Genomic DNA, 230686 nt, shown 5'->3' with positions numbered 1-230686 from the left:
CACATTCTAGAAATATAGGTTCCACAGCACCATTCCAAATAGAATGATAAAGAGACAAAAATTTATCAGAATCTGTTTGGCCTATTGCAATGACCTCTTCTAAAGGAACGAGAAAACGTGTTTCATCCAAACCATCTACATCATATTGCCTGCGATTTTTTAAACCTTTGCGCGAAATAGCAATAACTTGGCGTGCCAATTCTAAAATAATGGTTTGACGAAAAGGTGTTTTTAGACCTTCTTTTGGGACACGTTTTCGTAACTCTAAAACTTCTTCAAAACACCAATCTTCTGTCAACGCCTCCGCCTCATTTAGTGCTTCACTATCATAAAGAAGACCAACCCAAAAAGCAGATAACGCACAAATACGCTGCAAAGATCCTCCATCAGCGCCTCTCATTTCTAAAAATCGTTTTAAGCGTACTTCAGGAAACAAAGTCGATAAATGATTAATCCAATCTCCTATATTTGGAGTTGAATTTACAATCTGTCCTTTTAAAGCCCCATTCATAAATTGACGAAACGTTACATGTGTACAATCATGATAATGACCATTGCGGACAATGAAATACATTGGTACATCGAGAGCCCATTCAACATAATCCAAAAAGCCAAAATTCTCAGAAAATATAAAGGGAAGAACCCCAGATCTTTGATTATCAGTGTCGCACCAAATTTCAGAACGCCAAGATAAAAAGCCATTTGGACGCCCTTCAGTAAAAGGTGAACTGGCAAATAATGCTGTTGCAATGGACTGCAACTTCATCGATACTTGCATTTTTCGCCGCATATCAGTTTCAGAAGAAAAATCAAGGTTTACTTGAATGGTTGATGTTCGGTACATCATATCAAGGCCGCTTGTGCCAACTTTTGGCATATAATCTGTCATAATTTGGTAACGTGACTTGGGCATCCGTGGAGTTTCATCTAATGTCCATTTTGGGCTAGCACCAATACCGAGAAAACCAATACCCAATGGCTCTGAAACTCTCTTGAGAAGAGTTAAATGTTTCATCACCTCGCAATAAGTATGACCAATCGTTTCCAGCGGAGCACCGGATAATTCAAATTGTCCCCCAGGTTCCAAAGAAATAGCACCTTGATCAATCGATCCTACGAGCCCAATAATATTTCCCTCATCTAAAATAGGTGTCCATCCTAAAACTTTTTGCATTCTCTCTAGAAGCGTACGAATTCCCCTTTTGCCATCATATGGAACAGGACGGAAACCATCTCTATAGAATGGAAATTTTTCATGTTCTGTACCAATACGCCAATCGTTTTCTGTTTTACATCCCCCTTGGAAATAGCTAACCAAAGAATCTAAGTTATAAATTTCACTTTCATCAGTTATATCAAGCGCCATAACTTATTATATCCTATCATCAGTTCCATCATTTTAAATGAATCGTTTAGAATGATTTTACAAACTTCTCAATTAATTAACCAATCACCCACAGTAACATTAAGAAGAGTCAAAGCAGCAACAGCTGCAGTGTCAGCACGTAAAATACGCGGTCCCAAAGATATCGGAATTACAAAAGGGTATTTTTTTAAAATGTTCCGCTCTCCTTCACTAAATCCACCTTCTGGTCCAATGAGAACACCAAACGTTGTAAAAATTTCATAATTTTTTAAAAGATGTAATGAATTATGTGATTTGTACGCTTCATCGCAAAAGAATAAAGGGCATGTTTCATCCCAACGTGCTAAAAATTCTACTAACGAAACAGGAGAGGCACATTCAGGTAAAGATAAAATACCACACTGTTCAGAAGCTTCAATAACATTGGCCTCCATACGTGCCATGTTGATACGCGTAACTTGTGTGTGATGCGTCATAACAGGCTGCAAAACCGATACCCCCATTTCAACAGCTTTCTGCACCATATAATCCAAACGCGCGTTTTTAAGTGGAGCGAAACAATAAATGAGATTCGTATGCGTCGTTTGTAACCTTTCCTGATGGGTAAGCTGAACTACAACAAATTTTTTCCCAACGGTGATGAGTTTAGCAAGCCATTCACCATCCTGTCCATTAAAAAGTAAAATCTCAGCACCTTCTTTTATACGCAAAACATGTACAAGGTAAGAAGCTTGTGCCCCCTCTATCTTTATTTCTTTATTCAAAGCAAGTGGCTGTCGAATAAACAATCTTTTAAGTTTATAATTTATACGCATAAAAATTGTTCCAGAGCTAACTATACTCATCAAAAAATGAAAGAGCATACATAACAAAAAGAAAAAATTATATCTATGGAACTGTAATTTATAAAGGAATATAGAGTTTTTTAGCTTTATGAGATAATGATCGGAACAAATAGGACGCTAAGTGATTCTGCTCTTATAAAAACTTACAGTAACAGATCATTCGTCATTGTGTGTTGTGATTTATTGCATGATTGGAGGAAAAATATGTCCGCTAAAAAAGCCACAGTTATTACTATAATCACTCTTCTTGCTTTTATCCTGATTACGGTAGGGATTGGTTCCGTTGGAGCAGATGGAAAGCACACAATCGCTGAAGACGGCTATGGAATCTCCTCCCAAATTCAATAAGCCTAAACTACATATTATTCAAATTTTTATATCAACATAATATTTTCCAACAGTTTTTTAAGATCCTTATCAATATTGGAGAACAACGATCAGTCTATATCAATATTTTTTTTTACTAAAAAATTGCCACGTTCCCATCCTTTAGAACTAAGAGAAAAAGAAATAGGCCATGCAAGACTGTTGGTAAGACACTGGACATCTCTACAAAGAGTTTCTGAGCTATTACTTTTTCGCAATTGTGCTTGCAATGTGAATCCTTTCTGCCGCTTCTGGGCATTAGCAGCTGTAATTGCCCCTTGAATTGATAAACCCCAGTCCGCCATATGCATCAGTGATTCTTCTATCATCATCGTGCTGTCTGAAAATTTCATCTGCATATCCCAACGATCAAAAGCTGTGGATAAAGAGCCATTAATCGCCAACAAAAATTGTTCATTTTCTGAAAGCATTGTCTGTAAATCATTCAAATCATACCCTAACAGCCAACCAGAAGACATATTCAGTGTTAATTCACCCTGCGTCTTCGCAAAAATTTCTGACCAAGAACGAGCAAGCGTTCGTATCGTCAAGGTAAAGTTCGCTTTGCTCTGTACAAATGGAGTAATTCCCAGAGCCTCTGAAGCATTTTGTATATCAATAGAGGTACCTGAAGCACGCCCTTTAATACATACTTTCTTATCAACTGGTGCAATTTGAATGTTGCTTTGAAGTGATCCACCAAAAACATTCGCATGTCCAAGATCAAAAATGATGTGTCCATTTCTTATTTGTACCGCAGCAGCTAAATTAGTCAATGCAATATTCCCTACTTTCGCTTGAGGAGAAGAAAGGCGTACATCTACTCCAATACGATCAAAAATCTTCATATCAAAGAGTGCCTTCTTTTCTTCAATTAAAGAAAATAGTGATTCCAAGAGATTAAAGTCTAAATTATCAAATGCTAAAGATCCAATTACGGCTGGGACATAATCCTGAAAATCAAGCTCTAAAGCTCCACGTGCGCTTGTTTTTCCCATCATAAATGTCACATTATTCATTTTTATATGCATTGGCTGCGCTAAAAAATGAGACTCCCATACAATGGGAGTTTTCAATCTATGCCCCCAAAACTGATTGCTTCCAATCCAAACCAATGTCTGATTCCACCCAGGAGAACGCATCGATACCTTCCCATCAAAAATATAATATTCAGATAATCGTGCCTGTCCTATAAAGGTGATACCACCACGCACAGAATTGAGACTTGCCTTAACTTGACTTTTCCCTCCTGCTAAAAGCGATAATGCTTGGTCGGCATCAATTGATAATTTTGCAAACTCTCCGCGCCAACGAGCATCTGCACGAAACTGCACTTTCTGCGTCGATTCTGGCCAATCTAAAGTTGCATTTAACCCCGTAATTTTTTCTGCTTTTCTTGAAATATTATCATGATACACTAAAGTACCGTTTTCGATCACAATACGTCCAAAAGGTTGTTTTAAAAGACGCTCCATATCTGGCTGATCAGGGTTATGCTTCAATATTTCACGAGCATTGCGTATCGCTAATCCTAATGCACCTTGTGACAGCGAAGATCTATCAAAAAAATCCGCTACTGTTTTAACAGGCTTTTCTATAACAAATTGGGGGTGCACAATCCGCGTCTCTGAAAAAGAAACACGCCCCCAAAGAAGATCCATCAGAGAAAGATCAACTTCTATTGATTCAGCTTCCATCAATGGTGTAGCATTGTTCATTTTTGATATAAAAGTAACACCAGAAAGAAATGCTTTAGGGTAAGGAAAAAGCTTCAACCGCGGTGGATCACGTAATTGCACATTATAACCCGTCCACGCGCTCAAATCTTGAGCTAAACGAATACGAATCACATCTGTAGACACAAGATACGGTAAAATGAGAATACAAACCCCAAACAAAAAAATAATTGTCGCAAAAATTCCGCTCAAAAATTTTATTATTCTGACGCGCACAATCTTCCTCTATACTTTCACTCTTATAACAAGATTAAAAGAAAACTTAAATGAACATTAAAAAACTTCTTATAGCTCTAAAATTCACTACATCCCATTTAATAACTTAATTACTCTTGTTCTTATCCAAAGTTTATTAGAACAGCAATGTTGCTGCTTCTTTACAAAGCAATTATTTTAGAGGATATCAAAAATTATAAAATACACACCATTATTCAAACCATTTTTACCGTTCTCATATAAATATTGCTATTAAAAACTATTGTATTGTTAGCAAATGCTTTACAAAAGAATAAACAGCCCTCTACCGAAAGGATCTCTCTTAATGAATAACATTATCGACGGAAAAAAGCTTGCTGAAGATATTATTGTACAAGTGAAGGCTGAAACAACAAGACTCCGGAATAATTATAATATACAACCTGGTATCGCCGTTATTATTGTCGGAGACGACCCTGCAAGTCAGGTGTACGTCACATCGAAAAGCAAAAAGGCCGAAGAATGTGGTTTTTTTTCAATAAAACATATGGTTTCCAAAGAAATACAAGAACAAGAACTCCTTCAACTCATTGCAGTATTAAATTCTGATCCTAAAATCCATGGCATTTTGGTGCAACTTCCCTTGCCTCCACATATTGACACAAACAGCATAACACAAGCCATTGCTTTTCAAAAAGATGTTGATGGCTTTCATTATATCAATGTGGGAAAACTTGCTGCTAATGATCTTAAAGATGCTATCATTCCCTGTACACCAGCTGGTGCCATGATGATGATTGAACAACAATGTGGACGAGATTTGTCTGGTCTTGATGCTGTTGTTGTTGGACGTTCTAATATTGTCGGAAAACCTATGGCTGCCCTTTTAACAGCGGCAAATGCTACTGTGACAGTCGCTCACAGCCGTACCCGCGACCTCGATGATGTATGTCGTAGCGCCGATATTTTAGTTGCAGCTGTGGGCCGCCCAAAAATGGTTAAAAAAGACTGGGTTAAAAATGGCGCCATTGTTATTGATGTTGGTATTAATCGCATTGAAGCACCAGAAAACGGTGTGGACAAGAGGCGTCTTGTCGGTGATGTCGATTTTGAAGAGATAAAAGGAAAGGTTGCCGCAATCACCCCTGTTCCAGGAGGAGTTGGGCCTATGACAATTGCCATGCTCATGGTTAATACGCTCAAAGCAACTGCTCGAGCACACAATCTTCCTGTACTAAAATTCTAAAAAGTTTGATGCATCTGCATTTTATAAATATCATTTTACTCACGTTATAAAGGCAGAGGCTCCCTGATCTTCACAATTAACCAATTGGCGAAAAGCACGAAAAAACTCACGCCCAACGCCATATTCATTCTTGAAAAGATCAGGAGGTACAGTCGTCCGCGCATTAAATTTTGAGAAATTTCCCAAAATAGCCAATTTACCCATATGAGCATAAAGATAAACAATACTACCATCTTGCAAACGCGCAATGGAACCGTTATTCAAAGCTTCTGGTGTCACGTGGATTACAGCAGGAATTTTCAACATACCTGACATACGCCCGTCCATTACTAACGCGACCTTTTGACCTCAATTTTGCAAGATACCCAAAATTGTCATTAATTTACGAAGCTATGGCATACCATTCGCTTTTGGCTCTTGATAATAAATGACAGCAACAAAATCTTTGTCATTTAACGTGCCAGATTTAACAAATGAAAATTTGATAATGGCTGTGCCTAAATCTCCTGATAAAACACAAATACCATCATTAAGCTGAAACGATTTCATCCACCCCGTTAACACATTATGGTTACCACTTTTATTGAGAGCAGGATCACATACCACATTACCATCAGGATAAAGCTTTGTTCCAATTGCACAAGTATTAAGATCTTTATCAAAAACTGTGCGGATATCTTCATGCATAAACCCTGCTTCAATGAGTTCACGAATAACAAATTCTATCTCACCAGCAACATGAAAGTAATTTATATCAGCAAAACCGTTAAGACAAACCCATACCAAAAGAGGTTCAACTGATGAAATTTCGCAGTATCATGCCGTATTAAGCGTATACCACAAGCAGCAATCATGGCAACTAAATGAAATCGCATAATTTGTAAATCCCCCTGTCGCATTTAATCCTGCAATAGCATTCACGAAAGAATGCTCATCAGCTATCACACAAAGTGGTCTATAATCATCGCCAAGTGCTATCATTTCGAGTACACGCTTAGTGGCTTCTTTTGATAACACATCACGCAACGGTGTTTTTTCATTAATGAAAGAGCTTTTCAGCATCTGTAACCCCGTTATTTCCAGTATAATCTGATTGAAATTAGTAGTTCCATAAAACGTACATGTTCCAGATCCATGATAAGAACGAGCTTCTGATTCCAGAAAGTTTGTCGATCTATCTTACTTTCTGCGTAAAGCTGACGTATTTTCGCTTTTTCATCATTGCCTTGACCGCTTGTCATGGAACCGGTAGGAAATAAAAATTCCTGGTAAATGACAAATGTTAGTGCTCCAATCGCCAAACCAGGCACGATTTTATCACAGACCCCAATGGTACAGAACCACATAAAATATATCGTGTGATAAACCTATAGCCATCGCCATTGCAAATCACTTCACGTTAAAAAAGATAAAGCTCCATCCCTGCATTCTCTTGTATTACACCATTACACATCGCAGGAACGCCAACTGCTACTTGTGCAACATCATCAATAATACGGGCAGCCTCTTTAGTTAAGTGAGAAAAAATCTCAAAAAATTGATGTGTTAAAATGATATCGTCATATGTCGTAATAATATCAACACTACAAACGATATTATACTTTAAACACTCTTTTTCTATTTGATCACAAACTGCAAAACCATGATCCTAATTGGCACATCCCAAAAAACTTATCTTGGGATGATTTTTTGTGCCTTAACAATACGATCTAAATAAATTTCTCGCGTTGGTAAAGAACGTTCATAAATCCTTCATGTAATCACAGCAATTGTCTTGAAAAGTTCCATATTTAAACCCATCATTTACGCTTCCCACCATTAGCAAAGGGATTGCGTATCACCCACATCTGTATCATATTTTTACTTCACTTATTTCACTTTCACCTGGAGACCAATAAACCTGAACAAGGTGATGAGCATTGCGTAAAACCGCGCGAATAGGCATTTCTATTTCAGACTCATCTCGACAAACGGCTTCAAAACAATCGCGTTTTTGTAAACCTTCGAAATGGAAAATAATACAACGAGATTGTATTATCACTGGCAAGGTCAGCGTGAGTCTTGGCTCAAGAATACTCTTCGCATAAAGTGGTAAAACAAGTGCTTGAGTCCGCAAATCAAGTGCTTGTTTCAAACGATCAGCATCAGGAAAAAAAGAAGCTGTGTGTCCGTCACTCCCCATTCCTAAAACAATAACATCAAATGGTCTAGGCAAACTGTTAATGCGGCTAGCAGCCGAAAAAGCAGCAAGTTCAGCAGTAATTGCTTTATGGTAAAGTCCTACAAAATGTGCTTTAGCCGCAAAATTTTGTAATAAATGACGGCGTACTATATGTTCATTTGAACGCTCATGATGAGCAGGTACAAAGCATTCATCAACTAAAGTGATGATAATATTTTGCCAATCAATATCAGCTTTTGATAAATAATGAAAAAACAATTCTGGTGTTTTACCACCAGAAACTGCTAGAATTGCGCGTTTGCGCTCAAGAACAGCTACACTGAGTTCTGCTGCAACATGATCAGCCAATGCTAAAGCTAAGGTCGTAGGGGTTTCAAAATTTAAACGATCAATATTCATTCCATGCACACTTATTGCTCTAAATTAGATTGTTCCATATACGCCCATCACGTTCCATTAAAAATGTCGAAGCAGATGTCCCCCCCATGAACCAGCTCTATATCCATAAACTGGATGCTTTATTGCTTACCATCCCTCAAGAATATGATCAATCCAATGCCAAACAACCTCAACTTCGTCACGACTCATAAACAGTGTTTGATCTCCGCGAATAACATCCATCAATAGGCATTCATATGCATCAGGATTACGCTGAGAAAATGCAGATGCAAAACTCATATCCAATGGAATATGGCAAAATCGCATACCACCAAAACCTGGATCCTTAATCATCAATCATTGCTTTACGCCTTCATCATGCTGAAGACGAATAACAAGCTGGTTAAAAAAAACTTCATCTGAACTCGCATCAAAAATATTATGAGGGATGGATTTAAAAACCATAACAATCTCGGACATCCGCGTGAACATGCGCCTGCCGGTTCGTAAATAAAAAGGTATATCCGCCCAACGCCAGTTATCAATCTTAACCTTAAGTGCCACAAATGTTTCACTCTCACTAACTTTTTTTCCAAAATCATCAAAATAAGATCTTACGAAAGTGCCATTCAAGATACCAGCAAGATACCGCCCACTTACAGTATATTGCTCTACATCATGAACATCAAGAAGCATTAAAGAATGCAAAATTTTCAACTTTTCATCACGCACGGCATTTGCACTGTTGATAAATGGTACTTACATGGCAACCAGACAGAGTAATTGCAGCATATAATTTTGTACCATATCACGTAGCGCACCTGCACTTTCATAGTATTCTGCACGCCCCTCCAATCCTAAAGATTCAGAAACTGTTATCTGAACATGATCAATACGAAAGATTTGGTCTTCGTCAAATACTTTTGCAAATATATCATTGAGTTCAACTGCTGTTTTTACATCGCGGCCAATAGGTTTTTCAATGATAATCCGTGTTTGCTGCGTCACTAAACCATTTTGCCCTAATCTCATCGCGATGCCACAAAAAAGTTGTGAACTAACCGTTAAACAAAAATCCAGAATATCGACTGGATCTTTTAACAGCGCAAAAGTGAAATCTTGCCATTCCCGATTTAATGTAATATCAACAGAGACATAAGCTAAATGCGCAAGAAAATGCGTAATTTCAATTTGGTTGATGTCTTTTTGTTGAACATATTTTTCTAGAGAAGAACGAACAAAACTTCGATACTCTTCACAACTTAATGAAGAGCGTAAAACCCCAATGATACGCGTTGGCTCGCTGAATTACCCAACACACTGACAATGATAGAGATTAGGTATAAGTTTGCGTGATGCCAAATCGCCATTACCACCAAAAACAATACAATCAAAGGGAGAGACCAGAATAATTTTACTCACCATAAACGTCTATCTTCCCATTCGATTATAAAAGCTTAAACAACTTACAGAAACTCCTATCATCAAAGCAGACGGATATTAAACAAGCCATTAATTTTCTTCATTTTAAACGGTGTTCAGTTAAAAATGATCCATCAAGGAAAACCAATGCATTGCCAAAAATACAAGCGGATAACGCAAAACTCTCCCACCTGGAAAGGATGAAATCTTTAAGTCCTGAAAATACTCAAAACGCTCACGCTTTCCAGTCAACCATTCAGCGTATAATTTTCCCATGAAAGGAGCAAGCATAACTCCATGCCCCGAATAACCACCACAATAAGTTATACCGGAGAAAAGTTGGCGAATATACGGCATACGTTCAACCGTGATAGCAACCGTCGCCCCCCAACGATGAGTTAGATTTATAGACTGTAGATGAGGATAAATTTCAAAAATCTTCTGTCGTATACGTTTATCTAAATTTGTAGGATACTGATTATCATAACTTTCTACTCCACCAAATAATAAACGATTATCAATGCTTTTGCGAAAATAGCGAACCATAAAACGGGAATCATCTACCGATTCTCTTCCTTGAAGAATAGGACTATCTTTTGATAAAGATTCCGTTGCTCCAATATAAGAGCGAATAGAAAAAATATTTTTCTCAACAAAATGCTGAAATCCAAGTTTATATGCATTAGTTGCCAATAAAACATGCTCAGCCTTTATACTACCCTGTTCTGTTATCACTCTATAATGGCTACCATTGCGCTCTATCCTTGTTACTTGCGTCTTCTCATAAAGTTTAGCTCCAGCATTTTTTGCGTTTTTTGCCAATCCAACAACTAGCTTCAGAGGATTTATATGTCCAGTGTTCGCATCATAAATACCACCATGATAAAAAGAAGAACCAAGCCGTTTAACTATTTCATCCCTGTCCATAAAAGTGAGGCTGTAATAGCCATAACGCTGCATCGTTTCAACATGCCGTTGATAAGATGCTAATTCACGTTTTTTATGGGTAACAGAAAGATGTCCTGCCATAAAGTCACACTGACAATCGGGCATTGTACACCAAGATAGAATATCTCTTTTTGCTTCTTCAGCTAAATCAAAAAGTACCTTACTTCGTTCAAAACCATATTTCTTTTCTAACTTTTCTACCCATTGTCGTTGCCCCGTTCCCATCTGTCCACCATTACGCCCTGAAGCACCATCACCAAAACGCGAAGCTTCAAACAAGACAACACTCACTCCAACCTTAGCTAAATGATAAGCAGCTGAAAGCCCAGTAAATCCACCTCCAATAATGATAACATCACACTGTGTTTGTTCATCTAAAAATGGATAAGAGGGACGTTCTTCTAAAGTATCTTCATACCAAGAAATTCCTGGAGAAATCCGATTATGCTCTATCATCGTGATAAACCTCACACATTAAGCAAGAGATATTCACGCTCCCACGGGCTAATCACTTCCATAAAAGTTTCAAACTCTTGTCGTTTTATTGCAGCATAAGTACTTACAAACGCATCTCCTAGGATAGCACGTATTGCCATATCTTGTTCAAATAAGTTGACCGCTTCAATGAGCCCACGCGGTAACTCAATGCTATCAGCATTCACATTGCTTGTTGTTGGTTCATCCGGTTCAAGCTTTTGCTGTAATCCAATAAGGCCGCAAGCTAAAGAGGCTGCGAGAGCTAAATAAGGGTTAGCATCTGACGAAGGGAGTCTGTTCTCAATACGCCGTCCCTGTGGAGCAGAGCGAGGTACACGAAAAGCTGTGGTACGATTATCATATCCCCATCGCAAATTAACAGGTGCTGAAATATCAGGCATGAGACGTCGATAAGAATTCACATATGGAGCAAGCATTACAAGAACCCCCGCCATATGTCTTTGTAATCCACCAATAAAATGGCGAAAACAGATACTTTCTTCACCGCTATTCTGTGTAAAAATGTTCATACCCGTCTTCTTATCAACAACCGATTGGTGAATATGCATAGCAGAACCAGGCTGCCCTTGAATAGGCTTGGCCATAAAAGTTGCATACATACTATGCTTAAGTGCTGCTTCGCGAATTGTTCGTTTAAACATAAAAACTTGATCAGCTAGCTCGATCGGATCGCCATGGCGTAAATTGATTTCAAACTGGCCTGCTCCTTCCTCATGAATGAGTGTATCAATCTCTAGCCCCTGCGCTTCTGAAAAATGATAAATATCATCAATCAGATCATCAAATTCATTCACACCAGCAATCGAATAGCCCTGCCCCCCACCAATTGAACGTCCAGAACGACCAACTGGAGGAACTAAAGGATAATCAGGATCGGGATTTTTTTGTACTAAATAAAACTCAATTTCTGGTGAAACAACGGCTTCTAGATCCATTTGCGTGTAAAAATCAATCACTTTTCGCAAAACATTTCGTGGTGTATAATCCACAACTTGCCCATTTTGATACACAAGATCACAAATTACTTGTGCTGTAGGAGCATCTTCCCATGGCACAATACTTAACGTAGAAAGATCAGGCTCAAGCCGTAAATCACCATCTGTTTTTGGATATTCAAAACCGCGACCATCTTCAGGATAATCTCCTGAAATTGTTGTCATAAAAACAGCTGAAGGCAATGCTAATGATGTTTCTGATGTAAATTTTTTAGAAAGCATCATCTTACCACGTGCTACACCTGCTTGATCCGGCGTAATACATTCAATATCTTCCACATTCCGGAAAGAAAGCCACTGCGAAACCTGTTCCCAATTGTTTACACCACGTAAATTTTTTAGAAAACCAGAAACAGGTTTAGAACTTTTCTTTTGCATCTGTTTACCATTTTTCACAGCCATAATACACCAACTCAAAAAAAAACAGTCAAGCCTCACTCTTACAGCATCGTCTCATACCTAAATGTTACGAAAAAACTTTATCAACTCAATTTTTAAAGAATGCCACAACTTCCATCAAGGTCAAGAAGACCTTGCAACTATTACAATCTTCTTATTATATCAAACATAGTGAAAAAACTGGTACGGTTGGTGGGATTTGAACCTACGACCTCTGGTGCCACAAACCAGCGCTCTAACCAACTGAGCTACAACCGCATAAAAAGTAAACCTATCGTAACTGTTCACTATTTCACAAACACTCAATTCTCTGTTTGTGTGACATAAGGAAGATCAAAAGAGTTTGCAAGCCCCTTTAAAAAAATCTCGCATTTTTTATCAAAAAAAGAGTTTTTACAAAGGAAGATCGTGCTTTGCCCAATGCTCAACACGATAATCACGATAAGCTTTTATATTTTCAACCCCATCTTTCTGTATAAGCTGCAAAATCTCTTTTAGAATCGTTATAACAAGACCAGGCCCTTCATAAACCATCCCACTGTATAATTGAATCAAATCTGCACCAGCTTTAACTTTTTCCAAAGCCGTTTGTGCATCCCCTACACCGCCAACACCGATGATTGCGATCTCCTTACCTAATTTTTGACGCATTTTTGCAAGCACAATAGTAGAACGTTCAAAAAGTGGACGCCCTGAAAGTCCCCCTTTTTCACTACTTAGCAGACTATTTTTAATTCCTTTGCGCGAAAGAGTGGTATTAGAAATAATGAGACCATCAAAATCAGAAAGGTTCATTTCTTCAGCTATATCATCCAATTCTTTTTCTGATAAATCAGGTGCAATTTTTAAAAAAATGGGAACCAGAAATCCGTGCTTTTCTTTTTGTTCATTGCGCACTTTCGAAATCGCAGTCATCAAAAAATGCAAACTGCCACGAGCCTGAAAATCGCGTAAACCTGGCGTGTTAGGTGAAGAAATATTAATCGTGAAATAACTAGCAACATCATAAAAATGGGCAATACCAACAGTATAATCACTAATCTTGTCAACCGTATCCTTATTGGCACCAATATTGATTCCTACAATACCTGTCTTTTTATACGTGTGAAGTCTATCGTAAACAATTTTATGCCCATCATTGTTAAAACCCATTCTATTAATAATCGCTTCATCTTCTCTTAGGCGAAAAAGTCGTGGTTTAAGATTTCCTGCTTGAGGCTTTGGCGTAACTGTACCAATTTCAGTAAAACCAAATCCTAAGCGAAAAACAGCATCAACAACCTCTGCATTTTTATCAAAACCCGCAGCAAGACCAATAAAATTTTCAAATTCAAGACCTGCAACAGTCACACATAAACGCTTATCGACAATCTTTTGATAACTGTTCAATCCACTTTTTAACCCAACAATGGCCAAACGATGTGCATATTCTGGATCCAACATAAATAAAGCAGAGCGACCAATACAACGAAAGAAACCCATCAATCCTTCTCCAAAATAAAACTGACCCGCCGCACCTCACGTAAATCTTTCAACACAAAAGATTTTCAATAAAGATAGCATATCATCTCAACAAGAATGCTTACTCTACTACAAGAAAGTTTATAGTATAACCATAAGAAAGTTTATAATGGCTTCGCCATTTACGTTCATGTTTATGTGTACTGAGCAAAAAAAGAATCTTTCTCACTCTTTCGCAATTGTTTAAACATTAAAAATTGAAATCATCTGTAAAAAACAAAAACGATAATCCCGCAAAATAAACTTCTTTTTCAGTATATTGTCATAAAAAATTTTATAACGTTTTTATAAATTAAGAACGGTTTTCTATTTTTAGCAGGAAAAAGAGATAAGGCTTTTTTGCTAGAAACTTGCCATCACTTTGAACTCCATGAAGATATTCTTATTTTTAAAGCCAAGCAGAATCATGCGTTAGATCTTCTAACATTCCATAATACTCTTGGAAAAAAATCTTAATCTTTGTAATATAATGTAATGCGTACCAAGAAAATAAAAACCGCCCTTTCCTTTTTTATCAAAAGCGGTAGTTAAAACTGTCGTATATCTTTTGTATAAAGGGGAAAACGCAATGCTTAAAGAATTCAAAGAATTTGCCCTAAAAGGGAATATGATTGACCTTGCTATCGGTGTAATTATAGGAGGTGCTTTTGGTAGCTTAGTCAATTCAATTGTCAATGATATTTTTATGCCAATCATTGGACTTATTACAGGTGGGATTGATTTTTCTAACATGTTCATTCAACTTGCAGGTGAAAAACAAGCTACATTAAGTTCTGCTAAAGCAGCGGGAGCAACTGTTAGCTACGGTAACTTTATAACCTTACTTATTAATTTTCTCATTATTGCTTGGGTTCTTTTCCTCTTTGTTAAAGGCATGAATAAAATACGCAGAAAACAAGAAGAAGAGGAAAATTCAACAAAAATGTCTCTAGAAGAACAACTTCTATCAGAAATTAGAGACATTTTGGCCAAGAAAAAATAAATTTATTCATGCCTTTACTCATGGAATACAGGGAAAAACATTTCCACGGTTGTTCCATGATTGGGTTTTGAAAATAACAAAAATTGACCACCACTTTCTTCTACCATTGCCTTGCATATTGGGAGTCCTAAACCAGTTCCAACAAAAACGCTGTCACCAAATCGTCCATCTTTGCGCTCTACTTGACCATAAGGTTGCAATGCCTGCACGATCTCTTCATCACTCATTCCTATACCGTTATCACTCACTGAAATCTTCACGCGTTCTTTCTTTCCATAAGAAACGTGAACAATAATTTGCCCACCCGACGGTGTAAAACGAATGGCATTGGAAAGAAGATTCCATATAATTTGCCGAAATGTCTGTTGTGGTACACCAATAAATGGCACATGAGCTGGAGCAGCAATACGCATTATAATACCATTATGATTAGCCTGTGTTTCAAGAAAAGCGATACTGGCACGCAAACAGGCTACTACATCAAACGCTTTAGCCATAAGAGGCGTTTTGATCTGGTTATTTAAACCAGAATAGGTTGATTTTGAACATTCTAGCAACTGATTAACCAGTGATAATATATGTTTTCCAGATAAGATAATATCACGTAAATACCCACGATAACGCTCATTGTCTATTGAACCAAAGCAACCATCATTCATAATTTCTGCAAAACCAATGAGAGCATTCAAGGGTGTTCGTATTTCATGAATAATTCCAATCATTTTATTCTCTTCTTCTTTTGTATCTGCTGGTAGAATTACTCCTGTCATATTATGTACTATAACAGCATAATTGTCTTGCTGTGCCAAAGGTACAATCGTTATAGAAACCGTTATATTCTTATGACTTTTCGTTACTAACTCAACTGTCTCACAACGATTTAAAAACTGATCTTTTCCTTTCATATGAATGAATTTAAAATACTTTTTAATCAAAGATCGACTTTGCAAAGTAAATAATGATGACAATGGCTGTGCCAATAATTCGTTGATTTCATAGCCAGTTAATGTCAGGGCAGCACTGCTAACCGCTTGAATAATACCTTGTCCATCCAGCCAAAAAATGCCATCAGTTGCTGTATCCAATAATGATAAAATAACTGCTGGTTCTTTTATAAGAGTTTGTTTTATAGAATTTTCCGGCAGATCCTGTGCATTTTGTAACATCTCTATTGTTTTTTTACCAAAATGCTCGCAATCTAAAGATGAATGTAATTCTCCGCGCAATCGTTGTGCAATTTCATGAAACGCTGAACGCTCTATTTCCGAAAGACCTGATGTTTTTTCATTAGGATTTTCATCTTTTTTCCCTTGTTCTTTTTCTTGCATATTCAAAACACCAAAGCCATGAAAATATCCCTCAAGTTGCTGTTTTTAATCAAAAATTGGCATAACAAATAATTGAATATCAAGCCACTCTGAATAATCATCAATAGACCACTGAACAGCCCATTTTCTACAAGATAAAGCTGCTTAATATTTGATACCGTTCATCATTAAATCTACTGGTAAGTTCAACAAAACTAGATATTACAGTGGAAGACCATATAGATCCAACAATTTCAGATAATTCTTGTGAAACATCCAAAAACCAACCACTTTTATTCATTTTTCAAGTAAACTGTTGTGGCAAAAATTCCAGCGTAAAATGAAAAATCCCTTTTTATTCTTCAACTGATCTGCTTTCAATGACATACGCAAAATCAAAAAACTGACTGAGTTTATTTCTAAGTGAATAGTACCAACCCATGTAAACATATCTGCTGTATAAAATGGTTTGACTGATATATCATTATCAACCATCTGTAGCAGCATTGTGACCGTTTCACAAATATAAAGAAAAATGAGAAGAAGACTCCATACTGCTGCATCATCCAAACCAGAGATAAAAAAAATATCTTCTTCTTTAGAGGCTAGAAAAAACGCTTTATTTACGCCAATGACCGAAAATTTATCCACATTCTTTAAATTATTCAACGCAATAGGATTTGCACATTGCACACTGGTATCTTGATTTACTCTACTTGCTCAAAAAACTATTCTCTAACCATAGTTACCACAGAAGAAAAGCCCCAAAAATGTACCGTTGTACCATTTGACAAAAAAATATTTCTAAAATCAGAAAAAAGAACGAAAGCCATCTGTCCTCGCATGAAAGCTTATTTAATTTCTTTGCATTTCACATAATCTAAAAATGTCAAAGATACCTTCAATCCTTCTTTGTATCACCCTATTCTACGCACCAGGATTCTTAATACAAAATATCGATTCTGTTTTGTCACTTCTCTTTAAACTTTTTTAACACTTCACAATAAAAAACGAAAAGAGAACAGTACCCACTTTCATAATACAAAATCAAGCATTAACCTTTAAAATAACAGCCGTCATACATCTCTAAAATCATCTTGATTATTATTGTACTCATTGAGCAAAATTTCACGTTTCCCAACATGATTAGCCGCTCCAACAATGCCTTTTTCTTCCATGCGCTCAACAAGAGAAGCCGCTTTATTATAACCGATTGCAAGCCGGCGCTGAATATAAGATGTCGAACATTTTTTATCACGCATTACAATCTTTACAGCCCGAACATAAAGTTCCTCACTATCCTCATCAAGATTTCCTGTCGTAGAAATTCTAGTAACTGAATTAGCAGACTCCACATCTTTATTATCGTCTTCACTATCGGTTACCGTTGCTAAATAATCAGGCTTTCCTTGTATTTTAAGATGTGCAACAACGGATTCAACTTCTTCGTCAGAAACAAAAGGCCCATGAACACGTACAATACGCCCACCACCTGCCATATGAAGCATATCTCCTTGTCCAAGAAGCGTTTCAGCACCTTGTTCTCCCAAAATTGTACGGCTGTCTATCTTAGATGTTACCTGAAAAGAAATACGGGTAGGAAAATTTGCTTTAATCGTACCAGTAATAACATCAACAGAAGGACGCTGTGTGGCCATAATCAGGTGAATACCTGCTGCACGTGCCATTTGCGCTAAACGCTGAATGGCATTTTCAATTTCTTTACCTGCCACCATCATGAGATCAGCCATCTCATCAACAATCACAACAATATAAGGAAGCTGTGTTAGATCTATTGCCTCTTCATGATACAGCATTTCCCCACTTTCCTTATCAAAACCAGACTGTACAGTACACATGATCGTTTCACCTTTTTGTGCTGCAAGGGCAACGCGTGCATTAAAACCATCAATACTGCGCACACCTAACTTAGCCATCTTGCGGTAACGCTCTTCCATTTCACGAACAGCCCATTTTAAAGCTGTTACAGCTTTTTTTGGATCAGTCACAACAGGTGTTAAAAGATGTGGAATGCCATCATAAACAGAGAGTTCCAACATTTTAGGATCAACCATAATCAAGCGACATTGTTTAGGAGTCATGCGATAAAGAATCGATAAAATCATTGTATTAATCGCAACAGATTTTCCCGATCCTGTTGTCCCTGAAACCAATAAATGAGGCATTTTTGCTAATTCTGCAATGATAGGCTCACCATTAATCCCCTTCCCCAAAGCAAGAGCAAGTTTAAATTGGCTTTCACGAAAAGAACTTGTTTGAATTAATTCCCGTAAGTAAACAATTTCACGCACCGCATTTGGCAACTCAATCCCTATAACATTGCGTCCAGGAACAACGGCAACGCGTGCAGAAACAGCAGACATAGAACGCGCAATATCATCAGAGAGATTAATAACTCGTGATGATTTTACTCCGGCTGCAGGTTCAAATTCGTACATTGTCACTACTGGTCCTGGGTGAACATGGATAATTTCACCCTTAATGCCAAAATCTTCCAAAACACTTTCCAGGAGTCCAGCACCACGCTCTAATGTTTCCTGCGGAACAAGTGTGCCTTCATGCAAAATAGGTTCCTGCAATAAATTTATCGGAGGAAATTCATAAGTGGCATCATTAAAAGATTGAACATTTGAAGTAAAAACAGAATCATAATTGTGTGGCGATATATTAGAAGATCGCAATGTTTTGCCTTTCGGTTTCATTACAGAAAAATCTGTTGAATTTTTCGCGATACTTCCTGTTGCGCACTCAGAAATATTGCTGGTATTTTGTTTTTTTATAGGAGCATCAATCTTGCTTAATCCATCAGCAAAATCTTCAACAATAAGCTCAGAATAACATTTTTGATTCCCTTTAACAGTATTATTCTTTGCATACATTAAATCAGAAATTTGCTCAATTTTCGGAATGCCTTCTGCTGAAGTTTCTGTTGTAATTGCATTGTAAAATTGTGGAAAGCGGTATTCAAGAACACGATAAAGAGCAATAATTGACTCATCAAAGGTAGAAATCGTATCGGATGCAAGCTCATCACTCGCGCAATCAATTGATGTTAAAGATCCATCTGAAATTTTAGCATTAGCCTGTTCTAACATAAAGGATTCACATTCAAAAAATGCGTCATCAGAAAGATGAAAAACAGGCTTCATTTTTCGAATCATATTTTCTATTTGTAATTTACGCTCCTCTGTATCCTCCTTGGGTGGTGCACTAACATCTTGGCATGATAACTGCTTCAAAATCGTTGAACGACAAACTGGTGCTTTATCCTCTATCGGCTGAGAATTAACAACTCTTTTTGTTGTTTTCTTATTACTGTGTGCAATATTTACAGAATTTTTTTGTTCTTGCTTCGTAAAAATTTTAAACTGTTTTGCAAAAATGGGGTCTGTTTCTATGCGACGACGCAAAATCTCAACTTCTGGTGTTCGCGTGAAACGCACATTCTGCCCGAGCGTGAATGCCTTTTTCCATACTTCTGGATAAGGAGACATCTCCGCAATATTAGTAGATAAACTCCCTTCTGATGCACTTTGTACACTCTCATCAGAAAAAGAAGACGTAGGAATCGATTTTTTTTTCGAATTATGCATGATACCCAACAAGCCCATAACAATAAGAACGGTTGCCTCTTCAAAAAAGATACATAAAGACTATAGTACGAAGGTTAATAACCCTTTGCTGACCGTCACTTTTTTAAATAAAAAAATAATGCCGTAATTTCCTTCAACAAGACTTTCTCGATAAACATTGGATAAATTGTAAAATTCATGATGCCATAGAGCTATATTCCTTTTGTTTTGAAAAAACTTTATGATCAAAGAATTGCCAATTATTCTCCTTCCCGCCTATTTTATAAAAACCATGCGTACAGTAATACGAGCGTTAGTATGATAAGCGCTTTTTCAACTTTCTGTGCCTTGTTGTCATGAAACAAATCAATTCCTTTCTTTAATAAAATTATCCTTGTTATTCTTATTTAAAAAGGTTCAAATAGAAAAAATTGAATAAATGGAGAGTGAATCATGCTGAGTAAGCGGAAATTTTATATCAATGGTCTATGGGATGATCCAAGCACTCCCAACGATCTGCATGTCATTGATCCATCAACAGAAGAGGCTTGTGCTGTCATCAGCCTTGGCAGCAGAAAAGATGCCGACAAAGCAATTAACGCTGCTAAAATAGCTTTTCAAAGTTGGAAAACAACCTTGCCTAACGAGCGTCTTGGATTCGTTGAAAAAATTTTAAAAATCTACGAAAAACGCTCAGGCGATATGGCAAAAACCATTTCAATGGAAATGGGAGCACCTATTGATATGGCGCTCAATGCGCAGACAGCAACTGGCAGTTTTCATATTCGAAATTTTATCAACGCTTACAAAAAGTTTGCATTCCAAGACGTTTTAATAGAAGGAAATGAGAAGGCGATTCTTCACTATGATCCTATCGGCGTTGTAGGATTAATTACCCCATGGAATTGGCCCATGAATCAAGTAACTCTTAAAGTTATTCCTGCTCTCTTAGCTGGCTGTACTATGGTATTAAAACCCTCTGAAATTGCTCCTCTTTCTGCTATGCTCTTTGCTGAAATTTTAGATGAATCTGCACTCCCAGCCGGCGTTTTTAATTTAATTAACGGTGATGGTGCCAACGTTGGATCGTACCTCTCTGCTCACCCAAATCTAGAAATGATCAGCTTTACCGGATCAACAAAAGCAGGAAAAGATATTTCTAGAAATGCTAGCAGCACCTTAAAACGGGTCTGTCTGGAACTTGGAGGTAAAGGAGCTAACATCATCTTTGCCAATGCTGATACAGACGCTATTCAACGCGGTGTACGACACTGCTTTTATAACAGTGGTCAAAGCTGTAATGCACCAACACGTATGCTTGTGGAGCAAGCACTCTATAATAAAGCCATTCAAACAGCCAAAGATATTGCTGAACAAACAAAAGTGGGACCAAGCCATCAAGCAGGAAATCATATTGGCCCCGTAGTTTCAAAACAACAATACGATAAAATTCAAAATCTTATTCAATCTGGAATTGATGAGGGTGCAACTCTTGTCGCAGGCGGAACTGGTTTACCGATGGGATTGGAGCGCGGCTATTATGTACGCCCAACAGTCTTCGCCGATGTGAAACCTCATATGCGTATTTTTCGAGAAGAAATCTTTGGTCCAGTTCTCTCGATTCTTCCCTTTAAGACAGAAGATGAAGCCATCGCTTTGGCCAATGACACGGAATATGGTCTTACAAATTATATACAATCACAAGATCGTGACAAATGTCGCCGTATCGCTGTGCAAATACGATCTGGTATGGTAGAAGTTAATGGACACAGTTTACCTGGTGGTAGTTACTTTGGAGGCGTAAAATTTTCTGGACGTGCTCGTGAAGGTGGTCTCTGGGGAATTAAAGAATTTCTTGATACCAAAGCAATCTCATACTGGTAAAAAGATATCATCGCTTAATAGGAATTCTATGGTAACACAACGAATAACAGATGAAAGTGCTCTTGGGCAACGACTCGATCAATGGCTTACGAAAGAATACAAAAATACGCTGTCACGTTCACGCTTGCAAACTCTCATCCGTGAAGGTTGTCTTAGAGTTGATGGTCAGTTAATAAAGGAGCCAAAAACAAAATTAAGACCCCATCAAATTATCGAATTAACAATGCCTATCCTTCGTGATGCAGAACCGAAAGGTGAAGCCATTGCATTAGACATCCTCTTTGAAGATGATCATGTTATTGTCATCAATAAACCAGCTGGTCTTGTTGTTCATCCCGGAAATGGCAATTGGACCGGAACGTTGGTTAATGCCCTTATTTATCACTGTGGTAATAGTTTGTCTGGTATCGGTGGTGTTAAGCGCCCCGGCATTGTCCATCGTCTCGATAAAAACACAAGTGGAGTCATGATTATTGCCAAAAATGACCTTGCTCATAAAAGCCTCAGTATACAATTTTCTGACCATGGACGTACTAGTTCATTAGATCGGCGCTACCATGCCTTGATTTGGGGATCTCCCAGTCGCAATGTTTGGACGATTGATGCATTCCTTGGCCGTTCTCCTCATAACCGAACAAAACAAGCTGTCATCCATAATCAAAATCCGCATGCGCGCCACGCTGTTACACATTTTTCTCTCCTTGAAAAATATGGAACCCATACAGATATGACCTCCTTGGCTAGTCTTCTGGAATGTCGTTTGGAAACTGGGCGTACACATCAAATTCGTGTTCATATGGCTCATATTGGATTCCCACTCATAGGTGATAGTGTTTATGGAAATGCTTTTAAAACAAAATCAAATATGCTTAGTCCCGTAATTAAAAATGCAATCGATCAATTGAACCGACAAGCGCTCCATGCAGTTAGCCTTACTTTTGAACACCCTGTTACAGGTAAAATTATGTCTTTTTCTTCACCACTCCCTCAAGATATGGCTGAACTTATTAAGCATTTAAAAAAAATAGATTGAAACTTTTAGCCTTTTCAGGATTTCACAATAAAATATCTCTTTTTGAACAAAATTAAAAATTATGCTAGAATAAAGTTAGAGGGATATTTATAATATCTGGAAATAGAATTTGCCTTATCAGGGAATTCGTACAAAAGGAGGGTGCTCTATGGCCCATATGAATCTGCTATCAGTCACAACAGGTGACGGAGGATTGAATCGTTACCTAGAGGAAGTACGTCGTTTTCCGATGCTTGAGCCAAAAGAAGAATATATGCTGGCTCAGCGTTATCGTAAACATAATGATCTAAAAGCCGCACATAAATTGGTAACCAGTCATCTGCGTCTCGTAGCAAAAATTGCAATGGGTTATCGGGGTTATGGTCTGCCTATTGGGGAGGTTATTTCAGAAGGCAATATTGGACTTATGCAGGCTGTTAAGCGTTTTGAGCCAGAGCGTGGTTTCCGTCTTGCAACCTATGCAATATGGTGGATTAAAGCATCAATTCAGGAATATGTGTTGCGATCTTGGAGTTTGGTGAAGATAGGAACAACCGCTAATCAAAAGCGTCTATTTTTCAATCTTCGTAAATTAAAAAGTAGGCTTCAAGCGCTTGACAGTGGTGATCTTAATGCAGAACACGTAAAGGAAATTGCAACAAGGTTGAATGTCACAGAAGATGAAGTTATCTTAATGAATCGTCGACTTGGCGGTGACACTTCGCTCAATGCACCTCTGCGCACAAAAGAAGGTGAAAGCGGTGAGTGGCAAGATTGGCTAGTGGATGATTCCAACAATCAAGAACAGATTTTGATTGAACAAAGTGAACTGGAAAATCGTCGTTCTATGCTCATAAATGCTATGGATAATCTGAATGAACGTGAAAAGCGTATATTCAAAGCGCGTCGTTTAAATGATAAGCCTTTGACATTAGAAGAACTCTCAAGTGAATTTAACATCAGTCGAGAACGTGTAAGACAAATCGAAATGCGTGCATTTGAAAAAGTACAAGATTCTATCAAAGCGTCTGTTTTGTCTCAAAGTCAAATGTAGAATCTTCAAAATTAAGTATAGCTCCAATCTCTTGCACTTTCTTAAAAGGAAAAAGGATTGGTGTGTGTTTGATCTATATTTTAACTTGAGATACACAGCCTTTTTGATGGAAAGAGATCTCAGTGTAGTGTTTTTTACCTTCCAATATACAATATATTGGTGCTTTATTTTTTCTGATCGAGAACTGTTCACTTATCTTGTTTCGTAAGCCATTGCTCAATAACTTCATTAAAAATAGACTTACCTGTTGGTCCTTTTGCAAAAATTAATTCGTTTATGCGTCCATTTTTATCAGTTAACACTAAACGCATCCAATCCAATTCCCGCATCAATTGTAAATTCCGGTCAAGAAATGGTTGGTTGCCATTCAAAGCAACAAGAAAGAGATTATCGTTAATCTTTGCTGCGGTAGTTCGTGTTAAAGCCTGTCCAATGGATTGTTCACTTGCTTTAAAAGTGAATGCTTGAATACTGCTTACAGCTTGGCCTGAAAATTTATCAGAAGGAATGAAAATAAGATCCATAGCATATGCGGCGGGAAGAGATACATCGGTATTACGACGTAAAATCAACCGTAATGATAACCCTTCATCTGGAATTGTTATATCACCTTGTATAGCCGATTCTTCTACAGCCCCCTTCACACGAGACTCCTTTATAAGTGTCCAATGAGCACTCCCTGTTGCCACTTTTTCTGCATTATAATTTGTACGCGCTTGATAAAAAACAGCTTCACCTAATTGTTCAAACGATTGTAAATTGCTAGCAACAACTGTTGCAGTTCCTTTTTTGTTAAAAGAATCTGCCGTTTGATCTAAGCTGACATCAATTTCTCTCCCATCCTCCAGTAAGCGTTTCGTTAATTTTCTGTTAACCGAAAGTGCCTTTGGTAAAGCATGAGAAACTTGAAGATTTCTCTCTGGCAACTGATGATCATCTAATACAAACATACGGCCACCAACGAAACAAATACCAATAGTTAAGATGACAAAACTAGTAACAACAGCAGCACTTATCACAATACGTCTTTGCATCGATGACCGATTAGCACGACGCACAGCCTGAGAAAAAATATGCGAAACAATGTGAGGATTATCTCCTTTCGAAGAAGAAGCTAAAAGAGAAGCTTTTAATATATTGTCGTTAGTATCCTGAGAAACTAAATAAGCTCCCATATTGACAGGCTCTGCATCTGGAACAACTGATACACAAGGCTTATCATGCACTCTGTGTTCCTCTGAGCTTGTAACAGAACCCCGCCTTTCTTCTGTTTCTACCTCTGAAAAAGTATTATCTCGCTGCAAGATAGAACTTTGTATGCGCTTATCATCTTTAACTATATTTGTAGGATTCCATCCAATAACTGAAGAAAATAAATTCTTTTCAAGAGCTAAATACTCTTCTTCAACAGTTGCAATAGCACTTTGTAAAATCCTTCTTTTTCCATCTGCTATTGCTTGTGGCACTTTTGCTGTTACAAGCTGATGTTCTAACGTTTCGATAGCTCGCTTATAAATCTTCTTACGCACTTGCAGTGTAGTATTACTTTGTGCACTGATTGCCCTTTTTAAGATTCCAATGAAATCTACCATATCCTCTATAATCTTTCTCACACTGAGAAAAGAAATCCCAGCCATAAGGCCAAACATGCCTTTATTTTAGTCTTATAAATCGATTGTCATTTATATTGATACAACTATTGCAATAGTTTAAAATGAATATGAAAAATAAACAATGTTATTTTGTATCTTCCTCTCATTCGCTCCTAAGTCTCTCTTCGTAGAAAAGCATAGAGAAAAGCCAAAGATCTACACAGAAATTTTAAAATAATGATTAATTTGCAAAAGGATCAGCAATAAGGATAGTATCTTCGCGCTCAGGGCTAGTAGATAATAAAGCTATTCGCGTACCAACCCGTTCTTCAATATAGCGTATGTACTTAACAGCCTGCACCGGTAAATCCTCCCAGCTTAACGCATGTGCTGTCGCGTCCTCCCAACCTTCTAATGTTTCATAAATAGGCTTTACACAGGCTTGGATGCCCATGGAAGAAGGCAAATAATCGATCCTCTTACCATCAAACTCATAACCAATACAGATTTTAATTTCCTTCAAACCATCCAAAACATCAAGTTTTGTCAGTGCTATCCCCTGAACACCACAAATCGTTACCATCTGACGTACTAAGACTGCATCAAACCAACCACATCGACGTTTTCGACCAGTTACAACGCCAAATTCACACCCACGCGTTCCGAGAAATTCGCCAACATCATTTATTTGCTCTGTCGGAAATGGTCCTTCTCCAACACGCGTTGTATAAGCTTTTGCAATACCTAAAACATAATGAATCGAACTAGATCCCATACCTGAACCAGTACATGCCTGCCCAGCAATTGTATTGGATGATGTTACATAAGGATAAGTCCCAAAATCATTATCTAATAAAGCACCTTGTGCACCTTCAAAAAGAATATGCTTTCCCATCCGATAGCTTTCATCTAAAAGGCGCCAAGTACAATCCATAAAGGGTAGAATTTCATCCGCCACTTGCATCAACTCATCATAAAGAACTTGAGAATCAATCTCTGCTACATCCATCCCGCGACGCAAAGCATTATGATGTATCAAAAGTCGTTCGATCTTAGCCATAAGCGTTTCAGATTCCGCTAAATCCATCACGCGAATAGCACGACGTCCCACTTTATCTTCATAAGCGGGCCCAATACCACGCTTTGTCGTACCAATTTTTAAACCAGATAAGCCGCCTTCGCGAATTGCATCGAGATCGCGGTGCAAAGAGAGAATTAACGGAGCATTTTCAGCAATACGTAAAATTTCCGGTGTAATTTTTATACCCTGATCACGTAGTTTTTTTAATTCTGCTACAAAATGGTGGGGATCAACAACAACACCATTACCGATAATTGATAACTTCCCACGAACTAAACCAGATGGTAGAAGTGATAATTTATAATTAATCCCGTCAACAACCAATGTATGACCCGCATTATGCCCTCCCTGATATCTTACCACAATATCTGCGCGCTCAGATAACCAATCTACAATTTTACCTTTGCCTTCATCTCCCCATTGTGTACCAACAACTACTACATTGGCCATAGCTTTCTCCGTCGTGTTTTGTCAAATAAAACTAGCATTTAAAACAAATGCCTCTTTATAACGAAACCTTAGAGCAAGTGCGACTCTTCATTTTAGCTTTTTCTAATCTTTGTAATTAAATTTTCAAATTCGTGATAACAAAAGCAAAAATATCGATATATAAAATATATATTCGTTTTAAATCTGCCATTTTTGCTGTAAAAAGTAAAAACATTTAGAGCTTTTTGTTGTTGCTTTAACTAACATCTGACAAATTATCCATATTCCTCTCGTGATTTTTGCAATCTGTGCGGCATTTGAAGGTTGTTTGTCTGATACAAGAATACGAAAAATCATTATTATCCTTCGTATTTTTTTTAAAAAATGTATTATGAAAATTGCCAACAGTTAACTAAAGTCGAGCTTTTTCGGCCTGAAATTCCCATTCAAGCCATTGTGTTAAAGTTTCAAGATCAGAAGCCTCAATTGTTATGCCTATCCAAATCCAAAGTCCTGGGGGCGCATCTCTGTACGAACCAATATCATAAACCCCTTCCTCATCAAGATGATTCACTACCGCTTTTATAAAAGATATTCGCTTTTCAGTATTAAAAGAAGTAATAACTGGATCAACAATATCTAAACAAACAGACATATTAGAGCACACTTGAGGATCGTTTGCCAAATATTCTAACCACGGTGTCTTGCGAACAAAAATCAAGTACAGAAAATTTTTTTCAACTCGCACCATTAATGCCTGCAAACCACCCTGAAACTTTGCCCACTTCAACCCATCAAGAAAATCTTCAACACACAGCAGAGAGGGTGTATTGATTGTTACCTCTCTAAAAATATTCTCGATTAATTTTCCATCTTTTGTCATACAGAAAATTTATGGCGTGGGCCAAAACGACACGTAACTCTCAAGCCGCTCAACAGCACGAAGACTTAAAATCAACATACCATGTGCAGCCTCTCCTCCAAGAACTTTTGGCCACAAAAAAGTAACAACATCTAATTTTGAAAAATTAAAATTTTGCGCAAAAACTGCTGATGTTGCATCATAAATTGTCAACCATGCTCTCTCATCTGGAATAAAATCGGCATTAGGAATACGTACACCTGAAGTCGTTCCATTCCATGTAAAAACAACATCACGATCGAAATCAATTTGTGTTAGGTCTGGTAGTTCGCCATAAGGAGCTTCAAAAAGACGTACATCAGAAAGCTTTAATTATTCAACAACATCTGCAATCCACCCCGATCAAAAACTTTCCTAAGCTGCCATATCAACGCCACGTTCGCCCAATAAAGACCATAAAGATATCTCAACAGCACCAGTATCTGAAGCAGGTACAATTCCAATACGATAATCAGAAGGCACTTCAAGAATCTCACGAGTTAAATCAACAACCTCAGACAGCCTTAATTCTGCTTCTCTAGATCGATGCGAACGTCCAACTAATGCATTTTTAAGAACTTCAATAGTCCAGCCAGGTCATTTACTACAAGTACCTGGAAAAAATTGGGATTATTTGGCCGACAGCTTGATTTTTGAAACATTACCATTATTTCTTCCCTTTTAGATAGCTTGCCTCTCTTTGAAGAAAGGCTAATTATTATAGATAACTGTGCCAATAGCCTTTATAAACAAAGATCAAAAATTTTTTCTCTTTATTTTGTAAACTTAAAATATGTGGAAATTTTGTAAAAAATATTTCTCTTAAGCTATGATTCTAGCTCTCTTCTTTGAAGAGATTTCCTCGTGTCACCACCACGATAAGACAGCATTCGGATAGCGATACACTAACATGTCATAATATACCTATCAAGTTTATTTTATAAAACAGAGTAATTGTATTACCAGAATACGGAAACAAACTTATAAAAAATCAATTATTTTTCTCTTCATGACTGGACAGAGAAAAATTTGATGTTATAACCGCACACATTTCGCGTGTTTTGTGAAACGTGCCCAGATAGCTCAGTTGGTAGAGCAGCGGACTGAAAATCCGCGTGTCCGTGGTTCGAATCCGCGTCTGGGCACCATCTATGTCTTTAATATACTAGAGTGTATAGTTTTTTCTTTGGATAACTATTTTCAGATTACATTTTTGTAGCTTGTCACCTTATTTTGCACCAATTCATTTTTTTTCACAGGATTTTCAAGGGGTTCTCAAAGGGTCTTCACAAGCCTTTCAAAGGTCATTTAAAAACTCTTTAAAATAGGTCTTTTTTTGTTAAAAATCACAATTTGTGATGATCAGTTCCTTGATAATATTTGAACCACCAAATGAATAAAATGTAGTGACCTCTTTTATATGGAATTGACTAAAAGTTTTCCAAATCTCCGGCACATCATTTAAAGAGAGAAGAAAATTTTCCTTTAAATTGCGCGAGAATCGTGGCCATCGCCTAATAATCTTCTCGTTTAAACAAGTCCTTTTCATAGTAATCCTCAACACCTCAATAAGGCGGATAAAGGTAAAACAAAACGTTTAATTTATCGTGGCGCAACATAAAATCTGACCAATTTAAATGTTCAATGATAATCCCTGACAAACGCCGGTAAATAAACTCTAGTAATGCTTCGACTTTAAAATAATTAAATCGTGCACCACGGCTCGTTTCAACGCCAAAGACGCAACTGATTAATCACTTCATCAGTAAGATTTTGCGCTTCATCGATGATCAGTAACATACCATTCCCACAACGCGCTCTAATTTTTTCCAATAGCGCGTGTTAAGCGTGTTGGATTATATTCCACTATATCCAATTCCACTGCCATATCATTCAATATACCATGAACACTGCGCATGTGTAGACTTTCTGTGACTAAATAAACATGGGGACGGGTAGCACGATAATAGCAGCAAATTTCCGTTTTACCATTGCCCACATCAAGTGTAATCATCACCATGTCACCAGTGCTTTGTGCAAGCGTTAAAGTGTTTATAATTTCATTGGCAATACGATTTTTCTGAAATGTTAGCTTTTCAAGAATCATCTCTAAAAGCCCTGCCGTCTCTTTTAAAACATCCACCCATTGTTGAACCTTCGCATTTTGCTTGCCCAATTGTCCAGCATAGCTACCCGAATATCATTGCGAAAATGTACCATCGGGCATACCAATGCGCCGTGCAACTTTCGCTTTTGACCAATCATTTGTAAGGGATAATGCGTGTACCGCGTCAACAAGCTCATTCCATAGTGCAATATCGTTACTATTGCGGTTCTGAGCTGATTCACTAAGCTGATTTTTGTGTCGCGCCCAAGATATTTTTTCAACTGTTGTATTTTTTGCGTACGTCATCTATAATCCCCTCTGTATTGATTTTAAACTTGAAAGGGCAGAGCTGCAAACTTGTTTCCCTTTTCTTGTTACTCTTCAGCTGTACACAACACTCATTAGCTCTCTCTAAAATCCCCTGCTCTTCTCCTTTCCTACCATCGGGGGAGCTTGATTACTTCCGGCTTCCCGCTTTGCGATGAAAGCCGCCATAAAGCTTGATATAAGTGATGGCTAAATTCTTCTGTCTCTAAAGCCTCATCATTCACTTTAACCACTAAATTGTCCACATTGCTTTGAACCAATCGGCTAACCTTTAGCTTTATTTTAGGCAAAATCTTTAAATCATCGCCCTGTCGTTCAACCTGACGATAAACATCTGCAAGCTGATCGAGAGCAAGTTTAACAGCCAGCTGTTTTTCTGCTTTAACAGCCTTCACATAATCTTTGCGCAAGCATCCATTTAAACGTGCTGCCTGCTGATCGTAAAAACCAACATCAAAAAGACAAGACGCAATACAAATTAAACGGTTATTCAGGTCATAAATCCGCAAATTCTGATGCAAATTATCTGGATCAAAACGGATAATCATTTTTTGGCTTGCATGCTGATTAAGCACCTGCAACCAATAACGATTGCCATAAAAATGAATCTCACCCGTCCCTTTTTGAGTGCGAAGTGCCTCTGATGTCAGAAGCCATAAAGCACGTTGTTCTTCTGTCGCTTGACGTATAATCGTGCCCTCGGCCTGCAAACTTTCTTCAAATGTGACATCAAAACTCCATCCCTGACAATTAGACTGCTTTCCACCCTTTTTGCGCATTATACCTGATAATTTGTGCTTCAACATGCGCTTTGAATTCCTCAAACCCTATCGCACACCGCCCATAATTTTCAGGCTTTGCACCAGGTTTATTCCCCGTATAAGCACCCGTACAAAAAGGATGTTTAGAAATAGCTTCGGCTAAATCACGCCATGCTCATTCAATTGGCTTAGATTGATCACTATAAGGCGTTGTTCATTGCAGTTGAACACCCAATATCGTCAAAAAATCTTGCGGATCATCTGGTTTAATTTTAAAGTGAAAACAGTTTTGCACACCCCTCAAAATCCATTTGCTAGTAAAAGCGTGACCATTGTCCAAGGTCATACGCTCTGGTATTCCATAAGCAGAAACCATATCACCAATAACTAAACGGACAATTTCCCAAGCCTCAGCATCCGACAAACTCCACGATAAAATCTTCCCAGAATAAAGATCTTGAATGGCTATTAAATAAAGACGAACAGGTTTTTCTACCCAAGGAACTTGAACAAAAACATCTAATTTATGCTCATCCATATTCACTGCTTGCAGAGCATGGAGGGCTGACTGATCGCGTCGTTGGACAAGATACAGTTTCTTTGCCTTTTCTTCACCATCACGCGCTAACGTCACAACTGCTTTTGAAATTTCTTTTCCTCCTTGATGCCCAGTATTCTAGCTTTTTAAAAACGCTAAAGCAGCACCATCTCTTACTTCACCAACAATGATGCGATCTGGTGCCATATGCATGGTCACTTTTAACAGTCATGTCATATCGACATATTCGATAGCGCGAAATGTTACAGTGTTAGGTGCTGCACATTGAAGTTCAGCAGTATCTTCGATAATCACAAAACGCTCTTCTGGCAATATATCAGTCATTTCTTTTAATATTGCGTTTGTTAAGGTTGTTTTTCCCGTTCCTGTCCCGCCAACAACAAAGATATTTTTGTGATCTCTGACAGCATTTTTTAAAAGCAATTTTTGCTGCTTGGTCATAATGTTTTTTCAACATAATCATCCAAAGTAAAAATTTGCGTAGCTTTTTTTCGAATTGTAAATGTTGGTGCAACAACAATTGGTAGTATTACCGATTCAAAGCGGATTCCATATAGGAACAATTCTCATTTAAGTGTTGAGCATTCTTTTGTGATTTGTGTACTAAGAGCTGTAGTTATCGTTCCCATTGCAGCTTCTGCTCTATGTGGTTCCATCGTTCCTACTACTTTTTTAGCTTCTCCTAAATGTTTAACCCATAAATTCCCATCGTTTTAGCCAAGAAACCTGTTGTTTATGATATCTGCCAATTATCAAAACACTCGAATATTTGGGCTTAAAAAGCCAAGTATCATCGTGTGATTTCATTTTTTGGGAATTATAAATGCGGATTTAGCTTGTGTTATGATATGAAGTGTATCGGAATGGTAGAACCAAAAAAATTGAGAACATATTGCACCTTTTTGAAAAAATAATAAAAGAGAAATTGCTTAATTCATCAAAGGAAAAAGAGTGTGTTAATGACGCATAATTTTTTATTGATAAACATACAAGAGTTACAGTTTGTGTAAACTTGCCAAATGGCCTAACTACATAAGTATTAAAGGGAGTCCATGATGACTGACAAGAACCAGATTGATAAGGCTGCTTCACTTGTTGAATCAGCAAGACGTTCTGGAGCCGATGCTGCTGATGCTATTATTGTTCACACCCATTCTACAAGTGTGTCGATTCGTTTTGGAAAAGTCGAGTCGATAGAAGCCTCAGAGAGCAATGATTTTACATTAAGGGTTTTTGTCGGAAAGAAAGTAGCGAGTGTTTCTGCCAATCTAGCGACCTATCCGCAAGAACTTGCAGAACGTGCTGTCACAATGGCGAAAGCTTCTCCTGACAGTTTATTTGCAGGTTTAGCAGATAAAGATTCTTTGGTTAAACATCCTAAAGATCTTGATCTTTTTGATGATTTTGTTCCACACAGTCATTTTCTAACAGAAGATGCCTTGAAAATGGAAGCAGCAGCTCTTGATGTTAGAGGAGTGAGAAATTCTGGTGGAGCCACAACAGCTTATGGTCGTAGCGGATTTGTTCTTGTGACCAGCGATGGTTTTTGTGGAGCCTATCAATCTAGTTGTTTTTCACGTTCTTGCAGTGCCATAGCTGGTGATGGTACAATGATGGAGCGCGATTATGATTATACAACTGCTTTGCATTTTTCCGATTTGGAAGCTGCAGAAAATGTGGGAAGAAATGCAGGTGTTGGAGCAGTTCGACGCTTGGGAGCAGTTCGTGCTGCTACAGGGACGGTAAATGTTATTTTTGATCCACGTACAGCCCGTGGAATTGCGGGGCATATAGCATTTATGGTGAATGGAGCATCTGTAGCGCGCAAAACGAGTCTTTTACAAAATTTCTTGGGAAAAGCAGTAATGAAACCGGATGTTAATGTAACAGATCAACCTTTGCGCTTGCGTGGAAATGCTTCTCGTCCTTTCGATGGAGAGGGAGTAGAAGGACAAACATTGAATATTATTGAAAATGGTATTTTAAAGCACTGGCTTCTTTCATCGTCTTCAGCCCGCGAATTGGGGCTTAAAACCAACGGACACGGTGTACGTTCAGCGTCATTGGTTCAACCATCCAGCACAAATTTTGCCATTGAACCGGGTTTAATATCGCCTTACAATATGATAAAGGATCTGAAAAATGGATTTTATGTCACAGAATTATTCGGGCATGGCGTTGATTTTGTCACGGGTCAGTATAGTCGTGGTGCCTCTGGTTTTTGGATTGAAAATGGCGAAATCACTTTTCCGGTAAGCGAAGTAACTCTGGGTTCTGATTTGCTCCATATGTTAGCACACTTAACACCAGCAAACGATATTGATCGGCGCTATGGTACAGCAGCTCCCACATTATTAATTGAAGGGATGACACTTGCAGGAAGATAACACGCATCATTCTTCTGATTTAAATCTTTTGCTTGATGTTTGTCGAGAAGCAGGGGATTTGGCGATGAGATATTTTGGATGTACGTTGAATGTTTGGATGAAAGAAGGCAATTCACCAGTCAGTGAAGCAGATTTTGCAGTTGACCGCTTTTTGAAGAAAAGGCTTCTTGGGATGCGCCCAAATTATGGATGGATTTCAGAAGAAACAAAGGATGATCGAAAGAAAGGAGCTTATGCACGCTATTTTGTGGTTGACCCTATTGATGGAACGCGTAGTTTTCTTTCTGGCAGCACCTATTGGTGTATCTCAGTTGCTATTATTGAGAACGGACGCCCTATCGTAGGCGTTGTGCAATGCCCAGCTCAGAGAAATGTTTATGCAGCTGCTGCTGGTAAAAGGGCAACATTAAATGGCACAAAGATTCCTCTTCTAGCATCTCAGACAAATAGAAAATATAAAGTTTCGCTTGATAAATTGCTAGCACAAAAATTGCCGGATAATTTTTGCAATAAAGTCAGTTTTTATCGTCATATTCCATCACTTGCATACCGCATTATTCTTGTTGCTCAAAATGAGATCGATATCGTATTGGTTCGCCCCAATTGTCACGCGTGGGATATTGCTGCGGCTGATCTTATTTTACAAGAATGCGGAGGATGTTTTCTATCGCTTGATACATCTTTTATATCTTATGGAATCGAGCCTTATCAGTATGGACTTTTAATCGCTGGAAAAAATAATTGCTGTCAAGATATGATAAATGTTGTTCGTCACGTGAAGTTAGTTTAACCACGTAAAAAACGCACTAAAATCTCTTAATGATATGGAGGTACATATGTCCAAAGCCAACGAAAAAAAACAATATTTGCATCTTGTATTTGGTGGGGAATTAAAAAATCTTAGTAGTAATCAATTTAAAAATATTGATGATTTAGATGTAGTTGGTATTTTTCCAGATTACCAATCCGCTCAAAAAGCATGGCAAGCGAAAGCACAAAGCAGTGTAGATAATGCATTACAACGTTATTACATTTTAGACTTGTATCGACTTCTTGATACTGAGACAAACGATACGTAATAAAATTTGAGTATTCAATTATTGTTTTCTTAAACTTTCTGCATAAAGAAAGATTGAATATCGGGATGGGTAAAAAAATCTAGAGAGCATTGTAAAATTAGAAAACGTCTATAATTTACTTCTTACCATTTTTTTGTATGAACAGCGCATCTGAGATATCTTTCTTCGTTTTCAAAATGAAAAATTTGCTGCCATGTTTTTTCGTTTCACTCATTCAAAAATCAACGTTCAATTTACAAAAAAGTGAAAGATTAAATTTATGTATAATTCAAGAAAACAAGAAAATGTCTTATGTTTATAATGATGCGTATGGAAACTTTTAATACTCAAAATGCTTTTCAAGCTAGCAAAATACAATATAGTTGTGGATATAAAGCGCGTAAAATAAGAAAATATATTGTTTTATTATCCAAATTATTTACCTGTCTCACCGTATTCTGCGTATATGCATTTTTATGGGAGAATATTCTTGAAAAATAAGGGTTAAAGATATGGTTCCATTTTCATACAACTCTACAGTATTTTTTGTAAACTAAAATGCGCAAAATATCCTTTTATTCGCTAAAAGAATGAACCAATAAATAGGAGCAATAAATCGTTTAATAAAAAAGCTTATAGACGTCTCAAAACAGATAAATGAAGTGGTTTTAATGATGGAACTAAAAGCATATGTGGCTCTTTTAATCTATCGGATGGTTGGCTTTTGCTTACATCCCATTATACCTTTTTATTTATTTCTTCGTGCTGTACGTGGAAAAGAAGAACGTGGTCGTCAAAAAGAGCGTTTGGGTAAAAGCCATAAAGCACGGCCTCAAAGTCCATTGATTTGGTTGCATGCAGCAAGTGTTGGAGAAACACTTGCTCTTGTTCCGCTCATTAATCACATTTTATCATTAAAAATCAATATATTGTTGACAACAGGAACACTGACAACCTCTTCCCTTGTGAAAAAGCATTTTGGTAATCGGTTAATTCATCAATATGCTCCATTAGATTTAGGTTTGGTAATGCATCGTTTTATTAATCATTGGAAGCCTGATTTAGTACTTGTTTGTGAATCGGAAATTTGGCCTCTACGTATTAAAGAACTTGCCAAAATGCGCATTCCGCAGATTTTGGTGAATGCCCATATGTCCGAGCATTCCTTTAAAGCTTGGCAAAAGCACTCTGTTCTTGCTAAACATATTTTTAGGCATATCGATTTGGCTGTTTGTCAAAACAAAAAAGATGTAGCTTATTACTGCGCACTTGGAGTAAAATCTGTTGCATTTTCTGGTAATCTTAAGGCTGATGTTTTACCGGTTGAAAATCAAGATTTGCTTACACATTATCGCAATGCTATTGGAAATCGCCCAGTTTGGGCAGCTATTTCAACCCATGAAGGGGAAGAAGAAATTGCTTTTGAGGTTCATAAAATTCTTAGAAATTATTTGCCAGATTTATTGACAATTATTGTTCCCCGTCATCCTAAGCGGTTGGAAGATCTTATCAGAAAATGCGACAATAATGGCTTGCATTTTGCCCGTAGAAGCAACAATGCTGTTCCAGATGCAAATACAGACATTTTGTGGGGCGATACGATTGGAGAAATGGGACTTTTCCTTCGCTTATCGAAAGTTTCTTTTATTGGTAAATCCTTGTGTGGAAATGGTGGACACAATCCATTGGAATTGGCCTTACTGAATTCAGCGATTTTAACAGGGCCCCATGTCTCAAATTTTCAAGAGATGTTTGAACAATTTTTAAACCATGATGCAGCATATATGATTCAAGATACAAAACAGCTTGCTATTCAAGTGTATAAACTTTTAACAAATGAAACATTGCGACGAGAAATGGTTGATAAAGCCTATGAAATCGCAACAGGTATGGCAGGTGCACTCGAGCACACATTAAAGGTTCTTGATCCCTTTTTGCAACCTCTCGTGATACAAACAGGTTTAAGCCAACATCGGGATAACTATGCACATTAGCGCTCCGCATTTTTGGTGGAAAGATAAAAGTTTTTTGCGTACTCTGCTGACCCCTGTTTCTTGGGTATATGGTTATTTTTCACGTCGTCATATGGCAAAAAAGCTCCCCGTTATTGATCTTCCTACCTTATGTATTGGCAATTTTACATGTGGTGGTGCTGGCAAAACGCCTGTTGTTATTGCTTTTGCTCAAGTGGCTAAAGAGCTTGGTTTTGTGCCTGGAATTGTATCACGCGGTTATGGTGGGACAATTAAGGAAGTACATCTTGTAAATAGGGAATGTGACAATGCGCGCGATGTTGGAGATGAAGCACTTTTACTCGTACAGCACGCTTTTGTTGCCATATCAGTTGATCGTTATGCAGCAGCACAACGACTGAAGCAAGAAGGATGTAATCTGATTTTAATGGATGACGGATTCCAAAGCCGCCGTCTTTATATGGACTACGCGCTGCTTGTTGTAGATGCGATGCGTGGTTTTGGTAATGGAGCTGTTTTTCCAGCAGGACCTTTGCGTGTACCATTAGAAACACAGCTTTCTTTAACGGATAGTGTTTTGTTGATTGGCCATTCAGATGTGTATGACAAAATTGCTTTTCTTGTCACACGTACTAGAAAGCCTTTGTATCATGCACACCTTACATCACTAGCATCTGGTGAAGTTGCAGGAAAATCATTTTTGGCATTTGCAGGTATTGGCAATCCAGATAAATTTTTTAAATCCATTAAAGAACTTTCTGGTCATGTGGTGCAAACTTACTCTTATCCTGATCACTATTTTTTTACCGACACAGATTTTAAAAATCTTGCACAAAAGGCTAAAATGCAAGACCTATGGCTGGCTACAACTGCGAAAGATTACGCACGCATACAAACAAGCAGTGCGCAAAAAAACTTGAAAAATCTTATTATATTTGATGTCAAAGTCGACTTTGCTCAAAAAGACTTCTGCCGTATGCTTCTTGAGGAGGTCATGAGTCGTTTTAAAGAGCGCAAGTATCTTCTCTAATTTACATCTCTAAAAAAAAGCTGAATTCATGGTTTTCGACCAGTTATTTTTTCTGTGTTTCTAATAATTGACTGAGATGTGGATTGCATTCAAGTTCACGATGATAAGAAATTTCACAACTAGCGTATGCTTCTTGGCGATTATGATTCCAATATTTTAAATTATCTATCGGGATTTTTTGTCCACTAACAGCACAAAGAGTATATGTTCCATATTCTATGATTTTATACCCATTATTAGAATAACGAATTTTTGCTTCACGTTCATCACCAGAAAACATTCCTTATACTCTCTTTCTATTTTTGTGAGAGATTCCAGAAATTAAAGTGCCATAAGATGTCTATAAAGTCTAGAATGAATTAAAAATATTTCTTTCTTGCTAAAGTGGTGAATAGAAATTTTATTTTCTACCAAAAAGCCTCTCTATATCAGCCAATTTGAGTTCAATATAAGTAGGACGCCCATGATTACACGTTCCTGTATTAGGGGTTGCCTCTATTTGTCGTAACAATGCATTCATTTCTTCAGGACGCAAAAGACGCCCTGACCGTATAGAACCATGACAAGCCATAGTCGCTGCAACATAATCAAGCATTGCTTTTAAATTGTCTGTGGTATCATATTCAGTGGCCTCCTCTGCAAGATCTTTAATGAGTGCTTGTACGTTGATCTCTCCTAACATGGAGGGTGTTTCGCGCACAACGATTGCACCAGGCCCAAATGATTCTATTCCCAAACCAAACTTCTGCAAAGCATCTTTGTGCATTAAAAGGCATGTTGCATCTTCTTCAGAGAGCTCTACAATTTCAGGGATGAGCAATAATTGTGATGGAAGCGGTTTGGAATAAAGTGCATTCTTAAGTGCTTCATAAATCAATCGTTCGTGAGCAGCATGTTGGTCAACAATGATCAAACTATCTTGAGTCTGAGCAATAATATAGTTTTTATGAATTTGTGCTCTGGCTGCTCCCAGTGGATAAGACAATTCTTCTGATGATGACGCGGTACTTGGAATGTAGGCATCACCGCTTGGTGTATCTAAGCCTTCTATAAGAGGGGTGGTATCTTCTTTAAAATAAAGGGGGCTGGTCATATCTAATGGTTTATGAATCATTAATGCGGATGCCAAATGATGATGTTGTGAACCATAAGAAGAAGGCTGATGCATATTTTTAACGGTTTGTAGTGGCTGTTGTGTTTGAAATGCAGCTAACATTGCTTCAGAACATGTTGAAGTAGGACGAACACCAGTTTTGTACAATGCTTCACGAATTGCCCCAATAATTAAACCGCGAATTAGCCCTAAATCACGGAATCGTACATCTGCTTTGGCGGGATGAACATTGACATCTACATCAGCGGGCGGTAAATCAATAAAAAGAATAGATACAGGATAACGATCCCGTGTCATGACATCAGCATAGGCTGCTCGAATTGCGCCACAGAGAAATTTATCGCGCACTGGGCGTCCATTCACATAAGCAAATTGATAAAGGCTATTGCTACGATTGAAGGATGGCAAACAAGTAAACCCCGTTAAACGCACTAATTCGCGTTCAGTATTAAGTGCAATACTGTTAAGAGAAAATTCTTTTCCCATGATCTGCGTAATACGTTGTAATTGCCCTTGCGTATCATTTTCCGTAGCAGGAAGTTCTATAGAAGTTCTATCTGGCCCTGAAAGAGAAAAGCGGATATATGGAAATGCGATGGCAATTCGTTTAACCATATCAGTAATGGCATTTGCTTCAGCACGATCAGTTTTCATAAATTTTAGCCGTGCTGGAGTGACAAAAAAAAGGTCACGAACTTCAACAATCGTACCAAAATTTGCAGCAGCTGGCTTTGGTCCAACAATTTTTCCTGCTGTAACAACAATTTCAGAAGCATTATCAGCATCTTGTGTTCGTGAGATTAATTTAAGTTTAGCAACAGAACCAATTGATGGTAAAGCTTCCCCTCTAAACCCTAGGAAGCAAATATTGTGTACGTCATTGGTAATTTTTGAGGTACAATGACGAGAAACTGCTAAAGTTAACTGATCTGCTGGAATACCATAGCCGTTATCGCTCACCTTTATAAAATTTTTTCCTCCGTTTGCCGTAACAATTTCGATTCGAGTTGCTCCTGCATCAACAGCATTTTCAACGAGTTCTTTGACAACACTCGCTGGCCGTTCAATAACTTCACCGGCAGCAATTTGATTAATAACATTTTCGCTAAGATGACGTATGATCATAATAAATTCTAACAAAATTCCTGCAGATTATATAAGAGTTTTGAGTTATGATAGCATTATTTGTACAACATTCAAGAATGGGGAAGACATATGAGATTATTCTCAAAATAACTCTTAATTTACTTTCAAAAAATGTTGTACTAAGTGTTATTTTATTGTTTGTAGAATTCTTATGTGAATTGTAGCAACAAATTGATTGGCAAAATCGGAGAGAAATAATTTTATCGCCTTAAAATAGCTTGCGCTAATCAATCATCTGAGCCAAAAAAATGACGTAAAAATGAAAGGCAAAACGTATGGCGCATGTAAGCGGTATTTTGGCAGATAGTGATATACAAACTTTGATGGATAATGGCATTCTCAAAGCTCTTTGGCCTTTTGATGCAGATCAAATACAGCCTGCAAGTCTTGATCTTCGCTTAGGGGACAAAGCCTATCGTATACGCGCTTCCTTTATGCCGGGGATTAATGTAAAAGTTTTAGATAAACTCGAACGATTAAAATTGCACGAATTTGATTTGCGAGACGGAGCTGTCTTGGAGACAGGATGTGTTTATATTGTTCCTCTTTTAGAAAGTTTGGCTTTGCCAGAAACTTTATCGGCCATTGCTAATCCTAAAAGCTCTACTGGACGATTAGATATTTTTACGCGTGTGATTACTGATAATGCACAGGAATTCGATAAGATTTATGCCGGTTATCATGGCCCACTCTATCTTGAAATTAGCCCACGCACATTTCCAATTTTGGTGCGCAATGGTTCACGTTTATCTCAAATCCGATTTCGCAAAGGTTACAGTTGCTTAAATGAAATTGAGCTGCATGCTTTGCATACAAATGAAACACTGATATCAGATGATTTGCCTAATATTAGTGCGGGTGGTATTGGAATTTCCGTTAATTTAAAAGGAAATGAAAATGGGCTTGTGGGTTATCGTGGTAAACATCACACAGGTGTTATTGATGTCGACACACACGCTGTTGCAAACGTTCTAGATTTTTGGGAACTTCTTTTTGACTGCGGTCAAAGGGAACTAATTCTTGATCCTGATGAGTTTTATATTTTAGTCTCACGAGAAGCCATCCATGTTCCCCCGCTCTACGCAGCTGAAATGACACCTTTTGACCCTTTAGTTGGTGAATTTAGAGTGCATTACGCAGGTTTTTTTGATCCAGGTTTTGGGCATATGGAGGCAGGAGGGAAAGGAGCAAAAGCGGTTTTAGAGGTACGCAGCCGTGAGGTTCCATTTATCTTGGAGCACGGTCAAATTATTGGTCGTTTAATGTATGAACATATGCTCAATAGACCGTCTAAACTATACGGACATAATGCCGGATCTCATTATCAAGCTCAAGGATTAAAATTGTCCAAGCATTTTAAATAGTTTGAAAACACGAGCTTTGATAAAGCATTTGCAAGAAGCGCGTATTTGAATAAAGGAAAAACTTCATTTTCATGAATGTGATAGCTGTTAGTGTATCCATTTTTCAAATTGAATATGTGAAATTGGTTATTAGCACTCGCTCTATTTAAAAAAATTTAAATAAAAATACCACGTCTTTTTTCATATAAAATATCGTTAAATGATATTCTTCCATTTATACATACTCATATTTAAAATTCTTTAAAGTACCCTAAATTAAGTCAAAGAATATGTGTTTTAATAAATTTTGATGAGCAAGAAACTTATAAAATAAAAACATTCTGTATGCTTGTAATAGATTGATTTATTTTTGTTAACGGTTTTTTTACCTTTGTAGGAAGTTTTTGTAATACATACTCAATAGCTAACTATACGGCTTTTATGGGCTATAATGTAAGATGTCTTTACAGCTATATAAGGAGGATATCGCTTTAAAATTGTAATAGATAACTAAAAAATATCTCTCAGAGGGCATTGATTACAAAAAAGATATCGCATCTTAATTATTGATTTTTCGATATATACTAATAACGTGCGCGTTTGTAAATTACTGATTAAGATTTTGCACCCACAGATTCTTAATCTAAAGAAGAGCAATAAAAATTTTGTTTTCATTTATGTATTTTTTGAGTTGCAATCTTAATTACTTGCATCTACTGAATGAAGTGTTTTGGGAGAACGTCAAATAGGAGGCGTGCGGGTTAATCCTTATTAGTTTTAGAATGTGTTTATACTTTTCATTCAGGAATATTGGTGCTACTCATGATTATTTCCTCAACATTTGATTACCGCAAAGCAGCAGAACGTCGACTTCCTCCTTTCCTTTTTCACTATATTGATGGTGGAGCTTATGCTGAGGAAACGTTACGACGTAATTGTACTGATCTTCAAGCGCTTGCACTACGTCAAAGGATTCTGAAACAAATCGGTAACGTTGATCTTTCAATAAAGATTTTTGATCAAACACTTAATTTGCCAATTATACTTGCACCCGTTGGATTAACGGGCATGTATGCACGCCGCGGCGAGGTGCAAGCTGCGCATGCAGCCGTTGCAAAAGGTATTCCATTTACCTTATCCTCAGTTTCAGTTTGTTCTATTGCAGAAGTCCAGAAAGCAGTTGGAAGCTCATTTTGGTTTCAACTTTATGTGCTCAAAGATCGTGGATTTATGCGTGATGTATTAGAGCGTGCTTGGGCATCTGATGTGCAAACATTGGTGTTTACAGTTGATATGCCGGTTCCTGGTGCGCGTTATCGTGATGCGCATTCAGGGATGTCAGGACCTTATGCTGGGTTACGCCGTATTTTACAAGCTTTTACTCATCCCCATTGGGCTTGGAATATTGGTGTTATGGGGCGTCCTCATGATCTTGGAAATGTTTCTACCTACTTACAAAAGAGGATCGCATTGGACGATTATGTTGGTTGGCTTGGTGCTAATTTTGATCCATCAATTGGTTGGCGTGATCTGCAATGGATTCGAGACTTTTGGAAGGGAAAAATGATTTTGAAAGGTATTCTTGATCCAGAGGATGCACGAGAAGCAGTACAATTTGGTGCTGATGGTATTGTTGTTTCCAATCATGGAGGGCGTCAACTTGATGGTGTCTTATCAACTGCACGCGCATTACCAGCAATTGCAGAAGCTGTAAAAAGTGATTTGACCATTTTAGTGGATTCTGGTATCCGTTCTGGGCTTGATGTTGTACGCATGATAGCACAAGGTGCGGATGCCGTTATGATTGGTCGTGCTTTTGTTTATGCGCTTGCGGCAGCGGGGGAGAGAGGTGTTGCTCACCTCCTTGATCTTTTTGCTAATGAGATGCGAGTGGCTATGACATTGACCGGTGCACAAACAGTTGAGGAAATTACAGGTGAGAGTTTAGTGAATATAGATGCTTTTGCAAAATGAAAAAGGTGCATCATACCCTCTTCAGAAAATAGAGGAAGTTGTTTCACTAAAAGTAAGAAAAGCACGGTTTTATGTGTTTGTGTTTCTTGTTTTCGTGTTCTTAATGGTTTATGGTATTTTCGTTGGGAGTTTATTTGGATGCAATTTAGCGTTTTTGTATATTATTTCATTGCTAAAATAATTTTCATTATATTATCTTGGTTGACTCCATAATTTACTAAAATGTCTAGTTAGCTTTCATTGCAGATTGGTTCATTCTGTATTTCTAGCGATACAAATTTGTATGCGGTACTTTGTTCCATAAGTAATCTAGCAATTGTATCTCCAAATCCTCCATTTATGCTATGCTCTTCACAGACAATAACAGATCTGTGAAGCTTGCGTGGTTTTCACGCAGATGTATTGTCCAAAGATCAAATTGTTGGTATACTTACAACTGTTGTTATAACTTCATATTTTTCGAATTCTTCAGCAGAATCGAGATAAATCTCGAACGGTCTCTCCAGTAGCAAGCAAAAAAGTATCTTTTCCTTTTTTTATAGCATAAACTTTTCTAATATCGGTTTTTGAAGCATCTTCATGAATGTTTGTAATAAGATACTTTCTTAAGCATGTATAAACAGGCGCAGAATTGATAAATGTCGAGAGAATTGCAGCTTCTGTTTCTTTATTATCCGCCGAAGCAATGATGCTGTATGTTATGAATAGCACGAAGCGAAGCAAAATCGGAAATGGCATGGTGTATAGCCCCCAGTGGTTCATAGCTAATACCAATCAATTGAACAGAATTTTCATAATAAGCAACATTTACCTTTATTTGTTCAAGAGCGCGTGTTATCAAAAAACAAGGCTGGCAAGATAATAAATGGCTTTTTTTTCACACGAGGCAAGACCAGTAGCAATGCCTAACGGCTGCTGATTTGGAACTTTAGCATATCCATAAAAGGCCGATAATGGCGTTGCAAAACTCTGAAAAAATTGATCACATCTCCCCTGAGCGATCAGGGATGATTTCCACAACTGGTATCAATGTTCTCCTAAAGAAAATTCCTCCCATTCCAATAAAAGTTCAGCATAAGCATTGTGCGGAATCTATTCAAAATTTTGACAAGGATTTTGGCCAATATTCCCTTGCCACAAACATAAACAGCTGCTGGTGTCACAGCAAAAACAGATTGTGATGTTTCTGAATAAATTGTGTCCATAATTTCTTAACTTCTTCCATCCATAAGTGCCTTCTTCTCATTGCTTTGAGTGATAAAAAATGGCTGCAATGTTATGTCTTTTGGCATCGGACAATTTTATCGATAAACTGTTCCCGTTGGCTGGATAACAAGACAAGCCTCTATTGTTTACTATTTCCTCTTTCCTTTTTTGGTGCTTCTAGGATAATTTCTGTGGTATAGTTGCTGGCTTTTTCATGGCGATGGGGCACCGTAGAGGCTTTCCATTGTCCATTCATTTCCCCACGAAACCCACAGAGAAAAAAGGTTGATTGGCCATGATTTCTGGGTGAACCTCTAACAGAAACAAACAACTTCCAACAGCACGACAAAGCCTCTCTCCTTCTGAGGTGGCGGCGACTAGAGCCTCTTCCTACAGCTATAACAACCGCACAAATACCGTGTGGAACCTTTGTAACTTGTCTGATGTTGAATCTGTAACTGTTGCCCTTTGGTTCGATCAAAATAACTGGCTTCAACCACACCATATTATGTTCGTGGCTCTACTCTGAATTCCTAATGAAAACGGTGATGCTTATGGATTTCGATCGGCGGTAAATTGTCATCACTTAAAAACAAGAACTTATGATCTTTGATTAAGAAACGTGCCTGCACTCGATCAGCAAAGCGTGTCAAAAAATCGAGTGCCGATTAATCCGTGCACACAACATAAGACAAAGGATATTGGTAAAATTTTGAGCTAACTTTTGCTTGATAACCATGATGCTTGGCTAATGTTTCAACAACCTCACCAACGGTTTGATTATCAAAATACTTACTGCTTTGTGCTTTGATTTCTTAACGCATGGAAGCGCTTTTGCCACAGATACGCAAGATTTCTCCATCATGACCGCTGATATTCATAACAGATTCAACAACAAAATACCCTATAAAAGCGCTGATGTTGCCCTCATACCAAAAGTAACCTGCATATCACTCTTCCTTTGAGGAACCTCTAAATCATTGCCGCTATCATCAAACCATGCTGCAAAATTATCGGATTCATTTCCTGCATGATCTATAATAGTTGTTGTTAAAAGACGTTGGTAAAAAAACTCATGAACAGGCTTGTCCCCTACTTTTACCATAATGAAAAAGCGTGCATATCTCAATCACATAAGCGCTTCACCGTATTTAATATTGCTTATACTTCCTGCCTGAAATTGGCATATTGTGATGATCAGGAGAAAATCACTCAAACCACGCTATATATCTTTAAATGTACCGTGTTCAAAATAAGAAATTGTGTGCTACTAATGAAAAATAAGCAAATAAAAGCTTTCCAAATCTTTGCATTGTTTTAAAAACAGCCGCTAATTAATGAAGCAATCTCTTCATAAAAAAAGTGCTATGAAAAAAGATACACAGAACAACCTCTCTCATCCTATCAGATAAAAATGAAAACCTTTTTAAGCCTGAAGTTACGAACGTAGTTTATAAAAACGTATTGCTGTCTCACCGTAAAAACGTTCATCATCTAAGCAAAAAATATCAGGTAAATGAATAACTGCATCTTTCTTTTCTTCAAGCACAAAGAGTGTATCAGCTTTTGCCCATCCTCCTCTCAGAGCTTCTACAAAAGCACGCTCACCTAAATAATGGCCATAGGGAGGATCTGCGAAAATAACATCAAACGGAAGAATTGTTCCAATATTTCCTAATTTTGTTGCATCACGACGCAAGATACGTCCAATCGACTGCAATTTAAAAGATTCAATATTTTTTTGAAGCAATCCACGCCCATCAACTGAATTTTCAACAAAAACTGCTGCTTTTGCGCCACGCGATAAAGCCTCTATGCCTAAAGCACCAGTCCCAGCAAAAAGATCAAGAATGCGTTTATTGGTCAAAAATTGTTCTTCTCGGCTCGCAAGAATATTAAAAAGACTTTCACGCGTACGATCACTCGTTGGGCGAATTGACTGCCCCACAGGCGCAAACAAAACACGTCCTGCAAACTTACCGCCAACGACCCGCACGCGACCCTCCAAATAGCTTCGATGTTTTTGCATCACCAACACATGATTTAGATTTTTTCATCACACCATAAAATGATTTCGTTTTTCGCTTATTCTCAAAAGAACGCTCATCATGACAGCCTTTCGTAAATTTCTCTTCTTTACTAGAAAAACGACCATTATTGCCGGAAACACGCGCCTCACCGTAAGATTTTTTACCACGTTTTTGATCAAAACATGCGCCCTTTTCTTCTTGCAGCTGAATTTTTGATAGCTTTTCCTTATCTTTATGGGAAAATCCTTGACCAGCTAAATTGCTTTTATGTTCATGAGAGAGCTTCTCACTAAAGGGAGATTTTTTACGCGCACTTTGTGGACGTGCACCAGGAGCCATCCAAACATTAGAACGGCGCGAACGAGGCAAAATACGCTCTGCTTTTTCTTCTTCAATCTTATCCTTACGCGTAAATTTCTCATCAGATTTTGTACCCAATCTTGATTGATCATGCTTAACAGAACCACTTCGCTGCCTGCGTTGCACATCTCTTCCACTCGAGAAAATCCAACTGTCATTGGTGACAGAAAGATTTTTATCACTTTGTTTTTCTAAAACAACAGCAGAATTCGAAAATGGCTTAAGGATAGGAGAATCAAAATCTGCATTGGCCTGCATAATTAAACGCTCGCCTAACTGCTCACGTAACATCCGACCTTTTATTTCACGAACTGCTCCCTCTTCCAAGTCGGAGAGCTGAAATGGACCATAAGATATACGAATTAAACGGTTAACTGATAATCCTAATGCACCCAGAACATTTTTTATTTCACGATTTTTTCCTTCACGTAAAGCCACAGAAAGCCATAGATTTGACCCTTGTTCACGTTCAATCGATGCTTCAATCGAACCATAGAAAATACCATTAACTGCGATGCCATTTTTAAGATTATCAAGTGCACTCTGTTTTACTCTTCCATGAGCACGAACTCGATATTTGCGCACCCATCCCGTTAAAGGAAGCTCTAATACACGTGCTAAACCACCATCATTGGTTAACAGCAAAAGCCCTTCCGTGTTAATGTCAAGCCTGCCCACAGAAAGAACACGAGGCATTCCTTTCGGCAAGTGGCTAAATACTGTTGGTCTACCTTCAGGATCACGGTTCGTTGTGACAAGACCCGTTGGCTTGTGGTAAAGCCATAAACGTGTTCGTTCTATAGGAGACAAAGGTTTGCCGTCAACTTTAATAATATCAGAGTGGGTAACATTAAAAGCAGGCGTCGTCACAACTTTACCATTAACAACAATACGACCTGCAGAAATCATCATTTCTGCATCACGACGCGAGGCAACGCCAGCACGTGCTAGCCTCTTGGCAATCCGTTCACTTTCATTTTCATTCATTTGCTCTTCACACCAATCTTTTCCAGTATGTTCAAAAAATCGCCTTCCTGCACTATACTGCTTATCCTGAAAATGGGAAGTAACACAATCATTTATCATTTTCTATCCTTTAGCGGCAATAATGCACCTGTTTACTTGCAGGTTGATTTTAAATGTTTAAAAAGCAATATTCCTTTGTTAAAAAAGATTATAGCTTATTTATTTTACAGTACTCTTCTCTCTATAGAGAACACTTTTCAATCCCCCTACACTTCAGAAGGAAGAACATGATGACTCTAACACCAATGGAAATGGCTCTCTTAGAAGCGCAAGAGGCAAAAAAAAAAGACGAAGTCCCTGTAGGTGCCGTTATCACGCATGGAAAAACAATTATTGCACGCGCTGGTAACTCCATAAAATTCCCGCATGATCCTACAGGACACGCAGAAATGCGGGTAATTCGTATGGCTTGTGAAACATTCCAAAGCGAAAGACTTCCTGATTGCGACTTGTATGTAACACTTGAACCTTGTGCTATGTGTACCGCAGCCATTTCATTTGCACGCATACGGCGTCTCTATTACGCAACAAGCGACCCTAAAGGAGGTGCTATTGAACATGGTCCACGCTTTTATCAACAACCAACCTGTCATCATAGACCTGAGATCTATTCTGGTTTTAAAGAAAAAGAAGCCGCTCAGCTTCTTCAAGATTTTTTTGCACAAAAGCGGCGTTAAAAACAATTCCTTTTCTTACCATCAATCATACCTAAAAACATGAGAAATCTGCGGCTATAGCCCTTCTTTTCATCAGAACAAATCTCTAGAGAACTTTTTCTTTACTCATTTAACGCCTGAACTCTTATTCTCCAACAGGCGCAATCTTTGCCGATTGACGATAGCTTAAAGGTGGCTCAGTGAGATGTAGACGATATTTTGCACTTCCGACTTGTGCTCTTTGACGACGTAAATACTTCTGCCGTTGTTTCGCATTCAACCGTGAAATACTTTTTGAGTCAACAGTATCAGCATTTTCATCAACTGATGATACTTTTTTTGTAACAACAGAACCCCTATTTCCATCAAAACGCTGCTCCGATGTTGATACTCCACTAAAAGAGTTATCCTGCTGTGGCAACGGTAAAACACCGTGCGAACCAGGATTCGGCATCACAAGTTTTGGACGAGACTTCATAACAAGCTGACTGTTGTCATTTTTCGATGTTAGTGAAGCAAGATTAGCAACATCTTCAAAAAACTGTAATGAAACTGCCTTATCTGTACCATAGGTAGGAGCAGATAGACCGCATCCTGTTAAAACAAAACACATGCCCAAAATGCTCGCTGGCAATATTTTTACTTCACGTTTTTTCACTGCTTATCCAATTTTCCTAAGTATATGGCCGATCGATCTTCCCACGATCTATCAGAGATCTTGTCAACACATTATCACCTACAGAAAAATAATAGGTACCGTCATTATCATAAAAGACCACATGCATCAATGACAGAATCTAAACCGTAATGGCGCTCTTTGTAACTCTGTACTTCTGCCTCTTGATCTTAAAATCTTAAATCTTGCCGAGCATTTGCAATTCCCGCAAAGCAGCCGCATCGCGAGCAGATACATCAGGATAAGCTGGATCGCTTCCAACATCTTGTGTATAACGCCATGATCGAGCACATTTTCTTCCCAACGCCTTCCCCGGATACACACTAACACCTTCAACATCACTTAGAGTAAAAGCATCCGCAGGAGCTACATCCTGACTAATTGTTAAAGTACTCGTGATACAAATTTCCGCCATATCCAAATTCTCTAACACCTTAAGTAAAGCTGGATTAGAAATAAAAACAATAGGCGCAGCTTCTAAAGATGATCCAATACGCTTGTTAGCCCGTTCAAGCTCTAAAGCACCCGTTACAACTTTACGAACCTGTCGGACTTTTTTCCAACGTTCAGCCAAAGACTTGTTTTGCCATTCCCTTGGAACAGAACAGAATTGCTCCAAATGCACTGAATGACTTTCTGGATAACGCTCCAACCAAGCCTCTTCCATTGTAAAAGGCAACATTGGAGCAAGCCATGTTACCATTCGTTTAAAAACTTCACGAATAACCTGTAAAGAAGCTTTACGTTTTTGTGATGAAGGTGCATCACAATAAAGAGAATCTTTACGGATATCAAAGTAAAATGCCGATAAATCAATGATTGAAAAATCTAACAATGCGCGCATAATCTTTTTGAAATCAAACTCATCATAAGCTTGATTAATCAACTGATCGAATTCAAAAAGCCTATGCAATATAAGCTTTTCAAGATCTGGTAATGCGCAATAAGATATTTCTTCTCCTTCATCGTGCGCCAACGTCCCAAGCATCCAACGGATCGCATTACGCAATTTACGATATGAATCCACATTTGTCTGAAGAATTTTTTTACCTAAACGCTGATCTTCCCAATAATCCGTTGTCATGACCCAAAGACGAAAAATATCAGCACCAGATGTTTTAATGATCTCTTGCGGAACAACCGTGTTTCCCAAAGATTTAGACATTTTTTTGCCATTCTCATCCAAAGTAAATCCGTGTGTAATTACCGTCTTGTAAGGAGAACAGGCGCGCGTAGCACAGCTTTCCAAAAGAGAAGACTGAAACCACCCACGATGTTGATCAGACCCTTCAAAATAAACATCGGCAGGCCATTTCAAATCAGCCCGATCTTCTAATACAAAACTATGACTTGCTCCAGAATCAAACCAAACATCAAGAATATCATGAACCTGAACCCAAGGCTCATGCGCACGATCACCTAAAAAACGCTCACGTGCCCCCTCAGCAAACCACGCATCCGCCCCTTCTGCTTCAAAAGCACGCAAAATACGCTCATTCACGCGCTCATCTTTTAGAACAACACCATTTTCATTGGCAAAAATACAAATTGGAACACCCCAAGACCGCTGGCGAGAAAGAACCCAATCAGGACGATCTGCTATCATAGAAGCTAAACGATTTTGACCCGAAGAAGGGACAAAACGCGTCTTCGCAACAGCCTCTAAAGCACGACTGCGTAGGGTTGAACCATCGCCAAGATCCTTATCCATTGAAATAAACCATTGTGGTGTATTGCGGAAAATAACAGGTTTTTTCGAACGCCAACTATGAGGATAGGAATGTTTTAAACGACCGCGTGCAAACAACCGATCTGCTTTAATTAAAGCGTTAATAACCTCTTTATTAGCATCACCAATTTTTCCATTATCATCAATGACGCGCACAGCCCCTTCTTTACGGTCTGGTCCAAAACCTGGAACATCCTTCGTATAAAAACCAGCATCATCAACGGGGAAAGGTATAGAGGAATCGATACCTACCTTCTCCAATAAAGACTTATAAGCATTCCAAATTTCAAAATCTTCACGCCCATGGCTTGGCGCTGTATGAACAAAACCTGTACCAGCACCCTCTGTTACGTGCGAACCGTCAAGCAGCGGAATTTTAAAATTATATCCCCCAGCAAAACCTTTGAGTGGATGAGAAAGAATAAGCGTTTTAAGTTCATCAGGAGAAACAACGCGTAAACGTTTCAAAACAAGTTTTGCTTTTTCTGCACAGCTCGTAGCTAACACATCAGCAAAGAGAAATTTTTCCCCAGCTTGAGGACCAAAATCATTTTCCGCGCTTTCAACTTTATAAATACCGTAAGAAATCTTTGACGAATAACTAACCGCACGATTACCAGGAATTGTCCACGGAGTCGTTGTCCAAATCACAACATAAGCACCACATAAGTCATCAGAATCGGCTTTAATAACAGGGAACTTAACCCAAATAACCTCTGATTCATGATCGTGATATTCAATCTCTGCCTCAGCCAAAGCTGTACGCTCCACAACAGACCACATCACAGGTTTTGAGCCACGATAAATCTGATCTGACATGACAATTTTCATCAATTCACCGGCGATGCGCGCTTCCGCATGAAAAGCCATTGTAGTATATGGCGTCTTAAAATCTCCAACAACACCAAGACGTTTGAATTCTTCACTTTGAATAGCTATCCAATGTTGTGCAAATTCACGGCATTCTTGACGAAATTCGTTAAGGGGTACATCGTCCTTATTTTTCCCTTGTGCACGATATTTTTCTTCAATTTTCCATTCGATTGGAAGTCCATGGCAATCCCAACCAGGAACATAATTTGCATTAAAACCGCGCATTTGGAATGAACGAACAATCACATCTTTTAGAACTTTGTTTAAAGCATGGCCAATATGAATATGCCCATTTGCATAAGGTGGACCATCATGAAGAATGTAAAATGGACGCTCTTTCGCTTGTTGACGCAATCGCGCATAAAGCTCCATATCCTCCCACCGCTCTATTAATTCAAGCTCTTTTTGTGGCAACCCTGCACGCATGGGAAAATTTGTTTGTGGTAAATAAAGAGTTTTTGAATAATCTACTGTTTCATTTTTCACAACCATTGTGAAGTATTCCTGTCCACTTTTACGATTTCATTTTTGCATAACTTCCCTGGACCCTGCAACTCTGGTTTTTTAATCTATAGGGAAAGCCGAGCTCATCGTTCGTATTAAGCAGCGATCAAGAAGATATATCATTATATTTTATGGGCTTTATCACGAAACCATCAAGAAAGGAAACCAAAAAATGATTTTCTTAAAAAAATACAGGCCCCACCAAGGTGGAGCCTCTTTGCAATTTATTTTCAAAAAATTAGAATTTGTAAGCTACACCAACACGAAAATCATTGGTTCTAAGGCCAACTTCAAATTTTTCTTTTGCAAATTTCTTTTTGCCAAAATCAGAGTAACGATACTCTGCACGCAAAACAACATTATCTAGAACTGCAAAGTCAATACCACCACCAAGAGTATAACCAATCATTGTCTTGGTTTCATCAATTAAGTTATTGGATTCTAAATCTCTTTCACTTTCTTTCTTAAATGATACTGACACAATATCCTGAAGTTTCGTATAAGCGACACCACCAGAAATATAAGTCATAAAACGATCAGCAGCAAAACCAATACGCAACCGTGTAGCACCAGCCCAACTTTGCTTTAAAGTATGACTTAAAGCCTCAATTCTGCTACCTGGCTCAGGACTAAGCTCAGAGAACTCTCTTCTCAACCGCTCTAAATCATACAGACTCCCACTGTTGTTGTCCTTACCAAGAGCTCTCGCACCATTTCCAACCATCCTCTCTGCGCTGTGATGACCATAACCAGCGCCATACGGATGAGCAGCATGTGGAGAACCACCATGACGACCGCGACCAGCATCCGCCCCATTTGCAGCATGTTCCATCGGTGCTGCTGGTGCTCCTGATGCTGCTGATGCTCCTAATGCTCCTGATGCTCCTGATGCTCCTGATGCTCCTGGTGCTGCTGGTGCTCCTGGTGCTGCTGGTGCTCCTGGTGCTCCTGGTGCTCCTGGTGCTCCTGATGCTACTGGTCTTGGTTGATTCAAAGCCGGTGATGCTGATGCCGACCGTACTGATCCACCAGATCTTGCCACTACACTATCTACTGTAGCATTACCAGATATATTTAGGATAACATCCTTCGTGTATTTTTGTCCAGACCACATTAAATCTGTATCGATACCAAAAATAAAGTTATCGCCAAGATCAATATTAGAACCTGCGTAAAGGCCAGCACCCTCAAAACCAGAAAGTTTAGGTAGTAAATCTTTAGTCAGTGGCGCATTCTTACCTTTATCAATAACATTGATATCCGTTTTACCTGAAAAACCAACAACTTGACCACCAATGTAAGCACCGGTCCAAGTAAAAGCAGGAGCAACAAAAACCGATGAAGTAACTGGTGTTGGCTGATGCGGAACCATCACATCTGCTGCCTGTGTTGCAGATGATGAAATTAAAGCAAAAATAGATGCCGTTATTAAACGTTTCGTGTTCATAAAGTATCTCCAAATATCCAAAACGTAACATATATAGTACATCCGCTTTAAAATATCTGTAGCAAAAATATCACACTCACAAAAAATAGAGGTTCCATCAAAGATGGAACCTCTTTAGAAATTTAGTTTTGCAATAATAATAATTTAGTTTTGCACTAAATTTAGAATACTAAATTAGAATTTGTAAGCTACACCAACGCGGAAATCATTGGTCTTGTAGTTAAATTCCTGTGTGTCATTTGCAAATTTCTTTTTACCAAAATCTGAATGACGGTATTCCGCACGCAACATAACATTATTGGACATTGCGAAATCAAGACCACCACCAAGGGTGTAACCAACCATCATCTTTGTTTCGTCGTACAAATTACCACGACTCACAGTTTCAGCTTTACCATCCACATTTCTCGACCCTATAACCGAATGAATGCCCTGTAGCTGCGCATAAGAAATACCACCAGAAACATAAGGCATAAAGCGATCAGTTGCAAAACCAACACGTACCCGTGTAGCACCGGACCACTTTTCTTTGTAAGTGTTATGATCTTCAACGATGTCATCGGGTCTAAATTCTGCATTTGAGGCGGTGGTGCTAGAACTTGCGAATAAACCGTTCAGGTCGTGAGCATCTAGCGGACTTAAAAGGACTCTTTTATTTCTCGTTTTTGTTTCTTCACGTCCAGACCAAACAGCATCCGTTTCAACCCCGAAAATGAAACCATTGCCAAGTTCTATGTTGGAACCTGCATAGACGCCACCGATGAAACCAGAAAGTTTAGGTGTATCATCTTTAGCGAAAGGACTACCATTTGCACCTGGAACCTTTATCTCAGACTTGCTTGAAAAATTCCCAACTTGAGCACCAAGATAAAAACCTGTCCAAGAAAATGCAGGGGCAGTAACAACTGCTGGCACAGCTTCATTAGAAACAATAACATCAGCAGCTTGTGCAGCAGAAACCGAAACCAAAGCGATAACAGAAGTTGTTATTAGAGATTTTATATTCATAAATTTTTGCTCCTAATTTAGTTTGTGCAGGTGATATTATATAATAGCGCAAAAAAAATCTGTAGCAAAAATGGCACAGCCATAAAATAAAGGCTCCGCTCAAAAACGGAGCCCCTCAGCAATTTCGTTTTATACGAAAGCTTGTAAATTACATAAAATTAATAAATCATTGGTTTTACAGTAAAATTTCTATCTGTTGTTTACACACTTCCTTTAACTAAAATCAATACATGACAGCATTCTATGTATGTAATAATATGCATTATGTGATATAATAACCACAAAAAACACCAAAAATGCTGCCAAAATAAACTTCCTAATATTTAACTTACAATGCGTTAAAAATAATTTAACTCACAATATGTTAAAATTTGTAAGCTACACCAACACGAAAATCATTGGTTTTGTAAGAAGTTTCATATTTCTCATTTGAGAATTTCTTTTTACCAAAATCCGAATAACGATATTCTGCACGAACGATAAAATTATTGGTCATTGCAAAATCAACACCAGCACCAAGGGTGTAACCAGTAAACGTCTTGCTTTCATCAAACAACTTACCGGAAGCTATTACTTGACCTGTATCTTTTTCTGTTATTGATATCGACGAAATGTCTTGAAGACGTGCATAAGCAATACCACCGGCAACATAAGGCATAATACGTTCAGCAGCAAAACCAATCCGCACTCGCGTAGCGCCAGCCCACTTTTCTTTATAAGTGAAACTATTCACTCGTTTATCACCAGCTTTGAGTACTTTACCCCCAAGATCAATACCAGCATCTTGCAGCATCTTATTAACATATGCTATGTGATTTTGAGCAATCTCGTATGTTGTTAGTGTCTTAGTGTCATCTTTGTCAGACCACATAATATCTGTATCAACACCTAAAACAAGGCCATTGCCGATATCAATATTAGAACCTGCATAAAGACCAGCTATGAAACCAGATGGTTTAGGTACGAAATTTTCACTAACAGGAATTCTTTTTCCTGCAGAAAGAATATCCATTTTAGTTTTGCTTGAAAAACTACCAATCTGCCCACCAACATAAAAACCTGTCCAGGAAAAAGTAGGAGCAACAATAACCGGCGCAACGGGTGTAGGATTTTGCGGCACAATAACATCTGCCGCATGTACTGCTGAAGCTGATACAAAAGCGAAAGCAGAAGCTGTTATTAACCATTTCATATTCATAATTTTCCTCCATAGCTGAATATCTGAACACGCAATTCCATATAGAGCCCCCTCTACAGATATCTGTAGCAAAAATGATACACTCATAAAAAAAACAAAAAAACCACAAATTCCCCTCCTTTAACCGTTTAGATCTATCAATGGGAATCTGTAAACTATACCAACGCGGAAATTATTATTCTCTCGATGAAATTCAATACTATCTTATGCGCGCGCTCCAAAATCTGAAAACAACATTCTTCATGAAAAATACACACTGGCAGCTATTGTAAAGTGCAATCCCCACCAAAATTATACAAAAAACACATCCAGCTTTAATCATGCATCACCACACACATAACAGCTTGACTTGTTATATTTTTTGGCATCACAAAACCGGCATTATGGCGAAAAACACAAATAAACAGAATTCCTTTCCCACTTTATTAAGCTCGAAAAAGCACCCTTCTTCTCCAAAATCCACTGGTTACACAAAATCGCATATCCTAATACCATTGTTGCGCTTATTTAAATCCCACCTTACCCCATGATCATTTTGAGATCTTTGAGTTTTTCCTACATCTTAGGACTCTTTACCTAAACCGGATATGATACAGCTGCCAAAGGAACAACTGCTTCGCATTTACTATTACAAACACAAAAAACTATTTTTGAAAAATTTTAGGTAACACACCACTGCTCTGTTCATTCAACAGAGAACTTTAAAAAAATAACAGAGGTCATTTCTCATATCAGCTTTGAAGAAAGAACGGAATTGCCCTCCATTGAGCGACAAAAACTTAGATAAAAATAGCAAAAGCTGCAGTAAAATATCTTAGATTCACAAATCTTCCTCCATTTAAAATATCATAATGTGCTTTACATAGTACCTTTACTTTAAGCTTCCATAAAAAACAATATACTGATCGATAAAAAATGAAATTAAAAAACTAGACCCTATGCACTTTCAATGCCAACACAAAAATCACTAATTTTGCAACAAGTTAAGAATACAATGTGCCGTTTAAATGTAAAACCAATTATACACGTATTCACTAACGCACTTCTTTCGGAGAGATTTTTTTCATCTTATTCTTATATTGCTCAATGCATCGTGGTAGTGTTAATATATTAAGTCTTCAGTCAATGTGTTACCTGTAGTCTCACCATAATACTGTCGATTTTTTAACTAACGGCTGTTTGAAATACAAAAAAGCAAATCCTTATAATTTTATTTTTATCCTATAATCTTTAAATTTAACAACACTTATTAAACTAAAAATTATGTCATAAAATACTCTCACAAAAAGACGACAAAAGAACGAAATACCCGTATATTACGGACATTTCGTTCTTTTGCATTGTACTTCTTATGACTCCGATTTTAAAAGCTCATTTTAAAATTCAGCTATGCGCAAAAATATCAACCTCCGGCCATCCCAAAAGGTCGAGTTTTGCTCTCATAGGTAAAAATTGAAAACATGCCTTTGCAACATTTCCTCGCTCTTCACGTCTTAGGCGCTCTTCAAATACATCTCTTAAACGATGCAAATACAAAACATCCGACGCAGCATATTCAATTTGCGCGCGTGACAAAGTTTCAGCAGCCCAATCTGAAGATTGCTGTTGTTTTGAGATATTCACATTTAGCAATTCACTACAAATTTCTTTCAGTCCATGACGATCCGTATAGGTACGCGTGAGTTTTGAAGCAATTTTTGTACAAAAAACCACATCCGGCATAACGCCAAATGTATGCGCTAAAACAGAAAGATCAAAACGCCCAAAATGAAATATTTTGGTGATTTCCTTATCTTCAAGCAATTTGACCAAATTTGGTGCACTCTTTTGTCCTTTAGCAATCTGTATAACGTCAGCAGTACCATTTCCAGGAGAAAGCTGAACAACACATAAACGATCACGATGCGGTTGTAATCCCAAAGTTTCAGTATCAATTGCAACGGAATCAATTTGATAGTTATCTAAGTTTGGTAAATCACCTTGATGAACGCGAATCTCAGTCATTCACCCTCCTATTTGCTAAAGTCGCAAGAATACGTGCCCAAGATCGCTGTCCTTTGTGAAATGATTTTAGATTATATTTTTCATTAGGCGAATGAATACGGTCGTCAGCCAGTGCAAAACCAACCAAAATAGTTTCCATATCAAGGATTGACTGAAAGTCTCCAACAATAGGTATCGAGCCACCCATGGCTGTTAACAAAGCCGGTTTGCCCCACTCTTGTGACAAAGCATCTTTCGCTGCCTCGATAAAGGGAGAATCATAGGAAAGCTGAATTGCTGGAGAAGAACCATGCTCCTTAAATGCAACTGTACAGTCAGCAGGAATAAGACTGCGCACATAATCACGAAAAGCTTGGCGTATTTTCTTTGGATCTTGCTTATGCACTAAACGAAAAGATACCTTTGCATTTGCTTGAGAAGCAATAACCGTTTTGATTCCTTCTCCCTCATAACCACCACTAATACCATTAATTTCTGCTGTAGGACGCGCCCATACCAGCTCTAAAATGCTCCGTCCTTTTTCACCAGCAGGGATGGAAAGCCCTATAGGACCAAGAAAATTTTCAGCATTGCAATTAAGATCATTCCATGATTGCAAAATATGTGGCGGTGTTTCTTCTACTCCATCATAAAAATTAGGCAACGTCACCCTATTATTTTCGTCATGAAGTCCTGCCAAAATTTTGGCTAAAATACGAATGGGATTGGCTGCTGCTCCCCCAAAATAACCAGAATGCAAATCGTGATTAGCCGCTGTGATAATGACCTCTTCTCCTAGAATCCCGCGGAGAGCAACAGAAACAGATGGTGTATCCGAATCCCACATCGACGTATCACAAACCAATGCACAATCAGCCTTAAGCTCATCGCTATTTGCTTTCAAAAAAGGAGCAAGTGAAGGAGAACCACTTTCTTCTTCACCTTCACATAAAATAGTAACTTTAACAGGGAGATGCCCTATTTCTTCCTTAAATGCACGGCACGCTTCAATAAACGTCATGAGCTGACCTTTGTCGTCTGAAGCCCCACGAGCACAAATCACTTTCTCCCCACCTCTCTCTTTTAAAGAAGGTATAAATGGATCATCTTCCCATAAATTCAGCGGATCAACAGGTTGAACATCATAATGTCCGTAAAACAAAACATGCAGACAATCATCTGAAGGCCCTGGATGATGCCCGACAACCATTGGATGACCTGGTGTATCACGCCGTGAAGCCTCAAAACCTATGCTTTTTAAATCATCTACCAACCAATCAGCAGCTTTACGACATGCATCCTTATAAACAGAGTCTGTAGAAATCGATTGAAAACGCAAAAGAGAAAAAAGGCGTTCAAGGCTCTTTTCTATATTCTTATCAAGATGTGTTAGCACTTTATTCAGCATAAAAAAACTCTCAAGCCTTGTGTAATTGTAAATATGACTTTAAGCCTCTTGTAGGATTTTGCAAGACACCTTATTCATTTTTGACACTGTGAACAGTAAAAACTCGAACGCCCAGACTGTAAAATACGTACAATAGGCGTTCCACACTGCAAGCATTCCTTGCCTTCTCGTCCATAGACTGAAAAAGTGTGTTGAAAATAACCAAGCGAGCCATCTACATGCATATAATCACGTAAAGAAGATCCACCAGACAGAATTGCTTCAGCAATCACATCGCGTATATTTTGTGCTAAACAATCTGCAAATTTACGTGCACGCGTGGTTTTCAATGCTAATGTAAATGCACCACGCTGTGGAGATAAGCGACTACGCCAAAGAGCTTCGCAAACATAAATATTCCCGAGACCCGCAACGACAGACTGATCAAGCAAAACTCCCTTAAGGGATATTCTTTTATTAGCAAAAACCTCCTGTAAATAGTTGCCAGAAAACGCATTACTCATAGGCTCAAGCCCTAGCTTCTTTAAAAGCGGATGCTCATAAAGGCTGCTTGTATCTGCTAAAAGCATAAAACCAAAACGACGAGAATCATTATAAATGAGACGATAAACTTTGCCGTCTTGTGCTAGAACATCCATGATAAAGTGATCATGCTTAACAAATTTACTTTCGGCAAAAGATGTTTCTCTTAAAAGATCATCCTCTATGCGCCATGATCCTGACATTCCTAAATGACTCAAAATCGTTTCATTCTGCGAAAGATGAAACAACAAATATTTCGCACGCCGACCAAGTTCTACAACCGTCCTGCCCATAAGCCGCTGAGAAAACGCCTCAGGAAAAGGAAATCGCAAATTTCTACGATTAAGCGTGACAGATATAATCTTTGCACCAGTGGCAACAGGCTCAAGTCCACGACGAACTGTCTCTACTTCAGGAAGCTCAGGCATCTATCTTCCTAATAATCATGCACTTTCCAACAATAACATCGAAAAAAATAGCAATATTAAGCCCACTCACCCTTACGAAATACTGGAACTCTCATACCGTCCTGCGTAATGCCATCTATGTCAAGATCACCTGATCCAATCATCCAGTCAATATGAATTACACTCTTATTACCACCACGTGCCGCAATTTCCTCTGCCGTCAATGATGACCCATCTAAAAAACACTTCGAATAACACTGCCCTAAAGCAATATGACATGCAGCATTTTCATCAAATAGTGTATTATAAAAAAGAAGATTACTCTTAGAAATCGGTGAAGAATGTGGAACGAGAGCAACTTCGCCCAATCGATTTGCACCTTCATCACTTTGCAAAACCTGCCGTAAAATTTCCTGACCCGTTGAAGCACGTGCATTAACAATACGCCCAGCTTCAAACTGTACCTCAATATTATCAATGAGCGCTCCTTGATAAGAAAGAGGTCTAGTCGAACGAACAAAACCTTCAACCTTATGCGCATGAGGAGTGGTGAATACTTCTTCTGTCGGAATATTAGGATTGCAGACAACACCATTCTTAGCAGCTGATGCACCACCATGCCATTCATGATTGTCTGCCAAACCAACCATTAAATCAGTTCCTGGCCCTCTAAAATGCAAAGCAGAAAAACGCTGTTCATTAAGCCAAGATGACCGTTGCTTCAAAGTCGCATTATGCACAGTCCACGCATATACTGGATCCTCTTCTGTAACACGTGAAGCAGAAAAAATTGCATCAGCTAACTTCTTAATCGCTTCATTAAGCGGCAGAGAAGGAAACATCGCCTCAGCCCACCCTATGGTTGGATAAGCAACAATTGACCAATTTATAGAAAAATCCGATATTTCTTTAAGAGCAGGCTTGTAAGCTATCGAAGTAGCCTTATTTAAGCGTGCAACCTTATCAAAATCCTGGTTGGAAAGCAGCAAAGGGTTATCACCAACAACAGCTAAACGCGCAGCCCCATTTTCAAAAGCCTTCGCCATTCCTTCATACAGCCAAGAAGGCGCATGATCAAAACTAGCAGCATGCGCATTTTCAAAACGTGTAAGCGATAACATATCATCGCTAAAAAATGGTGTAATTACACAAGCACCAACTTTATAGGCATGGTATGCAATACGCCGAACAAAAGGTAATGCGGAAACTGGAGCAGTCAAAACAAGATCCTGTCCTTCTTGTAAATTTAGCCCAACTTTTACTGCAATTTCTGCAAGACGATTAAGCATTTCAGGCGAAATTGTCTCATAAATATCAAAGTACATTACTAATGTCTTTCTTTGATTGTGAAAAAATTACCGGCTTCTGTACTGTTTTTCTAACACGGTAACAATCGCATTTAACTGATATGGTGAAGGCATAGCATAGGCCACTATCGACTTTCTTTCCTCTTCCCTATCTGCACGATGAGGTGCATATGCGGGAATGGGAACTTTATCAAGTTGTACTGTAACAAAAGGCGTGCTACGTACCTTGTTTGCCTGCGCTACTTCTATTGAAGAAGATGCATTTTGTGAAGAAGATGCATTTTGTTTTTCCTCTGCTTTTATTTCTTTACTTGCTGCACTTGCATCCATAAAACTCGATGAAGTGCCAAAACGTTCTTGAGCAAAAGCATAAGAAACATCATAAGGACGATCATTAGTAGGAACCTGAAGTGATCCATCACGTGAGCGCTTTTCATAAAAGGCATTCCCTCCAGAAACAAGAACGTAATGCATATTTTTATAAGGAAAAGACAAACCTGCTGTATGAAAAAACTTAGCGTTTTTAAGTTTTTTATCCCTTCTGCCACGTAAAACAGCATCAGCTGCCTCTTCAGCACGGGCAATAGATGCAGGCTCCGTCATAGGACGCGTTAAAACACCAGGGGCAAATTGTTTATATTGACCAACAACACCACAAATCGTTTTTGGATAAGCGCTTGAATTAACACGATTCATAACAACTGTTCCAACAGCAATCATTCCTTCAAAACTTGTCCGATTCGATTCAAAATACATTGCACGCACAAGGCATTGGCGTTCAGTTAATGGATACATTACTGTTTTTGTCTTCTTATTTTCATTCACTCTACCAGCACCAAAATGTTTCGAAGAACACCCCACAACGAAAAACGGTGCCAAAAAACAGATCACAAAAACAGTCCAATAGTTTTTTTTCATCTTACACAACACATTCCCACATCTTCGAAGTATTCAAAATTTAAATGGGTTTTAAATGTATCTTTAAAAAAAGTATATGGTTAATTGCCACCGATTAGTAAAATTTTAATACAAGTGGTAATTGAAAGCTATTTATGCAAAATAAAAAATAAAAAAGTATTAATATATAAATCAATATTGTCATTATTATGAAATAATGAAGCCACACAGTATCAATCCTCATGCTTTAATAGCGATAAAATATTATCCTCCGAAAATCCTCCAACGATTTCACATACAAAAAGATTGTGATACCAAAACTGTCTTCATCAAAAAAACTGGTACGAATATCCCCTTCAATACAAATTTGAAAAAATGACCAAAAAGAAAGTTTTTCCTTCGCCAAAAACTAAACGGATGATACTCTCTTTCTGAATCAGGCTATAAAATGAGGAGTTAAAAATTCGCAATATTATCTATAGATAAGATAACTTCTATACTGCTTCTTTGCACTCACTTATAATCTGTATACAGTGTTCCGCCGATAGCTATACTGCCAAAAGTTCCAGAATGGTTGTTATCTTAAATAACAAGCTCACTTTATACATCGGAGAGAAAAATTTTAATCTATTTTCTTCTCACTTACCCCAACTTTATAGGTAAGATCATCACGAGGACGATCAGAGGACATATGATCGCCAGTTATGATATAATGCAGCATTTCCGCGATATTGGTAACATGATCACCAATTCGTTCAATATTTTTTAAACAAAAAAGCAAGTGCGTACAAACCGTAATATTGCGCGCATCTTCCATCATATAAGTCAGAAGCTCACGAAAAAGAGAAGTATATAAAGCATCAATTTTACCATCACGCTCACGTACTGCGTCAACACGTTCCAATAAACGGCTCGTGTAAGCACTCAATACTTCCTTTAATTGATTGAGTGCTAAAGCTGTAATCGTTTCAAGTCCATGGTAAAAAGCAGCAGATTGACGTATTTCTGAAAGTGCTACCGTTCGCTTAGCAATGTTTTTGGCCATATCCCCAATCCGCTCAAGATCGGAAGAAATACGAATAGCACCAATAATTTCACGTAGATCAACAGCCATTGGTTGGCGTTTGCAAATAATAGTAATCGCTTTCTCATCAATATCACGTTCTGCTTCATCTAAAAACAAATCATCGGCAATAACTTCTGTTGCAAGTTGAAGATCACTGCACACAATTGATGCAACAGAACGTTCGATCATTCTTTCTGCATGACTGCCCATTTCTGTAATTCTTGCTTTCAAATATTTTAGTTCTGCATCATAAGAACGGACAGTATGGTTCGTAGACATACCTTATACTCCTCAATTCGCCTATCCAAAACGCCCAGTAATATAATCTTGCGTACGTTGTTCTTTTGGTGAGGTGAAGATCATTTCAGTTGCACCAACTTCTACCAAATGTCCTAGATGAAACATAGCTGTATATTGAGAAACACGTGCTGCCTGTTGCATGGAGTGCGTCACAATAACAATTGTATAATTTTGTCGTAATGCATCGATAAGCTCTTCAATACGCGCCGTCGCAATTGGATCAAGAGCTGAACATGGCTCATCCATCAAAATAACTTCAGGGCTCACTGCAATGGCGCGCGCAATACACAAACGCTGTTGTTGTCCCCCTGATAAACTTGTACCTGCCTCATGAAGACGATCTTTTACTTCTTCAAATAAACCTGCCTGCCTCAAACTCTTTTCAACAACATCATGCAATTCTGCACGCGATTTTACTAAACCGTGAATGCGTGGACCATAGGCTACATTCTCAAATATAGATTTTGGAAAAGGACTTGGCTTTTGAAAAACCATTCCAACACGGGCGCGCAATTCCACAACATCAATCCGCGAGTCATAAATATTTTCTCCATCTAAGGTAATAAGACCCGTTATCTTAGCCTCTTCAATCGTATCATTCATACGATTGAAGCAACGCAAAAAAGTCGATTTTCCGCAACCTGAAGGACCGATCAAAGCTGTAACCTTATGTTCAGGAATGTCGAGAGTAATACCATGAAGAGCTTCTTTGTCCCCATAAAATACCTTCACATCCTGACCACGCATTTTAATCTTCATTACAGACTTTACCCTACTTTAGAATACAAACTTTATCGAAACGCCTAATCAGACTACTGGCGCCGTTCAAATCGTCGACGTAAAAAAACTGCAAAAATGTTCATGACAGCGAGAAACATCATTAATACAATAATAGCACCCGACGTCTTTTCAACAAAGGCGCGCTCTGCTTCACCTGCCCACATAAAAATTTGAACCGGCAAAGCTGTTGCTGGATCCATGGGGGTAGCAGGAATATTGACAACAAAAGCAACCATTCCAATCAAAAGCAAAGGTGCCGTTTCACCTAGAGCCTGAGCTACACCAATAATCGTACCAGTCAAAATACCAGGCGCTGCTAAAGGTACAACATGATGAAAAACCATTTGTGTTTTCGATGCTCCTAATCCTAAAGCTGCTGCGCGAATAGACAAAGGAACTGCACGCAGAGCAGAACGCGTTGCAATAATAATTGTTGGGAGAGTCATAAGAGCCAAAACAAGCCCACCAACAAAAGAGGCCGAACGGGGTAACCCAAAAAAATTAATAAAAACAGCAAGTCCTAAAAGACCAAAAACGATCGAAGGAACAGCTGCAAGATTATTGATATTAACCTCAATAAAATCTGTAAATTTATTTTTTCGTGCATACTCTTCAAGATAAAGAGCCGTTGCTATCCCTATTGGGAGTGAAAATGCTAAAACTATGGCTATCATATAAAGGGAGCCGATTATCGCAACCCCTAGTCCCGCAGTCTCAGCACGACTTGAAGCACCAAATGTAAAAAAACCAAAATTAAATGTTTTACGAAGCGTACCATCGTGAGTTAAGCGTCTCATCCACTCTACTTGGCGATTAGAAATTTTGCGGTTTTTTTCTGCTGCATGCAAGTTAATCTGCCCTTTATAAGCGGAATCAATATCCGCTGCTGCTAAGACTTTGATTTTTTGCGTTGTTCCAATAAGCTTTGGATTCTCTGTAACCATTTCACGCAGTTGAACACGTACACTTTTTGAAAACATGCGGTTAATATCCCGCAGAGATGCGCGATCATTTTGGTCTATATCAAGCTTTTTTGCCAAAGCATTGCGTACAAGAAGAGGATAATTAGCAGTTATGAGTACCTGCGGGCTTGTCTCACGCTGACCACTTGGATCGATTACCTTTTCATCTAAGTAAACCGATAACGCCATTTCACTTTGAAAAAAAGCTGTATAACCTTGGCTAATGATAGACCATAAAAGTGCAAATAAAAAAAACAAACCAATAAAAATAGCAATAAGACCATACGCTCGGAAACGATGCTCAGCCCAATATCGTCGTTTAAGACCAATATTGCGACGAGGAAAAAGAAAATCTTTATTCATTCATATTGTTCCCGATATTTGCGCACAATGTAAAGAGCAAAAATATTCATCAAAAGAGTCATCATAAAAAGTGTCATCCCTAAAGCAAAGGCAACAAGAGTTTGTGGAGAATTAAATTCAAAATCACCTGTCAATTGATTAACAATCTTAACTGTCATCGTAGTCATTGCTTCAAATGGATTAAACGTTAAATTCGCTGCAACACCTGCCGCCAAAACCACAATCATTGTTTCTCCAATTGCACGTGATGCTGTCAACAAAATGGCTCCCATAATCCCCGGAAACGCTGCTGGTAAAACAACTTTTTTAATTGTTTCAGATTGCGTTGCTCCCAACCCATAAGAGCCTTCGCGCAAAAAACGTGGAACAGCCGTAATAACATCATCAGACAAGGAAGAAACAAAGGGAATTAACATAATTCCCATAACAGATCCAGCTGTTAAAACACTTTGAGACATAACAAAACCAAAACCACCAGAGAGAGAAACAGAGAGATCACGTAAAAATGGTCCTACAACTTTCAAAGCAAAAAAACCGTAAACAATGGTTGGAACACCAGCAAGCACTTCTAACAAGGGCTTTACAATTGACCGCAATCGAGTAGAAGCATATTCAGCCATATAAATGGCAGAAAATAATCCTATAGGAACAGAAAAAAACATTGCTACAAATGCAATATAAAGTGTGCCAGCAAGAAGTGGTATGAGACCAAATTGCCCCACTTCATTGCTTGAACCAACAGCTGAAAAACGTGGATCCCAAACTGTTCCTAAAAAAAAATTTGACAAGGGCACAGATTTAAAAAAACTCATTGTTTGAAAAAACATGGAAAGTGCTATAGCTGCCGTTGTTATGACCGCAACTATAGATGCGCAAATCAACCCAATAACAATCAGATACTCCACCTTATTGCGTGCACGCTGATGCGGAGCAGTTTGTATAATTCCAAAAATAAAACCAAAGGACGCAATGACAAAAAGGCAACTATGACCAATTAACTGTAACTTTTGAGAAGAAGAGACCCATGACTGCGCTATCCTTAACACATCATCCGGTGCTCCATAAGGCAAAGCAAACCCTTTTGCGAATAACTGTACTCGAACTTTTTCATACGAAGCGGAAGCAAGATCCACCTCAAAGAGATGAAGCATTTTGACCAAACTTCGAATAGTCTCCAAAATAAGGTCATGATTAATAACCTCTATAACCCGCGCACTGTATGCCCCAATTTCTCGAGAAGCGCTGTATTCCAAATAAATTGCACTCCCACAATCCCAAAAAATTAAAAAAATAAGAGCTGGAATAACAGCCATTAAAAATGTCCACCAGCCGTAATAATACGCACGAGAGTGCATTTTACATTGTGCATATTCAAGAGTGCGAGCCCGCATACAAGAAATACAAAAACCAATAAGACCAAGAGAAAACAGGAGAAAAATAATGAAGGAAATACGCATATTGTCTTTCAATTTTTACAAAAAAGCAACACAGAAAACTCCTATATCGCAAATTCAGAGAATTATTCCAAACTCATTACTCTGCCAGAAGAAAAAGCAGAACGCTGTGCTTGTCGTTCTTTTTCAGAAGCAACAACTAAACCATATTCAGCCAATGGACCATCTGAGCCAATCATTTGGTCAGAAAGAAAAAAGTTAACATATTCCCGCAAACCTGGAATAATATCTAAATGCGCTTTCTTAACATAGAAAAAAAGTGGACGAGAAACTGGATATTCACCACGAGAAATTGTTTCAACTGTTGGCGCAAAACCATTAATATATGCAACCTTTAGCTTATCAGCGTTATTTTCATAAAAAGATAAACCAAAAACTCCAACCCCTGTTTTATTAGAAATCAACCGCGCAAAAGTTTCAGAATAATCTCCATCAACATCAATGACTTTTCCATCTCTACGTACAGCAACACAAGCAGCGTGAATCGCTTTATCATCCATCCCTAAGGTTTTCATTACATCAACCGCTCCACTAGCTTTACAGCCTTCAGCTAGCAATTTTTCCTCAAAAACTTCACGTGTTCCATGCTTTTCTCCAGGAATATAAGCCGCTATCGTCCAATCAGGAAAAATACCATTGACAGCATTCCATTTTGAAACGTTATTGGACTGTAATCTTCCGTCTATAATAACCTGAGCAGCAAGTGCCTTATAAACATCTATTGGCTGCAAATTCCAATCAGGACCATTAATATTTGTTGCAAAAACAATGCCATCGTACCCGATGCGTATTTCTTCAACATCTTTTATACCAGCATCAAAACAAGACTGCAATTCACTTGGCCTTATTGCCCGTGAAGCATTAACTATATCTATTGTGTTCTCCCCAATACCACGGCAAAATTCCTTAATCCCAGCACCTGAACCACCCGATTCGATAACGGGAACCTTAAAATGGGGATAAATTTCTCCAAATATCTCAGCAACGATCTTTTGATAAGGCAAAACTGTGGATGAACCCGCAATTTGAATTTGATCGCGTGCGCCGACAACATTAACGGACAACAATATGGTAAAAACCAGTCCCATTCCAATCAATAACAATTTGCTCATCCGTAGACTCCCTAGAATGTGAATCAATACCTTCTGTTTGTATCATATGATAATTCTAGTCTACATTTGCAGCATAACAAATATAAAATAAAGCAGCATTGAAATTTTTTTCTGACAAAACCACGTCTTAGCTTTCGGCTCAAATAAATTTAATTTGAACGTTTGAACTCAACAACATCCCAGAAAAGGTGAGCAACATCTGTACCACCAAAACGTTTAATTTCACGAATCCCGGTAGGAGATGTCACATTAATCTCCGTTATATAATCTCCAATAACATCAATTCCCACGAGAAGAAGACCACGTTCGCGTAAAGCGGGAGCAATGCGTTCGCAAATTTCATGATCACGTTCGGTTAAATCAATATTTTCCGCCTGCCCTCCAACATGCATGTTAGAGCGTACATCCATTTCTACCGGAACACGATTAATCGCTCCAACAGGCGTACCGTCAAGCAAAATAATCCGTTTATCCCCTTTTCGTACTGCATCTAAATAGCGCTGAACAATAAAAGGTTCATGATAAATTTGTGCAAACATTTCCAAGAGCGATGCTAAATTGTGATCATCCTTTTTTAGATGAAAAACACCAACTCCTCCGTTGCCATAAAGTGGTTTAATAATGATATCGCCAAACGTAGTTCTAAACTCCGCTATTTCTTCAATATCTTTTGTAATCAATGTTTCTGGCATCAAATCAGGAAATTCAGTAACAAAAATTTTTTCTGGGCTATTGCGCACCCATGCCGGATCATTCACAACCAATGTCTTAGGATGAATACGTTCTAACAAATGCGTTGTGGTAATATAATTAAGATCAAAAGGTGGATCTTGGCGTAAAAGAACCACATCCATATCCATCAACTGTGTACGGAAAGACTTCCCTAATTGATAATGATGTCCCTCTTCGTCGCGTACAATCAGCGGCTCTAATCGTGTAATCACACAACCATCGCGCATCGATAAGCAACCTGGTGTATAATGAAAAAGTGTGTGTCCACGTTCTTGTGCTGCTAAAGCAAGTGCAAATGTTGTATCTCCTTGAATCCGAAGCGTTGAAATATGATCCATCTGAACAGCAATTTTCACGAATGAAACCTCCCTATATCAAAAGAAGACTAGTCTACAAGCTATAAACTTAGTAAACAGTAAAAGAACTATGACAAGAGAAAACTCATGATACAAGAAGCTGATAAAAAATTAAGTGATAAAGAAATCGAACGCTACGCACGGCAAATTATTCTACCTGAAATTGGTGGCGCGGGTCAACAAAAACTGAAAGCTGCACGCATCCTTGTCGTTGGTGCAGGTGGTCTTGGCACCCCTGTCTTAACCTATTTAGCTGCTGCAGGTATTGGAACCCTTGGAATTGTTGACGATGATATTGTTTCGCTTTCCAATTTACAACGTCAAGTTATTCATAAAACAAGCACAATTAATCAATTCAAAATTGATAGCGCTAAAGCCGCTATAAAGGAAATAAATCCTTATATTACGGTTGAAAAATATAATCTACGATTGGATAAAAGCAATGTGGATAAATTGTTAAATGCCTACGACATCATTGTTGATGGCAGTGATAATTTTACCACACGCTATCTGCTTGCTGATCATGCTGATCAATGTGAAAAACCTTTAATAAGCGGTGCTGTAGAACGTTTCAATGGCTCACTGACAGTGCTCATGCCTTACAAAGACAATAATCCTCACTATCGCGATTTATTCCCTAACCTGCCAGCTGCCGAGACTATCCCAACATGTGCTGAAATCGGAATCATAGGTGCTTTGCCTGGGGTCATCGGAACACTGCAAGCAATGGAAGTCATTAAAATCATCACAAATATTGGTAAACCCTTAGTGGGAAAAATTCTTCTCTACAATGGATTACTAGCGCAATTTCGTATTGTTACCTATAAGCGGTCAGGTTCTAATGCAAATGCAGAAACCATAAAGGTTTGCGTATAAAAATTTTTGAAGACGGGAAAAATACGACAAGCAAAACCATATTCAACTATCTCTTCCCCATGCTTAACAAGCATTTCATATATCAGTGCTTTAACAACCTTCAAATTATGACCGATGAACAGACAACCTAAATGATATCCTTGCTGTAGATGACATAAAAAATCCGTACTCTATTCCTGCACACCTACACAAAGAAAAAAGGTTAGCTTATCGCACATAATAGAGCGCTGTGTAGAGAAAATGATTGCATGTAGGAGAACAATATTCTGCCTTTGTCTACCATGGAAAAACGCCTACGAATAACGTAGCGGAGAAAAGACACAAGGCAAACCTCATGCAAATCTTCAATATGTTAATAGTCTTCTCTTTTCCGTATCCTTACAACTTCTGAGAAAGTTTTTTCCTCTACACTATTGAATAAAAGCAAAATTGCATTTTTTCAAAAAAATCAGAAACTGTGTTCGGTGCAATAAATCAGATTTAACAGAACAACACTCTGTATAATTTCAGTGTACTTCTTCAGTAATTTACAATATACAACGTTTCTGGTCACAGATTGGCCTGTTTTTCAGGAGAACATCCTGATCGTTTTCTTAATCTATAGAACTTCAAAAACAATCACGTTAATTGTATTTAGCACATAGTTTTTTCAAAACAGATTGGCCAGAGAGCAACATCTACCTGATTGTGACTAACCAACACAGGAAAAAAAGTTAAAGTTGGTAATACAAGGTAAGAGGATAGTGAAATTTTTCAGGGATAAAATAGATAATGCTTAACACCGCTATTGAAAACATTCTTCCGCTAAAAGATACAGCACCAATGATGCCAGAAATATTTTGGGTTTGTTTTTGGTTAAATTCTGAAAAAAATAAAGAGCAATACACATAAGGGCAAAAAAAATATTTATAGAATTCTTAATATTTTTATCAAATACGTGATACTTAGACATCAGTAAATTAGAAAAACATTGCGCTGAGGAGGATCCGGTGTGACAAAACATGAGAACCAGCATCTGTGAACTGTTGAAGTAATTAATCTTTCTACCAGAGAGTATTATTAGTTGCCAAAAGTGGTAAATAACCTAAATACTGGCGCTAAAAAAACACATTAGAAAAGTGGATCATGCTTCCCCCACGGGGTTCTGAAATATCCAGAGCGTTTCCTTAGCATTTTGCAAGATCATCTCTGTTTTTATCCCTTTATTCACAGATTTTTTGCTTCAGGAACAATAAAAAATACAAAGAAAATTGTTCCCATCATCATGCATGATGATAACATATCCCATGAAATATTGCTTGGTATAATATATCGTTGCAATTCCTATGATCCCGCTGATAATGCCATCAAAAGAGTTTGTTTAGTGAGGGAAGTGCGCATAATGCGAAAAGCGATCTTGTCTGTTGCCCAGAGAATAGTAAATTCAGCCGTCAATGGCGCTAACAATGAGACAAGACCGCTGTGCATAGAGAATTTGTGCAATCACGAGCACTATCATATTGGAGCTGGAAGACAGAGAAGATAAAACGCTCCTATCATAAAAACTCCAGCTGTGACAGAGTATCTACGTCAATATCTGTCAACTAAAACGGTATAAGGAAAATCAAGAAAAAACAATTACCGAAAAGGCAACTTAAACAAAGCCTATTTGGAATATGGTAACCTCATAGATATTAGAAAAATAGCGTGATAAACACCGACGTATCGCATAGTAAGATCTATGGGTTACAGCAAATGTTCGAGGTTTGTTCATTTTTTGTTCCGCAAACTTTACAGTGGGAGTTCTTTTTTAGAGAATGCTCTTCTGTGAAAAGTTTGCTACTTTATGTTCCCACATAGCGATTCGCTGCAAGTGGATCGCTATAATCACCCAAAATTTAAGAGCATCATCACACACACAGCAGCTGAAAAAGCATTTACGGGATGAAACGTCGAAGCCTTAAAATCATCATTAATAGCAGTGCAAACCTCATAAATTAAATCATCTCTTTTTGGAAGGAGATTTCTTGTAAATGAGCTGCATGCATAGTAGCCTGTTTTTCTAGGTGTTTAAAAAAGTTCAAACACAGCAATGTCATTGACATAACCGAAATTTATATAAGCTTGTTGATTTTTTACACACTATTCATTTATCCATGGTGCTAGATGGCTAGGTTCATCAGCAAAAATGATCCACAAATTGGCTCTGGGCAATTTTTTGATATCTTCTTTCGCAGTAATCGATGTAATTCACTAACCTATATTTGACCGTTTCTTCGTGTCAGCTCACGTCGAAGAACAATTATCTTAGGAATTTCTCTTGCTCAGTGAAAGGAATTTGTCTGGTAAGGCTGGTTATCTCGATCACATCATTGTCAACAAGAATGAATTTTTCTACACCAGAAAATGCAAATATTGCCGATACATGATTACCGATTCCGCCACATCCTAAAATGACCAACACTTTTTATGAAAGGGTGTGTTGAACAAACTCTGGATCCATACCGTAACTTTGATAATGGAAATAATTTCTGGAATACAGATATTGGAGATATTGTCTGATGTCTCTGCTAAAATAAGAAAATGGTTAGAAAAAAGAAAGTTAAATGCGTGGCTAAAGTCTTCCCTTAACATAATTGACGATAGCAAATTATAAGTTGCTTCTGCCACCTTTTTCTCAATCCATCGCGCGGCAAAAAATGCAAAGTTCTCCCAATCTTTTTTCTTGTTAATAACAAACTGCTTTGAACCAGTGCTAAAAATTGCGCCCTCTTTACGGATAAGAACACGGGTATATTTTCCTAAAATATACTGCTGTCTCATTATCCCCCACTTATTCATTATAACAAACTTTTCCCTGGAAAATCATTCCAAGGGAAAAAATTCTTCTTATCAATTACAACATATATGATCCATAACATCCTCTCCTCATACTTATGTATCTCCGTTATTCATCGCTCATGAATATTCTCACACAAACACTCATGTCGCTGCTTAAAAAACAGAAAATACCCTAATACATATTAAAACTCTCTCTTGTATTCGGAAGATAAGCGAAGCTTAGTTTTATCGATCTTTATCTTCTATGGCACTTAGTTGGTTCATCTCAATAAAATTCAAATGGCGTACCACACAACTATTTATTCACTTTCTTTGATAGAGCGCCTGTTGGAAATAGTAACAATTTTATTTTCAAGTAAAATTCTCAATGGAATTTTATCTAATGCTTGTATTTTCCAACTTCGATTGGATTGTTTTGACTCAATCAACCATAGGCATATTTTGTTTTATTGCCAACGAGGGAGAAAAAAGGAATAAAGACAGAATCTCTGTCACTAATACACAATTTTAAATGATTATTGAACTCAACGCATTCCCTCACCTCTTTATCTCATAAATTTTGGATAACAAGCTTTTGCACTTTATATAAAAATAACGTGTGCCAATGATAAACCAACGCGCTAAAAGCAAATACCTACATAGTTTTGTATTATGTAGTGGATTTTACCATGCAGCAACCGGCAAATTGATTGGGTACATTAAAAACACATTGAAACCCTAATTACATCTCTTCCTAGAAGGCTTTATTTCTTAAATAACTTATCTTTGGTCTGACTTGATTTACTTTCTTTATTGTCCATTGGTAAAGGAACAGGATGATCGGATAAATTGCGTAAATAAAGTAAAAGATCGGCACGATCTTGATCATTTTTGATCCCACGAAAAGACATAATTGTTCCTGGAAATGCTTCACGCGGTGATCGCAAATAACGATCCAAAGTCATAAAATCCCATTTTTTATCAGAGTTGGCACGCAAAACCCTTGAATAGGCAAAACCTTTTCCGGACGCCAAGGGGCGGTTAACTATCTCCCAAAGTGGTGGCCCAACACGACTAGATTCATTGCGTCCAGAGGTATGGCATATAGCGCATTGGTGAAAAATTTTACGCCCATTTTCAAGATTGCCTTGTTGAAGACGATCTTTTAGTGACGAAGAATTATCAGGTACCTTCTTTTTTTCTGAGAATGCATCATTTTTTGTCGCTGTATGAGACGGTTGAACCGATGTAGAATTATCGTAAATCATATAACTAAGCGTGGAAATTCCTACCAAAATAGCCAACACAAAGAGGAAAGCAAAAATAAAATAGACGACTGTGGATCGATTCATAAAAATTCCAAATATTTATATTTTTATCACCGCTTTTAATTTAAGCTTTTTCCATATAATACTCAACATTATAAACGCAGCACACACGGCATTTGGAACTTTGCAATGGCACTTGAACCGATTATTCTTATTCCCGCCCGGATAGGCTCAACTCGTCTACCTCAAAAAGCTCTCGCTGAAATTGCTGGAAAGCCGATGATTGTTCATGTTGCAGAACGAGCAAAAAAAGCTACATTGAGTCGAACCATTGTTGCCACAGATCATCATGATATCGCTAAGACCGTTACGGCTTATGGACATGAATGTATCATGACATCTTGTGATCATGAATCTGGCTCTGATCGCATTTATGAAGCTTTAGCGCGTATTGATCCTAAAAAACGCTATAATGTCATTTTGAACCTACAAGGTGACCTGCCAACGATAACGCCTCATGAAATCATCAATGCCTTGCGCCCCTTAGAAAATAGCCTCACTGATATTGCAACCTTGGGCGCTAAAATTGTTGAGGAAGATGAAAAAATAAATCCAAATGTCGTCAAAATCATTGGCACACCGCTTTCTCAAAATCGCCTTCGTGCTCTTTATTTTACCCGTGCAACAGCACCTTATGGAGATGGTCCTCTTTACCACCATATTGGAATCTATGCCTACCGCCGTGAAGCGCTTGAGCAATTTGTAGCCCTCAAGCCATCGCCGCTTGAGAAATGTGAAAAACTTGAACAATTACGCGCATTAGAGCATAACATGCGTATTGATGTAGAAATAGTGGATACAATCCCCTTAAGCGTCGATACACAACGCGATCTTGAAAGGGCACGAAAAATTTTAGCATGAAAATACTTAAAAAAACCAATAAAATTTCTTTCCAAGGAGAATACGGCGCCAATTCTCATACAGCATGCCTTAATATGTTTCCAAATATGGATGCTGTACCCTCTGCTACTTTTGAAGATGCGCTCAACTTAGTAGAAAATGAGCAAGCTGATCTTGCTATGATTCCTATTGAAAATACTCTTGCTGGCCGTGTTGCGGATATTCATCACCTCTTACCGCAATCTTCCCTTTATATCATTGGGGAATATTTTTTTCCTATCCATTTTCAACTAATGGTTTTACCAGGTGTTACACATGACGAAATTAAAACCGTTCATAGCCATACACATGCTCTGGCACAATGCCGAAAAATCATACGTGAAAATGGCTGGGTACCTGTCGCTTCTGCAGACACAGCTGGAGCTGCAAAATTTATTAAAAAAGATGCAAAGCGTTCACAAGCAGCCTTAGCGCCTCTGATTGCAGCAGAACTCTACGGACTTGATGTTATTGAAAAAAATGTTGAAGATAGTCCTCATAATATTACCCGTTTTGTCATTCTTTCACGTTCTCAAAAACCTGTACCAAAACCAAAAAATGGCGAAAAAATTATCACAAGTCTTCTTTTTCGCGTACGCAATGTCCCTGCAGCCCTTTATAAAACATTGGGAGGATTTGCTACAAATGGTATTAATATGACAAAATTAGAGAGCTACCAAATTGATGGAAATTTCAATGCAACACAGTTTTTCGTTGATATTGAGGGGCATCCTGAAGATCCCATGATGAAGCTCGCTCTAGAAGAACTCGCTTTCTTTTCTGCTGAATTACGCATTATCGGTATTTATCCTGCTAAAAATGATCGAACGCTAGATGCGTGAAGAATAATTAAAGTGTATAATTTTTCGTGAATCGCACAAGACATCATCAAAATGCTGCAATACAACTCTCTTTGGAAAAACATGTCTCTTTTTTACTAAAACACCTTCGTAATGGCATCGAGGAAGAAAATGAGCAACAGCACCTGTGAGTGGAATATTTAAATTATCCTAATAACATTCTTCTATGAGTTAGATAATAAAGGATACGCGTTCAGAAAAAATAAGAAAGACAAGTATCAAAACACAACTTCATTTTGTTATCCTATTTCTCTCATATAGGTTGAAAACACATATCATGTTTTACGATAATTTATCGCATAGGTATGACTATAAATACTGCTGTTTAGATTATAAAATAATCTAAATTTCCCTCATCATACATTAAACAGCAGCGATTCGATTGTATATTAGATCAAAGAAATATTCAAGATGATTTTTATAAAGCTGCAAAATACAATTTCACCGTGGTTTTTGCATCAAATTTAATCTTTTATATTTACGAAAACTAATTTATGATGCTCGTGTTTTCGGATATAAAGGGGAAAAGTAATGAAAAAAATCTTCACTCAAGGACTATTGGCCGCTAACATTTTCGTTTTCTCCAGTGTCGCATTTGCTGGATTTGGCGAGAAAAAGTGGGATTTTGCGCCGGGTGAAAGTGTCACAATTGGTGTATCTGATACAATACATCAAGGTGTTGAATACTCTTGCAAAGCATTTAAACCCAAGAAAGCATCATTTACTTTATCATACTCTTCCCCCTCTGACTTGGACAAATTAAAAATTGTTGCTGACGATGAGAAGAAAATAACACATGATAAAGAGCATAAGATCTTTACACTTAAAAGTATAAAATCTCTCGATATAAGCTTCCCTTCATCAGGAAATTATGTTTTTAAAAATATTGCTAAGAAGAAGATTATTGGAACGAATTGCAGTACAGGAGATTACGATTGATAGCATCTCCGATAGCATTTAGGTTCACATAGAATTATGCAATCGCTGAGATAAAACTTTTTTCAAAATCGGGCGTGCTATGTGGTGGATTGTTGATGCCCGGTTTTTTGTTTTTTTAAACTCCTAGTGTTTGTATCTAAAACTAAATATAAATGATTTTTGTAGCCAATTAATTTGTTTGTATTTTCATTATAAAAGCAACTTTTTAATAATGTTATCGCATCCATTTTTGCCGCGAAATCATATAAAAATTCTTAAAAACTATATCATATATAAACAAAAAAAATAAAAATCCTGCCTTGAATCCGTATGTGTGTTTCACATCTTGTCGCCATATAGAGTAACGATGTAAAATGGTAAATATATTCTGTTAACAATACGATACATATCGCAACGTACATGTGCGAGGCACTAACTTCACTTTTTCTCTCACTATTCGAGAATTCATTAACCATTTAAATCGATATCGTACAGACTACGCCCAATATTCCGCAATGATATTTGTTCTTTGGTTATCAATTTCAATCAATTGAATAACCTGTATACTTCATATAGTTTTTTTGCAATAAACTTTCCATAATTCATTGAAAAAATTAAGAAAATACTCCGCACTAAAACCTTTAAACAAACATTGGTCAATGAGCATCTCCTTAATGTTGAACGAAAAACTGTTTTTTCATATCAAATTAATACAATGAACTACTTCAATAAAATTGATAAATCTCCATCCTCTTTGTCACCCGTAATGCAAAAATTAGGCACAACAGAAAAAATTCAGTTGTTCTCTTCATATTTTTTGTTTCTTGGCTTGATTTTTCATTTTAAATCGACAATATGAACGTGGGAGGTTGGTGGTGGACGAACTGCTCGCCAACTGGGTCAGGTCTGGAAGGAAGCAGCCCCAACGAGTTATGGTACGGGTCATCGTACTGGCCTCCTATTTTGTTGAATAAGTCATGTTTTTGCTGTTTTTCAGTGAAACGTTTCGGATTTTTAGAGTTGCGTTGCGCACGCAGCAAATAAAGAAGATGAGCTGTCTTTGAAAAGATTGTCATAATTCTTTCAAAAAATAAATTGATTGAGAAAAGATCCTTTTATATTAGACTACAGTGTTAACCTGTGCTTTTATATTACTGAAATATACGCATAAAGAGCTTCAAAGTTGGAATCGTTGATGGAAAATATGCCGGTAGAAGCAACCTATCGTGTTCTTGCTCGCAAATATCGACCTCAAAATTTTTCTGACCTCATTGGTCAAGAAGCGATGGTACGCACCCTCGCGAATGCTTTTGAAAAAGGACGCATTGCACAAGCGTGGATGCTAACAGGGATTCGTGGAGTGGGTAAAACTACAACAGCACGTATTTTGGCACGTGCACTTAACTACAAAACGAAAGATATTGACCAACCAACAATCGTATTGAATACAATTGGTGAGCATTGCACAGAAATCATTGAAGGACGCCATATCGATGTTATAGAAATGGATGCAGCTTCACATACAGGTATTGATGATATTCGTGAAATTATTGAACAAATACGTTACCGTCCTGTTTCGGCTCGCTATAAGGTTTATATTATTGATGAAGTGCATATGCTTTCAACACAGGCATTTAACGGTTTATTGAAAACACTCGAAGAACCACCTTCCCATGTAAAGTTTATTTTTGCAACAACGGAAATTCGCAAAGTTCCGATTACAATCCTTTCTCGTTGCCAACGTTTTGATCTGCGGCGTATTGAATCAGCAGTTTTGGTCGCTCATTTACACCAAATTGCCCAACAGGAGAGCGTGGCAGCAGAAAATAAAGCACTCTTTATGATCGCACGTGCTGCAGAAGGATCTGTACGTGATGCACTGTCCATTTTTGATCAAGCGATTGCTCATAGCAATGGCAACGTTAGTGCTGTTGCAGTGCGTGCAATGCTAGGTTTAGCTGATCAAGCGCGTATTATTGATCTCTTTGAGTTCATCATGAAGGGCGATGTGGTAAATGCATTGCATGAATTACGCAACCAATATGATGCAGGTGCTAATCCCCTTACTATATTGACAGAACTGGCCGATTTCAATCATCTGGTTACACGTTTGCATTTTACTCCAGAAATAGCTGAAAATCTCTCGCTTACTGAAGAGGAACGTTTAAGAAGCTTAGATTTTTCACAAAAACTTTCCATCCCTGTTTTGTCCAGAAATTGGCAAATGTTGCTCAAAGGCTTACAGGAAGTTAGTCAAACCGCGCGTCCACTTCAAACAGCTGAAATGCTCCTGATTCGTCTTGCTTATGCTTCAGATCTTCCGACTCTTGATGAGGCTTTAAAAAAGCTTGAGCAAGAAAAAACTTCTCTTACAGTCGTCGAAAATTCTTCTCATCAAAAATCCACAAGTGCGGATAGTACAACAAAAACGGCAACTGTAGATGCTCATTCTTTTCCAAACGTTTCAAATACGTCAACAAATCAACCAGATTTACCCTTGAAAAATCAATTGAACCAAACCTTAAAATCAAAAGATTCAGTCAAAATTGACACTCTCAAAAACAGTAGCACCCCTCAACTAACAGAAACTCTTGAAATTTCTCCGTTTGTTGTCCCGTCTAAACATATTGCAAATTTACCGCATTCTTCTCAGAAAACAACAAAAGAGATTACTGAACCACAGCCCGCAGTTATTAATTCCTTGCACGATATTGTTAAATTAGCTGAACACTATAATGAGATTTCTTTCAAACTCCTTGTTAAAGAATTTGTTCACCCTGTATCTTTTAAACCAGGGCATATTACCTTAAGACTTGCTGAAAATGCTCCACATTCACTTGCACGTGATATAGAAAAAAAGCTTTTCCAATGGACAAAAAAACGCTGGACTGTAACCTTTGTTAATGAAGGAGGGGGACAAACTCTACAAGAAGAAAGTTTGGCCATCCAGAAAACTCTTTTTTCCAATGCACAAGCAGATCCTGATATCGCAAAAATACTTGACTATTTTCCAGAAGCAAAAATTGTCGATATTCGTTTGAATAAACAGGAAAACGATTTTGATTTAATTCCCAATAACTTTAAAAATGCTGATATTTGTAAAAATGAAAGCGATATTAATGATGAATAAGGATACCCATTCCTATGCGTGAAATGATGAACATGATGAAAAAAGCCAAAGAAGTGCAAGAAAAAATGCAAAAAATCCGAGAGGAAATAGCGAATATGCAGGCCATTGGCTCTGCAGGCGGTAGCCTTGTTAGCATTACCTTAAATGGCCAAAATGTCATAACAGCAGTGCAAATTGATCCTTCATTGCTCAAACCTGAAGAAGCTGAAATCCTTGAAGACTTGATTATGGCAGCCTATAATGAAGCCAGAGCGAAAATTGAAGTAGCTATAGAAGAAAAAACCAAAAGCATAACAGCAGGGATACCTCTCCCACCAAGCTTCAAACTTCCGTTCTAATGAACTGAATTTTACCTAATCATTTGGAATAAGAGTATGTCTAAACACATCGCAGGACCTGAAATTGAGCGTCTTATTCAGCTTTTAGCGCGAATACCAGGTCTTGGTCCACGTTCGGCACGTCGTGCTGCACTTCATCTCATAAAAAAAAAAGAAGCATTACTGGAACCTTTAGGAGCGGCAATACAAGTAGCTGTAGACAAAGTCGGTATTTGTTCTGTTTGTGGAAATGTAGACACAACTGACCCCTGTTCAATTTGTACAGATCCCCGCCGAGATACTACAATGATTATTGTTGTTGAGGATATTGCTGATCTTTGGGCTCTTGAGCGCGCAAGAATTTTAGCCGCACGTTATCATGTCTTAGGTGGCCGGCTATCTCCCTTAGATGGAATAGGGCCTGATGAACTCAATATCACTTCTTTGATACAACGTGTTGTACAAAATCCAATTACAGAGATTATTCTCGCTGTGAATGCCACAGTTGAAGGACAAACAACAGCTCACTACATTACTGATCAGCTCTCTCATTTCTCAGTTAAAATTACGCGACTTGCCCATGGAGTGCCTGTAGGAGGTGAATTGGATTATCTTGATGATGGAACATTAGCTGCTGCCTTACAAGCAAGAACCAATCTTTAAAACTACCCTCACCTGTCTGTTGTTCTTTTTATCCATCATTATTTTATTCTGTAGGAAAACACCCGAAATGCGCAAGAAAAGCCACTCCTTTCTGAACTATTTTGAACCTGGTGTTCTAGCATACCTGCTCATATCTGCCTTAGCTTATGGTTTAGAAATTATCGAAAAACAGTTTTTCGTAAAAACATGGATTGAAAGCCTTGTTTTAGCAATCTTCTAGGGTCTATTATCCGTAGTTATTTTACTTTTCCAGAATATTTTCAAAAAGGTATAAATTTTTGCGCAAAAACGTTTCTCGAAATTGCTATTGTTCTTCTAGGTGCAGGCACTAGCATCCATGCCGTTCTTTCAGCCGAATGGAATTTGCTTACTGGCATCGTATTCATTGTATTTGTAACTATTTTCATCGGTTTTGCCATTGAGCAACTTTTTAGACTTTCCCCACATTTAGCAATGCTAGTTGCATATGATAATGCTATCTGTGATAATTCAACTATTATTACGACTGCACCTGTCATTAATGCAAAACACGAAGATGTAGTCGCGTCAATTGCCTTTACCGCTCTTTTAAGCGTTGTTATCATTTTGCTTTTACCATTTTTACAACTGGTTTTGAATTTATCATTTAGTCAATACGGCGTGCTTGCAGGCATGGTTGTTTATGCTGTACCACAAATTTTGACAACAACAGCACCAATATCATTCGTGAGCGTTCAAATCGCAACAATTGTCAAGTTAGTGAAAGTTTTAATGCTAGGTCCTGCTATTTTTATCCTATGCATCATCTACCGTCGATCAGCACAAACACATTTTCGTTTACACACTCTCGTCCCATGATTTACCATTGACTTTGTTATCATGATGCTCATTCGTTCAAGCAGGATTATTCCTGAAACAGTTGTTAACCCGATCAAACTTATTGCTCAATTGTTCACCGTTATCTCAATGGCAGCATTGGGATTAGATGTTGACATTTATTCATTAAAAAAGCAGGACGGCGGATTATTTTAACTTCAACCTGTTCCATAATAATTCTTGCTGCTTGCAGTCTTATTATGATAGAATCAGTTAGTTTGCACTGCATAATATTTTAAAACTGCATCTTTTAAAAATATTACAAAACAAACAATACAGCAATATTTTGTGTATCACATCGTTCAACGAGAATATTTTTATGCTTATCCTTGCTATAGACACTGCTTCAATCTATTGTGCTGTTGCGCTTGTTCGGCATAAATCTGTTATTGCCCATATCAGTGAACGCATAAATACAGGACACGCTGAAAGACTCATTGGGCACATTGCACAAGTAACTGACCAAACTAACATTACTCTTAATCAAGTTGATCGCATTGCTGTCAATATTGGACCTGGATCATTCACTGGTGTGCGTGTAGGTGTTTCAACAGCAAGAGCTTTGGCATTAGCGCTCAAAATACCAGCTATTGGAGTAAGTGCACTTGAGGCATTAGCAGCACAAACAAATAATCAAAACACTAGATCAGCAATCACTGTTGTTATCGAAGCAGGAAGAGATATGTTCTATCATCAAAATTTCAAAGAAGATCTCACCCCTTTTGGGGCTCCAGAACTAAAAACAATAGAGAATATCCTCGACGATTTACCACAGCAAACGATATTAACCGGTCCAGCAGCTGATATCGTTGGACTGCATATTAGAAACGGTAAATTAAACAGAAAAATCGTACAAGATCAAATCTTTCGCGAAGCAGCTGATGTTGTAAGTTATGCCCACCTTGCTGCAAATAAAAAACCTCAAGATTCGCCCTGTCCACTCTATTTACGCAGTGCCGATGCAAAAAAACAAACAGGTTTTACTTTACCACGAAAAAAATGATGTCTCAATTTTCGTTGACAAATAAATATTTTGAGATTGCTCCGCTACAAATTGATGACAGCGCTCCCCTTCATGAAATTTATCAGAATTGTTTTATCCCTGCTTGGGAAAAACAAGCTTTTGATAATTTTTTACAAGATCACTCCATCTTTGGATATAAAGCCTCTCTCATTGGTGAACCAAATCAAATTTTGGGCTTTTGCCTATGCCGTCTTATTCTTGATGAAGCGGAAATCATTACAATTGCTGTCCAACCTCATTTCCATCGAAAAGGAATTGGCACCTTGCTTCTTGATAGTATACTTCGCCATCTTCACCACGAAGGAACTATAAAACTCTTCCTAGAGGTAGAAGAAACGAATCTTTCTGCTTTGAATCTTTATCAACATTTCAAGTTTGAAAAGATTGCTAAACGTCTCGCCTATTACCAATCAAAAGACAGTCGCACAGATGCGATCGTTATGCAAAAAACTTTTAAGCAAATAGATTGAGATTTATGTAAAAAACATTTAGACATGCGCTATGAATAAAGTAAATCCTAAAAATATACCTCCCATTTCTCCTAAAAAGGTTTTTATCAAAACCTATGGATGTCAAATGAATGTTTATGATAGCCAACGAATGACTGACAGTCTTAGTTCACAAGGTTATGTTACGACACAAACACCAAACGATGCCGACCTTATTCTTGTTAATACTTGTCATATTCGTGAAAAAGCAGCAGAAAAACTCTATTCTGATCTTGGACGTTTGCGTGTGATGCGTCAAGAACGAACACCTGATAAACCTTTGATGATTGGTGTAACCGGTTGTGTGGCACAAGCTGAGGGAAGTGAAATTTTGCGCCGTGCTCCGACAGTGGATCTCATTATTGGTCCACAAATGTATCATCGCTTGCCAGATTTATTAGAAAAAGCCCAAAAGGGGAAAAAAATTATCGAAACAGACTATGCTGTTGAAGATAAATTTGCGCATTTACCACCTCATAATAAACGCGCTGTAAGAAACCGAGGCGTTAGTGCATTTTTAACAGTGCAGGAAGGTTGCGACAAATTTTGCACTTTTTGTGTTGTTCCTTACACACGTGGTGTCGAAATATCGCGATCTGTCGAGCAAATTACCGATGAAGCGCACCAACTCATTGAGGCGGGCGTTAAAGAAATTACACTTCTTGGCCAAAATGTGAATGGTTGGCATGGACAAGGCACTAATGGTAAGGCTTGGCGCCTTGGCGACCTTCTCCATCATCTTGCCAAATTAGATGGTTTAAAGCGCCTACGTTACACAACCAGCCACCCACGAGATATGGATGATAGCCTTATTGCAGCACACCGAGATCTTGACATATTAATGCCTTACTTGCATCTCCCTGTTCAATCAGGTTCAGATCGCATCTTAAAAGCAATGAACCGTCAACATAAAAGCATTCATTATCTTCGGCTTATCGAAAAAATTCGTACCGCGCGACCCGATATTGCTTTTTCAGGCGATTTTATTGTAGGATTTCCAGGAGAGACAGATAAAGACTTTGAAGAAACCATTAAACTTATTCAACAAGTACAGTACACTTCCGCTTATTCTTTTAAGTATTCACCACGACCTGGAACAGTCGGTGCAACAATGAAGAACCATGTTGACGAAACTGTAAAAGATAACCGTCTCCAACATTTACAAGTGCTTCTTCTTGAACAGCAAAACGCATTTTTGCGTTCTAAAATTGGTCAAACAACCGATGTTCTAATCGAAAAGGCTGGACGTCACTCGGGACAAATGGTAGGTCGTTCACCTTGGCTTTTACCTGTTGTCGTGGACATAGAAGCCTCTGCAGGCACCGTAGTGACAACCCATATTAAAAATGTAAGTTCAAACAGTTTTGTCGGTGAAATAGCAAATGTATAAGTATATTACCAATACCTTATTCATAATAAAAATTTTAGAAGACCCTTTTATTTTTCAAGAAAATGATTACATCTAAAGCCTATGCTCTATGGAAGATAGATTTTTTTATGAAGTTTATTTAAAAACGTGTGCAACGCTTATATAAATATGGGAGAATAGGTTGAAAAATTCAACCGAAAAGATCAAGCGCGTTAAAGAGAAAATAAATGCTGATCCTGAAAGTACGGGTATCTTAGAAAAAGCAAGCACATTGGATACTAACCATATTGTTTTAATTTTTAAAAATAACAAATATGCGAAAGCGGTTTTTGGTAAACTCGACGAAAATCTTGCTTATATCGAACGAAAACTCGGACTGAGCATTTATCCACGTGGTAATGAAGTTCTTATCCATGGAAATGTTGCTGCTATAAAACGTGCACAATATGTACTACAGCAGCTTTATGAACGTGCAAAAACACATCAAGAGCTCACTTTATCAGATACAGAAGGAGCGATTGCTATGGCAAATTTTCTACAAAAACAGCAAGAAGCCTCAACAATAACCCAACCTGCAAAAAAACGCATCCCTGCACGATTAAGCACTCATAAAAAAACAGTCCATGCTAGAACCCCAACACAGGATGCTTATATACGTGCAATGGAGCGTAGTGAACTTGTTTTTGGTGTTGGACCGGCAGGAACAGGAAAAACATATCTTGCTGTTGCTCACGCTGCAACGCTTTTGGAGCGTGGTATCATTGAACGAATTATCCTCTCACGTCCAGCCGTTGAAGCTGGAGAGCATCTTGGCTTTCTTCCCGGTGACCTCAAAGAAAAAGTCGACCCATACTTACGTCCACTTTATGATGCCATTTATGATATGATGCCAGTCGAAAAAGTAGAACGCATTTTGGCTTCTGGTGTCATAGAAATTGCCCCGCTTGCTTTTATGCGCGGGAGAACACTTAACCATGCAGCTGTTATTCTTGATGAAGCGCAAAACACCACACCCATGCAAATGAAAATGTTCCTCACACGTCTTGGAGAAGGAACGCGTATGATCGTCACCGGTGATGTAAGCCAAATTGATTTGCCTACCGGACAAAAATCAGGTTTAATTGAAGCAATACGCATTTTATCACAGATAGAAAATATTATAATCGTTCGTTTTAATGAAAAGGATATTGTGCGCCATCCTCTTGTTACCGCTATTGTTCGTGCCTATAATCATGATTCTAGTATACAAATTCAAGAAATGCCATCTTCAAGCGCTTCATCAAAAAGTGGGTTCAATTTTTCATGATTACCATTGATATAGCTGTTGAAAGTTCTGGGTGGAATGACAAAGAAACGCTTTATAATATCACTGAAAAAGCATTAACAACAACAATGCATCATCTTTCATTAGAAAATGTCGTAAGCGAAGTAAGCCTGCTTTTTACGAATGATAAACACATGGCACAGATTAGTGCGCAATGGCGTGGCAAAAATAAACCCACCAATGTATTGTCCTTTCCTGCTTTTCCACTTAAAATTGGACAAACTCCCGGACTCATGCTCGGTGACATTATTATTGCGCGAGAAACTATTTTACTTGAAGCAAAAAATGAGGGAAAGTTATTTCAAGATCATTTAACACATATGATTGTACATGGTGTTCTGCATCTGCTTGGCTATAGTCATGAAACAGATGATGAAGCTCATCAAATGGAAAAGCTTGAAAGAGAAATTCTTCGAAAGCTTTCCATAAACGACCCCTATACTGAAATGTCTTAAAAATGATAAAAATTAGCTTTTGAAATTAATAGCACCGTCATACAATTTAAAAATTCTTATGCCTCTATTACAAAAAGAAAGTTTGAAGATTTCAAAATCATGGCAAACAAAATAAATGTACCAAATGACAATCAAACATCTTCTAATATCGAAGTTTCCTCATTTTCCCAGGAAAATCAAAAATACTCCCTGATGAATCATTTATTTTCGTTTTTACGTGGACGCAACTCTACATCACTGCGCGATAATCTTACCGTTGCACTTACTACTAACAATGAAAAAGACACTACTTTCTTCTCACCTGAAGAACGCACTATGTTGCATAATATCTTACACTTGCGTGAAGCACGTGTTGATGATGTTATGATTCCGCGTTCTGAAATCAAAGCATTAGAAATAAATACCCCACTTGGAGAAGCTCTTCAATGTTTTGCAAAAATTGGCCATTCTCGTATACCTGTTTATGCTGAAACTTTAGATGATCCACGAGGAATGATCCATATCCGCGATATTCTTAATTATGTGAATTGCTTTATTATTAACTCAGTCCAGATTGAGCAAAAATCCGATTCAATTCAGTTAAATCATACGCATTTGCACACCCCAATTGGTGAATTAGATCTGATTAGAACAGTTCTTTTTGTTCCAAGTTCCATGCTAGCAAGCAAATTATTAACACGTATGCAAACAACACGAACACAGATGGCTTTGGTTATTGATGAACATGGGGGTACGGACGGTTTAGTTTCAATGGAAGACATTGTCGAATTGGTCGTTGGTGATATCGAAGACGAACACGACGATGTAGACAATGCAATCGTGCGCGAGCCTAATAATAAATGGCTCGTGGATGCAAAAACCGAATTAGAAGATGTAGAAAAAGCTCTTGGTCCTGATTTCATTGTAGGAGAACATGGTGATGAAGTGGATACTATTGGTGGTCTAATTGTCTCCATTCTTGACCGCATTCCTGCAAAAGGTGAGGTTGTTGAAGCCGTACCTGGTTATCGATTCCGTATTTTAGAAGCTGATAAACGTCGGATTAAGAGATTACGTATTTTTCGCATTCCAGAAAATGAGAATTTTAAAAAAAATGCCTCCTTTGAAAAATAATCAAGCGTTTTTAAATAATTTCACATCTTTTTTATTTTCCATAACTGGTTGGAAACGGCAGATGTGGATATTTCTGTGTGGTGCATTAACATCTCTTGCACTTCCACCCTTTTATTTAACCCCCCTCTGCTTCTTAGCTTTTCCTCTTTTTATTGTTCTCCTTGACTCAATCCATACCATCAAAAACAATAGCAAACGCTTTCTCACTTACGCCCTGAGTTGTGGAATATTTGGCTTTAGCTATTTTATTTGCAGCCTTTGGTGGATGTGTAATGCTTTGTTAACAGACCCTGTTGCTTTTGGTTGGGCGGTGCCATTTGCTATTTTTGGTCCTCCTCTTTACCTTTCTCTTTATTGGTTTTTTGCTGGTTTCATTGTCGGTTTATTATGGACAAAAGGAATAGCACGCTTTTTTGTCTTAGCCTTTGCACTAGGATTGGCAGAGTGGTTGCGCGCATTCCTATTTACGGGCTTTCCTTGGAATGCTCTTGGTTATACAGCTATGCCAACCCCTATGTTTATGCAATCCGATGCGATTGTTGGACTTTACGGAATGAATATTCTTGCTGTCTTGGTCTACAGTTTGCCCACTGTTTTATTAACAAATGAAAAAAATAAATTCGCTCTTTTTCTTTGTTTAGCACTTATATTCCTTCACAGTAGTTTTGGATTTTATCGTCTCAATGCTGTGGCCAACACAGCAGATGCCTCAAAAAATAGTTACTGGGTGCGCATTGTTCAGCCTTCTATCCAGCAAAACATAAAATTAAGTAATACAACACGAGAAGCTATATTTGCAGCTCATATGCGCTTAAGTGAAACACCAACAGCCAACCACAATCCAGAACCCGACTTTATTGTATGGCCAGAAGCGTCCATTCCTTATCTTATCTCTGATAACTCTGCAACCACAATGCACATTGCTTCTCTTCTAAAACCCAAACAATGGGCTATCATTGGTGCTATACGCGCTAATAATGATCCCCTCAATGCACAACAAATGCAATATTTTAATACAATTGCAGTTATTAACAATAAAGGTAATATTTTAAGCATTTCTGATAAACTTCACTTGGTTCCTTTTGGTGAATATCTTCCCTATCAAAGTTTATTAGAAAAAATTGGATTGCATATCCTTGCGGATAGTATTGGTGGATACAGTGCTGCGAGTGTGCGCAAAACTGTCATAATGCCAAATGGGTTTTCTTATCTTCCACTGATTTGTTATGAAGTAATCTTTCCCAATGAAATGGCTTTTAAAGGACCACCTCCTCAAGCAATCATTAATGTTACTAATGATGCATGGTTTGGTGTAACACCCGGTCCATACCAACATCTTCAACAAGCACAGCTTCGTGCTATTGAATTAGGAATCCCCCTCATACGAGCAGCCAATAATGGGATATCAGCTGTTATTGATTCTTATGGACGAATCATTGTAGCCCTCCAACAAAATGTTGTTGGTGTTATTGATTCGCCGATTCCATCACCCATTACCCCCATAGGAAGTAACAGATGCAGAACATTCTCTACTTTCATCTTATTTATTCTTATGCTATTGTGTCGCTTCGGTTTTGGTTCTACAAAACAGCTTAAATAATCAGATGCTCGTATACCACGGTACTATGTTGCGTACACTGGTATAATGTTGGGAAAAATGTTACGTGTTATTCTAATTATATGGTAAACTAACCTCATGTAGATCTGATGTTGGTTTAAGAGTGGGGTGCTGGAAATAAAGAGTTGTATTATGACCGAGACTAGAAAAAAACCTGATCCTATAGATATCTATGTTGGAACCCGTATACGTTTGCGTCGTAATATTTTAGGACTGACTCAAGAGAAATTGGGTGAAAAGTTAGGTATCACTTTTCAGCAAATTCAAAAATATGAAAAAGGTACAAATCGTATTGGTGCGAGTCGTCTTCAAGCAATTGCAGAAATTATGGATGTTCCTGTTTCTTATTTTTTTGATAAAGGCATTAGTACGCAACATGTAGAAGGCTTTGCTGAAAGTGACAACGAGTTCATGGATTTTTGCTCCAGTAGTGAAGGAATCCAGCTCATGCGTGCTTTTACTAATATATCCGATGCTAAGGTGCGTCGAAAAATTATTGACCTGGCAAAAGCACTTTCTGAAGAAGATATGACAAACAAGTTATAAAATAAAAGTTACATCTTTTCTCACTCATTTTATAAATCAGCATTGACGATTTGTCGTGGGATTGGCAAATAAGAGCAGCTTTAATAAACAATTGATAAACTATTGGTTTTCTTTTTGAAGGAGTTCCCATGCCGCATCAAGATTATCTTTTTACGAGTGAATCGGTATCGGAAGGGCACCCTGATAAAATTTGCGATCGTATTTCCGATGAAATCGTTGATATGATTTATAAAGAAGCTCAAAAAACCAGTACTGATCCATGGCTGGTGCGGATCGCTTGTGAAACCCTTGTCAGTGTAAACCGTGTCGTTATCGCTGGGGAAGTGCGTGTTCCTGATACACTCTTGAAAAGAGATAAAAATAAAAAATTTATCTACGATGAAATGGGATTTCCACTCATTAATCCTGCCCGTTTTCGTGCAGTAGCACGCCGTGCTATTCGTGCAATTGGTTATGAACAAGCAGGATTCCATTGGAAAACTGTTAAAATTGATGTCCTTTTGCGCCCACAATCAACTGATATCGCACGCGGAGTTGATAACGCTACAGATCGACATGGTGAAGAAGGAGCAGGTGATCAAGGTATCATGTTTGGATATGCTTGTCGTGAAACACCTGCACTCATGCCTGCACCAATTTATTATGCGCATAAAATTCTTAAACTTCTTTCTGCAGCCCGCCATAAGAATGAAGGAGAAACCGGAAAATTAGGACCAGACGCTAAAAGCCAAATAACAATACGATATGAAAATGGAAAGCCTATAGAGGTAACATCCATCGTTCTTTCAACACAACATTTGGATAAAAGTTGGGATTCCAATAAAGTACGTACAGTAGTTGAACCATATATTCGTCAAGCTTTGCAGGATATTTCTATTTCGGATCAATGCCGTTGGTACATTAACCCGACAGGAAAATTTGTTATTGGTGGTCCTCAAAGTGATGCAGGATTGACAGGACGCAAAATTATTGTTGACACTTATGGAGGTGCAGCACCCCACGGTGGTGGTGCTTTTTCAGGAAAAGATACAACAAAAGTTGATCGTTCTGCAGCTTATGCTGCACGCTATCTCGCTAAGAATATTGTTGCAGCTGATTTAGCGGAACGGTGCACCATTCAACTTTCTTATGCAATTGGCATTGCACAACCTTTATCCATTTATCTTAATCTCCACGGAACAGGAAAAGTCGATGAAAAAATTCTCGAAGCAGCTATCCGTAAAATAATGGATCTTTCACCAACGGGCATTCGAAAACATCTTGATCTCAATAAACCTATTTATACAAAAACAGCTGCCTATGGTCATTTTGGACGAAAGCCAAAACGTGATGGTTCGTTTTCATGGGAAAAAACTGATCTGATTAAAATACTTCAAACAATGATTAAAGTGCCATGATTGACCATGATGCGCGTATATGTAAAACTTTTTTTGGTCGCCGACAAGGAAAGCGGCTGCGAAACAGTCAGCTTGCGCGTATAGAAATGCTTCTCCCAACTCTTAAAATTGATTTAAATACTCTTCCACCCTTAGATTTAGCATCCTTATTTCCAAGCAAAGTAAAAGAAGTCCGCCTTGAAATTGGTTTTGGTGGAGGTGAGCATTTACTTCATGAAATGGAACATTTTCCACAAACTGGTTTTATTGGTGTAGAACCCTTTGTCAATGGCATGGCAAAAATATTGATGTCCCTTGAACAGCATCAACAGCATAAAAACAATATTCGCCTTTATGATGATGATGCCACACACCTCCTTGATTGGCTTCCAGATGCATCGCTTGATGGAGTAGACCTCCTTTATCCTGATCCATGGCCTAAAAAGAAACATTGGAAACGGCGTTTTATAAACATAAAAAATCTTAACCGTTTTGCTCGCATTCTTAAAACAGGAAAAAAATTCCGTTTTGCTAGCGATATAGATAGTTATGTAAACTGGACCCTCTACCATTGTGCACAACATAGTAGCTTTGAGTGGAAAGCAGGAAGTCCTCAAGATTGGAAAACCCCTTATCCGCTGTGGATAAGTACCCGCTATGAAGCAAAAGCTCTACACGAAGGACGAACCCCCACCTATCTTACCTTTATAAAAAAATAAACGGTGAAATGCTTTTCTTATAAATAGCTTGAAAAATTTTGAATTTAATAGTATCAACAATTAAATTCTTGGTCTTGTGATGAGGAGTGGGTCTTCAGATCCGCTCTTTTTTAATGCCATCAAACTGATGAAAACGACTTGGATCAAATGTATGAATGAAGCTGAAAAAATAAGTGATTTTGACGAACTGCTTCTGTTTGAAGAAGATGGCATCGAAGCACGTGTTGCTGCTCTTGTAATACCATTGCTTAAACCTCTAGGTTTTCGTTTAGTTCGCGTAAAACTTCTTGGTTTGAATGGTTTAACTCTTCAAATTATGGTTGAACGCGCTGATGGCTCTATGACCGTAGAAGATTGTGAGACTGTTAGTCGAACTGTTTCCCCTCTTCTTGATGTACAGAATATTATTGAACGCAAATACCATTTAGAAATCTCGTCTCCTGGAATTGATCGTCCACTGGTAAGAAAATCTGATTTTCTTCATTGGCAAGGGCATATTGCAAAAATTGAAACCAAAATAGCAATTGATGGGCGCAGAAAATTTCGTGGAACACTCAGAAATATCACGCAAGATGGGTTTACTTTAAACACTGATAAAGCTGCTTATGGAGAAGCCATGTATACCTTTATTCCTTTTTGTGATATCATAAATGCACATTTAGTGCTCACCGATGACCTTATTCGTGATGCATTGAAAAAAAATAAAGATTTAAGTCAACAATTAATTCCCGAAAGTAATTCTAACACCTCACAATAGACGCTAAATTACAAGAATTAATATCACTGGGAAATGCCTTATTGTGTGGCATAAAAAAGGAGAAAGTTGATGGCTACAAGCACTAACAGGCTTGAAATTTTACAAATTGCAGAGGCTGTTGCGCGTGAGAAGTCAATTGGCCGTGAAATTGTCATTTCTGCAATGGCCGATGCTATTCAGAAAGCGGCGCGTTCTCGTTATGGTCAAGAAACCAATATCCGTGCCGAAATTAATTCCAAAACAGGTGAAATTAAATTACAACGTTTGCTTAAAATTGTAGATGTCGTTGAAGATTATACAACTGAAATTACTTTGTCTGATGCACTTAAACGCCAAGCGGACGCAAAAATTGGTGATTTTTTCTTTGATCTTTTACCTCCTATGGATTTTGGGCGTATCGCAGCGCAATCTGCTAAACAGGTTATTGTACAAAAGGTACGCGACGCAGAGCGTGACCAGCAATACGAAGAATTCAAAAATAAAATTGGTGAAATTATTTCTGGTACAGTAAAACGTGTGGAATATGGCAATGTTATCGTTGATCTGGGACGCGGTGAAGCTATCGTGCGCCGTGATGAATTAATTCCACGTGAATCTTTTCGCTATGGAGATCGCATTCGTGCCTTTGTCAATGATGTTCACCGTGAATCGCGCGGCCCACAAATTTTTCTTTCACGCACACATCCTCAGTTTATGGTAAAGCTTTTTACCACAGAAGTACCAGAAATTTATGATGGTATCATAGAAGTTAAGTCTGTTGCCCGTGATCCGGGTTCACGTGCTAAAATTGCTGTTGTCTCACGTGATGGTTCCATTGATCCAGTTGGGGCGTGTGTTGGAATGCGAGGAAGCCGCGTACAAGCTGTTGTTGCGGAGTTACAGGGCGAAAAAATTGACATTATTCCTTGGTCCCCTGATGCTGCAACATTTATCGTCAATGCGTTGCAACCCGCTGAAGTTTCCAAAGTTGTCCTCGATGAAGACGCAGAACGTATTGAAGTCGTCGTACCTGATGACCAGCTCAGTCTTGCTATTGGTCGACGTGGCCAAAATGTTCGTTTAGCCTCACAATTAACGGGGTGGAGTATTGATATCTTAACGGAACAAGAAGAATCTGAAAATCGCCAAAAAGAATTTACTGAACGCAGTAGATTGTTTATGGAATCCTTAGATGTTGATGAAATGATCGGACAAGTTATGGCATCAGAAGGCTTTTCCTCCATTGAGGAAATCGCCTATATTAATCTCGAAGAAATCGCCTCCATTGATGGTTTTGATCATGAAACTGCTGCTGAAATCCAAAACCGTGCGCGCGAATATCTCGAACATAAAGAAGAAGAGCTTGATGAGAAGCGTAAGAAACTTGGTGTTTGTGACGAATTGCGAACACTTCCTGGAATGACAAGTGCTATGATGGTTGCTGTTGGTGAAGATGGTGTAAAAACAATGGAAGACTTTGCTGGTTATGCAGTCGATGATTTGGTTGGCTGGAAAGAACGCAAAGACGGTCAAATACAGAGTTTTTCTGGTATCTTGACCCCATTTGATATTACACGTGCTGATGCAGAAGCTATGGTTTTATCCGCACGTGTGCAAGCTGGTTGGATAGATCAAGCTGATCTTGTTGCAGAACTTCCTGCAGAAAATGAAACAGATAATTTGAATGTGGATACACTTTAAATGAACGAACGGACCTGTATTGTGACAAGAAAAAATGCTTCAGCCGAAACGCTGATCCGTTTTGTTGTTGGTCCAAATAATCAAATTGTTCCTGATCTTAAATCCAATTTGCCTGGGCGTGGCGTTTGGGTTTCTGCTCGTCATTCCGCCATTGAAGCAGCAATCAAACAAAAAGCTTTTAAGAGAAGTCTTAAAACAGATGTTGAAGTTGCACCAAATCTTGCAGGTATTGTTGATACACTTTTACTAAAAGCTGCTCTTTCAAGCCTTTCTATGGCACGAAAAGCTGGTGCCATTGTGATGGGGGCAACAAAAGTTGATGCAGCTATCCGCTCTGGTCAAGTTATTCTTGTACTTCATGCCAAGGAAACTACGGAAGATGGAAAACGAAAAATTGCACAAGCTATCCATACAATACGACAACAAACAAACCGGAATATAAAAATCATATCTTTATTTACAAGTGATGAAATGCGAGTGGCTTTTGGTGCTAGTCCTATAATGCATGCAGCCTTATTAGACACAAAAGCTGCCGGAGGATTTCTTAGAACAGCATGTAAACTACTCGCCTATCGTGATGAAAAGCACAACAAGCCTGGTGAGATGACGGCTCAAGCCGTGAAGGAAATACAATGAGTGAAAATAACAACGACAAAATGACAGTCAAAAGGACTTTAACACTAAAACGGTCAGTCCTAGAAACAAGCACGGTCAAACAAAATTTCAGCCATGGCCGTACGAAGGCTGTAGTTGTCGAAACTAAACGGCGCAAAATTGCGCGACCTGATGAAAAAGCTGAAATACAACAGCCAATTACGAAACCACATGTAGCTCGCCAACGTTCTAAACCACGATTCGAAGAGACCAAGCAGAGCGAACCTGTTGCTGAAAGCAATCTCTCGTCAGCTGAAATGGAAGCAAGGCTTCGCGCGTTAAAAGAGGCGCATATCCAAGAAAAAATAACGCGTGAAAAAGCTGAAGAAGAAGCAAAGCATGCAAAAGAACGTGAAGAAAGTTTGCGGCAGGCAATTCAAGAAACAGAAGTACATCAAGAAGAAGGAAATCCACAGGTGCAGACTCCCCTTCTTCCCTCTTCTCCCTCCCTCATGGAACCGATAGATATCCCTATCATGCCTAAAAATACAACTGTAATTGAAAAACGCAAGGCAGATGAAAATAAAGAGGACGATAGACATAGCCGACGCTCTAATCCTGCAAAATCAGAAGTGCGTGCACCAAAAGCTGTAAAAGGTGCTGATGAGCGGCGCCGTGGAAAGCTAACCCTCAGTAGCGCTCTGGACGAAGAAGGTAACGCACGTGGGCGTTCAATGGCTGCAATGCGCCGCAGGCAGGAGAAATTTAAACGTGCACAAAACCAAGAGCCAAGGGAAAAAATTTCTCGCGAGGTTGTTCTTCCTGAAACCATTACTATTCAAGAACTTGCGCAGCGTATGACTGAGCGCTCCGTTGATGTGATTAAGTTTCTTATGAAACAGGGACAAATGATGAAACCGGGCGATGTTATTGATGCAGATGTTGCTGAGCTCATTGCCGTTGAATTCGGTCACACTGTTAAACGTGTTTTAGAATCTGATGTAGAAGAAGGTATCTTTAATATAGCCGATAATCCTCAAAAAATGCAACAGCGTCCACCTGTTGTAACAATTATGGGTCATGTCGACCACGGAAAAACCTCCCTTCTAGATGCTATTCGAAAAGCAAATGTTGTTTCTGGTGAGGCAGGTGGTATTACGCAACATATTGGCGCTTATCAAGTGGAGCAGAACGGTCAAAAAATTACCTTTATTGATACACCTGGACATGCTGCCTTCACTGCCATGCGTGCTCGCGGAGCTCGTGTTACGGATATCGCCGTTCTGGTTGTAGCCGCTGATGATAGCGTTATGCCGCAAACGATTGAATCAATCAATCATGCCAAAGCTGCTGGTGTGCCAATTATTGTTGCTATCAATAAAATTGATAAGCCAGCTGTTGATACTCAAAAAGTACGTACAGAACTTTTACAACACGAAGTTTTCGTTGAAAGCATGGGTGGGGAAACTTTGGAAGTTGAAGTTTCTGCTAAAACCGGGCAAAATCTTGATAAACTTCTCGAAGCTATTCTCCTGCAAGCTGAAATTCTTGATCTCAAAGCAGATCCAAAACGAACAGCAGAAGGTGTTGTTATTGAAGCCAAATTGGATCGGGGTCGCGGTTCTGTTGCAACAGTTCTTGTTCAAAAAGGCACATTGCATCCTTCTGATGTTATTGTTGCTGGCAATGAATGGGGTCGTGTACGTGCTTTGATTGATGACCATGGCCGCCATATAAAAGAAGCAGTTCCCTCTACACCCATTGAAATTTTGGGCATGCAAGGAACACCACAAGCTGGTGACCGTTTTGCTGTTGTCACCCATGAAGCAAAAGCACGGGAAATTGCTGAATATCGTCAGAGATTAGCACGTGACAAAGCTGTAGCTCGGCAAACAGGTTCTCGCGGTTCTCTTGAACAGATGATGACTAAATTACAAACCACTGGTGTCAAAGAATTTCCTCTTATTATTAAAGGGGATGTACAAGGGTCAATTGAAGCAATCGCTTCAGCATTAGAGAAGCTAGGGAATGAAGAAGTACGTGCGCGCATTGTGCATTCTGGTGCTGGAGGTATCACTGAAAGTGATATTTCTCTTGCTGAGGCTTCCAACTCTGCTGTGATCGGCTTTAATGTTCGAGCCAATAAACAAACACGTGATTTAGCAAAAACACAAGGAATTGAAATTCGCTATTATAACATTATTTATGATCTTGTTGATGATATAAAAGCTGCCATGTCAGGATTACTCTCACCAGAGCAGCGTGAGACTTTCCTTGGTAATGCTGCAATTTTGGAAATCTTTAACATTACAAAAATTGGAAAAGTCGCTGGATGTCGCGTTACAGAAGGTAAAATAGAACGGGGAGCTGGTGTCCGCCTTATTCGCGATAATATTGTCATTCACGAAGGAAAACTTAAAACACTTAAGCGCTTTAAGGATGAAGTCAATGAAGTACAAAGCGGTCAAGAATGTGGAATGGCATTTGAAAGCTATGAAGATATCCGTGCAGGAGATACCATTGAAACCTTCCGTATTGAACATATTGATCGTACATTATAAAATAATCCAACGCCTTTACTCTTTCGTAAAATGAGAACAGTTATTCGATTTTATGCACGATGCCTCTATTCTTTCTTAATTTTTTAAGTCGGTAAAAAAAAGAGCAGTTGTAACAAGGATAGCACTTTGATGAAAAATGCAGAGCCATCACAACGACAGCTAAGAGTAGGAGAACAAGTGCGCCACGCGATAGCTCATATGCTACAGCGTGGTGTTTTACTCGATGATGTCTTGAAAAATATGGTAATTTCTGTCTCTGAAGTACGTATGTCAGCAGATTTAAAAATTGCTATCTGCTTTGTCTCTCCTCTCAGCACTCTAAAGAATACATCTTGTATTGATGTTATTGATATCCTCAATAAACATAGCCGTTTTATCCGTAAAGAAATCAGTCATGCATTGCGACAAATGAAATATATGCCTGAACTGCGTTTTCGGCTTGATAGCAGTTTTGATAATTTTTCAAAAATTGATGCTCTGCTTCGCTCACCTGAGGTGGCACGCGATCTGCACCGCAATGATGAGACTGAGGATTAAAAGTATGGCACGGCAACGCAAAAAAAAAGGCCGTTCTGTTTCTGGATGGGTAATACTTGATAAACCAAAAGGGATGAAGTCAACAGAAGCTGTCTCTCAGATCAAATGGCTCTTTCATGCACAAAAAGCAGGACATGCGGGTACGCTTGATCCTCTTGCTTCTGGCCTCTTTCCAATTGCATTGGGCGAAGCAACAAAAACTGTTCCATACGTTATGCAAGGCACAAAAACTTACCGTTTTCACATCGTTTGGGGAGAAGAACGATCAACAGACGATCTAGAAGGAGAAGTAACAAAGACGTCTCTCAAACGTCCAACGAAAAAAGAGATACTTGCCCTTCTCCCTCACTATACAGGCGTTATTTTGCAAGTGCCTCCACAATTTTCAGCAATTAAAATTTCTGGTAACCGTGCCTATAATCTGGCACGTGAAGGTGAAAGTGTTGAAATCCCGCCGCGCCAAGTGGAAATAAAAACTTTCAAATTAATAGAAACTGCTAGCAAGGAACGTTCTATCTTTGAAATAACCTGTGGAAAAGGAACTTATGTGCGCTCTTTAGCACGCGATATGGGACGTGCTCTCGGTTGTTATGGGCATATTGCTGATTTAAGACGTACTGCAGTAGCACCTTTTTGTGAAGATGATCTCATCACATGGGACACGCTAAAAATGGTAGGACTTGATACAAGTGTAATAAATGAAAACGACACTCTCCCCAAAAGAAATTTTTCAACACTTGATGCACTTTTAATTGAAACAGGTGCCGCGCTGGATTGCCTCTCTCATTATACCCTTAACGAGGACCAAGCACAGCGAGTCATGATGGGTAATTCAGCGCTCCTCTGTGATCAAAATGCACCTATTGATGAAGATGAAGTTTGTGTTATCTACAAAGGCCAACTTCTTGCTATAGGAACTCTTGAAAAAAATTTATTCAAGCCAAAGCGTATTTTCACAGTTTAATCTACTCTTTCTTAAAACTATCTCTCAGAAAAAGAGAGTTTTTTATATCAATATCGCTCTACACTCAATTTTTTACGATAATGCATCTCATAATCTAAATCAGTAATATGTTCATAAGTCTAATTCTAGCTTGCATGATACAGAATAAGTATCTTTTTTATTGTTTTAGATTGTCTTCTTTGATCATTCTGGATACACGTGCATATCTATAATATTAAGAAGATTTTGTAGAATAAGAAACGCAGGATTTAGCTTAAATAAAATAGTAATATTCATGACTTCTAACTGCCTGTTTGGCAAAAATTTATCCTCAACTCACAGATAGAATAAAGTGCTCGTTGTAATATCTTATTTTCTGTTATTTTATTCATGCAAACAAATTTATTCCATAAAGATAAATTGTGCACATTTAACAGTTTATAAAAAACTGTTTTGATCCTCGTATCGTTAAGGTAATTGGTCAGTAGAGGGCTTCAGGTGCATTTCACTAACATTTGGTATTGTTTGCCGCTCAATCATCCGGCGTACTTTTATGCCGTTAGGGGCACGATTTAAGTTATGCAACAGCTTGTTTACCTCTGCATCTGCTTTTATGCGACGGCGATTATGGCGCAAATAATCTACCCACGTTGGCATATGATACGCTTCTGTCCAATATTCAGGCCTTTCAAGATCACGTAAAAGAACCCATTGACGAGCACCATCACGTAAACGAATATGGCGACGACGTGTCATCACTTTGAGAAATTCTTCGAGATCGCTTTCATAAATTTGATAACTGATCATAATCATGATTGGACCGCTTTGTGCTTTTAAATCGAGCAAAAGCTCTGGTTCTCTAAAATGATCAAGGGGATCTAGATCTATCTGGGGAATTTCCTGAATTCTAAATTTTATCCCTGTAAGAGCCCCAAAAATCAAGAACAGAGAACAAAGACTCAAAGCAACCGTTGGAGAATAACCATCAGCCAAAACGCCCCAAATTACGCTTCCAACTGCCATTCCTCCATAAGATGCTGTTTGGTAAAGTGCTAAGGCACGTGCAACAACCCAGCGCGGTGTAGAAAGTTGTACGGATGTATTAAACAGTGATAACGCTAAAACCCAACACAATCCTGCAGGAAACAAAGCAATATGGATTACAATCAATGAACAACTTATTGCTAAAAAAAAGCAAGAAGAGGCAAAACCAATAAATGCACTTGTGATAATCGTTTCTGAACGAAAATAATGCCGTACAGATGAATTAATAAGACCTGCTGTCATGGCTCCAAGACCAAAACAACCAAGCAATGTCCCATAAAGAAGAGCGCTTCCTCCAAGAATTTTATGCACAACAACTGGCAAAAGTGCCAAGATCGAAATCGCTCCAATACCAAACAGGAACGCTCTGACCATAATGCTCAAAAGATTGGGTGACATTGCAACATAACGTACACCGTCTGAGACAGCTCCTAAAAGTCTTTCTCGTGGTAACCTGTTGTTTTCATAGCTTGGTTTCCATAAAAACAAAGCACCAATTAAAGGAATGTGACTTATCGCATTGAATAAAAAAGCTGCGGATGCACCCAGAGTAGCAATGATAGCACCACCAATAGCAGGACCTACACTACGCATCAAATTGAAGCCAACACTGTTTAAACTAACAGCAGTAGGAATATTTTCTCGGCTCACAATATCTCCTATTGTTGCTTGCCAAGAAGGATTATAAAAAGCAGTTCCACATCCAATCAAAAATGTAAAACATAATAAAGTTCCAGGTGTTAGAAAGTTCATATAGGATAAAGCAGCCAAACTCATTGATATAATCATCATCATAATCTGCGCGCACAACATAATTTGGCGGCGATTAAAATTGTCAGCTAATGCTCCTGCCATTAGAGAAAACATAACAAGCGGTAATGTGGTAGCACTTTGAACAAAACCGACCATGGAATGCGAAGAACTAATCAACGCCATTAACCACCCTGCTCCTATGGCCTGTATAAGACCTCCTAAATTAGAAATGAGAGTGGATGACCACAAATTTCGAAATACCGCATTACGAAAAAGTTCTAATGTTAAAATGCTTTGCATCTTTTGTCTCCCAATCGATATCTATTGCTTTTTACCATACACACTCTCTAAAGTAGTAATCTTTGTACCAAAAGGATGCATAATTCTTTAAAAATTTCTCACAAGCCCCTGTTAAAATCAATATTCCAAAACAAAATCCTTTATCTGTAGTAAGCTCTTCAAGATTCTTTTAAGGACTAGTATTTTAACCTTCTTTCCTATATAAGTGCTAAAATGGGTGAGAGTTTTTACTCTTCTTTTTTCTTCACAGACCCTTGCTGAACGACATCTCGGCTATGGGTGACTTTTGTTTCTTTGTTTTTTGAAAGGATAACGCGATGTCGATTACAGCTGAACGTAAACAAGCTCTTGTCGCAGAATATGCAAACAAAGTCGGTGATACAGGATCACCAGAAGTGCAGGTCGCTATACTTTCTGAGCGTATTTCTAATTTAACTAACCATTTTAAATCTCATAAAAAGGATAACCATTCTCGTCGTGGTCTTTTGAAGATGGTGTCTCAACGTCGTCGCCTTCTTGATTACCTGAAAGGAATTGACCAAAATCGTTATCATATACTTATCAAAAAATTAGGTTTGCGGCGCTAAAAGAAAAATGAGTGGATGGTTTTTCTAAAAAAAATCATCCATTTTTTCAGCTTTTTGCTTTTCGTTAAAAACTTAAAAATTGACGAATAATCATCATGGGGCAGGATTGCTGGTTGCTTCACGTTTAAACTGCGATTTACTCCTTTTTTCTTGAAAAAAAACAAAAGTGTCTTGTTGTCCTGTCCGTAGCTTTCAAATATGCTACGCAAAATCAGAATGTGAGCGCTAGTCATTAAGGATAAAAAATGTTCAAAACGCATAAGATAGAAATTGAATGGGCCGGACGGCCACTCACCATCGAAACAGGAAAAATAGCGCGTCAAGCCGATGGTGCAGTAATTGCTACCTACGGAGAAACTATTGTCTTAGCAACCGTTGTATCGGCAAAAAGTCCAAAACCAGACCAAGACTTTTTTCCACTCACCGTTAATTATCAAGAAAAATCCTATGCTGTCGGCAGAATTCCCGGTGGTTTTTTAAAACGTGAAAGCAGGCCAACCGAAAATGAGACATTGATTTCACGTTTAATTGATCGTCCCATTCGTCCCCTCTTCGCCGATGGCTATAAAAATGATACACAAGTTATTGTTTCCGTTATACAACATGATCTCGAGAATAATCCTGATATCCTTGCAATGATTGCAGCCTCTGCCGCATTGACTTTGTCAGGTATTCCTTTCATGGGACCCATTGCTGGTGCCCGTGTTGGTTACTGTAACGGACAGTATGTTTTAAATCCTCATATCGATGAAATACCTGAATCAAAACTTGATCTTGTTGTTGCCGGAACAGAAAGTGCTGTGTTGATGGTTGAATCAGAAGCACACGAATTACCGGAAGACATCATGTTGGGAGCCGTTATGTTCGGACATAAAGGTCTTCAACCTGTTCTTGATGCCATTATCAAGCTTGCCGAAGTTGCTGCAAAAGATCCACGTGATTTTGTTCCTGAAGATCTCTCTGATCTCAAAAAAGCTATGATGGAAATGGCCGAACAGGATATACGAAAAGCTTACACAATTACCGATAAACAAGAACGTTACGCTGTAATTGATGCACTGAAAACAGACGTTATCAATAAATTTATGTCAGAAACGGAAGAAAATTGTAAGTTTAGTGCAGATCAAATTGCAACCGTTTTCAAACAGTTGCAAGCAAAAATTGTTCGCTGGAACATTCTTGATACGAAAAAGCGTATTGATGGACGCGACCTTTCAACAGTACGCCCCATTCAATCGGAAGTTGGTATTTTACCCCGCACACATGGATCGGCACTCTTTACCCGTGGAGAAACACAAGCAATTGTTGTTGCAACACTCGGAACTGGAGAAGATGAACAATATGTTGACTCCTTAACAGGTATGTATAAGGAGACATTCCTCCTCCATTACAATTTTCCACCTTTTTCAGTAGGTGAAACAGGACGTCTTGGCTCTCCTGGCCGTCGCGAAATTGGGCATGGCAAATTAGCGTGGCGTGCGCTTCATCCTATGTTGCCGACTAAAGAATCTTTTCCTTATACCATTCGTGCTGTCTCAGAAATTACTGAATCCAATGGATCTTCTTCCATGGCAACTGTTTGCGGCACTTCACTTGCTCTCATGGATGCCGGTGTTCCTCTGGCACGTCCTGTTGCAGGTATTGCTATGGGCTTGATTAAAGAAGGGGAACGCTTCGCTGTTCTGTCTGATATTTTAGGAGATGAAGATCATCTTGGAGATATGGATTTTAAGGTAGCGGGAACAGAAAATGGTATTACTGCCTTGCAGATGGACATCAAAATTGATGGTATTACCGAAGAAATTATGAAAATCGCACTTGAACAGGCCAAGGATGGCCGAATTCATATTCTTAACGAAATGGCCAAAGCTTTGACCAGTGCACGTGCTGAACTTAGCGAGTTTTCTCCACGTATCGAAATCATGAACATTTCGGTTGATAAAATTCGCGATGTTATCGGCTCTGGCGGTAAAGTTATTCGAGAAATCGTTGAACAAACTGGAGCAAAAATCAATATTGAAGATAATGGAACAATTAAAATTGCTTCTGCCGATGCTAAAACCATTGAAGCAGCAAAACGCTGGATACATTCCATTGTTGATGAACCTGAAGTTGGTGCTATATACCAAGGAACAGTTGTAAAAACGGCAGAATTTGGCGCATTTGTAAACTTTTTTGGCTCACGTGATGGGCTCGTTCATATCTCTCAACTCGCATCAGAACGCGTCACAAAAACAACAGATGTTGTTAAAGAGGGTGATAAAGTTTGGGTTAAATTAATGGGCTTTGATGAACGTGGCAAAGTTCGGTTATCAATGAAAATCGTTGACCAACAGACTGGTGAAGAAATTACAAGTGATAACTCATAAAAGAAGAACAGGAAAAATACATGGATGAAAAAAATAAATTCGAAAACAGGTGTCATCGTAAGAAAAAAGAAGTGTAATCTTTTCTCTTGTCATGAAATAAAATGCCATCCTAATATCAGAATGGCATTTTTTCTTTGAAAGAGCTACGTGTGTTGCTATTTTTACCTTTTGAAAATCATAGCCTTCCTCTTCCCAATTCAAACCAATCTTGGTTGGGTTTTGGTTTAACAGAAATTCCTGCTCTGGAGTGGGCACAAAAATTAAAAATTATTACACCTTGGCGGCCAGATTTTTTAAAATTTGTCAATGCTCAGTTTCACTGCTCTCCTCAAATAGATAAAACTTTTGCCTATGATGGAGCACTTTTGAGTTTAAGCAAGTATCGTGGTTTAAACCAAAATTGTTTTCTTGATTTATTAGAATGTGTTAAACCTGGCGGATGGATTGTTATTGGTGGAAAAAAAACTGCTGGTGCTGCCTCAATGATGAAATGGGTCAAAACGCTTGTTCCCATCACTGATAAATTATCCAAAAACCATGGATTGGTATTTTGGCTTCAAGTTCCACAACAAATAGAGAGACAGAATATTGCACAATTCCGCTCACAACCACTCACTTTTGAAAATAAATTTCAGACCACTTCTGGCATGTTCTCACACGGTCGTATTGATCCAGGATCTGCCGCACTTGCTCCGCATATGTGTGAAGTTATTTCTGGAAAGACTGCTGATTTTGGTGCTGGCTGGGGTTTTCTTTCTTACGCTGCGCTTGAAAGAAGTGAAAAACTAACAACTCTCGACCTCTATGAAGCTGATTACAACGCTTTAGAAGCAGCAAAACAGCATCTCAAATACATAACAGCTTCTTGTCCGATTCATTTTTATTGGCATGATCTTGTGCATGAACCGATCACAGATCTGTATGATACAATCATTTCAAACCTACCGTTTCACACGCAACAAACTACAGATATTTCATTAGGGAAGAATTTTATTATAAATTCTGCAAAATACCTAAAGAAAGGTGGCAATTTGCTTCTTGTTGCTAATCGCCACCTGCCTTATGAAACGTTGTTAAAAAGCATTTTTCGCATGGTATTCATACATGAAAAAGCTCATGGTTTTAAAGTTATTGAAGCACGCCGATAGATGAAAACAAGCAATAACTCTAAAGAATGAAACGTGAAAGATCGACATCAGCAGCAAGCTCACCTATAGATTGCCTGACATAAGCAGCGTCAACTTTAAACGATGTCCCAGCTTTATCCGGTGCAGTAAAAGAAATCTCATCTAAAACGCGCTCCATCACTGTTTGCAAACGACGTGCCCCTATATTTTCAATCCTTGCATTTAAGTCCACAGCAATATCCGCTAAAGCATCAATTGCATCATCGGTAATCTCTAAATGAACCTCTTCCGTTGCCATTAAAGCAATATATTGCTTAATCAGGCTAGCTTCAGGTTCAGTCAAAATACGCCGTAAATCTTCCCTTGTTAGAGCATTTAGCTCCACGCGAATGGGCAAACGCCCTTGAAGTTCTGGCAATAGATCAGATGGCTTAGAAACATGAAACGCACCTGATGCAATAAAAAGAATATGATCTGTTTTGATTTGACCATATTTGGTGGCAATTGTTGTTCCTTCAACCAAAGGCAAGAGATCCCGTTGAACTCCTTCACGCGAAATAGCAGCACTTGCCCCACCATCTCGGGTTGCAATTTTATCAATTTCATCGATAAAAACAATTCCATCATTTTCAGCAACACGGAGTGCTTCTTGAATAATTTGATCTTGATCAAGAAGCTTTTCAGATTCATCATCAATAAGAGGCTTAAAAGCATCCTTTACTGTCGTTTTGCGAACCTTTGTACGACTCCCAATTTTGCCAAAAATATCTGACAAATTCATAATTCCCATTTGAGCACCAGGCATACCGGGAATATCAAAAGTCGAAGTGCTATTACTGTTATTATCGGCTACTTCAATTTCAATTTCTTTCTCATCCAATTCACCTTCACGCAATTTTTTGCGAAAACTATCACGAGTAGCGGGGCTTGCTGTCTTACCAACAAGGGCATCTAAAACACGTTCTTCAGCATTAACGTGAGCCTTTACTTTAACTTCATCCCGTTTTTTTTCACGCACAAGAGAAATGGCAATCTCAACAAGGTCACGAATAATTTGCTCAACATCACGTCCTACGTAACCAACTTCAGTAAATTTGGTCGCTTCTACTTTAACAAAAGGCGCTCCAGCGAGTTTTGCTAATCGTCGTGCTATACCTGTTTTACCAACACCTGTTGGCCCTATCATCAAAATATTTTTTGGCATAACCTCTTCACGCATTGAACCATCAAGCTGCTGTCTGCGCCACCGATTGCGCAGTGCAATAGCAACAGAACGTTTGGCATCATTTTGACCAATAATAAAACGGTCAAGTTCAGAAACAGTCTCACGAGGGGAAAATACAACACACATTCAAATAGCTTTCTCTAAAGAAGATAATTCTGCATCCAATGTTTCAATCGTAAAATGATCATTGGTGTAAACACAAATTTTAGCGGCAATATCCATAGCTTTACGGGCAATGGTTTCTGCATCCAAATCCATATCCATAAGTGCCCGAGCAGCCGAAAGAGCAAAATTGCCTCCAGAACCAATTGCCATAACCCCGTCTTCTGGTTCTAAGACATCACCAAGCCCTGTTAAAGCAAAAGTTACTTTCTTATCAGCCACAAGCATCATTGCTTCAAGACGACGCAAATAGCGATCCGTTCGCCAGTCTTTCGCAAGTTCTACACATGCACGCATGAGCTGATCAGGATATTGTTCAAGCTTTGTTTCCAATCTTTCCAATAAAGTGAAAGCATCTGCTGTAGCACCTGCAAAACCAGCGATAACCGCCCCACCTTTCCCAAGGCGACGCACCTTGCGTGCATTGCCTTTCATAATTGTCTGCCCAAGTGAGACCTGACCATCACCAGCAATCACTACTTTGCCACCTTTTCGTACAGTAATAATAGTTGTACCATATATTGTGTCTGGCTTATGTTCTGCCATAAGGAAACTCCTTAATATTGACTTCTATTCTTAATGTTAAGTTATTTTCAATAAATGCAAAACCCAATCATTATTGCCTTTATTTAAGAACATATACTGCAAAACACAATGATTAAGCATAATTCAATTTGTTGAAATAAAAAATGATCTCATTGTTATCAATGCAAATTGTTGCTAAATAGTTTTTGTAAACAGTTTGCGTCTTTCAAGGGAAAAATTATGAAAAGAATAGCAATAGGAACATTGGGAGGAACAATTGCAATGACTGCCGACAATTGGGGTCAAATGCAACCAACATTAACCTCTGATGTTCTTATCAAAAGTGTTCCTGACTTAAACAACGTTGCTAATATTCATGCGCAAACACTAACACAATTACCAAGTGGATCTTTGTCTTTTAAAATTCTTTTTGAAATCATGGAATGGGCAACACAGCAAATAAAGGCCGGCGCGGAAGGTGTTGTTTTAACCCAAGGTACTGATACAATGGAAGAAACAGCCTTTTTTCTTTCTCTTTATTGGGATAGAGTGGAACCGCTTGTTATAACTGGCGCTATGCGTATACCCTGTGAGGCAGGTGCTGATGGACCAGCTAACGTTTTAGCAGCAACTCGCGTCGCGGCTCATCCACAAAGTCGAAACAGAGGCGTATTAGTTGTAATCAATGATACCATTCACTCACCTTATTGGGTTCAGAAGAGCCATACCGTCAAAATTGAAACGTTTCAGTCAGGTCCGGTAGGTATTTTAGGCACTATTTTGGAAGGAAAACTAGTTTATTTTAATGATCGAAATTTTTTTCCGAGAAAATTTGGTCTTCCTAAAAACTATAATCATCAAGTTGCACTCCTATACTCCTCTTTATCCTCTGATACACAGTTAATCAAATTCTGCCTTGAAAGTGGGTATTATACTGGTGTTGTCATTGCCGGTTTTGGATCAGGACATTGCAGTTTTGAAGAGGCCGATATTGTGCGACAATATACGAAAAAGATGCCAATCGTTATCGCCAGCCGTACTTGCGCTGGCTCAACAACCCGTACAACTTATGGTTATAAAGGTTCAGAAGTCGATATGATCGCCTCTGGCGTTCTCATGTCTGGTTATTTATCAGCAGTAAAAGCACGTTTACTCTTATGGGCTTTTTTAGCTCAAGGATGCTCATTGGCACAAATTAGCACACGTTGGAATGACTGGACGATAAGCTAACGAAAGACTATCTATTTTTTAAGAGAAGAGAACACGCAAAATAAAATTCGTTTGAACACAAAACAAGCTGCTTTTTTGTCTCTCATCATTGCAGCTGTAAAGAACTTCAACAAATACAAATGACTGATATGATTTTATCAAAAATTGATCAAAAAGATAAGCTGGTCAAACCCATTTTTGATCGGCATTCACCCTATAGTATCTTTACTGCACAGGAATGGTCTCAATTTCGTGCGGATACACCCCTCGCTTTGTCCTTTGATGAAATAAAGCGTTTACGCTCAATTGGTGATCCGATTGATCTTAAAGAAGTGCAGCGCATTTATCTTTCCTTGTCGCGTCTGTTATCATGCCATGTTGAAGCAGTACAGGAACTCTTTCAAAAGCGTCAACAATTTTTACACTCAAAAGAGACTCCAAAGACTCCCTTTATCATTGGAATTGCTGGTTCTGTTGCTGTAGGAAAATCTACAACTGCTCGTATTCTTCAAGAACTTTTGAAACGTTGGACATCTAGTTTTAAAGTTGATCTGATTACCACCGATGGCTTTCTCTATCCTAACGCTGTCTTACAGAAAAAAAATCGTATGAATCGTAAAGGATTTCCTGACTCCTATGATATCAAAAAATTGCTGAACTTTCTTTCTGCCATAAAAGCGGGTGTAGGTAATGTCAGTGCCCCGCTTTATTCTCATATGGCTTATGATGTTCTAGAAAATCAGACAATTACCATTGACCGTCCCGATATCTTAATTATTGAAGGTATTAATGTGCTACAGGTTAGTGATCTTCCTAAAGACGGAAAAATGATTCCTTTCGTTTCAGATTTTTTTGATTTTTCAATCTATGTAGATGCTGAAACAGAAGTGATTCACTATTGGTATTTGGAACGTTTTAAACGTTTACGCAAAACAGCTTTTAAAAATCCTGAATCTTATTTTCACCGCTATGCATTGTTGAGTGAAGAAGAAGCTTTAAAAATCGCTGAAAATATTTGGCAAACGATTAATTTCAAAAATTTACAAGAAAATATATTGCCAACACGACTACGGTCTAATCTCATTTTACGAAAAGGAAAAAACCATTTGGTCGAATATGTCGCACTTCGACGATTATAAGGATTCTTTAAATATGCATATATATCCTATTCATTTTACCTCAACACGTGCCGATAATAGTTGTCCGATCTTTTTGGCAACTCCTAAAAATCTTGCAGATTTATCGCTTGATGCGTCAACAAGAGCATGGATGAATGTGAATGACTTCACTGGAAAAGCGGGACAAATACTCTTCGTTCCTCATGAAACAGGGCATTTAAAAAAGGTGTTCTTTGGACTTGGCAATGGTGAAGAACCTTTTATTACAGGGCTTCTTGCTAAAAACCTTCCCGCTGGTCAGTGGCATTTAGAAGGAGCATCTTCCCATGAAATGAATATCTATCTTGGGTTGGCATTCGGAAGCTACCGGTTCAACCGTTATCGTCAAAACTTTCCCCTCAAATCACTTTCAATTCATGTCAACGACACAATTGATCTCGATGAACTTCAACGTCTTTATAAAGCTGTCTTTTTTATCCGTGATCTCATTAATATTCCAGCCAATGATATGAATCCTGACACTCTCGAGAAAGAAACCCGCCAACTTGGAGAAACCTATAGTGCTCGTGTTGAAAGCATTTGTGGAGATGAGCTCCTAACACATAATTTTCCGATGATCCATGCCGTAGGACGAGCCAGCAGCACTGCACCACGACTCATTGAGATGCACTGGGGCCAAGAAAACCATCCTAAAATAACGTTGGTTGGCAAAGGTGTAAGTTTTGATACTGGAGGTCTCGATATTAAATCAGCCAATAATATGTCACTTATGAAAAAAGACATGGGGGGTGGAGCTCACGTTTTGGGGTTAGCTAAACTTATCATGGATGCCAAATTACCCTTTCGTCTACGTGTTTTGATTCCAGCCGTTGAAAATGCAATTTCTGCTAATGCTTACCGACCAGGTGACGTTCTCCAAAGTCGTAAGGGATTAAGTGTTGAAATTGGTAATACAGATGCGGAGGGTCGACTTATCCTTGCTGATGCACTTGCCTATGGTGATGAAGAAAGTCCGCAATTCATGCTTTGTATGGCGACTTTAACAGGAGCAGCACGTATAGCATTAGGACCAGATCTTCCAGCATTTTACTGTAATGATTCAATATGGGCGCAGCAAATTTCTCGATCTGCTTATTCTGTTTCCGATCCTCTTTGGCAAATGCCTCTTTGGAAACCCTATCAAGAAATGTTGTCATCACCAATCGCTGACCTTAACAATGTAACTGGAAATAACTTTGCTGGCTCTATAGTTGCTGCTTTATTTCTGAACTCTTTTGTTGAAAAAGCTGAACATTTTGCTCATTTTGACCTTTATGGGTGGGTTCCAAAGGAAAAACCAGGCTACCCCATTGGTGGTTCTGCACAAGCCATTCGTGCCCTTTATAATCTCTTTAAAAATTAATTTTGACATAAAGATAAAGTAAGCATACGAATAGATAATTATGGAAATTTAAAGGTGATTATTCTTCACCTTTAATTGTGTTCTGTAATTTACTTGAAGATAAAAATCCTACCAATACTGATTATCATGAGCCCATTTAAAGGTAAAAAATAAAAGATAAAAAAATGTTCTCTAAAGATCCTAGACTACATGCATTCAGAGATGATCTAGCAGATAAACGTCTTGAAAAAGAAGTCACAGCTCGGCGTTTTGTGCAAGGTAAAATAAGACGCGTTAATGTACCTGTTGCTGGATTGTTTAAAAAAAATAAAAAAAAAAGTGAAATGCAAACAGAATGCTTATTGGGAGAAGAACTTCTCATCTTTGAATACGGAGAATTTATGTCGTGGGGACAATCTTTAAAGGATGGTTATGTTGGCTATATTGATACAAAAGCGCTTTGCACACCAACCGTAAAACAAACACATGTTGTTTCAGCTCCACGTACTTTTCAATATTTCCAAGCTGATTTGCGTGGACCAGTGGAATATCCTTTATCCATAGGAAGCAGAGTAAGTGTTGTTGATGAAATTGAAATCCGTGAAATAAAGTATTCTATACTTGAAAATAGGAAAGCAATCATTAGTAATCATCTCAGCTCGATTGGCCAAGCGTATAAAGATTATGTTACGGTTGCTGAAATGTTGATCCATACACCTTACCTGTGGGGTGGAACCAGTGGTTTTGGAATTGATTGTTCAGGACTGATCCAACTTTCTATGATAATGGCTGGTCATGTGGTGTTACGCGATACCGACATGCAACAAAAAACTATAGGCAAACAACTCTCAGACAGCGATAAACTTCAACGAGGTGATTTGATTTTCTGGAAAGGTCATGCCGCTATTATGGTCGATCATGAAAACATTATTCATGCAAATGGTTTCTCTATGGATGTTATGGTCGAACCACTGGAGAAAGCAATTGCACGTATTGCTCAAAAATATCAACAATATCCTATGGAAAAACGTCGTCCAACACTAGGAATATAGTACACACGTTTTATATGAGCATGAGAAATAAGTGGCTCTATTATTACATCTTTTCACGAGTTCGCTTTGAATCTTTATAACGAGGTAAATCGTGATTAATTTCTGATCTTATATGGAAGAAAAATACCTTCACAAAATTATTTATGTTGAATAAATCACTTGATTTTCTTTAAACATCACATTTAACATTCATTAAAAACCCTCATCAGCATTCACACGTTTTAGAAATATCGGAAAAAATTGTAACTTGTTTACTGAATAGCTTTTATTAAAACACCCAATACCGAACGTAACATGTTGATTTATAATATATATCAACATTATACACATTGAATCAAACCTCTTAATTTGTGCCATATTTTATTATTTTAGACACTCTTATTCTGAATCAGAAAGATTATTCGAAGATAAAATTATAAAGGTAAAAATTACTTCTTGGCCTTACTGTTTATTTTTCACTCAGCTCCACGTCTTTCGAAAATATTCAGAGCGATATTTTAAAATAACGAAGAATGCGCCGCACTTTATATTCTTGTTTTTAGCATTCTTTTATGGAATTTAGGATTTTGATGAAAACACCTTCACGCTATTGCATTGCTTATGTGCGTAATCGCTTAGATACTGCATTTTCTGCTAATCTCGCCTCTCAGTGCAACCCGATGGATGCATACCGCAAAATCTATTGATATCCAAGTATCTTTATGTTTATGAAGTCATGCGCTAACCTCATCATACTTTATCCTACCACCAATATTACAGTTACTCTCATATTTTAAAAGTTCATTAATCGTATATTTCGTCCATTCTAACACTGCTTTTTAAGTTACGCTTCCCCTTATGACACGTCATTGAACAATTTTTTGATCAGCGCAATAATGTTCGAAATAATGAAATATAACACAAATTAAGAGATCTGATTCAATATGCATCATGCTTATATGTATTCTAAATCAATGCGTTATAATAAATGTGTGTCATAACAATGATTAAGCAGTTGGTCACGTAACAAAGAAAAGCTAGAAGGACTGTTCTGCAAAAAAATCTTCTTAAATCTAATCTATCATTAACGTCTCATGAAACAGAAACCTCTTATTTGTAAGCAGTACCTTCTCTTCACAAATACTGTTAAAGAAGGAGATTTTTTAATACCTGAACCAATGGCTTATCAGCATCAGGCATAGGATATTTATCAAAATCACTAATAAAAATCCATTTTAAATTTTGCCCTTCTCGTCCTTGCGCAATACCCTTATAATGGTAACAAAGATACAATGGCATTAAGAGGTGAAATGTTTCGTAACCATAGCTTGCAAATGTTAAGGGTAATAAATTATTTTTCTGCACGTGAATACCAAGCTCTTCCTCTAATTCACGAACCAATGACGCCTCTGGAGTTTCACCATGCTCAACCTTTCCACCAGGAAATTCCCATAAGCCAGCTAGTGATTTCCCCTGAGGACGCTGTGTAAGCAAAACACGATTATCTTGATCTAACAATGCGCATACAACGACAAGAAGAAGTAAACTTTTCGTACACATACCACTCTCCACCAGGAACAGTAAAAATAGCTATTTTTTCTATCATGGCCCCATCTCCAATATAAAAAATTTTAAATACCTATCCCTCTCCCCAAAGTAACAAATACCCGATGCCAAATTTATAGTGCATAAGTTAACTTCTGTAATCGCCATTGATCATAACGTACTCCTTCGTCAAATCGCAAGACCAAACTGTCGCCTTACCGCTGCCTAGGCCAATATCAACACGAATCGTGATATGTTTTTCTTGCATATAAGTGCCCATTGTCTCTTCACAGTATTCAGGATCTCGTTCGCCATTTACCGCTAAACGATGTTCACCAAACCAAATCGTCAGAAGATCACGGTCTACTTCAACGCCTGCTTTACCAACTGCCATAACCACCCGCCCCCAATTAGCATCTTCACCGGCAATAGCTGTTTTTACAAGTGGTGAATTTGCAATTGACAGAGCAATAGTCTTCGCAGAATTGTCTGTTGTAGCACCAATCACATTAACCTCAATTAAATGACGGGCACCTTCACCATCACAAACAACTTGTAGTGCAAGCTCATGCAAAAGCCCACTCAATTGCTTTGAGAATACCTCATAACGTGAATCGGATTTACTCATGAGAGGTGGTAAATTTCTTTTTGCTTTTCCTGTGGCAAACATCATGAGTGTGTCTGATGTTGAGGTATCGCTATCAACGGTAATTGAATTGAAAGACTCCTGAACGGCCTCTGATAACACAGACTGAAGAATATCCGAAGAAATTCCTGCATCGCTTACAACAAAAGATAGCATTGTTGCCATATCTGGTGCAATCATACCAGCACCTTTTGCAATCCCATTGATGGTAATAATCTCTCCTCCACAATCAAACCTGCGTGTGGCAAGTTTTGGAAATGTATCAGTCGTCATGATGGCTTTTGCAGCCTCCAACCAATTTCCTTCTTCTGCCGTTTCCGCCATAGTGGGTAAAAGATTCACAACACAAGAAGCATCCATCGGCTCACCAATAACACCGGTAGAAGCTATAAAAATCTCATTCTCTTTAACCTTTAAAGCGCTTGCCGCAGCACGCGCTATCGCATCAGTTGTCTGCTTTCCTGTGCGCCCTGTAAAAGCATTCGCATTCCCAGAATTAACAACAACGCCTCGCGCAACTCCATGGGGCAGTGACGCGCGACAATGCTCTACAGGAGCAGATGGGCACTTTGAACGCGTAAAAACACCCGCCACACTCGCTGGATCATCGAATATGATGAAAAGAAGATCTTTACGATCTTTATACTTAATCCCAGCTTCAGTCGTTGCCAATCGCACACCAGACAACGACGGAAGCTCTTGTATATTTTGGGGAGATAAAGGGGACATTTTTAAAGCCACAGCATACTTTCCACAAAAACAGATAAACAAATCTCTAGCAAATAACCTCAAGATTTTTGAACAAAATCAATCCATTATCATCAAGAAAAGATACTATTTGCTCCTTCTTTTTCACTATTCCGTGTCTTCTTCAGCAGATGTTCCATCTGGAAGCAACGTCCCATTCTGGTTAAGTGTTTGCATGAGTTTTGTGACATTAGGATCAGGATATTTTACATCTAACTTGCTACGCAAATCAACAATCAGTTTTCTGTAGCGCTCTTTTATCAACTGTGTACGCAATACCTCTTTAACATCATCAAATACAGGAGGTTCTTTCAAACGACGATCTTCTAACTTAATAACGTGCCAACCAAAAGGGCTTTCAACGGGCTTTTTAGTGTATTCACCAACTTTTAGGCCAAATGCAGCATCTTCAAAAGGCTTGACCATTTGACCATGGCTAAAATAGCCAAGATCGCCCCCAACAGCAGCAGAACCATCTGTTGAATTCTTTTTTGCAATCTCTTCAAAATTTTCTCCTTTGCTTAAACGCTTAATTACAGCTTCTGCTTCTTTTCTTGTTTTGACCAAAATATGGCGCGCTTTAACTTCATCCTCTTTGGGCAAAGCAGCAACTTCTTTATTGTAAAGAGCTTCTAAATCAGTATCCGAAATCTGGTCAACTACTGTCTGTTTAAAATAAAGCTGCTGAAGAACATTATCACGCATAACTGCCATACGTTTATCGTAAGCTTCACTCTTATCAATGCCTTTACTCATTGCTGCTTTAGCAAGTGCCTGCATATCCAGGTAAGCTTCTAAAACCATTACACGGCGTTGTTCATCAGGAAACCGCACTAAATTAGGATTTATTTCAAGCGCTAACTCGTCCAATTGCCCTGCCGTAATATTCTTCCCATCAATAACTGCCATCACATGAGAAGGGGGAACCGTTTTTTCAGAAGCTTTCTCCAAAGTCTTTAAATCATTTGACGGTGCATTCAAACTTTCTTGGGCTATCACCCCTAAACTCGTGCTCATCAATAAAATTGATGTCAAAAACAGCGTGATAAAGTTGAATTTCATAAATATACTCCTTAAAAGTGAAAGCCAGTTTAAGATTCTCATTTTCTTTACTGTAACATCTTAATCTCTAAACATAGATAAATAAATCAATAATTTTATTTTAAAAAGTGTAAACTTGTCTTTTTATCTCAGTTTATTGCATACTACCTAATGTTAACGAAAAATATGATAATATAAAAAAATGACGTATTGCATCCCAAATTACTCTGTGTTGTGTCAACTAAAAAGCATTGCTAAAGTTGACACATTGCGCTTAGCCTCTTATCTCTATTTTACAATTAGAGTGATAAATTGCACATCAACAAGTATAATGGTATCATGCATCTCATTATATTAAATGCCTTGGGGGTTTCTTGGAGGTTGCAAAGTGTGGGCAGAGCATATGAACCTGCCCAATAAAATAGTGATAACAATTAAAAGAAAGGACCAGAGATGGTCGGTTTAGGTGTCTTTGCACGTAAATTTTTTTGTTCTGCTCATGAGAGACGTCTCAAAGTTCTTCGCCAAAAAGTTATACAAATTAACGCTTTAGAAGAACAATTCGTGAAATTAAGCGATGCGCAACTTTGTCAAAAAACCGACGAGTTTCGTAAACGCCTCATGGAAGGTGAAACCATTGACTTGCTTTTACCAGAAGCTTTTGCAACTGTCCGTGAAGCAGCAAAACGTGTTTATGATATGCGCCCTTTTGATGTACAACTCATTGGCGGAATGGTGCTTCATGATTGCGGCATTGCGGAAATGCGTACAGGTGAAGGTAAAACATTAATGGCAACTCTGCCAATTTATCTCAATGCATTGGAAGGAAAAGGCGTTCATGTCGTTACGGTAAACGACTATCTCGCTGGTCGTGATGCCGAAACAATGGGGAAAATCTTTGGTTTTCTAGGACTGACAACAGGTGTGATTCTGCATGATCTTGATAATGATGCCCGCCGAGCAGCCTATGCATGTGATATCACTTATGCAACGAATAATGAATTGGGTTTTGATTATTTGCGCGATAATATGACTTTTGATCATAGTCAAATGGTTCAGCGTGGGCATCACTACGCAATTGTCGACGAAGTGGATTCGATTCTTATTGATGAAGCACGTACCCCCCTTATTATCTCAGGTTCTTTAGAAGATCGTACAGATTTCTACAACCTTATTGATACATTTATTCCCGACTTAACTCCAGAAGATTATGAAATAGATGAAAAACAAAAAACAACAACCTTTACTGAAGTCGGTACTGAAAAAATTGAGAAAATGCTTGAACAGGCAGGACATCTCAGAGGTGAAAGCCTTTATGATATAGAAAACATTGCTATCGTCCATCATATCAATAACGCTCTAAAGGCTCATAAGCTATTTGTTCGTGATAAGGATTACATAATTCGTGATGGTGAAATTGTTATCATTGATGAATTTACAGGTCGTATGATGCCAGGGCGGCGTTACTCTGAAGGACTTCATCAAGCATTAGAAGCCAAAGAGCATGTTGCTATTCAGCCGGAAAATCAGACATTAGCTTCTATCACTTTTCAAAATTATTTTCGTATGTATAGAAAATTGTCTGGTATGACTGGTACTGCTACAACAGAAGAAAAAGAATTCAGCGATATTTATGGTCTTGATGTTTTCGAAGTCCCAACAAATTTACCAGTACAGCGCCGTGATGAAGACGATGAAATTTATCGGACAGCAGAAGAAAAATATCGTGCTATCGTACGTGATATTCGTCAAGCGCACGAAAAAGGGCAACCTATCCTTGTTGGAACAACTTCTATTGAAAAGTCAGAACAATTAGCAGAACGTTTGCGAAAAGAGGGTATTACTGATTTTAGAATTCTAAATGCTCGTTATCATGAACAAGAAGCGTATATTATTGCGCAAGCAGGGGTTCCTGGGGCATTAACCATCGCAACAAATATGGCTGGTCGTGGTACTGATATACAGCTTGGTGGTAATGTCGAAATGCGTATTCGACAAGAATTACAGGATATACCCGAAGGTCTAGAGCGAACTGCTAAAATTAAGGAAATTAAAAAAGATGTCAAAAAACTCAAAGAAAAAGCATTAGCGGCTGGTGGTCTGTACGTCATCGCTACTGAACGCCATGAAAGCCGTCGTATTGATAACCAGCTCCGAGGCCGTTCTGGTCGCCAAGGTGATCCTGGTCGCTCAAAATTCTTTCTCTCTCTTCAAGATGATCTTATGCGTATCTTCGGCTCCAATCGTATGGATAGTATGCTACAAAAGCTTGGATTGAAGGAGGATGAAGCTATTATCCATCCATGGATTAATAAAGCCCTCGAAAAAGCGCAAAAGAAAGTTGAAGAACGAAATTTCGAAATTCGTAAAAATTTATTAAAATATGATGATGTAATGAATGATCAGCGTAAAGTTATTTTTGAGCAGCGTATGGAGATAATGAACGCAGATGACCTCACTGAAACGATCCTTGAAATGCGTAACGAAGTGATTGAAGATCTTGTGGAAACATATATTCCGGCTGGAACATATTCTGAAAAATGGAATGTGAGAGCTCTCCAAAAGGAGCTTCAACAACTCTTCAATCTCGAACTTCCGATAGAAGAATGGGCAAAAGAAGATGGAATTGCAGAAGAACAAATCTTGGAACGCATATCAGATGCTGTTGCCAAACTTGAAAATGAACGAACCGAACGCTATTCTCCAGAAATTATGGCTTATTTTCACAAAGCCATATTGCTTGAAACTATTGACGCTTTATGGCGTGAACACTTGGTAAGCTTAGACCATTTGCGTTCTGTTGTTGGTTTTCGTGGTTATGCGCAACGAGATCCACTCAATGAATACAAGACAGAATCATTCGAACTCTTTCAGTCCATGCTCAAAAATCTACGCAGAAACGTTACTTCTAAGCTTATGCGTTTCGAGATCATTCAACAGCCTACAGAATTACTGACATCTGTCTCCGATGATGATAGCTCTAACTTTAATGATCAAGGGGGAGAAAATACCCCAAAATTATGGGCACAAACACAAGAAAATAAGTTTATTAACTCAAAAGATCGTAATCCAAATGATGTAACTACATGGGGAAAAGTTGGTCGTAATGAGCGTTGCCCTTGTGGTTCAGAAAAAAAATACAAACACTGTCATGGGTCCTTTGCCTAAAAAGCAAAGAGTTCAAATGAATAAAGAACGAAATTATGAACAAGAATTACGCACTGCGGGTTTAAGAGTAACACGTCAGAGGCGTATTATTCTGGATATTTTGACTGATACAAACGATCATCCAAACGCGTTTGAAATTTTTCAGCGCGCCCACAAAATAGATTCCAGTATTTCGCTATCAACTGTTTACCGAACTATGAAAACATTAGAAGGAAATGGAACAATTCATCGCCATACCTTTAGTGGTGGACCGTCTCGTTTTGAGCAAGCAGATGGAAAACACCATGATCATCTCATTGATGTGGAAACAGGACAAGTTATCGAATTTCAATCCGATATCATTGAAAAGATGCAAGAGGAAATCGCCAAATCCCTTGGTTATGACATTATTCACCATCGTCTTGAGATTTATGGGAGAAAACACAACTCTTAAACAGCTGGTTTTGTACGTATTATAAAAACAGCTCCTCATGCAAATCGAATTTTATATAAGTTCATCTTAAAAACCTATAGTGTTCATTGGCAAGAAAGTTTTTCTTCTTTATTACCTCTTTTTATCCGGTACTATGAAGCAATCAATTGCCAGTATTATAAAAAAAGTATTATAAACAAATTAGGCTAATATTATCATGGTTTCTTTGCCAAAAGATCGTATGAGACAGCTTGAAAAGCGCTTTGAAATAATTGAAAGCAAAATGGCTAAAAACCCAAATGCTGAAACATATGTAAAATTAGCTTCTGAATATGCAGAATTACAGCCAATTGTTAGTTCCATACGAACATTAAATGCTCTTTACATAGAGATCACAGAGCTGGAAAATATAATCAGTGATAAACTAACAGATATAGACATGCGTAACCTCGCCCAAGAAGAGCTACCATCATTAGCTCAGAAAATGGAAAAACTTGAGCAAGAACTCCAGATTCTTCTTTTGCCTAAAGATGTTGCTGATGAAAAGAGTGCCATTGTTGAAATTCGAGCAGGAACAGGCGGATCAGAGGCAGCGCTTTTTGCAGGTGATCTTTTTCGCATGTATGAACGTTATGCCGATGCTCATAACTGGAAAATTGAAGTTGTTTCGCTTAATGAAGGGGAAGTTGGTGGATATAAAGAAATTATTGCTACCATTTCAGGTAAAGGTGTCTTCTCTAAATTGAAGTTTGAATCAGGTGTTCATCGTGTGCAACGCATCCCTGAAACAGAAACAAGTGGACGCATTCATACATCTGCAGCTACCGTCGCAGTCCTTCCAGAGGCTGAAGAAATTGATATTGAAATTCGCCCAGAAGATATTCGCATCGATACAATGCGTGCATCTGGCGCAGGAGGACAGCATGTCAATACAACTGATTCAGCTGTTCGTATTACGCATATTCCAACAGGAATTATGGTTGTGCAGGCAGAAAAATCACAACACCAAAATCGGGCACGTGCGCTCCAAATTTTACGTGCACGCTTATTCGACATCGAAAGACAAAAAGTGGAACGTGAACGCTCAGTATCTCGTAAAAACCAAGTTGGCTCTGGCGATCGATCAGAACGTATTCGTACCTATAATTTTCCACAAGGTCGTGTCACTGATCATCGTATTAATCTTACGCTGTATAAACTTGACCGCATCCTGGAAGGAAATCTTGATGAGCTTATTCATGCACTCATATCCGATTATCAAACTACCCTCCTTGCCGCAATGGATGATAATAGATGAAAAATCATTCTCTCAATAATATCATATTGAAAACGCAAGAAAAATTGCATATTCAAGGAGTGTCTGAAGCCAATCTTGATGCAAAAATACTCGTTGAATGGATAACAAATACAAATGCATATGACAGAATTTGCCAACCAGATATGCGTCTATCTTCTAAGCAAATTACACAATTAGAAAAAGCTGTACAACGACGTATCTCTGGTGAACCAGTCTATCGTATTATCGGAAAACGGGAATTTTACGGAATATCACTTGCATTATCTCAAGATACGTTAGAACCACGTCCAGACACAGAAACGCTTGTGGATCTTGTTTTACCACTCCTTCAAAAACATGCAGAAAAATCAGAAAAAATAACACTGCTTGATATGGGAACAGGAAGTGGTGCTATTGCTATTGCGATTCTCAAACAAATTCCCCAGTCCTATGCAGTGGCTGTCGATATTTCTGAAAATGCTCTTAAAACAGCCACAAAAAATGCAGAAAATGTCGAAGTTATAAACCGCTTTACACCTCTTCTTAGTGATTGGTTTGATTCTGTTACAGGTCAATTTGATCTTATTGTTTCCAATCCACCCTATATTCCCAAAAAAGATATCAAAAATCTTGCAAAAGAGGTGCGCCTGCATGATCCTCTGCGCGCTCTTATCGGTGGAAAAGATGGTATTCATTTTTATAGAAAACTTGCTCGTGAAGCAGCCAACTACTTAAAAACAAAAGGTTATGTCGCTGTTGAAATTGGCTACTCTCAAGAAAAAAAAGTCTGCGATCTGTTTGAAAAAAATGGATTCCAGTGTCTAGAAATGCGTAAAGACCTGAGCGGTATACTCCGCGCACTGCTTTTCGTATGCAATCATTAAAACTCCCAATCCTCATCCGTGGTGGCAATCGCCTTGCCAATAACATAAGAAGATCCAGCCCCTGAAAAAAAGTCATGATTTTCATCAGAGCTCGGCGATAAAGCCGCTAGAATAGCCGGATTAACACGGCAAACCTCAGGTGGGAAAAGAGCTTCAAAACCCAGATTCATTAAAGCTTTATTTGCATTATAATGGAGAAAAACTTTAACATCTTCTGTCAATCCAATGGAATCATAAAGATCTTCAGTATATTTGCATTCAATATTATAAAGGTCGAAGAGCAAGTTAAAAGCAAAATCTTTAATTTCTTTCTTTTTGGCCTCATCAAGTTTTGCAAACCCCAATTGAAATTTATATCCTATATAATAACCATGTACAGCTTCATCACGGATGATAAGCCGAATTAAATCAGCTGTATTAGTCAATTTAGCGCGGCTGGCCCAATACATGGGCAAATAAAATCCAGAATAAAATAAAAAGCTTTCCAGCAAAGTCGAAGCAATTTTCTTCTTTAGCGGATCATTTGCTTCATAACGTTCAAGCACTAATCTTGCTTTTTTCTGTAAATGAATATTTTCTTCTGACCACCTAAACGCATCATCAACTTCTACCGTCAAACATAAGGTTGAAAAAATAGAGGAATAAGAGCGTGCATGAACTGCTTCCATGAACGCAATATTCGTCAATACCGCCTCCTCATGCTCTGTTATTGCATCTGCCATAAGTGAAATGGCTCCCACAGTATTTTGAACCGTGTCTAGGAGAGTTAATCCCGTAAAAACACGAATTGTTAGCTTACGTTCTTCCTCCGTCAAACTCGACCATGAAGGAATGTCATTAGAAAGTGGAACTTTTTCAGGCAACCAAAAATTTCCAGTTAAGCGGTTCCATACTTCAAGATCTTTCTCATCATGCAATCTATTCCAATTGACAGCGCACACAACAGGGTTTTTTGTTGTAATCTTCGTCATATGATTATCTCCTATAGACTGCACGAAACACAGCCATCCACTTCTGTTCCACTCAACGCTACTTGCCGCAACCGTATATAATAAATACTCTTTATACCCTTTTTCCAAGCATAAATCTGTGCGCGATTAATATCACGCGTAGTGGCTGTATCTGGAAAGAACAAGGTTAACGAAAGACCTTGATCAACATGCTGTGTGGCCGCAGCATAGGTGTCAATAATTTTTTCAGGGCCAATCTCATAAGCATCCTGATAGAAATGCAAATTTGTATTGTCCATATAAGGAGCAGGGTAATATACGCGTCCAATTTTTCCCTCTTTGCGAATCTCAATCTTTGAAGCAATCGGATGAATAGAAGATGTCGCATGATTAATATAAGAAATAGACCCTGTGGGAGGAACAGCCTGCAGATTGCGATTATAAAGCCCATACTCAACAACTAAATTCTTGAGTTCCCGCCAATCTTTTTGGTCTGGTATAACGATGTTATTGCGTGCAAAAAGATCTTGTACAATCGAAAATTGCGGCTTCCATTCTTTTTCAATATATTTTGCAAAAAAACAACCATCTGCATAAGCTGACTTCTCAAACCCTGCAAACACTTTCTGACGTTCGCGTGCAATTAAGTTGGAAGCACGTATTGTATGATACGTCACAATATAAAAATAGATATTAGTGAAATCAATCGCTTCTGGAGATCCATAATAAATCTGTTCACGCGCTAAAAAACCATGCAAATTCATTTGTCCCAAACCAATCGCATGGCTTTCGGCATTACCTTTTGCAATGGAAGGTACACACGCAATATCGCTCATATCGGAAACAGCAGTAAGAGCACGAACAGCCGTTTCCACAGTTCGCCCAAAATCATGACTTTCCATTGCTTTTGCAATATTCATTGAACCAAGATTACAGGATATATCACTTCCAATGGTGCGATAGGTTAAATCCGTCTCTAGTTCACTTGCCTCACTCACCTGCAAAATTTCTGAACATAAATTGCTCATGCTTATACGTCCGGCTATCGGGTTAGCTCGGTTAGCGGTATCCTCAAACAGAATATAGGGATAACCTGATTCAAATTGAATTTCCGCTAATGTCTGGAAAAAGACACGTGCACTTATTTTCTTTTTACGAATTTTTGCATTGTCAACAAAAGATCGATAATGCTCCGTCAAAGAAATATCACTAAAGGGTTTACCTGTGACGCGCTCAATATCATAGGGTGAGAATAGATACATATCCTCATTATTACGTGCAAGCTCAAAAGTAATATCAGGAATAACTACACCAAGCGAAAGCGTTTTAATCCTGACTTTCTCATCAGCATTTTCGCGCTTTGTATCCAAAAACTTCATAATATCTAAATGATGTGCGTGCAAATAAACAGCACCAGCCCCTTGACGCGCACCCAGTTGATTAGCGTAAGAAAAGGCATCCTCCAAGAGTTTCATCACAGGTAGTACACCTGAGGACTGATTTTCTATTTTCTTAATTGGTGCCCCTGCCTCACGCAAATTCGTTAAACAAAGTGCCACACCTCCGCCACGTTTCGAAAGTTGTAAAGCTGAATTAATCGAACGACCTATCGATTCCATATTGTCTTCAACACGCAATAAAAAACACGATACCAATTCGCCACGCTGCCTTTTCCCTGCATTCAAAAATGTCGGTGTTGCAGGCTGAAACCGGCCTGTAATAATTTCATCTACGAAACTCTCTGCAAGAGCTTTATCTCCCTGTGCTAAATACAAAGCCACAAGGCAAATACGATCTTCATAACGCTCAAGATAGCGCTTTCCATCAAAAGTCTTCAGTGTATAGCTGGTATAATATTTAAATGCGCCCAAAAAAGTGGGAAAGCGAAATTTAAACGCATAAGCGCGCTTAAAAAGCCTTTTGATAAAAGAAAAATCGTAAAGTTCAAACAAAGCTTTTTCATAATAACCTTCCTCTATCAAATAGTCTATTTTTTCTTTAAGATTATGAAAGAAAACCGTGTTTTGATTAACGTGCTGAAGAAAATACTGCCGTGCAGCGAGCCGATCCATATCAAACTGAATATGACCATTTTCATCATAAAGATTGAGCATTGCATTCAGCGCATGATAATCCGTGATCTGATCCGATTTCTGCAGTTGTTCTATACCAATTGTTTCCAAAATTTTTTCAATCCTTTCTCTACACAAATAATGTCTTCCTCAGTTCCACGCAATTCAAAACGATAAAGGCAAGGCACAAAACACTTTTCAGCAATGATTCTGCTCGCCAAATTATAATAACGACCAAAATTACGATTTCCACCACCAATAACACCACGAATTAACTTGCGGTTCTCTATTTCGTTGAGAAAACGAATAACCGCTTTCGGAACAGCCATTCTCCCTTCACCATCCGCGTATGTAGGAACGACTAGTACATAAGGCTCATCAACTAGCACAGACGTCTTTTTTTTATCAATCTTGAAAAGCCGCTGACCAAGCTGAGAGACAAAATGTTCAGTATTACCTGTTGCACTCGAATAATAAACGATAAGTCCCATTAAACACAAAGACCACTAATCATATCTGGTCTAAAACCAGACCAATGATTTTCACCACAAACAACTACAGGAACCTGACGATACCCCAGAGATTGAATGAAAATGTATGCTTGTTCATCGCGGGAAATGTCTACAACACGATAATTAATGCCTTTAGCATCAAAGGCGCGGCGAGTAGCATCGCATTGGACGCAAGATGGCTTGCTATAAATAGTGATCGGCATTTTCTTCAACTTTCATAATTCTAAAAAATCAACTCTAAAAAGAGTTAATTTTGACAATTTTGTAGATACTCAAGAATAACAAAAATAAGCAATCGCACGCGAACACATAAGCTACATTTCTAGTTTAGATAATACATAGCCCCGTGAACTTAAATCCCCATACGCTTAATCAAATAATAAAAAAATTACAGCGAAAATAAATGATTATTCTATAGCCTAAATGGCAAGGCTCCTCAGCTATAAAACAATTTTTGCTTGTATTACAATTCCCTCCTGCTGTCCAAGAAACTAATGCTCCCCCAACAGCCACTTCCCAATACCTTAGTGTTATCTTTCATGACAAAAATCAACTTACAAAAACGAAAGAAGATTCCCCTGAGAGAGATGCTCTAGTAGAAATACTACTCTACCGTTTAATCAATAAACTCTTCGTGATCACATTACGGAAATAACTTAGACGCCAAATGAAACACACTATACCCTCACTTGTGCTTATTTAAAAGCACCAATCATTTTGATACTATATATAGTATACACACTCTCTCTTTCGTCAAGAAAAATTCAACCATTGTTTTAAATTTTCCACGATCTTCCCATTAAAATTTTCAGCTTCCAAAATATGCTAAAATATATGTAATAATATAACATTTTGTTGACAAATGTTATATTATTACATAATTTTCCGTGATTAATGATAAAAAATGGTACAAATTATGGATCTGCATTTCGACAGTGCAACATTAGGCTATATGAATAGAATAGCTATAAAGAGCTTTTCAGCGAAATTAAAAGCTGGTTCTTTGATAGCAGTTGTAGGTGATAATGGTGCTGGAAAATCTACACTGCTAAAAGCAGCGGCCGGATTGATTAAACCTCTCAAAGGTAGAATTAAAAAACCAAAGAAAAGTCGGATTGCTTATCTTGCACAGCAATGCGATATAGATAAAACATTTCCTATTGATGTAAAAGCAATTATAAAAACGGGGCTGTGGTCTTTTTGTGGATTATGGAAAAATCATTACCCTTATTACTCTAAAATCCAGGATGCACTTGAAACGGTTGGCTTGACAGCACTCGCATCTCGTTCGCTTGATACACTATCAAGTGGTCAATTGCAACGCGCCCTTTTTGCGCGTATTATTGTACAAGATGCCGATATTATTCTGCTTGATGAGCCTTTCAATGGTGTAGATCGCAATACTCAAAAAGACCTTCTTGCGTTGATAACACAATGGCAACAACAAGGACGAACAGTTCTCACAGCACTCCATGATCTTTTTATCGTGCAAGAATATTTCCCCCATATGATTCAAATTAATAAGGGAAACACCTTCTATGGAGAAACAACACGGTTTTTCCATGATAAAATCCATCACGTTATGCCACCTCTCACATCTAACTCTTTCACTATCGGGTGCGCTCAAACAAAATCTTTCCATCAATGGTTCTCACTCTATTAGGCTATAATACGTGTACGCATTTTTTCTTGCCCCTTTTGTTGATTTTCATTTTATGCAAAACGCTCTTATCGGTCTAATCCTCCTGTCCATTAGTGCCTGTCCTGTGGGCGTATTTTTGATGTTACGCGGAATGAGTCTCACAGGAGATGCTATATCCCATGCGATTCTTCCCGGTGTTGCGGCTGCATTTCTTTTTTGCGGCTTCTCGCTCATATCTATGACACTTGGCGGCATCCTAGCTGGCATCATTGTTGCAGTAGCAACCGCCTTAATTTCACGAAATAGTGTTCAGAAAGAAGATGCATCAATGACAGTCTTTTATCTTATTGCACTTGCAGCAGGAGTCATTATTGTATCATTTAAAAATTCAACAATTGATCTGCTTCATCTCTTATTTGGCTCAGTGCTTGCACTTGATACACCGGCTCTCTTGCTAATCACCACTATAATGCTAATCACAATGTGCAGTCTTTGTATTTTCTGGCGCGCACTCGTGCTAGAAAGCTTTGACCCCCTCTTTTTTAAATCTCTCTCTCCATTAAGCAAATACGTCCATATATCACTGCTCGTACTTGTCGTATTGAATTTGGTTGGCGGTTTCCAATCACTAGGAACATTACTTTCTGTCGGCATTATGATGATTCCAGCTATTACGGCCCGTTTTTGGCTTTCACATCTTGGTCCTATCTGCATACTCTCTATTATCTTAGGAATTGTTGCGAGCACATGTGGACTCCTGCTTTCTTTTCATCTGTCCCTTCCCTCCGGTCCAGCTGTCATTATTGTCGCAGGGTTTATTTATCTTCTTTCTTGCTTAGTAAGTCCGCGCGGCTTTATTGTGACGCGGTTTCCTCGCCTTTTTTATATGTCTCTCCCCACTTTAAGGAAATAATATGCCTAAACTTATCCAACGATTTGTTCTACTTGGAACTCTTTTATTGCTTATCATTTTTCCATTTTTTGCTTCTGCACATAATAAAATTAAAGTTGTTGCAAGCTTTTCTGTTCTTGCAGATTTAGTAAAAAATGTAGGAGGCGACCATATTTCTATAACCACTCTTGTCGGTCCAAATGCGAATACCCATACCTATGAACCTACTCCCCGTGATGTCCAAACTCTTAGAAATGCTCATATTATTTTCATCAACGGACTTCATTTAGAAGATTTTATGAACCGTCTCATCACAGCAAGCGGTACAAAAGCACCTATTGTCGAAGTGAGCACCAACATTTCTCCTCTCGAAATTAAAACTCAAGAACACAATGTCCGACAACAGCATCGTCACCATAGCGGTGTTGATCCACATGCTTGGCAAGCAATTCCTAATGTTGAAATTTACGTCAAAAATATTACTGCTGCTTTTTGTGAAATCGATACACAATTCTGTGCAAGCTACCGAAAAAATTCGCAAATCTACATCCAAAAGCTTAAAGCAGCACGAGAAAAACTTAAAACAAAGATTGCCACCATCCCAAAAGATAAGCGTATTATTATCACATCTCATGACGCTTTTGGCTATTTTGCTCAAGAATATGGCTTCACCATACTTGCACCCCAAAGCGCTTCGACAGAAACTGAAGCGACTGCAGCTGATGTGGCCGAACTTATACAACAAATTAAAATCAATAAAGCAACCGCCCTATTCGTTGAAAATATTTCCAATCCCCGCCTCATAAAACAGATTTCAAAAGAAACAGGTTTAAAAATCGGTGGAACACTCTATTCTGATGCATTATCAAACGAAAACGGTTCTGCTGCAACTTATCTCGATATGATGGAACATAATGTTAACACCATTATCAATGCAATAGCAAAACACTAGAATGTATCTATACAAGGAAATAATCAAGTTATACTCAGCACTAGAAATAACTAAATCACCAGTATTTGTGGTATTCGAGAAGATATCTGCTCTCAAAATCTCCGTCATGCCCATAAAAAGTATGGCTACTGAATCGCGCTTAATAAAGAAAGCAATGAACTTTCCTTAAGAGCAAAGAGATCCTTTTGAACACTGTACGGTGACATTATCCTATAAAAATGGTTTGTTTTATCCTTTTTATACAGATCCGAAATTGTGTTTATGGGAAAAGTTCTTCCTTAGTCATCTCAAATACATCCAACAATGCTGTAAATAGAAAAATGCTCAGAAAAACTGAAAAAACTCTCACACAAATTTTTAAAAATTTCATAGAAATTAACAAAATCAACAATCAAATTGCAAAACGTTTTTTCATCATCTTAAAAAACACTATTCTCAAAATCATCAACAGATCTCGCACAAATAAAGCACCATGTATGTTTGAGCTGACTTTTTCATTTTTGAAATTTTCTAAATGCGCATTTATCTGTTCTTAGAAGGAGCTTCTTTATGCAAAATTTTTTTTATGCAAAATTTTTGCAGAGCGCAACTGTACATTTTATTTTAAAATTGCTTGTTACCCACAAAATTAATATCATCTACTTGATAATTTTTTCAGTTTGATGCCAGCAAAAACACTTTACACTATAGTCTTTGAACCGTATAAGAACGCTTAAACAAGCCACTTTTGTTATAGATAAAAATAACGTTAGACACTTCGAAATGATCTCCTTAACCTTAAGGATAGGGTCTGTTAGATAGTTCTTAAAAACGAGCCAAAAGCATGTTTTGGTAAGTGAACCAGAGAATTTGAAAAGACACTAACCTCGCAATAAATTAAAAAACCCGCTTTCTGAAACATTATCATAATTAGAATGCAAAAAATTGCCTCAAGACTATCGTTCGTAAGTTATAAGATAAATATCATAGAACAAAAAAATCTTTTGAAAAAGAGTAAATGAGCAAAGAGATAGCTATAACTGAATAACATTTATTGTTTTTACCATTGAGCTCTCCTTTTGCTTCTCTCATTTTCACCCTCTCCGTTCTTTATCAAATGTGTACAGTGACCGCATCAACGCACGATAGCACTCACAAAGGAAAAACTGATAAGTTTAAACAAATTCGTTTGACCTTTTGGTGGTTCCCGTTTAAATGAACCAACATATTTTTGTAATAAAATCGTCATGGCATGTTCATGTGTAATACTATAAATCAGGGGGAATCTGTATTCCATCACTTCAGAAAGGGTAAACCATGAGCCGTTTTTATCTTTCTATAGCAGCGTTTACAGTTGCTATTAATGTAGCAACAGCGAGTTTTGCGCAAACAAAAATCAGCTTTTGGCATTCTATGAGTGGGGAGCTAGGAAAGCAAACAGAAAGTCTCATTAACAACTTTAATGCTAGTCAATCTAAATACAAAGTTGTTCCCTCCTTTCGTGGTGAGTATGAAGAAAGTATGGTCTCACTCATTTCAGCATTTCGCGGAAAACAACAGCCAGTTCTCGCCCAAATCTATGAAATTGGCACTGGAACCATGATGGCTGCAAAAGGTGCAGTTTATCCCATTTATCAACTTATGGATGATACAAAACAAGAGTTTGATTCTGCAGATTATTTACCTGCTATCAGCAGTTATTACTCCGATGTTCAGGGACGAATGTTCTCTATGCCATTTAATGCTTCAACACCAATCCTTTATTATAATAAAGATGTTTTTAAAAAAGCGGGACTTGATCCAGAAAAACCGCCAAAAACATGGCAAGATGTCGAAAATTACTCCAAAAAAATTCTCGAAACTAAATCGGCAAGTTGTGGTTTCACAATGGCTTATGCATCTCAGTGGATTGGTATGGAAAATTTTTCAGCTTTGCACAATATTCCTTTTGGGACAAAAGAAAATGGGTTTAACGGACTTGATTCAGAGCTCACTTTTAATGGGCCTTTGCAAGTGCGTATGTGGAGTGACCTTAAAAAATGGTCTGACCAAGGTATTTTTCGCTATGGAGGATCTGCCGGTGCATTAGATGCAACTCCAATGTTCATGACACAAAATTGTGCAATTTTTATGCAATCTTCAGGATCACGTATTGGTATCGTTTCCGAAGCGCAATTTAATGTTGGCTTTGGAATGCTTCCCTACTATGATGATGTAGAAGGAGCACCACAAAATTCAATTATTGGTGGAGCTTCTATCTGGGTTTTAAAAGGTCATTCCTCTGAAGAATATGCGGGTGCAGCTGCTTTCCTTAAGTTTCTATCAAAAGCCGATAACCAAGCAAAATGGCATCAGAAAACAGGTTACCTTCCAACTACAAAAGCTGCTTATGAACTGAGCAAAAGGCAACATTACTACGATAAAAACGTCGGTGCGGATGTTGCTATTAAACAAATAGTTCTCAACCCACCAACTGTTAACTCAAAGGGTATAAGATTTGGTAATATGCCGCAAATTCGTTCTATTCTTGATCAAGAACTAGAGGCTGTTCTTAACGGGTCAAAAACACCGGAAAATGGATTAAATGAAACAGTTAAACGTGGAAATAAACTTTTACGTGAATTTGAGAAAGCCAATCGTTAAAATTTCGTTATTGCTATTAAAGAGTAAAAGTTCAACTAACTAGTTGAGTTTTTTAGGTTTTTTGTTCATCCTTCTAAAGACTCTCTATTTAAAGAGCCCTCCGAATGCAAGAAAAACATGCATATTTCAAAAATAGTCTCCTTTCTTACTGGCTGATTTTTCCTCAGCTCCTTGTGACTTTTTTGTTTTTCTTTTGGCCTACTGCCCAAGCAATAAAATCATCTTTCGAGCGTGAAGATCCTTTTGGCTTTACAACAACCTTTATAGGTTTTGAAAATTATGTGACTATTCTTTCTGATGCTACTTATATCCAGTCACTGCTCACGACTACGATATTTTCCGTCTCTGTCACTGTTGTTGCAATGACGATATCGCTTCTTTTGGCTGTCTGCGTTGATCGTGTTATGCGCGCAAAAAAAGCTTATACAACCCTCTTGCTTTGGCCTTATGCTGTTGCTCCTGTGTTAGCAGGTATACTGTGGTTGTTTATCTTTCATCCAACAATCGGAACAATCCCTTTTCTTCTTAAAAAAATAGGTATTATATGGAATTATCGTATCAATGGCACTCAAGCAATGATCCTTATTGTGATTGCAGCCAGTTGGAAACAAATCTCTTACAATTTTCTTTTTTTTCTTGCGGGTCTTCAATCCATTCCACGTTCTCAAATAGAGGCAGCAGCAATTGATGGTGCGGGACCTTTTAAACGGTTTTGGACAGTGGTTTTTCCGCAGATTTCACCAACTACCTTTTTTCTTCTTATCGTTAATGTTCAATATGTTATGTTTGATACATTTGGTATTGTTGATAACATAACTTCTGGAGGCCCTGCACGTGCTACAAATACTCTTGTCTACAAAGTATATGATGATGGTTTTAGAAACCAAATGATTGGTGCATCATCAGCACAATCGACGATATTAATGTTGATGGTTATTATCCTAACGTTTATCCAGTTCCGCTGGCTTGAACGCCGCGTACAATATTAAGAAGAAAATCATGGTTGAAAATCGTCCTGTTCTGAAATTTTTAACCCATATCATCCTTATTGTTGGTATTATCATTATTTGCTTTCCGGTTTATATTGCTGTCATTGCATCAACTCATAGTTCGGCAGCATTTAGTTCCGGAACGCTTCCTCTGTTACCGGGAACGCATACTCTAGAAAACTATAAAATAATCTTTGGTGATGGCCTTGTGCAGCTCGGCTTACCTAACATCTGGCCACTTTTAATGAATTCACTCATTATGGCACTTGGTGTTAGTATTGGAAAAATTATTATTTCGCTCTTTTCTGCTTATGCAATTGTTTACATGCGCTTTCCTTTCCGCAAAACTGCTTTTGCCCTCATCTTTATTACTCTGATGCTGCCTGTAGAAGTTCGTATTATCCCAGCATATGCAGTGGTCGCACAGTTGGGCATGATAAACACTTATAGCGGGATGATTATTCCACTCATTGCATCTGCAACTGCTACATTTTTATTTCGCCAGTTTTTTTTGACTGTTCCTGATGAACTTTTGGAAGCTGCTCGTGTTGATGGTGCAGGACCATTTAAATTTTTTAAAGATATTCTTCTCCCTCTTAGCAAAAGTAATATCGCTGCTTTATTTATCATTATGTTTATTTACGGATGGGTACAATATCTTTGGCCTCTTATCGTTACAACTGATCAAAATCATCAAACTATTCTTATTATTCTAAAACAGCTTGTCATAGAATCACTTCAGCATGATCCTAAATGGAATATACTCATGACAGTATCGGTCATTGCCATGGTGCCACCTGTTCTTGTTGTTATTTGCATGCAGCGGCTTTTTATAAAAGGCCTTATTGAAACGGAGAAATGACTGTGGCCACAATCCAGCTATCAAATATAAAAAAACAATATGATAATGGCATTTTTGTCATTGACGATTTAAATCTAACTGTTGCTGATAGTGAACTTCTTGTCCTTGTCGGTCCTTCAGGGTGTGGCAAATCAACCTTATTACGCATTATTGCAGGACTCGAGCAGGTTACTTCAGGCGAACTTTATATTGATAATGAGCGTATCAATGATCGTGAACCTGCTGATCGCGATATCGCTATGGTTTTTCAAAACTACGCTCTTTATCCCCATATGACAGTTCGTGGAAACTTAGAATATGGTCTTAAAAATCGTAAAACACCTAAAGATGAAATAAATAAGCGTATCGCGCATGCTGCAAAACTTTTGGAAATAGAGCCATTTCTTGACCGTAAACCGCGGCAATTATCAGGAGGACAACGCCAACGTGTTGCAATGGGACGCGTGATTGTGCGTCAACCGCGTGTCTTTCTCTTTGATGAACCCCTTTCAAATCTTGATGCAAAATTGCGTGCTCAAATGTGTATTGAGATTAAAACTTTACAGCGTTCATTAGAAACAACCAGTCTCTATGTTACCCATGATCAACTAGAAGCCATGACATTGGCCGATAGAATAGTCGTTATGAATAAAGGAGCTATCGAGCAAATTGGAACACCAATGGAAATTTACGATACTCCAGCAACAACGTTTGTTGCTGATTTTATTGGTTCTCCACCTATGAATTTTCTTGATCGAAAAATCTTAGAACAACATTTAAATCATTCATTTTCTTATGACGAAGAAACTGATCTTTTAGCATTCAGACCAGAAGTAATCTTATTGGGCAAGCATCCAGATAAAGGACCTGTTTTTCATACACAAATTGAATTTATCAAGCCTATAGGAACGGGATGCCACGTTTTAACGTATTGGAATGATGCTATTCTTACTGTTGAAATAAAAGAGCGTCTTACAAGTGATTATGGTAAAAAATTAAGTTTTACTGTCCCTTATAAAAACTTCCATACTTTTAATAAAACCACTGGAAAGCGCACGGGTAATCAGTCAGTAAAGTAAAAAATTTTGCCCTTCTCGGAATCTCCAGTAAGCACTTTTTTACTTTTTCCTATTAATCTTATTTTTGTAGTCCCTTTTGTATTATGGGTGCATGCTATCTTTGTGCACGTAATTGTAAAGCCAGGTCTGGTTGGTCTGTTGTGATGTAGTGTACAGGCATATCAAGCCAGTGCGATAACCGGGCTCTCCCATTTATTGTCCATACTCCCACAGTAAAACCAGCTTCAAGTGCCGATTCAATAAAGTCCTGTGACGCAATAGAGCCATCTAAACTCAAATCAGAATACCCTAGTTGTTTCCATTCAGAAAAACGACGATGCATATCTCCTTTAAAACTATCAATACATGGACCAGATATGATTCCTGCCTCAACGAAGGAACGAAGACTTGTAGGATCAAAACTGATAGCAGAAACCCGTTGTTCTAAATTTCGGCTTTTTATCAACGCAAGTGCCTTTTGAGATAAAGTTGTTTCACGCTCAACTTCACCGCATGTTTTTATTTCAAGATGCAATGCAACATTGGTTGATTCTAAAAGATCAAGAACTTCTTCTAATAAAGGAGGAGATTCACTACTCCCTTTTACGCAAAGTTGTTTGCGTGTTTCATTATCAATGTCATGAATATATCCTGTTTTCCCAACCAATCGTTCTAGATGAAAATCATGAAATACAACTACTTCACCGCTTTTAAGCAAATGAACATCGCATTCAATTTCATCGACTCCCAATGCAACTGCATGGCAAAACGCCGAAAGTGTATTTTCGGGATAAAGATGAGCTCCACCACGATGTGCAACAATTTTTTTTTCAGACATGCAAAATTCACACTTCTCAATTTTAAACGATACTGGTTGATTATAAGGTAAGGTAATGACTTTTTAAAAATCACACAAAGTGCAAAACAATTTTTTAAAAATTGTTTCTTTTTGCTCGCTTCTCAAAATATCAAATCCTGAACAACATTCCTTGCTTAAAAAGATTGTACTTGATTTGAATTATTCCCACTCAATAGTGCTAGGAGGCTTTGAGGTTACATCATAAACAACACGATTAATACCCTTAACTTCATTAATAATACGTACCGCTGCTTTGCCCAAAAACTCCATACTATACGGATAGAAATCAGCAGTCATTCCATCTATAGATGTTACTGCACGGAGAGCACAAACGAATTCATAGGTGCGTCCATCACCCATAACACCAACAGTCTGAACAGGAAGAAGAACAGCAAAAGCCTGCCAAATTTCATCATAAAGACCGGCTTTACGAATTTCATCAAGATAAACAGCATCCGCTTCACGTAAAATTTCTAGCTTTTCACGTGTAACCGCACCTGGGCACCGAATTGCAAGACCGGGACCTGGAAAAGGATGACGGCCAATAAATTGCTCTGGTAATCCTAGCTCTCGCCCTAGCAAGCGAACCTCATCTTTAAAAAGCTCACGCAACGGCTCTACAAGTTTCATCTTCATCCGGTCTGGCAATCCTCCTACGTTATGGTGGCTTTTAATTGTTACTGACGTACCAATCGCTGATACACTCTCAATGACATCTGGATAAAGTGTGCCCTGCGCTAAAAATTCTGCTCCTCCTATTTTTTTTGTTTCTTTTTCAAAAACTTCAATAAAAAGGCGGCCAATTGTTTTGCGTTTTTTTTCCGGATCTGTCATCCCTTCTAGAGCATTGAGAAACATATCGGCAGCATCTACGTGAATAAGTTCTACATTATAATGATCTCGGAATAATGTAAGAACTTCTTGAGCCTCATTTTTGCGCATCAATCCATGATCCACCAAAACACATGTCAATTGATCTCCTATTGCTTCATGGAGAAGCACAGCCACAACTGATGAGTCCACACCACCTGAAAGACCGCAGATAACACGACTTTTTCCAACTTTTTGCTGTATCTTGGCAATTGCCTGCTCACGATAAGAAGCCATTGACCAACTGCCTTGAAGACCAGAAATTTTATGCACAAAATTTTGCAACAACTTTTCGCCATCCGGTGTATGGACAACTTCAGGATGAAACTGCAGTGCATAAAAGTGCCTTTTTTCATCGGCAATGGCAGCATAAGGAGCACCTTTTGATGTTCCTATTATACGAAAACCTGTCGGCAAAACCGTTACGCGATCACCGTGACTCATCCATACTTGATAACAAGAGCCTTTTTCCCAAACACCATCAAACAGTGGACTCTCTTCTTGCACTTCCAAAAAAACCCGTCCAAATTCACGCTCATGTCCAACTTCAACCTTTCCACCAAGCTGAACGCACATGACTTGTTCACCATAACAAATCCCAAGAACTGGAACACCAATTTTAAAAATTTCCATTGGAGCACGCGGAGAACCATCATCATTAACCGAATAAGGGCTGCCTGATAAAATAACCGCTTTAGGTTTTATCCGTTTGATACCTTCTAAAGCTAATTGAAAAGGAACAATTTCACAATAAACACCCATTGCTCGTACCCGCCGTGCGATAAGTTGCGTGACTTGTGAACCAAAATCAATAATAAGAACAGTGTCTAAGTGTGATGTGCTCATAAAAAACCAATCAGTAATTGTAAAAGAGAACCAATGAGATTTATTAATCAATCTTTCACTTTTCACAAGCCTATTCGTTTAAGAAAAAGGTTGTTTTTGTAATAATTTAAAATAAAAGATGCTAAAAATATATGTTATTGTTTCTTTTGTAACACCGATAAAAAGAAACCATCTGTTTTTGTTGTCGCTGGCGATAACGTAAGTCCATAATTTGAAAAATTCGGTTGCACAGGCGAAAAACTAAAATGTTGCTGCCACAATGCGTGCATATTTATTGGGTAAAAATTGGAATTCTGTTGAAGAAAATGAGAAATTTGTTTCTCGTTTTCATCCATAAAAAGAGAACATGTAACATAAACTAAGCGCCCATTTGATTTAAGATAGTCTATAGCCTCATTCAAAATTGCCCTTTGTTCTACTTGGCGCTTTCTTACCTGTTCTAATGTCAAACGCCATTTTGTATCTGGACGCCGCCGCCATATTCCTGTACCACTGCATGGTGCATCTAGTAAAATGATATCCATCTGACCTATTAATGGTTTCAATTCTTCTCTCTGCAGCAGTGGCTGTACATTACAAACACCAGCGCGTCGAAGACGATCAAAAATAGGAATCAAACGAGCTTTGTCTGAGTCATAAGCATAAATTTGTCCCTTATTTTTCATGCTAGCAGCTAGGGCCAATGTTTTTCCGCCAGCTCCGGCACAATAATCCAATACCTGCATGCTGGCTTTTGCTTCTACAAGGTGAGCAACAATTTGAGATCCCAAATCTTGTATTTCAAAATGCCCTTTTTGAAAAGCTTGTTCAACTTGAATATTGGGATGACGGTCAAACTTTTCAATCGGTACAATCCTTAAGGCTTGCGGAAACCATGATAATGATTGGACTTTTGTTTTTGTTAATTCCTGAAAAACTTTTTTTGGTGTTGCTTTCAAGCTATTCACGCGTAAATCCAAAGAAGGGCGTGTTGCTAACGCAGCTGCTTCAACAACCCAATTATCGGGATTTAAATGTGCTCGACACCATCGAGGAACATCACCACGGATATAGTCTGGTGCGTCAACCAATTTTCGTTTTTTCCATGATTGACGTTGCCTGGCTCCTAATAACTGAGGTGCAAATTGATCTCCTACCAATTCACTGTCAATTTGTTCAATCGTCATTTTTCCAGCATCTAATAAGGTGCCGAAAACGATATCTCTCATATCATCACTATCCATACGCCATTGCAGAGAATAACGCCGTCTCAAGACATCATAAACGATTGTAGCAATTGCTGCACGATCCCCTGCTCCAGCAAAACGATGAGCTCGCCCCCAAGCTTTTAAAGATTCGCTTACCGGGCGATGACGAGTTTCTATCTCTTTTAGAATGTCTATCGCCGCCTGCAAACGCCCACCTAAGCGCATTTATTTCTCCTATTGAATTTCTATAAAATTCTAAACAATTGAAGTAAAGAACAACATTATCTCTTTATACTGCTAGTGGAATCTTCTCAAAAATATCTCAAATTTATATTGTATACTCTATAATTTCGATTACACTTTTTAGCGCATCAAAAACTCTTTCTCTCATACGCCATCTGTTTACATTCCTCTCATTCTAAAATGCATAGTTTCTCGCTTGATATTACAAGCTAGTATATCCTTAAAATATCTCTTCCAATGTATATACGCAAAAGTCATCTTTCCTTATTTTATTCGTAAATTAAATTTTCATAGCTCTCTGCAAACAACATATATTAAAGCCAGCACACGCATCTTATTCCCAATAAAATATTAACTTTTAAAAAAACGCTTGGAACCACTATTTGGCATAGCCGTTTTTACTATACTGGTTCTAAGCCAGATAATTTAAAAGGAGAAAATAATGAACACTTACAATAATGGGAAAGCAACTTTATCTAAAAGCAATCACAATACAACGTCCTCAAACAATGGAAAGAAATCCATCCAAAGTGATCAGATTAACACTCGCCAACGCGCGTCAAAGATGGGGCGGAAGACTACAAAAAGTTAATTCCCTTAATTTCCCATAACGCAAGGAATGAATTGGAGTGCTAACCTCCAATTCATTCCTTTGTGTTTTTGAAATTATCGTAAAAAAATACAAAAAGCACAAATAGTAATTTCCAGATATGTTCTAAAAGGTTTTTTTATACTCTTACAAAATGACTGTAGCCACTTTAATTATCAAACAGGACGCCGGTAATTTGGACTTTCCCGCGTGATAGCAACATCATGTGTGTGGCTTTCGTGAAGCCCAGCATTGGTTATACGAACAAACGTTGCTTTTTCACGAAATTCTGTTAAATCCTTCGCCCCAACATATCCCATCGAAGCACGTAACCCACCCGCCAGCTGATGTAAAACTGATGCTATAGGCCCTTTATAAGCAACTTGCCCCTCAACCCCTTCAGGTACCAATTTGAGCATATCACGAACTTCATCCTGAAAATAACGATCTGCCGATCCTCTCGCCATAGCACCAACTGATCCCATGCCGCGATAAGCTTTAAACGATCGCCCTTGATACAGATAAACCTCACCAGGGCTTTCTTCTGTACCAGCCAAAAGAGAGCCAATCATAGCAGCACAAGCCCCACCTGCCAAAGCTTTAGCGAAATCACCAGAAGCTTTTATCCCCCCATCAGCAATAACAGGAATACCTTCTTTTTCAGCAACTTCTGCAGCATTCATAATAGCTGCAAGTTGAGGCACACCAACACCTGCAACAATGCGCGTTGTACAAATAGAACCAGGCCCAATACCAACTTTTACAGCATCTGCACCACTATCAATCAAAGCCTGTGTTGCTTGCGGAGTTGCGACATTACCAGCAATGATAGCTGTAGAGGGTACCATTTTTTTAATACGCTCAACCGTATCTAGTACACGCTGAGAATGTCCATGAGCTGTATCAATCACTAGAATATCAACGCCTGCGTCAATTAATCTTTCAGCCCGCTCAATTCCATCATTCCCCACACTACTGGCAGCTGCAACACGCAAGCGACCTTGCGAATCTTTGGCAGCATTTGGATTTAATTGTGCTTTTTCAATATCCTTAACTGTTATTAAACCAACACAGCGATTTTGTTCATCTACAACCAATAATTTTTCAATACGGTGATGATGTAAAAGGTACTTCGCTTCATTGAGTTGAACATTTTCACGAACTGTGATTAAATTTTCATGCGTCATTAATTCATAAATTTTTTGTTTGGGATCTGATGCAAAACGCACATCTCTGTTGGTTAAGATTCCAACAAGCCGTCCAACAATCTCACCTTTAGCACTATTTTCAACAACCGGAATACCGGAAATACCATAAGAGCGCATCAAAGCTTTCGCCTCTTCAAGTGTTGCATTTGGCCCAATTGTTACCGGATTAACCACCATCCCAGATTCAAATTTTTTTACCTGACGAACTTCTTCAGCTTGCTCTGTGGGAGACATATTGCGATGGATAACGCCAAGACCACCAGCTTGAGCCATAGCAATAGCCAAACGCGACTCTGTCACAGTATCCATTGCAGCAGAAAGCAATGGCAAATTCAGTTCAATATCAACTGCTATGCGCGTTTTAAGATCCACTTGGTTAGGCATAACAAAAGAATGACCCGGCTGTAAAAGCACATCATCAAAAGTCAATGCCAATGCACCCGTCCCTGTTTCAACAATTTTTGCCATAGCCAAATTCCTTTAATAAAAAGCACCGCAAATGATTTTAATACAACTGCGGTTCTCATAAGTCGTGGATTGGTACAGAATTATGCCATTTTACAAAAAAATGAAAAGAAAAATTAAAATAATTTTCTAATTATGGTTTATAAAATCTACAATTGCGATTCAATAGGTAACCAGCTTATTATTTTAGCAAATGCGCGACGCCAAAAATTGCTGTCCGGCTCATAATCGACACTACACTGCTTTTCATTTTCTATAAAATCCCAATAAATACGATTATTATCACCAAGGCGGAGATGATAACTCATTTCACCAGTTGTTTCTTCAGAAAAAAGCAAATCTAACCTTGCTGTAATCGGTGCACATTCAAAAAGAATGCCCATTTCTGTATTCAGCGCAGCTGATCTTGGATCAAAGTTTAAAGACCCAATAAAAGCAGTTTTACGATCGACTAAAAAAGCTTTGGTATGTAAACTTGCCCTACTTGATCGAAAGAGCCGTAATCCATACGTATTTCCGTTTGGTTTTAATTCATAAAGTTTAACACCACTTTTCAATAGCGCCTTACGATATGGTACATAACCACCGTGTACCAGTGCTACATCGGTAGCAGCTAAAGAATTCGTAAGAATTCTGACATCAATACCCTTTGAAACCAGTTTGCTAAAATTTTGCGTGCCTGCCTTACCAGGGACAAAATAAGGTGATGTAATCTGAACTGTTTTCCTAGCTTCTCCTATAACCTGTGAGAGCGCCTTCATAAGCCAATTTCCCGCTTTTTTGCGCAATGCCTTTTCCGGAGGATCAGAAAGGACAACAACTTTGTCTGCCAAAAATAACCGCTTTCCTGTCTCGATAAAACAATCAAAACTAATATGCTTTTTGACATAATCTAAATAAACTTTTGCAATTTTAGAATCGCGAAATTCTCGTAATTTATCTTTCCAATAGCGAAAATCGCTTACACTTTTGGGAACAACCAAGGTATGAATCGGCAAAACTACAGCGCTATTCCAAAAGTCATCAAAAATAGCCTCTACCTTTTTAACAGAGGGGCCAATTAACATTAGATCTAAATCTCGAAAATGCGATTTCTCACCAACATCAAAATAAGAATCTGCAAGATTGCGTCCTCCTACAAAAGCCACCCGACCATCCACAATAAAAGCTTTATTATGCATTCTGCGTGTTACAGTAATTGCCCGCAATATAATCTCTAAACCACGGCGTAAACCACCCCTACGTGATCGCCCTGGATTAAACATTCTAACCTCAATCTGAGGATGTTTATCCAGCGCAATATAAGCTGGATCACGTGCTTGAGCGTTAATATCGTCTAAAAGAAGGCGCACGCGAACACCACGATCAGCCGCCTCCACTATCTCACTTAATAACAAGCGCCCTGTTACATCATCGTCCCAAATATAATACATCAGATCAAGGCTACGCCCAGCCTGTGCTGCTCCTATCGCACGAACACAAAAAGCATCCAAATTGCTGATGATGAGTGAAAGAGCATCTTTATCAACTCCTAATCCATCTGTTTTCTCTGCCAATTGACCTACTATACGGTCAAGCTCTGTTTCATCTTTCTTAACAGTCAACGCATAAGAACACTCCCCCTTAGCATTTTTCATAAAACGTCCGTATGTGTAGATCGCCAGCATAGACGCAATAAAAAAAAACATGATAAAACCGAGAACAATCTGTAATAAAGTCAAAGAAGATAAACTTTCTATTTTTAAGCCATCGCACCGTCATTGATACGAACCACAACATTAAAATCAACAATTATATCTTAATCACACAGAAGACAGAATGCCACCTCTTGCTTAAGAGAATATAAATCCAATATCAATGATTATAGGATTTTAGTTTCAATGCTAAAAAAGCGTAAAGGCTTTTTTCTCATTTTAATGTAAAATTAGCTAAAATCGTAGAAACAGAAACAAGAAAAGGGAGTTGAAAATGATACCATCAAATAAAACTGATACTTATTGAGTTTTCAAAATCATCGTCAATACCTAAACTCTACAATAAATAACATTTTCTTTAAAAGCCAGAACCCCTCTCCTGCTTTTACTAAAAGCCACTATAATTTTTTAAAAAACATGCCTTTTATAAATGAGAATTTATTGTGGATTTTACTTCCGTTCTTGTCTCTTTATTGCCTTCAATTCTTCCATTTTTCGATAAAGCGTAGAGCGACCAATATGAAGACGGCGAGCAATCTCACTCATATGTCCATTATAATGTTTAACCGCTTTCTCAATAATATCATGTTCCATCTCTATAAAAGTACGAACATGCCCATCAGCATTTAAAAATTGTATCGATTCTTGCTCATGATTTTTTTGAATATCACTCTCAATGATATTTGGAACACTTACTAATGGATTCCCCATTAATTGAGGAAAATCCCGAACAGTTAACAGTGGCCCATCACTGAGTAAAACCGCACGAAATAGAAAATTCTCAAGTTCATCCCGATTACCAGGCCAATCATACTGCATAAGCAATGAAAGAGCTGATCCTGCTAAACCATGTACATGCGATCGTCCCGTTTCGGCAATAATACGGTCAATCAAACGTTGCGTAAGTTCTGGAAAATCATCCCTCAATTCCCGTAAAGCAGGAACAGTGATCGATAATGAGGAAAGCTGTTCAAATAAACTGCACGAAAAATAATCCTCTTTAACCAAATCTGAAAGCCTCGATGTTGAAATAGCTATGATTCGAAAAGGAGGAGGATTGTTCTTTGTTGCTTTTTCCCTCTCTTCAAGATAACCAGCAAAACGCTTCTGCTGTATAGGTTCTAGCCGATCAACACCACAAAGGCAAAGTGTCCCTTTTTCAAGAGAAGAAACCAAAGGTAGAAATTCTTTAAACCACTGACGCTCTTCTTCTTTTGAGTCAACGATAGCTGAACATTGAAAGCGAACAAAGGCTCCATCCGATAATAAACCCTCATGATGAATAATGCGTGCTAATGTTTCACGACCAGTTCCACCTTCACCTTCTATCAAAAGATTCTGTAAAGAAACCGCCGCATTCCTCGATTGTTCCAGAACTGTCTGCATTGCCCTACTTTTTATGCAGAGATCAGAAAATCGCAAATGATTCTCATTCTTTCGCCGAATATAACGAACTTCACGTTCTAACGCAGAAATAAGGGCAAGAGTATCAAAAGTAACTCTTAATCGTAATGATGTAACTGGATGAATCCAATAATCAATAGCTCCAGCTGTTAAAGCTTTCTGGAGTAAATTTTGATTCTCCTGTTGTGCTATCACAACAATAGGAACAGAAACACCAGCAACTCTAATCATTTTAATCAAATCCCCCACACTCAGATCACTCATGGCAACATCAAGGAGTGCGAGTACAATATTTCTACGTCTGTGCAAAAGATCAATCGTACGGAGACCATTTTCTGCTTCAATGACACGGTGACCAAAACCTCGGAGCATAGCAGAAAGCTCTATACGTCTTCCATAATCTTCACTCGCAACAAGAATGGGACCAACCATAATTTTAATAATCTCCTCTGAGACTACTAAACAGCTTAATGTAAAAATTCTTGTAAACCATAAGAAATATTTAGCCTCTTGTGTCTTGTCTACGATATTTCATCAAGCTATTAATTAAATACAACATTAAGGCATTTTTTTCCATTTTTTTGCTTTTTCATTGATTTTTATCAAATTTTTCATATTGACTCATAGAATAATTTAATAATTTTATAGAGGCTAAAGAGCAAAGTAACATAAATAGAGTATAACAAATGAAACATACCTGCCGTATTATATGTCTTACAATCATCGCTTTGGCATTAAGTGCCTGTGGCTTTTTTCAACATTATGGCCAGAATACACCAGCTGGAATTAATGGTAAATGGGTTGATGAGAACGGTATCATTTCTTCTTTCCACAATGGTGTTTTTGAAACACGTGCAGCAGATACAGGAGAAAAACTATCAGAAGGTACATATAATTATGTTAATTCCCAACGTATAGAAATCGAAATACGCTCCATTCTTCGTGGAACAATGTCTAAAGTCAGTTGTATGATATCACGCGATGCGACACACCTTCTCTGCACATCACATATAGGATCACAATTTTCTCTTAGGAAAACATTTAGATAAAATGAATGCTACTGTTGCTGTTAAAATATAATGAATATAGACATGTTAAGAGACGATATCCTCCCCTCTTACTGAGGGGAATGATAAAAAAAGACACTAATACAATCCCCTACCAGTAAAATTCACAAACACCGTGGAATATATAAACAACCGTCCTTGCCAAGAAACATTAATAAAGCGACTGCATAAAAAAATCTTATTTTTTTATTTTTGAATCTAATCTTACCCTAAAATAAAAACTTTATCTTATATGAACTCTCCAACTTACGCTGCACCAATGCGCAAAAGATCGTGAAAATGAACAATTCCTACCGGTTTCTTGTTCTCAACCACAAAAAAAGCACCGATGTGATGATCGTTAATAAAAGCTATTGCCGCACCAACCAATGTACTTGGCTCCACAACCTTAGGTTTTTTTGTCATAACCTCATCAACATTAAATTGTGATAAATCAAAGTGAATGTTGCGTGCAAGATCACCATCGGTCACAATTCCAATTAATTCACCTTTTTGATTTACAACACCAACACAACCAAAATGCTTTTCAACCAAAATATTCATAGCTTCTGTCATGGTTGTACCCTGCACAACCAAAGGAATACGATCACCTTTATGCATGATATCACGCACGTATTTAAGGCTTGCACCAAGAGAACCACCAGGATGATAAATTTTAAAATCTGTTGCAGTAAAACCACGCATTTCTAAAAGAGCAACAGCCAATGCATCTCCCATTGCTAATTGCATAACTGTTGAAGTTGTAGGAGCAAGCCCATAAGGACAAGCTTCTTCTATCTTTGGCAACAAGAGTACAATATCAGCTCGTCGCCCTAATGTAGAGCCCTTACCCGATGTCATCGCAATAAGTGGTGTGTGAAAACGTGCAGCATGGTTTATAATACCGCTTAATTCCAAGGTTTCACCTGACCATGATAAGGCAAGAATAACATTATCAGAGCCAATCATACCAAGATCACCATGATTGGCTTCTGCAGCATGGACGAAAAAAGCAGGTGTCCCCGTTGAAGCTAAGGTTGCAGCAATTTTTGTCCCTATATGACCACTTTTACCAAGACCCGTAATCACCACATGACCCCTGGCGCATCCAATGGCTTGAACCGCAGCTTCGAAAGAAGAAGAAAGCCCCCCAAGAAAAGCAGTTTCAAGGGCTTCAAGCCCCTGTTTTTCACTCGCAAGTGTTTTAAGCGCTGACATAACAGCACCCTGCGAACTCGGTATAAGAGAAGATTGTATTGTCATGATCAAATTCGATAAATGAAATTGGATGAGAGATCTATATCATTTTTCAATTTTAATGGTTTCTAGTAAATTTTTTAATGCAGCGGAAACTTGGTTGTGTATATCTGCACGCGCCAAAGAAAATGCAACGTTTGCCTCAATAAAACCAGCTTTAGAGCCACAATCAAAGGTGCGTGCTTCTAACTTGTAACCAAAAAAATTCTGTTCATTTGAAAGCTTTACCATCGCATCTGTTAATTGAATTTCATTTCCTGCCCCTCGTTCTTGATTAGAGAGAATATTAAAAATTTCTGGTTGCAAAATATAACGCCCATTGATGTATAGATTCGACGGCGCTGTCCCTTTTGTTGGTTTTTCTACCATTTTTGTGATTTTAAAACCATTTGCAACTTGTTCACCTTTGCCAACTACACCGTATTTGTGTGCTTCCTCAAGATCACATTCTTGAACCGCGATAATATTTCCTCCACCGGTTTCCTCATAAAGGTTGATCATCTCAGAAAGGCAGCTCTTTTTAGCGTGTATAAGCATATCCGGTAGTAATAAAGCAAAAGGCTCATTCCCAACTAATTCATGCGCACACCAGAGAGCGTGCCCCAGCCCCAAGGGTTGCTGTTGTCTTGTAAAAGAAGTCATCCCCGGTGAAGGTTGTAAATCTTGTAAATGCTCAAGCTCTTCTCTTTTGCCACGTTCAGCAAGTGTTGTATATAATTCAACTTGCGCATCAAAATAATCTTCAATGACTGCTTTATTGCGTCCAGTGACAAAAATAAAATGCTCAATACCAGCTTCACGTGCTTCATCTACAACATATTGAATAACAGGCCTGTCAACAACTGTAAGCATTTCTTTAGGAATTGTTTTTGTTGCAGGAAGAAAACGTGTACCAAGACCAGCCACGGGAAATACTGCTTTCCGGATTTTGCGCATTTTCATCCTATTGCTCCTCATTAATCGTATAATTTCTTGATTTCATTTAACATATGTTTTTACCAAACGGTAAAAAAGACATCTTATTGTTTTAATTGCCATTATAATGGACAAGAAAAAGATGCAAGAGATGATAATTCATTGAGAGTGTTCCTTAAAAACAAATAATCCGTCCTAACCTTTCTTATTCATTTGATAATATTATTGACAACACCACATATAAGAATATTTGAATATTGAGGGGAGTTTAAAAATGCAAAAAATAGAATCTGAAACTTTCTTTTCTTTAGATAAATTAATAGATCGGAAGATTTTTACCATAAGTTTAGCCATTCTTTTTTATGCTTTTTTAATGTTCTTTACACCATTTTTACATGCCGATAGTGGCTTTAAACACTGGATTAAAGAGTTTAAAAAAATAGCTCTCGCCAACAATATTTCACCTTATACATTTAACATGGCTTTTAAAAACATTAATGAAATTGATCCAGAAGTTTTAGAAAGAGCTGCATACCAACCAGAATTTGTCGATCATCCATGGAGATATTTCGATGATCGTGTTCATGATTTTGCAATTTTAGAGGGACAGCGCCAAGCTCAAAAATGGAAAAACTGGCTTCTTCAAATTGAAAAACGTTTTGGTGTAGACCGTAATATTCTCTTAGCTATTTGGTCAATGGAAAGCAGTTATGGAAAAATTTTAGCAAATAAAGGTGTAATGCGTGATACCATTCGTTCACTTGCAACCCTAGCCTATGCTGATAAAAAACGTGAAAAATACGCATACAAACAGCTCATTGCAGCCATGATAATTCTCCAACGTGGTGAAATCACACGCGCGCAACTTACTGGATCTTGGGCCGGAGCAATGGGACACACACAATTTATTCCAAGCAGTTATCTCGCTTATGCCATTGATATGGATGGGGATGGACGGCGTGATATCTGGACCTCTGTTCCAGATGCCCTCGCAACTGCCGCTAATCTTCTTCACATGAATGGTTGGCAACGTAACCTCCTTTGGGGAGTAGAAGTTAAATTACCACAAGGGAAAAATTTCCCTGAAAATTGGTATTCCTTTGAGCAATGGGCAAAGCTAGGCATAAAACAGGCGAACGGACAGCCTTTACCCTCATCATCTGAACGAGCAATATTAAAATATCCAGATGGAATAAAAGGGCCTATATTCTTGGTAACAAAAAATTTCTTTGTTCTTAAACGTTATAATAATGCAGATCGTTATGCTTTTGCTGTTGCTCTTCTCGCTAACCGCATTGCTGGACATCATGGATTAATTCAAGATTGGCAACGACCATTCAAACCTCTTACTTTCCATGAGCGCAAAGAACTGCAGTCTCGCTTGATGGCGCTTGGCTACTATAAAGGGAAAGTTGATGGCAAGATTGGTACAGCCTCTCAAAAAGCACTTAAAGCTTTTCAGTCGCGCCATGGTTTAAAGGTAAATGGATACCCTACCCCTGCAGTTCTTTCTGTTCTGCGAAAACAATAATCTGGAGTAAAGTGTTTGTCTTATTTTCGTTCGATACACTTAATCTTCCTGTTTTTCTCTCTCTTCACTGCAAGTGTTGTACAACCATCTCCAAGTAAGGCAACGAACTTTTTCAAATGGTTGTTAGAGCATAATAAACAAGAGCAGGCACAACAACAACCGCAAACTACGGAACAAAAAATATATCAACCAAAGAAAAAAGCTGTCATACAAAAACCCGTACAAACATTGAAAGATACAAATGCAAAACGAATTCTTGTTATAGGGGACTTTGTAGCTTCTACTGCTGCTAATGAACTCAAAAAACTTTTTACTGATGATGCCAATATTATCATCATAAACAATGCGGTACCATCTTCCGGCTTAGTTCGAACTGATCATACTTCTTGGAAAAATAATATTCCTGAACTTATTGATAAAAATAAACCTGATGCCATTATTATGATAATAGGTGCAAATGATAACCAGCCAATCGTAAACTCTCATGGCGTATTTAGTCCTCTCCAACCAGAATGGATGAATATCTATAAGCAGAGAATTGCCGAAATTACTGAAATCCTACATAACTCCGGAAAACCATGGATATGGATGGGACAGCCAGCTTTTGCAGATAATAATTTAACACAAAAAATACAAACTCTTAATGAGCTTTATAAAAATGCAACAGAAGCCGCAGGAGGATATTTTATCAATATTTGGGATGATTTTATTAACGCACAGGGTCAATTTTCTTTTTCAGGTTATGATATCAATGGAAAAATAAAAAAGCTTCGCACCGACGATGGCATTAATTTGACTTTTGAAGGAAAGCAAAAAATTGTCTCTTATTTAAGAAAATCATTAGAAACTATTTTAAATCTTTCTGTCTTTTTTCATGAAGACACACACCTTACCAACGCAAATACTCTGCGGCCTGTACAAGGCTTACACAATATCGAACGCCAACCACCTATAAACCTCGATGAGATGGTGCAACAAAATACACATTTACTCAATAAAATCGATCAGAGTCTTATAAAAAAATCATGGTCATCCCCAAACGGCCACCAAAAAGAGAGAGCTGATGATTTTTCTTTCCCATAATCTGTTAAAAACAGAGAGTCTCATTTTTCACAAAACAAAAACCGAATAAAACAAAAAGCTTTCTTTTTTATATGATCATGATAGGGGTCTGTATAATGCTCTACAGAAAAAAGACAAAAGGAAATAACGGTATGGTTTAGACCATACCGTTATCATTTACAGTCCTCGTTTTTTAATCATTGCCTCTGATGAAGGCAACCGTCCCAGAAAAGCTTTATAAAGCTCTTCTGGATCATGACTTCCCCCAGCAGAGTAAATAAAACGCTTCAACTTATCAGCAAGCTCTGAATTAAAAACATCTCCCGTTTTTTCAAAAGCCTGAAAAACATCGGCATCAAGGACTTCCGACCACATATAAGAATAGTAGCCAGCAGCATAACCATCACCTGAAAATATATGCGTAAAATGTGGAGGACGATGGCGCATAATAATTGTATTAGGCATTTGCAGCTTTTCTAATTCTTGGCGTTCAAACACTGTTGGATCAGTTATCTTTTGTCCTTTATGAAAAGCCATATCTACAAGAGCTGATGAAATAAATTCAACTGCAGCAAATCCAGCATTAAATGTCTGTGCTGATAAAACCTTATCCATTAATGCTTGCGGCATAGGATGTCCTGTTTTTGCATGCGTAGCATAAGTCCGTAAAATCTCTGGTACGGTTAACCAATGTTCGTAAAGTTGAGAAGGCAGCTCAACAAAATCACGTGAAACCGATGTTCCCGATACAGATGGCCATGTTACATCAGAGAGCAAACCATGCAATGCATGCCCAAATTCGTGGAAAAGTGTACGCGCATCATCAAGTGATAAAAGAGCAACCTCCCCTTTGGGTGGTTTAGCAAAATTACAAACATTATAGATAATAGGCTTTTGTTCTCCATTCAATTTATGCTGTGATTGTAAACTGCTCATCCACGCACCGGAACGTTTTGAAGGACGCGCAAAATAATCACCAATAAAATACCCAAGTAGACTCCCATCAGACTCTTTTACTTCCCACAAACGTGCATCAGAATGCCAAAGTGTAACAGCATTTTTTTCTTCAAATGTAATTCCAAAGAGTTTTTCTGCTACCCCAAAAGCTGCTTTAATCATACGATCAAGTTGAAAATAATATTTAATTTCAGATTCATCGAAAGAAAATTTTTCAGCACGAAGCTTTTCAGCGTAATAACGCCAATCCCAAGCTTCTAAAGTTTCATTGCTTCCTTGATTGCGTGCAAAATTTTGTAATTCAATTTGTTCGCTAAAAGCTTTAGTTCTTGCCCGTTCCCACACAGGTGTGAGCAAACCCATAACCACATCAGTATTTTTGGCCATAGTATTATCAAGTTTTAAATCTGCGAAGGATTTATATCCTAGCAATTTAGCCTTCTCATCACGAAGTGCAAGAATCTCTAAAATAATCGCTCGATTATCATTGTCATTATTATTTTCACCGCGTTTTGACCAAGCTTGAAATGCACTCTCACGTAAATCACGGCGATGAGAAAATTTCAAAAAAGGATCAATAATTGAGCGCGCCAATATTAAAGCATAAGCTCCCTCATTACCTCTTTCGCGTGCGATCTCCTTCATTAAAGCAATAAGATCATCAGGCAAACCAGATAAATCTGTTTGTTCTAAAAATAAAATCCACTCAGCTTCATCTTTTAAAACATGCTGGCCAAAAGTAGCATTTAAAAAGGCAAGCTTTTCATTGATTTCAACGAGCCGTTTTTTGCCTTCTTCATCAAGTTTTGCACCATTACAAACAAATTTTTTCCACCATAATTTAAGAACACGCGTTGTTTCACTATCATACATGCCTTGCTGCGAATTTTTATAAAGTACATCTGTTTTCGCAAATATCCGTGCATCCATCATAATTTTCGAAGAATAACGAGAAAGCTTTACAACAAATTCTTGTTCTAACTGCTGAATCAATGCATTACTATGCGCCCCTGAACGCAAGAAAAATATTGAACACACACGATCGAGTGCCTTGCCAGAAAGCTCAAAAGGTTGCAAAAAATTCTCAAGTGTTGGGGGATCTTGCACCGTCGCAATCGTCTCCAGTTCTTCTTCTGCTTCTTGAAGAGCCTGTTCAAAAGCGGGTTTAAAATCTTCATCACTTATTGAAGAAAAATCAGGAAGCCCTGAAAATCCCTTCCAGTCCAGCACTGCTGCTTTTGTCATAAGAATCTCTATCTCCATTACAAATTCAATGTATAATAACTACCTTACGATACAAATTGATAATACGCTAAAACTATTGTGTGAACTTTAAAAATTCCTCTAAAACCTCTCTCTTAAAGGTAAACGTCAAGGATATCTTTGCCATTTAAAAATGAATAAAAATAAAAATTTCTATATGTCTAATTTATGAAATTGTTTATAACCTGTAATCTGTCCTTGACTTTATTGCAAATATTAACAATTGGAGGATTACAATTGGGGAAGATTTTCTAAAATCTTCCATAGCTTTTGTTTTATCCTATCCATGATATAAATTTATATTCTCCAATCCTTCGGAAGGTACTTTATTATGACTGAAATTAAAACGACCTTCGATTTCAAAAATTCTTTACCTGAAGTTCTCGCCGAGGAATTAAAAAATCATCACTTTGCTGATTCGATTGATATCATCAATGATCTCGATATCATGGAACGCGTTGCCATTCTTAGCCTTTTACCTCTTGATTATGCCATTGAACTCTTTGACAAACCAGAACTTGAACAACCAGCAGCTATTCTTGAACTTCTCCCTGTGAATCGTTCAGTTGAAATTCTTGATGGCATGTCTGCTGACGCTGCTGCCGATGTTTTTCAGGAAATGGATAAAGAAACCCGCAAAAAGCTTTATGCATTGCTCAAACCCTTAACACGCACTGAATTAAAAAAACTTACAAGTTACCCTGATCATACAGCAGGTGCACTGATGACAACAGAGTTTATAGCTGTCCCAGCAAACTGGAACGTAAAAAAAACTCTTGATCATATTCGTGATGTTGAACGTACACGTGAAACAGTTTACACAAGCTATGTCATTGATCCTAAAACGGGAACCCTTCTCAAGGCTGTTTCGCTGCGTAACCTTATCCTTGCTTCACCTGATGATCAAATTTTAAATGTCTCTACACATGACACACCCATTACAATATCCCCCTTCGCACATCATGAAGACATCGCTCGCCTTTTTCAGCGCCATGATCTTCTCTCCGTACCAGTTATTGATGAAGGTAATCATGTCATTGGTATTGTAACAGTCGACGACGTACTCGATACAATGGTTGAGGAAATGAATGAAGATGCATATAAATTTGGTGGTATGGAAGCTCTTGATAAACCCTATATGCAAATCAACTTTCTAGGGATGATGAAAAAACGTGGTGGTTGGCTTGCATCACTTTTTCTTGGCGAAATGTTAACAGCAAGCGCTATGCAATATTTCGAAACAGAGCTTGAAAAAGCCATCGCTCTCACACTATTCATTCCCCTTATTATGAGTTCGGGAGGAAACTCTGGTTCTCAAGCAACATCACTTATTATTCGCGCTTTAGCTTTACGTGAACTCACACTTAAAGACTGGTGGAAAATTATACTTCGTGAAATTCCAGCAGGGATATCTCTTGGCCTTTTGCTCGGAATTATTGGAATGGTGCGTATTGTTCTTTGGCAAGAACTTGGTATTTATGACTATGGTGAACATTGGATTTTTATTGCCATAACAGTGGGCGTAGCTTTAGTTGGAATTGTTACCTTCGGTTCTTTATCCGGCTCCATGCTTCCTTTTATCCTTAAACGTTTTGGATTTGATCCAGCAAGTGCTTCAGCTCCTCTTGTAGCAACTTTAGTGGATGTCATGGGAATCGTGATCTATTTTTCTGTTGCCTCCTTTGTTTTGTCTGGAACTTTACTCTAATATGGAAAGCAAAAATACATCTCGAGAAACTTAAAATTTCTGCTCTGTAAGCAACACATTGATTTTTTAAAATCATAAAACAGCATTATACATTTTAAATAAAATCTTTTAATACTGTCATCATTTATTATTTAAAATACTTTTATTATGAATAAGCGTAAACTATTCAGTAATGAGTCAAAATGGAAAAGTAATTTTAGAAAAAATCTAATGTATGTTAACACACTGCTTAAATAGAGAGAAAATGTAACATGACAAGAAATAAATATAAGATAGCATCATCATTCTATTTATCAGATACCAATATTGCAAATACTCTTGCATTAAGAAAGTTCATGAGAAGAATATACAATCCTTTCTCGAATGCATTTTATCCACACATAACCATCTCTTAAGAATGTACAAATAAGTGATTTTTTAATTCATAATAAAATGCGTATAAAAGAGGAGATATTCTCTGTATTTAATACCCCAAACACAGTAAGAAAACGATAAGGATATTATAAACGAGCAAATTGCACTATTTGTTTTCTAGCGCATACCTTATATGAAATGCCCACACATTTAAAGGTTTTTGGACAAACTTCCTCAAGCAAACAAAACACCAAAAACCTTTTATACAAAACATAAATCATACGAACTCGCTTTTGAATCGCTGAAAAACTCCCAAAATTTGAGAATAGTACTTCAAAAAATGTAATGGAATCAATAATCACTAAATAACTTACTTTTGAGAAACGATAATTGATTGAATTGTTTTTCTTACCCCTCTTCCAAAATTATAAAAAAACATGTAAAAGATTCCGTAATAGTAAAGTAAAGAACGCAAAAGCGTTGCCCCAAGTGAAATCTCATTAAGCGAAAAGAAGAAAATTTATGCAATTGCGTAACGTTGCCATTATTGCTCATGTTGACCATGGGAAAACAACGCTTGTAGACGAACTACTCAAGCAATCAGGAAACTTCCGTGATAATCAGCGTACCAGCGAACGTATGATGGATTCAAATGATATTGAAAAAGAACGTGGAATTACAATCCTAGCGAAGGTAACATCCGTTGTTTGGAAAGATACCAGAATTAATATTGTTGACACTCCTGGCCACGCTGATTTTGGTGGTGAGGTTGAACGTATCCTCAATATGGTAGATGGAGCGATTGTGCTTGTTGATGCCGCTGAAGGTCCTATGCCACAAACAAAATTTGTTGTTGGCAAAGCATTGAAAGTGGGTTTGCACCCTATTGTTGCTGTTAATAAAATTGACCGAGCTGATGCACGTGCTGACGAAGTTATTAATGAGGTTTTTGATCTTTTTTCTGCTCTTGATGCAACCGATGAACAGCTTGATTTTCCGATTCTTTATGGATCAGGACGCGATGGATGGATGGCTGAATCTCCTGAAGGACCAAAAGATCAAGGACTTAGGCCTTTGTTTGATCTTGTAACGCGCCATGTCCCTTCTCCGATTGTGGCGGAAGGACCGTTTCGTATGATTGGAACTATTCTTGAAGCAGATCCTTTTCTTGGGCGAGTTATTACAGGCCGTATTCATTCAGGATCTATAAAATCCAATCAAAGTGTCAAAGTCCTTGGACAAGATGGAAAACTTTTAGAAACTGGGCGTATTTCAAAAATTTTGGCATTTCGTGGGTTAGAGCGGCAACCTCTTGAAGAAAGTATTGCCGGTGATATCGTAGCAATTGCTGGACTGCAAAAAGGTACTGTTGCTGATACTTTTTGTGATCCTACGGTCAACGAACCTCTTACCGCTCAACCAATTGATCCTCCCACCGTTACTATGAGCTTTCTCGTCAATGATAGCCCTCTTGCGGGAACTGAGGGCGACAAAGTAACAAGCCGTGTCATCCGTGACCGTTTGTTGAAAGAAGCAGAAGGTAATATAGCTCTTAAAATTGAAGAATCAACTGATAAAGATTCTTTCTACGTTTCAGGACGAGGCGAACTCCAACTTGCAGTTCTTATTGAAAATATGCGCCGTGAAGGATTTGAGCTTAGTGTTTCTCGTCCACGTGTCGTGATGAAAAAGGATGAAAATGGAGCAACTCTCGAACCAATCGAAGAAGTTGTCATCGATGTTGATGAGGAGTATTCCGGAGTTGTCGTTCAAAAAATGTCTGAACGTAAAGGTGAAATGGTTGAATTGCGCCCATCTGGAGGAAATCGTGTCCGTATTGTCTTTTACGCACCAACTCGAGGGCTCATAGGTTACCAATCAGAGCTTTTAACTGACACACGTGGTACAGCAATTATGAATCGCCTTTTCCATGCCTATGAATCTTATAAAGGAGACATTAGTGGCCGCGTCAATGGTGTTATGATTTCAAATGATAATGGTGAATCTGTCGCTTATGCTCTTTTTAATCTTGAAGGCCGTGGGCCTATGATGATTGATGCTGGCGTTAAAGTTTATCAAGGGATGATTATTGGTATACACTCACGTGATAACGATTTGGAAGTAAATGTTTTAAAAGGAAAAAAGCTAACCAATATGCGTGCTTCTGGAAAAGACGAAGCCGTAAAATTAACTCCTCCTATCAAAATGACACTTGAACGTGCTCTATCGTGGATACAAGATGATGAACTTGTAGAGGTAACCCCTAAAAATATTCGTCTACGCAAACTCTATCTAGATCCTAATGAACGCAAACGTTTTGAAAAAACACGTTCATCAATTTCAACCTAATTTTGTGAATTTTTCAATGAAATATTTTCTTGTATCACGTTTAATTATACTCTAGAAAGGATGCCTGTATGAATATCCAGGAAATACCCATTGGTAAAAATCCGCCAGAAGATATCAATGTTATTGTTGAGGTCTCTGTTGGTGGTCAGCCAATAAAATATGAGATGGACAAAAAGTCCGGAGCGTTGTTTGTTGATCGCGTTCTTCAAACATCAATGGTTTATCCTGGAAACTATGGTTTTGTTCCACATACACTTTCAGACGATGGAGACCCAATTGATGTGCTCATTTGTAATACTCGTCCCCTTATTCCCGGTTGTGTCATCAATGTTTGTCCAATCGGCGTCCTTATTATGGAAGATGATGGAGGTAAAGATGAAAAAATCATTGCTGTTCCTACACAGAAAATAACGCAAAGATATACAAATATTCATGATTACACAGATCTTCCCAAAATTGTACTAAAACAAATTGAGCATTTTTTCGAACATTATAAAGATCTTGAACCTGGAAAATGGGTTAAAATTGAGGGGTGGCGGAATAAGGACTGTGCATGCGACTTAATTAAAAAAGCTATCGAGCGCAGTAACAAAATATAACCATATCTAAAAAACAAAGCCTGTTTTTTTGAATAGGCTTTTATTTATTTTTTTGGAGAGGTGTACCTTCTAAAAATTGTAATATACCCCTTAACTCTTTTAGATATTCTGAAAAATAAAGTTGTTTGTAGCGTGATTTTACACCACTCTTAAGGGTAATACAAGAAGATGGAATTTTCCATTGCTTCGCTAAAAATTGAATGAGCGCTTTATTTGCTTTTCCATCTTCAGGAATAGCACGAAGGCGTATAACTAAATACTGCTTTCCGTCATCCCTACACTCAACCCCCATTATTCGATTGATGGAAGCCTTTGGGGTGAGGTGCACAAACAAGCTTAAGCCATTTGTATCATTGTCTTGATAAAACATCTTCATGTATCTCATGCAGTATTTACAGATACATGCCCGCATAAGCGCGCCACATGAAAATACGAATAAAATAAATAGTTATAAATACTACAATAGGCGAAATATCAATTGTTCCAAAATTTGGTAGAATTCGTCGGATACGACTTAGAATTGGCTCCGTCAGCTGATACAAAAAGCTCCTTACCAAAATAACAAAGCGGCTGCGTGCATTTATAATATTAAACGCATAAAGCCAAGAAAAAATAACACTTGCGATTAAAATATCTGTATAAATATTGAAAATAAGATCAATCACTTGAAGCAATGCATAAACCATGTTTTATTCCTCTTTTAATAAAAGAAACAAAAGATCGTATATGGAGCTTTCATTAAAATAAGCCTGTTTACGCAAAAGTGGCTTTATACTCCATCGTCCTTTTTCCATAAATAGAAAAATCAAAACATTCTCACTATTTGTCTCTATTCTATCTTATAATGATGATGAACCTAATAAACAAATATGAAAAACAAAAAATAGCTCGTCAAACAAAACAACTGCAAACAATCTGAGAACATTCAAAAAAAACTCTGAATATCCTTCATACAACAGCTCTACCTTTTTCATCATAAGCATGTTATGATGAGCGCTCAACCAAAAACGGCCTTTCAAGGCCGTTTCTGTCATATTTTTTAAGATTATTTCTGCAAAGCAATCAAACGATTAAGGGCATTGCTAAAACCATTTAACTGAACGAATAAATCATTCAAAGGTGGTTCGCCTGGAGCGGCAATTGTCATAGCCAACTTCAAATGCTTTCCAGAACGTAGAGCTGCTACGTGATTTTTATCAAACACTATTGGAACAATACAACCTGCTGGTACACACGTCCGAATACCGGTTTCGATAGCAGCCTTGCCCTCATCAACTTGTAAACGAACAGGCTTGGAGACTAAAATACCAAAGGGCACCGTTAAATTACCAGAGACAACACCATCATCTTTGAGAATAACATTCATAGCCACGACAACACGACCCTGATCATTCACCTCTTGACGGTGCATAAAACAAACCTTTTTTCCTTCTTGTATACCGCAGTTAATACTCCATAAACTATATGTTTCAGTCAAAGAAGAAGCACCATTAGGTAACGTGGATGCTGCAGGTTTTGTTGTAGTTGGCTTTGAATCCGATGCAAATGCCACAGAAGAAACACTCAAAAGAGTAAAAACCATAAGTAAATTAAATAACTTTTTCATCTTATATTCCAATTTTTTACACAAAAGAAAAACATCTTTATTATCTTTTAATGATTAAATATATTATAAAGCATCTCGATAAAAAAAGACCCTTATACAGCTATATAGCTTTTATAATTGCTTAAGGCTACCTCGAAATTCATTGACAACTTTTCTATAGACATGCTTTTTAAAGGAAATAACAATCGAAGGAAGAGTTTCCAGATCAATCCATTTCCACTGGTCGAATTCTGCTTTATTACCATCTGGCGGAGGATTTATCGCGATTTCAGAAAGATCGCCCGTAAATTGAAAGGCAAACCATTTTTGTATTTGCCCACGATATTTATTGCTTAACGTGCACCCAACAAGTTCTTGTGGAAAATCATAATAGAACCAATCTTTTGCTTCCTTAATCAGCTTTACAGATCGAATACTCGTTTCTTCATAAAGTTCACGACGCGCTGCATCCAACGGCTCTTCACCTTCATCGATCCCCCCTTGAGGAAGTTGCCAACGATGAGATATCTCAGTCTCTGTATGAACGCACGCCATTAAACGACGCCCAACCCAAACTTTACCCTCATAATTAAAGACAAGGATTCCAACACATTTCCGATAAGGAAGAGCCATCAAATTAACAACTGCATTCATTCAATTCCCCAAAAAAAGCATAAACTGTACACACTTCTTCTCACTTTAAAATACCCTTATTGGGATCTGGTGGAAATGCTGCATTTGCCATTTCACCCCGCAACAACTTATAAGCCTCATGCAATTGAACATCATCCTTAGGATCTTGTGGAACAAAAGCAGCTGAGCCAGATCCTTTATTGTTTTCTCGCTTCCCTTTGATGTGCCCTTTTAATGCAGATTCACCAATCTTTACATCATAACCTTTATATTTTTCAGGGAGTGGTTGCTCTACAATAATATCAGGTGTAATTCCAGTTCCTTGAATTGAAGTACCAGATGGCGTATAATAAAGTGCTGTTGTTAAGCGTAAAGCGCCACTTTCACCCAGAGGAATAATCGTTTGAACAGATCCCTTGCCAAAAGATTGCGTACCTAAAATTGTTGCACGACGATGGTCTTGTAGTGCACCTGCAACAATTTCAGAAGCACTTGCCGAACCACCATTAATGAGAACAATGAGAGGTTTTCCATTGATGATATCCCCTGGCTTAGCATCGAATCTTGTCACATCACTCTTTTTGCGCCCACGAGTCGACACAATCTCACCTTGATTAAGAAAGGCACTCGAAACACTCACAGCCTGATCTAAAAGCCCACCAGGATTAAGTCGCAAATCAAGAACATAACCCTTTAACTTATCTTGAGGAATTTTAGACTGAATATCTTCAATTGCAGCCCGAAGATTGCCAAAAGTCTGCTCCGAGAACTGAATAAGTCTTAAATAGCCAATATCACCCTCAACGCGGTATTTCACCGCCTTTATCTTGATGATATCACGGACAACCTTAATTTCAAGCGGTTTATCAATACCAGAACGGATAATTGATAACGTAATCGGTGTTCCAGGAGCGCCTCGCATCTTATTAACAGCTTCATTCAATGTATGACCACTCGTCTGTACACCATCAATTTTTGAAATGAGATCCCCTGCAAAAATCCCTGCTTTTGAGGCAGGTGTATCATCCATTGGGGAAACAACTTTAATTAAGCCTTTCTCCATAGTGACTTCAATACCAAGACCTCCGAATTCTCCCTTCGTAGAATCTCGCATCTCCTTAGCTTCTTGTGCGTTCATATAAGATGAATGGGGATCAAGTGAGGTGAGCATCCCATTGACAGCATTTTCAATAAGCTTTTTATCATCTGGAACCGTTACGTATTGCATACGTACGCGCTCAAAAATATCGCCAAATAGAACCAGCTCTTTATACGCATCATTTTCATTATTGGCAGCAACAGACTGCACCATTATCATTGAACTGGCGCCGAGCAATACCCCAGCGACCAAAAGAATAACTTTACGAATCATTTTGGTTCCTTCTCGTTTTTTCAGTCCGCCACCAAGGAGTTGGATTCACAGGCTTCCCCTGCTTTCTAAACTCAATGTAAAGCATTGGAGCAGTTTTGCCTATATCCAATGAAACACTGTTCGCAATAAATTGCATCCCCATCGCTCCAAGAGGTTCGCCAGCAAGAACAAACTGCCCCTGACTTACGTTGATTTTCGACATCCCAATAAGAACAATATGATAACCATTTCCAACATTGAGAATAACTAACTGCCCATAAGAACGAAATGGCCCAGCAAAAGCAACAAGAGCATCCACAGGAGATATAACAACAGCAGCTGCTTCTGTTTCAATCATTTCACCAAAGCGTGTAATCTGCGAACTATTATAAGTATGCTGCACTCTTTTTCCCAAAACAGGCAAAAGCAAAGAACCTTTTCGACTTTCAAAATTGGACTGCTCTAATAACTGCAAATTTTTCTGTACCTGTATCGATGTATCAAAACTAAATTTTGATTGGCGATCAAGCTCTAAAATTAATTCTTCTAAAGACTGCGCTTTCTTAGCAAGAACAATGTTTTTGTGTTGCTGCTCTGTAAGTTCTTTCTCTGATTTTTTTTGCAATTTTGCTTTTTTATCTAATAAAAGCTCTAAATGCTTTCGCTCCTCTACTTGATTTTGCATTTTAGTCTTTAGTGCTGCATAGTCCATGGCTATTGAATTGCTCAAATTGGTCAACTCCTTAAGGCTTTCTTTTAAGGCCTGTGTTTTCTCTTGCATCTGAGGTACGAAAGCTCCTAATAAGACAAAACTGCGTACAGAATTTAACACATTCTCAGGCCGTACCATGAGAGCAGGAGGAGGATTCAACCCCATACGCTCTAAGATGGCAAGAACTTCTGCAAATTCAGCACGACGACTTGTTAAATTTTTATGAACTTGTGCCCGCTTTTCTATCATTTTTTTTAGCTTTTTTTCTCTTTCGACAATATCATTTGTTATCATACGTTCTGTTTTAGCAGCTTTTATTAGTGCATCGCTCAGAGCACGCTGATCTTTTTTTAAACCTTCAACTTGACGCGTAAGAAGAGCAACCCGCTCACGCGAGAGCGAAATATTTTGGTGAATTTTCACCAATGCTTTATGCGCTTCCTCCACACTGCTTATTGTATCTTCAGCATGCGATATAGAAAAGCAAAAGACTACACTCAAGAACAGCACGATAAATATCACACATTCCTCATATAAACGTTGCATCTTTCTATGAAGAAGCTTCTTCATTTACCCAACCATTAGACATCATCGTATAAATCGGTAATGATGCTTTAAATAGTGTCAGCTAAAACAATATTAATAAATGTATTAATAGATACAAAAAATTGCATAAAAATGTTAAACACGATGATAAGGATGATTGCTTGCAATTGTTACAGCACGGTAAAGCTGTTCTGTAAGAAGTATACGTGCAATCTGATGGGGCCACGTCATAAAACCAAAAGATAAAAGGAAATCAGCACGATTTCTTATCTGCTCATTATGCCCATCAGGCCCTCCCAAAGCAATGATGACATCACGAACACCTTCATCACGATAAGACTCTAATTTTTCAGAAAAAGCAGATGATGAAATTGATTTTCCACGCTCATCTAATACAATTAATCGACACCTTTCAGGCAAAAATCCAATGAGTCTCCTCCCCTCTTCTTCCATGCGTTGATAAACTGTCTGAGCACGACTTTCCGATATCTCATGGAGTGTTTTAAAATGAAACCCCACTGCGCCAGAACTTTTAGAAAAACGATCCAAATAATGGCCAACCAATTTGTGCTCCATCCCTTTCTTCATACGACCAACAGCAAAAATAGAAATTTGCATATCAACGATCTCCGAAGAGAACCGATTTTGTATTGTCTAAGTCAGGAGCGAGCCACATCTTTTCTAAATTATAAAAGAGGCGAACTTCTGGACGAAAAAGATGAACGATAATATCGCCTGTATCAATTAATACCCAATCACCTCCAGAAAGCCCTTCCACGCTTTCTCGGCCGTATCCACTGTCTTTCCAAGCACATAACAAATGATCAGCAACAGAAGATACATGACGCTGCGAATTTCCTGAAGCTATGACCATATAATCAGCTAAAGACGACCTCCCCTGAATATTAATGGAGACTATATCTTCTGCTTTTGTATCCTCTAAACTTTTGAGAATAATTTTAAGACCATGACTGGCAGAAAAGACTTTTTTCTCTGCAGAAGGTACAATACTGCAAGCATATTTTTGTGAAACGTTTTCCAGACTAATATCCTTTCTTATTATTTGGAATAGAGAAGCAGAATCTTATAAAATTTTCAAGAAAAATTATTCTTCTTTAGACGAAGATTCATCGAAGACTGAAAAGACAAAGGTCCATGCAAATAAGTCCAGGACGGTGGTTTCATAAAAGGTAATCGTATACTCTCTCTCTCGTCTAAACGAAAAAAACGGTAAATGTGTGCCATAGGAGAAGATAGTGCCGCCATATGCACAAAAGGGCGATCGATAATCGCAACAGGAAGCATAGATATGATATCACGCCACCGATACCAGTGATGAAATGTTGCCAAACTATCTGCTCCCATAATCCAAACAAAACGCACCCCACGGCAATACGCAAGAATATGAGAAATCGTATCTACCGATACTGTGCTACCTATAGTTTTCTCAAAACCTGTTACACGAATCTTTGGATGATCAATCAGTTCAATACTTAATCGCATTCTTTCCTCTAAAGATGGTAAATGTGTATTATCTTTTAAAGGATTACTTGGCGTTACCATCCACCATAATTGATCAAGACGTAAACGCCGAATTGCAATTTTTGCAACAAGAAGATGTCCAGCATGCGGTGGATTAAAGGACCCACCAAAAAGACCAATAACGTTGGATCTTTCCACATGTGGCATACGATCCTTCCATGGAAAAAATAGCTGTTTCAAGGTCTAATTTGCCCATTTCCTCTAATATGATATTGAAATGATGTTAATTGTTCAACACCTATGGGACCACGCGCATGCATTTTTCCTGTCGCGATACCAATTTCCATTCCAAAACCAAATTCTCCTCCATCAGCAAATTGCGTAGATGCATTGTGCAATAAAATGGCAGAATCCAAATGATTAAAAAATTTCTCCACCACAACCATATCCTCAGCAATAATAGATTCAGTATGTCCTGATGAATAACGTTTGATATGAGCAATAGCTCCCTCAACACCCTCAACCGTTTTAACAGAAAGAATTGCATCAAGATATTCCTGCGACCAATCTTCTTCAGAGGCTAATTTAGCCTCTGGCATTAACAAAACAACGTCTTCTGTTGCACGAATTTCACATCCCTTCTCCTGTAAAGCTAAAAGAACAGGAAAAAACTTTTGTAATGCTTGGCTGTCAATTAAGACTGTTTCAACAGCTCCACATATGCCTGTACGCCGCAATTTTGCATTCAGTACAATATCACGAGACATATTTAAATCTGCTGATTTATCAATATAAATATGACAAAGTCCTTCTAAATGTGCAAAAATTGGAACACGTGCATCAGATTGAACACGTGCAACAAGACTTTTTCCTCCACGAGGCACAATCACGTCAATCGCTCCATTCAATCCTTTTAGCATTTCTCCAACGGCATTGCGATCTTTCGTTCCAACCATTTGAATAGCATCTTTAGATAAACCAGCCTCCTCCAATCCTTTTACCAACGCAGAATGAAGTGCCTGAGCAGAATGAAAACTGTCCGAACCACCACGTAAAATTGCAGCATTTCCAGCTTTTAAGCACAAAACACTTGCATCAATGGTAACATTTGGCCGACTCTCATAAATAATACCAATCACACCAAGAGATGTACGAATACGACTGATATGAAGCCCATTTGGACGTGTCCATTCACTTATCACTTGTCCAACAGGATCAGGCAAACAAGCAACTTGGCGGACACAATCTATGATTGCATGCAAACGCCCTTCATCTAACTTTAATCGATCAATCATCGCTGCTTTTAAATTATTTTGAGCAGCATTCTCTAAATCTTGATAATTAGCTCTTAAAATTTCATCTGACCGAGCCTCTAAATGCGAAGCTATAATTTCCAAGGCTTTGTTCTTTTGTTCAGAAGACATAACCGCTAATGCTACAGCAGCACGACGTGCTTTTCGCCCCATGTCCTTCATTTGTTCTTCTAAAGTCATATCATCATCCACTCTGCCAAAACAATAAATAAGGTAAAAGATAACTTTCTTAAGCAGAATGAGCCGAGCAGCGTAAGACCATATCATTGCGATGCACTATAGCAGAACGCGCTTCATATCCGAGAATAGATTCAATTTCTTCGCTTTTACGCCCCATAATGCGCGCAACCTCATCTTTGCCATAACTCACAAGCCCACGCGCAATCTCAACTCCATTTGTATCAATAATCGCAACGGTATCTCCACGATGGAATACCCCGTCAACCGCTATAACTCCTGCAGCCAATAAAGATTTTCCAAATTCAAGGGCTTGAACGGCTCCTTGATCAATCGTCAAAATGCCAGAGGGTTCTAAATGACCAGAAATCCAAGTTTTCCAAGCATTTATAGGCTTTTCACTAGCAGCAAAAAAACTTCCGCGCTCTCCTCTATCAATCGCTGCAAGAGGGTTTATACGCTTACCTGAAGTAATAATCATAGCCGTTCCAGCGGAATTTGCTATTTTTCCAGCATCAAGTTTTGTCTTCATTCCTCCTCGAGAAAATTCTGAAGCAGCAACATCTGCCATTTTCTCGATATCACCCGTAATTGAAGCAATAAAAGGTATAAATTCAGCCGTTGGATCAAGATGTGGAGACTTCGTATAAAGGCCATCAATATCTGATAAAAGTATCAAAAGATCTGCCCCCATCATTGTTGCTACTCGTGCCGCTAAACGATCATTATCACCATAGCGAATTTCACTTGTTGCGACAGTATCATTCTCATTAATAACAGGCACTACTCCAAAGCGCAAAAGCACATTAATCGTAGCACGTGCATTAAGATACCGTCGTCGCTCTTCCGTATCAAACAGAGTAAGTAAAATTTGACCCGTTTTTAATCCATATTGAGAAAGTGCATCGCCATATGTTTTAGCCAATTCAATTTGCCCCAAAGCAGCACATGCCTGACTCTCTTCTAATTTCAAAGCCCCCTTAGGAAGATGGAGTAACGTTCTCCCTAAAGCAATAGCTCCTGAAGATACCAATAAGATCTCAACGCCATTTTGATGCAATTTAACAATATCACTTATTAAACTTTTAAGCCATTCAGCCCGTAAACCCATCTGAGGATCAACTAAAAGTGCAGATCCCACCTTGACCACAATGCGTTTATAGTTTGAAAGCTTTTGCAACCCAACTGCCATTTTACTCAATCCTGCTATCCTTATCAACATCCTCTTTGCATGCCATTTCAATAGTATGCGCGCCTGCACGTAGCACATTTTCTAAACCTTCGCGACTAACCGCAGAAAACATCATCACAGATTTACCCGTTTCTCTTTGCAAAATCTCTTGTTTAGCTTTACGCTCTTCAACGGAGAGAGTATCTATCTGGCTTAAAGCTATAACCTCAGCCTTATTGCTTAGATTATTGCCATATACTTCGAGTTCATTACGCACAATCTGATATGCTCTTGCTACATCTTCTTCTTGAGCAGAAATCAAATGAAATAAAACACGACAACGTTCTACATGCCCTAAAAAACGATATCCGATCCCCACACCTTCATGTGCCCCTTCAATTAGACCGGGAATATCAGCCAAAACAAATTCACGAGTATCAACGCGTGCAACACCAAGATGAGGATAGAGAGTGGTAAAAGGATAGTCTGCAATTTTTGGCTTTGCAGCTGTCACGGAAGCTAAAAAAGTTGATTTTCCAGCATTTGGCAACCCAATCAGTCCCGCATCAGCAATTAACTTCAAGCGAAGCCAAAGTATGCGCTCTTCTCCAGCCAAACCTGGATTTGCATGGCGAGGTGCCAGATTCGTAGATGTCGTAAAATGAAGATTCCCAAAACCACCATTCCCACCTTTTGCAAGACGGTAACGTTGTCCAACTTCCATTAAATCACAAATTAATGTCGTATTATCTTCTTCAAAAATTTGCGTCCCAACTGGCACTTTAAGGATAATATCATCACCCTTTTTACCCGTCATGTTACGCCCTTTACCATGCCCCCCTGTTTTTGCTCTAAAATGCTGCTGGTAGCGATAGTCAACTAAGGTGTTAAGTCCATCAACAACGAGAGCCCAAACATCACCACCCCGTCCTCCATTTCCTCCATCAGGCCCTCCAAATTCTACGAATTTTTCACGACGAAATGATACTGCCCCTGCTCCTCCATTACCAGAACGAATATAGACTTTAGCTTGATCAAGAAATTTCATTGGAAACGCTCACTGAGGAATCAATCCTCCTACCTCTACAAGCAATACATCAGTTTTACCAGTTTTTCATTATTGACAAAAGAAAAACCAATAAGTAGGCTCGCTGAACACTGGTTGAAAATATCATTACATTTAGATAAAGAAGTTGGCCTAAACCTTCTGAAAAAGAAATTACTGTTTGTTTACTGTTTCTTCCTTAAATTCGAGTGCTAAAAGATATAACTCAACTGATTCTGTTCGGCTCGCAGGTGGTTTGACATGATGGACTGTTTTAAAGTTCTGCTTTAATGTAGTGAGAAGGGTATTTTCTGCTCCACCTTGAAAAGTCTTTGATAGAAAATGTCCTCCAGGTCTAAGAACTGAAAGAGCAAAATCGGCAGCAACTTCACATAAATAAATCGTCCTTAAATGATCCGTTTGGCGATGACCTGTCGTTGGTGCAGCCATATCAGAAAGTACTACATCCGGCTTTGTCCCTAAAGCGTTAATTAGTTTCTGCGGTGCATCTGCATGCAAAAAATCCATTTCCAGCATCACAACTCCAGGCAATGGATCAACATGCAAATAATCAATACCAACAACGCTAGGCTTTTCATCATTTGATCCTACTATATGCCCAGCCACTTGACACCAACCACCCGGTGCCGCTCCCAGATCAATAATCTTTTGATTTTTTTTGAGAAACTTATAGCGTTCATTAATTTCGACTAATTTATAAGCCGCGCGCGAACGATAACCATTCACTTTTGACTGATGAACATAAGGATCATTGAGATGCCTCTCTAACCATCGTCGCGACGATGCTTTAATGGTTCCTGCTTTTTTCTTTACACGTTGATATAATTCACGCGATCCTGAACCACCATATCCGCCAGTCGGTGTTTTTATCATTTTTTTCATAGCTATTTATTGTCTCCGTATTCCGCTAACTGCTAGCGTTTGAAGCTTTTTTCTTTCCTATCTTGACACCATACACCATCGCGTAACATCAACTCTATCAAAATTCCTTCTCTCAATCCACGATCAGCAACTCTTAATCGTTGACTGGGCCAAACTTCTCGAATAACATCTAAAATTGCACAGCCAGCTAAAATTAAATCTGCTCTTTTTCGCCCAATGCAAGGATTATTTGCACGTTTTGTGATGTCCCATGACAATAAGCGCTCCATTATCAAAGTAATATCTGCATCATTCATCCAAATGCCATCAACTTGCCTTCGATCATAGCGTTCTAAATTAAGGTGCATTCCTGCTAAAGTCGTAATTGTTCCAGAAGTTCCCAAAAGATGAAACTTTGATCCTTGAGCTAGAGTCCCCAATTTATAACGTCCTGAAAAATTATTTAACAAACTTCGCACATAACTTTTCATCTTTTCAAAATCATCTAAATTAACATCGTTTCCTCCAAAACGCTCAGCAAGGGTGACAACACCAACAGGAAGTGAAGTCCATGCCGTAATTTGTTCAGTTAAACGTAAAGAACGCTTTTTGGAAACATCAAGGAGCACAATTTCTGATGATCCCCCACCAATATCAAAAAGCACGATTGCGTCAGTATTCGGCTCAACAAGTGTACCGCAACCCGAAACAGCAAGGCGCGCTTCTGTTTTCCGATCAACAATTTCTAATTCAAGGCCTGTCTCCTCCAAAACGCGTTGAATAAAATATCTGCCATTTTTTGCCGAACGACAAGCTTCCGTTGCAACCAAACGATAACGCTTAATACGCCTTTGTTGTAGCTTTAAACGACAAATTTTTAACGCTTCAATCGCCCTATTCATTGCTTTTGCATTAAGAAAACCGTTGTTTACTAAACCTTCTCCCAATCGTACGATACGTGAAAAAGCATCAACAACCTTAAAATACCCTAATTTACTGGGAGATGCGATAAGGAGACGGCAATTATTCGTTCCTAAATCAAGTGCCGCATAAAGAGGCAGAGATTCTAATTGAGAAAACTGTGAAAAAAAAGGCTTGTTAAAACTTTTGTTTTTTTTGACATCTACAATTGCTCGATCGTGAAATTCAAAAGCTGTATCCGATTGAAGAAATACCCGTTTCTGTTTACAATGTTTTTTTCGCTGTTGTTCCTTTATACCGACAGAAGTAGAGCACGTCTCTGTCTGTAATAATGCAGAATGATTACTTCGATTGCCACCATAGTGACTGTACAATTGTTTTGTTTTAGTATTGTACGTTCTCCCTCGCTTTGGCCTTTTTACACCATAATCTAACGGAGTCATTTTTCTTTATCCTTTGAGCGCTCTTCCCCCAAATAATTAAACGCGAGAACTATTCTGTTAACATTAAAGCTAAACGCAACAATGCGGCATCCAATCACCAATATCAAGAAAATTATCTGTTTTTCATCAAGATTTTCTGATCTAATATTATCCAGCTTTTTGAATAATCTTTTGGTTATTCCTGTAAAGTCGTATCTCTCTTTATGTACTTGAAATTATAAATTAATTGTTTAGATTTACATCTGTTTTTGTAATTTGCTAACCTCTTTTCATATAACTCAAATGGAGTGTATCTCTATTGTAAAAAGATAAATTCATACTCCTCGAGAGTTTTTGAACTATAACTCTCATCCGTATTCATACAATGGCAGCATTGTAATTGTATTGTACAGAATGACTAAACTCTTTAGACTATTAGCCTCAAAACTACTATAATACTTCAATTGAGAGTTGTTGATATCAAATAAAATCTCTCTAAAAATCTACAATAAGCTTTTACAGAAATAAATCAACTCATCCCTTATCCAAGAGATGGGTATTTCTGCTATTTTAAACTGCTTACTCTCAGCAATTTTCACTGTTAAACACTAACGTAATTCACTCTATAAGCCCTGTGGAAAAATTTTATCTTGATTTTCTATTACATACAAATAACTCATTGCGATTTCACATCTGTAAAATGCACCATAATTTGAATAAAATATCTCTACATAATGGTTGTGTAAAGCCTCTTACTGCATTGTACTCTTCATTCAAATCTGAAAATACAATGTAATGATTTATAAAAAAATAACACCCGCTAAAAGGACTCTATACAGTCTATCATTGTAAAGAATAAAGTGCTGCACTCAGCCCTTTAAATGGCACGGTGAAAGAAAATATTTTTCCTTCTTTAACCTTATAGGAAATACGTACTTTCTTGTTCTGCTCTATTTGTTTACTAAAAATTGATTCTACAGGCGATTGTGCCAAACAAACTGTTTTACTACATTGCGTATAATGAATAAGGATAGGATTTTTAACACCTTCCATAAACATTCGGATAGGGACATTTGTATCAGCATTTGGTAATGTTCTAAAGAGCATTATTGGTTGACCGTTTTTCGTAGAAACAAGAGACCAGCTAAAAATAGTATTATCTTCCTGATCATGAACGGTCTGCGTCACATTACATATACCCTGTTTAAGATTTTGTTTTTCATCGCAAATCAAAGTCCAATGATGAAACTGCATAATGATTCGGCGTATTTCACCAGGCTCCCCCTTAGGAACAGATAGGTGCGGTGGATGCACCGTATAAATGCTATTGTTCTCGTTGGCAAGACTTTCGTCCTTACCCATTAAGGCAAGGACGAACAGAATATTTACCAAAATATTTTGCTTTTTTATAATGATATCCTTTTTTTTCATTATTATACTATCTCATCCTCAGAGTAATTCCTGCGCCAATTCCCCAGTGACCTCCAGCACTTGTTGCGGATATATTAGAACGAATACGTCCATCTTCAGAAGTATAACCCGCTCCAATAGCAAAAGCCGACTGACTACGCCAGATACCCGTACCAAATGAAAGACTTAAAGATCCAGGTGTATCGTGGTAACGCAAATTAGACACAGCCAAACCTATAGCCGCTGCCTGTCTCGCTTCCTTACGAACATCTTGAATACCCTGACTCAACACTTCAAACTTCATATCGGTGTAGGCTTGCGCATCATTCAAAACATTCTCCATAGCACTCGTTAAATGTTCATCCGTATACTTTTTCGCATCATCAAGAACTATCTGCATCTGCTGTTCAGTATAATCATGCAACTGGCCTCCATTAACTGCTTCCTTAGAACCTGTCTCAATTTTGCCATCCGCAACATTATCCATCAATACTGGAGCACTTTCATCTCCACCAATTAACGTGATGCTGTTCTTTCTGTTTCCATCATCATCTTTATCATACTGAACAGCACCATCTGCGGTAACGGCTATACCTTGTACCTGTTGATCAATAGCATTTACCTTGTCTTCAACTGCTGTAACCTTGTTTTCAACTTCTGTAACTTTCTGATTCGTCTCCCAAAGCTGACCCCCATTTACAGCATCTTTCGAGCCTTCTTCTACTTTACCATCCGCTACATGCGTAATCTTGCCGTCTACCCCATCATGACGACCGTCATAAGCTCCTTCTGCCTCATTCCAATTTAAACCATTTGAGGCAACATTTTTTTCAACATCACCAATGCGGTCGTTGATACTCGACATACTTCCATTGACGCCATCAAAAGCAGCTGAAACATTACCATGGCTTACCTCAGTAGCTGTGCCATCAGTATTGAAAGCCATAACTGTAAAGGTAGGAGACACCCATTCCCCGTTCTTATAGCCAGCACCACCACCAAAATAAGCAGCAAGCTGATTACTCATAAAATAAAGCTGTGAACCATTCACTGCATCCGTTGAGCTTTCTGAAAGCGCTCCTGCTTTTACACCAGAGAGAGTCCGTGCAGCTCCATCAATGTTTGCAAGAGTAATTTCAGTTCCGTTTTTTTCACCCCCAATTGCGATAACATGCGTAGTTTCATCTTGCTTAACAAGGCTCTCATCTTTCACATTGCTAATCTCACTATTAATCTGGTTAGTTAGCTCATTTTTAACATTCGTGATGGAATTGCCAACCCCTGCGAAAGCCTCAGCTACATTATCATAACTTATCTCTTCGGAAGTGCCATCACTCTTAACTGTCTCAACCTTGAATGTTGGAGCATTCCACTTTCCTTCCGCATCATAACCAGCATCACCACCAAAATAGGTCGCAAACGTGTTGCTCATCGAATAAAGCTGTGAACCATTCACTGCATCCGTTGAGCTTTCTGAAAGCGCTCCTGCTTTTACACCAGAGAGAGTCCGTGCAGCTCCATCAATGTTTGCAAGAGTAATTTCAGTTCCGTTTTTTTCACCCCCAATTGCGATAACATGCGTAGTTTCATCTTGCTTAACAAGGCTCTCATCTTTCATATTGCTAATCTCACTATTAATCTGGTTAGTGAGCTCATTTTTAACATTCGTGATAGAGCTACCAACCCCTGCGAAAGCCTCAGCTACATTATCATAACTTATCTCTTCGGAAGTGCCATCACTCTTAACTGTCTCAACCTTGAATGTTGGAGCATTCCACTTTCCTTCCGCATCATAACCAGCATCACCACCAAAATAGGTCGCAAACGTGTTGCTCATCGAATAAAGCTGTGAACCATTCACTGCATCCGTTGAGCTTTCTGAAAGCGCTCCTGCTTTTACACCAGAGAGAGTCCGTGCAGCTCCATCAATGTTTGTAAGAGTAATTTCAGTTCCGTTTTTTTCACCTCCAATTGCGATAACATGCGTAGTTTCATCTTGCTTAACAAGGCTCTCACCTTTCATATTGCTAATCTCACTATTAATCTGATTAGTTAGCTCATTTTTAACAGTGTTTATATCATTGTTAACATTCGTGATGGAATTGCCAACCCCTGCGAAAGCCTCAGCTACATCATCATAACTTGTTTCTTCAGAAGTACCATCATTCTTAACTATTTTAACCTTGAATGTTGGAGCATTCCACTTTCCTTCCGCATCATAACCGGCACCACCACCAAAATAGGTCGCAAACGTGTTGCTCATCGAATAAAGCTGTGAACCATTCACTGCATCCGTTGAGCTTTCTGAAAGCGCTCCTGCTTTTACACCAGAGAGAGTCCGTGCAGCTCCATCAATGTTTGTAAGAGTAATTTCAGTTCCGTTTTTTTCACCTCCAATTGCGATAACATGCGTAGTTTCATCTTGCTTAACAAGGCTCTCACCTTTCATATTGCTAATCTCACTATTAATCTGATTAGTTAGCTCATTTTTAACAGTGTTTATATCATTGTTAACATTCGTGATAGAATTGCCAACCCCTGCGAAAGCTTCAGCTACATCATCATAACTTGTTTCTTCAGAAGTACCATCATTCTTAACTATTTTAACCTTGAATGTTGGAGCATTCCACTTTCCTTCCGCGTCATAACCGGCACCACCACCAAAATAGGTCGCAAGCGTGCTCTGCATAGAATAAACCTGACCACCGTTGATTGCATCGGTTGAGTTTTTAATGATATCACCATCTGCAAGATGCGTAATCTTGCTATCTGTTTTTTCACCATCATCACCATGTTTTGCAACAAAAGCATTCTCAGACTTGCTCCACAAAAGGGCATCACCTTTAATCTCTTGATTTATATTGGTGATTTTTTGATTAAATTCCTCAATAGTTTCCGTGAGATGATTATTCACATTACTGACACTTGTATCAAGATCTTCAAAAGCAGACCCAACATCGTTATGAGTATTCTCTTTAGAAGAACCATCTGCATTAATCTGAGATATTTTATAGGTCGGAGCTGTAAAAGTGCCGTTCTCAAATGACGCACTACCACCTAAAAATTTGGCAACATCTTGAGAGATGGTGTTAATCTGATCACCGGTGATTGCATCACGCGAATCCTTAGCAATCTCACCATTGGCTACATTGTGCAAACCAACGGCTTCATTATCTTGACCACCAAAAGTTACACTCGTGTAATCAATAGCGCCATTTTCATCATCTTTTTTCTTATCATAAAGAACAACTGCAGAATTACCAGACTGAAGACTGTCGGAAAGATCCGCTAAACCTTTATCAAGCTGATCTTTATTAACAGCTTCATTACCCTGTGTGGCTGCCTTTACGCCGGAAATAGTCCGATCTTCATTACTGCTATTTGCAATGTTGATCCCATCACCTTCTACTTCCTTACCAATGGTGATAACATGCGTTTCTTCATCTTGCTTAACAAGAAAATCACCTTTCACATTGTTAATCTCATTATTGATCTGAGTGGTTAGCTCATTTTTAACAGTGCTTATATTATCATTAACGTTCGTGATAGAATTGCCAACCTCTGTGAAAGCTTCAGCTACATTATCATAACTTTTCTCTTCAGAACTACCATCATTCTTAACTACTTTAACCTTGAATGTTGGAGCAGTCCATTCGCCTTCTTCATTATAGCCAGCACCACCACCAAAATAGGTCGCAAGCGTGCTCTGCATAGAATAAACCTGACCACCGTTGATTGCATCGGTTGAGTTTTCACCGATATCACCATCTGCAAGATGCGTAATCTTGCTGTCTGTCTTTTCATCTCCTACCATATGCTGCGCAATAAAGGCACTGTCAGACTCGCTCCATAACAAAGAATCCTGAGCAACACCCTGAGAAATATTTTCAATACGCTGATTTACATTCTTGATACTCGTATCAAGATCCTCAAAAGCAGACCCAACATCGTTATGAGTCTTCTCTTCGGAAGAACCATCTGCATTAATCTGAGATAAGTTATAGGTCGGAGCTGTAAAAGTGCCGTTCTCAAATAATGTATTACCACCTAAAAATTGAGCAACTTCCTGAGAGATGGTATTGATCTGACCACCGGTGATTGCATCACGTGAACCCTCAGCAATTTTACCATCGGCTACATTGTGTAAACCCACAGCTTCCTTATTTTTACCGCCAAAAGTTACACTCGTGTAATCAATAGCGCCACCTCTTTTCTTATCATAAAGAACAACTGCAGAATCACCAGACTGAAGACTGTCGGAAAGATCTTTCAAACCTTGATCAAACTGACCTTTGTTAACAGCTTCATTATCCTGTGTGGCTGCCTTTACGCCGGAAATAGTCCGATCCGCATTACTGCTATTTGCAATGCTGATCTCATCACCTTCTACTTCCTTACCAATCGTGATAGCATGCGTAGTTTCATCTTGCTTAACAAGAAGATCACCTTTCATATTGCTAATCTCACTATTAATCTGGCTGGTTAGCTCATTTTTAACAGTGGTTATATTATCGTTAACATTCGTGATAGAATTGCCAACCTCTGTGAAAGCTTCAGCTACATTATCATAACTTGTTTCTTCAGAAGTACCATCATTCTTAACTATTTTAACCTTGAATGTTGGAGCAGTCCATTCGCCTTCTTCATTATAACCGGCATCCCCACCAAAATAGGTCGCAAGCGTGCTCTGCATAGAATAAACCTGACCACCGTTGATTGCATCGGTTGAGTTTTCACCGATATCACCATCTGCAAGATGCGTAATCTTGCGGTCTATCATTTCATTTCCTACCATATGCTGCGCAACAAAGGCATTCTCAGACTCGTTCCACAAAAGGGCATCACCTTTAATCTCTTGATTTATATTGGTGATTTTTTGATTAAATTCCTCAATAGTTTCCGTGAGATGACTATTCACATTACTGACACTTGTATCAAGATCTTCAAAAGCAGACCCAACATCGTGATGAGTATTCTTTTTAGAAGAACCATCTGCATTAATCTGAGATATTTTATAGGTCGGAGCTGTAAAAGTGCCGTTCTCAAATGACGCACTACCACCTAAAAATTTGGCAACATCTTGAGAGATGGTGTTAATCTGATCACCGGTGATTGCATCACGCGAATCCTTAGCAATCTCACCATTGGCTACATTGTGCAAACCAACGGCTTCATTATCTTGACCACCAAAAGTTACACTCGTGTAATCAATAGCGCCATTTTCATCATCTTTTTTCTTATCATAAAGAACAACTGCAGAATTACCAGACTGAAGACTGTCGGAAAGATCCGCTAAACCTTTATCAAGCTGATCTTTATTAACAGCTTCATTACCCTGTGTGGCTGCCTTTACGCCGGAAATAGTCCGATCTTCATTACTGCTATTTGCAATGTTGATCCCATCACCTTCTACTTCCTTACCAATGGTGATAACATGCGTTTCTTCATCTTGCTTAACAAGAAAATCACCTTTCACATTGTTAATCTCATTATTGATCTGAGTGGTTAGCTCATTTTTAACAGTGCTTATATTATCATTAACGTTCGTGATAGAATTGCCAACCTCTGTGAAAGCTTCAGCTACATTATCATAACTTTTCTCTTCAGAACTACCATCATTCTTAACTACTTTAACCTTGAATGTTGGAGCAGTCCATTCGCCTTCTTCATTATAGCCAGCACCACCACCAAAATAGGTCGCAAGCGTGCTCTGCATAGAATAAACCTGACCACCGTTGATTGCATCGGTTGAGTTTTCACCGATATCACCATCTGCAAGGTGCGTAATCTTGCTGTCTGTCTTTTCATCTCCTACCATATGCTGCGCAGTAAAGGCACTGTCAGACTCGCTCCATAACAAAGAATCCTGAGCAACACCCTGAGAAATATTTTCAATACGCTGATTTACATTCTTGATACTCGTATCAAGATCCTCAAAAGCAGACCCAACATCGTTATGAGTCTTCTCTTCGGAAGAACCATCTGCATTAATCTGAGATAAGTTATAGGTCGGAGCTGTAAAAGTGCCGTTCTCAAATAATGTATTACCACCTAAAAATTGAGCAACTTCCTGAGAGATGGTATTGATCTGACCACCGGTGATTGCATCACGTGAACCCTCAGCAATTTTACCATCGGCTACATTGTGTAAACCCACAGCTTCCTTATTTTTACCGCCAAAAGTTACACTCGTGTAATCAATAGCGCCACCTTTTTTCTTATCATAAAGAACAACTGCAGAATCACCAGACTGAAGACTGCTGGAAAGATCTTTCAAACCTTGATCAAACTGATCTTTATTAACAGCTTCATTACCTTTCTCAGCTGCCTTTACGCCGGAAAGAGTCCGATCTCCATCACTGCTATTTGCAATGCTGATCTCGCCACCTTCTACTTCCTTACCAATGGTGATAACATGCGTAGTTTCATCTTGCTTAACAAGAAGATCACCTTTCATATTGCTAATCTCACTATTAATCTGACTGGTTAGCTCATTTTTAACAGTGGTTATATTATCGTTAACATTCGTGATAGAATTGCCAACCTCTGTGAAAGCTTCAGCTACATTATCATAACTTGTTTCTTCAGAAGTACCATCATTCTTAACTATTTTAACCTTGAATGTTGGAGCAGTCCATTCGCCTTCTTCATTATAACCGGCATCCCCACCAAAATAGGTCGCAAGCGTGCTCTGCATAGAATAAACCTGACCACCGTTGATTGCATCGGTTGAGTTTTCACCGATATCACCATCTGCAAGATGCGTAATCTTGCGGTCTATCATTTCATTTCCTACCATATGCTGCGCAACAAAGGCATTCTCAGACTCGTTCCACAAAAGGGCATCACCTTTAATCTCTTGATTTATATTGGTGATTTTTTGATTAAATTCCTCAATAGTTTCCGTGAGATGACTATTCACATTACTGACACTTGTATCAAGATCTTCAAAAGCAGACCCAACATCGTGATGAGTATTCTTTTTAGAAGAACCATCTGCATTAATCTGAGATATTTTATAGGTCGGAGCTGTAAAAGTGCCGTTCTCAAATGACGCACTACCACCTAAAAATTTGGCAACATCTTGAGAGATGGTGTTAATCTGATCACCGGTGATTGCATCACGCGAATCCTTAGCAATCTCACCATTGGCTACATTGTGCAAACCAACGGCTTCATTATCTTGACCACCAAAAGTTACACTCGTGTAATCAATAGCGCCATTTTCATCATCTTTTTTCTTATCATAAAGAACAACTGCAGAATTACCAGACTGAAGACTGTCGGAAAGATCTTTCAAACCTTGATCAAACTGACCTTTGTTAACAGCTTCATTATCCTGTGTGGCTGCCTTTACGCCGGAAATAGTCCGATCTCCATTGCTGCTATTTGCAATGTTGATCCCATCACCTTCTACTTCCTTACCAATGGTGATAGCATGCGTTTCTTCATCTTGCTTAACAAGAAAATCACCTTTCACATTGTTAATCTCATTATTGATCTGAGTGGTTATGTCATTTTTAACGCTAGTTATATCATTTTTAACAGTGGTTATATCATTGTTAACATTCGTCAAAGAATTGCCAACCTCTGTGAAAGCTTCAGCTACATTATCATAACTTTTCTCTTCAGAACTACCATCATTCTTAACTATTTTAACCTTGAATGTTGGAGCAGTCCATTCGCCTTCTTCATTATAGCCAGCACCACCACCAAAATAGGTCGCAAGCGTGCTCTGCATAGAATAAACCTGACCACCGTTGATTGCATCGGTTGAGTTTTCACCGATATCACCATCTGCAAGATGCGTAATCTTGCTGTCTGTCTTTTCATCTCCTACCATATGCTGCGCAATAAAGGCACTGTCAGACTCGCTCCATAACAAAGAATCCTGAGCAACACCCTGAGAAATATTTTCAATACGCTGATTTACATTCTTGATACTCGTATCAAGATCCTCAAAAGCAGACCCAACATCGTTATGAGTCTTCTCTTCGGAAGAACCATCTGCATTAATCTGAGATAAGTTATAGGTCGGAGCTGTAAAAGTGCCGTTCTCAAATAATGTATTACCACCTAAAAATTGAGCAACTTCCTGAGAGATGGTATTGATCTGACCACCGGTGATTGCATCACGTGAACCCTCAGCAATTTTACCATCGGCTACATTGTGTAAACCCACAGCTTCCTTATTTTTACCGCCAAAAGTTACACTCGTGTAATCAATAGCGCCACCTTTTTTCTTATCATAAAGAACAACTGCAGAATCACCAGACTGAAGACTGCTGGAAAGATCTTTCAAACCTTGATCAAACTGATCTTTATTAACAGCTTCATTACCTTTCTCAGCTGCCTTTACGCCGGAAAGAGTCCGATCTCCATCACTGCTATTTGCAATGCTGATCTCGCCACCTTCTACTTCCTTACCAATGGTGATAACATGCGTAGTTTCATCTTGCCTAACAAGAAAATCACCTTTCACATTGTTAATCTCATTATTGATCTGAGTGGTTATGTCATTTTTAACGCTAGTTATATCATTTTTAACAGTGGTTATATCATTGTTAACATTCGTCAAAGAATTGCCAACCTCTGTGAAAGCTTCAGCTACATTATCATAACTTTTCTCTTCAGAACTACCATCATTCTTAACTATTTTAACCTTGAATGTTGGAGCAGTCCATTCGCCTTCTTCATTATAGCCAGCACCACCACCAAAATAGGTCGCAAGCGTGCTCTGCATAGAATAAACCTGACCACCGTTGATTGCATCGGTTGAGTTTTCACCGATATCACCATCTGCAAGATGCGTAATCTTGCGGTCTATCATTTCATTTCCTACCATATGCTGCGCAACAAAGGCATTCTCAGACTCGCTCCACAAAAGGGCATCACCTTTAACCTCTTGATTTATATTGGTGATTTTTTGATTAAATTCCTCAATAGTTTCCGTGAGATGACTATTCACATTACTGACACTTGTATCAAGATCTTCAAAAGCAGACCCAACATCGTGATGAGTATTCTTTTTAGAAGAACCATCTGCATTAATCTGAGATATTTTATAGGTCGGAGCTGTAAAAGTGCCGTTCTCAAATGACGCACTACCACCTAAAAATTTGGCAACATCTTGAGAGATGGTGTTAATCTGATCACCGGTGATTGCATCACGCGAATCCTTAGCAATCTCACCATTGGCTACATTGTGCAAACCAACGGCTTCATTATCTTGACCACCAAAAGTTACACTCGTGTAATCAATAGCGCCATTTTCATCATCTTTTTTCTTATCATAAAGAACAACTGCAGAATTACCAGACTGAAGACTGTCGGAAAGATCCGCTAAACCTTTATCAAGCTGATCTTTATTAACAGCTTCATTACCCTGTGTGGCTGCCTTTACGCCAGAAAGAGTCCGATCTTCATCACCGCTATTTGCAATGCTGATCTCATCACCTTCTACTCCCTTACCAATGGTGATAACATGCGTTTCTTCATCTTGCCTAACAAGAAAATCACCTTTCACATTGTTAATCTCATTATTGATCTGAGTGGTTATGTCATTTTTAACGCTAGTTATATCATTTTTAACAGTGGTTATGTCATTTTTAATGGTGGTTATATCATTGTTAACATTCGTCAAAGAATTGCCAACCTCTGTGAAAGCTTCAGCTACATTATCATAACTTTTCTCTTCAGAACTACCATCATTCTTAACTATTTTAACCTTGAATGTTGGAGCAGTCCATTCGCCTTCTTCATTATAGCCAGCACCACCACCAAAATAGGTCGCAAGCGTGCTCTGCATAGAATAAACCTGACCACCAGTGATTGCTTCTGTGGAATTTTCAGAGATTTTACCACCATTTATACCAGAGAGGATACGAAGGCCTTCACTCTTGTTGGTAATATCAATTTTATCGCCATCTGTATCCGCACCAATCGTGATGATCTTGGTACTGGAATCTTGCTTAACAAAACCGTTGGATGCTACTTGCTGTTTTACTTCCTGCAATTGTGCAAAGTTCACCGCATCGGTAGCTTCAGTGCCAGCCTCTACATTTGTAATCTTTTTATTTGCAGCATCAAAACCAGCAGCCGTTACTTTTGGGCCGTTCTGACCAATTGCAAGACCTGTTGCGTTAAAAACAACATCACCAGATTTGAAACCGTCAGATGTTATAAGTTTGGCTGATATACTTTCGGCTGACATATCCTTAAGCTTAAGGTCATCAGATAAAGTAAAGTCTAGCTTATTTTTTGCGTCTTCGCCACCGCCTGAATGGTTAATTTTTACATTACCATCTTCGCTTGAAAAATCCACACCGGACTGCAAGCCAAGGCCAACATCCCCCTTATCGGAACCATCAACAGAGAGTTTCCAACCTGTTTTTTCCAGAGCTTTTAGCTGCGCAACATTTACCGCATCATAGTCCTGTGTGCCAGCTGCCACTCCTGTAATCTGGCGTGACGCTATAAGAGTTCCATCTTTCTTAAATTGACCAACGCTGAATGCACCCTTAGTGGACTGCCACACGGGACTAATTGATACATCTTTTTCCGTGCGACCTAAACCCAGATCGTCCGGCTCGATATAACCATAACCCACAACACCAGATGCAGTTACAGAATTAGAACGGTATCCTATAGCAATACCATCTTCGACCGTCACTGATGCACCAAAACCAACAGCAACCGCAGATTTGCTCTCTGCCTTCGCTTGAGAACCAATAACAACCGCATCTCTATCCGAGGCATGCGCCCTCTCACCAACAACAACCACGTTAATGCTCTGAGTGCTTGCTTCAGAACCAATAGCAACCGAGCCTGAACCTGTAACTTTCGCTTTATGACCAATAGCAACCGACCCCGACATAGAGTATGAAGATGAACCAACAGCAATACCATTAATGCTGCTATATGCATCAAAACCAAGAGCAAACGCACCACGACCATCAGTGCTGGCATTAGCACCAATAGCAATCGCACCGAGACCATTGCTACCATCACCAAGGTTACCTTGTGATACGGTAGCATTAGCACCAATAGCAATAGCTTGTTTAGATTGCTCAACAATGCTGGCACCATGACCAATAGAAATCGCATCTTCACCTTTAGCGTTGGCTTCATGACCAACAGCGATCGAACTGCTACCTGAAGCTCCGGCACCAGTACCAAAAACAATCGAATTGGGATCTACAGCTTTGGCACCAGCACCAAAAGCAAACGCACCCTCAGCTGAAGCTTCGGCTCTATTACCAAAAGCAAACGCATTTAAAGCTGAAGCGCTGGCTTTATAACCAATAGCAGTCGCACTGTTACCTGTAGCTTCGGCGTCACGACCAAAAGCAAACGCATTTAAAGCTGAAGCGCTGGCTTTATAACCAATAGCAGTCGCATTGTTAGCTTTAGCTTCGGAAAAAGGACCCAAAGCAAACGCATCGTCACCACTAACCTGGACCCCGTTACCAATAGCAACCGAGTGGATACCACTAACACTGGAAGACACACCAATAGTAACCGCGGACATACCACTACTCACGGCATTAGAACCAACAGCAATCGCACCATTATTTAAAGCCCTGGCCTTCTCACCAAAAGCAATAGAACCCCCATTTTCAACTGTGGCGTTAACACCAATAGCAATTGCAACAACTGCAGAACTAAATTCGCCTTCGCCACCAACTTTTCTAACTTTGGCACCAGAACCAATAGCAATTGCACCTCCGAATTGAGCCTCAGGGGCCCTAAATCCGCTGTAATTGACGTTAATGTCTATAGCTTTTAAACTGTCCTGCCCCTTTTCAAGGTCTCGGTTTACAAGATTCAGACCCACACTCCTCTGAAAAGCAATAGGTAGTTCATTTATTGTTTGCCCAATATCGTACATGCCATTTCGTACAAGATTACTATCTGCTGTCAAAATATCCGTATTAGACTTACTCTTCTCACTTTTTTCGAAAAACATCTTAACTAAAAAATTTACATAGTCGCTGTCATTAGCAAAAGACGCTCCCAGCCTATTCAGCGCCGTTAAATATCTTGCTTTTGACGAACTAGGATTGTCATAGAGATCCACATCGCTGTCATGATTATCATAAGCAGAAACAATACTCCTATCGTTTGCTTGAGAATAAACAGCCGTCGCATTTTTCATGCTCTGAAGAAATTGCTCTACTAAATCAAAATTTCCCGCAAAAACAGGAAAAACACTTGATAACAGCACAATCACTGCAGCAGACAAAAAAACATTAACGAGAGAAAAACGAAAATATTTCAAATTACTCGCTATTCGTGTGGCATACAATTTTTTCATGACAAACTCTCCAATGAAAAAAATTTAAAAACGCATACAAAACATAAAAAAACCACATTTCAGCGCTATTGGTCCTTCCCAGCGGCATTTAAGGCTGGAGATGAATGCTTAGAGCGAGGAGATTTTGAGTCTTTTATTTTCATTTTGCATATACTTTCCGTAGTAAGATCCTGAGTAGGAAAATTAGGAAATGTGTTTTGTTGACATAGAAAGAACATATTTTGATTCTTATGGTGGTTAGTTATTGTAAACTTTAGGTAAGATGTTTCCTGTGTTTTAGATGCTAAAAGCTTTTTACTTGAGGAAAATTTTTTTAAGATTCCTAAGAAAACGGTGTGCAATATTTAGTAAGGAGTGTTTTTTCTCAATAATGAGCAGATTGCAGAGTCGAAATTCTTAATAAAACTTTGAGTTTTTTAGAAGTTTTAGACTTTTTAAGCGTGTTTTTGTTTTATGCACTGCGATGTAATAGCATAGATATGCTTTTATGTTTTCATCTTGTTTTGTACGCACGGGCACGCCCCCCTATCAATGAGATATTTTCTTTCAATATGAGTCTTACTAATATACTTTCCGTGTTCTTATGACTTATTGAGTAAAATAGCAAGAGAAAATGAAATTTTTTGGTATTTGAAGACTGCTTGATGTAGGTCGTGGTGCAATTTTGCTACACTTACACCAAAAGGCTTTCGTAAATCTTTAAGTTTATCAGGGGGGATATTTTTAATGCAGCCGTATATTTATGGTTTTGACCAAGAGATGTTTTGCATCTGCTTAATTTAGAGTAAGGACAAGTGGAAGAGTTCGTTAAAATATTTTGTTTTTATTGTTAATTTGGCGTTAAGCTTATTCCTACATCCATACCCCAGCGTTCTTCAACACTTGTTACAGATAAATTAGAACGCATCTTTCCATCTTCTGATATACAATCAGCACCAACAGCAAAAACCGATTTGCTGCGCCGTGGACCCGTATCAAATGAAACACTTAAAAGATCCAGCTGTATCAAAATAATTCAAATTGGATACTGCCAAACCTACGACCACTACTATCTTGCTTTTTTCTGGACTGACTTGGTATCATAATCTTAATGCTTCAAATTTTATATTCGTGTGGAATTTAACCTCATTAATAACATTACCTATTGCATTATCTATGACTTCATGAAAACCTTCATCCGTATATTTCTTCATATCATCAAGAACTATCTTCATCTGCTGTTCAGTATATATTGTGCAAATGGCCACCATTAACTGCTTATTTAGAGCCTCCTTCAATTTGGCCATCCATCGCACGATCTATCAATACTGATTCGTTTCATTACCACTTATTAACGTGATGCCATTAGGTCTTTTTACCATCATCATCTTTGTCGTGGCTAACTGCTCCATTCGCTACTGAAATTTCAATATCTTTAACATGTTGGTTTGTTGTGCCTGCCTTGTTCTCAATATTGCTAACTTTATCATTTATGAACCAAAATTGTCTTCCGTTAATCGCATCTTTCAAATCTTCTGCTACCTTACCATCTGCAACATGCGTAATCTTACTATCTTTCTCATTATGACGTGCATCATACGCACCATCAGCCTCATCCCAATTTTAACCGTTCGACGCAACATTCTTGGCAATCTCGTTAACGTGCTCGTTGATATTCAACATACTTCTACCAACATCATCAAATGCTTCTGCTACACTGTCGTAGCCCATCTTCTTGTCATCCGCTGTACCATCTTCCTTGAAAAATACAATATTGAATGCTGAACTTGTCTATTTACCATTCTCATATTTAGCACCACCACCAAAATACATGGCAAGAATCCGATTCAGAGAATAAAGCTAAGAGCCATTGATTGCATCGATTGAGTTTTTAGTGATATCACCATTGGCAAGGTGCGTAATCTTGCTGTTTGTCTTCTCTTTACCGTGCTGCACTACAAAGACATTACTCTCATTACTCCATGATAAAGAATCTTGTGCAACTCCTTCTGAGACTTCCTTAATGCGATCGTTAACAGTCTTGATATTCTTACCGAGTTCTTTAAAGGCTTTTTCAACGCCTTCACACGGTTTATCTGTTACAACTCCATCCGTGAAAATATGCAATAATTTATAGCTTGGCTGTGTCAAATCTCCATCTTTAAATGTAGCATCACCACCTAAGGACTTTGCAACATCCTAACCGATTTTGTTAATATGTCCACCCGTGATTGCACCACGTAAATCCTCAGCAATCTAACCATCGGCAACATTATGGAGACCTACAGCTGTGGAATCCTTAATCTTTTCCTAAAGTCACACTTGTGTGATTAATGCTACCGTTTTCATCACCTGTTTTGTCATAATGAACAATAACCGATTCATCAGACTGCAAACTGTTCGAAAAATCTTTCAAGCCTTTATAAAGCTGTCCTTTGTTAATAGCTTCATTATCTTGTGTCGCTTCCTTCACACCAGAAATTGTACAAGAATCACCTGATTTGTTTGCAGCGTTCATCCCCGTTCCTTCTGTTTCTTTATCGGTGATGATACAACCCGCTTATCCACCATCTTGTTTAACAAGACTTATTTCCCGCTATTTGAATTTTTATCTCTTGTATCTTATCTGCGTCTGCGCAAAATTCACTGCATCCTCAGATCTTTCCCCAGCTGCCACTCCTACAAATCTGGCGTGTTTTTTCTGAACAAACACACAAACACTCACTGCACCTCACGTACTTTTCCATGCAAAATTGTCAGACTATGAAAAACCTTTGGTGTAAGGATCATAACCAATGGCGCAAACAACAATATAAGCCACAGGCCAACTCCCAATCGCAACACCACTCTCTGCTAACACTCTAGCAAAAGCACCAAAAATAATAGAATGCTTTTTCTTTGCTTTTGAAAAAAACTAAAACAGCCGCGCCACTGCCTGAAACCTTAGAAACCGCACCTACAGCTGTCGCATAATTACCCGTTGCCATTGTACGATTATCCATATCTAATTTGTCCAGCGAACTACTATTAAATTCATAACCTATAGGCAACGACATTATTGTCATCTGTCTGCACCTGATAACCCGATGTAATAAAGCTGACCAGCTAAAAATTTTTTATGATTCTTCCCCCCATCCTACTGATCTCGTTGTATATTCACTGGCAACTGAAATTGCTCTTGCCACTCATATCATTGAATAATTAATTGCTGCCACTACTTGTAAAATTGTGGACGCAAAAAATTCAATAAAAATTCTGATTTCTTATTCACATCTCCAGCTTGTAAACCCTCAATATTTGCAGTCACATCCACACTCATCACACAAATACTCGACGTCTTTGAAGAATTATCAGGTGCGGTTTTTCTTACCATCAAGCTTAAAAACTTTAACCAATTTATCTTTCTTATTCACCATGACATTATTGGAGTGCACATCTTTAGTGTTTACAATCATATCAGCAGTTACAGGAAAAACATTCGATAAAAATGCAATTACTACAGCTAACGAATAAAAAAGGAGGACAACTTAAACCATCCGCCGTTGCTGTGGTATATAACTTTTTCATATTCATAATACTCACCCCCCTCATAATAATAGATTAAAAATACAAAAAAACTACGCTCTAGAGCTCTAAAGCCTTCTTATCTCCCTTGTGTGTTCATGCTTTCACGGCAGTTTTTGGAATATGAATAAAATTAAAGCGTAACCTGTTGTTTCTAAAATAACTTTAAAGGGTAATGCAAAGAAGGTTCATAAAAGCCAATTTAAGAAAAGTAAAAAATACTTAATATTGTAATCGATTTCGTTTTTCTATCAAAGGTTGTGCATGGTTTTTAGCTTTGGCCTCTTTGAAAAAAAGATAATTTTTGTGCTTATTGATCATCCGTTTAGGTACCTGTTTGTTTTTCGTGGATAAGATTTCTATTCCAATAGAGAATTTATCAAAGCTTTTTGATAAAATGCCCCTGCTTTTATGAAACAGGGGCAAAGAACATATTTAAGAAAAGTTTTTTGCTTATCAATTCAGTGTAAAATTAAGCCCAACACCTACACCCCAATGACCACCAGAAGTCGTTGCGGAGAGGTTAGAGCGGATTTTTCCATCTTCAGAAGTATAACCAGCACCAAAAGCAAATGCCGATTGGCTACGCCATAAACCACTACCAAATGCAAGACTTAGCTTTCCAGATGCATCATTATAACGCAAATTAGACACTGCCAAACCAATAGCTGCGGCCTGTCTTGCCTCTTTCCGTACATTTTCTATGCTATAATTCAAAGCTTCAAACTTTATATTGGTGTAGTTGTTAGCACGTTCAACAGCATCATCAATAGCATCGACAACAATATTGTTTACACGTTGATCTGTATAATTCTTTGATTGATCAAGAATGATCTGCATCTGTTCTTGGGTGTAATCATGCAACTGACCACCATTAACCGCCTCTTTTGAACCATTCTCAATAAGACCATCAGCGACATTGTCAAGTAATACAGGCTCATCTTCGTCACCCCCTTTTAGAGTGACTTTGTTGGTTTTTTTGCCATTTTCATCTTTGTCGTAAAAAACAACCCCATCAGCAAGACTGTCAACCTTATTTTCAATGTTCTCGACTTTGTTTTCAACATTGACAACAATTTCACTAATATCCGTAACTGTAGCAGAAATATTATCGACTCTGTCTCCAATATGCTTAATATCTTGTTCAACGCCAGTAATACGCTCATTAGTCTCCCAAAGCTGCCCACCATTTACTGCTTCTTTCGAACCTTGTGCAATGTTACCATCTGCTACATTGGTAATTTTACTTGGTACACCGTTATGGCTAGCATCATAGGCTTTTTCATCCTCATTCCACTTTAAAGCATCCGTATTATCTGCATTTTCTATGACACTATCAATACGATTATTTATGTTGACCATACTCTCACCAATACCACTAAGTGCATCAGCAACATTATCAAATTTCTCATTTTCATTTTTTGTACCATCAGCATTTAATGTCGTAACATAGAAACCTGGATTCTGCCATTTACCTTGCTCATATTTAACACCACCACCAAAAATTTCTGCAATTTGGCTACCCATAAAATGAAGCTGCGAACCATTTATAGCATCTGTTGAATCTTTATTAATGTCACCGTTAAGAATGTGAGTAATCTTATGGTCTGTTTTCTCTCCTTCTTTTCCGCGATTTGCAACAAATGCCTGTTCATCTTCATTCCACAACAGAGCATCTTGAGAAATCTGCGCTATGCTTTTATCAAGTTGACCTTTATTAACCGCTTCATTATCGTTCACTGCGTCTTTCACACCTGCAATAATCCGATCTCCAGCACCGCCAGTAATATCAATTTTCGTGCCACCCTTTTCCGCACCAATAGTGATAAGTTTCTGTTCTTCATCCCATTTTACGATACTATCACCTGTTATATTATCTATTCGACTGTAAATATCTGTTATAGAATTATTCATACTAGTGAAAGCATTGTTCACACCTTCAAAAGCATCAGCGACATTATCATAAGACTTCTTAGAGTTGTTGCCGTCATAGACATAGAAAGTAGGAGACTGCCATTCACCTTTCTCATATTTGGCACCACCACCAAAATAATCAGCAATGTCAAGAAACCCAACGGTTATTCTATGATCAACTGCAAAGACATTTTTATTAACTACATCCAAGGCTTTACCAACATTATTAGGTGTCACTATACCAGTTGTACCATCATCATTAATGGTAATTAACCTATATTTGGGGGCTGTAAAAACGCCACTCTCGAATGAAGCACCACCACCAAAAATTTCTGCAATTTGGCTACCCATAGAATGAAGCTGCGAACCATTTATAGCATCTGTTGATGTTTCATTAATGTCACCATTCAAAACGTGAGTAATCCTATAGTCTGTTTTCTCTCCTTCTTTTCCGCGATTTGCAACAAATGCCTGTTCATCTTCATTCCACAACAGAGCATCTTTAGAAATCTGAGCTATGCTTTTATCAAGTTGACCTTTATTAACCGCTTCATTATTGTTTACTGCGTCTTTCACACCTGCAATAGTCCGATCTCCAGCATCGCCAGTAATATCAATTTTCGTGCCACCCTTTTCCGCACCAATAGTGATAAGTTTCTGTTCTTCATCCCATTTTACAATACCATCGCCTGTTATATTATTTATTCGACTGTAAACATCATCGAAAACACCATTCAAAGATTCAAAAGCGCCAGCAATATCCGAATAGGGTATCTTAGAGCGAATACCATCCTTGTCGACATGATAGACACTGAAAAGGGGATTATGCAATACTCCATCGTCATCATATTCAGCACTATCACCAAGAATGCTTGCAATTTGGCTACCCATAGAATGAAGCTGCGAACCATTTATAGCATCTGTTGAATCTGAACTGATTTTCCCATCAGCAATACCGGAAATAACTCGATTGTTGTTTTCACTGTTTGCAACATTGATTTTGGTACCATCTTTTTCATTACCAACAGTGATAAGTTTCTGTTCTTCATCCCATTTAACAAGATTATTGCCGGTTATTTGATTTTTTACTTCATTCAACTGTGCAACATTAACTGCATCGGTATCTTCAGTTCCTGCCAGAACTCCTGTAATCTTTGTATTACCAGCGTGAATGCCATCAGCAAACATGCCTGGACCACCATTAATTGCGAAACCGTCATTGTCCATGTAGGCGTCCCCTGTCGTAACACTCGTCAACTCAAGATTATCACTCAAAGAAAATTTGACTTTATGCGTATTACCTTCAATTTCTTTTTCAATCTTTAAGTTGCCTTGTCCTGTTCCTGTATTTGCCACTGAAAAATCTACAACATCGCCTCCTTGAACAGGACTCCCATTTTCTCCGTCAACAGAAATTTTCCACTCTGCAGCCATCACTTCTCTTAATGCTTTCAACTGCGCAACATTGACAGCATCGGTATCATTCGTGCCTGCTGCAACGTTTGTAATCTGTCGCGTTAGATTCTGGTTGGTATTACCAACACTAAAAGCACCTCCAGTGCTTTTCCATGCAAGATCCTGCCTCGTTGTCTCCCCGTTTGTTGTAGGATCATAACCCAAAACTTTACTCTCAGTACGAGAGACAGACCCTCCACCTATAGCAACACCATCTGTAACAAGTACCTGTGCATTTATACCAATTGCAACTGAATGGGCTGTTTCAGCAAAAGTATGAGACCCTATGGCAATCGAATTTTTGCCTTTTGCTATTACCTTTCTTTCCTCCCCGTTATCTCCAGGCTCCCCACCACCTATTGCAATAGAACCAAGAGCTTGGGCTTCAGCCTTCGAGCCTATAGCAATCGCATAATCTTGAGTTGCTTCGCTCTTTAACCCTAACGCAATACTATTGTAACCAGATGCAATTGTAATCTTACCAATGGCAACACTATTGATACCGTTTCCTTCTGTATTTGAACCAATCGCAATCGCATCGTCCTGCGTAGCTTTAGAACTCTCACCCAGAACAATACTATTTTTACCAGATGCAGTTGCAAGCCCTCCAATAGCAATTGCAGACTGCCCGGACGCCTCTGAATCAATACCAAAAGCAATGCTTGCTATACCACTTGCAAGTGCAGAAACACCAAAAGCTTGCGCTCCTCCAGCTTTCGCCGTTGCACCTGCACCAAATGCGGTTGAATAATTACCTGTCGCAGCAGATCCACAACCGGTAGCAAAAGAATAAACACCATAAGCCTCGGGCATCGCGTTTGTACTACCACCCGTAGTAGCTCCCATATAACCACTGTTTGAGGACGTCATACCGTCACCAGTCCAATTTACCTTATCAGTCGTTGTGCCATAAGGATTATAATTTCCAAAAGGTTTATTATTAATAAATCTATCATATTGTTCTGCTGCAGTTATTCGAGAAGTATCCCCTATTGCCTGCTGTTGCTTACCTCCACGACCAATAACATTATCTGCACCGCAGTAATCATCATCACCAGCAAGAACAATACTACCATGACTACCATGCGAGTAAACAACATTGACGTTATTTGTGCTTAAATTACTCTGTCCTGTTATTGCGAGATTCGCAGCGAAAACAGGCGAAACACTGGATAAAAGCACAGTCACTGCGGTTCCCAAAGAAACCGCTTTAACCTTTGATTTTGAATATAATTTTTTCATAAGAACCTCCTCCAACAGAGTCTAATATCAATACAGCGTGAAAAACCCCACGGCAAAACCTTGTCTGCGCGCATAAAGAACAAATAAATTAAAAAACAGACTCCTCCCCTCATGATGCCGGCATTTCTTACGTCATCATCCTAAAACCTCTGCAACAGCATTGAATCTAGAAAATCCCCCAACTTTTTTAGCTAGAAAGGTTCAAGCTAAAAATAAATAAAACACAAACTTTGAAAATATAACACAATCTCCATTCAAAAATATCTTCTAAAAGAGCAATTCTGTCACTAAAATAAAGCGCACAATAAGAATGGCAAGAGCATGAAAAAAAAATTTCATTAATTTGTAAAAATACTTGTTATTAAATACAAAAAGATATTTTTGTAATAATTATATTATAATTTTTTATATTTATCATATAATGTAATAGATTATCATTATCATGATAGCTGTAGTATTTATTATTAAATAACATGATATGTGTCTTTTATAAAAATATTTTACCATATAATTAAGTGATTTCTATGGCAGAATTTACATGTTTAATTTTGTAGTTTTCATGAAAAATATAAAATTTCTTTTATTGTTATATGAATTTATTAATATTGTCTTTTGTATTTTCTATATTTCAATAAAATTATTGTTATAACTATTATTTTTCATTGCTATATGTTTTTTATAAAAAATATATAAATAAAAATTAGATATTTTTTAGCTATTATTTCCCAAAATAATAATTTCTATTTTCATTGTTATACATATTATTTTATTACTAAAGAATATTGTATACGTTATTCCATAATGAGTATTTCCTTTTTTTAAAGTTTTCTATTGTATCAAGCTGTACGTCATTTTAACTCTTTTATGAGAAACTTTATCTTCATAAAACAGAGCTTTTTCCGTCAAAATTACTTAAAGGAAATTATATGCAACACGCTTTAGAACATTTTACACAAACAAAATAAGATGTTGCCTGAAAATGCATATATTATAGATTTTTGGCCAGGCAAATATTATAGAAAATGCGTAAAAATTAGTCTGAATTGTTGTGCAAAATACAATTTTTGATATTTTTACAATCTGAAATGATATTTGAGACATTAATACATTTAGAGGTACATCATATAATTTGCAAAAATACATATTTCAATGAAGTATTTTCCTTATTTATCAAATATAAGATATCCACGGCTTTCTCTTCTAATGCGATGGTATATGTTGAAAAATTACAAATTTTACAAAAACGATACCAATACTGAAGAAACCAAATCGTTAGAATATTACGCTTTTTAACCCACGCCATTGGTAAAAAATTGAAGCGTGTGAGAAGCGGTACGTTATTGATTGCTGATAAGACCAAAAACCTTATCCCTAAAGCGCTTACTAGGTTGCACAATTTATTGATATCAATAGCAATGGCCTTGGCTTTCGTTGATAATTATAAAATCTTCAGGCATTTGGCTCATCATCAAAATGGTCCATCTTGCATGCAAATTAAAAAAACATTTGGCAATTCATCTTAAATACTGCAAACTCTATAGCAGAAACATTACCACGCATTTTCATGATGAAAAAATTAAAAATTCTGGAGCGATAAGGTTCTTGATAGGTATTGGTTTGAAGATAGCACCTTGCACCAAATTGACAAAATCATGGTGTTAGTATACATGGTAGATGTTGGTGATGACAATGAGGTAAGACCTAAACATATCAAAGCCGCACAGAAATACGCAACTTTGAGGAATTGGTATGGCCTCTTTATGCGATAAGGAATTATCCGATACACTTGTTGGTCTTTGTGATGACTATCGACGCGGTTTTGACATTGGAGCAGAGCTTAAATTGTGTGTGGATTTAGCTTTATCCCTTGAACTGGAATTAAGTATTCATCGTTTAAGCGAAGCAGATGCGGTTTTTAAAAAGGAAGTTGTACAAACATTGTGCCGTTGCAGAAGATTTCATTCCAATGAGGATGAGCCTGACATAGCAGTTCATATGGATTTTGAAGAACGCAAATAATAAAATATAACTTCTATAAAGTGGGGAATTGTCTTATTATTTTGCTTAAGCATGAAACTAAAGACTTTTTAGAATTTCAAGGCATTTGTATTATTAAACAATTATAATAATGAGGTTAAATGAGGGAATGTGTTAGCGATTTTTGGTATTTCATAAAAAAACGATGCGCATTTTGTAATACGCACCAGGTTTATGCTTTATTTGCTAAAATCTCTAACCTTGATATCAATTGTTCTGCGCTTTAAAATCACCTGTTAAATATGAAGCATCATAAATGCTCGCAGAATAGCATGTCCTTACGGCACTTGAATACAATTTACTATTCTTCATTTTCGTAAAATAGAACGATGAGCTTTCCAGTAGCCGCAATGATACTTTGAAAAAGCATAGAACCTGAGACGAAATGCCCTTGGAATCTCTTGCTATAAGTAAGTAAAGTCCGATGATCAGGTATCAGAGATACCATTAAATTGGGCTGTAATCTTCCCTGATATTGAGGATGACAATAAAGTTTTAATAAAAAAATTGAGAAAATTCTACTGGAAAGTCCAAATCCAATTATGAAATAAGCAAAAACACAATAAAAGTATATTTATGACAGATAATAAAATGACAAGATCGATAGCCATAACAGCTAATAAAAGTACTTATATTTTTCTGATGGATAAAACTTTACAAAAAAGTAGCGGAAGAAATGCACCAGTAAAATGCCCGCTGAATAAAGCGCTTCAAACATTGCAAAAGTCCTGCTATCGGCCTTCAAAATCTCTTGTGTATAAAGAACCAGAATAACAAGAATAATCATCTGACCTACATAATGCATAAAAAGAGCTGGATTGTGCTTAAAATAACCAAGTAAGGATATGTAATTTTCCACCAGCTTTGCTGGTTTTCACTTTTATGTACTTAGGTTTTAGATGTTCTCATTGCAAAGTTAAACAAACTAACAATAATAAAGGATATACCACTTATCAGGAAAATTCCTTTTGTTCCTGTATAAGCGAGTATAAATCTGCTTAATCCCATACCTACGATAGTGCTAAGTTTATAAGCCATATCGATGGTCGCATTTGCACTAATAAGCTGTTATTTTGAAACAATATTTTAGATTGAAGGAACAGCTTATGGCATACAAAAGGAGATCACAATACCCAAAAAAGCAGATAGAAATATTAAATCAGTTTCTATGCCAAACCGCCAAAGTATTACATAGCCCACAATTACCGAACCTCTGACAAAGTTTTAAATGATAATCTGTATTTTACGATTGTATTTATCCACCAATACACCGCAAATGGATGAAAAAATAATGCTCGGCATCCAAAAAAAACATCAACAGCGCTGCATTACCAATTGAATTTTTCTGGCTGTAAATGTAAACAAACCATGACAAGAAGGTAAATTTAACTCATTTCCAAATGTAACAAACAAGCTGCTCAGCGTAAAATAGAAAAAAATTTTATTCTCAAATAAAAGAAACGTGTTCCTTCAAATTTAATACGATCATAAATTATTTCCCTAATACAAATATCATTCAGTGTATATTTTAACTAATTAAGTTTGAAAAAGTAAAATCACTCACTTTAATGCTTTTAAAACATTTATTCTTTCATAGTATAACTAGCCTTTCTATAAAATAAGAATAATGGAGAATAATTTTACAATACTGACATTTCATAGAGATTAGTATTCTCATTGAATGTTTCTGTTTACGTTGTAGAGTACAATTTAGTGGTATTGAAAACAGTTATTGTGGCTATACAAAAGAATAACATCTAAAAAGCAAATCGAAGATCTTATCTTTTGCAATGAAGTGGTCGAAATCTATAATTTTTACGAGAAGATCATAAATTTATCATGGTATAGAAGCGGTTATCGCACCAAAATTTTAAGGAATTTTCAATCGAAATCCGTGGAATTTCAATCTCATTGTAGTTGAGCTCCAAAATACATCATTTGAAAAAGGAAGGAATATAAACATCAATCTTGCAAAAAGAAATAAAAGGTATCAAAGGGTAGTCCTATTCCGCTCTCCTTCGAAATTTATTCTTAACATCATAGTTAAAGTAGGACTGTTCAATTATGTATGCCAGCAATTATAAGAATGACAATACACTATGATACAAAGCGTTCAGCCACAAAGTAAAAAATTTAACCGATTAGCCCAATGGTTATGATCGCTATCGTATCTGTGCTATCCTCTCACCTTATTTAAAACTATGCTCCTTCCTTTTAAGGATAAAAGACATTTGTCCATTGTGGATGTAGAGGCGTGGACAGGCACTGCATTCTACGATCAGCACGTGGATTGGGAAAATTAGAAGTAGTACGTGCAGCTAAATAAAGGTGCTAAGATTCCGTAAATGGCAGCGCTTTTGAATGTATGAGAGATCAAGTAGCATCGCTCTGCGCTAAAACATTCGATGAAAAAGATCTTACACAAGAAGTAATCAAAAAGCTACAAAAAGGTTCAGGATAGACACAAGAACGAGTCACAAGAATAAAATTTCCGAACTTTTGTTAGCATCCTGTCCATTAAAAAAATACTGTATAGAGTCAATAAATTATACATTAGTAAATTTGATGGCGGAGAGAGAGGGATTCGAACCCTCGATAGAGCTGCCCCTATGCCGCATTTCGAGTGCGGTGCTTTCAACCACTCAGCCATCTCTCCAATGAAAATGCAGTAAAATTTGCACTGTTTGAGTATATGTCGGGTAGATAACCTTCAATTGCTTTTAGCACAACCCTTTTTTGTTTTTTTGTGAGACTTTATTGACAGAGAACAGAAATTCCGTCATATGTGCTCAAAATATGAGCGTGGGAAATCTGCGCATGTTTGTGTTTTGTAGAGTGTTTTTATCTCTCTTCTTAAATCTATTACGACTGATAAAAAGCAGCCTGTTTTCCCTTAATTGATAAGGCAGAAATCAAATGAGAGCTGGAGTGAACGAAAGGATAAAAAATGTTCGCAGTCATTAAAACCGGTGGTAAGCAATACCGTGTTATTGCTAATCAAATGATCAAAGTTGAAAAAATTATTGGAAATATCGGTAATATTGTTGAATTCAATGACGTATTGATTGTTAGGCAAGAGGATAATACCATTATTGGTGCGCCTGTTGTTGCCGATGCTTTGGTTACAGCTGAGATTGTAGAGCAAGCACGTGCGCGTAAGGTTATCGCATTTAAGAAACGCCGTCGTCAAAATTCAAAACGCACGCGTGGTCATCGACAAGAAGTGACGACACTTCGTATTTTAGAAATTTTAATGGGTGGTTTGAAGCCTAAAAAAGCAGCTGAAAAACCAATGAAAAAAGAAGCTGTTGAATTGAAAGAAACGATAAAGGAAACAAAAGCAACTGCTTTTGCTAAAGAAACAGCCAAGAAAAATGTTGAAAACAATCCCACATCACAGAAGAGAGTGGCTGTAGCGTCAAATAGTAAAGAAAATTAAAGGAGAACAACGTCCATGGCACATAAAAAAGCTGGTGGTTCCTCGCGTAATGGTCGCGATTCAGAATCAAAACGTCTTGGCGTTAAAAAGTTTGGTGGTGAAGCCGTTATCGCTGGAAATATTATTGTTCGCCAGCGTGGTACACGCTGGCATCCTGGTGATAATGTCGGTGTCGGGAAAGACCACACTCTTTTTGCGCTGTTAAATGGAAAGGTTTATTTTCAAAGAAAAGCGAACAACCGTTCGTATGTCTCGGTCATTCCTATGGTAGGAGCAGAAAAATAGGCTGTAATGTCCTTTTCATAAGCCGGTGCTTTATTGAATTTCGATTGTGAGATTATAAATTTTAGAAAGGAAAGATGGAATATTATCTTTCCTTTTTTTACGTTTATGCCACAATAGAATATAATGGTGTATAGAAAACTGAAAAATAAAAAGTAGGGCAATTATTTTTCTAAAATAACCAATAGATTAGTGTTTTGCTTAGTTTGTACTGAGAACATTAACGCGGTAACAGAATTTATCCATAAATTGGTATATGATGGTAATGAGAGAAATTTTTTCTTTATGCACGAAAAAGCTATTAAGCGATTTCTTTTCAGAGAATTTGAGAAAAATTTAACAGAAGTATTTTGCACAATCGTTTTGATACAGAAGAGCTAATTTGTGGGCGTTAATTGTGTTCATAATAGTTTTTTAACGGTTATGGATACTATTTAGAAGAAAACAAATATGTAAGAGAGACTATAAGAGTATTGATCAAAGCTGTTTTGCAAATAATATACGTTTAGAAGGGAAATAAATCTATAGTAAAGTGACATTGAGGAAGTTTTGGTTTTAAGCAATCGAAATGTCAGACGTGCAATTAGTAATATCAATAGTATTTTGATCTATCTGCTATGGAGAATTATTAATATAATCTACATCAGTATTTAAAATAAAATGTTGAATTAAGATAAAAGCGTTTTTTATTCTGTAAATTTATTGATTTTTATTTATCAAAACACCTAGAATCTAAGGGTATGTATAGTATCTTGCTCGATTTTAGCTGTTTAGCATATGTTTTTTGGGTATACAGACAAAGAATACCCTGCTGTTGCCATATTTTTTGAAAAAGAAAAGCCCTATAATATCGTTAAAGTTATGTTCTAAAGCTTTTACGTTATGGAATATTTTTAGCCACGTGGAATTTTAAGAAGATAGGACTGCATGTAGAAATTTGTGCTCTTGTAATGAATCAGAAAGAGGGAAAGGTTGGTTGTTCAATTTAGGGGTATCAATTAAAATATTAATTGAAGTTGTGGATGATTGTACAGTTTCCTTCTTATACTAGGAATAGTAGCAGATTATATAGGATAACTTAAAATAATGGGAGCGTTTTAAAAATAGCTTTTCAATTACTTTGGTATATGAAAGAATAGGCTATTTGTCTTCGTGTAGTAAATAAAGTGGGAAACAAATTTGCCTACAGTATTTTTACGCCACTTTGAAAACAGCGATATCCAATTTTTGATAGTTCATGTTGGGAGGTGCATAGACGCCCTGCTTAATTATATTCCGTGTAAAAAAGAAAAATCGTAGTGTTATTTATAGTTTGTATTTTTTGAAATACTGCTTTGAAATGAAATTTATCAGACATATTCAAATGCGAAGTAGTTTAAATTCATTATGAGATATGAGGAAGTAGAGGCAATGAATACAGATTTTAATGAGAGTGAAGTCTTGTCTGTAAGATCTGTACAACTTGCAGCTGCTTTTGATCATAAAAATGATGCAATTCATGCAGCTGCTAAATTACTTGTGCAGATTGGTGCAGTTGATGAATGTTATCTGGCAAGCATGCTTAAGCGTGAGACAATAATGAATACTTGGCTTGGGAATGGCATAGCAATTCCCCACGGAATGGATGAAAGTCGTGATTTAATTATCAGAGATGCTGCTGCTGTTATACAGATTCCTGCCGGTGTTGAGTGGAAGAAAGGGAATAAAGCACGTTTAGTTGTTGCTATTGCAGCTTGTCCAGATCGCTATAGAGAGATTTGCAAACAATTAACACGTCTTTTATTTGATAAGGAACAGCTTGAAACACTTTTGACGACTGCCGACAAACAACAGATTGTTACAACTCTTTTTGGTCAGGATATGAAAATGAGGAAGGCTTTTATAGGTGACCTTACAGTGTGTCAGGAATGGATTTTAGATTATCCAAGTGGCCTTCATGCGCGACCAGCTTCTCTTTGGGTTGACTTCGCAAAAAAAGCTCAAAGCTCTATCAGAGTTCGACATGGTCAGTACGCCACTGAAATGAAAAATTTGGTTGGTTTATTGCAATTAGGGGCAAAAAACGGTGATGTTCTGATTTTTTCGACGGATGCTGCAGAAGGTGCACGACTTCTTGAGGATGCGATTTCTGTTGTGAAGAAAGTAGGTGTAAGTGAAAAGTATATGACGAGAGAAATGGAATCTCAAACGAAGACTTTTCATGGTTGGTATCCGCGCTTTAAACAAAAAAGTATTTCTGGTGTTGGGGCAAGTTCAGGGCTAGCTTTTGGCAAGATTTTTATTTTAAAGCAAAATACTGTTTCCATAGTAGACCAACCAATAGATTTTGTAGTTGGCACAGCATGTTTTGAAAACGCTCTCACAAGAACAAAACATAAAATGGCATCTGTTATTGCTGATATCACGGCACGTATGGGAGCGGATTTTGCTGCGATTTTTTCTGCGCAAATGATTTTGCTTGAAGATGAAGATCTGATAGCTCAAACTTATCATTTTATGGCAGAAGGTCATGGCGTTGCCTGGTCTTGGGATAGAGCTATCCAGAAATTTGCCGATATGTTTTCTAAAGTAGATAATCCTTTATTGGCAGCGCGTACTGTTAGTTTAATTGATGTTGGTCGTCGTGTTCTAGGCGAAATCAATCCATCGTATAGATCATTCTTTTTTAATGATATTCCGCACGGTGTTATTCTTGTTACAGATGATCTCTCTCCTTCCGATATAGCTCAGCTTGATTGTACAAAAGTGCGGGGGTTAGCAACTGCATGGGGAGGGCCATTATCTCATACAGCTATTTTGGCACGCACTCTTGGTATTCCAATGGTTGTTGCTACGGGTGTGGATGTGTTAGCAGTTGAGTGTAATGTTCAGGCTATTATTGATGGTGATAATGGATTCATTTATCTTGATCCTACTCCTGAAGATGTTGAAGACGCTCAAAGTCATATGAGTATAATTTTGCAAAAGCGTAACAGCGGGATACGTGTATGCAGATTGCCAGTACAAACGACAGACGGCCAAAGGATCCGTATCATGGCTAATGTCAATTGTGCAAATCAAATTCCTGTTGCACTAAATGTAGGGGCTGAAGGTATTGGACTCATGCGTACAGAATTTTTGTTTTTAGATGATCCACATATTCCAGATGAGGACGCACAATTTGACGTGTACCGCGCAGTGATTGCAGCAGCAGATGGTAAGCCATTAATTATTCGTGCGCTCGATATTGGTGGAGATAAACAAGTTAACCATTTAAATTTATCTAAAGAAGATAATCCCTTTTTAGGTGTTCGGGGAACACGGCTTTTGTTACATCGACGTGACCTTTTAGTCCCTCAGTTGCGTGCTTTGTATCGGGTAGCAAAAGAGGGTGGAGATTTATGGATTCTATTTCCAATGATTATATCTGTTTCAGAGATTTTTGCTGTAAAAAAGATCGCAGAAGAGATTCGCAACGATATTGGGGCGCCAAAATTGAAGCTTGGTGTTATGATTGAAGTTCCAGCAGCTGCCATTATGGCAGATGTTTTGAGTGCCTATGTTGATTTTTTTTCGATTGGGACAAATGATTTAACACAATATACCATGGCTGTTGATCGACAAAATCCTTATCTTGTCTCTGAAGCTGACAGTCTTGATCCAGCGGTTTTGCGTATGATTCATAAGACTATTCAGGGTGCAGAAAAACATAAATGCTGGGTTAGCGTATGTGGCGGGATGGCTGGAGATCCTTTCGCAGCAATGATTTTGGCTGGACTAGGGATTAATGAACTTTCTATGATATCCCGTGATATTTCTTCAGTAAAAGCATATTTGCAGGCACATAGTATTGAAGATATGAAAATTTTAGCAAAAAAAGCATTACAGTGTGAAACTGCACGAGCTGTGCGTACCCTTAGCAATGATATAAAGTAACAAAGAACCGTTAAGAAAAAGAAGAGTGTGCCAATTTGCAGTTTTGTAAGGCAGGTACATTGTAAATCATTTTTGTTAAAATCAATTTCATTATCTTCATGAAGTACATTTTCATTCTGAGGATCAAGAGGTTAATACAATAGATTATTCTACTGGTTAATGGATAAAATGAATGTTAATGGGTTGATGATAGTGTTTAATCATTTGATTTTTGAAAAAACATGAGCAGCATAATCAATTTGAAGATAATATTGTTCATGAGTAGGAAAGTGCATGTATAAGCAAAAATGTTTTATTTATGATAATTTAGTCATTGCATTTTAGATGTATAATATCCACGGAAAAAATTTACTTCTTGAAAGGAGAGGATGTGCTTGTTATTTAATAAATATCACATCTTATTCTAGTAAATGAAGTTGTTTTTTGAATTTTGAGCATATAGTTTTAAGCTTGCACGTCATTTCTTTCTGGGTATAGTGTGCAGGCCTCTGGAGAGGTGGCCGAGTGGTTGAAGGCGCACGCCTGGAACGCGTGTATATGGGAAACCGTATCGAGGGTTCGAATCCCTCTCTCTCCGCCAAAATGTAGCTTTTGCAGCTTGCCAGTGGGTTTTGTACCAATTTATTTTTATCAAAATAGTTTGAGGATTGTTTATGTCCGCTTTCGTGTGTCTTATTTTCCTTTGCTAAAGCCACGATTTATAATGATTCGTTTTTTTGCTACAATCGCATGGTTTGATGCCTAAAATGTGTAAGATTATGAATAAAGAACTCTACAAAATTTTGTGTAATTTGTATCATATTTTGTAAAAATTATTTTCTTTTCAAAGGATTTTCATTTTTTTAAATAGGCTCTCAAAAGGTCTTCAATAGCCTTTCAAGGGGTATTTAAAGCTCTCTTTCGTGAGTCTTTGTTTCTTCTTCTAAAAATTGCAATTTAAGACGATAAATTTTTGAGACGGAGTCGAATTATTTAAGAAATAGCATATATAAGATGTATAACTTTTTTTAGCATGAATTGGATGAGAGTTTTTACGTATCCCAAGTACGTTATCAAGAGGAGAAACGTTTAAACCAATTTTATCAAGTTGATCCAATTTCTCATCAGCAAACTACAATGCAATGTTTACGCTTTGATTTGCATGTATTTCATTACCAATCAAAAGAGCAAGTTGTCCTTTTGATTTTTTATTCCCTTCGCACGCGATTTCATTGTGATCTGAAGAAAAATCATCCCTGATTTGAGAAATAAGTACAATTTGCACAAATTTCTCTAACTGCGTATCACCACCAATCAAAGAATAAACATAACCTTTTGTTTTTTATTTTCACCAATCTTAATTTCCCCATACTTCTTTTCCCATAATTCGTGGTAAGTCTGAACAAACAATGCATGATCTATCACCGATAACTCATTGCGAAAAAGATTTTCCACAACCTCTAAAAATGCGGCATTGTCCTTATCAGCCTGCATCACAACGGCATCAATTTCGCTATAGCCAAAAAGCTCAGCAACACGTAAACGGTGCGCACCAGCAATGAGCGTATCATTGCCCTCTTTAGCATTGGGGACGTGACACACCGTAATCGGATTTATCGATCCCTCTCGCACTATGGATTGTGCAAGCGCCTTGGCATGCTCATCATAAACAGGGCGAATACGATCAGGGACAGCAATCAAATCTAAAATAATCCCTTGAAATCGAGCCATCATGCCTCTGCCTTTTCCATTTCTTAAAAAAACAAATCCATCGCACACCCCTCCCACCTTCAATAAGCCTTCGCAAAAACAGGTTCTTCCAAACGTCGATTAATCACCTGCAAAGACAGATAAATAGAAGTCCGCTGTCGTGCTTGTATGGCAACAACACGTCGCCGCGGCACCTCAAACTGATAATATAGAATATGAATCAACAATCTGTCGTGCTAATGCCGCATCAAATAAGCCATGCGGAGGATCAATAATTATATCGGATCTGTACATGCTTAAAATCGCTACTCACTGCTTTTAAAGAATAGGAAAGCATCACCTGTAAACATTCAATTTCTGAATAAGAATTAACGATATCGCTTCAACATCTGGGGTCCATAAATTACAAGCAGCAACCATAATCCCCCCTATAAGGAGAATGGAAGCACCAGCTGATCTAAAAAACAAAACCATTCAATCATCTGACTGACGATACAACTGTGTAGGATTTATCTTTTCTATTTTGTGTTGATGTTTAGAAATTGATAAACTTTTTTATCTTATGGTGTCCAAATTCACGGCAAATGCGTTTAACATGCAAAGCTGTGTAACAAGTTCAAGCGGCACTACCGCGCAGTGGGGAATGTGTATGTGAATCCACATCGGCATGTTTTGCTGCTTTGAACATGCGACTGCGACTTTTTGGATAGCGGTCAGCAAAAATTTGCTCAACGGGCAAGCCAATAAAATCGGTAATGGCTCGTTCGGTTTTCTCATTTGACCGTGTCAAAATGTGCTGAACACTGGAAGACGGTATTTGATGGGATTTAGCAAGCTCCGCCAAGGTTATATTACGACGGCGTAGCTCGGCTGGAATACTATGGCGATCTCATGTTTGTGTGATGGTCATAACTTTTGCTCCTACTTTAAACGGATACTCAAATATCCGTTTTTTTTTGATTATATGTGTAATAATCACCCTCAATATCGAGCGGTAATAAAAAGTATAATTCTACTTTGTGAATTAGAAACATTTTTTGGCACGCCTTGAAAAATAACCTAAAACAGAACCAGCAAAGCAATCATGTGAAGTACAACGAATCCTCGGAAACGAAGAACGTGGAATTTTGTGCAACGCATTAGTTTACAACGCACTACTCTTGTCAATTATGAAATCGGAGCACACGAACCAGCATCCTCAACAACTAACGCCCATCGTAGGGTCTATAACATTAACCCCCATTGGCTCGTTACGGGTGAAGGAGAAATGTTTCGTGACGTAGATAAAGCGAAAGCCGCTGGTTTTAAACCACAAACTATCCTTGATGAACTCATAAAAAAGCTTGGTCGTATAGCTTATATGACCTATCGTGGTATGAAAATAAAACTCCTCCCTGAAGATATAGCGGAAATCGCGGCGGAACTCTATAGAAAGTTGCAAGAGCTTGTTCAAAACATCAACGATATGGAAAAAATCGAAGCAACTTTTCCTCTTCTAAAACCACACTTAAAACGGTAGATTGAAACTGAAAAGGCACATCTAGAAATCACACAAAATACGGCTTAATGTCCCTCTAAAATACAAAGATGCAGGCGCATTTCTATTTTGCTTTTTTAGTAATTTTAGCTGATTTTGAGGCTAACCTGACTTTTTAGGTGATTTTTTTCAAAGATCTTTCAAATTCGATCTTCCAGGCTTTCAAAAACCTTTCAAAGCCTTTTTTCATTTTTAGCACAAAATTCCGATTTTTATGATTTTTCGCTCTTTTTGGAAATTTTAGATATCAAAATCCAATTTGATAAAACATGCATTTAATAGTAAAAATCGTACATAAAAACAACAAATTAACACATATTCCTAATCAATCCCATCTCTTCCCACTGAATACAAAAACAATTGTCACGCTATATCCGCACGTCTTGCCTGAATATGTGCTAACAACCCTAATGTCGAACTGTCACGTTTTTTTGTTCTGTTTTCTCCGTAGAGTATTGGTAATAGTTCATTTGCTAATTCTTTTCCAAGCTCAACACCCCATTGATCAAATGAATTAATATTCATCAAAATACCTTCGACAAAAATACGATGCTCATAAAGTGCAATGAGACGACCGAGTGCAAAAGGTGTCAATAAATCTTGAACCAACATAATACTGGGACGGTTTCCCTGAAAACTTTTGTGAAGCGCTAAATTGTCTGTTTCACGCTCATCAATTCCATTTTTTATAAGAATACGTCGAGCGTCTTCGACACTACGCCCTTTCATCAGAGCCTTTGACTGCGCCAAACAGTTTGCTACCAACATGTCATACATAGGATATAAATTCTGCTCATGTCCTTTTATAAATAAAATAAATTCCACAGGAACAACATCTGTTCCTTGATGCAAAATCTGAAAAAAAGCATGTTGCCCATTTGTTCCTGAATCACCCCAAACGATAGGACCACTTGAAAAAGTTAACGCTTTGCCATCTAAAGAAACCTGCTTACCATTTGATTCCATATCAAGTTGTTGTAAATAAGCAGGTAAGCGCGCTAAACGCTGTGCATAAGGAATGACCGCACGTGATGAGTACCCACAAATAACTCGATGCCAAAACCCTAAAAGGGCAAATCGAATAGGCATGTTTTTATGTAAGGGTGCCATTTTGAAATGTTGATCCATATGCTGAGCACCATTGAGAAATTGGCGAAAATTTCGACTGCCTATTGCTAACATAACAACAAGACCAATAGCTGACCAAATCGAATAACGTCCTCCAACCCAATCCCAAAATCTAAAAACTCTTGAAGAATCTATGCCAAATTCTGCAACTTTATCAAGCGCGCTGGAAACAGCAACAAAATGCGCGTCAACAGCCTCTTCCCCTAAATGTGAACAAATCCATTGACGTGCAACTTGAGCATTTGCAATTGTTTCAGCTGTTGTAAAAGTTTTCGAGGCAATGACAAACAGCGTTGTTGCCGGATTCAAAACAGCAAGAGTATCAAAAATATGTGCACTATCAGCATTAGAAACAAAATGACAATGCGGACCATCATGATACGGTTTTAAAGCATGTGTGACCATTGCTGGTCCAAGATCAGAACCACCAATACCAATATTCACAATATCAGTTATCCTTTCACCACTACCTCCCTTATAGCTGCCATCGCGTACCATTTCAGAAAATCGTTCCATACGAGCAAAAACATCCTGAATATCTTGAACAACATTATGACCATCCAAAATGAAAACTTCGTCAGCAGGCAAACGTAATGCAATATGAAGAACCGAGCGCTTTTCAGTTGTATTAATGGCTTTACCGGAAAACATTGCCTCACGCCTGCCTAATACATCTGCTGCAGCAGCCAAATCGTCTAAGAGTTGCAATGTCTTAAATGTTACGCCACATTTCGAAAAATCGAAAAGGAGATCATCAAGTCTTAAAGAAAAATGGGAAAAACGTTGCTCATCTTCCTGGAAATGCCTACGGATATCACTCACCCCATCCTTCGTGGCATGTTTTCTCAAAGCTTTTAAAGCCGCCTCAAAAGCTTTTTCATTTCGAATTGATGGACTATCTCCCATGGTCTGATCTCTCATAGTTATTGACAATAAAATCTGCGCAAAAACAATAATAAAACAGCCAAATTTTCTTTATCTCAATCAACCTTTGCCATTCATGTACATAATGGAGTGGTGTAACAAGCAGAAAGATAAAACCTGAAAAAAACATATTTAAAACGAAAATAAAAAAATTATTAAATCTTCCCTGTCAGATGGATCACTCAACTTGGCTGAGCTCTCTCGTTAAATGTAGTGCTTCTTCTGATTTTGGTTTCACAAAACGTCCAAGAAAGAGATAAACAACCGGCGTGAGATAAAGAGTAAAAATAACTGCTAAACCTAAACCGCCAACAATAACCCAACCTAAAGCTATACGTGCCTCTGCACCAGCACCTTTGGCTAAAACCAAAGGAATACCCCCCAAAATAGCACAAATCATTGTCATGCAAACTGGACGAAGACGGATATTCGCCGCTTCTTCTATGGCTTCACGCACGCCTTTCCCCTGATCACGTAACTGATCTGCAAATTCAACAATAAGAATACCATTTTTAGCCATAACCCCAACCAACAAAATTAAACCAATTTGACTGTAAATATTAAGACTAACTCCACTTAAAAGCATAGCAATTACAGCACAACCAATTCCTAATGGTACAGCCGCCATGATAATAAATCCTGAAACAAAACTTTCAAACTGTGCAGCCAAAACCAATAAAATAATGACAAAGGCAATTCCAAAAACAATCATAAAACTGGAAGATGTTTCATCAAGTGTAGCAGCTTCCCCTAAAGGAACAATATAATTTCCTTCTAACAACAAAGGAGCGGCAATTTTCTGCACGGTCTGATAAGCACTTCCTAAAACAACACCTGGAGCAAGATTTGCGCTTAAAACAACAGCACTCATACGTCTCTCTCGTTTTAACTGAGGTGCAATGGCTTTTTCATGCAAGTTTGCAATAACAGATAAAGGAACGTATTGATTGTCTTTGGTTTTTAAAAAAATATTTTCCAAATCACGGGGATTATTAATAGGATTCTTACGCGAGGTTAACTTAACATCATAAGAATGGTCATCTACATAAACGGAACCAATTTTTTTCCCATCTAACATTGCTTGTAATGTATTACCCAAATTGGTTATATCAATTCCCAAATCAGAGGCTTTGTCTCGATCAATTTCAATAAAAAATTGTGGTTGTGTTGCATCAACAGTAAGACGTGGGCGAATGAAACGCGGATCATCTTGTAAAGCATTAATAAGCTTATCAGCAATTTGCTGTAATTTTGTGTAATCATTTCCAATAATTGCAAATTGTAACCCTTGACCAGTTCCTTTAACACCTAAAGAGTTTCCTTGCGCAGCAAACACAAAAACTGCTGGGAACTGTTTTACCTTCGCATTAATATCTTGCACGATCTCTTGTTGACTGCGCAAACGCTTTTCCCAAGGGGAAAGTAGCAAAATCAAAAAAGCGGTATTGGATGAACCGCCGACACCAGCAATAGAATAACTGTTTGCAATTTCTCCAGAATCACGTAGGGGCTGTAAACTCGCTTCAATTTGCTCTACCTGCTCATTTAGATATTGTGTTGAAATACCCTGTGGTCCATTAATGACTAAAAAAATAAGAGCTCTGTCTTCTGCTGGCGTCAATTCTTGTTGTAATTTCATATAGCCTCCAACACAAAGACCCGCGAAAATAAGAGAAGAAAAGACGACAGTCCAAGGTCTTTCCAAACATTTATGCAAACTATAAGCATACCAATCACTTAAGAAAGAACCTAATTTATTCAAAAACGTAAAACGACGATCCTCTCTCTCATTGTCTTCAATATGTTCCTTGAGAAAGCGTGAGGCCAACATAGGACAAAGCGTTAAAGCAACAATCGAAGAAAGCAAAATAGAAATTGCCAATACAAAACCAAATTCTCTAAAAAGTGATCCAACTTGTCCAGGAAGAAAAGAAATCGGCACAAAAACAGCAACGAGAGTCAATGTAGTTGCTAAAACAGCAAAAAAGACTTCCCTTGTTCCGATCACCGCCGCCGATCGAGGACCTAACCCCATATTACGCCACCGAACAATATTCTCAAGAACAACAATCGCATCATCCACCACAAGTCCTGTTGCCAAAACAAGTCCTAAAAAGGTGAGAATATTCAATGAAAACCCTACAAGATAAATGGCAGCAATTGTACCAACTAAAGCAACAGGAATAGATAAAGCAGGAATAAGCGTTACACGAATATCTTTCAGAAAAAGAAAAATAACCAAGATAACGCTGAGAATAGCAATAACCAATGCAGCCTCAACCTCATGAAGTGCGCCCTTAATGAAAAGTGCATCATCATTAACAACGCTTATATGCACTGAAGAAGGAACAACACTTTTTAGATGACCAATAACCTCTCGAACATCTCGAGAAATATTAAGAGCATTTGATTGTGCCTTACGCACAATCCCCAATCCAATTCCAGTCTTTCCGTTAATACGAAGAATAGCAGTTTCTGCATCAGGTGATAAGGTAACCTGTGCGACATCGCCAAGATGCACACGAGGCTTTAAGACAACTTGTTCAAAAGCTTCCGGTGTTGTTAAACGCGCGGTAGCACGTACAATTAAGGCTTGCTTAGAATTTTGTAATGACCCTACCGGCACATCCATTGTCATATCAGCTAGAACACGTGAAATATCCGCCACAGTCAATCCGTAGCTTGCAAGTTTTGCTTGATCAACATCAATCTGAAAAATTTTCGTGCGAGCACTGTCAATCTGCACATCACCAACACCATCAACAGCAGAGATCGCATCAATGATTTGATCATCTACAATCCTTGTCAAATCATCAATGCTCATCGTTGGTGAAGTCACAACCAAATACATCATTGGAGCAGCATTTGAATCTGCTTTAATGATCAGAGGTGCATCGGCATCTTTTGGTAAAGAATCAGCAATGCGAGAAAGAGCATCACGAATATCAGATGCTGCAATGTTCAAATCAACGCCAACATTAAAATTAACTTCCACACGAGAACGACCAAAAGAAGAAGTTGAAGAAATTGTTTTTACACCTGAAACACGAGAAACAGAATCTTCTACAATTCTTGTAATTTCTCGATCAATTGTTTCCGCTGATGCTCCGGTAAACGTTGTTACAATTGTCGTCACTGGAGTATCAACATCCGGTAATTCGCGGACATCAACGTTTAGCCACGCAGAAATCCCTGCAATTACAATCATGGCATTCAAAACAAAAGTAAAAACCGGCCTGCGAATAAACAAGGCGATTACACCACCTTGCTCAGCCTGTGCTATAGGCTGCTTCGTGTTAAATTCCTGACTCATTATACGTTCCGCCCACGAGGTGCTGATAACTGTTGTTGATGGGACTTTGGATCATCAATAATCACCTGACTTCCTGGATGGAGCATTTGCACACCTTGAATAACAACTTGATCACCATTTTCAAGAGGTGCTCTCACAAACACATGATCTTCGTTATGCTGAATAATCGACACTGCTATGGGCTCTACCTTTCCCTCTCTTACACGCCAAACAAATGACCCTTTGCTGTTCCATTGGACTGCAAGAGGGTTAACAACAGGAAAAGAGCCGCCATAAAATTGCAATGCAACAGAAAAAGCCATACCAGACATAATGGCCTCTTTTTCATTCTTAATTTCAACCTGAACATGAAGTGTGCGGTTTTCTGGATCAACGATATTGTCAATCGCATAAATATTACCAACAAAAGTCCTCTCTGGCTGCATCGTTAACGTTGCAGTCACCTTATCTCCTTTATGGATATGCGATGTGTAGCGTTCAGGAATCCATATATCAACTAAAATGCGTTCTCTATTTTCAATACGTCCTATTACAGTATTAATAGCAACAGCATTGCCTACATCAATGGGTAAAATGCCAACAACTCCGCTAATCGGCGCACGAATTGTCTGGCGTTCAAGATCTAACTCAGCATTACGCAAAATCAAATTCGCGCTATCTAACTCCAAACGTGCGGCAATTTCTTGGACTTCTGTTGCTGTATTACTGAGACGCAATTTAAGAATACGCGAAAGTGTTAATGCACTATTATCACGTTGAACTTTTGCCTTTTCAGCCGTTATTTCTTCCTTTTTAGAATCAAGCTTTGCAATCGCATCACCAGCCTGTACTTTTGTGCCAGCTGATACAAAAAGCTCACTAACAACACCAGATGACCAAGGTGTCAACTCTACCGAAGCCAACGCTCTTCCATTACCAAGCGTATTCAGATTTTCATAAAAATCTTGGACTTTAACAAGATCAACAACAACATTTACCGGCGGACGCCCCCCTGATGCCTTTGATGCTTTATGCGACGCACTTGTTGTTTTATTCAATTCAGAAATGTTGCGCTCTGAACTTTGTTTCCCTACCCAATAAGCAACCATCAAAATGACGACGAAAAACACTAGTGGGAAGGTTCTTTTTAACAGCTCCATACATCTACCCCTGCTGTGTTATGAACACATAAATTTGTCTGAAACAGTCCTTAATAATAATGTGCGAATCCTACATTAAAAACCCAACGCAGGTGGTATGCATCACCCCCACCGCACAAACACACTTTATTCCCTGCCTAACTATCCTTCCTGAATTAAAATGTCAAGTTAACTATCGTTCATCTCGATTTATAGCGCTTACAGAAAAACGAATAATTGTATCAAAATCCAACCAAAACCCAAAATATACGATAGTCTTTTTAAATATATCCTCAACAAAAAGATAAAATTTTTATTTCCATCAAGTTTTACTTGCAATTCCTCAATGAAACGATTAGGAACCCCTTGTCCTAATAAGATTAAAAAATTGGGAATATACGCACCCGTAGCTCAGCTGGATAGAGCACCAGACTACGAATCTGGGGGTCAGGAGTTCGAATCTCTTCGGGTGCGCCATCATGTAAAAATTTTACTTTTCTTCAATCCGTTATTGCCAATAACTTCTATGTTGGGTCGCTTGCCATCATGCACTTGAGCATTACAAGGAAATTCTGTAGCTGTCCTTTGTGATTGCAAATTAGGATTTCTTTCCGAAATATTTTTGGACACACCAGATGTCTAATATGTTTTCACTGCTCAAAAATGAAAGTCTTTTAAGATCTCTCTTCTTTTCATTTCTTAACACTCAAAACAAAATACCCTGTCCTCTTCTGAAGAATTTTCACCACTTTTAAAAATCCTCTTTTATGAAATTTCCAGAATGATAATGTTCTTTCTTTGTAAGATATAGAAAGACAAAATAGAATAAACTGTTGGGAGAATCAAAAGCGTAACAGTACATTCCCATAAAAAGTTTAAAATTGATATCAAGGTTTTTTTCCTGAACAACCCATTCTTTTTGAAAGCTTATAAAAATTAAAAATGTAGCGATTCTTTTTTCTAAAAAATCTATAATAATAAATTTTTCTTGTTCCATTTCTCTCTTGCACAGTGCGTAATCGACATTTATGATGCCTTATCTTATTGCCATGTACTATAAATTCTATTGTTCGATTATAGTGCATACCTTAAATGTTAAAAAGAAACTAAGTTTAGAGAATTTTTCTATGCATAACGCAGACATTGAAATTGCTCGCTCTGCTCGAAAACAACACATTACTGAAATTGCGCAAAAAATTGGTATTGCGCATGAAAATCTCATTCCTTACGGACATGACAAAGCTAAAATTTCTTCTACGTACATAAAATCACTCAATCAAAATCCGGATGGTAAACTTATCCTCGTCACTGCGATCAACCCAACGCCTGCTGGAGAAGGAAAAACAACAACAACTGTTGGACTGTGTGATGCTCTCAATCTCGTTGGAAAAAAAACCATAGCTGCCCTAAGGGAACCATCTTTAGGCCCCTGTTTTGGTATAAAAGGTGGTGCTGCTGGAGGTGGTTATGCCCAAGTCGTACCAATGGATGATATTAATTTGCATTTTACCGGTGATTTTCATGCCATTACAGCTGCTCATAATCTTCTTGCCGCAATGATTGATAATCATATTTACTGGGGAAACACCCTGAATATTGATCCACGCCGTGTTGTTTGGAAACGAGTCCTTGACATGAATGACCGTGCATTGCGTGATATCGTTATTTCATTAGGCGGCGTAACCAACGGTTTTCCACATCAAACAGGTTTTGATATTACTGTTGCATCAGAAATTATGGCCATTTTTTGTCTTGCTAAAAATCTAGAAAATCTTACGCAAAGACTTAAAAAAATTATTGTTGCCTACCGGTATGATAAAACACCCGTAACAGCTGCTGATCTTAAAGCAGAAGGTGCAATGACAGTTCTTCTCAAAGATGCCATGCAACCCAATCTTGTACAAACAATTGAAAATAACCCTGTTCTGATCCACGGAGGACCTTTTGCCAACATTGCTCATGGCTGTAATTCAGTTATAGCAACAAAAACTGCCTTAAAACTCGCCGATTATGTTATCACAGAAGCAGGATTTGGAGCCGATCTTGGAGCAGAAAAATTCTTTAACATTAAATGTCGGCAAGCGGGTATTGTACCAGATGCTACAGTTGTTGTCGCCACAATTCGCGCATTAAAAATGAATGGCGGTGTGAGTAAAAACAACCTAAAAGAAGAGAATATCTCCGCTTTACAAAAGGGTGCTTCCAATCTTTTACGACATATCCAGAATATGAATCATTATGCTATCCCCTGTGTTATCGCTATCAATCATTTTGATACCGATAGCGACGCCGAAATAAGCACGTTACAAAAAATAGTTGCAAAAACTGGACACAAAGCTGTTGTCTGCACACATTGGAAACAGGGTGGAAAAGGCGCCATAGAACTTGCACAAGAACTCGTGACCTTAATTGAAGAAAAAAATACCGGTTTTAAATTTCTGTATCAAGATGATCTACCACTCATCCAGAAAATTAATTCTATTATAAAAAATATTTACGGTGGTCGTGGAGCTGTGATCGCAGATCCTATTGTCAGACAGCTAGAATCCTGGGAAAAAGAGGGTTATAATACATACCCTATTTGTATAGCGAAAACACCTTATTCATTTTCTTCCGATCCCACCCAATATGGTGCTCCTGTTGATTTTGAAATCCCTGTGCGTGAAGTTCGCCTCTTGGCAGGTGCTGGCTTTATTGTCGTCATTTGCGGAGATGTCATGACTATGCCTGGCTTACCACGTGATCCCATTGCTAAAAAAATTTACCTTGACAAAAATGAACAGATACAAGGACTCTCATAAGCTTGTGCCTATAAACTCAATCGTTCATTATAAAAAATTCTTATAGTAAAAAGAATAGAATTTTTAAAAGCGTATAGACAAGTACCTTCTTTATATGATATGCTTCCCCATTGTGTTTCCTTTTAGATATTTTTTCAAAAGGAAGTGATTTTTTTTCTATCATTTATGACACTAAAATAAAGCAGGATAAATAGTGCAAGTACTTGTTCGTGATAATAATGTTGATCAGGCGATACGCGCGTTGAAAAAAAAGATGCAACGTGAAGGTATCTTTCGTGAAATGAAAATGCGTGGTTATTATGAAAAACCATCAGAAAAACGTGCTCGTGAGAAAGCTGAGGCTATTCGCCGTACACGTAAGCTTGCTCGTAAACGTGCACAGAGAGAAGGTTTTGTTAGTCACGGTCGAATTGCTACGTCGAAATAGTGTGTAATTGAACCTCTGTTAATCTGATGTAAAGGGCTATGTTGCTAAGGGCGTGTGCATAGTTGGGTGTTTTTTTTGCCTTGTTTTTGTTCACTGTAATTTTTCTATAAACGCAAGGGTTGTGATTTTTTGTGTTAGTGTTGTGGGATTTACTTTACTCTTTGCTGTTTCAGAAGGAAAAGAATTATCATGTGTAAAGTGTTAAGATTGATTGTCTCTATATGAAGCATACAGAAGTTGTTGGATGTCATTTGCCCGTTTATCAGTATAGTTTTTATTGTATAAAAGTTCCGTAAAGATTTTTTACCTGCTATTTATGTTTAGCATATTTTAAATTCTCTCAATTAGCCTGGATCGTGAAATATAGATTACTGTTATGATGTGTAATTGTGTATGCAAAGGGCAAAATATCAGATACACAATTCTCTTCCTTATTATTCAGTAAAGCAATAAAATTTTGTAATTCTTGATATCCATTGACATCATCCCCACTCTAAAGAACAAATATTCTTAATCACAAATAATCTGATTATAAATTAGTTTCTTTTGGTTTGTTCCCTACTTACCACTTATATGATTCACTCTGTATACTCTACGAGTGCGTCCTGTTCTGAGTCTTCCGTTCAATTATACACTTCCATATTTAGTTTATGCATAAATTAAATTAGACATTAATAACAATTATATTTTTAACATACACGAATGTGCCTGATATCAGTGCCCTCTAAAACAATTTTTTACAGTGCTAAAGATAATAATCCAAAATTGATATATATCCATGTAATCCGATTTATTTTTTAGGGTATTACATACAGCATTAGCCATTAATCAGATCGTAGCACCCCATAACAAAACTGCAAAATTTGTAAGAAAAATTAACATTAATAACCATTATCTTTACGTTAATGTATAATATACTGATTTATAATAATTTATCGTTTTATAGTTGAATTAAGAATTTCAAAGATGGTAGGATTCTTCACTTTACGCTTTCCCGTGATGAAATAAAAACTATTTAAGAAAAGAAATTAGTATCTCTCTTATGAAACTATCTTAATACAATAGAATTAGCTATATTTTGAGCTGATAAATAAAATGATAATCGTAGTTTATACTTTATATAAGTAAGGATGCTAGTACCCAATCAATTTTATATTATGGCATTCATAGATGCCGTTGTGAGATTGTGCTGTGAACAATAAGAAATGCTTTTTTAAAATAGGTACGTAAATGATAGCATAATGATATTGCTTGCTTCATGAAGGAGATGACGTCGTTAAAGAACTTAAAAACTAAAAGCGTGAGATAATATTTTTATCTGTCACACAAAAGCTTATACAGCTTACAAAATATTTAACTGTTTTAATACTCAATATTCATCTCAATCATACAACTACATGAGAACTGGAAATTTATTTAAAGGTATCTTTGTAAACAAAGCTACATTTAAAATATGCAAATTTTTACCTTACTTATTCCATTATTTTTATAATAATTTCTTTGTTGTTTAGATCTCTTTAACCAGCAGTATGCCATAGCTTTAATCAATTTTCGATCCTATATTCCAATTCCTGGATTACTAGTGTGTGAAATGAAGGGATAAAAAGGTTTAAGTGTGCAATATCTTAGTTGGTTTCGATTCTCAGTACTTGCATTATCTATTCTAATAGCAGAAGTTTTTGTATTTAGTGCATCCTATTTTTTGCATGCACAAACACTCAATCAAAATTTAGGACCAAGTGGTTTACCGCTCCCGCGATTTGCTTCAATTAAGCCCACGCGTGTTAACGTGCGTATCGGACCAGGAAGCAATTATTCTATCATTTTTACTTACAAAAAGCAGGGTTTGCCTATTGAAATTATCCAGGAATACGATCAATGGCGTAAAATTCGTGATTCTGAAGGTGATGAGGGGTGGGTATATCAATCTCTTTTATCAGGAAAACGAACCGCTATAACTGTTCCATGGCAAAAAGATAAAACAAAAAGGCTGATGTTGCGCAAAAGCCCCACTGACAACGCAGAAGTTGTGGCAGAAGTAGAACCTAATGTTACCGGTTATATCCGCCAATGCGACGGATACTGGTGCGAACTAAATCTTAGTAATACTCGAGGATGGCTTCCTCAGTCCCAATTATGGGGAATCTATCCTGATGAAAAAATAAAAAGTTGATGAAACTTCTAATCAATCAAATTCAATCTTTATTCCTTATTGAAATTTTCCTGTTCTACCATCAAATCAGTTCTTTGGTTTTAACCGAACTATCAAATCAACATGTGAAATTTCCATGCCCTCTGGCGGTTGAGGCAAATTGCCAATGATGGGAGCTTCTCCTGAATTACAAGGAATATCAAGAATACGATTTTCACCTTCTATATAAAAATGACAGTGATCAGACGTATTGGTATCAAACCAAGTTTTCGAACCTTCTACAGCAATAATCCGTAATAATCCCGCTTCAGTAAATTGATGAAGTGTATTGTAAACCGTTGCCAAAGACACAGGTACACCCAATTTACTTGCCTCTTCATAAAGCTCTTCAGCAGCAATATGACGATTTCCTTGAGAAAAAATCATATTGGCAAGTTCTAACCGCTGGCGTGTTGGCCGCAAACCATTTTGACGCAAACATTTTTCTAACATAGAGGCAGAATAATAACCCACAACCTTCTCACAATCTTTCGCGGTTTGTTGTTCTTCATTTAAACCTAAATCGTCTGCGCTCACTGACATGTTAAAAACCACAATATGTTTCTGTTCAAATAAGATTAAAATATAAAAAATGAAAATGGTACAATATAATTCCTATGTTCCATTTCTAAATACCATTGATTGGTGTAGGATACATAAAAAAGGGATTTTGTCATTAAAAATGATATAAAATCATTTCCCTCTCCTTAAAATTTGCTCTAAAAGTAAGTTAAGGAAAAGCGCAGAAGTCAAAATATACACAAAATAAATGGAGTAACAATGGCTGAACAAAAGTCTCGCTACACTTATGAAGAACTTCTAAGCTGCGCTCGCGGCGAAATGTTTGGTAAGGGTAATGCGCAATTACCAGCACCGCCAATGTTAATGATTCATCGAATCAATCAAATCAATGAAACTGGTGGTGAATATAATAAAGGAATGGTTCGTGCTGAATTTGACATTACTCCGGAACTATGGTTTTTTGACTGTCACTTTATAGGTGATCCAGTCATGCCAGGATGTCTCGGTTTAGATGGTATGTGGCAATTAACAGGTTTTTTTCTCGGTTGGTTAGGTGAACTTGGAAAAGGAAGAGCTATATCAACAGGTGAGGTGAAACTATCAGGTATGGTGACCCCGCAAACTCAACTGCTTGAATATGGAATAGATTTTAAACGTATCCGACGTGGAAATTTGGTTTTAGGAATAGCTGATGGATGGGTAAAAGCAGATGGAGAAACCATCTATAAAGCTAGTGATTTACGCGTTGCTTTATTTAAAGAAGATTGAAATTATTTCCATTAGAAGGGACATTTTGTTATTCTTTATGAAACAAGGAGGTATGAATGCGTCGAGTTGTTGTAACTGGAATGGGAATTGTCTCCGCGATTGGAAATAGCCCTCAAGTCGTTTTAACTAGTTTGCGTGAAGCAAAGTCTGGAATTTCTTACGCACCCCAGTATGCCGAATTAGGATTCCGTAGCAGAGTTTATGGAAAACCTGATATTAATGTAGAAGAATTGGTTGATCGGCGTGCTCTGCGTTTTCACGGACGCGGAACAGCTTGGAATCATATCGCCATGAATCAAGCGATCGCTGATGCGGGTCTAGAACCTCATGAAGTATCAAATGAACATACGGGCATCATTATGGGCTCTGGAGGTCCTTCGACTCAATCAATCGTTGAAGCCGCTGACGTCACGCGTCAGAAAGGTCCAAAGCGCATTGGTCCTTTTGTTGTTCCTAAAGCAATGAGTTCTACAGCATCCGCAACGCTTGCGACTTTTTTCAAAATTAAAGGCGTGAACTATTCAATATCTTCGGCCTGTGCTACCTCTAACCATTGTATTGGCAATGCTTACGAATTGATACAATATGGCAAGCAAAATCGCATCTTTGCTGGCGGTTGTGAAGATCTGGATTGGACATTATCTGTTTTATTCGATGCTATGGGTGCTATGTCCAGTAAATATAATGATGTACCAGAAAAATCTTCACGTGCTTATGACGCCAATCGTGATGGATTTGTTATTGCTGGTGGAGCTGGCGTTTTGGTTCTTGAAGAGCTAGAGGTTGCTAAAGCACGTGGTGCAAAAATCTATGGAGAAATTGTTGGTTATGGTGCCACATCTGATGGACACGATATGGTTTCTCCATCGGGTGAAGGAGCAGAGCGATGCATGCGCATGGCACTTGCAACGGTAAATAATAAAATTGATTATATCAATCCCCATGCAACAGCAACGCCTGTTGGTGATCCTCCTGAAATAGAAGCGATCCGCCGTGTTTTTGGACAAGGTGATCTATGTCCACCAATTTCCGCCACAAAATCTCTGACTGGTCATTCCTTGGGGGCAGCAGGTGTTCAAGAAGCAATCTATACATTGTTAATGATGAATCATAATTTTATTTGCGAGAGCGCACATATTGAAGAACTGGATCCTGCTTTTGCAGATATGCCAATTGTTCGTAAACGTCGTGATCATCAACAACTTAATACTGTATTATCAAATACATTTGGTTTTGGTGGTACCAATGCAACGCTCGTTTTCCAACGCTATGCATAAGCAGGATTTTTTAGCTGGTTGAAACAAGCACGGTCTTACGGAGAGTAATATGAAAGGTTTGATGGAGGGCAAACGTGGTCTTATTATGGGGGTTGCAAATGATCACTCAATTGCATGGGGCATTGCATGTCAATTAGCAAAAGCAGGAGCTGAATTAGCATTTACCTATCAAGGAGATGCTTTTGGAAAACGAGTTCAACCATTAGCAGAAAAACTTGGCTGCAAATTGTTGCTTGAATGTGACGTTGAAAAAATTGAAAATGTCGATCGCCTCTTTGAACATCTTGAAAAAGAATGGAAAACTATTGATTTTGTTGTTCACGCAATTGGCTTTTCAGATAAAGCTCAATTAAAGGGACGTTACGTTGATGTTACAACACGCGAAAACTTTAAGCGTACAATGGTTATTTCGGCTTATTCCTTTACTGAGATTGCACAACGTGCTGGTAAGCTTATGCCCAATGGAGGTGCGCTTTTAACACTCACTTATGGAGCTTCACAGCAAGTTGTTCCTAATTACAATATCATGGGTGTGGCTAAAGCTGCTTTAGAAGCTATGGTACGTTATTTAGCCGCAGATTTTGGTCCACAAAATATCCGCGTTAATGCAATTTCAGCAGGACCTGTCAGAACTTTGGCTGGCAATGGTATTGCAGCTGCACGTGCAATCTTTTCATATCAACGCCGTAATGCACCATTGCGCCGCACTGTAAATATTAATGAAATAGGAAGATCTGCTCTTTACCTACTCTCTGATTTATCATCAGGTGTTACTGGTGAAATTCATTATGTTGACTCAGGTTATAACATTATGTCTATGCCAACACTCGAAGAATTAAAACAAAGTGAAGAAACTCGTGGAGAATAACTATTCACGGTACTTTAAAAAGTACAAAAATGATTATGTGCTGATCATTTTAAAAGCGTGTTGCCATTTTCTCTAGGGTATATAATACTTACAATTGAAAAAGATAACTTATTTTCGAAGATGCAACCCAAGCAATGAGAAAATTTTTCACGTTTAAATTATGCCGCAGAAAAAACTAGCTTGTATAACCATAATTCACTAAAATTTCACCGTTTTACCTATAGTTAGCGTAACATATCTCAAAGTTTCGTTAATTATAACCGTATTTCTTTATGTGTTTGAATAATCTAAAAGCGTACTGCATTATGCGTTTCGTCTTTAAGTGACCGGCTCAATAATGTATTAGCTGCTTCAAAAACACTTTTATTACAAAATAGAACTTGATAAATTTGCTCTGTAATTGGCATTTCTATCCCTATACGTTGTGCTAATGTACGCACTTCTTTAGTATTTAAATAACCTTCAACAACTTGGCCAACTTTTTTCTCCGCTTCTTTTATACTTGCTCCTTTGCCAAGCAACATTCCAAAACGCCGATTGCGAGACTGGTTATCAGTACATGTTAAAACTAGATCACCTAAGCCTGTCATGCCCATAAATGTGGAAAGCTCAGCGCCCATAGCAACACCTAAACGACTGATTTCAGCTAACCCTCGTGTGATGAGAGCTATTCGAGCATTCGCTCCAAATCCCATGCCATCTGATATTCCTGCACCAATAGCAATGACATTTTTGACTGCTCCACCCAATTGAACACCGATCATATCTGAATTTTTATAAATTCTAAAACTTTTGCTACAATGAAAAAGTTGCTGTAGTTCTTCACTAAATTCATCATCAGAAGCTGCTACCGTAATTGCAGTAGGCAAGCCAATAGCAAGTTCTCTAGCAAAAGTTGGTCCAGAAAAAATAGCTAAAGGGATTTTATCACCTAAAATCTCACGGGCAGCTTCTTGTAAAAGGCGTCCTGTACCATGCTCCAAACCTTTCGTTACCCAAATAATACGTGAATGTTGATCCAAATAAGGCCTAATATTGTGTAATACCTGATGAAATACATGACTTGGAACAGCAATTAATATATTGTGACTTGCTGTTATTGCAGTTTCAAGTGAAGCTTCAAGCAATAGATTTTCAGGAAATAGAATATCAGGCAAAAATGCCTGATTGCAGCGGTCTTTCTGTAATTCTTTGATGTGTTGAGGATTATATCCCCAAAGTAAAACACGACGGCCATTGCGAGTAAGAGCAATAGCCAAGGCAGTGCCAAAAGAACCAGCACCAATAATTGTCGTTGAAATAGCTTTCATTAAATTTTCTAATTATTTTATAAATTTTAGTTTATAATTCTAATTACAGGTTTTTGCCGTAAATACTTTTAATACAAGTTCACTAACTTTGAAAATACTATTCTTTCATAATCTTATTCTAACATAATATAAAACCTTTTCAAAACTCTCATGCTTTTTGAACTGAATTGTGCAGTCATTTTCATATATTCTATAAATGGATGCTGATCTCAAATCAAAATTAAAGCTTCACTAAACTGTCCATAAACTCTGCCATAAAAACACATTCAAAATCGTGGTGATAACTCCATAGCTCCTATATCTATCACTCACCTTACATTCTACAAAATTTTTTGTAACTCATACGTTAAAAAGAGCCAATGCTAAATGCATTGGCTCTATGAATTGTTTTCATCCTTAGCAACTAGTTTTACAGAAGCCAACCCATTTAGACTTATTCCGTAGGAATTTCTACGCCTGGTGCCTGCTCTACAGGAGTTTGCATATTTGGTGATTGCCCCACAGGCATTTCTACGCCTGGTGCCTGCTCTACAGGAATTTGCATATTTGGTGATTGCCCTACGGGCATTTCTACGCCTGGTGCCTGCCCTACAGGAGTTTGTGTATTTGGCGCTTGCCCCACAGGCATTTCTGCGCCTGGTGCCTGCCCTACAGGAGTTTGTGTATTTGGCGCTTGCCCCACAGGCATTTCTGCGCCTGGTGCCTGCCCTACAGGAGTTTGCATATTTGGCGCTTGCCCTACGGGCATTTCTACGCCTGGTGCCTGCCCTACAGGAGTTTGCATATTTGGCGCTTGCCCTACGGGCATTTCTACGCCTGGTGCCTGCCCTACAGGAGTTTGCATATTTGGTGATTGCCCTACAGGAGTTTGTGTATTTGGTGATTGCTCCTTAAGCACCCCATTACTTAATAAATCTCCTAAAATCTCTTGTGTGTCTGATAATTTCTCCGTCGATACAGAACTGCCTCTTTCTGATATCTCCGACTCAATAATACGTCCTGAACCACCCATCATATTATAATTCAGATGGGAAATAGCCCACCAAGTACCTCCAATAATAACAAAAACGCAAATGACCGCAAACCATAAAGCACTTAAATTCCATTTAGCATCTGGACCAGAATTTAAATGCAAAAAGAAAACAATTTGCACGATAATTTGAATAATCGCCATCCCAATAAGGTATGCAACCTTCGTGCTAATTGCCCAACTTTCCATCATTCCATACATCACAGGAATAAAAGAGCCTAAAGTGAAAAATACGGCCAAAATAAAACCAATTAAATAGGAACCAGTGCTGGGACCATGTGCTTCGTTATGCATGCTCATTACAGTGCTCCTAACAAATAAACCATAGTGAAAACACCAACCCAAACAATATCAAGTAAATGCCAAAAAATTGAAAGGCATGCTAAACGTGTCTTATTATCCTGATCCAAACCATGACGACGAAGATGAAAAAACATAACCACCATCCAAAGAAGACCAGCACTCACATGAAGACCATGGGTGCCTACCAAAGCGAAAAACGCTGACCAATAGGCAGATAATACCTCTCGCCCAAAAAGCTGTAAGCCCGTCGCAGGATCAATACCAGCATAAGCACCAGGATCGTAGTAGAACACCTCACCCAAAAGTTCATGAAATTCATAAGTTTCCATTCCAATAAAGCAACATCCAAGCATAAAGGTAATAGCCATCCATAAACGTACAGCACTGAGACTGCCTTTATGCACTTGTACCATTGCAAACCCATAAGTGATTGATGACAATAACAAAATAGTAGTTTCAACCAAAACAAACTTTAAATTAATAAATTCATTGCCCGCTTTTCCACCACCATAAGAAGCAGAAAAAACAGCAAAACTTGAAAAAAGCGTTGAGAATAGAATCAAATCCGAAAGAATATAGACCCAAAAACCAAATGTCATTATTGAGCTGCTATCGTGATGATGTTCATCGATGTGAACATCATTCATTGTCATCGTACTCATACTGTTGCTCCTTGTTTTTTAAGAACAGCTGTAAAAACATCCTCAGTTTTTTGCACTTCTTCAGCTGAAATATAGTAACCATGATGATCACCCGTTAATGAATGACACACAATCGTTGCAATAAAACCAATCAACCCAATCGCAACAAGCCACCAAATATGCCACACAAGCGCAAAACCAACAACTAATGAAAAGAACCCTGCAATAATCCCTGCTGATGTATTGGAAGGCATATGGATTTTTGAAAATCCACTTGTTGGACGCTGATAACCATTTTTCTTCATGTTCCAGTAAGCATCATCAGCCTGTACTTCTGGAATTATTGCAAAATTGTAAGCAGGAGGAGGTGAAGAAATAGACCACTCAAGCGTACGTGCATCACCCCAAGAATCATTTAACGTTACCGGCAAACGTCCTTTATGCTTGATACCATACCAAATCGCCAACACAACTTGCAGCACAAAACAAAGGATACCAAGCAAAATAATAAAAGCACCTAACGCAGCAATTATAAACATCGGCTGCCAACTAGGTTCCATATAATGCTGGAGACGACGTGTCGCACCCATTAAACCAAGTGCATAGACTGGAAAAAAAGCAAGGTAAAAACCAATGAACCAACACCAGAAAGATGCAATACCCAATGCACGATTCGGTTTATAGCCAAAAACTTTTGGAAACCAAAAAGCAAGCCCAGCTAAATATGCAAAAACGACACCTCCAATAATTGTATGGTGAAAATGTGCTACTAAAAAGAGCGAATTATGAAACTGCCAATCAGCAGGCACGATAGACATCAAAACGCCCGTTAATCCACCACCAACGAACGTAAAGATCATTCCCATACACCAAAGCATCGGAGGCTCAAAACGAATTCGGCCTTTATACATAGTCAACAACCAATTAAAAACTTTAACACCTGTTGGAACTGATATGACCATCGTTGCAATACCAAAGAAAGTATTCACAGCCTCACCGCCACCCATTGTGAAAAAATGGTGTCCCCAAACAACAAGCGAAAGAATCAAGATAACCAACATTGCCCATACCATTGAAGTATAACCAAAGAGGCGTTTTGAAGAGAAGGTCGACACAACTTCAGAAACAATCCCAAAAGCAGGAACAACCAAAACATAAACTTCAGGATGACCAAAAATCCAAACATAGTTAATCCACACCATCGGATTTCCGCCACCAACATTGGTAAAGAAATTCATGCTCAAATAACGATCACATGCCAAGAGCGCAAATGCTACAGCCAAAACAGGATAAATAACTAAAATAAGAACATTGCTAACAAAAGCGCTCCAACAAAAAACAGGCATTCTCATCATTGTCATCCCGGGAGCACGCATTTTAATAATGGTCGCGACAAAATTGATTGCACCCATCGTTGTCGCGATACCAGAAAGTTGAAGCGACCATAAATAATAATCTACTCCCGTGTCTGGACTGCCTTGTAACTCAGAGAAAGGTGGATACATCAACCAACCACCACGACCAAAATTCCCAACACCTAGAGATATGTTAATCAATACCGCTCCTGCAGCTGTAATCCAAAATCCCAAATTATTGGCAAAAGGAAAGGCAACATCACGAGCGCCAATCTGAAGTGGTATGAGATAATTGAAAAGACCAAACAAAATCGGCGTAGCCATGAAGAAAATCATAATAGTACCATGGGCCGAAAAAATCTGATCAAAATGATCAGGAGGCAAATACCCCGCCGTTTCACCCCCAAGCGCCATAGCCTGATGTGTCCGCATCATAATTGCATCAGCAAAACCACGAACAAGCATGATAACACCAAGAACGATATACATAATACCGATGCGTTTATGATCAACTGTTGTAATCCAATTGCGCCATAAAACTCCCCACCACCCAAGCACTGTTAAAGCAATAACAGCAGCTAAACCACCAAAAATAATCGCAATACATGTGTATAAAACAATCGGCTCATGTGCAAGTGCATGAAAAGCACCAGCTGTAGGATCTGTAAGTCTTCCAAACATTTCTCAACCCATATCAAATGAATTTCATTTAAAAGAAACCTTATTTTAAAAGGGTTTCTTTCTCGATTGATGCTCTAAATAACACCAGGATCAAAAACAGAACAAAGCGCACCCCAAAGCGTCTGAGCCGCAGCACGCTTCATTAAATCTTCATTACACACCGTATTTTCATCGACACATCGATTAACAATCCGATAGTAAAGCCGCTCCTCAACAGGTGCAAAATAACGCACTTCAGCATCTTTTTCTTTCGCAGCAACATCACCCATACGAGGCGCAATGGAAAGCTGACGATAAGATGTACGATCAAGAACTTTCCCATGAGACCGCGCTTTAGCAATCCAATTATCAAAGTCTTGCGAAGATACAGAATGCCATTTAAATCGCATATTTGCAAAACCATCACCGCTGTAATTTGCAGAAGTTCCTTTGAATATTCCTTGCTTATCTGCTACCAGATGCAATTTAGAATTCATCTGTGGCATAGTGTAAAGAACTGTACCTAGTTTTGGTACCCAAAAGGCATTTACAGAATTTTCTGATGTTAACTGCAAAAAAACCTGACGACCTTTAGGCGCGTAAATTTCATTGATCGATGCAATATTGTATTCAGGATAAATAAAAAGCCATTTCCAATCAAGCGCAACAACATCTACTTGTAATGGCTTCTCTTCACCAACGATTTCCACCGGAAGAGGATTCTCTGGTTCAAGCTTATAGGTATAATAAGCTGTTAATGAACCTAGAACCATTACAATTACAACTGGAATACCCCACATAAATGTCTCAATTTTATTAGAATGCCCCCAATCAGGTAAATACTCTCCTGCACTGTTCGACGCACGATACTTAATGGCCAAAAAAACCACACTGACCATAACTGGAATCACAACGCAAAGCATAACAGCGACACAAATAACAATCAAAAAAAGCTGTTGCCGCGCAACATACCCCGCTGGGTGAATAACGTCAAACTTACAACCAGATAAAAGCAACGCCACCCCTAGAATCACGAGCATCTTTATTTGTTTAACAAAGTTTCTCATTTCACCTGCCCCATCATACACATCGTAAATTGTTGCCAAGAAACCGATGACACCTTACGGACATGCTTACCTATTTAAAAATAATTATCAAGTAAATTCAAACAACCTCATTGAGATTATACAACCTTTGCCACTTTTATAGCAGACTTAAGCCTCTTAGCGATATATTCAAGAGCAAACAAATATCCTTCACTACCACACCCAACAATAACTGCATTCGCAGCTGAAGAAACATAGGACTGATGACGAAAGCCCTCACGCTGATAAATATTGGATAAGTGAACTTCTACTACGGGACCTGTAAACATTTTTAATGCATCAAGAATTGCAACAGATGTATGGCTGTAAGCAGCTGGATTAATAATCAATCCAGCACTCACCCCAATCGCTGCCTGTATCCATTCTAGCAATTGACCCTCACAGTTACTTTGATGAAAGTGTATTATCATATTAGCTCTTGTTGCCCATTCCATGCACAATTTTTCAATATCTTCTAGAGTTTCGGTTCCGTAAATTTCTGGCTCACGTTGACCTAGAAAATTTAGATTAGGACCATTTAAAACCGTTATAATTGTAGACATAGTAAGCCTCTTCGCCTCAACCATCACCTTATAAAAAATTTTAGCATGTTTTTGCTGCTTTTTATTGTAATAAAGCTCCATCTTTAATCTCGAAAAACTCTGCTCGTCCTTTTAAAGAATCAAATAAAATGCGATCTGTTCCTGTCATAAATGTTTGCCCACCTAAATCATCAATAATATCAAATAAAGCAGCACGACGATAAGAATCAAGATGAGCAGCCATTTCATCAAGAAGAAGAATAGGAGCCCTATCCGACATCACACCTGTTAAACGTGCATGACACAAAACCAAACCTGTCAGAAGGGCTTTTTGTTCACCTGTTGAACAAGATGTTGCGGCTATATTTTTATCAGCATAAAAAACCTGTAAATCTGTGCGATGTGGTCCTTCTAATGTCCGCCCAGCGGCACGATCTATTGCGCGGTTATGCTGTAATTGATCACAAAATTTTTCTTCGACCTCAACCGCTGATATCTTACTGAGAGCCGTTTCTAAAAAACCATCAATTTGCAAAAAAGCCCGTGGAAAAGGTATCTGAGATGGTGTTTGTGCAAACATGTCATTTAAAAGCCGAATAATGTCGACACGCGCCGCAGCAATAGCCGTCGCCAATGCTGCCATCTGCTTTTCTAAAGCATCAAACCAAGCACAATCTTCACTTCCATCCAAAAACAAACGATTACGTGCGCGCATAGCTCTATCATAATCTGCTATGCGGCGACCATGCAAAGGATCAATAGCCAAAACCATACGATCTAAAAAGCGGCGGCGTTCAAGTGAAGAACCTGTAAAAATCCCATCCATGGAAGGAGTTAGGATAATAATATGACAATAATCTGTTAGACAATCTCCTGTTTCATTCACACCATTAATATGTACTTTTCGACTGTTATCACCAATTTCCAAAGCTGTACCAATATTTACTTCACCATAAAGCGCACATTGAAGACGCGCAAATACAACAAATCCTCCACCTCCACCATCTGCAAAACTAACATCAGAATAAGCTGCACGCCGTAAGCCACGACCAGGAGAAAGAAAAGATAGTGCCTCTAAAAGGTTAGTCTTACCAGCACCGTTATGGCCAATAAAAACTACATGCTGACCTGAAAAATGAATATTAAAGGAAGGATAATTGCGATAACGCATAAGCTTTAGTTGTCTAACTGCTACTTTGTGCACACGATCAGCCATGCATTCAAAACTATCGTCCCTAAACACGAATAGGCATCAGCACATAAAGTGCATCCGCATTATCATTATCACGAATCAAAGCTGGCGCCCCAGACTCAGCTAACATGAAAACCATCTCATCGCTTGAAAGCTGCCCAGCAATATCCAATAGATAACGTGAATTAAATCCTATCTCAAGCGGATCAGACGTGTAAGTTGCTGCTAATTGATCTTCCGCACTCCCAGAATCAGGATTTTTAACGACAAGTCTCAATTGCCCACGATCAATCGTTAACTTCACCGCACGCCCACGATCATTCGAAATTGTTGAAACACGATCAACCGCAGAAGAAAAATCCTGCCTGTTGACAATTAGCTTTTTATCATTTTCAGTAGGAATAACGCGTTGGTAGTCTGGAAATGTTCCATCAATTAACTTTGATGTAAAAACTACAGAACCTAAAGAAAAACGAATCTTTGTTTCTGAAAGCTCTACACGTATATCGCCATCAATTTCTTCGGAAAGAAGCTTTTGCAATTCTCCTACGGTTTTACGGGGGATAATGACGCCTGGCATTCCATCAATGCCTGAAGGAGCCTCTATGTCAACTTGTGCCAAGCGATGACCATCGGTAGCAACCAAACGCAACTTCAGAATATCATCATTAATAACGTGAAAATAAACACCATTAAGATAATAACGGGTTTCTTCAGTTGAAATAGCAAACTGCGTACAATCAAGCGAACGCTTAAACCCCGATGCCGATAGAGAAAAACGATAACCAAACTGCCCCGGAAGAGATTCTGGAAAATCTGTCTTCGGAAGACACTGAAGCTGAAAGTTCGCACAACCAGAAACAACAGACATCATACTTGCTTGATTCTCATCAACTGATAATATAATCTCGTTGCCATCAGGAAATTTCCGAATTATGTCATACAATAAATGTGCTGGAACAGTTATTGCCCCGGTTTGTTCAACTCTGGCAATAAAAGATTCTGTAACTTCTAAATCAAGATCTGTTGCCTTTAGTTGCACAATCCCATTCTCGGCGTCAATCAACACATTTGACAAAATAGGAACAGTATTACGGCGCTCCACCACGCGGTGAACGCGACCAAGAGATTTGAGAAATTGACTGCGATCAACTGTAATACGCATAAAATCTCCATTATAATTTATCAAAACTATAGAAATTCTCTAGAAAATAACCCATCCCCCTAAGAATCACTCACCAGATCCTATTCAACCTCTCTTAAAATGGCAAGTAACTCCTCTATAAGAAAAAATAGCCCCCCTCGTGAAATTCTCTGCGAGAGTTTTCCCAAAAGAGGCAAAACTATAAACACTATGCAGCTTGCTCCCCAATCAGCCGCTTAAGCAATTCAAGCTCTTTGGCTAAAGTCTGATCACCACAAACCAAATCTTCAATTTTACGTACAGCATGTAAAACTGTTGTATGATCACGCCCTCCAAATCGGCGTCCAATTTCTGGCAACGAGCGAGGAGTCAACATTTTTGCCAAATACATCGCAACTTGCCGTGGCTTCACAACCGTACGAGTCCGACGATTAGACAATAAATCCTGCTTGGAAACATGATAATGACGCGCAACCGTGCGCTGAATTTCTTCAATCCGAATACGTTTAGGTTCACCAGAACGTGTCAAATGACCCAATAACTCATCAATCCGTTCTAACGACAAATCAGACTCGAAAGATTGACGAAATAATAACTGATTAAACGCTCCTTCAATATCACGTCCCGAACCTAAAACTATTTTCGCAATATACTCCAAAACATCATCGGAAATCGAAATCATATTGTCATCTTGTTGCGCCACCTTCAACCGTTGATGTAGCATTTTCAAACGCATTTCATAATCTGGTGCTTCAATTTCAAGAGCCACTCCTCCTTGAAGACGAGACCGAACACGAAGATCAAGCGACTCCAATTCCGCCGGTGGACGATCCGCGGCTACAACAACCTGTTTTGCACTATCAAGCAGCATATTAAGTAAATGACAAAATTCATGCTGTATCGATTTTCCCTGCAAAAATTGCATATCATCAATGATGAGAAGATCAATATCACGGAGCTGCTCTTTAAAAGAAAGAGCGTCATTATCACGAATAGCCGTCGCAAAACGCCACATAAAATATTCAGCGGTCAAATAAATAACCCGTGCAGGCGTAAAACGCTTCAGTGCTGCAGCTGCAATTGCTTGAAGCAGATGTGTTTTCCCTAAACCTACAGATGCGTGAATAAAAAGAGGATTAAATCTTAAAGCACTTTTATGTCCTTCTGCAATCGAACGTGCAGCAGCTAAAGCAACACGGTTAGAAGAACCCTCTACAAAACTTTCAAAAGTATAACGAGAATCAAGTGGTGAACCAAAAACACCCGTTTGAACATTCTTTACGGAATGCTCTGTGTAACTCTCAACAAGAGACGAAGGTGTTCGCTCCTCTAGAACAGCAGGAGCTGTCCCCGTCTTACAGACTACACCTCCTGAGACGCGCTTCATACCGCGAACGATGACTTCAACGCGAAGAATCATTGAATTTTCTTGTTTCCATAAATTTATCAAAAGAGAACCATAGTGATTATTAATCCATGAGCGCAAAAATGCTGTAGGAACAGAAAGTTTTACAAGATTACGACTATACTCAGCAAGCTTCACACGACCAAACCAACTCGTATAAGCCTCAATACCAACCTGCGCTTTTAACTGCGCCATCACACGCGCGAAAGCCGCCGCACCTTCCTCTTCTGAAATAACAGGGTGCTCCACAGAAGCATTTTCACTGATAGCCCCATTACTATCCGTCATCTTACTCTTTATTATTTTATCTGCCGACAGAACATTCACTAAAATCCCTTTACAAGAACCAGCTTTAGAGTTCAATTTATCCACCAT

General features: G+C 38.2%; 167 protein-coding genes, 5 tRNA genes, 1 other RNA gene and 12 pseudogenes (1 of these 185 cut by a window edge). 77 read left to right on the top strand and 108 right to left on the bottom strand.

Annotated elements, in window-relative coordinates; all coding sequences use genetic code 11:
* Window positions 1-1366, bottom strand: partial view of a glutamate--cysteine ligase gene (locus V4B17_RS00925; RefSeq protein WP_455479652.1) — the 5' portion only. Its footprint begins 8 nt before the window's first position; 1366 of the gene's 1374 nt are visible here — the first part of the coding sequence; the start codon lies at window positions 1364-1366; its stop codon lies beyond the left edge, outside the window.
* 68 nt (window positions 1367-1434) lie between these two features.
* Window positions 1435-2181, bottom strand: a complete 747-nt coding sequence (locus V4B17_RS00920) for a 16S rRNA (uracil(1498)-N(3))-methyltransferase (protein WP_455479651.1) — start codon at window positions 2179-2181, stop codon at window positions 1435-1437.
* Window positions 2182-2415: 234 nt separating this feature from the next.
* Here V4B17_RS00920 and V4B17_RS00915 point away from each other — a divergent pair, with 234 nt between their 5' ends.
* Window positions 2416-2559, top strand: coding sequence for a hypothetical protein (locus tag V4B17_RS00915; RefSeq protein ID WP_455479650.1), 144 nt, complete (start codon window positions 2416-2418; stop codon window positions 2557-2559).
* An 89-nt stretch (window positions 2560-2648) separates the two neighbouring features.
* Here V4B17_RS00915 and V4B17_RS00910 read toward each other — a convergent pair whose 3' ends face one another.
* Entirely contained in the window at window positions 2649-4529 is a 1881-nt protein-coding gene (locus V4B17_RS00910; RefSeq protein ID WP_455479649.1) for an AsmA family protein, read from the bottom strand.
* Between the two features lie 325 nt (window positions 4530-4854).
* Here V4B17_RS00910 and folD point away from each other — a divergent pair, with 325 nt between their 5' ends.
* Window positions 4855-5754: a bifunctional methylenetetrahydrofolate dehydrogenase/methenyltetrahydrofolate cyclohydrolase FolD gene (gene folD, locus V4B17_RS00905; RefSeq protein ID WP_455479648.1), complete on the top strand. Its 900-nt coding sequence runs from the start codon at window positions 4855-4857 to the stop codon at window positions 5752-5754.
* A gap of 39 nt (window positions 5755-5793) precedes the next feature.
* Here folD and V4B17_RS00900 read toward each other — a convergent pair.
* The 7 genes and pseudogenes from V4B17_RS00900 to V4B17_RS00870 all read right to left on the bottom strand — a co-directional run bounded on the left by V4B17_RS00900 (window position 5794) and on the right by V4B17_RS00870 (window position 14058).
* Window positions 5794-7503 (bottom strand): annotated as a pseudogene (locus V4B17_RS00900) (dihydroxy-acid dehydratase domain-containing protein).
* Window positions 7504-7606: 103 nt separating this feature from the next.
* Window positions 7607-8344 (bottom strand): 6-phosphogluconolactonase, encoded by a 738-nt coding sequence (gene pgl / locus V4B17_RS00895; RefSeq protein ID WP_455479647.1) that lies wholly within the window; start codon window positions 8342-8344, stop codon window positions 7607-7609.
* Window positions 8345-8354: 10 nt separating this feature from the next.
* Window positions 8355-9739: pseudogene (locus tag V4B17_RS00890) on the bottom strand (glucose-6-phosphate dehydrogenase).
* Between the two features lie 117 nt (window positions 9740-9856).
* Complete coding sequence (locus V4B17_RS00885) at window positions 9857-11140, bottom strand: NAD(P)/FAD-dependent oxidoreductase (protein ID WP_455479646.1); 1284 nt, start codon at window positions 11138-11140, stop codon at window positions 9857-9859.
* Between the two features lie 11 nt (window positions 11141-11151).
* Entirely contained in the window at window positions 11152-12579 is a 1428-nt protein-coding gene (locus tag V4B17_RS00880; RefSeq protein WP_455479645.1) for a glutamine synthetase family protein, read from the bottom strand.
* Between the two features lie 178 nt (window positions 12580-12757).
* A tRNA-His gene (locus V4B17_RS00875) sits at window positions 12758-12834 on the bottom strand.
* Between the two features lie 135 nt (window positions 12835-12969).
* The gene (locus V4B17_RS00870) at window positions 12970-14058 is read right to left on the bottom strand and encodes a quinone-dependent dihydroorotate dehydrogenase (protein ID WP_455479644.1); all 1089 of its coding nucleotides are present in this window, start codon (window positions 14056-14058) and stop codon (window positions 12970-12972) included.
* A 607-nt stretch (window positions 14059-14665) separates the two neighbouring features.
* Here V4B17_RS00870 and mscL point away from each other — a divergent pair.
* A complete protein-coding gene (mscL, locus tag V4B17_RS00865) occupies window positions 14666-15079 on the top strand; it encodes a large conductance mechanosensitive channel protein MscL (RefSeq protein ID WP_455479643.1) in 414 nt (137 codons plus the stop codon).
* A 14-nt stretch (window positions 15080-15093) separates the two neighbouring features.
* Here the strand turns inward: mscL and V4B17_RS00860 are convergent, their stop codons facing one another.
* From V4B17_RS00860 to V4B17_RS00850, 3 genes are all read right to left on the bottom strand, one after another.
* Entirely contained in the window at window positions 15094-16407 is a 1314-nt protein-coding gene (locus V4B17_RS00860; RefSeq protein WP_455479642.1) for an ATP-binding protein, read from the bottom strand.
* Between the two features lie 276 nt (window positions 16408-16683).
* Entirely contained in the window at window positions 16684-17079 is a 396-nt protein-coding gene (locus V4B17_RS00855) for a hypothetical protein (RefSeq protein WP_455479641.1), read from the bottom strand.
* A 383-nt stretch (window positions 17080-17462) separates the two neighbouring features.
* Window positions 17463-20000 (bottom strand): DNA translocase FtsK, encoded by a 2538-nt coding sequence (locus V4B17_RS00850; protein WP_455479640.1) that lies wholly within the window; start codon window positions 19998-20000, stop codon window positions 17463-17465.
* Between the two features lie 432 nt (window positions 20001-20432).
* On the opposite strand from V4B17_RS00850, the gene V4B17_RS00845 reads away from it, so the two are divergent.
* The 3 genes from V4B17_RS00845 (at window position 20433) to rpoH (ending at window position 23929) form a co-directional block, all read left to right on the top strand.
* On the top strand, window positions 20433-21863 hold the full coding sequence (locus V4B17_RS00845; RefSeq protein WP_455479639.1) for an aldehyde dehydrogenase family protein: 1431 nt from the start codon (window positions 20433-20435) through the stop codon (window positions 21861-21863).
* A gap of 28 nt (window positions 21864-21891) precedes the next feature.
* A complete protein-coding gene (locus V4B17_RS00840; RefSeq protein WP_455479638.1) occupies window positions 21892-22896 on the top strand; it encodes an RluA family pseudouridine synthase in 1005 nt (334 codons plus the stop codon).
* Window positions 22897-23044: 148 nt separating this feature from the next.
* A complete protein-coding gene (gene rpoH / locus V4B17_RS00835; RefSeq protein WP_455479637.1) occupies window positions 23045-23929 on the top strand; it encodes an RNA polymerase sigma factor RpoH in 885 nt (294 codons plus the stop codon).
* A 188-nt stretch (window positions 23930-24117) separates the two neighbouring features.
* Here rpoH and V4B17_RS00830 read toward each other — a convergent pair whose 3' ends face one another.
* From V4B17_RS00830 to V4B17_RS00820, 3 genes and pseudogenes are all read right to left on the bottom strand, one after another.
* On the bottom strand, window positions 24118-25521 hold the full coding sequence (locus V4B17_RS00830; protein WP_455480149.1) for a hypothetical protein: 1404 nt from the start codon (window positions 25519-25521) through the stop codon (window positions 24118-24120).
* A 241-nt stretch (window positions 25522-25762) separates the two neighbouring features.
* On the bottom strand, window positions 25763-27052 hold the full coding sequence (locus tag V4B17_RS00825) for an adenylosuccinate synthase (RefSeq protein ID WP_455479636.1): 1290 nt from the start codon (window positions 27050-27052) through the stop codon (window positions 25763-25765).
* Window positions 27053-27443: 391 nt separating this feature from the next.
* Window positions 27444-28600: pseudogene (locus tag V4B17_RS00820) on the bottom strand (phosphoserine transaminase).
* A 404-nt stretch (window positions 28601-29004) separates the two neighbouring features.
* Between V4B17_RS00820 and V4B17_RS00815 the strand changes: the two are divergent.
* Window positions 29005-29080, top strand: a tRNA-Phe gene (locus tag V4B17_RS00815).
* A 191-nt stretch (window positions 29081-29271) separates the two neighbouring features.
* Here V4B17_RS00815 and V4B17_RS00810 read toward each other — a convergent pair.
* The 5 genes and pseudogenes from V4B17_RS00810 to V4B17_RS00790 all read right to left on the bottom strand — a co-directional run.
* Window positions 29272-29671: pseudogene (locus tag V4B17_RS00810) on the bottom strand (DNA adenine methylase); the annotation flags it as partial.
* An 80-nt stretch (window positions 29672-29751) separates the two neighbouring features.
* On the bottom strand, window positions 29752-30075 hold the full coding sequence (locus V4B17_RS00805) for a hypothetical protein (RefSeq protein WP_455479635.1): 324 nt from the start codon (window positions 30073-30075) through the stop codon (window positions 29752-29754).
* Between the two features lie 57 nt (window positions 30076-30132).
* Entirely contained in the window at window positions 30133-30345 is a 213-nt protein-coding gene (locus V4B17_RS00800) for a hypothetical protein (protein WP_455479634.1), read from the bottom strand.
* A 131-nt stretch (window positions 30346-30476) separates the two neighbouring features.
* Window positions 30477-31779: pseudogene (locus V4B17_RS00795) on the bottom strand (transposase domain-containing protein); the annotation flags it as partial.
* A 114-nt stretch (window positions 31780-31893) separates the two neighbouring features.
* Window positions 31894-32127, bottom strand: coding sequence for an ATPase, T2SS/T4P/T4SS family (locus tag V4B17_RS00790; protein WP_455479633.1), 234 nt, complete (start codon window positions 32125-32127; stop codon window positions 31894-31896).
* A 614-nt stretch (window positions 32128-32741) separates the two neighbouring features.
* Here V4B17_RS00790 and V4B17_RS00785 point away from each other — a divergent pair.
* The 5 genes from V4B17_RS00785 to lpxK all read left to right on the top strand — a co-directional run bounded on the left by V4B17_RS00785 (window position 32742) and on the right by lpxK (window position 38134).
* The gene (locus V4B17_RS00785) at window positions 32742-34073 is read left to right on the top strand and encodes a TldD/PmbA family protein (RefSeq protein WP_455480148.1); all 1332 of its coding nucleotides are present in this window, start codon (window positions 32742-32744) and stop codon (window positions 34071-34073) included.
* Window positions 34060-34863 (top strand): 3'(2'),5'-bisphosphate nucleotidase CysQ, encoded by an 804-nt coding sequence (locus V4B17_RS00780; RefSeq protein ID WP_455479632.1) that lies wholly within the window; start codon window positions 34060-34062, stop codon window positions 34861-34863. The genes V4B17_RS00785 and V4B17_RS00780 overlap by 14 nt, the downstream gene beginning before the upstream one ends.
* Window positions 34864-34909: 46 nt before the next feature.
* Window positions 34910-35152, top strand: coding sequence for a DUF4170 domain-containing protein (locus V4B17_RS00775; protein WP_455479631.1), 243 nt, complete (start codon window positions 34910-34912; stop codon window positions 35150-35152).
* 650 nt (window positions 35153-35802) lie between these two features.
* On the top strand, window positions 35803-37125 hold the full coding sequence (waaA, locus tag V4B17_RS00770) for a lipid IV(A) 3-deoxy-D-manno-octulosonic acid transferase (protein ID WP_455479630.1): 1323 nt from the start codon (window positions 35803-35805) through the stop codon (window positions 37123-37125).
* Window positions 37115-38134 (top strand): tetraacyldisaccharide 4'-kinase, encoded by a 1020-nt coding sequence (gene lpxK, locus V4B17_RS00765; protein WP_455479629.1) that lies wholly within the window; start codon window positions 37115-37117, stop codon window positions 38132-38134. Before waaA ends, lpxK begins: the two co-directional genes overlap by 11 nt.
* A gap of 43 nt (window positions 38135-38177) precedes the next feature.
* Here the strand turns inward: lpxK and V4B17_RS00760 are convergent, their stop codons facing one another.
* Together V4B17_RS00760 and mutL are read right to left on the bottom strand one after the other, a co-directional pair.
* Entirely contained in the window at window positions 38178-38414 is a 237-nt protein-coding gene (locus V4B17_RS00760) for a DUF2093 domain-containing protein (protein WP_455479628.1), read from the bottom strand.
* 120 nt (window positions 38415-38534) lie between these two features.
* Window positions 38535-40373: a DNA mismatch repair endonuclease MutL gene (gene mutL, locus V4B17_RS00755; RefSeq protein ID WP_455479627.1), complete on the bottom strand. Its 1839-nt coding sequence runs from the start codon at window positions 40371-40373 to the stop codon at window positions 38535-38537.
* Between the two features lie 296 nt (window positions 40374-40669).
* Here mutL and V4B17_RS00750 point away from each other — a divergent pair, with 296 nt between their 5' ends.
* Both V4B17_RS00750 and lldD read left to right on the top strand, forming a co-directional pair.
* Window positions 40670-41758: a 2'-deoxycytidine 5'-triphosphate deaminase gene (locus V4B17_RS00750; protein WP_455479626.1), complete on the top strand. Its 1089-nt coding sequence runs from the start codon at window positions 40670-40672 to the stop codon at window positions 41756-41758.
* 801 nt (window positions 41759-42559) lie between these two features.
* On the top strand, window positions 42560-43711 hold the full coding sequence (gene lldD, locus V4B17_RS00745; protein WP_455479625.1) for an FMN-dependent L-lactate dehydrogenase LldD: 1152 nt from the start codon (window positions 42560-42562) through the stop codon (window positions 43709-43711).
* A gap of 468 nt (window positions 43712-44179) precedes the next feature.
* Here lldD and V4B17_RS00740 read toward each other — a convergent pair whose 3' ends face one another.
* From V4B17_RS00740 to V4B17_RS00720, 5 genes and pseudogenes are all read right to left on the bottom strand, one after another.
* On the bottom strand, window positions 44180-44473 hold the full coding sequence (locus V4B17_RS00740) for a hypothetical protein (RefSeq protein ID WP_455479624.1): 294 nt from the start codon (window positions 44471-44473) through the stop codon (window positions 44180-44182).
* 146 nt (window positions 44474-44619) lie between these two features.
* Window positions 44620-44916, bottom strand: a pseudogene (locus V4B17_RS00735) (DNA adenine methylase); the annotation flags it as partial.
* 140 nt (window positions 44917-45056) lie between these two features.
* Window positions 45057-46022: pseudogene (locus tag V4B17_RS00730) on the bottom strand (late control protein).
* A 333-nt stretch (window positions 46023-46355) separates the two neighbouring features.
* Window positions 46356-46913 carry a 16S rRNA (guanine(966)-N(2))-methyltransferase RsmD gene (gene rsmD, locus V4B17_RS00725; RefSeq protein WP_455479623.1) on the bottom strand — a complete coding sequence of 186 codons (558 nt, stop codon included), beginning with the start codon at window positions 46911-46913 and terminating at the stop codon, window positions 46356-46358.
* Window positions 46894-48294, bottom strand: coding sequence for a pseudouridine synthase (locus V4B17_RS00720; RefSeq protein ID WP_455480147.1), 1401 nt, complete (start codon window positions 48292-48294; stop codon window positions 46894-46896). Before V4B17_RS00720 ends, rsmD begins: the two co-directional genes overlap by 20 nt.
* Window positions 48295-48563: 269 nt before the next feature.
* Here V4B17_RS00720 and V4B17_RS00715 point away from each other — a divergent pair, with 269 nt between their 5' ends.
* A complete protein-coding gene (locus tag V4B17_RS00715) occupies window positions 48564-49010 on the top strand; it encodes a nucleoside deaminase (protein WP_455480146.1) in 447 nt (148 codons plus the stop codon).
* A 124-nt stretch (window positions 49011-49134) separates the two neighbouring features.
* On the opposite strand, the gene V4B17_RS00710 is transcribed toward V4B17_RS00715, so the two are convergent.
* The 16 genes from V4B17_RS00710 to gshB all read right to left on the bottom strand — a co-directional run bounded on the left by V4B17_RS00710 (window position 49135) and on the right by gshB (window position 70073).
* Window positions 49135-49647 (bottom strand): hypothetical protein, encoded by a 513-nt coding sequence (locus V4B17_RS00710; RefSeq protein ID WP_455479622.1) that lies wholly within the window; start codon window positions 49645-49647, stop codon window positions 49135-49137.
* A gap of 196 nt (window positions 49648-49843) precedes the next feature.
* Window positions 49844-52759: an isoleucine--tRNA ligase gene (ileS, locus tag V4B17_RS00705; protein ID WP_455479621.1), complete on the bottom strand. Its 2916-nt coding sequence runs from the start codon at window positions 52757-52759 to the stop codon at window positions 49844-49846.
* 250 nt (window positions 52760-53009) lie between these two features.
* Window positions 53010-54218 (bottom strand): outer membrane protein, encoded by a 1209-nt coding sequence (locus tag V4B17_RS00700; protein WP_455479620.1) that lies wholly within the window; start codon window positions 54216-54218, stop codon window positions 53010-53012.
* A 174-nt stretch (window positions 54219-54392) separates the two neighbouring features.
* Window positions 54393-55226 carry an outer membrane protein gene (locus V4B17_RS00695; protein WP_455479619.1) on the bottom strand — a complete coding sequence of 278 codons (834 nt, stop codon included), beginning with the start codon at window positions 55224-55226 and terminating at the stop codon, window positions 54393-54395.
* A 364-nt stretch (window positions 55227-55590) separates the two neighbouring features.
* Entirely contained in the window at window positions 55591-56424 is an 834-nt protein-coding gene (locus V4B17_RS00690; RefSeq protein WP_455479618.1) for an outer membrane protein, read from the bottom strand.
* A 1383-nt stretch (window positions 56425-57807) separates the two neighbouring features.
* On the bottom strand, window positions 57808-58428 hold the full coding sequence (locus V4B17_RS00685; protein ID WP_455479617.1) for a ribonuclease D: 621 nt from the start codon (window positions 58426-58428) through the stop codon (window positions 57808-57810).
* Complete coding sequence (locus tag V4B17_RS00680) at window positions 58421-59815, bottom strand: M20/M25/M40 family metallo-hydrolase (protein ID WP_455479616.1); 1395 nt, start codon at window positions 59813-59815, stop codon at window positions 58421-58423. Before V4B17_RS00680 ends, V4B17_RS00685 begins: the two co-directional genes overlap by 8 nt.
* A 74-nt stretch (window positions 59816-59889) precedes the next feature.
* Window positions 59890-60765, bottom strand: coding sequence for a bifunctional DNA-formamidopyrimidine glycosylase/DNA-(apurinic or apyrimidinic site) lyase (gene mutM, locus V4B17_RS00675; protein ID WP_455479615.1), 876 nt, complete (start codon window positions 60763-60765; stop codon window positions 59890-59892).
* Window positions 60766-60821: 56 nt separating this feature from the next.
* The gene (locus V4B17_RS00670; RefSeq protein WP_455479614.1) at window positions 60822-62069 is read right to left on the bottom strand and encodes an aminopeptidase; all 1248 of its coding nucleotides are present in this window, start codon (window positions 62067-62069) and stop codon (window positions 60822-60824) included.
* A gap of 30 nt (window positions 62070-62099) precedes the next feature.
* Window positions 62100-62969 (bottom strand): cell wall hydrolase, encoded by an 870-nt coding sequence (locus tag V4B17_RS00665; RefSeq protein ID WP_455479613.1) that lies wholly within the window; start codon window positions 62967-62969, stop codon window positions 62100-62102.
* 601 nt (window positions 62970-63570) lie between these two features.
* Window positions 63571-64293 carry a phosphate signaling complex protein PhoU gene (gene phoU / locus V4B17_RS00660; RefSeq protein WP_455479612.1) on the bottom strand — a complete coding sequence of 241 codons (723 nt, stop codon included), beginning with the start codon at window positions 64291-64293 and terminating at the stop codon, window positions 63571-63573.
* Window positions 64294-64314: 21 nt separating this feature from the next.
* Window positions 64315-65073: a phosphate ABC transporter ATP-binding protein PstB gene (gene pstB / locus V4B17_RS00655; RefSeq protein ID WP_455479611.1), complete on the bottom strand. Its 759-nt coding sequence runs from the start codon at window positions 65071-65073 to the stop codon at window positions 64315-64317.
* A 53-nt stretch (window positions 65074-65126) separates the two neighbouring features.
* Window positions 65127-66419 (bottom strand): phosphate ABC transporter permease PstA, encoded by a 1293-nt coding sequence (gene pstA, locus V4B17_RS00650; RefSeq protein ID WP_455479610.1) that lies wholly within the window; start codon window positions 66417-66419, stop codon window positions 65127-65129.
* Window positions 66416-67876 (bottom strand): phosphate ABC transporter permease subunit PstC, encoded by a 1461-nt coding sequence (gene pstC, locus V4B17_RS00645; RefSeq protein ID WP_455479609.1) that lies wholly within the window; start codon window positions 67874-67876, stop codon window positions 66416-66418. Before pstC ends, pstA begins: the two co-directional genes overlap by 4 nt.
* A 62-nt stretch (window positions 67877-67938) precedes the next feature.
* Window positions 67939-68985 carry a PstS family phosphate ABC transporter substrate-binding protein gene (locus tag V4B17_RS00640; RefSeq protein ID WP_455479608.1) on the bottom strand — a complete coding sequence of 349 codons (1047 nt, stop codon included), beginning with the start codon at window positions 68983-68985 and terminating at the stop codon, window positions 67939-67941.
* A 149-nt stretch (window positions 68986-69134) separates the two neighbouring features.
* Window positions 69135-70073 carry a glutathione synthase gene (gshB, locus tag V4B17_RS00635; RefSeq protein WP_455479607.1) on the bottom strand — a complete coding sequence of 313 codons (939 nt, stop codon included), beginning with the start codon at window positions 70071-70073 and terminating at the stop codon, window positions 69135-69137.
* An 87-nt stretch (window positions 70074-70160) separates the two neighbouring features.
* Here gshB and V4B17_RS00630 point away from each other — a divergent pair, with 87 nt between their 5' ends.
* On the top strand, window positions 70161-70949 hold the full coding sequence (locus tag V4B17_RS00630; RefSeq protein WP_455479606.1) for a molybdopterin-synthase adenylyltransferase MoeB: 789 nt from the start codon (window positions 70161-70163) through the stop codon (window positions 70947-70949).
* 1323 nt (window positions 70950-72272) lie between these two features.
* Here V4B17_RS00630 and V4B17_RS00625 read toward each other — a convergent pair.
* The 4 genes from V4B17_RS00625 to V4B17_RS00610 form a co-directional block, all read right to left on the bottom strand.
* A complete protein-coding gene (locus V4B17_RS00625) occupies window positions 72273-72431 on the bottom strand; it encodes a hypothetical protein (protein ID WP_455479605.1) in 159 nt (52 codons plus the stop codon).
* A 799-nt stretch (window positions 72432-73230) separates the two neighbouring features.
* Window positions 73231-73392 carry a ThiF family adenylyltransferase gene (locus V4B17_RS00620; protein ID WP_455479604.1) on the bottom strand — a complete coding sequence of 54 codons (162 nt, stop codon included), beginning with the start codon at window positions 73390-73392 and terminating at the stop codon, window positions 73231-73233.
* Window positions 73377-73751: a hypothetical protein gene (locus V4B17_RS00615; RefSeq protein WP_455479603.1), complete on the bottom strand. Its 375-nt coding sequence runs from the start codon at window positions 73749-73751 to the stop codon at window positions 73377-73379. Before V4B17_RS00615 ends, V4B17_RS00620 begins: the two co-directional genes overlap by 16 nt.
* Before the next feature lie 761 nt (window positions 73752-74512).
* Entirely contained in the window at window positions 74513-75100 is a 588-nt protein-coding gene (locus V4B17_RS00610; RefSeq protein ID WP_455479602.1) for a c-type cytochrome, read from the bottom strand.
* 105 nt (window positions 75101-75205) lie between these two features.
* Here V4B17_RS00610 and V4B17_RS00605 point away from each other — a divergent pair, with 105 nt between their 5' ends.
* The 24 genes and pseudogenes from V4B17_RS00605 (at window position 75206) to truB (ending at window position 99823) form a co-directional block, all read left to right on the top strand.
* The gene (locus V4B17_RS00605; protein ID WP_455479601.1) at window positions 75206-75937 is read left to right on the top strand and encodes a 3-deoxy-manno-octulosonate cytidylyltransferase; all 732 of its coding nucleotides are present in this window, start codon (window positions 75206-75208) and stop codon (window positions 75935-75937) included.
* Window positions 75934-76797 (top strand): prephenate dehydratase, encoded by an 864-nt coding sequence (locus V4B17_RS00600; protein WP_455479600.1) that lies wholly within the window; start codon window positions 75934-75936, stop codon window positions 76795-76797. The genes V4B17_RS00605 and V4B17_RS00600 overlap by 4 nt, the downstream gene beginning before the upstream one ends.
* Before the next feature lie 549 nt (window positions 76798-77346).
* Window positions 77347-77754: a hypothetical protein gene (locus V4B17_RS00595; RefSeq protein ID WP_455479599.1), complete on the top strand. Its 408-nt coding sequence runs from the start codon at window positions 77347-77349 to the stop codon at window positions 77752-77754.
* A gap of 843 nt (window positions 77755-78597) precedes the next feature.
* Window positions 78598-78695: signal recognition particle sRNA small type (gene ffs / locus V4B17_RS00590), an RNA gene on the top strand.
* 233 nt (window positions 78696-78928) lie between these two features.
* Window positions 78929-80863: a DNA polymerase III subunit gamma/tau gene (locus V4B17_RS00585; protein WP_455480228.1), complete on the top strand. Its 1935-nt coding sequence runs from the start codon at window positions 78929-78931 to the stop codon at window positions 80861-80863.
* 14 nt (window positions 80864-80877) lie between these two features.
* On the top strand, window positions 80878-81201 hold the full coding sequence (locus V4B17_RS00580) for a YbaB/EbfC family nucleoid-associated protein (protein ID WP_455479598.1): 324 nt from the start codon (window positions 80878-80880) through the stop codon (window positions 81199-81201).
* 36 nt (window positions 81202-81237) lie between these two features.
* Window positions 81238-81843 (top strand): recombination mediator RecR, encoded by a 606-nt coding sequence (gene recR / locus V4B17_RS00575; RefSeq protein ID WP_455479597.1) that lies wholly within the window; start codon window positions 81238-81240, stop codon window positions 81841-81843.
* Between the two features lie 67 nt (window positions 81844-81910).
* Window positions 81911-82937: pseudogene (locus tag V4B17_RS00570) on the top strand (YeiH family protein).
* Between the two features lie 80 nt (window positions 82938-83017).
* On the top strand, window positions 83018-83701 hold the full coding sequence (tsaB, locus tag V4B17_RS00565; protein ID WP_455479596.1) for a tRNA (adenosine(37)-N6)-threonylcarbamoyltransferase complex dimerization subunit type 1 TsaB: 684 nt from the start codon (window positions 83018-83020) through the stop codon (window positions 83699-83701).
* Window positions 83701-84192, top strand: coding sequence for a ribosomal protein S18-alanine N-acetyltransferase (gene rimI, locus V4B17_RS00560; protein ID WP_455480227.1), 492 nt, complete (start codon window positions 83701-83703; stop codon window positions 84190-84192). The genes tsaB and rimI overlap by 1 nt, the downstream gene beginning before the upstream one ends.
* 31 nt (window positions 84193-84223) lie before the next feature.
* Window positions 84224-85600: a tRNA (N6-isopentenyl adenosine(37)-C2)-methylthiotransferase MiaB gene (gene miaB, locus V4B17_RS00555; protein WP_455479595.1), complete on the top strand. Its 1377-nt coding sequence runs from the start codon at window positions 84224-84226 to the stop codon at window positions 85598-85600.
* A gap of 160 nt (window positions 85601-85760) precedes the next feature.
* Window positions 85761-86885: a PhoH family protein gene (locus V4B17_RS00550; RefSeq protein WP_455479594.1), complete on the top strand. Its 1125-nt coding sequence runs from the start codon at window positions 85761-85763 to the stop codon at window positions 86883-86885.
* A complete protein-coding gene (gene ybeY / locus V4B17_RS00545) occupies window positions 86882-87358 on the top strand; it encodes an rRNA maturation RNase YbeY (protein ID WP_455479593.1) in 477 nt (158 codons plus the stop codon). Before V4B17_RS00550 ends, ybeY begins: the two co-directional genes overlap by 4 nt.
* Before the next feature lie 99 nt (window positions 87359-87457).
* The gene (locus V4B17_RS00540) at window positions 87458-88471 is read left to right on the top strand and encodes a hemolysin family protein (protein WP_455479592.1); all 1014 of its coding nucleotides are present in this window, start codon (window positions 87458-87460) and stop codon (window positions 88469-88471) included.
* On the top strand, window positions 88434-90071 hold the full coding sequence (gene lnt / locus V4B17_RS00535; protein ID WP_455479591.1) for an apolipoprotein N-acyltransferase: 1638 nt from the start codon (window positions 88434-88436) through the stop codon (window positions 90069-90071). Before V4B17_RS00540 ends, lnt begins: the two co-directional genes overlap by 38 nt.
* A gap of 150 nt (window positions 90072-90221) precedes the next feature.
* Window positions 90222-90635 carry a helix-turn-helix domain-containing protein gene (locus V4B17_RS00530; protein ID WP_455479590.1) on the top strand — a complete coding sequence of 138 codons (414 nt, stop codon included), beginning with the start codon at window positions 90222-90224 and terminating at the stop codon, window positions 90633-90635.
* Between the two features lie 128 nt (window positions 90636-90763).
* Window positions 90764-92032, top strand: a complete 1269-nt coding sequence (gene metK, locus V4B17_RS00525) for a methionine adenosyltransferase (protein ID WP_455479589.1) — start codon at window positions 90764-90766, stop codon at window positions 92030-92032.
* A complete protein-coding gene (locus V4B17_RS00520) occupies window positions 92029-92730 on the top strand; it encodes a tRNA (guanine(46)-N(7))-methyltransferase TrmB (protein WP_455479588.1) in 702 nt (233 codons plus the stop codon). The genes metK and V4B17_RS00520 overlap by 4 nt, the downstream gene beginning before the upstream one ends.
* A gap of 127 nt (window positions 92731-92857) precedes the next feature.
* Window positions 92858-93487, top strand: coding sequence for a ribosome maturation factor RimP (gene rimP, locus V4B17_RS00515; protein WP_455479587.1), 630 nt, complete (start codon window positions 92858-92860; stop codon window positions 93485-93487).
* A 69-nt stretch (window positions 93488-93556) separates the two neighbouring features.
* Window positions 93557-95167, top strand: a complete 1611-nt coding sequence (nusA, locus tag V4B17_RS00510) for a transcription termination factor NusA (RefSeq protein ID WP_455479586.1) — start codon at window positions 93557-93559, stop codon at window positions 95165-95167.
* Complete coding sequence (locus tag V4B17_RS00505; protein ID WP_455479585.1) at window positions 95168-95803, top strand: RNA-binding protein; 636 nt, start codon at window positions 95168-95170, stop codon at window positions 95801-95803.
* Window positions 95800-98322 (top strand): translation initiation factor IF-2, encoded by a 2523-nt coding sequence (infB, locus tag V4B17_RS00500; protein WP_455479584.1) that lies wholly within the window; start codon window positions 95800-95802, stop codon window positions 98320-98322. Before V4B17_RS00505 ends, infB begins: the two co-directional genes overlap by 4 nt.
* Before the next feature lie 129 nt (window positions 98323-98451).
* Window positions 98452-98859: a 30S ribosome-binding factor RbfA gene (gene rbfA, locus V4B17_RS00495; RefSeq protein WP_455479583.1), complete on the top strand. Its 408-nt coding sequence runs from the start codon at window positions 98452-98454 to the stop codon at window positions 98857-98859.
* A 4-nt stretch (window positions 98860-98863) separates the two neighbouring features.
* Window positions 98864-99823 carry a tRNA pseudouridine(55) synthase TruB gene (gene truB, locus V4B17_RS00490; protein WP_455479582.1) on the top strand — a complete coding sequence of 320 codons (960 nt, stop codon included), beginning with the start codon at window positions 98864-98866 and terminating at the stop codon, window positions 99821-99823.
* Window positions 99824-100270: 447 nt separating this feature from the next.
* On the opposite strand, the gene V4B17_RS00485 is transcribed toward truB, so the two are convergent.
* Window positions 100271-101899: an MFS transporter gene (locus V4B17_RS00485; RefSeq protein ID WP_455479581.1), complete on the bottom strand. Its 1629-nt coding sequence runs from the start codon at window positions 101897-101899 to the stop codon at window positions 100271-100273.
* Between the two features lie 317 nt (window positions 101900-102216).
* Here V4B17_RS00485 and rpsO point away from each other — a divergent pair, with 317 nt between their 5' ends.
* The 3 genes and pseudogenes from rpsO (at window position 102217) to V4B17_RS00470 (ending at window position 106003) form a co-directional block, all read left to right on the top strand.
* Window positions 102217-102486, top strand: coding sequence for a 30S ribosomal protein S15 (rpsO, locus tag V4B17_RS00480; protein ID WP_455479580.1), 270 nt, complete (start codon window positions 102217-102219; stop codon window positions 102484-102486).
* Window positions 102487-102731: 245 nt separating this feature from the next.
* Window positions 102732-104932: pseudogene (gene pnp, locus V4B17_RS00475) on the top strand (polyribonucleotide nucleotidyltransferase).
* A gap of 72 nt (window positions 104933-105004) precedes the next feature.
* Window positions 105005-106003, top strand: a complete 999-nt coding sequence (locus V4B17_RS00470) for a class I SAM-dependent methyltransferase (protein WP_455479579.1) — start codon at window positions 105005-105007, stop codon at window positions 106001-106003.
* Window positions 106004-106022: 19 nt separating this feature from the next.
* Here the strand turns inward: V4B17_RS00470 and hslU are convergent, their stop codons facing one another.
* Both hslU and hslV read right to left on the bottom strand, forming a co-directional pair.
* Window positions 106023-107333 (bottom strand): ATP-dependent protease ATPase subunit HslU, encoded by a 1311-nt coding sequence (hslU, locus tag V4B17_RS00465; protein WP_455479578.1) that lies wholly within the window; start codon window positions 107331-107333, stop codon window positions 106023-106025.
* Window positions 107334-107915 (bottom strand): ATP-dependent protease subunit HslV, encoded by a 582-nt coding sequence (gene hslV, locus V4B17_RS00460; RefSeq protein ID WP_455479577.1) that lies wholly within the window; start codon window positions 107913-107915, stop codon window positions 107334-107336.
* A 219-nt stretch (window positions 107916-108134) separates the two neighbouring features.
* Here hslV and V4B17_RS00455 point away from each other — a divergent pair, with 219 nt between their 5' ends.
* The 4 genes from V4B17_RS00455 (at window position 108135) to V4B17_RS00440 (ending at window position 112654) form a co-directional block, all read left to right on the top strand.
* Window positions 108135-109124, top strand: a complete 990-nt coding sequence (locus tag V4B17_RS00455) for an asparaginase (protein WP_455479576.1) — start codon at window positions 108135-108137, stop codon at window positions 109122-109124.
* A 128-nt stretch (window positions 109125-109252) separates the two neighbouring features.
* The gene (gene coaA, locus V4B17_RS00450; protein ID WP_455480226.1) at window positions 109253-110242 is read left to right on the top strand and encodes a type I pantothenate kinase; all 990 of its coding nucleotides are present in this window, start codon (window positions 109253-109255) and stop codon (window positions 110240-110242) included.
* Window positions 110243-110255: 13 nt separating this feature from the next.
* Window positions 110256-111623: a leucyl aminopeptidase family protein gene (locus V4B17_RS00445; protein WP_455479575.1), complete on the top strand. Its 1368-nt coding sequence runs from the start codon at window positions 110256-110258 to the stop codon at window positions 111621-111623.
* 164 nt (window positions 111624-111787) lie between these two features.
* The gene (locus V4B17_RS00440) at window positions 111788-112654 is read left to right on the top strand and encodes a C40 family peptidase (RefSeq protein WP_455479574.1); all 867 of its coding nucleotides are present in this window, start codon (window positions 111788-111790) and stop codon (window positions 112652-112654) included.
* A gap of 1125 nt (window positions 112655-113779) precedes the next feature.
* On the opposite strand, the gene mutT is transcribed toward V4B17_RS00440, so the two are convergent.
* From mutT to V4B17_RS00425, 3 genes are all read right to left on the bottom strand, one after another.
* A complete protein-coding gene (mutT, locus tag V4B17_RS00435) occupies window positions 113780-114193 on the bottom strand; it encodes an 8-oxo-dGTP diphosphatase MutT (RefSeq protein ID WP_455479573.1) in 414 nt (137 codons plus the stop codon).
* A gap of 133 nt (window positions 114194-114326) precedes the next feature.
* A complete protein-coding gene (gene argJ, locus V4B17_RS00430; protein ID WP_455479572.1) occupies window positions 114327-115565 on the bottom strand; it encodes a bifunctional glutamate N-acetyltransferase/amino-acid acetyltransferase ArgJ in 1239 nt (412 codons plus the stop codon).
* A gap of 114 nt (window positions 115566-115679) precedes the next feature.
* On the bottom strand, window positions 115680-116633 hold the full coding sequence (locus V4B17_RS00425) for a peptidylprolyl isomerase (RefSeq protein WP_455479571.1): 954 nt from the start codon (window positions 116631-116633) through the stop codon (window positions 115680-115682).
* Between the two features lie 432 nt (window positions 116634-117065).
* Here V4B17_RS00425 and secA point away from each other — a divergent pair, with 432 nt between their 5' ends.
* From secA to prmC, 4 genes are all read left to right on the top strand, one after another.
* The gene (secA, locus tag V4B17_RS00420; protein ID WP_455479570.1) at window positions 117066-119780 is read left to right on the top strand and encodes a preprotein translocase subunit SecA; all 2715 of its coding nucleotides are present in this window, start codon (window positions 117066-117068) and stop codon (window positions 119778-119780) included.
* The gene (locus tag V4B17_RS00415; protein ID WP_455479569.1) at window positions 119719-120213 is read left to right on the top strand and encodes a Fur family transcriptional regulator; all 495 of its coding nucleotides are present in this window, start codon (window positions 119719-119721) and stop codon (window positions 120211-120213) included. Before secA ends, V4B17_RS00415 begins: the two co-directional genes overlap by 62 nt.
* Window positions 120214-120409: 196 nt before the next feature.
* Window positions 120410-121489: a peptide chain release factor 1 gene (prfA, locus tag V4B17_RS00410; protein ID WP_455479568.1), complete on the top strand. Its 1080-nt coding sequence runs from the start codon at window positions 120410-120412 to the stop codon at window positions 121487-121489.
* Entirely contained in the window at window positions 121486-122352 is an 867-nt protein-coding gene (gene prmC / locus V4B17_RS00405) for a peptide chain release factor N(5)-glutamine methyltransferase (protein WP_455479567.1), read from the top strand. Before prfA ends, prmC begins: the two co-directional genes overlap by 4 nt.
* Here the strand turns inward: prmC and nrdF are convergent.
* The 4 genes from nrdF to V4B17_RS00385 are packed head-to-tail and all read right to left on the bottom strand — an operon-like array spanning window position 122349 to window position 126089.
* On the bottom strand, window positions 122349-123323 hold the full coding sequence (gene nrdF / locus V4B17_RS00400; protein WP_455479566.1) for a class 1b ribonucleoside-diphosphate reductase subunit beta: 975 nt from the start codon (window positions 123321-123323) through the stop codon (window positions 122349-122351). The genes prmC and nrdF overlap by 4 nt on opposite strands.
* Before the next feature lie 11 nt (window positions 123324-123334).
* A complete protein-coding gene (gene nrdE / locus V4B17_RS00395; protein ID WP_455479565.1) occupies window positions 123335-125485 on the bottom strand; it encodes a class 1b ribonucleoside-diphosphate reductase subunit alpha in 2151 nt (716 codons plus the stop codon).
* Window positions 125467-125865 (bottom strand): class Ib ribonucleoside-diphosphate reductase assembly flavoprotein NrdI, encoded by a 399-nt coding sequence (gene nrdI, locus V4B17_RS00390; protein ID WP_455479564.1) that lies wholly within the window; start codon window positions 125863-125865, stop codon window positions 125467-125469. Before nrdI ends, nrdE begins: the two co-directional genes overlap by 19 nt.
* Window positions 125865-126089: a glutaredoxin family protein gene (locus V4B17_RS00385; RefSeq protein ID WP_455479563.1), complete on the bottom strand. Its 225-nt coding sequence runs from the start codon at window positions 126087-126089 to the stop codon at window positions 125865-125867. The genes nrdI and V4B17_RS00385 overlap by 1 nt, the downstream gene beginning before the upstream one ends.
* A gap of 713 nt (window positions 126090-126802) precedes the next feature.
* Here V4B17_RS00385 and V4B17_RS00380 point away from each other — a divergent pair.
* The 7 genes and pseudogenes from V4B17_RS00380 (at window position 126803) to V4B17_RS00350 (ending at window position 134903) form a co-directional block, all read left to right on the top strand.
* Window positions 126803-127556, top strand: a pseudogene (locus V4B17_RS00380) (ABC transporter ATP-binding protein).
* A gap of 3 nt (window positions 127557-127559) precedes the next feature.
* Window positions 127560-128441 carry a metal ABC transporter permease gene (locus V4B17_RS00375; protein ID WP_455479562.1) on the top strand — a complete coding sequence of 294 codons (882 nt, stop codon included), beginning with the start codon at window positions 127560-127562 and terminating at the stop codon, window positions 128439-128441.
* Window position 128442: 1 nt separating this feature from the next.
* The gene (locus V4B17_RS00370; RefSeq protein ID WP_455479561.1) at window positions 128443-129372 is read left to right on the top strand and encodes a metal ABC transporter substrate-binding protein; all 930 of its coding nucleotides are present in this window, start codon (window positions 128443-128445) and stop codon (window positions 129370-129372) included.
* A 1296-nt stretch (window positions 129373-130668) separates the two neighbouring features.
* Window positions 130669-131994, top strand: a complete 1326-nt coding sequence (gene ugpB / locus V4B17_RS00365; protein WP_455479560.1) for a sn-glycerol-3-phosphate ABC transporter substrate-binding protein UgpB — start codon at window positions 130669-130671, stop codon at window positions 131992-131994.
* A 104-nt stretch (window positions 131995-132098) separates the two neighbouring features.
* Window positions 132099-132983, top strand: a complete 885-nt coding sequence (gene ugpA, locus V4B17_RS00360; RefSeq protein WP_455479559.1) for a sn-glycerol-3-phosphate ABC transporter permease UgpA — start codon at window positions 132099-132101, stop codon at window positions 132981-132983.
* 10 nt (window positions 132984-132993) lie between these two features.
* Complete coding sequence (gene ugpE / locus V4B17_RS00355; RefSeq protein WP_455479558.1) at window positions 132994-133845, top strand: sn-glycerol-3-phosphate ABC transporter permease UgpE; 852 nt, start codon at window positions 132994-132996, stop codon at window positions 133843-133845.
* Between the two features lie 2 nt (window positions 133846-133847).
* On the top strand, window positions 133848-134903 hold the full coding sequence (locus tag V4B17_RS00350; protein ID WP_455480225.1) for a sn-glycerol-3-phosphate import ATP-binding protein UgpC: 1056 nt from the start codon (window positions 133848-133850) through the stop codon (window positions 134901-134903).
* 94 nt (window positions 134904-134997) lie between these two features.
* Here V4B17_RS00350 and V4B17_RS00345 read toward each other — a convergent pair whose 3' ends face one another.
* The 6 genes from V4B17_RS00345 to V4B17_RS00320 all read right to left on the bottom strand — a co-directional run bounded on the left by V4B17_RS00345 (window position 134998) and on the right by V4B17_RS00320 (window position 144679).
* Window positions 134998-135720, bottom strand: a complete 723-nt coding sequence (locus V4B17_RS00345; RefSeq protein WP_455479557.1) for a glycerophosphodiester phosphodiesterase — start codon at window positions 135718-135720, stop codon at window positions 134998-135000.
* Between the two features lie 180 nt (window positions 135721-135900).
* Complete coding sequence (guaA, locus tag V4B17_RS00340) at window positions 135901-137457, bottom strand: glutamine-hydrolyzing GMP synthase (protein ID WP_455480224.1); 1557 nt, start codon at window positions 137455-137457, stop codon at window positions 135901-135903.
* A gap of 134 nt (window positions 137458-137591) precedes the next feature.
* Entirely contained in the window at window positions 137592-138869 is a 1278-nt protein-coding gene (locus V4B17_RS00335) for an RsmB/NOP family class I SAM-dependent RNA methyltransferase (RefSeq protein WP_455479556.1), read from the bottom strand.
* A gap of 783 nt (window positions 138870-139652) precedes the next feature.
* Window positions 139653-141152, bottom strand: a complete 1500-nt coding sequence (guaB, locus tag V4B17_RS00330; protein ID WP_455479555.1) for an IMP dehydrogenase — start codon at window positions 141150-141152, stop codon at window positions 139653-139655.
* Window positions 141153-141298: 146 nt separating this feature from the next.
* Entirely contained in the window at window positions 141299-142870 is a 1572-nt protein-coding gene (locus tag V4B17_RS00325) for a phospholipase D-like domain-containing protein (protein ID WP_455479554.1), read from the bottom strand.
* A 423-nt stretch (window positions 142871-143293) separates the two neighbouring features.
* On the bottom strand, window positions 143294-144679 hold the full coding sequence (locus V4B17_RS00320; protein WP_455479553.1) for a sigma-54-dependent transcriptional regulator: 1386 nt from the start codon (window positions 144677-144679) through the stop codon (window positions 143294-143296).
* 254 nt (window positions 144680-144933) lie between these two features.
* Here V4B17_RS00320 and V4B17_RS00315 point away from each other — a divergent pair, with 254 nt between their 5' ends.
* Entirely contained in the window at window positions 144934-145296 is a 363-nt protein-coding gene (locus tag V4B17_RS00315; RefSeq protein ID WP_455479552.1) for a hypothetical protein, read from the top strand.
* 264 nt (window positions 145297-145560) lie between these two features.
* Here the strand turns inward: V4B17_RS00315 and V4B17_RS00310 are convergent, their stop codons facing one another.
* Window positions 145561-146556 carry a KpsF/GutQ family sugar-phosphate isomerase gene (locus V4B17_RS00310; protein WP_455479551.1) on the bottom strand — a complete coding sequence of 332 codons (996 nt, stop codon included), beginning with the start codon at window positions 146554-146556 and terminating at the stop codon, window positions 145561-145563.
* A 39-nt stretch (window positions 146557-146595) separates the two neighbouring features.
* Window positions 146596-147486 carry a UTP--glucose-1-phosphate uridylyltransferase GalU gene (galU, locus tag V4B17_RS00305; RefSeq protein WP_455480223.1) on the bottom strand — a complete coding sequence of 297 codons (891 nt, stop codon included), beginning with the start codon at window positions 147484-147486 and terminating at the stop codon, window positions 146596-146598.
* 253 nt (window positions 147487-147739) lie between these two features.
* Between galU and V4B17_RS00300 the strand changes: the two genes are divergently transcribed.
* Both V4B17_RS00300 and V4B17_RS00295 read left to right on the top strand, forming a co-directional pair.
* Complete coding sequence (locus V4B17_RS00300) at window positions 147740-148996, top strand: lytic murein transglycosylase (RefSeq protein WP_455479550.1); 1257 nt, start codon at window positions 147740-147742, stop codon at window positions 148994-148996.
* Between the two features lie 15 nt (window positions 148997-149011).
* A complete protein-coding gene (locus tag V4B17_RS00295) occupies window positions 149012-150079 on the top strand; it encodes an SGNH/GDSL hydrolase family protein (protein ID WP_455479549.1) in 1068 nt (355 codons plus the stop codon).
* Window positions 150080-150235: 156 nt separating this feature from the next.
* On the opposite strand, the gene V4B17_RS00290 is transcribed toward V4B17_RS00295, so the two are convergent.
* Window positions 150236-152260: a M3 family metallopeptidase gene (locus tag V4B17_RS00290; RefSeq protein WP_455479548.1), complete on the bottom strand. Its 2025-nt coding sequence runs from the start codon at window positions 152258-152260 to the stop codon at window positions 150236-150238.
* Between the two features lie 349 nt (window positions 152261-152609).
* Between V4B17_RS00290 and mgtE the strand changes: the two genes are divergently transcribed.
* From mgtE to ppa, 3 genes are all read left to right on the top strand, one after another.
* The gene (gene mgtE, locus V4B17_RS00285; RefSeq protein ID WP_455479547.1) at window positions 152610-153986 is read left to right on the top strand and encodes a magnesium transporter; all 1377 of its coding nucleotides are present in this window, start codon (window positions 152610-152612) and stop codon (window positions 153984-153986) included.
* An 876-nt stretch (window positions 153987-154862) separates the two neighbouring features.
* Window positions 154863-156689 (top strand): translational GTPase TypA, encoded by a 1827-nt coding sequence (gene typA, locus V4B17_RS00280; protein WP_455479546.1) that lies wholly within the window; start codon window positions 154863-154865, stop codon window positions 156687-156689.
* A 68-nt stretch (window positions 156690-156757) separates the two neighbouring features.
* Window positions 156758-157288, top strand: a complete 531-nt coding sequence (gene ppa / locus V4B17_RS00275; protein WP_455479545.1) for an inorganic diphosphatase — start codon at window positions 156758-156760, stop codon at window positions 157286-157288.
* A 40-nt stretch (window positions 157289-157328) separates the two neighbouring features.
* Here ppa and V4B17_RS00270 read toward each other — a convergent pair whose 3' ends face one another.
* The 22 genes from V4B17_RS00270 to V4B17_RS00165 all read right to left on the bottom strand — a co-directional run bounded on the left by V4B17_RS00270 (window position 157329) and on the right by V4B17_RS00165 (window position 191408).
* Window positions 157329-157658 (bottom strand): DUF167 domain-containing protein, encoded by a 330-nt coding sequence (locus tag V4B17_RS00270; protein WP_455480222.1) that lies wholly within the window; start codon window positions 157656-157658, stop codon window positions 157329-157331.
* Window positions 157659-157680: 22 nt separating this feature from the next.
* Window positions 157681-157974, bottom strand: coding sequence for a YggT family protein (locus V4B17_RS00265; protein ID WP_455479544.1), 294 nt, complete (start codon window positions 157972-157974; stop codon window positions 157681-157683).
* A 359-nt stretch (window positions 157975-158333) separates the two neighbouring features.
* Window positions 158334-158894 carry an invasion associated locus B family protein gene (locus V4B17_RS00260; protein WP_455479543.1) on the bottom strand — a complete coding sequence of 187 codons (561 nt, stop codon included), beginning with the start codon at window positions 158892-158894 and terminating at the stop codon, window positions 158334-158336.
* 111 nt (window positions 158895-159005) lie between these two features.
* Window positions 159006-159527, bottom strand: coding sequence for an RNA pyrophosphohydrolase (locus V4B17_RS00255; protein ID WP_455479542.1), 522 nt, complete (start codon window positions 159525-159527; stop codon window positions 159006-159008).
* Window positions 159528-159567: 40 nt separating this feature from the next.
* Window positions 159568-160878 (bottom strand): S41 family peptidase, encoded by a 1311-nt coding sequence (locus V4B17_RS00250; protein WP_455479541.1) that lies wholly within the window; start codon window positions 160876-160878, stop codon window positions 159568-159570.
* Entirely contained in the window at window positions 160868-162139 is a 1272-nt protein-coding gene (locus V4B17_RS00245; RefSeq protein ID WP_455479540.1) for a murein hydrolase activator EnvC family protein, read from the bottom strand. The genes V4B17_RS00250 and V4B17_RS00245 overlap by 11 nt, the downstream gene beginning before the upstream one ends.
* A gap of 111 nt (window positions 162140-162250) precedes the next feature.
* On the bottom strand, window positions 162251-162733 hold the full coding sequence (gene rlmH / locus V4B17_RS00240) for a 23S rRNA (pseudouridine(1915)-N(3))-methyltransferase RlmH (RefSeq protein WP_455479539.1): 483 nt from the start codon (window positions 162731-162733) through the stop codon (window positions 162251-162253).
* Between the two features lies 1 nt (window position 162734).
* Window positions 162735-163178: a ribosome silencing factor gene (gene rsfS, locus V4B17_RS00235; RefSeq protein ID WP_455480221.1), complete on the bottom strand. Its 444-nt coding sequence runs from the start codon at window positions 163176-163178 to the stop codon at window positions 162735-162737.
* Between the two features lie 32 nt (window positions 163179-163210).
* Window positions 163211-163804 (bottom strand): nicotinate-nucleotide adenylyltransferase, encoded by a 594-nt coding sequence (locus V4B17_RS00230; protein ID WP_455479538.1) that lies wholly within the window; start codon window positions 163802-163804, stop codon window positions 163211-163213.
* A 29-nt stretch (window positions 163805-163833) separates the two neighbouring features.
* On the bottom strand, window positions 163834-165090 hold the full coding sequence (locus tag V4B17_RS00225; protein WP_455480220.1) for a glutamate-5-semialdehyde dehydrogenase: 1257 nt from the start codon (window positions 165088-165090) through the stop codon (window positions 163834-163836).
* 49 nt (window positions 165091-165139) lie between these two features.
* Complete coding sequence (gene proB, locus V4B17_RS00220) at window positions 165140-166279, bottom strand: glutamate 5-kinase (protein WP_455479537.1); 1140 nt, start codon at window positions 166277-166279, stop codon at window positions 165140-165142.
* Between the two features lies 1 nt (window position 166280).
* Window positions 166281-167306 (bottom strand): GTPase ObgE, encoded by a 1026-nt coding sequence (gene obgE / locus V4B17_RS00215; RefSeq protein WP_455479536.1) that lies wholly within the window; start codon window positions 167304-167306, stop codon window positions 166281-166283.
* 171 nt (window positions 167307-167477) lie between these two features.
* Window positions 167478-168206 carry an RlmE family RNA methyltransferase gene (locus V4B17_RS00210; protein ID WP_455479535.1) on the bottom strand — a complete coding sequence of 243 codons (729 nt, stop codon included), beginning with the start codon at window positions 168204-168206 and terminating at the stop codon, window positions 167478-167480.
* A gap of 32 nt (window positions 168207-168238) precedes the next feature.
* A complete protein-coding gene (locus tag V4B17_RS00205) occupies window positions 168239-169549 on the bottom strand; it encodes a Ppx/GppA phosphatase family protein (RefSeq protein WP_455479534.1) in 1311 nt (436 codons plus the stop codon).
* Window positions 169550-170371: 822 nt separating this feature from the next.
* Window positions 170372-170959: an invasion associated locus B family protein gene (locus V4B17_RS00200; RefSeq protein WP_455479533.1), complete on the bottom strand. Its 588-nt coding sequence runs from the start codon at window positions 170957-170959 to the stop codon at window positions 170372-170374.
* Window positions 170960-170966: 7 nt separating this feature from the next.
* On the bottom strand, window positions 170967-183254 hold the full coding sequence (locus tag V4B17_RS00195) for a Vomp family autotransporter (RefSeq protein ID WP_455479532.1): 12288 nt from the start codon (window positions 183252-183254) through the stop codon (window positions 170967-170969).
* 829 nt (window positions 183255-184083) lie between these two features.
* The gene (locus V4B17_RS00190; protein WP_455479531.1) at window positions 184084-184263 is read right to left on the bottom strand and encodes a hypothetical protein; all 180 of its coding nucleotides are present in this window, start codon (window positions 184261-184263) and stop codon (window positions 184084-184086) included.
* Window positions 184264-184598: 335 nt separating this feature from the next.
* Complete coding sequence (locus tag V4B17_RS00185; RefSeq protein WP_455480219.1) at window positions 184599-184799, bottom strand: hypothetical protein; 201 nt, start codon at window positions 184797-184799, stop codon at window positions 184599-184601.
* Window positions 184800-185093: 294 nt separating this feature from the next.
* On the bottom strand, window positions 185094-185384 hold the full coding sequence (locus V4B17_RS00180; RefSeq protein ID WP_455479530.1) for a hypothetical protein: 291 nt from the start codon (window positions 185382-185384) through the stop codon (window positions 185094-185096).
* A 148-nt stretch (window positions 185385-185532) separates the two neighbouring features.
* Window positions 185533-185751, bottom strand: a complete 219-nt coding sequence (locus tag V4B17_RS00175) for a hypothetical protein (RefSeq protein ID WP_455479529.1) — start codon at window positions 185749-185751, stop codon at window positions 185533-185535.
* Between the two features lie 343 nt (window positions 185752-186094).
* On the bottom strand, window positions 186095-186298 hold the full coding sequence (locus tag V4B17_RS00170; protein ID WP_455479528.1) for a hypothetical protein: 204 nt from the start codon (window positions 186296-186298) through the stop codon (window positions 186095-186097).
* A 955-nt stretch (window positions 186299-187253) separates the two neighbouring features.
* Window positions 187254-191408 carry a Vomp family autotransporter gene (locus tag V4B17_RS00165; protein ID WP_455479527.1) on the bottom strand — a complete coding sequence of 1385 codons (4155 nt, stop codon included), beginning with the start codon at window positions 191406-191408 and terminating at the stop codon, window positions 187254-187256.
* Between the two features lie 1749 nt (window positions 191409-193157).
* Between V4B17_RS00165 and V4B17_RS00160 the strand changes: the two genes are divergently transcribed.
* Window positions 193158-193427 carry a hypothetical protein gene (locus V4B17_RS00160; protein WP_455479526.1) on the top strand — a complete coding sequence of 90 codons (270 nt, stop codon included), beginning with the start codon at window positions 193158-193160 and terminating at the stop codon, window positions 193425-193427.
* A 2584-nt stretch (window positions 193428-196011) separates the two neighbouring features.
* Here the strand turns inward: V4B17_RS00160 and V4B17_RS00155 are convergent.
* A tRNA-Ser gene (locus V4B17_RS00155) sits at window positions 196012-196101 on the bottom strand.
* A 291-nt stretch (window positions 196102-196392) separates the two neighbouring features.
* Between V4B17_RS00155 and rplU the strand changes: the two genes are divergently transcribed.
* The 4 genes from rplU to V4B17_RS00135 all read left to right on the top strand — a co-directional run bounded on the left by rplU (window position 196393) and on the right by V4B17_RS00135 (window position 201661).
* The gene (rplU, locus tag V4B17_RS00150; protein ID WP_455479525.1) at window positions 196393-196884 is read left to right on the top strand and encodes a 50S ribosomal protein L21; all 492 of its coding nucleotides are present in this window, start codon (window positions 196393-196395) and stop codon (window positions 196882-196884) included.
* Window positions 196885-196899: 15 nt separating this feature from the next.
* Window positions 196900-197169: a 50S ribosomal protein L27 gene (rpmA, locus tag V4B17_RS00145; RefSeq protein WP_455479524.1), complete on the top strand. Its 270-nt coding sequence runs from the start codon at window positions 196900-196902 to the stop codon at window positions 197167-197169.
* Window positions 197170-198576: 1407 nt separating this feature from the next.
* Window positions 198577-201081 (top strand): phosphoenolpyruvate--protein phosphotransferase, encoded by a 2505-nt coding sequence (ptsP, locus tag V4B17_RS00140; RefSeq protein WP_455479523.1) that lies wholly within the window; start codon window positions 198577-198579, stop codon window positions 201079-201081.
* A gap of 490 nt (window positions 201082-201571) precedes the next feature.
* Window positions 201572-201661, top strand: a tRNA-Ser gene (locus V4B17_RS00135).
* Window positions 201662-202192: 531 nt separating this feature from the next.
* Here V4B17_RS00135 and V4B17_RS00130 read toward each other — a convergent pair.
* The 4 genes and pseudogenes from V4B17_RS00130 to V4B17_RS00115 form a co-directional block, all read right to left on the bottom strand.
* Window positions 202193-202378 carry a hypothetical protein gene (locus V4B17_RS00130; RefSeq protein WP_455479522.1) on the bottom strand — a complete coding sequence of 62 codons (186 nt, stop codon included), beginning with the start codon at window positions 202376-202378 and terminating at the stop codon, window positions 202193-202195.
* Entirely contained in the window at window positions 202375-202794 is a 420-nt protein-coding gene (locus V4B17_RS00125; protein ID WP_455479521.1) for a ParB N-terminal domain-containing protein, read from the bottom strand. Before V4B17_RS00125 ends, V4B17_RS00130 begins: the two co-directional genes overlap by 4 nt.
* A gap of 56 nt (window positions 202795-202850) precedes the next feature.
* Window positions 202851-203190: pseudogene (locus V4B17_RS00120) on the bottom strand (hypothetical protein).
* 196 nt (window positions 203191-203386) lie between these two features.
* Entirely contained in the window at window positions 203387-203647 is a 261-nt protein-coding gene (locus V4B17_RS00115) for a helix-turn-helix domain-containing protein (RefSeq protein ID WP_455480218.1), read from the bottom strand.
* A gap of 223 nt (window positions 203648-203870) precedes the next feature.
* Here V4B17_RS00115 and V4B17_RS00110 point away from each other — a divergent pair.
* Window positions 203871-204289: pseudogene (locus V4B17_RS00110) on the top strand (helix-turn-helix domain-containing protein).
* 381 nt (window positions 204290-204670) lie between these two features.
* On the opposite strand, the gene pgi reads toward V4B17_RS00110, so the two are convergent.
* The 3 genes from pgi to V4B17_RS00095 form a co-directional block, all read right to left on the bottom strand.
* Window positions 204671-206341: a glucose-6-phosphate isomerase gene (gene pgi, locus V4B17_RS00105; RefSeq protein ID WP_455479520.1), complete on the bottom strand. Its 1671-nt coding sequence runs from the start codon at window positions 206339-206341 to the stop codon at window positions 204671-204673.
* A 196-nt stretch (window positions 206342-206537) separates the two neighbouring features.
* Window positions 206538-209672, bottom strand: a complete 3135-nt coding sequence (locus V4B17_RS00100; RefSeq protein ID WP_455479519.1) for an efflux RND transporter permease subunit — start codon at window positions 209670-209672, stop codon at window positions 206538-206540.
* Window positions 209672-210811 (bottom strand): efflux RND transporter periplasmic adaptor subunit, encoded by a 1140-nt coding sequence (locus V4B17_RS00095; RefSeq protein ID WP_455479518.1) that lies wholly within the window; start codon window positions 210809-210811, stop codon window positions 209672-209674. The genes V4B17_RS00100 and V4B17_RS00095 overlap by 1 nt, the downstream gene beginning before the upstream one ends.
* A 379-nt stretch (window positions 210812-211190) precedes the next feature.
* Between V4B17_RS00095 and V4B17_RS00090 the strand changes: the two genes are divergently transcribed.
* A tRNA-Arg gene (locus V4B17_RS00090) sits at window positions 211191-211267 on the top strand.
* Between the two features lie 274 nt (window positions 211268-211541).
* Here the strand turns inward: V4B17_RS00090 and V4B17_RS00085 are convergent.
* On the bottom strand, window positions 211542-211787 hold the full coding sequence (locus V4B17_RS00085) for a hypothetical protein (protein WP_455479517.1): 246 nt from the start codon (window positions 211785-211787) through the stop codon (window positions 211542-211544).
* Window positions 211788-211917: 130 nt separating this feature from the next.
* Here V4B17_RS00085 and V4B17_RS00080 point away from each other — a divergent pair, with 130 nt between their 5' ends.
* The 3 genes from V4B17_RS00080 (at window position 211918) to V4B17_RS00070 (ending at window position 216191) form a co-directional block, all read left to right on the top strand.
* Window positions 211918-213591: a formate--tetrahydrofolate ligase gene (locus tag V4B17_RS00080; RefSeq protein WP_455479516.1), complete on the top strand. Its 1674-nt coding sequence runs from the start codon at window positions 211918-211920 to the stop codon at window positions 213589-213591.
* A gap of 193 nt (window positions 213592-213784) precedes the next feature.
* A complete protein-coding gene (gene rpsU / locus V4B17_RS00075; RefSeq protein ID WP_455479515.1) occupies window positions 213785-214018 on the top strand; it encodes a 30S ribosomal protein S21 in 234 nt (77 codons plus the stop codon).
* A gap of 1615 nt (window positions 214019-215633) precedes the next feature.
* Window positions 215634-216191 (top strand): SH3 domain-containing protein, encoded by a 558-nt coding sequence (locus V4B17_RS00070; RefSeq protein ID WP_455479514.1) that lies wholly within the window; start codon window positions 215634-215636, stop codon window positions 216189-216191.
* Between the two features lie 66 nt (window positions 216192-216257).
* Here V4B17_RS00070 and irrA read toward each other — a convergent pair whose 3' ends face one another.
* Complete coding sequence (irrA, locus tag V4B17_RS00065; RefSeq protein WP_455479513.1) at window positions 216258-216752, bottom strand: iron response transcriptional regulator IrrA; 495 nt, start codon at window positions 216750-216752, stop codon at window positions 216258-216260.
* A gap of 237 nt (window positions 216753-216989) precedes the next feature.
* Between irrA and fabA the strand changes: the two genes are divergently transcribed.
* Genes fabA through fabI form a run of 3 tightly spaced genes read left to right on the top strand, consistent with a single transcriptional unit; the run spans window position 216990 to window position 219644 of the window.
* Window positions 216990-217499 (top strand): 3-hydroxyacyl-[acyl-carrier-protein] dehydratase FabA, encoded by a 510-nt coding sequence (fabA, locus tag V4B17_RS00060; protein ID WP_455479512.1) that lies wholly within the window; start codon window positions 216990-216992, stop codon window positions 217497-217499.
* A 56-nt stretch (window positions 217500-217555) separates the two neighbouring features.
* Entirely contained in the window at window positions 217556-218776 is a 1221-nt protein-coding gene (gene fabB, locus V4B17_RS00055) for a beta-ketoacyl-ACP synthase I (protein WP_455479511.1), read from the top strand.
* A 49-nt stretch (window positions 218777-218825) separates the two neighbouring features.
* On the top strand, window positions 218826-219644 hold the full coding sequence (gene fabI / locus V4B17_RS00050; protein WP_455479510.1) for an enoyl-ACP reductase FabI: 819 nt from the start codon (window positions 218826-218828) through the stop codon (window positions 219642-219644).
* 287 nt (window positions 219645-219931) lie between these two features.
* On the opposite strand, the gene gpsA is transcribed toward fabI, so the two are convergent.
* From gpsA to dnaA, 9 genes are all read right to left on the bottom strand, one after another.
* Window positions 219932-220954 carry an NAD(P)H-dependent glycerol-3-phosphate dehydrogenase gene (gpsA, locus tag V4B17_RS00045; RefSeq protein WP_455479509.1) on the bottom strand — a complete coding sequence of 341 codons (1023 nt, stop codon included), beginning with the start codon at window positions 220952-220954 and terminating at the stop codon, window positions 219932-219934.
* A gap of 433 nt (window positions 220955-221387) precedes the next feature.
* Window positions 221388-222284, bottom strand: a complete 897-nt coding sequence (gene cyoD, locus V4B17_RS00040) for a cytochrome o ubiquinol oxidase subunit IV (RefSeq protein WP_455479508.1) — start codon at window positions 222282-222284, stop codon at window positions 221388-221390.
* Entirely contained in the window at window positions 222284-222949 is a 666-nt protein-coding gene (locus V4B17_RS00035) for a cytochrome (ubi)quinol oxidase subunit III (RefSeq protein ID WP_455479507.1), read from the bottom strand. Before V4B17_RS00035 ends, cyoD begins: the two co-directional genes overlap by 1 nt.
* A complete protein-coding gene (cyoB, locus tag V4B17_RS00030; RefSeq protein ID WP_455479506.1) occupies window positions 222946-224964 on the bottom strand; it encodes a cytochrome o ubiquinol oxidase subunit I in 2019 nt (672 codons plus the stop codon). The genes V4B17_RS00035 and cyoB overlap by 4 nt, the downstream gene beginning before the upstream one ends.
* Window positions 224965-225038: 74 nt before the next feature.
* Window positions 225039-226010, bottom strand: a complete 972-nt coding sequence (cyoA, locus tag V4B17_RS00025; protein WP_455480217.1) for a ubiquinol oxidase subunit II — start codon at window positions 226008-226010, stop codon at window positions 225039-225041.
* Window positions 226011-226126: 116 nt separating this feature from the next.
* Window positions 226127-226591 carry a type II 3-dehydroquinate dehydratase gene (gene aroQ, locus V4B17_RS00020; protein WP_455479505.1) on the bottom strand — a complete coding sequence of 155 codons (465 nt, stop codon included), beginning with the start codon at window positions 226589-226591 and terminating at the stop codon, window positions 226127-226129.
* Between the two features lie 61 nt (window positions 226592-226652).
* Window positions 226653-227786 (bottom strand): DNA replication/repair protein RecF, encoded by a 1134-nt coding sequence (gene recF, locus V4B17_RS00015; RefSeq protein WP_455479504.1) that lies wholly within the window; start codon window positions 227784-227786, stop codon window positions 226653-226655.
* A gap of 19 nt (window positions 227787-227805) precedes the next feature.
* Window positions 227806-228927 carry a DNA polymerase III subunit beta gene (gene dnaN, locus V4B17_RS00010; protein ID WP_455479503.1) on the bottom strand — a complete coding sequence of 374 codons (1122 nt, stop codon included), beginning with the start codon at window positions 228925-228927 and terminating at the stop codon, window positions 227806-227808.
* A 187-nt stretch (window positions 228928-229114) separates the two neighbouring features.
* Window positions 229115-230686: a chromosomal replication initiator protein DnaA gene (gene dnaA, locus V4B17_RS00005; RefSeq protein ID WP_455479502.1), complete on the bottom strand. Its 1572-nt coding sequence runs from the start codon at window positions 230684-230686 to the stop codon at window positions 229115-229117.

The sequence above is a fragment of the Bartonella sp. B23 genome, assembly GCF_053793815.1.
This window is presented reverse-complemented; position numbering and strand designations above follow the sequence as displayed.

Excerpts from the sequence above, each read along its gene's own strand:
- V4B17_RS00920 (WP_455479651.1), bottom strand. The coding sequence starts at position 2,181 with ATGCGTATAAATTATAAACTTAAAAGATTGTTTATTCGACAGCCACTT.
- V4B17_RS00915 (WP_455479650.1), top strand. The coding sequence starts at position 2,416 with ATGTCCGCTAAAAAAGCCACAGTTATTACTATAATCACTCTTCTTGCT.
- folD (WP_455479648.1), top strand. The coding sequence starts at position 4,855 with ATGAATAACATTATCGACGGAAAAAAGCTTGCTGAAGATATTATTGTA.
- V4B17_RS00885 (WP_455479646.1), bottom strand. The coding sequence starts at position 11,140 with ATGATAGAGCATAATCGGATTTCTCCAGGAATTTCTTGGTATGAAGAT.
- V4B17_RS00880 (WP_455479645.1), bottom strand. The coding sequence starts at position 12,579 with ATGGCTGTGAAAAATGGTAAACAGATGCAAAAGAAAAGTTCTAAACCT.
- V4B17_RS00870 (WP_455479644.1), bottom strand. The coding sequence starts at position 14,058 with ATGGGTTTCTTTCGTTGTATTGGTCGCTCTGCTTTATTTATGTTGGAT.
- mscL (WP_455479643.1), top strand. The coding sequence starts at position 14,666 with ATGCTTAAAGAATTCAAAGAATTTGCCCTAAAAGGGAATATGATTGAC.
- V4B17_RS00860 (WP_455479642.1), bottom strand. The coding sequence starts at position 16,407 with ATGCAAGAAAAAGAACAAGGGAAAAAAGATGAAAATCCTAATGAAAAA.
- V4B17_RS00850 (WP_455479640.1), bottom strand. The coding sequence starts at position 20,000 with ATGCATAATTCGAAAAAAAAATCGATTCCTACGTCTTCTTTTTCTGAT.
- V4B17_RS00845 (WP_455479639.1), top strand. The coding sequence starts at position 20,433 with ATGCTGAGTAAGCGGAAATTTTATATCAATGGTCTATGGGATGATCCA.
- V4B17_RS00840 (WP_455479638.1), top strand. The coding sequence starts at position 21,892 with ATGGTAACACAACGAATAACAGATGAAAGTGCTCTTGGGCAACGACTC.
- rpoH (WP_455479637.1), top strand. The coding sequence starts at position 23,045 with ATGGCCCATATGAATCTGCTATCAGTCACAACAGGTGACGGAGGATTG.
- V4B17_RS00830 (WP_455480149.1), bottom strand. The coding sequence starts at position 25,521 with ATGGTAGATTTCATTGGAATCTTAAAAAGGGCAATCAGTGCACAAAGT.
- V4B17_RS00825 (WP_455479636.1), bottom strand. The coding sequence starts at position 27,052 with ATGGCCAATGTAGTAGTTGTTGGTACACAATGGGGAGATGAAGGCAAA.
- V4B17_RS00800 (WP_455479634.1), bottom strand. The coding sequence starts at position 30,345 with ATGACGTACGCAAAAAATACAACAGTTGAAAAAATATCTTGGGCGCGA.
- V4B17_RS00790 (WP_455479633.1), bottom strand. The coding sequence starts at position 32,127 with ATGACCAAGCAGCAAAAATTGCTTTTAAAAAATGCTGTCAGAGATCAC.
- V4B17_RS00785 (WP_455480148.1), top strand. The coding sequence starts at position 32,742 with ATGACTGACAAGAACCAGATTGATAAGGCTGCTTCACTTGTTGAATCA.
- V4B17_RS00775 (WP_455479631.1), top strand. The coding sequence starts at position 34,910 with ATGTCCAAAGCCAACGAAAAAAAACAATATTTGCATCTTGTATTTGGT.
- waaA (WP_455479630.1), top strand. The coding sequence starts at position 35,803 with ATGATGGAACTAAAAGCATATGTGGCTCTTTTAATCTATCGGATGGTT.
- lpxK (WP_455479629.1), top strand. The coding sequence starts at position 37,115 with ATGCACATTAGCGCTCCGCATTTTTGGTGGAAAGATAAAAGTTTTTTG.
- V4B17_RS00760 (WP_455479628.1), bottom strand. The coding sequence starts at position 38,414 with ATGTTTTCTGGTGATGAACGTGAAGCAAAAATTCGTTATTCTAATAAT.
- mutL (WP_455479627.1), bottom strand. The coding sequence starts at position 40,373 with ATGATCATACGTCATCTTAGCGAAAATGTTATTAATCAAATTGCTGCC.
- V4B17_RS00750 (WP_455479626.1), top strand. The coding sequence starts at position 40,670 with ATGGCGCATGTAAGCGGTATTTTGGCAGATAGTGATATACAAACTTTG.
- lldD (WP_455479625.1), top strand. The coding sequence starts at position 42,560 with ATGATTATTTCCTCAACATTTGATTACCGCAAAGCAGCAGAACGTCGA.
- V4B17_RS00740 (WP_455479624.1), bottom strand. The coding sequence starts at position 44,473 with ATGAACCACTGGGGGCTATACACCATGCCATTTCCGATTTTGCTTCGC.
- V4B17_RS00720 (WP_455480147.1), bottom strand. The coding sequence starts at position 48,294 with ATGAATGAAAATGAAAGTGAACGGATTGCCAAGAGGCTAGCACGTGCT.
- V4B17_RS00715 (WP_455480146.1), top strand. The coding sequence starts at position 48,564 with ATGACTCTAACACCAATGGAAATGGCTCTCTTAGAAGCGCAAGAGGCA.
- ileS (WP_455479621.1), bottom strand. The coding sequence starts at position 52,759 with ATGGTTGTGAAAAATGAAACAGTAGATTATTCAAAAACTCTTTATTTA.
- V4B17_RS00700 (WP_455479620.1), bottom strand. The coding sequence starts at position 54,218 with ATGAACACGAAACGTTTAATAACGGCATCTATTTTTGCTTTAATTTCA.
- V4B17_RS00695 (WP_455479619.1), bottom strand. The coding sequence starts at position 55,226 with ATGAATATAAAATCTCTAATAACAACTTCTGTTATCGCTTTGGTTTCG.
- V4B17_RS00690 (WP_455479618.1), bottom strand. The coding sequence starts at position 56,424 with ATGAATATGAAATGGTTAATAACAGCTTCTGCTTTCGCTTTTGTATCA.
- V4B17_RS00685 (WP_455479617.1), bottom strand. The coding sequence starts at position 58,428 with ATGACTGAGATTCGCGTTCATCAAGGTGATTTACCAAACTTAGATAAC.
- V4B17_RS00680 (WP_455479616.1), bottom strand. The coding sequence starts at position 59,815 with ATGCTGAATAAAGTGCTAACACATCTTGATAAGAATATAGAAAAGAGC.
- mutM (WP_455479615.1), bottom strand. The coding sequence starts at position 60,765 with ATGCCTGAGCTTCCTGAAGTAGAGACAGTTCGTCGTGGACTTGAGCCT.
- V4B17_RS00670 (WP_455479614.1), bottom strand. The coding sequence starts at position 62,069 with ATGTACTTTGATATTTATGAGACAATTTCGCCTGAAATGCTTAATCGT.
- V4B17_RS00665 (WP_455479613.1), bottom strand. The coding sequence starts at position 62,969 with ATGAAAAAAAACTATTGGACTGTTTTTGTGATCTGTTTTTTGGCACCG.
- phoU (WP_455479612.1), bottom strand. The coding sequence starts at position 64,293 with ATGTCTACGAACCATACTGTCCGTTCTTATGATGCAGAACTAAAATAT.
- pstB (WP_455479611.1), bottom strand. The coding sequence starts at position 65,073 with ATGAAGATTAAAATGCGTGGTCAGGATGTGAAGGTATTTTATGGGGAC.
- pstA (WP_455479610.1), bottom strand. The coding sequence starts at position 66,419 with ATGAATAAAGATTTTCTTTTTCCTCGTCGCAATATTGGTCTTAAACGA.
- pstC (WP_455479609.1), bottom strand. The coding sequence starts at position 67,876 with ATGCGTATTTCCTTCATTATTTTTCTCCTGTTTTCTCTTGGTCTTATT.
- V4B17_RS00640 (WP_455479608.1), bottom strand. The coding sequence starts at position 68,985 with ATGAGCAAATTGTTATTGATTGGAATGGGACTGGTTTTTACCATATTG.
- V4B17_RS00630 (WP_455479606.1), top strand. The coding sequence starts at position 70,161 with ATGATACAAGAAGCTGATAAAAAATTAAGTGATAAAGAAATCGAACGC.
- V4B17_RS00615 (WP_455479603.1), bottom strand. The coding sequence starts at position 73,751 with ATGAGACAGCAGTATATTTTAGGAAAATATACCCGTGTTCTTATCCGT.
- V4B17_RS00610 (WP_455479602.1), bottom strand. The coding sequence starts at position 75,100 with ATGAATCGATCCACAGTCGTCTATTTTATTTTTGCTTTCCTCTTTGTG.
- V4B17_RS00605 (WP_455479601.1), top strand. The coding sequence starts at position 75,206 with ATGGCACTTGAACCGATTATTCTTATTCCCGCCCGGATAGGCTCAACT.
- V4B17_RS00600 (WP_455479600.1), top strand. The coding sequence starts at position 75,934 with ATGAAAATACTTAAAAAAACCAATAAAATTTCTTTCCAAGGAGAATAC.
- V4B17_RS00595 (WP_455479599.1), top strand. The coding sequence starts at position 77,347 with ATGAAAAAAATCTTCACTCAAGGACTATTGGCCGCTAACATTTTCGTT.
- V4B17_RS00585 (WP_455480228.1), top strand. The coding sequence starts at position 78,929 with ATGGAAAATATGCCGGTAGAAGCAACCTATCGTGTTCTTGCTCGCAAA.
- V4B17_RS00580 (WP_455479598.1), top strand. The coding sequence starts at position 80,878 with ATGCGTGAAATGATGAACATGATGAAAAAAGCCAAAGAAGTGCAAGAA.
- recR (WP_455479597.1), top strand. The coding sequence starts at position 81,238 with ATGTCTAAACACATCGCAGGACCTGAAATTGAGCGTCTTATTCAGCTT.
- tsaB (WP_455479596.1), top strand. The coding sequence starts at position 83,018 with ATGCTTATCCTTGCTATAGACACTGCTTCAATCTATTGTGCTGTTGCG.
- rimI (WP_455480227.1), top strand. The coding sequence starts at position 83,701 with ATGTCTCAATTTTCGTTGACAAATAAATATTTTGAGATTGCTCCGCTA.
- miaB (WP_455479595.1), top strand. The coding sequence starts at position 84,224 with ATGAATAAAGTAAATCCTAAAAATATACCTCCCATTTCTCCTAAAAAG.
- ybeY (WP_455479593.1), top strand. The coding sequence starts at position 86,882 with ATGATTACCATTGATATAGCTGTTGAAAGTTCTGGGTGGAATGACAAA.
- V4B17_RS00540 (WP_455479592.1), top strand. The coding sequence starts at position 87,458 with ATGGCAAACAAAATAAATGTACCAAATGACAATCAAACATCTTCTAAT.
- lnt (WP_455479591.1), top strand. The coding sequence starts at position 88,434 with ATGAGAATTTTAAAAAAAATGCCTCCTTTGAAAAATAATCAAGCGTTT.
- V4B17_RS00530 (WP_455479590.1), top strand. The coding sequence starts at position 90,222 with ATGACCGAGACTAGAAAAAAACCTGATCCTATAGATATCTATGTTGGA.
- metK (WP_455479589.1), top strand. The coding sequence starts at position 90,764 with ATGCCGCATCAAGATTATCTTTTTACGAGTGAATCGGTATCGGAAGGG.
- V4B17_RS00520 (WP_455479588.1), top strand. The coding sequence starts at position 92,029 with ATGATTGACCATGATGCGCGTATATGTAAAACTTTTTTTGGTCGCCGA.
- rimP (WP_455479587.1), top strand. The coding sequence starts at position 92,858 with ATGAAAACGACTTGGATCAAATGTATGAATGAAGCTGAAAAAATAAGT.
- nusA (WP_455479586.1), top strand. The coding sequence starts at position 93,557 with ATGGCTACAAGCACTAACAGGCTTGAAATTTTACAAATTGCAGAGGCT.
- V4B17_RS00505 (WP_455479585.1), top strand. The coding sequence starts at position 95,168 with ATGAACGAACGGACCTGTATTGTGACAAGAAAAAATGCTTCAGCCGAA.
- infB (WP_455479584.1), top strand. The coding sequence starts at position 95,800 with ATGAGTGAAAATAACAACGACAAAATGACAGTCAAAAGGACTTTAACA.
- rbfA (WP_455479583.1), top strand. The coding sequence starts at position 98,452 with ATGAAAAATGCAGAGCCATCACAACGACAGCTAAGAGTAGGAGAACAA.
- truB (WP_455479582.1), top strand. The coding sequence starts at position 98,864 with ATGGCACGGCAACGCAAAAAAAAAGGCCGTTCTGTTTCTGGATGGGTA.
- V4B17_RS00485 (WP_455479581.1), bottom strand. The coding sequence starts at position 101,899 with ATGCAAAGCATTTTAACATTAGAACTTTTTCGTAATGCGGTATTTCGA.
- rpsO (WP_455479580.1), top strand. The coding sequence starts at position 102,217 with ATGTCGATTACAGCTGAACGTAAACAAGCTCTTGTCGCAGAATATGCA.
- hslU (WP_455479578.1), bottom strand. The coding sequence starts at position 107,333 with ATGTGTGTTGTATTTTCCCCTCGTGAGACTGTTTCTGAACTTGACCGT.
- hslV (WP_455479577.1), bottom strand. The coding sequence starts at position 107,915 with ATGGCAGAACATAAGCCAGACACAATATATGGTACAACTATTATTACT.
- V4B17_RS00455 (WP_455479576.1), top strand. The coding sequence starts at position 108,135 with ATGAAAAGAATAGCAATAGGAACATTGGGAGGAACAATTGCAATGACT.
- coaA (WP_455480226.1), top strand. The coding sequence starts at position 109,253 with ATGATTTTATCAAAAATTGATCAAAAAGATAAGCTGGTCAAACCCATT.
- V4B17_RS00445 (WP_455479575.1), top strand. The coding sequence starts at position 110,256 with ATGCATATATATCCTATTCATTTTACCTCAACACGTGCCGATAATAGT.
- V4B17_RS00440 (WP_455479574.1), top strand. The coding sequence starts at position 111,788 with ATGTTCTCTAAAGATCCTAGACTACATGCATTCAGAGATGATCTAGCA.
- mutT (WP_455479573.1), bottom strand. The coding sequence starts at position 114,193 with ATGTGTACGAAAAGTTTACTTCTTCTTGTCGTTGTATGCGCATTGTTA.
- V4B17_RS00425 (WP_455479571.1), bottom strand. The coding sequence starts at position 116,633 with ATGAAATTCAACTTTATCACGCTGTTTTTGACATCAATTTTATTGATG.
- secA (WP_455479570.1), top strand. The coding sequence starts at position 117,066 with ATGGTCGGTTTAGGTGTCTTTGCACGTAAATTTTTTTGTTCTGCTCAT.
- V4B17_RS00415 (WP_455479569.1), top strand. The coding sequence starts at position 119,719 with ATGAGCGTTGCCCTTGTGGTTCAGAAAAAAAATACAAACACTGTCATG.
- prfA (WP_455479568.1), top strand. The coding sequence starts at position 120,410 with ATGGTTTCTTTGCCAAAAGATCGTATGAGACAGCTTGAAAAGCGCTTT.
- prmC (WP_455479567.1), top strand. The coding sequence starts at position 121,486 with ATGAAAAATCATTCTCTCAATAATATCATATTGAAAACGCAAGAAAAA.
- nrdF (WP_455479566.1), bottom strand. The coding sequence starts at position 123,323 with ATGACGAAGATTACAACAAAAAACCCTGTTGTGTGCGCTGTCAATTGG.
- nrdI (WP_455479564.1), bottom strand. The coding sequence starts at position 125,865 with ATGGGACTTATCGTTTATTATTCGAGTGCAACAGGTAATACTGAACAT.
- V4B17_RS00385 (WP_455479563.1), bottom strand. The coding sequence starts at position 126,089 with ATGCCGATCACTATTTATAGCAAGCCATCTTGCGTCCAATGCGATGCT.
- V4B17_RS00370 (WP_455479561.1), top strand. The coding sequence starts at position 128,443 with ATGCCTAAACTTATCCAACGATTTGTTCTACTTGGAACTCTTTTATTG.
- ugpB (WP_455479560.1), top strand. The coding sequence starts at position 130,669 with ATGAGCCGTTTTTATCTTTCTATAGCAGCGTTTACAGTTGCTATTAAT.
- ugpA (WP_455479559.1), top strand. The coding sequence starts at position 132,099 with ATGCAAGAAAAACATGCATATTTCAAAAATAGTCTCCTTTCTTACTGG.
- ugpE (WP_455479558.1), top strand. The coding sequence starts at position 132,994 with ATGGTTGAAAATCGTCCTGTTCTGAAATTTTTAACCCATATCATCCTT.
- V4B17_RS00345 (WP_455479557.1), bottom strand. The coding sequence starts at position 135,720 with ATGTCTGAAAAAAAAATTGTTGCACATCGTGGTGGAGCTCATCTTTAT.
- guaA (WP_455480224.1), bottom strand. The coding sequence starts at position 137,457 with ATGAGCACATCACACTTAGACACTGTTCTTATTATTGATTTTGGTTCA.
- V4B17_RS00335 (WP_455479556.1), bottom strand. The coding sequence starts at position 138,869 with ATGCGCTTAGGTGGGCGTTTGCAGGCGGCGATAGACATTCTAAAAGAG.
- guaB (WP_455479555.1), bottom strand. The coding sequence starts at position 141,152 with ATGGCAAAAATTGTTGAAACAGGGACGGGTGCATTGGCATTGACTTTT.
- V4B17_RS00320 (WP_455479553.1), bottom strand. The coding sequence starts at position 144,679 with ATGGTTGGTCCCATTCTTGTTGCGAGTGAAGATTATGGAAGACGTATA.
- V4B17_RS00315 (WP_455479552.1), top strand. The coding sequence starts at position 144,934 with ATGAAACATACCTGCCGTATTATATGTCTTACAATCATCGCTTTGGCA.
- V4B17_RS00310 (WP_455479551.1), bottom strand. The coding sequence starts at position 146,556 with ATGACAATACAATCTTCTCTTATACCGAGTTCGCAGGGTGCTGTTATG.
- galU (WP_455480223.1), bottom strand. The coding sequence starts at position 147,486 with ATGCGCAAAATCCGGAAAGCAGTATTTCCCGTGGCTGGTCTTGGTACA.
- V4B17_RS00300 (WP_455479550.1), top strand. The coding sequence starts at position 147,740 with ATGCAAAAAATAGAATCTGAAACTTTCTTTTCTTTAGATAAATTAATA.
- V4B17_RS00290 (WP_455479548.1), bottom strand. The coding sequence starts at position 152,260 with ATGACAAAAGCAGCAGTGCTGGACTGGAAGGGATTTTCAGGGCTTCCT.
- mgtE (WP_455479547.1), top strand. The coding sequence starts at position 152,610 with ATGACTGAAATTAAAACGACCTTCGATTTCAAAAATTCTTTACCTGAA.
- typA (WP_455479546.1), top strand. The coding sequence starts at position 154,863 with ATGCAATTGCGTAACGTTGCCATTATTGCTCATGTTGACCATGGGAAA.
- ppa (WP_455479545.1), top strand. The coding sequence starts at position 156,758 with ATGAATATCCAGGAAATACCCATTGGTAAAAATCCGCCAGAAGATATC.
- V4B17_RS00270 (WP_455480222.1), bottom strand. The coding sequence starts at position 157,658 with ATGTTTTATCAAGACAATGATACAAATGGCTTAAGCTTGTTTGTGCAC.
- V4B17_RS00265 (WP_455479544.1), bottom strand. The coding sequence starts at position 157,974 with ATGGTTTATGCATTGCTTCAAGTGATTGATCTTATTTTCAATATTTAT.
- V4B17_RS00260 (WP_455479543.1), bottom strand. The coding sequence starts at position 158,894 with ATGAAAAAGTTATTTAATTTACTTATGGTTTTTACTCTTTTGAGTGTT.
- V4B17_RS00255 (WP_455479542.1), bottom strand. The coding sequence starts at position 159,527 with ATGAATGCAGTTGTTAATTTGATGGCTCTTCCTTATCGGAAATGTGTT.
- V4B17_RS00250 (WP_455479541.1), bottom strand. The coding sequence starts at position 160,878 with ATGATTCGTAAAGTTATTCTTTTGGTCGCTGGGGTATTGCTCGGCGCC.
- V4B17_RS00245 (WP_455479540.1), bottom strand. The coding sequence starts at position 162,139 with ATGAAGAAGCTTCTTCATAGAAAGATGCAACGTTTATATGAGGAATGT.
- rlmH (WP_455479539.1), bottom strand. The coding sequence starts at position 162,733 with ATGCAAATTTCTATTTTTGCTGTTGGTCGTATGAAGAAAGGGATGGAG.
- V4B17_RS00230 (WP_455479538.1), bottom strand. The coding sequence starts at position 163,804 with ATGCCACATGTGGAAAGATCCAACGTTATTGGTCTTTTTGGTGGGTCC.
- V4B17_RS00225 (WP_455480220.1), bottom strand. The coding sequence starts at position 165,090 with ATGACTTTAGAAGAACAAATGAAGGACATGGGGCGAAAAGCACGTCGT.
- proB (WP_455479537.1), bottom strand. The coding sequence starts at position 166,279 with ATGGCAGTTGGGTTGCAAAAGCTTTCAAACTATAAACGCATTGTGGTC.
- obgE (WP_455479536.1), bottom strand. The coding sequence starts at position 167,306 with ATGAAATTTCTTGATCAAGCTAAAGTCTATATTCGTTCTGGTAATGGA.
- V4B17_RS00210 (WP_455479535.1), bottom strand. The coding sequence starts at position 168,206 with ATGAAAAAAATGATAAAAACACCGACTGGCGGATATGGTGGTTCAGGA.
- V4B17_RS00205 (WP_455479534.1), bottom strand. The coding sequence starts at position 169,549 with ATGACTCCGTTAGATTATGGTGTAAAAAGGCCAAAGCGAGGGAGAACG.
- V4B17_RS00200 (WP_455479533.1), bottom strand. The coding sequence starts at position 170,959 with ATGAAAAAAAAGGATATCATTATAAAAAAGCAAAATATTTTGGTAAAT.
- V4B17_RS00195 (WP_455479532.1), bottom strand. The coding sequence starts at position 183,254 with ATGAAAAAATTGTATGCCACACGAATAGCGAGTAATTTGAAATATTTT.
- V4B17_RS00175 (WP_455479529.1), bottom strand. The coding sequence starts at position 185,751 with ATGAACGCTGCAAACAAATCAGGTGATTCTTGTACAATTTCTGGTGTG.
- V4B17_RS00170 (WP_455479528.1), bottom strand. The coding sequence starts at position 186,298 with ATGACAATAATGTCGTTGCCTATAGGTTATGAATTTAATAGTAGTTCG.
- V4B17_RS00165 (WP_455479527.1), bottom strand. The coding sequence starts at position 191,408 with ATGAAAAAATTATATTCAAAATCAAAGGTTAAAGCGGTTTCTTTGGGA.
- V4B17_RS00160 (WP_455479526.1), top strand. The coding sequence starts at position 193,158 with ATGGCCTCTTTATGCGATAAGGAATTATCCGATACACTTGTTGGTCTT.
- rplU (WP_455479525.1), top strand. The coding sequence starts at position 196,393 with ATGTTCGCAGTCATTAAAACCGGTGGTAAGCAATACCGTGTTATTGCT.
- rpmA (WP_455479524.1), top strand. The coding sequence starts at position 196,900 with ATGGCACATAAAAAAGCTGGTGGTTCCTCGCGTAATGGTCGCGATTCA.
- ptsP (WP_455479523.1), top strand. The coding sequence starts at position 198,577 with ATGAATACAGATTTTAATGAGAGTGAAGTCTTGTCTGTAAGATCTGTA.
- V4B17_RS00125 (WP_455479521.1), bottom strand. The coding sequence starts at position 202,794 with ATGATGGCTCGATTTCAAGGGATTATTTTAGATTTGATTGCTGTCCCT.
- pgi (WP_455479520.1), bottom strand. The coding sequence starts at position 206,341 with ATGGGAGATAGTCCATCAATTCGAAATGAAAAAGCTTTTGAGGCGGCT.
- V4B17_RS00100 (WP_455479519.1), bottom strand. The coding sequence starts at position 209,672 with ATGAGTCAGGAATTTAACACGAAGCAGCCTATAGCACAGGCTGAGCAA.
- V4B17_RS00095 (WP_455479518.1), bottom strand. The coding sequence starts at position 210,811 with ATGGAGCTGTTAAAAAGAACCTTCCCACTAGTGTTTTTCGTCGTCATT.
- V4B17_RS00085 (WP_455479517.1), bottom strand. The coding sequence starts at position 211,787 with ATGGAACAAGAAAAATTTATTATTATAGATTTTTTAGAAAAAAGAATC.
- V4B17_RS00080 (WP_455479516.1), top strand. The coding sequence starts at position 211,918 with ATGCATAACGCAGACATTGAAATTGCTCGCTCTGCTCGAAAACAACAC.
- irrA (WP_455479513.1), bottom strand. The coding sequence starts at position 216,752 with ATGTCAGTGAGCGCAGACGATTTAGGTTTAAATGAAGAACAACAAACC.
- fabA (WP_455479512.1), top strand. The coding sequence starts at position 216,990 with ATGGCTGAACAAAAGTCTCGCTACACTTATGAAGAACTTCTAAGCTGC.
- fabB (WP_455479511.1), top strand. The coding sequence starts at position 217,556 with ATGCGTCGAGTTGTTGTAACTGGAATGGGAATTGTCTCCGCGATTGGA.
- fabI (WP_455479510.1), top strand. The coding sequence starts at position 218,826 with ATGAAAGGTTTGATGGAGGGCAAACGTGGTCTTATTATGGGGGTTGCA.
- gpsA (WP_455479509.1), bottom strand. The coding sequence starts at position 220,954 with ATGAAAGCTATTTCAACGACAATTATTGGTGCTGGTTCTTTTGGCACT.
- cyoD (WP_455479508.1), bottom strand. The coding sequence starts at position 222,284 with ATGAGCATGCATAACGAAGCACATGGTCCCAGCACTGGTTCCTATTTA.
- V4B17_RS00035 (WP_455479507.1), bottom strand. The coding sequence starts at position 222,949 with ATGAGTACGATGACAATGAATGATGTTCACATCGATGAACATCATCAC.
- cyoB (WP_455479506.1), bottom strand. The coding sequence starts at position 224,964 with ATGTTTGGAAGACTTACAGATCCTACAGCTGGTGCTTTTCATGCACTT.
- cyoA (WP_455480217.1), bottom strand. The coding sequence starts at position 226,010 with ATGAGAAACTTTGTTAAACAAATAAAGATGCTCGTGATTCTAGGGGTG.
- aroQ (WP_455479505.1), bottom strand. The coding sequence starts at position 226,591 with ATGTCTACAATTATAACGGTTTTAAATGGTCCTAATCTAAATTTTCTA.
- recF (WP_455479504.1), bottom strand. The coding sequence starts at position 227,786 with ATGGCTGATCGTGTGCACAAAGTAGCAGTTAGACAACTAAAGCTTATG.
- dnaN (WP_455479503.1), bottom strand. The coding sequence starts at position 228,927 with ATGCGTATTACAGTTGATCGCAGTCAATTTCTCAAATCTCTTGGTCGC.
- dnaA (WP_455479502.1), bottom strand. The coding sequence starts at position 230,686 with ATGGTGGATAAATTGAACTCTAAAGCTGGTTCTTGTAAAGGGATTTTA.